The 226,452-nt window shown below is 73.6% G+C and carries 203 protein-coding genes and 1 riboswitch (1 of these 204 only partly in view); of the genes, 86 read left to right on the top strand and 117 right to left on the bottom strand.

Going from position 1 to position 226,452, the window contains the following annotated elements; translation table 11 throughout:
• Positions 1-421, top strand: partial view of a dTDP-4-dehydrorhamnose reductase gene (rfbD, locus tag AB0M29_RS08410; RefSeq protein WP_365380794.1) — the final stretch only. Its footprint begins 473 nt before the window's first position; 421 of the gene's 894 nt are visible here — the last part of the coding sequence; its start codon lies off the left edge, out of view; it ends in the stop codon at positions 419-421.
• A 22-nt stretch (positions 422-443) separates the two neighbouring features.
• Here the strand turns inward: rfbD and AB0M29_RS08405 are convergent, their stop codons facing one another.
• Positions 444-1,031, bottom strand: coding sequence for a TetR/AcrR family transcriptional regulator (locus AB0M29_RS08405; protein WP_365380791.1), 588 nt, complete (start codon positions 1,029-1,031; stop codon positions 444-446).
• Positions 1,032-1,087: 56 nt separating this feature from the next.
• On the bottom strand, positions 1,088-2,410 hold the full coding sequence (locus tag AB0M29_RS08400) for an MFS transporter (RefSeq protein ID WP_365380788.1): 1,323 nt from the start codon (positions 2,408-2,410) through the stop codon (positions 1,088-1,090).
• A gap of 201 nt (positions 2,411-2,611) precedes the next feature.
• On the opposite strand from AB0M29_RS08400, the gene AB0M29_RS08395 reads away from it, so the two are divergent.
• From AB0M29_RS08395 to AB0M29_RS08380, 4 genes are all read left to right on the top strand, one after another.
• Positions 2,612-3,862 (top strand): NAD(P)/FAD-dependent oxidoreductase, encoded by a 1,251-nt coding sequence (locus AB0M29_RS08395; RefSeq protein WP_365380785.1) that lies wholly within the window; start codon positions 2,612-2,614, stop codon positions 3,860-3,862.
• A gap of 73 nt (positions 3,863-3,935) precedes the next feature.
• Positions 3,936-4,943 carry an FAD-dependent oxidoreductase gene (locus AB0M29_RS08390; protein ID WP_365380782.1) on the top strand — a complete coding sequence of 336 codons (1,008 nt, stop codon included), beginning with the start codon at positions 3,936-3,938 and terminating at the stop codon, positions 4,941-4,943.
• A 105-nt stretch (positions 4,944-5,048) separates the two neighbouring features.
• Entirely contained in the window at positions 5,049-5,792 is a 744-nt protein-coding gene (locus tag AB0M29_RS08385) for a beta-phosphoglucomutase family hydrolase (RefSeq protein ID WP_365380779.1), read from the top strand.
• On the top strand, positions 5,789-8,149 hold the full coding sequence (locus AB0M29_RS08380; protein WP_365380777.1) for a glycosyl hydrolase family 65 protein: 2,361 nt from the start codon (positions 5,789-5,791) through the stop codon (positions 8,147-8,149). The genes AB0M29_RS08385 and AB0M29_RS08380 overlap by 4 nt, the downstream gene beginning before the upstream one ends.
• 77 nt (positions 8,150-8,226) lie before the next feature.
• Here AB0M29_RS08380 and gndA read toward each other — a convergent pair whose 3' ends face one another.
• Complete coding sequence (gene gndA, locus AB0M29_RS08375; protein ID WP_365380775.1) at positions 8,227-9,669, bottom strand: NADP-dependent phosphogluconate dehydrogenase; 1,443 nt, start codon at positions 9,667-9,669, stop codon at positions 8,227-8,229.
• A gap of 159 nt (positions 9,670-9,828) precedes the next feature.
• On the opposite strand from gndA, the gene AB0M29_RS08370 reads away from it, so the two are divergent.
• A complete protein-coding gene (locus AB0M29_RS08370) occupies positions 9,829-10,488 on the top strand; it encodes an ATP-dependent endonuclease (protein ID WP_365380772.1) in 660 nt (219 codons plus the stop codon).
• A gap of 123 nt (positions 10,489-10,611) precedes the next feature.
• On the opposite strand, the gene AB0M29_RS08365 is transcribed toward AB0M29_RS08370, so the two are convergent.
• The gene (locus AB0M29_RS08365; RefSeq protein ID WP_365380769.1) at positions 10,612-11,616 is read right to left on the bottom strand and encodes an ArsR family transcriptional regulator; all 1,005 of its coding nucleotides are present in this window, start codon (positions 11,614-11,616) and stop codon (positions 10,612-10,614) included.
• 58 nt (positions 11,617-11,674) lie between these two features.
• On the opposite strand from AB0M29_RS08365, the gene AB0M29_RS08360 reads away from it, so the two are divergent.
• The 4 genes from AB0M29_RS08360 (at position 11,675) to AB0M29_RS08345 (ending at position 15,172) form a co-directional block, all read left to right on the top strand.
• Positions 11,675-12,895, top strand: coding sequence for an MFS transporter (locus tag AB0M29_RS08360; protein WP_365380767.1), 1,221 nt, complete (start codon positions 11,675-11,677; stop codon positions 12,893-12,895).
• Positions 12,896-13,001: 106 nt separating this feature from the next.
• On the top strand, positions 13,002-13,994 hold the full coding sequence (gene dhaK, locus AB0M29_RS08355) for a dihydroxyacetone kinase subunit DhaK (RefSeq protein ID WP_365380764.1): 993 nt from the start codon (positions 13,002-13,004) through the stop codon (positions 13,992-13,994).
• 102 nt (positions 13,995-14,096) lie between these two features.
• Positions 14,097-14,762, top strand: a complete 666-nt coding sequence (gene dhaL / locus AB0M29_RS08350; RefSeq protein ID WP_365380762.1) for a dihydroxyacetone kinase subunit DhaL — start codon at positions 14,097-14,099, stop codon at positions 14,760-14,762.
• The gene (locus tag AB0M29_RS08345) at positions 14,759-15,172 is read left to right on the top strand and encodes a PTS fructose transporter subunit IIA (RefSeq protein ID WP_365380759.1); all 414 of its coding nucleotides are present in this window, start codon (positions 14,759-14,761) and stop codon (positions 15,170-15,172) included. The genes dhaL and AB0M29_RS08345 overlap by 4 nt, the downstream gene beginning before the upstream one ends.
• A 102-nt stretch (positions 15,173-15,274) precedes the next feature.
• On the opposite strand, the gene AB0M29_RS08340 is transcribed toward AB0M29_RS08345, so the two are convergent.
• The 5 genes from AB0M29_RS08340 to AB0M29_RS08320 all read right to left on the bottom strand — a co-directional run bounded on the left by AB0M29_RS08340 (position 15,275) and on the right by AB0M29_RS08320 (position 22,508).
• Positions 15,275-15,529 (bottom strand): hypothetical protein, encoded by a 255-nt coding sequence (locus AB0M29_RS08340; RefSeq protein ID WP_365380756.1) that lies wholly within the window; start codon positions 15,527-15,529, stop codon positions 15,275-15,277.
• Positions 15,530-15,629: 100 nt separating this feature from the next.
• On the bottom strand, positions 15,630-16,664 hold the full coding sequence (locus tag AB0M29_RS08335) for a hypothetical protein (protein ID WP_365380753.1): 1,035 nt from the start codon (positions 16,662-16,664) through the stop codon (positions 15,630-15,632).
• 140 nt (positions 16,665-16,804) lie between these two features.
• Complete coding sequence (locus AB0M29_RS08330) at positions 16,805-18,457, bottom strand: MFS transporter (protein ID WP_365380750.1); 1,653 nt, start codon at positions 18,455-18,457, stop codon at positions 16,805-16,807.
• A gap of 375 nt (positions 18,458-18,832) precedes the next feature.
• On the bottom strand, positions 18,833-21,625 hold the full coding sequence (locus AB0M29_RS08325; RefSeq protein WP_365380747.1) for a BTAD domain-containing putative transcriptional regulator: 2,793 nt from the start codon (positions 21,623-21,625) through the stop codon (positions 18,833-18,835).
• 373 nt (positions 21,626-21,998) lie between these two features.
• Positions 21,999-22,508 carry an NUDIX domain-containing protein gene (locus tag AB0M29_RS08320; RefSeq protein ID WP_365380744.1) on the bottom strand — a complete coding sequence of 170 codons (510 nt, stop codon included), beginning with the start codon at positions 22,506-22,508 and terminating at the stop codon, positions 21,999-22,001.
• 264 nt (positions 22,509-22,772) lie between these two features.
• Between AB0M29_RS08320 and AB0M29_RS08315 the strand changes: the two genes are divergently transcribed.
• Positions 22,773-23,888 carry an O-antigen ligase family protein gene (locus AB0M29_RS08315; RefSeq protein ID WP_365380742.1) on the top strand — a complete coding sequence of 372 codons (1,116 nt, stop codon included), beginning with the start codon at positions 22,773-22,775 and terminating at the stop codon, positions 23,886-23,888.
• A 297-nt stretch (positions 23,889-24,185) separates the two neighbouring features.
• On the opposite strand, the gene AB0M29_RS08310 is transcribed toward AB0M29_RS08315, so the two are convergent.
• Both AB0M29_RS08310 and AB0M29_RS08305 read right to left on the bottom strand, forming a co-directional pair.
• Complete coding sequence (locus AB0M29_RS08310) at positions 24,186-24,737, bottom strand: hypothetical protein (protein ID WP_365380739.1); 552 nt, start codon at positions 24,735-24,737, stop codon at positions 24,186-24,188.
• 47 nt (positions 24,738-24,784) lie between these two features.
• Positions 24,785-25,555 (bottom strand): aspartate/glutamate racemase family protein, encoded by a 771-nt coding sequence (locus tag AB0M29_RS08305; RefSeq protein ID WP_365380737.1) that lies wholly within the window; start codon positions 25,553-25,555, stop codon positions 24,785-24,787.
• Between the two features lie 70 nt (positions 25,556-25,625).
• Here AB0M29_RS08305 and AB0M29_RS08300 point away from each other — a divergent pair, with 70 nt between their 5' ends.
• Both AB0M29_RS08300 and AB0M29_RS08295 read left to right on the top strand, forming a co-directional pair.
• Positions 25,626-26,207 carry a GNAT family N-acetyltransferase gene (locus tag AB0M29_RS08300; protein WP_365380735.1) on the top strand — a complete coding sequence of 194 codons (582 nt, stop codon included), beginning with the start codon at positions 25,626-25,628 and terminating at the stop codon, positions 26,205-26,207.
• Between the two features lie 70 nt (positions 26,208-26,277).
• A complete protein-coding gene (locus tag AB0M29_RS08295; RefSeq protein ID WP_365380732.1) occupies positions 26,278-27,465 on the top strand; it encodes a glycosyltransferase in 1,188 nt (395 codons plus the stop codon).
• Here the strand turns inward: AB0M29_RS08295 and AB0M29_RS08290 are convergent.
• Complete coding sequence (locus tag AB0M29_RS08290; RefSeq protein ID WP_365380729.1) at positions 27,462-28,574, bottom strand: glycosyltransferase; 1,113 nt, start codon at positions 28,572-28,574, stop codon at positions 27,462-27,464. The genes AB0M29_RS08295 and AB0M29_RS08290 overlap by 4 nt on opposite strands.
• Before the next feature lie 152 nt (positions 28,575-28,726).
• Complete coding sequence (locus AB0M29_RS08285) at positions 28,727-29,938, bottom strand: TerD family protein (RefSeq protein ID WP_365380727.1); 1,212 nt, start codon at positions 29,936-29,938, stop codon at positions 28,727-28,729.
• Positions 29,939-30,141: 203 nt separating this feature from the next.
• On the opposite strand from AB0M29_RS08285, the gene AB0M29_RS08280 reads away from it, so the two are divergent.
• The 4 genes from AB0M29_RS08280 (at position 30,142) to AB0M29_RS08265 (ending at position 34,958) form a co-directional block, all read left to right on the top strand.
• A complete protein-coding gene (locus tag AB0M29_RS08280; RefSeq protein ID WP_365380724.1) occupies positions 30,142-30,687 on the top strand; it encodes a DUF6643 family protein in 546 nt (181 codons plus the stop codon).
• 29 nt (positions 30,688-30,716) lie between these two features.
• Entirely contained in the window at positions 30,717-31,574 is an 858-nt protein-coding gene (locus AB0M29_RS08275; protein WP_365380721.1) for an MOSC N-terminal beta barrel domain-containing protein, read from the top strand.
• 95 nt (positions 31,575-31,669) lie between these two features.
• Complete coding sequence (locus AB0M29_RS08270) at positions 31,670-32,377, top strand: hypothetical protein (RefSeq protein WP_365380718.1); 708 nt, start codon at positions 31,670-31,672, stop codon at positions 32,375-32,377.
• 175 nt (positions 32,378-32,552) lie between these two features.
• Positions 32,553-34,958, top strand: coding sequence for a right-handed parallel beta-helix repeat-containing protein (locus tag AB0M29_RS08265; protein WP_365380715.1), 2,406 nt, complete (start codon positions 32,553-32,555; stop codon positions 34,956-34,958).
• On the opposite strand, the gene AB0M29_RS08260 is transcribed toward AB0M29_RS08265, so the two are convergent.
• Positions 34,928-37,585 (bottom strand): hypothetical protein, encoded by a 2,658-nt coding sequence (locus tag AB0M29_RS08260; protein WP_365380712.1) that lies wholly within the window; start codon positions 37,583-37,585, stop codon positions 34,928-34,930. The genes AB0M29_RS08265 and AB0M29_RS08260 overlap by 31 nt on opposite strands.
• Positions 37,586-37,826: 241 nt before the next feature.
• On the opposite strand from AB0M29_RS08260, the gene AB0M29_RS08255 reads away from it, so the two are divergent.
• Together AB0M29_RS08255 and AB0M29_RS08250 are read left to right on the top strand one after the other, a co-directional pair.
• A complete protein-coding gene (locus AB0M29_RS08255; RefSeq protein WP_365380710.1) occupies positions 37,827-38,663 on the top strand; it encodes a DeoR/GlpR family DNA-binding transcription regulator in 837 nt (278 codons plus the stop codon).
• A gap of 25 nt (positions 38,664-38,688) precedes the next feature.
• Complete coding sequence (locus AB0M29_RS08250) at positions 38,689-39,174, top strand: SRPBCC family protein (protein WP_365380707.1); 486 nt, start codon at positions 38,689-38,691, stop codon at positions 39,172-39,174.
• An 18-nt stretch (positions 39,175-39,192) separates the two neighbouring features.
• Here the strand turns inward: AB0M29_RS08250 and AB0M29_RS08245 are convergent, their stop codons facing one another.
• The 5 genes from AB0M29_RS08245 to AB0M29_RS08225 form a co-directional block, all read right to left on the bottom strand.
• Positions 39,193-40,458, bottom strand: a complete 1,266-nt coding sequence (locus tag AB0M29_RS08245) for a hypothetical protein (protein WP_365380704.1) — start codon at positions 40,456-40,458, stop codon at positions 39,193-39,195.
• A gap of 157 nt (positions 40,459-40,615) precedes the next feature.
• Positions 40,616-42,019, bottom strand: a complete 1,404-nt coding sequence (locus AB0M29_RS08240) for a hypothetical protein (protein WP_365380701.1) — start codon at positions 42,017-42,019, stop codon at positions 40,616-40,618.
• Between the two features lie 116 nt (positions 42,020-42,135).
• Positions 42,136-42,843 (bottom strand): cytochrome b/b6 domain-containing protein, encoded by a 708-nt coding sequence (locus tag AB0M29_RS08235; protein WP_365380698.1) that lies wholly within the window; start codon positions 42,841-42,843, stop codon positions 42,136-42,138.
• Positions 42,827-43,603: a molybdopterin-dependent oxidoreductase gene (locus AB0M29_RS08230; RefSeq protein WP_365380695.1), complete on the bottom strand. Its 777-nt coding sequence runs from the start codon at positions 43,601-43,603 to the stop codon at positions 42,827-42,829. The genes AB0M29_RS08235 and AB0M29_RS08230 overlap by 17 nt, the downstream gene beginning before the upstream one ends.
• A 63-nt stretch (positions 43,604-43,666) precedes the next feature.
• On the bottom strand, positions 43,667-44,515 hold the full coding sequence (locus AB0M29_RS08225) for an alpha/beta fold hydrolase (protein WP_365380692.1): 849 nt from the start codon (positions 44,513-44,515) through the stop codon (positions 43,667-43,669).
• Between the two features lie 131 nt (positions 44,516-44,646).
• On the opposite strand from AB0M29_RS08225, the gene AB0M29_RS08220 reads away from it, so the two are divergent.
• Positions 44,647-45,987, top strand: coding sequence for a PLP-dependent aminotransferase family protein (locus AB0M29_RS08220; protein WP_365380690.1), 1,341 nt, complete (start codon positions 44,647-44,649; stop codon positions 45,985-45,987).
• Positions 45,988-46,035: 48 nt separating this feature from the next.
• Positions 46,036-46,437: a RidA family protein gene (locus AB0M29_RS08215; protein WP_365380687.1), complete on the top strand. Its 402-nt coding sequence runs from the start codon at positions 46,036-46,038 to the stop codon at positions 46,435-46,437.
• Between the two features lie 19 nt (positions 46,438-46,456).
• On the opposite strand, the gene AB0M29_RS08210 is transcribed toward AB0M29_RS08215, so the two are convergent.
• The gene (locus tag AB0M29_RS08210; protein WP_365381033.1) at positions 46,457-47,539 is read right to left on the bottom strand and encodes a PLP-dependent cysteine synthase family protein; all 1,083 of its coding nucleotides are present in this window, start codon (positions 47,537-47,539) and stop codon (positions 46,457-46,459) included.
• A 404-nt stretch (positions 47,540-47,943) separates the two neighbouring features.
• Between AB0M29_RS08210 and AB0M29_RS08205 the strand changes: the two genes are divergently transcribed.
• Positions 47,944-48,471 (top strand): ATP-binding protein, encoded by a 528-nt coding sequence (locus AB0M29_RS08205; RefSeq protein ID WP_365380685.1) that lies wholly within the window; start codon positions 47,944-47,946, stop codon positions 48,469-48,471.
• A 244-nt stretch (positions 48,472-48,715) separates the two neighbouring features.
• On the opposite strand, the gene AB0M29_RS08200 is transcribed toward AB0M29_RS08205, so the two are convergent.
• The 5 genes from AB0M29_RS08200 to AB0M29_RS08180 all read right to left on the bottom strand — a co-directional run bounded on the left by AB0M29_RS08200 (position 48,716) and on the right by AB0M29_RS08180 (position 54,795).
• On the bottom strand, positions 48,716-51,271 hold the full coding sequence (locus AB0M29_RS08200) for an ABC transporter permease (protein ID WP_365380682.1): 2,556 nt from the start codon (positions 51,269-51,271) through the stop codon (positions 48,716-48,718).
• Entirely contained in the window at positions 51,268-52,083 is an 816-nt protein-coding gene (locus AB0M29_RS08195) for an ABC transporter ATP-binding protein (protein WP_365380680.1), read from the bottom strand. Before AB0M29_RS08195 ends, AB0M29_RS08200 begins: the two co-directional genes overlap by 4 nt.
• Positions 52,080-52,400 (bottom strand): SHOCT domain-containing protein, encoded by a 321-nt coding sequence (locus AB0M29_RS08190; RefSeq protein ID WP_365380677.1) that lies wholly within the window; start codon positions 52,398-52,400, stop codon positions 52,080-52,082. Before AB0M29_RS08190 ends, AB0M29_RS08195 begins: the two co-directional genes overlap by 4 nt.
• Before the next feature lie 221 nt (positions 52,401-52,621).
• Complete coding sequence (locus AB0M29_RS08185; protein WP_365380674.1) at positions 52,622-53,986, bottom strand: hypothetical protein; 1,365 nt, start codon at positions 53,984-53,986, stop codon at positions 52,622-52,624.
• The gene (locus tag AB0M29_RS08180) at positions 53,983-54,795 is read right to left on the bottom strand and encodes a class I SAM-dependent methyltransferase (protein ID WP_365380671.1); all 813 of its coding nucleotides are present in this window, start codon (positions 54,793-54,795) and stop codon (positions 53,983-53,985) included. The genes AB0M29_RS08185 and AB0M29_RS08180 overlap by 4 nt, the downstream gene beginning before the upstream one ends.
• Positions 54,796-54,990: 195 nt before the next feature.
• Here AB0M29_RS08180 and AB0M29_RS08175 point away from each other — a divergent pair, with 195 nt between their 5' ends.
• On the top strand, positions 54,991-55,905 hold the full coding sequence (locus AB0M29_RS08175) for a DUF2797 domain-containing protein (RefSeq protein ID WP_365380668.1): 915 nt from the start codon (positions 54,991-54,993) through the stop codon (positions 55,903-55,905).
• Positions 55,906-56,105: 200 nt separating this feature from the next.
• Here AB0M29_RS08175 and AB0M29_RS08170 read toward each other — a convergent pair whose 3' ends face one another.
• Positions 56,106-57,329, bottom strand: a complete 1,224-nt coding sequence (locus AB0M29_RS08170) for an ROK family protein (protein WP_365380666.1) — start codon at positions 57,327-57,329, stop codon at positions 56,106-56,108.
• A gap of 17 nt (positions 57,330-57,346) precedes the next feature.
• On the opposite strand from AB0M29_RS08170, the gene AB0M29_RS08165 reads away from it, so the two are divergent.
• The 3 genes from AB0M29_RS08165 to AB0M29_RS08155 all read left to right on the top strand — a co-directional run bounded on the left by AB0M29_RS08165 (position 57,347) and on the right by AB0M29_RS08155 (position 60,135).
• The gene (locus AB0M29_RS08165) at positions 57,347-58,603 is read left to right on the top strand and encodes an MFS transporter (RefSeq protein ID WP_365380664.1); all 1,257 of its coding nucleotides are present in this window, start codon (positions 57,347-57,349) and stop codon (positions 58,601-58,603) included.
• A 151-nt stretch (positions 58,604-58,754) separates the two neighbouring features.
• Complete coding sequence (locus tag AB0M29_RS08160) at positions 58,755-59,123, top strand: hypothetical protein (RefSeq protein WP_365380661.1); 369 nt, start codon at positions 58,755-58,757, stop codon at positions 59,121-59,123.
• A gap of 205 nt (positions 59,124-59,328) precedes the next feature.
• Positions 59,329-60,135, top strand: a complete 807-nt coding sequence (locus AB0M29_RS08155; protein ID WP_365380659.1) for a maleylpyruvate isomerase family mycothiol-dependent enzyme — start codon at positions 59,329-59,331, stop codon at positions 60,133-60,135.
• Positions 60,136-60,189: 54 nt separating this feature from the next.
• Here the strand turns inward: AB0M29_RS08155 and AB0M29_RS08150 are convergent, their stop codons facing one another.
• Positions 60,190-60,585 (bottom strand): MarR family transcriptional regulator, encoded by a 396-nt coding sequence (locus tag AB0M29_RS08150; RefSeq protein ID WP_365380656.1) that lies wholly within the window; start codon positions 60,583-60,585, stop codon positions 60,190-60,192.
• Between the two features lie 86 nt (positions 60,586-60,671).
• Here AB0M29_RS08150 and AB0M29_RS08145 point away from each other — a divergent pair, with 86 nt between their 5' ends.
• Positions 60,672-62,195, top strand: a complete 1,524-nt coding sequence (locus AB0M29_RS08145; protein ID WP_365380653.1) for an MFS transporter — start codon at positions 60,672-60,674, stop codon at positions 62,193-62,195.
• 251 nt (positions 62,196-62,446) lie between these two features.
• The gene (locus AB0M29_RS08140; RefSeq protein WP_365380651.1) at positions 62,447-62,791 is read left to right on the top strand and encodes a DUF6332 family protein; all 345 of its coding nucleotides are present in this window, start codon (positions 62,447-62,449) and stop codon (positions 62,789-62,791) included.
• Here AB0M29_RS08140 and AB0M29_RS08135 read toward each other — a convergent pair.
• The 3 genes from AB0M29_RS08135 to AB0M29_RS08125 all read right to left on the bottom strand — a co-directional run bounded on the left by AB0M29_RS08135 (position 62,752) and on the right by AB0M29_RS08125 (position 65,463).
• Positions 62,752-63,417, bottom strand: coding sequence for a response regulator transcription factor (locus AB0M29_RS08135; protein ID WP_365380648.1), 666 nt, complete (start codon positions 63,415-63,417; stop codon positions 62,752-62,754). The genes AB0M29_RS08140 and AB0M29_RS08135 overlap by 40 nt on opposite strands.
• Positions 63,414-64,658 carry a sensor histidine kinase gene (locus AB0M29_RS08130; RefSeq protein WP_365380645.1) on the bottom strand — a complete coding sequence of 415 codons (1,245 nt, stop codon included), beginning with the start codon at positions 64,656-64,658 and terminating at the stop codon, positions 63,414-63,416. Before AB0M29_RS08130 ends, AB0M29_RS08135 begins: the two co-directional genes overlap by 4 nt.
• A 64-nt stretch (positions 64,659-64,722) precedes the next feature.
• On the bottom strand, positions 64,723-65,463 hold the full coding sequence (locus tag AB0M29_RS08125; protein WP_365380642.1) for a TetR/AcrR family transcriptional regulator: 741 nt from the start codon (positions 65,461-65,463) through the stop codon (positions 64,723-64,725).
• Between the two features lie 125 nt (positions 65,464-65,588).
• On the opposite strand from AB0M29_RS08125, the gene AB0M29_RS08120 reads away from it, so the two are divergent.
• Positions 65,589-66,053 carry a nitroreductase family deazaflavin-dependent oxidoreductase gene (locus AB0M29_RS08120; RefSeq protein ID WP_365380639.1) on the top strand — a complete coding sequence of 155 codons (465 nt, stop codon included), beginning with the start codon at positions 65,589-65,591 and terminating at the stop codon, positions 66,051-66,053.
• Between the two features lie 51 nt (positions 66,054-66,104).
• Here AB0M29_RS08120 and AB0M29_RS08115 read toward each other — a convergent pair whose 3' ends face one another.
• A complete protein-coding gene (locus tag AB0M29_RS08115) occupies positions 66,105-67,355 on the bottom strand; it encodes a geranylgeranyl reductase family protein (protein WP_365380637.1) in 1,251 nt (416 codons plus the stop codon).
• Between the two features lie 170 nt (positions 67,356-67,525).
• On the opposite strand from AB0M29_RS08115, the gene AB0M29_RS08110 reads away from it, so the two are divergent.
• Positions 67,526-68,887: a dipeptidase gene (locus tag AB0M29_RS08110; RefSeq protein WP_365380635.1), complete on the top strand. Its 1,362-nt coding sequence runs from the start codon at positions 67,526-67,528 to the stop codon at positions 68,885-68,887.
• Positions 68,888-69,102: 215 nt separating this feature from the next.
• Here AB0M29_RS08110 and AB0M29_RS08105 read toward each other — a convergent pair whose 3' ends face one another.
• On the bottom strand, positions 69,103-70,137 hold the full coding sequence (locus AB0M29_RS08105; protein ID WP_365380632.1) for an NUDIX domain-containing protein: 1,035 nt from the start codon (positions 70,135-70,137) through the stop codon (positions 69,103-69,105).
• A gap of 23 nt (positions 70,138-70,160) precedes the next feature.
• Positions 70,161-70,736: a helix-turn-helix domain-containing protein gene (locus AB0M29_RS08100; RefSeq protein WP_365380630.1), complete on the bottom strand. Its 576-nt coding sequence runs from the start codon at positions 70,734-70,736 to the stop codon at positions 70,161-70,163.
• 121 nt (positions 70,737-70,857) lie between these two features.
• Here AB0M29_RS08100 and AB0M29_RS08095 point away from each other — a divergent pair, with 121 nt between their 5' ends.
• Complete coding sequence (locus AB0M29_RS08095) at positions 70,858-72,366, top strand: MFS transporter (RefSeq protein WP_365380627.1); 1,509 nt, start codon at positions 70,858-70,860, stop codon at positions 72,364-72,366.
• A 492-nt stretch (positions 72,367-72,858) separates the two neighbouring features.
• Here AB0M29_RS08095 and AB0M29_RS08090 read toward each other — a convergent pair whose 3' ends face one another.
• Complete coding sequence (locus AB0M29_RS08090; RefSeq protein ID WP_365380624.1) at positions 72,859-73,839, bottom strand: ROK family protein; 981 nt, start codon at positions 73,837-73,839, stop codon at positions 72,859-72,861.
• A 156-nt stretch (positions 73,840-73,995) separates the two neighbouring features.
• Here AB0M29_RS08090 and AB0M29_RS08085 point away from each other — a divergent pair, with 156 nt between their 5' ends.
• Positions 73,996-74,985 carry a LacI family DNA-binding transcriptional regulator gene (locus tag AB0M29_RS08085; RefSeq protein ID WP_365381030.1) on the top strand — a complete coding sequence of 330 codons (990 nt, stop codon included), beginning with the start codon at positions 73,996-73,998 and terminating at the stop codon, positions 74,983-74,985.
• 41 nt (positions 74,986-75,026) lie between these two features.
• On the opposite strand, the gene AB0M29_RS08080 is transcribed toward AB0M29_RS08085, so the two are convergent.
• From AB0M29_RS08080 to AB0M29_RS08060, 5 genes are all read right to left on the bottom strand, one after another.
• Entirely contained in the window at positions 75,027-76,307 is a 1,281-nt protein-coding gene (locus tag AB0M29_RS08080) for an aldolase (RefSeq protein WP_365380621.1), read from the bottom strand.
• A gap of 161 nt (positions 76,308-76,468) precedes the next feature.
• A complete protein-coding gene (locus AB0M29_RS08075; protein ID WP_365380618.1) occupies positions 76,469-77,431 on the bottom strand; it encodes an electron transfer flavoprotein subunit alpha/FixB family protein in 963 nt (320 codons plus the stop codon).
• A gap of 93 nt (positions 77,432-77,524) precedes the next feature.
• On the bottom strand, positions 77,525-78,310 hold the full coding sequence (locus AB0M29_RS08070; protein WP_365380616.1) for an electron transfer flavoprotein subunit beta/FixA family protein: 786 nt from the start codon (positions 78,308-78,310) through the stop codon (positions 77,525-77,527).
• Between the two features lie 195 nt (positions 78,311-78,505).
• On the bottom strand, positions 78,506-78,997 hold the full coding sequence (locus AB0M29_RS08065; protein WP_365381028.1) for a flavin reductase family protein: 492 nt from the start codon (positions 78,995-78,997) through the stop codon (positions 78,506-78,508).
• 266 nt (positions 78,998-79,263) lie between these two features.
• Positions 79,264-79,677 carry a thioredoxin family protein gene (locus AB0M29_RS08060; protein ID WP_365380613.1) on the bottom strand — a complete coding sequence of 138 codons (414 nt, stop codon included), beginning with the start codon at positions 79,675-79,677 and terminating at the stop codon, positions 79,264-79,266.
• A 159-nt stretch (positions 79,678-79,836) separates the two neighbouring features.
• On the opposite strand from AB0M29_RS08060, the gene AB0M29_RS08055 reads away from it, so the two are divergent.
• Together AB0M29_RS08055 and AB0M29_RS08050 are read left to right on the top strand one after the other, a co-directional pair.
• Positions 79,837-80,244 carry a DUF4395 domain-containing protein gene (locus AB0M29_RS08055; RefSeq protein ID WP_365380610.1) on the top strand — a complete coding sequence of 136 codons (408 nt, stop codon included), beginning with the start codon at positions 79,837-79,839 and terminating at the stop codon, positions 80,242-80,244.
• A gap of 218 nt (positions 80,245-80,462) precedes the next feature.
• Positions 80,463-81,209 carry a lysophospholipid acyltransferase family protein gene (locus AB0M29_RS08050; RefSeq protein ID WP_365380607.1) on the top strand — a complete coding sequence of 249 codons (747 nt, stop codon included), beginning with the start codon at positions 80,463-80,465 and terminating at the stop codon, positions 81,207-81,209.
• Here AB0M29_RS08050 and AB0M29_RS08045 read toward each other — a convergent pair.
• Genes AB0M29_RS08045 through AB0M29_RS08030 form a run of 4 tightly spaced genes read right to left on the bottom strand, consistent with a single transcriptional unit; the run spans position 81,191 to position 85,193 of the window.
• Positions 81,191-81,868, bottom strand: a complete 678-nt coding sequence (locus AB0M29_RS08045) for a transglutaminase family protein (protein ID WP_365380605.1) — start codon at positions 81,866-81,868, stop codon at positions 81,191-81,193. The two genes, AB0M29_RS08050 and AB0M29_RS08045, sit on opposite strands and share 19 nt — an antisense overlap.
• Before the next feature lie 60 nt (positions 81,869-81,928).
• Positions 81,929-83,017 (bottom strand): low specificity L-threonine aldolase, encoded by a 1,089-nt coding sequence (locus AB0M29_RS08040; RefSeq protein ID WP_365380602.1) that lies wholly within the window; start codon positions 83,015-83,017, stop codon positions 81,929-81,931.
• A complete protein-coding gene (locus AB0M29_RS08035) occupies positions 83,014-83,772 on the bottom strand; it encodes an SDR family oxidoreductase (RefSeq protein ID WP_365380600.1) in 759 nt (252 codons plus the stop codon). Before AB0M29_RS08035 ends, AB0M29_RS08040 begins: the two co-directional genes overlap by 4 nt.
• A 23-nt stretch (positions 83,773-83,795) precedes the next feature.
• Positions 83,796-85,193: a DUF6421 family protein gene (locus AB0M29_RS08030; RefSeq protein WP_365380597.1), complete on the bottom strand. Its 1,398-nt coding sequence runs from the start codon at positions 85,191-85,193 to the stop codon at positions 83,796-83,798.
• Positions 85,194-85,401: 208 nt separating this feature from the next.
• Between AB0M29_RS08030 and AB0M29_RS08025 the strand changes: the two genes are divergently transcribed.
• A complete protein-coding gene (locus tag AB0M29_RS08025) occupies positions 85,402-86,067 on the top strand; it encodes a glycerophosphodiester phosphodiesterase family protein (RefSeq protein ID WP_365380594.1) in 666 nt (221 codons plus the stop codon).
• An 82-nt stretch (positions 86,068-86,149) separates the two neighbouring features.
• Here the strand turns inward: AB0M29_RS08025 and AB0M29_RS08020 are convergent, their stop codons facing one another.
• Together AB0M29_RS08020 and AB0M29_RS08015 are read right to left on the bottom strand one after the other, a co-directional pair.
• Positions 86,150-86,686: a GNAT family N-acetyltransferase gene (locus tag AB0M29_RS08020; RefSeq protein WP_365380591.1), complete on the bottom strand. Its 537-nt coding sequence runs from the start codon at positions 86,684-86,686 to the stop codon at positions 86,150-86,152.
• An 86-nt stretch (positions 86,687-86,772) separates the two neighbouring features.
• The gene (locus tag AB0M29_RS08015) at positions 86,773-88,194 is read right to left on the bottom strand and encodes a PLP-dependent aminotransferase family protein (RefSeq protein WP_365380589.1); all 1,422 of its coding nucleotides are present in this window, start codon (positions 88,192-88,194) and stop codon (positions 86,773-86,775) included.
• Here AB0M29_RS08015 and AB0M29_RS08010 point away from each other — a divergent pair.
• The 6 genes from AB0M29_RS08010 to AB0M29_RS07985 all read left to right on the top strand — a co-directional run bounded on the left by AB0M29_RS08010 (position 88,193) and on the right by AB0M29_RS07985 (position 94,080).
• On the top strand, positions 88,193-89,194 hold the full coding sequence (locus tag AB0M29_RS08010; RefSeq protein WP_365380586.1) for a DMT family transporter: 1,002 nt from the start codon (positions 88,193-88,195) through the stop codon (positions 89,192-89,194). The genes AB0M29_RS08015 and AB0M29_RS08010 overlap by 2 nt on opposite strands.
• A 120-nt stretch (positions 89,195-89,314) precedes the next feature.
• Positions 89,315-89,971, top strand: a complete 657-nt coding sequence (locus AB0M29_RS08005) for a DUF5134 domain-containing protein (protein ID WP_365380583.1) — start codon at positions 89,315-89,317, stop codon at positions 89,969-89,971.
• A gap of 138 nt (positions 89,972-90,109) precedes the next feature.
• On the top strand, positions 90,110-91,048 hold the full coding sequence (locus AB0M29_RS08000) for a M56 family metallopeptidase (RefSeq protein WP_365380580.1): 939 nt from the start codon (positions 90,110-90,112) through the stop codon (positions 91,046-91,048).
• Positions 91,049-91,075: 27 nt separating this feature from the next.
• A complete protein-coding gene (locus tag AB0M29_RS07995; protein ID WP_365380577.1) occupies positions 91,076-91,768 on the top strand; it encodes an HAD-IA family hydrolase in 693 nt (230 codons plus the stop codon).
• Positions 91,769-91,952: 184 nt separating this feature from the next.
• Positions 91,953-92,600: a TetR/AcrR family transcriptional regulator gene (locus AB0M29_RS07990; protein ID WP_365380574.1), complete on the top strand. Its 648-nt coding sequence runs from the start codon at positions 91,953-91,955 to the stop codon at positions 92,598-92,600.
• Positions 92,601-92,715: 115 nt separating this feature from the next.
• Entirely contained in the window at positions 92,716-94,080 is a 1,365-nt protein-coding gene (locus AB0M29_RS07985) for an FAD-dependent oxidoreductase (protein WP_365380571.1), read from the top strand.
• 138 nt (positions 94,081-94,218) lie between these two features.
• Here the strand turns inward: AB0M29_RS07985 and sigJ are convergent, their stop codons facing one another.
• The 4 genes from sigJ to AB0M29_RS07965 all read right to left on the bottom strand — a co-directional run bounded on the left by sigJ (position 94,219) and on the right by AB0M29_RS07965 (position 97,020).
• Positions 94,219-95,253 (bottom strand): RNA polymerase sigma factor SigJ, encoded by a 1,035-nt coding sequence (gene sigJ, locus AB0M29_RS07980; protein ID WP_365380569.1) that lies wholly within the window; start codon positions 95,251-95,253, stop codon positions 94,219-94,221.
• On the bottom strand, positions 95,250-96,011 hold the full coding sequence (locus AB0M29_RS07975) for an SDR family oxidoreductase (protein ID WP_365380567.1): 762 nt from the start codon (positions 96,009-96,011) through the stop codon (positions 95,250-95,252). The genes sigJ and AB0M29_RS07975 overlap by 4 nt, the downstream gene beginning before the upstream one ends.
• Positions 96,012-96,106: 95 nt before the next feature.
• Positions 96,107-96,553: a hypothetical protein gene (locus tag AB0M29_RS07970; RefSeq protein ID WP_365380564.1), complete on the bottom strand. Its 447-nt coding sequence runs from the start codon at positions 96,551-96,553 to the stop codon at positions 96,107-96,109.
• 86 nt (positions 96,554-96,639) lie between these two features.
• Positions 96,640-97,020: a helix-turn-helix transcriptional regulator gene (locus tag AB0M29_RS07965; RefSeq protein WP_365380561.1), complete on the bottom strand. Its 381-nt coding sequence runs from the start codon at positions 97,018-97,020 to the stop codon at positions 96,640-96,642.
• Between the two features lie 138 nt (positions 97,021-97,158).
• Between AB0M29_RS07965 and AB0M29_RS07960 the strand changes: the two genes are divergently transcribed.
• From AB0M29_RS07960 to AB0M29_RS07935, 6 genes are all read left to right on the top strand, one after another.
• Positions 97,159-98,256: an NADH:flavin oxidoreductase/NADH oxidase gene (locus AB0M29_RS07960; protein ID WP_365380558.1), complete on the top strand. Its 1,098-nt coding sequence runs from the start codon at positions 97,159-97,161 to the stop codon at positions 98,254-98,256.
• A gap of 122 nt (positions 98,257-98,378) precedes the next feature.
• Positions 98,379-99,470 (top strand): exo-alpha-sialidase, encoded by a 1,092-nt coding sequence (locus tag AB0M29_RS07955; RefSeq protein WP_365380555.1) that lies wholly within the window; start codon positions 98,379-98,381, stop codon positions 99,468-99,470.
• A 97-nt stretch (positions 99,471-99,567) separates the two neighbouring features.
• Positions 99,568-100,245 (top strand): uracil-DNA glycosylase, encoded by a 678-nt coding sequence (locus AB0M29_RS07950; protein WP_365380553.1) that lies wholly within the window; start codon positions 99,568-99,570, stop codon positions 100,243-100,245.
• Between the two features lie 25 nt (positions 100,246-100,270).
• Entirely contained in the window at positions 100,271-101,104 is an 834-nt protein-coding gene (locus AB0M29_RS07945; RefSeq protein ID WP_365380551.1) for a phospholipid scramblase-related protein, read from the top strand.
• A 13-nt stretch (positions 101,105-101,117) separates the two neighbouring features.
• Positions 101,118-102,128, top strand: coding sequence for a BadF/BadG/BcrA/BcrD ATPase family protein (locus tag AB0M29_RS07940; RefSeq protein WP_365380549.1), 1,011 nt, complete (start codon positions 101,118-101,120; stop codon positions 102,126-102,128).
• Between the two features lie 98 nt (positions 102,129-102,226).
• On the top strand, positions 102,227-103,111 hold the full coding sequence (locus AB0M29_RS07935; RefSeq protein ID WP_365380546.1) for a hypothetical protein: 885 nt from the start codon (positions 102,227-102,229) through the stop codon (positions 103,109-103,111).
• 116 nt (positions 103,112-103,227) lie between these two features.
• Here AB0M29_RS07935 and AB0M29_RS07930 read toward each other — a convergent pair whose 3' ends face one another.
• Both AB0M29_RS07930 and AB0M29_RS07925 read right to left on the bottom strand, forming a co-directional pair.
• Positions 103,228-104,268 (bottom strand): lactonase family protein, encoded by a 1,041-nt coding sequence (locus AB0M29_RS07930; RefSeq protein WP_365380544.1) that lies wholly within the window; start codon positions 104,266-104,268, stop codon positions 103,228-103,230.
• 128 nt (positions 104,269-104,396) lie between these two features.
• Complete coding sequence (locus AB0M29_RS07925) at positions 104,397-105,905, bottom strand: FUSC family protein (RefSeq protein ID WP_365380541.1); 1,509 nt, start codon at positions 105,903-105,905, stop codon at positions 104,397-104,399.
• 209 nt (positions 105,906-106,114) lie between these two features.
• Between AB0M29_RS07925 and AB0M29_RS07920 the strand changes: the two genes are divergently transcribed.
• Positions 106,115-106,603, top strand: coding sequence for an Lrp/AsnC family transcriptional regulator (locus AB0M29_RS07920; protein ID WP_365380538.1), 489 nt, complete (start codon positions 106,115-106,117; stop codon positions 106,601-106,603).
• Here AB0M29_RS07920 and AB0M29_RS07915 read toward each other — a convergent pair.
• Both AB0M29_RS07915 and AB0M29_RS07910 read right to left on the bottom strand, forming a co-directional pair.
• Positions 106,600-107,217 carry a DJ-1/PfpI family protein gene (locus AB0M29_RS07915; protein ID WP_365380535.1) on the bottom strand — a complete coding sequence of 206 codons (618 nt, stop codon included), beginning with the start codon at positions 107,215-107,217 and terminating at the stop codon, positions 106,600-106,602. The two genes, AB0M29_RS07920 and AB0M29_RS07915, sit on opposite strands and share 4 nt — an antisense overlap.
• A 26-nt stretch (positions 107,218-107,243) precedes the next feature.
• Positions 107,244-108,278, bottom strand: coding sequence for a GlxA family transcriptional regulator (locus AB0M29_RS07910; protein WP_365380532.1), 1,035 nt, complete (start codon positions 108,276-108,278; stop codon positions 107,244-107,246).
• Between the two features lie 464 nt (positions 108,279-108,742).
• Between AB0M29_RS07910 and AB0M29_RS07905 the strand changes: the two genes are divergently transcribed.
• The 3 genes from AB0M29_RS07905 to AB0M29_RS07895 are packed head-to-tail and all read left to right on the top strand — an operon-like array spanning position 108,743 to position 110,715.
• Entirely contained in the window at positions 108,743-109,165 is a 423-nt protein-coding gene (locus AB0M29_RS07905) for a hypothetical protein (RefSeq protein WP_365380530.1), read from the top strand.
• Positions 109,166-109,178: 13 nt separating this feature from the next.
• On the top strand, positions 109,179-109,805 hold the full coding sequence (locus tag AB0M29_RS07900) for a cell wall protein (protein WP_365380528.1): 627 nt from the start codon (positions 109,179-109,181) through the stop codon (positions 109,803-109,805).
• A gap of 13 nt (positions 109,806-109,818) precedes the next feature.
• Positions 109,819-110,715, top strand: a complete 897-nt coding sequence (locus tag AB0M29_RS07895) for a MauE/DoxX family redox-associated membrane protein (protein ID WP_365380525.1) — start codon at positions 109,819-109,821, stop codon at positions 110,713-110,715.
• A gap of 124 nt (positions 110,716-110,839) precedes the next feature.
• Here AB0M29_RS07895 and AB0M29_RS07890 read toward each other — a convergent pair whose 3' ends face one another.
• Entirely contained in the window at positions 110,840-115,453 is a 4,614-nt protein-coding gene (locus AB0M29_RS07890; RefSeq protein ID WP_365380522.1) for an endo-alpha-N-acetylgalactosaminidase family protein, read from the bottom strand.
• Between the two features lie 120 nt (positions 115,454-115,573).
• Positions 115,574-116,608 (bottom strand): LacI family DNA-binding transcriptional regulator, encoded by a 1,035-nt coding sequence (locus AB0M29_RS07885; RefSeq protein WP_365380519.1) that lies wholly within the window; start codon positions 116,606-116,608, stop codon positions 115,574-115,576.
• A gap of 178 nt (positions 116,609-116,786) precedes the next feature.
• Here AB0M29_RS07885 and AB0M29_RS07880 point away from each other — a divergent pair, with 178 nt between their 5' ends.
• Positions 116,787-118,622 (top strand): beta-galactosidase, encoded by a 1,836-nt coding sequence (locus AB0M29_RS07880; protein WP_365381025.1) that lies wholly within the window; start codon positions 116,787-116,789, stop codon positions 118,620-118,622.
• Positions 118,623-118,776: 154 nt separating this feature from the next.
• On the opposite strand, the gene ligD is transcribed toward AB0M29_RS07880, so the two are convergent.
• Positions 118,777-119,781: a non-homologous end-joining DNA ligase gene (ligD, locus tag AB0M29_RS07875; protein WP_365380516.1), complete on the bottom strand. Its 1,005-nt coding sequence runs from the start codon at positions 119,779-119,781 to the stop codon at positions 118,777-118,779.
• A gap of 77 nt (positions 119,782-119,858) precedes the next feature.
• Here ligD and AB0M29_RS07870 point away from each other — a divergent pair, with 77 nt between their 5' ends.
• On the top strand, positions 119,859-120,923 hold the full coding sequence (locus tag AB0M29_RS07870; protein ID WP_365380513.1) for an ATP-dependent DNA ligase: 1,065 nt from the start codon (positions 119,859-119,861) through the stop codon (positions 120,921-120,923).
• A 57-nt stretch (positions 120,924-120,980) separates the two neighbouring features.
• Here AB0M29_RS07870 and AB0M29_RS07865 read toward each other — a convergent pair whose 3' ends face one another.
• The 4 genes from AB0M29_RS07865 to AB0M29_RS07850 all read right to left on the bottom strand — a co-directional run bounded on the left by AB0M29_RS07865 (position 120,981) and on the right by AB0M29_RS07850 (position 123,724).
• Positions 120,981-121,760, bottom strand: a complete 780-nt coding sequence (locus AB0M29_RS07865) for a L,D-transpeptidase family protein (protein WP_365380510.1) — start codon at positions 121,758-121,760, stop codon at positions 120,981-120,983.
• 138 nt (positions 121,761-121,898) lie between these two features.
• Positions 121,899-122,666, bottom strand: a complete 768-nt coding sequence (locus AB0M29_RS07860) for a hypothetical protein (protein ID WP_365380507.1) — start codon at positions 122,664-122,666, stop codon at positions 121,899-121,901.
• On the bottom strand, positions 122,638-123,159 hold the full coding sequence (locus AB0M29_RS07855) for a SigE family RNA polymerase sigma factor (protein ID WP_365380505.1): 522 nt from the start codon (positions 123,157-123,159) through the stop codon (positions 122,638-122,640). Before AB0M29_RS07855 ends, AB0M29_RS07860 begins: the two co-directional genes overlap by 29 nt.
• A 142-nt stretch (positions 123,160-123,301) precedes the next feature.
• Positions 123,302-123,724, bottom strand: a complete 423-nt coding sequence (locus tag AB0M29_RS07850) for a secondary thiamine-phosphate synthase enzyme YjbQ (protein WP_365380503.1) — start codon at positions 123,722-123,724, stop codon at positions 123,302-123,304.
• 207 nt (positions 123,725-123,931) lie between these two features.
• On the opposite strand from AB0M29_RS07850, the gene AB0M29_RS07845 reads away from it, so the two are divergent.
• A complete protein-coding gene (locus AB0M29_RS07845; protein ID WP_365380500.1) occupies positions 123,932-124,753 on the top strand; it encodes a glycoside hydrolase family 3 N-terminal domain-containing protein in 822 nt (273 codons plus the stop codon).
• 229 nt (positions 124,754-124,982) lie between these two features.
• A complete protein-coding gene (locus AB0M29_RS07840) occupies positions 124,983-125,828 on the top strand; it encodes an NAD(P)H-binding protein (protein WP_365380498.1) in 846 nt (281 codons plus the stop codon).
• Between the two features lie 23 nt (positions 125,829-125,851).
• Here AB0M29_RS07840 and AB0M29_RS07835 read toward each other — a convergent pair whose 3' ends face one another.
• The gene (locus AB0M29_RS07835) at positions 125,852-126,343 is read right to left on the bottom strand and encodes a MarR family transcriptional regulator (protein WP_365380495.1); all 492 of its coding nucleotides are present in this window, start codon (positions 126,341-126,343) and stop codon (positions 125,852-125,854) included.
• A gap of 161 nt (positions 126,344-126,504) precedes the next feature.
• On the opposite strand from AB0M29_RS07835, the gene AB0M29_RS07830 reads away from it, so the two are divergent.
• Genes AB0M29_RS07830 through AB0M29_RS07815 form a run of 4 tightly spaced genes read left to right on the top strand, consistent with a single transcriptional unit; the run spans position 126,505 to position 130,694 of the window.
• Complete coding sequence (locus AB0M29_RS07830) at positions 126,505-127,674, top strand: NAD(P)-binding domain-containing protein (RefSeq protein WP_365380492.1); 1,170 nt, start codon at positions 126,505-126,507, stop codon at positions 127,672-127,674.
• Between the two features lie 55 nt (positions 127,675-127,729).
• The gene (locus AB0M29_RS07825; RefSeq protein ID WP_365380489.1) at positions 127,730-128,503 is read left to right on the top strand and encodes a (Fe-S)-binding protein; all 774 of its coding nucleotides are present in this window, start codon (positions 127,730-127,732) and stop codon (positions 128,501-128,503) included.
• Positions 128,500-130,032 carry a lactate utilization protein B gene (locus tag AB0M29_RS07820; RefSeq protein ID WP_365380487.1) on the top strand — a complete coding sequence of 511 codons (1,533 nt, stop codon included), beginning with the start codon at positions 128,500-128,502 and terminating at the stop codon, positions 130,030-130,032. The genes AB0M29_RS07825 and AB0M29_RS07820 overlap by 4 nt, the downstream gene beginning before the upstream one ends.
• A complete protein-coding gene (locus tag AB0M29_RS07815; RefSeq protein WP_365380485.1) occupies positions 130,029-130,694 on the top strand; it encodes a lactate utilization protein C in 666 nt (221 codons plus the stop codon). Before AB0M29_RS07820 ends, AB0M29_RS07815 begins: the two co-directional genes overlap by 4 nt.
• Positions 130,695-130,746: 52 nt before the next feature.
• Here the strand turns inward: AB0M29_RS07815 and AB0M29_RS07810 are convergent, their stop codons facing one another.
• Positions 130,747-131,124 (bottom strand): hypothetical protein, encoded by a 378-nt coding sequence (locus tag AB0M29_RS07810; protein ID WP_365380482.1) that lies wholly within the window; start codon positions 131,122-131,124, stop codon positions 130,747-130,749.
• Positions 131,125-131,233: 109 nt separating this feature from the next.
• Positions 131,234-133,051 (bottom strand): ABC transporter ATP-binding protein, encoded by a 1,818-nt coding sequence (locus tag AB0M29_RS07805; RefSeq protein ID WP_365380480.1) that lies wholly within the window; start codon positions 133,049-133,051, stop codon positions 131,234-131,236.
• A gap of 112 nt (positions 133,052-133,163) precedes the next feature.
• Between AB0M29_RS07805 and AB0M29_RS07800 the strand changes: the two genes are divergently transcribed.
• Positions 133,164-133,709 (top strand): MarR family transcriptional regulator, encoded by a 546-nt coding sequence (locus tag AB0M29_RS07800; protein WP_365380478.1) that lies wholly within the window; start codon positions 133,164-133,166, stop codon positions 133,707-133,709.
• A 68-nt stretch (positions 133,710-133,777) separates the two neighbouring features.
• Here AB0M29_RS07800 and mscL read toward each other — a convergent pair whose 3' ends face one another.
• The 3 genes from mscL to AB0M29_RS07785 form a co-directional block, all read right to left on the bottom strand.
• On the bottom strand, positions 133,778-134,224 hold the full coding sequence (gene mscL, locus AB0M29_RS07795) for a large conductance mechanosensitive channel protein MscL (protein ID WP_365380475.1): 447 nt from the start codon (positions 134,222-134,224) through the stop codon (positions 133,778-133,780).
• A gap of 96 nt (positions 134,225-134,320) precedes the next feature.
• Positions 134,321-136,054 (bottom strand): carbohydrate-binding module family 20 domain-containing protein, encoded by a 1,734-nt coding sequence (locus AB0M29_RS07790; RefSeq protein ID WP_365380473.1) that lies wholly within the window; start codon positions 136,052-136,054, stop codon positions 134,321-134,323.
• A 228-nt stretch (positions 136,055-136,282) separates the two neighbouring features.
• Complete coding sequence (locus tag AB0M29_RS07785; protein WP_365380470.1) at positions 136,283-137,038, bottom strand: hypothetical protein; 756 nt, start codon at positions 137,036-137,038, stop codon at positions 136,283-136,285.
• A 248-nt stretch (positions 137,039-137,286) separates the two neighbouring features.
• Between AB0M29_RS07785 and AB0M29_RS07780 the strand changes: the two genes are divergently transcribed.
• Together AB0M29_RS07780 and AB0M29_RS07775 are read left to right on the top strand one after the other, a co-directional pair.
• Positions 137,287-139,215, top strand: coding sequence for an ABC transporter ATP-binding protein (locus AB0M29_RS07780; RefSeq protein WP_365380468.1), 1,929 nt, complete (start codon positions 137,287-137,289; stop codon positions 139,213-139,215).
• Positions 139,212-140,993, top strand: a complete 1,782-nt coding sequence (locus AB0M29_RS07775; RefSeq protein ID WP_365380465.1) for an ABC transporter ATP-binding protein — start codon at positions 139,212-139,214, stop codon at positions 140,991-140,993. The genes AB0M29_RS07780 and AB0M29_RS07775 overlap by 4 nt, the downstream gene beginning before the upstream one ends.
• Before the next feature lie 64 nt (positions 140,994-141,057).
• Here the strand turns inward: AB0M29_RS07775 and AB0M29_RS07770 are convergent, their stop codons facing one another.
• Positions 141,058-142,458 (bottom strand): MFS transporter, encoded by a 1,401-nt coding sequence (locus AB0M29_RS07770; protein WP_365380463.1) that lies wholly within the window; start codon positions 142,456-142,458, stop codon positions 141,058-141,060.
• Between the two features lie 97 nt (positions 142,459-142,555).
• On the opposite strand from AB0M29_RS07770, the gene AB0M29_RS07765 reads away from it, so the two are divergent.
• Positions 142,556-143,152, top strand: a complete 597-nt coding sequence (locus AB0M29_RS07765) for an XRE family transcriptional regulator (protein WP_365380461.1) — start codon at positions 142,556-142,558, stop codon at positions 143,150-143,152.
• Here the strand turns inward: AB0M29_RS07765 and AB0M29_RS07760 are convergent.
• Positions 143,145-143,939, bottom strand: coding sequence for a metal-dependent hydrolase (locus tag AB0M29_RS07760; protein WP_365380458.1), 795 nt, complete (start codon positions 143,937-143,939; stop codon positions 143,145-143,147). The two genes, AB0M29_RS07765 and AB0M29_RS07760, sit on opposite strands and share 8 nt — an antisense overlap.
• Before the next feature lie 133 nt (positions 143,940-144,072).
• Here AB0M29_RS07760 and AB0M29_RS07755 point away from each other — a divergent pair, with 133 nt between their 5' ends.
• Positions 144,073-146,586: a DUF3516 domain-containing protein gene (locus AB0M29_RS07755; RefSeq protein ID WP_365380456.1), complete on the top strand. Its 2,514-nt coding sequence runs from the start codon at positions 144,073-144,075 to the stop codon at positions 146,584-146,586.
• A 43-nt stretch (positions 146,587-146,629) separates the two neighbouring features.
• Entirely contained in the window at positions 146,630-147,496 is an 867-nt protein-coding gene (locus AB0M29_RS07750; protein ID WP_365380453.1) for an acyl-CoA thioesterase II, read from the top strand.
• On the opposite strand, the gene AB0M29_RS07745 is transcribed toward AB0M29_RS07750, so the two are convergent.
• From AB0M29_RS07745 to AB0M29_RS07735, 3 genes are all read right to left on the bottom strand, one after another.
• Entirely contained in the window at positions 147,383-148,579 is a 1,197-nt protein-coding gene (locus tag AB0M29_RS07745; protein ID WP_365380450.1) for a DUF6397 family protein, read from the bottom strand. The genes AB0M29_RS07750 and AB0M29_RS07745 overlap by 114 nt on opposite strands.
• Before the next feature lie 111 nt (positions 148,580-148,690).
• Complete coding sequence (locus AB0M29_RS07740) at positions 148,691-149,095, bottom strand: roadblock/LC7 domain-containing protein (protein ID WP_365380447.1); 405 nt, start codon at positions 149,093-149,095, stop codon at positions 148,691-148,693.
• An 83-nt stretch (positions 149,096-149,178) separates the two neighbouring features.
• A complete protein-coding gene (locus AB0M29_RS07735) occupies positions 149,179-149,514 on the bottom strand; it encodes a YnfA family protein (RefSeq protein ID WP_365380445.1) in 336 nt (111 codons plus the stop codon).
• 13 nt (positions 149,515-149,527) lie between these two features.
• Between AB0M29_RS07735 and AB0M29_RS07730 the strand changes: the two genes are divergently transcribed.
• Entirely contained in the window at positions 149,528-150,133 is a 606-nt protein-coding gene (locus tag AB0M29_RS07730; protein WP_365380442.1) for a class I SAM-dependent methyltransferase, read from the top strand.
• On the opposite strand, the gene AB0M29_RS07725 is transcribed toward AB0M29_RS07730, so the two are convergent.
• Positions 150,120-150,875, bottom strand: a complete 756-nt coding sequence (locus AB0M29_RS07725) for an alpha/beta hydrolase (RefSeq protein WP_365380439.1) — start codon at positions 150,873-150,875, stop codon at positions 150,120-150,122. The genes AB0M29_RS07730 and AB0M29_RS07725 overlap by 14 nt on opposite strands.
• A 125-nt stretch (positions 150,876-151,000) precedes the next feature.
• Between AB0M29_RS07725 and AB0M29_RS07720 the strand changes: the two genes are divergently transcribed.
• Both AB0M29_RS07720 and AB0M29_RS07715 read left to right on the top strand, forming a co-directional pair.
• The gene (locus AB0M29_RS07720) at positions 151,001-151,555 is read left to right on the top strand and encodes a PadR family transcriptional regulator (protein WP_365380437.1); all 555 of its coding nucleotides are present in this window, start codon (positions 151,001-151,003) and stop codon (positions 151,553-151,555) included.
• A 145-nt stretch (positions 151,556-151,700) separates the two neighbouring features.
• The gene (locus AB0M29_RS07715; RefSeq protein ID WP_365380434.1) at positions 151,701-152,729 is read left to right on the top strand and encodes a hypothetical protein; all 1,029 of its coding nucleotides are present in this window, start codon (positions 151,701-151,703) and stop codon (positions 152,727-152,729) included.
• Between the two features lie 11 nt (positions 152,730-152,740).
• On the opposite strand, the gene AB0M29_RS07710 is transcribed toward AB0M29_RS07715, so the two are convergent.
• The 7 genes from AB0M29_RS07710 to AB0M29_RS07680 all read right to left on the bottom strand — a co-directional run bounded on the left by AB0M29_RS07710 (position 152,741) and on the right by AB0M29_RS07680 (position 161,826).
• A complete protein-coding gene (locus AB0M29_RS07710; protein ID WP_365380431.1) occupies positions 152,741-154,120 on the bottom strand; it encodes an FAD-dependent oxidoreductase in 1,380 nt (459 codons plus the stop codon).
• Between the two features lie 146 nt (positions 154,121-154,266).
• On the bottom strand, positions 154,267-155,340 hold the full coding sequence (locus AB0M29_RS07705) for a 2-oxoglutarate and iron-dependent oxygenase domain-containing protein (protein ID WP_365380428.1): 1,074 nt from the start codon (positions 155,338-155,340) through the stop codon (positions 154,267-154,269).
• Between the two features lie 447 nt (positions 155,341-155,787).
• Positions 155,788-156,360: an NADAR family protein gene (locus AB0M29_RS07700; protein WP_365380425.1), complete on the bottom strand. Its 573-nt coding sequence runs from the start codon at positions 156,358-156,360 to the stop codon at positions 155,788-155,790.
• A 5-nt stretch (positions 156,361-156,365) separates the two neighbouring features.
• Positions 156,366-156,911: an MOSC domain-containing protein gene (locus AB0M29_RS07695; RefSeq protein WP_365380422.1), complete on the bottom strand. Its 546-nt coding sequence runs from the start codon at positions 156,909-156,911 to the stop codon at positions 156,366-156,368.
• A gap of 63 nt (positions 156,912-156,974) precedes the next feature.
• Entirely contained in the window at positions 156,975-157,157 is a 183-nt protein-coding gene (locus AB0M29_RS07690; RefSeq protein ID WP_365380420.1) for a hypothetical protein, read from the bottom strand.
• 127 nt (positions 157,158-157,284) lie between these two features.
• The gene (locus AB0M29_RS07685) at positions 157,285-159,267 is read right to left on the bottom strand and encodes a Xaa-Pro dipeptidyl-peptidase (RefSeq protein ID WP_365380417.1); all 1,983 of its coding nucleotides are present in this window, start codon (positions 159,265-159,267) and stop codon (positions 157,285-157,287) included.
• A gap of 117 nt (positions 159,268-159,384) precedes the next feature.
• Positions 159,385-161,826, bottom strand: coding sequence for a Tex family protein (locus tag AB0M29_RS07680; RefSeq protein WP_365381023.1), 2,442 nt, complete (start codon positions 161,824-161,826; stop codon positions 159,385-159,387).
• Positions 161,827-162,122: 296 nt separating this feature from the next.
• Here AB0M29_RS07680 and AB0M29_RS07675 point away from each other — a divergent pair, with 296 nt between their 5' ends.
• Positions 162,123-163,190, top strand: coding sequence for an acyl-CoA desaturase (locus tag AB0M29_RS07675; RefSeq protein WP_365380414.1), 1,068 nt, complete (start codon positions 162,123-162,125; stop codon positions 163,188-163,190).
• Between the two features lie 58 nt (positions 163,191-163,248).
• On the opposite strand, the gene AB0M29_RS07670 is transcribed toward AB0M29_RS07675, so the two are convergent.
• Positions 163,249-164,700: a M1 family metallopeptidase gene (locus AB0M29_RS07670; protein ID WP_365380412.1), complete on the bottom strand. Its 1,452-nt coding sequence runs from the start codon at positions 164,698-164,700 to the stop codon at positions 163,249-163,251.
• Between the two features lie 73 nt (positions 164,701-164,773).
• On the opposite strand from AB0M29_RS07670, the gene AB0M29_RS07665 reads away from it, so the two are divergent.
• Positions 164,774-165,508: a MerR family transcriptional regulator gene (locus tag AB0M29_RS07665; RefSeq protein ID WP_365380409.1), complete on the top strand. Its 735-nt coding sequence runs from the start codon at positions 164,774-164,776 to the stop codon at positions 165,506-165,508.
• 23 nt (positions 165,509-165,531) lie between these two features.
• Here the strand turns inward: AB0M29_RS07665 and AB0M29_RS07660 are convergent, their stop codons facing one another.
• The 6 genes from AB0M29_RS07660 to AB0M29_RS07635 form a co-directional block, all read right to left on the bottom strand.
• Positions 165,532-167,706, bottom strand: a complete 2,175-nt coding sequence (locus tag AB0M29_RS07660) for a 3-hydroxyacyl-CoA dehydrogenase NAD-binding domain-containing protein (protein ID WP_365380406.1) — start codon at positions 167,704-167,706, stop codon at positions 165,532-165,534.
• Positions 167,707-167,741: 35 nt separating this feature from the next.
• Positions 167,742-168,956, bottom strand: a complete 1,215-nt coding sequence (locus AB0M29_RS07655) for an acetyl-CoA C-acetyltransferase (protein ID WP_365380404.1) — start codon at positions 168,954-168,956, stop codon at positions 167,742-167,744.
• A 30-nt stretch (positions 168,957-168,986) separates the two neighbouring features.
• Entirely contained in the window at positions 168,987-170,084 is a 1,098-nt protein-coding gene (locus AB0M29_RS07650; RefSeq protein ID WP_365381020.1) for a CaiB/BaiF CoA-transferase family protein, read from the bottom strand.
• A gap of 216 nt (positions 170,085-170,300) precedes the next feature.
• Positions 170,301-172,259, bottom strand: a complete 1,959-nt coding sequence (locus AB0M29_RS07645; RefSeq protein ID WP_365380401.1) for a primary-amine oxidase — start codon at positions 172,257-172,259, stop codon at positions 170,301-170,303.
• A 112-nt stretch (positions 172,260-172,371) separates the two neighbouring features.
• Positions 172,372-173,895 carry an APC family permease gene (locus AB0M29_RS07640; protein ID WP_365380398.1) on the bottom strand — a complete coding sequence of 508 codons (1,524 nt, stop codon included), beginning with the start codon at positions 173,893-173,895 and terminating at the stop codon, positions 172,372-172,374.
• A gap of 69 nt (positions 173,896-173,964) precedes the next feature.
• Positions 173,965-174,921 (bottom strand): hypothetical protein, encoded by a 957-nt coding sequence (locus AB0M29_RS07635; RefSeq protein WP_365380396.1) that lies wholly within the window; start codon positions 174,919-174,921, stop codon positions 173,965-173,967.
• Between the two features lie 310 nt (positions 174,922-175,231).
• On the opposite strand from AB0M29_RS07635, the gene AB0M29_RS07630 reads away from it, so the two are divergent.
• The 6 genes from AB0M29_RS07630 (at position 175,232) to AB0M29_RS07605 (ending at position 180,347) form a co-directional block, all read left to right on the top strand.
• Complete coding sequence (locus AB0M29_RS07630) at positions 175,232-176,644, top strand: hypothetical protein (RefSeq protein WP_365380393.1); 1,413 nt, start codon at positions 175,232-175,234, stop codon at positions 176,642-176,644.
• Positions 176,645-176,810: 166 nt separating this feature from the next.
• Positions 176,811-177,176: a nuclear transport factor 2 family protein gene (locus AB0M29_RS07625; protein ID WP_365380391.1), complete on the top strand. Its 366-nt coding sequence runs from the start codon at positions 176,811-176,813 to the stop codon at positions 177,174-177,176.
• Positions 177,177-177,260: 84 nt separating this feature from the next.
• On the top strand, positions 177,261-178,718 hold the full coding sequence (locus AB0M29_RS07620; protein WP_365380388.1) for an MFS transporter: 1,458 nt from the start codon (positions 177,261-177,263) through the stop codon (positions 178,716-178,718).
• 138 nt (positions 178,719-178,856) lie between these two features.
• Positions 178,857-179,348, top strand: coding sequence for a DUF3995 domain-containing protein (locus AB0M29_RS07615; RefSeq protein ID WP_365380385.1), 492 nt, complete (start codon positions 178,857-178,859; stop codon positions 179,346-179,348).
• Positions 179,349-179,427: 79 nt separating this feature from the next.
• On the top strand, positions 179,428-179,868 hold the full coding sequence (locus tag AB0M29_RS07610; RefSeq protein WP_365381018.1) for a sigma-70 family RNA polymerase sigma factor: 441 nt from the start codon (positions 179,428-179,430) through the stop codon (positions 179,866-179,868).
• Entirely contained in the window at positions 179,865-180,347 is a 483-nt protein-coding gene (locus AB0M29_RS07605; RefSeq protein WP_365380382.1) for a hypothetical protein, read from the top strand. Before AB0M29_RS07610 ends, AB0M29_RS07605 begins: the two co-directional genes overlap by 4 nt.
• 86 nt (positions 180,348-180,433) lie before the next feature.
• Here AB0M29_RS07605 and AB0M29_RS07600 read toward each other — a convergent pair whose 3' ends face one another.
• From AB0M29_RS07600 to AB0M29_RS07580, 5 genes are all read right to left on the bottom strand, one after another.
• Complete coding sequence (locus AB0M29_RS07600) at positions 180,434-180,877, bottom strand: nitroreductase family deazaflavin-dependent oxidoreductase (RefSeq protein WP_365380379.1); 444 nt, start codon at positions 180,875-180,877, stop codon at positions 180,434-180,436.
• Between the two features lie 59 nt (positions 180,878-180,936).
• On the bottom strand, positions 180,937-181,488 hold the full coding sequence (locus tag AB0M29_RS07595; RefSeq protein ID WP_365380377.1) for a hypothetical protein: 552 nt from the start codon (positions 181,486-181,488) through the stop codon (positions 180,937-180,939).
• Complete coding sequence (htpX, locus tag AB0M29_RS07590) at positions 181,488-182,387, bottom strand: zinc metalloprotease HtpX (protein WP_365380374.1); 900 nt, start codon at positions 182,385-182,387, stop codon at positions 181,488-181,490. Before htpX ends, AB0M29_RS07595 begins: the two co-directional genes overlap by 1 nt.
• A gap of 123 nt (positions 182,388-182,510) precedes the next feature.
• Positions 182,511-183,464: an NADPH:quinone oxidoreductase family protein gene (locus AB0M29_RS07585; RefSeq protein WP_365380371.1), complete on the bottom strand. Its 954-nt coding sequence runs from the start codon at positions 183,462-183,464 to the stop codon at positions 182,511-182,513.
• A 78-nt stretch (positions 183,465-183,542) separates the two neighbouring features.
• Positions 183,543-184,703, bottom strand: a complete 1,161-nt coding sequence (locus tag AB0M29_RS07580; protein WP_365380369.1) for a citrate synthase/methylcitrate synthase — start codon at positions 184,701-184,703, stop codon at positions 183,543-183,545.
• Between the two features lie 118 nt (positions 184,704-184,821).
• On the opposite strand from AB0M29_RS07580, the gene AB0M29_RS07575 reads away from it, so the two are divergent.
• Positions 184,822-186,156 (top strand): citrate/2-methylcitrate synthase, encoded by a 1,335-nt coding sequence (locus tag AB0M29_RS07575; RefSeq protein WP_365380366.1) that lies wholly within the window; start codon positions 184,822-184,824, stop codon positions 186,154-186,156.
• Positions 186,157-186,353: 197 nt separating this feature from the next.
• Here the strand turns inward: AB0M29_RS07575 and AB0M29_RS07570 are convergent, their stop codons facing one another.
• A complete protein-coding gene (locus AB0M29_RS07570; protein ID WP_365380364.1) occupies positions 186,354-186,581 on the bottom strand; it encodes a hypothetical protein in 228 nt (75 codons plus the stop codon).
• Positions 186,582-186,691: 110 nt separating this feature from the next.
• On the opposite strand from AB0M29_RS07570, the gene trxA reads away from it, so the two are divergent.
• On the top strand, positions 186,692-187,057 hold the full coding sequence (gene trxA, locus AB0M29_RS07565) for a thioredoxin (protein ID WP_365380361.1): 366 nt from the start codon (positions 186,692-186,694) through the stop codon (positions 187,055-187,057).
• A gap of 190 nt (positions 187,058-187,247) precedes the next feature.
• Positions 187,248-188,933 carry a bifunctional 3'-5' exonuclease/DNA polymerase gene (locus AB0M29_RS07560; RefSeq protein WP_365380358.1) on the top strand — a complete coding sequence of 562 codons (1,686 nt, stop codon included), beginning with the start codon at positions 187,248-187,250 and terminating at the stop codon, positions 188,931-188,933.
• Between the two features lie 163 nt (positions 188,934-189,096).
• On the opposite strand, the gene AB0M29_RS07555 is transcribed toward AB0M29_RS07560, so the two are convergent.
• The 13 genes from AB0M29_RS07555 to AB0M29_RS07495 form a co-directional block, all read right to left on the bottom strand.
• A complete protein-coding gene (locus AB0M29_RS07555; protein ID WP_365380355.1) occupies positions 189,097-189,327 on the bottom strand; it encodes a hypothetical protein in 231 nt (76 codons plus the stop codon).
• Positions 189,324-189,782 carry a hypothetical protein gene (locus AB0M29_RS07550; protein ID WP_365380353.1) on the bottom strand — a complete coding sequence of 153 codons (459 nt, stop codon included), beginning with the start codon at positions 189,780-189,782 and terminating at the stop codon, positions 189,324-189,326. The genes AB0M29_RS07555 and AB0M29_RS07550 overlap by 4 nt, the downstream gene beginning before the upstream one ends.
• Positions 189,783-189,853: 71 nt before the next feature.
• Positions 189,854-191,365: a HAMP domain-containing sensor histidine kinase gene (locus AB0M29_RS07545; protein WP_365380350.1), complete on the bottom strand. Its 1,512-nt coding sequence runs from the start codon at positions 191,363-191,365 to the stop codon at positions 189,854-189,856.
• Positions 191,362-192,102 (bottom strand): response regulator transcription factor, encoded by a 741-nt coding sequence (locus AB0M29_RS07540; protein ID WP_365380348.1) that lies wholly within the window; start codon positions 192,100-192,102, stop codon positions 191,362-191,364. The genes AB0M29_RS07545 and AB0M29_RS07540 overlap by 4 nt, the downstream gene beginning before the upstream one ends.
• A 92-nt stretch (positions 192,103-192,194) precedes the next feature.
• Positions 192,195-193,523 carry a ricin-type beta-trefoil lectin domain protein gene (locus tag AB0M29_RS07535; RefSeq protein WP_365381015.1) on the bottom strand — a complete coding sequence of 443 codons (1,329 nt, stop codon included), beginning with the start codon at positions 193,521-193,523 and terminating at the stop codon, positions 192,195-192,197.
• Between the two features lie 68 nt (positions 193,524-193,591).
• Positions 193,592-194,869 (bottom strand): family 16 glycosylhydrolase, encoded by a 1,278-nt coding sequence (locus tag AB0M29_RS07530; protein WP_365380345.1) that lies wholly within the window; start codon positions 194,867-194,869, stop codon positions 193,592-193,594.
• A gap of 176 nt (positions 194,870-195,045) precedes the next feature.
• Positions 195,046-196,023, bottom strand: a complete 978-nt coding sequence (locus AB0M29_RS07525) for a lysylphosphatidylglycerol synthase domain-containing protein (protein ID WP_365380342.1) — start codon at positions 196,021-196,023, stop codon at positions 195,046-195,048.
• A gap of 205 nt (positions 196,024-196,228) precedes the next feature.
• Positions 196,229-196,918, bottom strand: a complete 690-nt coding sequence (locus AB0M29_RS07520; RefSeq protein ID WP_365380340.1) for a hypothetical protein — start codon at positions 196,916-196,918, stop codon at positions 196,229-196,231.
• Positions 196,919-197,103: 185 nt separating this feature from the next.
• Positions 197,104-197,820, bottom strand: a complete 717-nt coding sequence (locus AB0M29_RS07515) for a hypothetical protein (protein ID WP_365380338.1) — start codon at positions 197,818-197,820, stop codon at positions 197,104-197,106.
• Complete coding sequence (locus AB0M29_RS07510) at positions 197,817-200,936, bottom strand: DEAD/DEAH box helicase (protein ID WP_365380335.1); 3,120 nt, start codon at positions 200,934-200,936, stop codon at positions 197,817-197,819. The genes AB0M29_RS07515 and AB0M29_RS07510 overlap by 4 nt, the downstream gene beginning before the upstream one ends.
• A 93-nt stretch (positions 200,937-201,029) precedes the next feature.
• Positions 201,030-202,877, bottom strand: coding sequence for a ricin-type beta-trefoil lectin domain protein (locus tag AB0M29_RS07505; protein WP_365381013.1), 1,848 nt, complete (start codon positions 202,875-202,877; stop codon positions 201,030-201,032).
• 242 nt (positions 202,878-203,119) lie between these two features.
• Positions 203,120-203,860 carry a class I SAM-dependent methyltransferase gene (locus AB0M29_RS07500; RefSeq protein ID WP_365380332.1) on the bottom strand — a complete coding sequence of 247 codons (741 nt, stop codon included), beginning with the start codon at positions 203,858-203,860 and terminating at the stop codon, positions 203,120-203,122.
• Between the two features lie 119 nt (positions 203,861-203,979).
• Entirely contained in the window at positions 203,980-204,957 is a 978-nt protein-coding gene (locus tag AB0M29_RS07495; RefSeq protein ID WP_365380329.1) for an enoyl-CoA hydratase/isomerase family protein, read from the bottom strand.
• A 159-nt stretch (positions 204,958-205,116) separates the two neighbouring features.
• Positions 205,117-205,209, top strand: a riboswitch (ZMP/ZTP riboswitch).
• 22 nt (positions 205,210-205,231) lie between these two features.
• On the opposite strand from AB0M29_RS07495, the gene AB0M29_RS07490 reads away from it, so the two are divergent.
• Positions 205,232-206,692 carry a glycine hydroxymethyltransferase gene (locus AB0M29_RS07490; protein ID WP_365380326.1) on the top strand — a complete coding sequence of 487 codons (1,461 nt, stop codon included), beginning with the start codon at positions 205,232-205,234 and terminating at the stop codon, positions 206,690-206,692.
• Between the two features lie 206 nt (positions 206,693-206,898).
• Here AB0M29_RS07490 and AB0M29_RS07485 read toward each other — a convergent pair whose 3' ends face one another.
• The gene (locus AB0M29_RS07485; RefSeq protein WP_365381010.1) at positions 206,899-207,114 is read right to left on the bottom strand and encodes a DUF4190 domain-containing protein; all 216 of its coding nucleotides are present in this window, start codon (positions 207,112-207,114) and stop codon (positions 206,899-206,901) included.
• A 126-nt stretch (positions 207,115-207,240) separates the two neighbouring features.
• The gene (locus tag AB0M29_RS07480; RefSeq protein ID WP_365380323.1) at positions 207,241-207,393 is read right to left on the bottom strand and encodes a hypothetical protein; all 153 of its coding nucleotides are present in this window, start codon (positions 207,391-207,393) and stop codon (positions 207,241-207,243) included.
• A gap of 114 nt (positions 207,394-207,507) precedes the next feature.
• Between AB0M29_RS07480 and AB0M29_RS07475 the strand changes: the two genes are divergently transcribed.
• From AB0M29_RS07475 to AB0M29_RS07455, 5 genes are all read left to right on the top strand, one after another.
• Positions 207,508-208,209, top strand: a complete 702-nt coding sequence (locus tag AB0M29_RS07475; protein ID WP_365380321.1) for a TetR family transcriptional regulator — start codon at positions 207,508-207,510, stop codon at positions 208,207-208,209.
• A 279-nt stretch (positions 208,210-208,488) separates the two neighbouring features.
• On the top strand, positions 208,489-209,601 hold the full coding sequence (locus tag AB0M29_RS07470) for an AraC family transcriptional regulator ligand-binding domain-containing protein (RefSeq protein ID WP_365380318.1): 1,113 nt from the start codon (positions 208,489-208,491) through the stop codon (positions 209,599-209,601).
• Positions 209,594-209,794, top strand: a complete 201-nt coding sequence (locus AB0M29_RS07465; RefSeq protein ID WP_365380316.1) for a hypothetical protein — start codon at positions 209,594-209,596, stop codon at positions 209,792-209,794. Before AB0M29_RS07470 ends, AB0M29_RS07465 begins: the two co-directional genes overlap by 8 nt.
• A complete protein-coding gene (locus tag AB0M29_RS07460) occupies positions 209,791-210,486 on the top strand; it encodes a ThuA domain-containing protein (RefSeq protein ID WP_365380313.1) in 696 nt (231 codons plus the stop codon). Before AB0M29_RS07465 ends, AB0M29_RS07460 begins: the two co-directional genes overlap by 4 nt.
• Positions 210,487-210,635: 149 nt before the next feature.
• Entirely contained in the window at positions 210,636-211,454 is an 819-nt protein-coding gene (locus tag AB0M29_RS07455; protein WP_365380310.1) for a DUF6227 family protein, read from the top strand.
• Positions 211,455-211,473: 19 nt separating this feature from the next.
• Here the strand turns inward: AB0M29_RS07455 and AB0M29_RS07450 are convergent, their stop codons facing one another.
• From AB0M29_RS07450 to AB0M29_RS07405, 10 genes are all read right to left on the bottom strand, one after another.
• The gene (locus AB0M29_RS07450) at positions 211,474-212,109 is read right to left on the bottom strand and encodes a hypothetical protein (RefSeq protein ID WP_365380308.1); all 636 of its coding nucleotides are present in this window, start codon (positions 212,107-212,109) and stop codon (positions 211,474-211,476) included.
• Between the two features lie 69 nt (positions 212,110-212,178).
• On the bottom strand, positions 212,179-213,057 hold the full coding sequence (locus AB0M29_RS07445) for a hypothetical protein (protein ID WP_365380305.1): 879 nt from the start codon (positions 213,055-213,057) through the stop codon (positions 212,179-212,181).
• 1 nt (position 213,058) lies between these two features.
• Positions 213,059-213,676, bottom strand: a complete 618-nt coding sequence (locus tag AB0M29_RS07440; protein WP_365380302.1) for an RNA polymerase sigma factor — start codon at positions 213,674-213,676, stop codon at positions 213,059-213,061.
• Positions 213,677-214,050: 374 nt separating this feature from the next.
• Positions 214,051-215,310: a glycoside hydrolase family 6 protein gene (locus tag AB0M29_RS07435; protein WP_365380299.1), complete on the bottom strand. Its 1,260-nt coding sequence runs from the start codon at positions 215,308-215,310 to the stop codon at positions 214,051-214,053.
• 181 nt (positions 215,311-215,491) lie between these two features.
• Positions 215,492-216,346: a carbohydrate ABC transporter permease gene (locus tag AB0M29_RS07430; protein ID WP_365380297.1), complete on the bottom strand. Its 855-nt coding sequence runs from the start codon at positions 216,344-216,346 to the stop codon at positions 215,492-215,494.
• Positions 216,343-217,254, bottom strand: coding sequence for a sugar ABC transporter permease (locus AB0M29_RS07425; protein WP_365380294.1), 912 nt, complete (start codon positions 217,252-217,254; stop codon positions 216,343-216,345). Before AB0M29_RS07425 ends, AB0M29_RS07430 begins: the two co-directional genes overlap by 4 nt.
• Positions 217,254-218,585, bottom strand: a complete 1,332-nt coding sequence (locus tag AB0M29_RS07420; RefSeq protein WP_365380291.1) for a sugar ABC transporter substrate-binding protein — start codon at positions 218,583-218,585, stop codon at positions 217,254-217,256. Before AB0M29_RS07420 ends, AB0M29_RS07425 begins: the two co-directional genes overlap by 1 nt.
• Before the next feature lie 11 nt (positions 218,586-218,596).
• On the bottom strand, positions 218,597-220,033 hold the full coding sequence (locus AB0M29_RS07415) for an aldehyde dehydrogenase family protein (RefSeq protein WP_365380289.1): 1,437 nt from the start codon (positions 220,031-220,033) through the stop codon (positions 218,597-218,599).
• Positions 220,034-220,274: 241 nt separating this feature from the next.
• On the bottom strand, positions 220,275-221,405 hold the full coding sequence (locus tag AB0M29_RS07410) for an ROK family transcriptional regulator (protein ID WP_365380286.1): 1,131 nt from the start codon (positions 221,403-221,405) through the stop codon (positions 220,275-220,277).
• A gap of 326 nt (positions 221,406-221,731) precedes the next feature.
• Complete coding sequence (locus tag AB0M29_RS07405; protein ID WP_365380282.1) at positions 221,732-223,084, bottom strand: alpha-L-fucosidase; 1,353 nt, start codon at positions 223,082-223,084, stop codon at positions 221,732-221,734.
• A gap of 218 nt (positions 223,085-223,302) precedes the next feature.
• Here AB0M29_RS07405 and AB0M29_RS07400 point away from each other — a divergent pair, with 218 nt between their 5' ends.
• The gene (locus AB0M29_RS07400) at positions 223,303-226,296 is read left to right on the top strand and encodes a discoidin domain-containing protein (protein WP_365381007.1); all 2,994 of its coding nucleotides are present in this window, start codon (positions 223,303-223,305) and stop codon (positions 226,294-226,296) included.
• The last annotated feature ends 156 nt before the right edge of the window (positions 226,297-226,452 follow it).

Raw genomic sequence — 226,452 nt, 5'->3', positions numbered from 1 at the left:
CAACTTCGTCACCACGATGCTGGGGCTCGCCGCCCGGCGGGACACCCTCGACGTGGTGGACGACCAGCTCGGCCAGCCGACCTGGACCCGCTCGCTGGCGGTGCGGCTGGCGGCCCTCGGCGACGCGGCCCTCGCGGGCCGGGCCCCGGCGGGCGTCTACCACGGCACCGCCGGCGGTGAGGTGACCTGGTACGGCCTGGCCCGCGCCGCCTTCGCGCTCTCCGGCCTCGATCCGGAGCGCGTACGGCCCACGACCTCCGACCGCTTCGTCCGCGCCGCCCAGCGCCCGGCCTACAGCGTCCTGTCCCACGACCGCTGGGCCCTCGCGGGCCTCCCCCCGATGCCCCCGTGGCACCAGGACCTCGCGGCGGCCCTCCCGGTGATGGCAGCGACGGCGGTGGGCGCGGCGCCGGGGTCGTAGGGGGCCCCGGGTACCCCGAAGCTCAGCCGCAGGCGCCCGTCGCCGCGGCGATGAGGGCGGTTGCCGCGGCGCGGGCCGTCTGGGCGGCGGTGGGGTCGTGGTCCATGCGGGCGGTGATGTGGGCGCCGTCGTAGACGAGGTGGAGCTGGCGGGCCAGCGACTCGGGGTCGGCGGCGCCCGCCTCCTGCGAGAGCTGGGCGAACAGCGCCCGCAGCCACGCGCGGTAGGTGTCGGTGGCCTCCTGGATCAGGCCGTCGGGGCTGGCCTCGACGGACGCCGCGACGAAGGGGCAGCCGTGGTAGTCCGGGTCGCCGAAGACCATCCCCTGCGCCTCGAAGACCGCCAGCAGCCGCTCGGCCGGGTCCTCGTAACGGGCGACCGTGCGGGTGATCCGCTCGGTGACGACCCCGTGGCGCTTGTCGAGGTAGGCCCGGATGAGCTGTTCCTTGCCGCCGAAGGTGTTGTAGAGCGACGCCTTCGCCACCCCCGCGTGCTCGATGATCCGGTCGATGCCGACGCTCTGCACACCCTCGGCGTAGAACAGCTCGTTGGCGGAGTTCAGCAGGCGCTCGCGCGCCGAGGGCCGTACCGCGCTCTTGGCAGTCGTCATGACCGTTCACCTTTCCAGACAGGTCTGTCTATTCTACGCCCGGCACCGGCCCGGCGTCAGGCGGTCGCCGCGGTACGGGCCCGGCGGGCCCGGCCGCCGCGCAGCAGCCCCAGCAGGGCGGCCGCGGCCAGCGCGATCACGGCGGCGCCGTACTCCTGGGCGGTCGCGGTGAGACCGCTGGCGTGCACGACCAGGAATCCGGCCGCCACGGCGGGCACGCCCATCCCCAGGTACGAGATGACGAAGAGCAGCGACAGCACGCCGGACGCCTCGTGCGGCTCGGCCAGCGGCATGACCGTACGGATGCCGCCCTGGAAGCCGCTGCCGAAGCCGACGCCCGCGATGGCGGTGCCGACGAAGAAGCCGACCGCGGAGGAGTCGCTGATCGCGGCGAGCGTCACGGCGACACCCGCGATGAGGGCGAGTATGCCGGTGAGCATCACGGTGCGGGCCGCCGCCCGGCGCAGTACGAGGACGGAGAGCGCGGCGACCGCGGCGAGGACGAACAGGCTCAGGCCGCCGAAGACGACCGAGGTGGAACCGGTGAGCTGCCGGGCCAGCGACGGGCCGAGCGAGCCGTAGAGACCGGCCAGCGCCCAGACCGCGAACAGCACGGGCGCGGCGACCAGGACCGGGCCGCGCACCGAGCGCGGCAGCTTGATCTCGGGCACCAGGCTGGCCAGCGCACCGGCCTTGGGGGTCACGGTCTCCGCCATGGCCAGGACGGCGACGGCCTGGACGGCGAACACCGCGAGCAGCGCGAGGTAGATCAGATGGGTGGGTGCGGGCAGGAACTGGACCACCAGGCCCGAGACCAGTGCGCCGGTGGCCGTGCCCATGCCCGGGACGACGGCGTTCATGATCGTGCCGCGCGGGCGGTCGATGTCCATCATCCCGGCGCCGATCGCGCCGAGCGCGGCGCCGGTCGACAGCCCCTGGACGACCCGCGCCAGCATCAGCTCGGGCACTCCCCCGGCGGTGGCGAAGACGACCATCGAGACCGCCTGCGCGGCGAGCGCGGCCAGCAGCACCGGCCGCCGCCCCACGTGGTCGGAGAGCTTGCCGAGGGTGAGCAGGCCGACCAGTACGGCGACGGCGTAGACACCGAAGACCACGGTGGTGGTGATCGGGTTGAAGCCCCATTCCGCCTGGTAGACGGCGTAGAGCGGGGTCGGCGCGCTGGAGGCGGCCAGGAACGAGATGGTCAGCGAGGCGAGGGCGTAGAGCGCGGCGGTCGGCGGAAGTCGTCGCCTGCGCGCTCCGGTCACGGCGGGGGCGGAGCCGGTGGGCGCGGGCGCCCCGGCGCGCCGCGCGGGGGTGCGCACGGACGCGGGTGCGGTGGTGGAGGTGGGTGCCGAGACGACCGAGAGATTCGCCATGTCCGTTCCCGTCCAGAGATTGAGTAGACCAGTCTGTCTAGTTCGATCCCTACATTAGACAGACTGGTCTACTCACGTCAAGCCGGGGCCGGGGCCGCACCGCCGGACCGGCCCGCCCGGCCGTCCCGGGCCCGTTGTCGGAGCCGCGCGCTAGGGTCCAGACAGCGGGACGGGGCCGGGGGAATCACGGGGGCGGGGCGTATGAGGACACTGCGGGTGGCGGTGGTCGGCGGCGGGGTGGGCGGGCTGTGCCTTGCCCAGGGACTGCGGCAGGACGGCGTGGACGTGACCGTCTACGAGCGCGATCCGGCGCTCGACAGCAGACGCCAGGGCTACCGCATCCACCTCGACGGACGGGCCGGGCTCGCGCTGCACGCCTGCCTGCCGCCCGACCTCTACCAGCTCTTCCTGGACACCCTGGGCAGGCCCGGCACCGCACTCAGCGTCGTCGACCAGCGACTCAAGGTCGTGCACCGCACGCAGGGCGCGCCCGCCTCCCCCGGCACCCCGGAACCCGCCGCGCTCAGCGCCCCCGCCGACCGGCGGGTGCTGCGCGAGGTGCTGGCCGCGGGTCTCGACGGCACGCTGGAGCACGGCCGCGAGTTCACCGGCTTCGAGGAGCTGCCCGAGGGCGTGCGGCTGCGGTTCGCCGACGGCTCGACCGCCGACGCGGACGTGCTGGTCGGCGCGGACGGGGTCAACTCCCGGGTGCGCCGCCAGTATCTGCCCGACGCCCAGGTCACCGACACCGGCGCCCGCTGTGTGTACGGCAGGACCCCGCTGACCGAGGAGACGCTGGCGCTGCTGCCGCCCACGCTCCTCGACGGCTTCACCGCGATCGTCGGCGGCGGCACCGTCGGGATGGCCGCCGCCCTGGTCCGCTTCCCCGACCCGCCGGACGCCGTCGCACGCCGTACCGGCCACGGCGCGGCCGTCTCACCTGCCGCCGACTACCTGATGTGGGCGGTCACCGCGCCCGCGAAGGGGTTCGGCCTGCGGGACGCGGAGCTGTCCGCGCTGGACGCCGTCGCGCTGCACGCGCGCGCCCTGGCCGCGATCTCCGGCTGGCACCCCCACCTGCGGGCGCTGGTCGGTGCCGCGGACATCGGCGAGACGTTCCTCGTCCGGATCTCCACCTCGCAACCGGTCCCCGCCTGGCCCGCGAGCCGGATCACCCTGCTCGGCGACGCGATCCACCCGATGAGCCCGGCGGGCGGTTCCGGCGCCAACACCGCGCTCACCGACGCCTCCGTACTGCGAAGGGAGCTGGCCGCGGCGGCCCGCGGCGACAAGCCGCTGCTGGACGCGGTCGGCGCCTACGAGGAGCGGATGCGCGAGTACGGCTTCGCCGCCGTCGCCGCCGCGGACCGGAGCATGACCGCGCTATGGGCCCGCCGCCACCCGGTGCTCGCCAGGGCCGCCCGGCTGCTGCGCCGGGGCCCCACCGCGTAGGAGTTGCCGAACCGGCAACGAAGATTGCCGATCGGCCCCGGGTGGACGCACCCTCCGTCACCGGAGGTACGACATGACCGAGCAGAAGGAAACGTCCGCGCCCGTGTCCCACCAGGACGGCGAGCGGACCTACGACGTGGTCGTGGTGGGCGGCGGGGCCGCCGGGCTGAGCGGGGCGCTCACGCTGGCGCGCTCGCGCCGGTCGGTGCTGGTCGTCGACGCGGGTGAGCCGCGCAACGCACCGGCGTCCCACATCCACAACTACCTGGGACGCGAGGCCGCACCGCCCGCGGCGCTGCTGGCCGACGGCCGGGCGGAGGTGCGCGGCTACGGCGGCGAGTTCGCGACCGCCCGGGTCACGACGGCCGTGCGGCGCCCGGGCGGCGGCTTCCGCCTCACCCTGGACGACGGCTCCGCGGTCCTCGCGGCGCGGCTGCTGCTGGCCACCGGACTCGTCGACGGACTGCCGCCCGTGCCGGGCCTGGCCGAGCGGTGGGGCCGCGAGGTGCTGCACTGCCCGTACTGCCACGGCTGGGAGGTGCGGGACCAGCCGGTCGGCGTCCTGGCCACCGGACCGCTGGCGGTGCACCAGGCGTTGCTGTGGCGGCAGTGGACCGAGGACGTCACGGTCTTCGCGCACACCGCGCCCGCGTTCGGCGAGGAGGCGTACGAGCAGTTCGCCGCCCGCGGTATCGCGGTGGTGGAGGGCGAGGTCACCGGTCTGCGGGTGGCCGGCGACCGGCTCACCGGCGTGGTCCTGGACGGCGGCCGGGTCGTCCCGCGGGCCGCCCTGGTGGTGGCCACCCACCTCACCGCCCGGCTCGGCGGCCTGGAGGGGCTGGGGCTGACCACCGCCGAGCAGGAGATGGCCGGAGTGGTGGTCGGCGAGCACCTGCCCACCGACGCCTGGGGCGCCACCGCCGTGCCCGGGGTGTGGGCGGCGGGCAATGTCACCGCCCTCGCGGACACCGTCCTCGGGGCCGCCGCCGCGGGCGGCCGGGCGGGCGCCGCGATCAACGGCGACCTGATGGCCGAGGACACCCGGCGCGCGGTGGCCGCCCGCGCGGTCGCCGCGAGGTAGCCCGTCCCGGGGCGGCGGCGCCGGAAACCGCCGGGCGTTCGGCGAGTCGGGCGGTCTTCGGATCCGGTGGCATGCGGGGCGGGGTGAGCGGGGAGACGTGCGGGCATGACGGAGATCGGTCTGCCCCGCGAGGTCCGTGCCTGCCTCTTCGACCTGGACGGCGTCCTGACGCCGACCGCCCTGGTGCACGCCGCCGCCTGGAAGGAGACGTTCGACGCCTTCCTCCGGGCGCGCGACGGGGACGACTTCCGGCCGTTCGACCCGGTCGCCGACTACGACGAGTACGTGGACGGCAGACCGCGGGCGGACGGGGTGCGCACCTTCCTGGCGTCCCGCGGCATCGAGCTGCCGGAGGGCGGCGACGACGATCCGCCGGACCGTGAGACCGTGCACGGCCTGGGGAACGCCAAGAACGCCACCGTGCTGGTCAAGATCCGCGAGGAGGGGGTCCGCCCGTACCCCGGCTCCGTGCGCTACCTGGAGGCGGTCCGCGCGGCGGGCCTGCGCACCGCGGTCGTCTCCTCCAGCGCCAACTGCCGCGACGTGCTGGTGTCGGCCGGGATCGAGCACCTGGTGGACGTGCGGGTCGACGGCCTGGTGGCGAAGGAGCGGGACCTGCCGGGCAAGCCGCACCCCGACACCTTCCTCGCGGCGGCCGGCGACCTGGGCTTCACCGCGGCCCAGGCCGCGGTCTTCGAGGACGCGCTGGTCGGGATGGACGCGGGCCGGGCGGGCAACTTCGGCTATGTGGTCGGTGTCGACCGCGTCGGCCAGGCCGACGCCCTGCGCCGCCACGGCGCGGACACCGTCGTCGAGGACCTCGCCGAGCTCATCGGAGCGGCCTCGTGATCACCGACCCGGCGTACGAGGTCGCGCCCTGGTCGCTGCGTGAGAGCGAACTGAACCTCGACGTGCTGCCGCAGAGCGAGTCCGTCTTCGCCGTCTCCAACGGCCACATCGGCTGGCGCGGCAACCTGGACGAGGGCGAGCCCAACGGCCTGCCCGGCTCGTACCTCAACGGTCTGCACGAACTGCACCCGCTGCCCTACGCCGAGGCGGGCTACGGCTACCCGGAGTCCGGCCAGACCGTCATCAACGTCACCAACGGCAAGATCATCCGGCTGCTGGTCGACGACGAGCCGTTCGACCTGCGGTACGGCACGATCCGCTCCCACGAGCGCGAACTCGACCTGCGCGCGGGCGTGTTGCGCCGGGTCTGCGAGTGGGTCTCCCCCGCCGGGCGGGCGGTGCGGGTGCGCTCCACGCGCATGGTGTCGTTCAACCAGCGGGCGGTCGCCGCGATCGCCTACGAGGTCGAGCCGCTGGACGGCCGGATGCGGGTCGTGGTCCAGTCCGAGCTGGTCGCCAACGAGGAACTGCCGTACGCGCCGGGCGATCCGCGGCGCGCGGCCGCCCTGGAGTCGCCGCTCATCCCCGAGGAGCACTTCGCCGAGGGCACCCGGCTGCGGCTGGTGCACTCCACGTCCCGCAGCAAGCTGCGGGTGGCCGCCGCCGCCGACCACCGGGTCGAGGGGCCGGAGACCACCCAGATCTCCGCGGAGTCCAGCGAGGACGTCAGCAGGCTCACCGTCACCTCTGTGCTGGAGGAGGGACAGCGGCTGCGGCTGGAGAAGTTCGTGGCCTACGGCTGGTCGGCGACGCGCTCGCTGCCCGCGCTGCGCGACCAGGCGGACGCCGCCCTGGTCGGCGCCCGCGACACCGGCTGGAAGGGGCTGCTCGACGAACAGCGCGAGTATCTCGACGACTTCTGGGAGCGGGCCGACGTCGAGGTCGACGGCGACACCGAGATCCAGCAGGCGGTGCGGTTCGGCCTCTTCCATGTGCTGCAGGCGGGCGCCCGCGCGGAGGAGCGGGCCATCCCCGCCAAGGGCCTGACCGGTTCCGGCTACGACGGCCACACCTTCTGGGACGCCGAGACGGCCGTGCTGCCGGTGCTGACCTTCACCGCGCCGCGCGCCACCGCCGAGGTCCTGCAGTGGCGGCACAACACCCTGCCCGCCGCCCAGAACCGGGCCCGCCAACTGGGCCTGGCCGGGGCCGCGTTCCCCTGGCGCACCATCAACGGCGACGAGGCGTCCGGCTACTGGCCCGCGGGCACCGCCGCCTTCCACATCAACGCCGACATCGCGGACGCCGTGGTCCGCTATGTCGCCATCACCGGCGACGAGGAGTTCGAGGAGCGCACCGGCCTCGAACTCCTCACGGAGACCGCCCGGTTGTGGCGCTCGCTGGGTCACCACGACCACACCGGTGCCTTCCACATCGACGGGGTCACCGGCCCCGACGAGTACAGCGCGATCAGCGACGACAACGCCTACACCAACCTGATGGCGCAGGCCAACCTGGTGGCCGCCGCCGACGCGGCCGAGCGGCATCCGCGCCGCGCGGCCGAACTGGGCGTCAGCGACGAGGAGACGGCCGCCTGGCGGGACGCGGCCGCGGCGATGACGCTGCCGTACAACGACGACCTGGGCGTCCACGAGCAGTCGGCCGGATACACCGGGCACCAGATGTGGAACTTCGCCGAGACCGATCCCGCGCGGTACCCGCTGATGCTGCACTATCCGTACTTCGACCTGTACCGCAAGCAGGTGGTCAAGCAGGCCGACCTGGTGCTGGCGATGTACCTGCGCGGCGACGCCTTCGAACACGCCCAGAAGGTCCGCAACTTCGCGTACTACGAGCCGCTGACCGTACGGGACTCCTCGCTGTCCGCCTACTGCCAGTCGATCGTCGCGGCCGAGGTGGGACATCTGCAGCTCGCGTACGACTACCTGGGTGAGTCGGCGCTGATCGACCTGGGGGACCTGGAGAACAATTCGCGCGACGGGCTGCACATCGCGGCGCTGGCCGGGACGTGGACGGCGCTGGTGGCCGGGATCGGCGGCATGCGGGTCTTCGACGGGGACCCGATCCGGTTCGCGCCGCGGCTGCCGGAGGCGCTCAGCCGGATCGCCTTCCCGCTGGAGTTCCGCGGCCGTCGGCTGCGGGTCGAGGTCGGCAGGACCAGCGCCACGTACACGCTGGTCCGCGGTGAGCCGCTGGAGGTCGTGCACCACGGCGAGACGTTTCTGCTCACCGGCGACGGTCCCGCCACCCGCGATGTGCCCGCCCTCCCGCACCGCCCCGCGCCCGCGCAGCCACCGGGACGGGCCCCGCACCGCCGCGTCCAGCGCCCCGGCTGACGGCCCGTCCGGGCGGCGTGCCCCCTGCGGCCTCCCGGACCGCCCGCGGCGGCGGCCCGGGAGGACCGGTCGTCGCGTCAGCCGGTGGTGACCTCCGAGCGGTCGCCGCCCCAGAGCGTGTGGAAGGAGCCCTCGCGGTCGGTGCGGCGGTAGGTGTGCGCGCCGAAGAAGTCGCGCTGGCCCTGGGTGAGAGCCGCGGGCAGCCGTTCGGCGCGCAGGGCGTCGTAGTAGGCGAGGGCGGCGGAGAACCCGGGGGTGGGCACGCCGTGCCCCACCGCGGCGGTGACGACGGCCCGCCAGTCGTCCTGCGCGGCGCCGATCTCCTCGGCGAACTGCCGGTCCGACAGCAGGCTCGGCAGATCGGGCCGGGCGTCGAACGCCGCCCGGATCCGGTCGAGGAACGCCGCCCGGATGATGCAGCCGCCCCGCCAGATCGCCGCCACCGCACCGGAGTCGATGTCCCAGCCGTAGGTCTCGCTGCCCGCCCGGATCTGGTGGAAGCCCTGGGTGTACGACACGATCTTGGACGCGTACAGCGCCTGCTCGACCTGGTCGGCGAAGGCGGCCGCCTCGGCCTCCCCCAGCGCCCGCGCCCGCGGTCCGGGCAGTTCGCGGGCGGCGGCGCGCAGCTCGCCGTGGCCGGACAGCGAGCGGGCGAAGACCGCCTCGGCGATACCGGAGACCGGCACACCGAGGTCGAGGGCGATCTGCACGGTCCAGCGCCCGGTGCCCTTCTGCTCGGCCTGGTCGGCGACCACGTCCACGAACGGCTTGCCGGTGGCGGCGTCGGTGTGCGCGAGCACCTCGGCGGTGATCTCGATGAGGTACGAGTCCAGCCGCCCGGTGTTCCAGGTCCTGAACGTCTCGGCGATCTGCGCGGGCGAGTAGCCCGCGACCTCGCGCAGCAGGTGGTACGCCTCGGCGATGAGCTGCATGTCGGCGTACTCGATGCCGTTGTGCACCATCTTCACGAAGTGGCCCGCGCCGTCGGGGCCGATGTGCGTGGTGCAGGGCGAGCCGTCCTTCGCCTTGGCGGCGATGCCCTCCAGCAGCGGGCCGAGCGAGGTGTAGGACTCGGCGGACCCGCCGGGCATGATCGAGGGGCCGTTCAGCGCGCCCTCCTCGCCGCCCGAGATCCCCACGCCGACGAAGTGGATACCGCGCTCGCGCAGGTCCTTCTCTCGGCGCCGGGTGTCCTCGAAGTGCGCGTTGCCGCCGTCGATGATGACGTCGCCCGGCTCCAGCAGCGGTGCGAACTCCTCGATCACCGCGTCGGTCGCCTCGCCCGCCTTGACCATGATGACCAGCCGCCTGGGGCGTTCCAGCGCGTCGACGAACTCCTGCGCCGTTTCGGCGGGGAGGAAGGCGCCCTCGTCGCCGAACTGCTCGACCAGGGCCTTGGTCTTCGCGGTGGTGCGGTTGTGCAAGGCCACCGTGAAGCCGTGCCGTGCGAAGTTCCGGGCGAGGTTGCTGCCCATCACCGCCAGGCCGGTGACTCCGATGTCCGCCGATCGGCTCATGCGCTGCTCCCGTGGTTCTCGTGAGTACCAACCAGCTCAGTATGCGCAATCCTGATCTCGTCGGCGCCCGGTCCCGGCGGTTGCCACGGCGGGTCGGCGGGGCGGTGGGCCGGGCGGTGGACCCGGGGGCTGTCAGTGGGTGCTGCGAGACTGGGGCGCGTGGACGAGATCACGCGGTTCCGGGAGGCCGCGGTCGCGTGGGCGGCCGGTGGGGTGGCGGCGCCGGAGGCGGCGGAGACCGCCCGGCGGCTCGTGACGGACGGCGGGGTGCGGACCGTGGTGCTCGTGGAGGGGGTCAGCGACCGGGTCGCGGTCGAGGCGCTGGCGGCGCGCCGCGGACGGCGGCTCGACACGGAGGGGGTGTGCGTGGTGCCGCTGGGCGGTGCCATGAGCATTGCCAGGTTCCTCGATCTCTTCGGGCCGCGGGGGCTCGGGGTGCGGCTGGCGGGCCTGTGCGACGACGCGGAGGAGGGCTGGTTCCGCCGCGGTCTGGAGCGGGCGGGGCTCGGCGCCGGGATCACCCGCGCGGGGCTGGAACCGCTGGGCTTCTTCGTCTGCGTCGCGGACCTGGAGGAGGAGCTGATCCGCGCGCTCGGCGCCGACACGGTGCGGGAGGTGGTCGCCGCGCGGGGCGAGGCGCGGCAGTTCCGGGTCTTCCAGAAGCAGCCCGCGCAGCGGGAGCGGACCGTCGAGCAGCAGTTGCGGCGCTTCATGGGCACCCACAGCGGCCGTAAGAGCCTCTACGCCCGATGGCTGGTGGACGGCCTCGCCCCCGACCGCGTCCCGCACCCGCTGGACGGCCTGCTGGCGTACGTCTGAGGGGCCGTCCGCGCGAGCCGCGGGCATGCCGCGAGGGCGGCGCGGCTGACCGCTGAGGGCTGGCGCGTGGCGGCACGCGGCACGCGGCACGCGGCACGCGGCACGCGAGTCTGACCGGCGCGGTCAGTCGAGTTGGGCCCGCACCAGCGCGTCGCCCGCCTCCGAGCGGAAGTACAGCACCGAGCGGCCCGCACGCCTGCGGCGGACCAGCCGGGCGTCGAGCAGCACCTTGAGATGGCGGCCGACCGAGCCCAGGCCCTGGCCGGTGAGCGCCACCAGCTGGGTGGTGCTCTTCGGGGTGTCGAGCAGCATCAGCACCCCGGCCCGGGCCGGACCCAGCAGCGTGCCGAGCGTCCTGGGCACCGACGGCCGGTCCGCCTCGGCCAGCGCCCCGGCGCAGGGGTACACCACGGCGTAGCGGTCCCGGCCCCGGTCGGCGCCCGCCGCGACGGCGGCCGGCTGCGTCTCCCAGGAGACCCAGCCCATCCGCGGGGTCACGGGGACGAAGAGCAGCTGCGCCCCGGAGATCTCCCGCGGCGGGTAGTCGTGCGCGTTGATCTGCAGCCGTCCCTGGCCGAGCCAGCGCATCCCGGGCCGCATGTCGTCGAGCGCCGCCGCCCAGCCGCCCTGGGTCAACTGCGAGGTGCGCGCCAGGACATCGGCCTCCATGATCCGGCGCCGCCGCGGCCAGTACGGCAGCACGGTCTGCGTCCACACCCACTCCAGCAGGCCGGCCGCCCGCTCGGCGAGGTCGGTGCGGCGCAGCGCCTCCGGCAGCGGGCCGCCCAGCGACACGGCCAGGTCGGCGAGGGTGTGCTCCGCGGGCGTCCGGCGTATCCGCTCCACCTCCTGCCCGAACGGCTGCTCGCCGGCGCCCGTCGGCGTGGGGGTGAGGAAGTCCGCGATCCAGCCGCGCCCCAGCCCGATCCGCACCAGCAGGGCCGTCACGGGGTCGTCGGCGAGCAGTTCCCGGTACGCGGGCCGGTGCGCGTCCAGCCAGGCGCGCTCGCCGGGATGACCGCCGGTCCCCCACTCCAGGTGCTTCAGGCTCGCGGTGGTCTCGGCCAGCGCCGAGACGGTGAACCTGCTCCCCGCGAGCGTGTCCGCGTTGACCAGCCACCACCCCATGGTTTCGCCTCCCCGCGAAACTGTACGTCCTGCGGACGGCGCTCCGGAGACTGCGATCATGCGCACCTATCGAGAGCTGTTCCGCACAAAGGAGTTCACTCCCTTCTTCCTGGCCGGGTCCGTGCAGATCGCCGCCTCCACGGTGGTCGGGCCCGCGCTGGGCACGCTGATCTTCACCGCCACCGGCTCGCCGCTGCTGTCCGCGCTGGCGATGTTCGGGCCGTCCCTGGCCCAGGTGCTGGGCGCGACCACGCTGCTGGCGGCCGCCGACCGGCTGGCGCCGCGAGCCGCGCTGACCGGTCTGGCGCTGCTGTTCTGCCTGGGTGCCGCCACCCAGGCCGTGCCCGGGCTGCCGGTGTGGGCCGCGTTCGTGGTGCTGTTCTGCCAGGGCGTGGCCGCCTCGGTGGGCGGCGGGGTCCGTTACGGGCTGCTCAACGAGATCCTCGCCCGCGAGGGCTATCTGCTGGGCCGTTCGGTGCTGAACATGTCCGCCGGCACCATGCAGATCTGCGGTTTCGCGGTCGGCGGTGTGCTGGTGACCACGGTGTCCGCGCGCGGCACCCTGCTGATCGGCGCCGGGCTGTATCTCGCCGCCGCGGTCGTGACCCGCTGCGGCCTGAGCCGCCGCCCGCCGCGCGCCTCCGGGCGGCTGTCGATCGGCGCGACCTGGCGTACCAACGCGCGGCTCTGGTCGTCGGCGCCGCGCCGCTACGTGTACCTCGCGCTGTGGGTGCCCAACGGGCTGATCGTCGGGTGCGAGTCGCTGTTCGTCCCGTACGCGCCCCGGCACGCGGGGACGCTGTTCGCCTTCGCCGCCTTCGGCATGCTCATCGGCGACGTCGTGACCGGCAGGTTCGTGCCGCCGCGGTGGCGGGGGCGGCTCGGCCCCCCGCTGCGGCTGCTGCTGGCCGCCCCGTATCTGCTCTTCGCCCTCCGCCCCGGGCTGCCGCTGGCGGTGGCGGCGGTGACGCTGGCCTCCGTCGGCTACTCGGCGAGCCTGCTGCTCCAGGAGCGCCTGATGGCCCTGACGCCGGACTCCCTGAGCGGGCACGCGCTGGGGCTGCACTCCTCGGGCATGCTCACCATGCAGGGGGTCGGCGCCGCGCTCGCGGGCGCGGTCGCCCAGTTCAGCTCGCCGCGCGCCGCGATGGTGGTGATGGCGGTGGCGTCCGTCGCGGTCACGCTGGCCCTGGCACCGGGCCTGCGCCCCGACCGCGGCATCCCGCCGGAGCCGGAGGACGACGTCCCCGGCCGGGCGGCGGCGCGGGCGACGACCTGAGACGGTCACGGAGCGGCGGATGTCACCGGGCGGCCCCGGCCATGGTTTCCCCGATACTGGGCACAGTGGCCGAAGGCAGATACACACACCTCGCGTGGAGGTACCCGTGAAGATGTTGATCAATGTGGCCGAGACCGTGGTGGCCGACGCCCTGCGCGGCTTCGCCAGCGCCCATCCCGAGTTGACCGTCGACGTCGAGCACCGGGTGATCGTGCGCCGGGGGGCACCGTACGAGGGGAAGGTCGGGCTGGTCTCCGGCGGCGGCTCCGGGCACGAGCCGCTGCACGGCGGTTTCGTCGGCCGGGGAATGCTGGACGCGGCGTGTCCGGGCGAGGTGTTCACCTCACCGGTGCCGGACCAGATGGTGCGGGCCGCCGCCGCGGTGGACAGCGGGGCCGGGGTGCTGTTCGTGGTGAAGAACTACACCGGTGACGTGCTCAACTTCGACATGGCGGCGGAACTGGCCGAGGACGAGGGCGTGCAGATCGCCAAGGTCCTGGTCAATGACGACGTGGCGGTCACCGACAGCCTCTACACCGCGGGGCGGCGCGGCACGGGCGCGACGCTCTTCGTGGAGAAGATCGCGGGCGCGGCGGCCGAGGAGGGGGCGCCGCTGGACCGGGTCGCCTCGATCGCCCGCCAGGTCAACGAGAACTCGCGCAGTTTCGGCGTGGCGCTCAGCGCGTGCAGCACGCCCGCGAAGGGCAGTCCGACCTTCGACCTGCCGGGCGGCGAACTCGAACTCGGCGTCGGCATCCACGGCGAGCCGGGCCGTGAGCGCAGACCCATGATGACCTCCGGCGAGATCGCCGACGCCGCGGTGGACGCGGTGGCGACCGACCTCAACCCGGACGGCCCGGTCATCGCCCTGGTCAACGGGATGGGCGCGACACCGCTGCTGGAGCTGTACGGCTTCAACGCCGAGGTCCAGCGGGCGCTGACCGAGCGTCAGATCCCGGTGCTGCGCACCCTGGTGGGCAACTATGTGACCTCGCTCGACATGGCGGGCTGCTCGGTGACGATCTGTCAGGTGGACGAGGACCTGCTGCGGCTGTGGGACGCGCCGGTCGCCACCCCGGCGCTGCGCTGGGGCTGCTGACCCGGGGGCCGCTAGCCCCGCCCCCGGCCCCCACCGGTCGACCCGATGTGCCGACCGCCGACCGGCGATCACCGACCGCCTCCGAAAGGACCGTACGACCGTATGAACTCCCCTGCAGAATCCGGGCTCCCGGTCGACGCGGCGTTCCTGCGCCGCTGGCTGGGCGCGGCCACCGAGGCGGTCGACCGGGAGGCCGCGCACCTCACCGAACTGGACTCCCCCATCGGGGACGCCGACCACGGCGGCAACATGCGGCGCGGCTTCCTGGCCGCCCGTACGGCGGTGGAGCAGGAGCCGCCGGACACCCCCGGCGGCGTACTGGTCCTGGTGGGACGGACGTTGATCAGCACGGTGGGCGGCGCGTCAGGGCCGCTCTACGGCACGCTGCTGCGCCGGGCGGGCAAGGAACTCGGCGACGAGCGGGCGGTGTCGGCGGCACGGCTGCGGGACGCGCTGCGCGCAGGGGTGGACGGGGTGGCCCAGCTCGGCGGCGCTCTGCCCGGCGACAAGACGATGCTCGACGCGCTGCTCCCCGCGCTCGACGCGCTCACCGGGGCGCTGGACGCGGGGGGTTCGGCGGCCGAGGCGCTGGCCGCGGCGGCGGCCGCCGCAGGCGAGGGCGCCACGGCGACGATTCCGCTGCGGGCCCGCAAGGGGCGCGCCAGCTATCTCGGCGAGCGCAGCGTCGGCCATCAGGACCCGGGCGCCACCTCGGCCGCCCTGCTCGTCACCGCGCTCGCCGACACCGCACGGGAGAACGCCGTATGACCACCCCTCAGACCCAGCCCGTCGGTGTCGTCCTGGTCTCGCACAGTGCCCAGGTCGCCGTGGCCGTCGCCGATCTCGCCAGGAACCTCACCGCGGGCGGCGCGCTGGTGGCCGTCGCCCCGGCGGGCGGCGGGCCCGACGGCGGCCTCGGCACCAGCTCCGACCTGATCGCGGCGGCCGCCCGCTCGGTGGACCAGGGCGCGGGCATCGCGGTCCTCGCCGACCTCGGCAGCGCCGTGCTCACCGTCAAGGCGCTGCTGGCGGACGACGAACTCCCGCCCGGCTCCCGGCTGTTGGACGCCCCCTTCCTCGAAGGCGCGGTCGCGGCCGTGGTCACCGCCTCGACGGGCGCGGGCCTGGACGCGGTCGCCGCGGCGGCGGCCGAGGCGTACACCTACCGCAAGGTGTGACCTCGGCGGCCGGTCGGCGCGCCGGGGACCGCGGCCCCCGCCGTCGCACGCGGGCGACGACGGGGGCCGTGGTGATGGCCGTTGCGATGGGCCGGGGTCGGCTCAGCGGCCGTACTGCAGCAGGGCGCGGACCATCCGGCAGGTGATGTCGGACGGCGGGTGGACGCCGATACGGTCGGCGGTGTCACGGATCCGCCGGTTGCCCGCCTGCGCCGGGTCGTAGACCCCCGAGTCGAGCAGGGCGATGACCAGGCGCATCGTCTTCAGGCGGCGGTTGTGCGCGACATACCAGTCGCGCGGCCTTCCTGCGGGCAGCGGTTTCTTCGGCAGGGACAGTACGGCAGCAGCCATCGGCATCCTCCAGAGGCGTCGGCCAACCCGTTCGAACACTCTCGATTTTACCGCCAAGCACTGACAAAGTCCGCTGGCCAGACGGGGGTTGGCGCACTTCGTTCGGTCAGCCGCCGAGCAGTCCGATGGCGTGGTGCGCGGCGGCGAAGTACCGCGGATCGGGGTGGTCGGCGTACTCCCGCCGGGCCGCCTCGGAGATCTTGATCGCGTGCTCGTCCCGCAGCGCCACCGCGGCCTCCACGATGCTCCGCTGCACGGCCGGGTCGTCTCCGTCGACGGCCGGCGGCAGCGGCTCACGGGACCGGCCGGTGAGAATGTTCAGCAGCGTGCCCGAGACCTCGCGGACCGCCTCGTAGGACGGCAGGGCGAAATCGGGCGGCAGGTGCGGCAGCACCATCCGCAGGGCGGCGGGCGCGGTGATCGTGTGGATCGCGGGCACCGGGTTGCCGCCCTGCACCGACAGGTACTGCCCGGCGGCGATCGCGCCCAGCTCCGCGAGGGCGGCGTCCACCGAGGTGTCGAGCCGGGCGTCGGCGGCGGCGAAGAGCTTCGACCGGGGCCGCTGGCCGAGGGTCTTGACGGTGCCGATCACCTTGGCGCCGCGGGCCATCGCACTGTTCGGCGGCTGGTACATCGCGGCCCAGAACGCCAGGCCGTTGGCGAGTTCGTGGAGTTGCGCGGCGCTGGGCCGCGGCACCGTGCTGACGCTGCGCACCGCGTGGGCGGTACGGATCAGGCCGTGGGTGAGACCGGCGAGCATGCCGGGGGTCAGCCGCGGCCACCAGGTCACCAGCGTCTGGTGCCAGCCGAGTTCGTCGATCTGGCGCCGGAACAGGGCCGCCCAGTCGGCCAGTCGGCGGGTCTCGCCCAGCGCGGGGCGCCAGGAGGCCGTGTCGCCCGGGTCGATGGGGGTGACGGGTTCCGGCAGGGCGCCCAGGCCGCGGACGGAGGCGTACCAGTCGACCCAGCCGGGGACCTGGTCGCCGCAGCCGAGCGTGGCGAGCGCCTCGGCGCCCATGGGCGCGTGGATGGCGAACCCGCGCAGCCGGTTGCCCGCTCCCCCGCCGCCGAAGAAGAACCCGGCGCGGTCGAGGCGGTCCAGCGCTTCGTTCACGGCGTCGTCGTACGCGACCTCGGACATGGCAGTACCGCTCTTTCAGGTTCGCGGGAGGCGGATCCGCGGGGAGTCGCCCCGCGGAAAACGAGAAGGGCGGGCCCCGCCCCCGGCGTCGTGCCGGGAGTGGGGCCCGCCATGAGGTGTCATGTCACTCGCCGTGCCGGTCAGCCGTGGACCGCTGCCGTGTCGGCGGACGCCGCGGCCTCGGCGGCGGCGATCTCCTCGTCGGTCATCGGCATGCCGTGCGGGTTGAGGGACGGCCCGTCGATCTTCTTGACGAAGAAGCATGAGATGACGCCGAGGCCCAGCACGATGATCGAGACCAGCAGCGTCGGGTGCATGGCGTCGATGAAGCCGTGCCCGAAGACCGCGTTGCCGGTGTCCTGGATCTTGTGCTGCACATCGGCGGGCACGCTCTTGGGAAGCTGCATACCCGAGGTGTTGCCCGCGACCTCCAGGTGCTTGCCCGCCTTGCTGAAGCTCTTGACGAACTCCGAGCGGTACTCGGCCGGGACCCCGGAGGCGCGCTCCACGGCCTGGGTCTTGAGCGAGGCGGCCAGCTGACCCTGGAGCACGGCGCCGACGACGGCGCCCGCGAGCACCGAACCGACCTGCCGCAGCGCGTTGTTGACGCCCGAGGCGGCGCCCGTCAGCTTCGGCGGCACATTGCGCATGACCTCGGCGGCCATCGGGGCGAAGGTGCAGCCCGCGCCCATGCCCATGATGAACAGCGGGGCGACGATGCCGGTCCAGGTCTTGCCGACGTCCGCGACCGCGCTGATCCACACCAGGCCGCCGCCGAAGGCCGCGAGACCGGCCATCAGGATGTACTTGCCGCCGAACTTCTCGGCCAGCACACCGGCGGGACCCGCCATCACGAAGGTGCCGACCGACAGCGGCAGCAGCACCACACCGGCCTTCATCGCGCTGTACCCGAGGATCGACTGCAGGTAGACGGTCAGCGGCAGGAACAGGCCCACGATACCGAAGGCGATCGCGATGCCCACGAAGTTCATGATGGTGAAGTTGCGGTCCTTGAACAGCGAGAACGGCACGAGGGGTTCGTTGTCCTGCTGACCGCGCTGGTAGACCAGGAAGATCGCCATGATGACCGCGGAGGCGGCGAGCATCGCCCAGATCCAGCCGTTCCAGTCGTACTTCTCACCCTCGATCAGGGCGAAGGCGAGCAGGAAGAGCGCGATCGAGGACAGGATGACGCCGGGGATGTCGAAGCGGTGCCTGACCGAGCGGTTCACCGTGGGGATCCAGAGCACCGCGCCGATCATCGCCAGCACGCCCAGCGGGACGTTGACGAAGAAGATCCAGCGCCAGTCGATCTTGGTGACCAGCAGACCGCCGACCGTCGGTCCCGCCGCGCCGGACACACCGGCGACGATGCCCCAGATGCCGAGCGCGACACCGCGCTTCTCGGCCGGGAAGACGTCGATCACCAGCGAGAGCGTCTGCGGCAGCAGCATCGCCGCGCCGATGCCCTGGATGGCGCGGAAGACGATGAGCTGCGTCGGGGACTGCGCGAGGCCGCAGGCGAGACTGGTGACCGTGAAGAGCCCGACACCGTAGATGAAGAGGTTCTTCTTACCGGTGAGGTCGCCGAGCCGGCCGGCGGTGATGAGCAGGACGGCCAGCGCGAGGGTGTACGCGTTGGTGATCCACAGGATTTGATCCAGGGACGCGTCCAGTTTGTCGACCATATCCGGGATCGCGATATTGACGATCGTCAGATCCAGTAGTGTCATGAAGAACCCGATGGACAACACCGTCAGGATTACCCACGGGTTGCCTCGCCACTTGTTCACAATTCCTCCTTGCCGTGGGCGTGAGAGGCGCTCACGGTCTCGTGGTCGTACGCGTTCGGGCACGCGGTTCCGAGGCGACGGCGGGCGGTCCGCGTACGTGACTCGAGCTCGGTGCGCTTCCTTCGCGATGCTCAGCGCTCTGTTCCCAAGAGGGGTCGTACGAGGTCGGATGTGACATCGCCGTCGGCCGCTGAGTCCTGGATCACACTGAGTGGGCGCTTCGCCGCCGGCACATGAACTCCACATGGACAGCAAAAAGCCCCCGTCTGCGGGAATTCCGCACGGAGGCTGATTTGGGGTAGGCGAGGGCGCTGCGAAAAGCGTGACAGACGCCGGTCGAATCCGTCAACCGCGCGTTCCGGTCAGGCGTCGGCGCTAAAGTCCGGTCACCTCGCGCAGGGCCGTCGTTTCCGCCGGACCGAGGGCGTCGAGAATGGTCAGCGCCTCGCGCCGGGACTCCCCGGCCGCGTCCTCGTCCCCCGCCGCGTGATGGGTATCACTCAAGTGACAGAGGGTGATGACCTGTTCGGGGAGATCGCCGCGGGCCACGGCGAGGGCGTGCGAGGCCCGGTAGGCGTCGAGCGCCCGCCCGCGCTGCCCCAGGTGGAGGTGCGCGGTGCCGATGTTGTCCCAGGCGACGCCCTGCATGGGCTCCTCGCCCAGCTCCTGGTAGAGCGCCAGGGCCTGCTGACACTGCGCCAGGGACTCGGCGTGGTCGCCGGTCTGCGCCAGCAGCCAGCCCGCCGCGTTGCGCGCCCTCGCCTCCCCGGCCCGGTGCCCGACCACGCTGAACAACTCCGCGGCCTCCTGGGCGCGTTCCAGCGCCTCCTGGTACCGCCCGCGGTGCTCCAGCACCGAGCTGAGGCCGAAGTAGGTGTGGGCGAGGCCGGTGCTGTCGTCGAGTTCGCGGTAGATACCGGCGCAGTGCTCCAGGTGGTCGAGGGCGGCCGGGTAGTCCACCAGCCAGGCGTAGCTGGTGCCCAGGCCCCGGTGCACCCCGGTCAGCCGGGGGACCGACGAGCCGGGCGGCGCGGCGGGGCTCGGGCCGCGGCGGTCGAAGATGCCCATCAGGATCCAGCCGAGCCGGTCGGAGTGCACGTCGAAGCCGTTGACGTCGGCCATCGTGACGGCGGCCATCAGCACCTGCTCCTCGGCCGCCATCCAACGGGCGGCCTGCCGCTGGTCGGCGAGGAGTTCGGGCTCGGTGCCGCTCTCCGGCGCTCCCAGCGTCGACGGTACGGGGGCCGGGCTGAGCAGTCGGGCGGCGGCGTGCGCGGTGTGCAGGTAGTGGTCGAGGGCCCGGCGCAGGCTGGTGCGGCGCTCCTCCTCGCTGTCGTGCTCCAGGGCGAGTTCCCCGGCGTACGCGCGTAGCAGGTCGTGGAAAGTGAAGCGGCCGAGCGTGTGCTCCATGACCAGATGGGCCCGGGTCAGGTCGTGCAGGGCGCGGCGGGCCTCGGGCACCGGCATCCCGGTCAGGCTCGCGGCGGCCCGCACGGTGATGTCGGGCCCCGGGTGCACCGACAGCAGCCGGAACATCCGCGCGCTGGACCGCGACAGGTGCTCGTACGACCAGGAGAACACCGCCCGCAGGTCGGTCGTGGCGTCGCCGATGTCCAGGGTGTCGAGCCGGTCGCGCACGTCGTGCAGGGCGGAGACCAGGTCGGCGATGGACAGCCGCGGGGTGACGATGGCGCGCGCGGCGGCGATGCTGAGGGCGAGCGGCAGCCGGGCGCACAGTTCGATCAGCGCGGCGGTGGCCGCGGGTTCCGCGGCGGTGCGCTCGGGGCCGAGCCGCCGGGAGAGCAGTTCCAGGGACTCGCCGGGGCTGAGCAGGTCGAGGGTGACGGGGGTGGCGCCCTCCGCGGCGATCAGCCCGGCGAGCTGGCTGCGGCTGGTCACCAGCACCACACAGGTCGGGGTTCCGGGCAGCAGCGGCCTGACCTGCTCGGTGTCCCGGGCGTTGTCGAGGACGACAAGCACTCGCCGGCCGGCCAGCACGGTGCGGTACAGCGCCGACTGGGCCTCCAGCTCCTGCGGTACGTCCTCGGCGGGTACGCCCAGGGCGTCGAGGAAGCCGCGGATCGCCTCACAGGCCGCCATCGGGCGGGTGCCGGGGGCGAACCCCCGGAGGTTCACATGGAGTTGGCCGTCGGGAAACCGCTCCGCGTTCTGCCGGGCCCAGTGCACGGCCAGGGTGGACTTGCCGATGCCGGCCGTGCCGTCGATGGCCGAGATGACGGCGGTGCCGCCGAACTCGGCCGAGCGGTCGAGGAGTTCGTCGAGCATCTTGATCTGCCGTCGGCGGCCGGTGAAGTGCCGGGCCGCCGCGGGCAGTTGCCGCGGCACCCGGGCGGCGGTGGCGGCGGGCGCGCTCGGCGCGGCGGGAGCGTTTGCGGCGGCCCCCACCTCGGGCGCGGCGACCGCGGGGTCGTTGGTGAGGATCTGCTGGTGCAGCCGGTGGAGCTGCGGCGGCACGTCCAGGCCCATCTCGTCGGAGAGCCGTCCGCGCAGCCCGTGGTAGGCCGCCAGCGCCTCGCTCTGCCGCCCGCTGCGGTGCAGGGCGAGCATCAGCTGGCTGACCGGCTTCTCGCGCAGCGGGTGCGCGGCCACCAGGGCGGACAGCGGGGCGATCACCTCGGCGTGCCGTCCGAGCGCCAACTGGTGCTCGGTGTACGCCTCCTGGACCGCGAGCCGGCGCTCGTCCCAGGCCGCGGCGCCCGCCTCGATCACCCGGCCCGACATCCCGGCGAGCGCGGGACCGCGCCAGCGGCCGAGCGCCGTCCGCAGCAGTTCGGCGCCCCGGACGAAGTCCCCTTCCGCGCGGGCGTCCTCGGCCTCGGCCACCTCGCGGTCGAACTCGGCGGCGTCGAGGGCGCCTTCGCCCACCGTCATCCGGTATCCGGCGTCGCCGACGGCGCTGATGTCACCGGTCTGCCCCGGGGCCGCCGCCAGCACCGACCGCAGCCGCGAGACCGCGTTGCGGATCTGCTTCTCCGCGGTGGCGGGAGGAGCGTCGTCCCAGAGGGCGTTGACGAGATGGCTCAGCGAAACCGTGCGGTTGGCTTCCAGCAGCAGCAGAGCGAGCACCTTGCGCTCGCGTGGGCCGCCGAAAGCGAGTCGAGTCTGCCCGGACCAGGCCTCCAGCGCGCCCAGTACCCGAAACTCCACCCCGTCCCTCCTTGCGGGCGGTGCAGCCGGTGATGTGATCTTCAACCGCATCATAGACCGCACGATCGTACGAGGACCAGTTGAGGACGAGTTGGGGTCGGGGTGACCGACGCTTGTGTCACGCCTTCCCGACAAGGCCATCGGGCGGGCGCCGAGGGGCGGTTGCCGGTGGCTGGTGGCAACCGGTCGACCCTCCCGCCACACAACTGCACACACATACTGCCACCGCTTCGACGGCCGACGGTCGGGGCGTGTGGCCTCCCCGGGCGCGGCCCGGGTTCGGAACCGGCACGGGGCGGCTCCGCACCCGGGCCCGTTCGCTCGGGCGGCAGTTGACCCGGGCGCACGGGACGCGGCAGGCGCGGCACGGGGACTACGGGACCGGGTAGCCGCCGCGGGCGGCGCCGGGGGTCTGCGCGGGCGCGAACCAGGTCGGGTCCTCGCGCAGCGCCAGTTCGATCCTGCCCCGGGCGTTCGGCCCGATCGGCGGCAGCTCGTCGAGGGCGAACCAGCGCACGTCCAGGGACTCGTCGTCGTTCACCCGGGCCTCGCCGCCGACCGCGCGGCAGCGCAGCACGACGTCGAGGTACTGGGCGCGGTCGCCGTTGTCGTACACCACCGGCTCGTTGGTGAAGACGCTCAGCACCCGCTCCACGACGGCGTGCACGCCGGTCTCCTCCTCGATCTCGCGCACCGCGGCCTCCGCGGGCTGCTCGCCCGGGTCGAGGATGCCGCTGATCAGCGCCCACTTCCCGGAGTCCGCACGGAGGTTGAGCAGGACGCGACCGCGGTCGTCGAAGACGACCATCACCACGGCGGGCAGGAACAGCAGGGTGTCCCCGGCCTTCGCGCGGATGTCACGGATGAATTCGGGAGTGGCCATCCCCTGAGGGTACGAGACCCGAGGTGAACGCCACATCAGCACCAGGTTTCCCAGGCGTGTGGTGTTCCTGTGCTACGTATCCACAGGGTGGGCAATCACCCGTTACGGTGACCGGAACAGAGCGTCCGCGCGGGGAAACGCGGGCGCGACGGCAGCCTCGGCGGGCTGGGGTGTGTCGTCTGGATCTCCGCGGTGATCCCGTGGAGCGCCGGACGAGAGATCCCAGGGCGCCCGGGTGGCGGCAGGGGGTTCCGGGGGATGGAAATGACAGCCGGGGAAACGGCTGGGGCCACGCGCGGGGAGCGCGCCGGTGGTACCCGTGCGCTCGCACGCGCGCCCCGCCCGCACAGCGGCGCGCTCGACGCCGCGGGGATCGTCATCCTGGTGTGCTGCGGGGTCTGGACGCTGGTCGCCGCAGCGGGCCGGGCGGCCCGCCCCGAGGGCACGCTGCTCGCCCTCCTCGCGGTGACCGCCGGATACGCCGCCGGGCGCATTCTCGGCGCGCTGCTGCCGGTGCTGGCGCCCGCGGCGGCGGCCGGGGCGGTGCTCGCGCTGGTCCTGGTGCCGCCGACGCGGCTGTCCGCGCATCCGGACGCGCCGCCGCTTGGCTATGCGAACGCCGACGCCGCGCTGCTGGTGCTGGCCGTGGGCGCGGCCTGCTGCGCGGCGTGGGCCGCGCGCGGGCGCGCCCAGCGGATCGGGCTGCGGCTGGCCGGGCTCGGCGCCGCGGTGGCGGCGCTGGCGCTGGGCTCGGCCGCCGGGTTCGCCGCGGGCGTGGCGGTGACGCTGTGCTCGCTGGCGGCGGCCCGGATGCGGCGCCGGGTGCTCGGCCTGTGCGGGCTGGCGCTGGCGGCCGCGCTCGCCGTCGGCGGCAGCTACGCGGTGGCCGAGCACACCCTGCCGTCGGGCCTGTCCGAGTCGCTGACCGGGCAGCTCACCCAGCAGCGGGTCGATCTGTGGCACGAGGCGGTCACGCTGGCGGTGCACCACCCGCTGCGCGGCGTCGGCCCCGAGCGCTTCGCCGAGGAGAGTACGGCGCTGTCCTCGGACACCGCCGCCGACGAGTCGCCGCAGTCCGCGCCGCTTCAGCTCGCCGCCGAGCAGGGGGTGCCGGGGGCCGTCCTCCTGGCCGTCGCCTTCGGCTGGCTGCTGTGCGCGCTGTGGCGCTCGCCCCGCCCGACCCCCGTGGTCCTCACCGCCGCCGCGGCCCTCACCGGCCTCGCCCTCCTCGCCACCGTCGACCACGTCCTCAGCTACGCCGTCGTCACCGCCGGCGCCGGCTTCCTCGCGGGCACCGCCACGGCCCACCCCCTCCTCGAAAACCCTCCGTGCCCGGAGGGGGACCCGGACGAGGAGACGGGCGCTGGGCTGTTCGAGTAACGCCTGCGGCGGGGCTGCGCGGGCTTCCCGGGTGCTCCGGAGCGGCTGAGCGCTGCGTGGTGGGGCACCACGGGGCTGCGATCCGACCCGCCGTCGTGGCTGGGCGCGCAGTTCCCCGCGCCCCTGCGGGGCGCACACCACCGGTTCGCATTCGTCCGCGGCCCGCGTCGTGGCTGGGCGCGCAGTTCCTCGCGCCCCTGACGGGGCGCTCATCACCGGTTGGCACTTGTCCGCGACCGCCGCCGTCGCTGAGCGCGCAGTTCCCCGCGCCCCTGACGGGCGCCCACCACCGGGGCGTTAGGCGCCCTTGGGGGGGTGGGAGCGGAGGCTGAGGAGGGTGCGGATGGTGCGGACGGCGTTTTCGGCGTCGTCGACGGTGACGGTGAAGCAGGGGTGGCCGGGGCCGAGGTCGATGACGATGCCGGGGCCGCGGCGGACGACGACGGCGGTGCCCTTCTCGGGGCGCCAGCGGTAGCCCCAGCCGCCCCAGCTGCGGGGGCTGACCTCGGGGGCGAGCTGGCAGCCGCTGACCTGGTCGAGCGGGATGCGGCGGCGGGGGACGCCGATGTGGCCGCAGCGGACGTCGACGCCGTCGCGGTCGACCCGTACCCGGACGTGGGTGAAGGCGACCGTGCCGAACAGCACGAGCAGCCCGACGGCCACACAGCCCACCACGGACATGACCAGCGGGGCCAGGTCGAAGACCCGGGTGCCGACCACGGCCAGCTCGATTCCGAGGGCCAGACAGGCGGCCCCGCCCGCGGCGAGCAGCCACTGCATACGGTTGTCGGCCCGCCCGGTCCATTCCTGGGGTGCGGCGCCGTCCTCCTGCCGGGGAGCGTCCGTCATGCCTGGAAGCGTACTCATATACCCGGAAGAAGGCAGCCTCACGCCCCTCAGGCCGTGGCGGGTGTCACCAGGGAGGCGCCTTCGGCGTACGCGAGCGCGGCCTCGGGCAGCGCGGCCTCCCGGCCGTCGAGGATCACCGTCAGCCCACCGGCCGCGGCCCCGCCCCCGGGGGCCGGATCGGCGCCGATCCGGCGCAGCGCCTGGGCGGCGACGGCGTCCGCGGACCCGTACAGCCGCGCGCCCGGGACGGCGGCGGCGATCCGGTCCGCGACCAGCTCGTAGTGGGTGCAGCCGAGCACGATGGCCCGCACGCCGGGGGGCGTCAGCGCGGCGCCCGCCAGCACCGCCGCGTCCACCGCGGCGGTGTCCGCGCGCTGTACGGCGTCCGCCAGGCCGGGGCACGGCACCTCGGTGATCGCGGCGCCGTTGCCGAAGGCGTCGATGAGCCCGCGCTGGTACGGGCTGCCGGTCGTGGCGGGCGTCGCCCAGATCGCGACCGCGCCGCCGCCCGCCGCCGCGGGCTTGATCGCCGGCACCGTACCGATCACCGGCACATCGGGCTCGAACGCCTCCCGCAGCGCGGGCAGCGCGTGCACCGAGGCGGTGTTGCAGGCCACGACCAGCGCGTCCGGCCGGTGCACGAGCGCGGCCCGCGCGCAAGCCAGCGCGCGCCCCGTGAGATCGCCCGGCGTGCGCGGTCCCCAGGGCATCCCGCCGGGGTCCGAGGACAGTACGAGATCCGCGTCCGGCCGGATCCGCCGTACCGCGGCCGCCGCCGCGAGGAGCCCGATCCCGGAGTCCACCAGTGCGATCTTCACCCCGCACACTCTAGCGACCCGGGCGACGGTAGGTTGACGATCACCAGCCGCACGGTCAGGGGGGACTGTCATGGACGTGATTCTGCGCGCGAAACCGACCGCGACCGCACCGGGGTTGCTGCTGCGCCCGTGGGAGAAGGACGACGTGGCGGCCCTTGTCGAGGCGCACCGCGACCCGGAGCTGCGCCGCTGGCTGAGGAGGTCGCTGCGCGACGAGGACCAGGCCCGCGACTGGGTCGCGTGGAACGCGGACGCGTGGGCGGCGGGCACCGCGTACAACTTCGCCGTCGTGGAACGCGACCGGACCGGTGACCCAGCCGGGCCGCCGGTCGGGCACCTGGTGGTGAAGGGGTTCAGCCCGGACAGCCCGGGGGCGGAGGTCGGTTACTGGACCTCGGCGGGCGGCCGCGGCCGCGGTGTCGCCTCCCGCGCGCTCGTCGCGGTCAGCGACTGGGCCTTCGGCCTGGCCCTCCCGACCCCGCTGCGCCACCTGGACCTCTTCCACACCGTCGGCAACTACGCCTCGTGCCGGGTGGCCGAGAAGTGCGGCTTCCGGCTGGACGCGACGCTGCCCGCCGACCCGCCGGACCACCCGGCGGAAGGCCATCTGCACCGCAGGCTCCGCCCGGCGGGCGCGCGGGGGCGCGGCTGAGCGGCCGCCTCCGCGCGGCGCGCGGTGTCCGTACCGCCGCGGTGCGCCGCGGGTACGGCAGACTGCGCGGGTGACGGTGTTGACGGTGATCGCAGGGATGTCGCTGCTGGCGTGGCTGTGGCTGCTGGCCGGGCAGGGCGGTTTCTGGCGGACCGACGTGCGGCTGCCGCGGGCCACCGCCGCGCGGCCGGACGGGGAGCCGCGGCGGTGGCCGTCGGTGGCCGTCGTGGTGCCCGCGCGGGACGAGGCAGAAGTGCTCGGGGTGAGCCTGCCGTCGCTGCTCGCGCAGGACTATCCGGGCCGGGCGGAGGTCTTCCTCGTCGACGACGGGAGCACCGACGGCACCGGGGAGCTGGCCGGGGAACTCCACGAGCGGTACGGCGGCCTGCCGTTGACCGTCTCGTCGCCCGGTGAGCCGCCGCCCGGCTGGACCGGGAAGCTGTGGGCGGTACGGCACGGCATCACGCTGGCCGGGGAGCGGTTCGCGCCCGAGTTCCTGCTGCTGACCGACGCGGACATCGCCCACCGCCCGGACAGCTTGCGGGAGTTGGCCGCCGCGGCGGTCGACGCCGAGCTCGACATGGTCTCGCTGATGGCCCGGCTGCGGGTGGAGACGGGCTGGGAGCGGCTCATCGTCCCGGCGTTCGTGTACTTCTTCGCGCAGCTGTATCCCTTCCGGTGGATCAACCGGCCGCGTTCCCGTACCGCCGCGGCGGCGGGCGGCTGCGTCCTGATCCGCGCGTCGGCCGTCGCCGCGGCCCAAGTGCCGGACGCCATCCGGCAGTCGGTGATCGACGACGTGGCGCTGGCCCGCGCGGTGAAGCGCTCGGGCGGCCGCATCTGGCTGGGCCTCGCGGACCGGGTGGACAGTGTCCGGCCCTACCCGGACCTCGGCGAGCTCTGGCACATGGTCTCGCGCAGCGCCTACGCCCAGCTCCGCCACAACCCCGCCCTCCTCGCGGGCACCGTCCTCGGCCTCGCCCTCATCTACCTCGTCCCCCCGGCCGCCGCCCTCGGCGGCGCCCTCACCGCCTCCTGGTCCCTGTGCGGCCTCGGCGCCGCCGCCTGGGCCGTCATGGCCGCCACCTACCTCCCCATGCTGCGCTACTACGCCCAGCCCCTGTGGCTCGCCCCCACCCTCCCCTACACCGCCGCCCTCTACCTCCTGATGACCCTCGACTCCGCCCGCGACCACTACCGCGGCCGCGGCGCCGCCTGGAAAGGCCGCACCTACCCCCGCCCCGACACCTCGGCCTAGCCCGCCGACCGGCGACCAGGCACCTGCCCCCGCCCCGACACCTCGGCGTAGATCGCTGCCAGGCGTGCGGCGGACGCGGGGAGGCCGTAGGTGTGGCGGATGCGGTGGGCGAGGGATGGGGGGTGGTGGTGGGGGAGGTGGGCGGCGGCTTCGAGGAGGGCGGGGGTGAGGTCGGTGGGGGTGTGGTGGGGGACGAGGAATCCGCCGTCGTGGGCGATGAGTTCGGGGAGGGCGCCGGTGGTGGCGGCCACGACCTGGGTGCCGCAGGCGAGGGCGTCGAGGGCGGTCTCGCCGAAGCCGGCGGCGGGGTGCGGGTGAGCGCAGAGGTCGGCGTGGGCGAGGGCGTGGAGGGTGGCGGCGCGGCCGGCGTCGGGGGCGAAGTCGACGGCTGACGAGCAGCGGGCGCGCAGCACGCCGGCGTGCGGACCGTCCCCGATGACGCGCAGCCGCAGCCGGGGGTCAGCGGCGTGCGCGGCGGCGAAGGCGTCGGCCAGCTCCTCCCAGCCGCACCCCGCGAGGAGCGGCCCCGCGGCCACGACGCGTACCGCGTCCTGGGTGATACGGGCCCGCGCGGGCACCGCGGGCAGCGCGTCCTCGTCCAGCGGCACCGGCAGCAGCCGGTGGTGGCCGGGGAGGCCGAGATCGCCCAGCCTCAGCAGCAGCGAGTCGCTGACCGGCAGTACGGCGGCGGCCGCCGCGAACAGGCGGGCGGCACGCCGCAGTTCACGCCCGCCGACATGCCCGTACCAGCGCGGGTCGTGATCGCTGACGATGAAGGGAACGCCCAACTCCCCCGCCACGCGCGGCGCGTACCGGTCGGTGCCGGGCCGGTGGACATGCAGGAGGTCGAACGGGCCGCCCAGCGCGCCCTCGTGGCGGAGGGCGGCGACGATGCGGGCCACGGTGCCCGGGACTCCGCGGGCCGCGGCGACCTCGTACCGGCGCGGCGGCCCGGGGTCGAGGCCGACGCCGCGCAGCTCCTCGTGCCGCGCCGACGTGAGCGCGGGGACGACGGCGACGCGGACGGTGTCGGCGCAGCGGGAGGCGGCGGCGCCCCAGTCCGCGGGGCGCGGCGGCCCGTCCGGACCGGTCAGCATGACGACACGCACAGCGGCCACCCCCGGCCCGCGGCAAAGGCCGCGCAAGAGGCACACGCGGCCCAGGCGACCCGAGCCGCACGGGCGGCACCGGAACGGGCCGCTCCGGCGGACACTGTGGCACAGCGGCCGTCCCTGCCGGGGTCACACGCCCGCGGCGGCGCTCACTTACGGCCGGGTCTCCAGTTCAGACCCCACCCATAGGCGTAGTCGACCGTACGCTGCGGGCTGACCCCGCGCCGGGGCACCAGATAGCGGGCCTCGCGTCTGACCACGAGGTCGTCGCCTTCGCGGGTGACGAGCGCCAGCGCGCAGACGTTGGACTGGACGGTGCACTCGTCGAGCGCGAAGTCGATGGGCGCCCCGTGTTCGGGGCGCAGCGTGACGGTGGCGTGCAGTCCGGCGAAGCTGCGGGCGCCCGCGTAGATGGTGACGAAGACGAGAATCCGCCGGAAGTTGGCGGTGTGGTCGAGATTGACGGTGAGGTTCTCGCCCGCCTCGCCGGCTCCGCTGCGGTCGTCGCCGTCGAGTTGCAGGAACGGCGGCTGCTGCAGTGACCCGAAGGCGCCGCCGAGCGCCTGGACGACGCCCTTGCTGCCGTCGGAGAGCTCGAAGAGCGCGCACAGGTCGAGGTCGACGCCGCCCTTGGAGAACGGCCCGGCGGACCGCCCGGGGTCGGCCTGCCAGCTCAGGTTGACCCGCAGCGCCCCCGACGACCCGCCCTGCTTGGTGAGCGAGACGGCGGGCGCCTCCTTGGTGAGCGTGACCTTGGTCAGCCGTACGGGCGCGGGGACAGGCGCCGGCACGGGCCCCGGGGCGGGCGCGGGCGCGGCCACCACCGCTGTCGCCCCGACCGGCAGGTCACCCGTCACCAGACCGTACGCCGCCGCCAGTGCGCCGAAACCGGTGTCATAGCCCTGCCCGACGGCACGGAACTTCCAGCCGCCGCCCCGCCGGTAGCACTCGCCGAGGACGTAGGCCGTCTCGGAGGAGGCGCCCGCGCAGTCGAAGCGGGCCGCCTCGGAACCACCCGCGGTGACCCGCAGGTCGAGTCCCGGGACGCTGCCGATGGGCCCGCCGTCCGCGCGGGCGGCGATCAGCACGGAGGTGACGGCCGGTTCGAGGGACGCCAGGTCCACCGAAAGAGTGTCGGTGACCGTCGCGCCGGACGCCGCGCTCCCGGCGAGCCGGACCGCGCCCGAGCGGTCCGCCGGGGCGGCGGCGTGCACCAGATCGTCCGGTCCGCGGGCCGCGCCGTCCGCCAGGAGCAGCACGCAGAGATCGGCGCGCGGAATTCCCGCTCCGGCCCCCCGCGCGAACTCCACCTGCACCGCTGTCGTCGGCAACGGCACATTCTCACCCTTGCGCAGGTTCATCCGGTTCCCCTCCCCCCTGCGACGCGTCCTCCGGCGACCCCCGGTAACCCCTGCGACGCTTGGCTTTTACCTGATCACATCATGATGCGTGACCGATTTCCCCGGATTCGCTCATATTGGGGACGTGGCACCACACATCACGCCGCAAACAACCCGCTAATCAGTCTCCCCAACGACCACATCGTGGGCTTAACTTATGGCCCATGAGCTCCCCCCGCGGTAACTATGGTGGCGGCTACAGCAGCTACTACCCCTCGTCTTCGTCCTTCCCGGACACCCCGATCTACGACAGCCTCGTGGCCGAGCGAGGCACACCGCAGATCGCGCCCATCCGCGTCCCGTCCCCGTACTCGCAGTACGACACCGGGAGCTACAACGGGTACGGCAGCAACCTCCCGGCGCTGCCCGCCCTGCCCGCGCTGCCGTCGGGTCCGTCGACGCCCTCGCCGCAGTACACCCAGCCGCAGATGCAGCCGGTGCACAACGGCTACCCGACCGGCGGCTTCCCGCAGACGCCCGCGCCGTACATCCCGCAGCAGGCGGCCGCGCCGCGCGGCGGGTTCAACGGTTATCCGAGCGCGAACGGAAACGGTTACCCCGCGCAGCCGCCGCAGCCCTCGCCGTCCGGTTACGAGGCCGCGCGGCCGGTGCCGCCGCGTCCCGTACCGCCGCGGCAGGTGCCCGGTGGCCACCCCGAGGACCCGTACCAGCAGCGCCGGAACCTGGGCCAGGGCTACTACCAGGGCTGACCGCGCCGTCGTCCTGGCAGGATGACGGTATGACCACCAGCTCGGCACGTCCCGCCGCCAGCGCCCGGGTGAGCGCGCTGCACTTCTATCCGGTCAAGTCGCTGCGGGGGATCAGCACGCCGGAAGCGGTGGTGGAGCGGTGGGGTCTGGAGGGCGACCGGCGCTGGATGCTGGTCGACCCGGTGCATCTGAAGGCCGTGACACAGCGGGAGCAGCCCCGCCTGGCACTGCTGGCCGCCGAACCCGTGGGGGGTGGCGGTCTGCGGGTGACCGGGCCGGGGCAGGAGCCGATCGAGATCGCCGCGCCGCCCGGGGATCCGGCGGCGCTGGAGACCGCACGCCACTTCTCGGCCAAGATCGAGGTCATCCCGGTCGGCGAGGCGGCCGACGCGTGGTTCGGCCGCTATCTGGGCACGCCGGTGCGGCTGACGTACATGGACGATCCGGCCGTACGGCGGCCGGTGGATCCCGAGTTCTCCCAGCCGGGTGACACGGTGAGCCTCGCCGACGGCTTCCCGCTGCTGGTGACGACGACGTCCTCGCTCGCGGCGCTGAACGCGCTGATCGCCGGCGGCCCCCGGCCGCACGAGGGGCCGCTGCCGATGGACAGGTTCCGGCCGAACGTGGTCCTGGACGGCACCGACGCCTGGGCCGAGGACGGCTGGCGGCGGGTGCGGATCGGCGGGATCGCCTTCCGGGTGGCCAAGCCCTGCGGGCGGTGTGTGATCACCACGACCGACCAGACGAGCGCCGGCCGCGGCCGGGAGCCGCTGCTGTCGCTGGCCCGGCATCGGAAAATGGGCACGAGCCTGGTTTTCGGCCAGAATCTGATCCCCGAACATCCCGGAACCCTTCGCGTCGGCGACCCGTTGACCATGGTGGAGTAGCGCGTCACGGCGGTGCTCCCGCGACCCCGGGGCCGTCCCCCGCACGAGTCGTGCCGTTTGCGGTAGTTGAACGGGTGGGAAGGGGGTGACCGTCGATGCGTCGTCGCTGGTTCCGCACACCGCGCGGGAGCCGCAAGGACCACCGCGGCGGCACGGGCCGCCGTGACCGCGGGGTCCGCGCCCGGCGCGGGCGTGGCGGGGCCCGCAGGGTCCGTCCCGTCTTCGGCTGGCGCTGGCGGCGCAATCCGCTGCGCAGGCCGACCGACCTCGTCGAGGCGTGGCTGGGAGTGCTCACCGTACTGCTGTTCTGCGCCGTGCCCGCCGCCGGCTACTGGGCCGGGCACTCGGTGGACCGGGTGCTGCAGCGCGTGGCACGCACCCAGCGCACCGAGCGGACCCTGGTGCCCGCCGTGGTGGTCGACCCGCACACCGGCAAGCCCGCCACCGGCGCGGCCGCGGTCGGCACCGGCGACCCGCGCCACGGCGACCTGCTCCGCTGGACCGCTCCCGACCACTCGGTGCACACCGTGACCGTCTCCGCCGACACCGAGGTGTGGCGACCGGGCGGTCTGGGCGTGTGGACCGACAAAACGGGGCACCTGGTGCCGCCGCCGCTGGACGGCCCCACCGCCGCCACGCACGCGGCGCTGGCGGGCTTCGTCACCGGCGCCGCGGCCGGCGGGGTGCTGCTGGTGTCGCGGCAGCTCGTCATGTGGCGGCTGATGCGCCGGCGGCTGGCCGGATGGGAGCGCGAGTGGGCCCGGGTCGGCCAGGACTGGGGGCGTGCGGGCGCGGGCGGTTGACGCCTTCGCTCCGCTGGTTGACGCTTTCGCTCCGCTGCTGGACGCGGCCGTCCGGGGCGGCCGCCCGCTCCGTGGAAGGGGGCGCCCCACTGGTGTTCGTCAACAGCCACCTTCGGCGCGCGCTACGGTTAAGCCCCCGGTCAGGATTTGCAAGAGGTGGGGGCAGAGCAGCCCGATGGCACATGGCGTGGTGCAGGTAACCAGTCCGAGCAGCTCGCGGTGGCGCCGCCGCACCGGCGAGTACGAGACGCTGGCCGCCGCGATCGAGGCGGCGGCGGACGGCGACGTCCTGTCGGTGAGCGCCGGTACCTACCGCGAGAACCTGGTGCTGGACCGCGCCGTGACGCTGCGCGGCGCGGACGGCCCCGGCACCGTGCGGATCGCGCCCGCGTCGGGGGTCGCGCTCACCGTGCGTGCCGCCGCCACCGTGCAGGACCTGCTCGTGGAGTGCCAGGACATCTCGGCCGCCGCGCTGCTCGTCGAGGGCGGCGCCCCCGAACTGTCCGGGCTGCGGATCAGCACCCGCTCCGCGGTCGGCCTGGAGGTGCGTGAGGGCGCACGGCCCACCGTGCGGCGCTGCACCGTCGACAACCCGGCGGGGCTGGGCATCAGCGTGCTGGACGCGGCGGGCGGGCTGTTCGAGGAGTGCGAGGTCGTCGCCGCGGGCCAGACCGGGATCGCGGTGCGCGGTGGCGCGACCCCGCGCCTGGAGCGCTGCCGGGTGCACCACACCTCGGCCGCCGGGATCTCCGCCACGGGCGAGAACACCGTGGTCGAGGCCGTCGGCTGCGAGGTGTTCGAGATCCGCGGCACCGGTGTGCAGATCTCCTCCCGTGCCTCGGCGCACTTCACCGACTGCCAGGTGCACCGCACGACCGGCGACGGCATCACGCTGGACACCGACGCGGTACTCGCGCTGTCCGACTGCGACATCCACGACATCCCCGAGAACGCCATAGACCTGCGGGCCCGTTCGGTCCTCACCCTCACCCGCTGCACCGTCCGCCGCTTCGGCCGCAACGGCCTGTCGGTCTGGGACCCGGGCACCCGCGCGGACGCCAACTCCTGCGAGATCCACGACAGTACGGGCGACTACCCGGCGGTCTGGGTCAGCGACGGCGCCGTGGCCATACTGGACGCCTGCCGCGTCCACGACGTGCCCGACGCGCTGTTCGTGCTCGACCGGGGCTCCCGGGCCGACGTCGTGGACACCGACTTCGCGCAGATCCGCAACACCGCGGTCTCGGTGAGCGACGGCGCCAACGTCCAGCTGGACGACTGCAGGATCCGGGAGGCCGCCACCGGCGCCTGGTTCCGCGACCACGGCAGCGGCGGCACCCTCGCCCAGGTCACCATCGACGACACGGCGACCGGGGTGATCGTCACCAAGGGCGCGGACCCGACGCTGGAGCGGTGCACCGTCACCAACCCCGCCGAGTCCGGCATCTATGTGTCGGCGGAGGGCCGCGGCACCTTCACCGCCTGCCGGGTGACCGGCAGCCGCGGCTACGGCTTCCACATCATCGACGGCTGCCGGTCGACACTGACCCGGTGCCGTACCGAGCGCTGTGCGCGCGGCGGTTACGAGTTCGCCGAGCCAGGTCCTGTCACCGAGGAGTGCACCAGCGACCGGGCGGCGACGACGGACCCGGCGCCGGTTGCGGGCGCACCCGTACAACAGGCCACCGCGGCCCAGTCGTTCGGCCTGCTGGGCGGCGTACCGGCGCAGCGCCCGGTGGCGGCGGAGGCCGAGGCACCGGCGCCGCCGTCCCGCGCGAGCGACGACGTGCTCGGCGACCTGGACGCGCTCGTCGGGCTGGACAGCGTCAAGCGCGAGGTGCGCACCCTGATCGACCTGATCGCGGTCGGCCGCCGCCGCCAGGAGGCCGGGCTCAAGGCGCCGTCGCTCCGCCGCCATCTGGTCTTCACCGGCTCCCCCGGCACCGGCAAAACCACGGTGGCCCGGCTCTACGGCGAGATCCTCGCCTCGCTCGGGGTGCTGGAACGCGGTCACCTCGTGGAGGTGGCGCGGGTCGACCTGGTCGGCGAGCACATCGGCTCGACGGCGATCCGCACCCAGGAGGCGTTCGAACGGGCGCGCGGCGGTGTGCTGTTCATCGACGAGGCGTACGCGCTCGCGCCGGAGGACTCGGGCCGCGACTTCGGCCGGGAGGCCATCGACACCCTGGTGAAGCTGATGGAGGACCACCGGGACGCGGTGGTGGTGATCGTCGCCGGCTACACCGCGGAGATGGACCGCTTCCTGGCCTCCAACCCCGGTGTGGCGTCGCGTTTCTCACGGACCATCACCTTCGGCGACTACACGGCGGACGAGCTGCTGCGGATCGTCGAGGCGCAGGTGCTGGAGCACGAGTACCGGCTCGGGGACGACGTGGGCGAGGCGCTGCTGAAGTACTTCACGGCGATCCCCCGCGGCCCCGGTTTCGGCAACGGGCGGGCCGCGCGGCAGACCTTCGAGGCGATGGTGGAGCGGCACGCGGGACGGCTGGCCCAGGTCGCCGAACCCACCCACGACGAACTGCAGCTCCTCTACTCGGAGGATCTGCCGGAGCTTCCCTGACCGGCGCCGGGCGGGTCGGGGGTGGCTGCCCGGTCCGGGGCGGCCCGGTCCGGTGCGGGCTCGTCCGGGTGCGGCTGATCCGGGGCGGCGTGGTCCGGGGCGGCGTGGTCCGGGGCGGCCTGTCGCGGGCTCGGCTGGTCCCGGGTGACCTGGGCGGGCACTCCGGCCGCCGGGACGACCGGCAACCGGGCCAGCAGCGCGGCGCGTTCCTGCGCGAAGGCGGGGTCGGCCTGGAAGTCCGAGTGCCCGAGCACCGGTTCCGGCAGCGGGTAGGCGACGCTGCGGCCGTACGCGACCGGGTCGAGCAGCGGTCCGCGGTCGACGGGCTCGGGCGGTGGCCCGCCGCCCTCGCCGCCCGCCACCGCGCAGCCGACCGGGCCGCCGATCGGGTCGGTACGGCGCCACAGATTGCGCCAGGCGTGCATGTCGTCGTGGAGCCCGCGTAACAGCGCGGGACCGAAGTGTGCCGGGAACCAGCGCCCGTAGAGCCTGGCCAGCGGGCAGCCGTAGGTGAGCAGGGCGACGCGGCCGCGTACCACCGGGTCGAGCTGCCAGACCGCGGCGGCGGCCAGCACACTGCCCTGCGAGTGGCCGGACAGGATGATCCGGCCGCCGGTGCGCTCGGTCCAGGACGCCATCCGCCAGCTCAGGTCGGGGACGGCGCGCTCGGCGTAGCAGGGCGGCGCGAAGGGGTGGGCGGCGCGCGGCCAGAAGGTGCCCACGTCCCACAGGATGCCGACGGTACGGCGGGCGGAGGGGTCGCGGTAGGCGCGTCTGCCCAGCGCGACGAGGGCCACCACCCCGGCGCCGACCAGCCAGGAGCCCAGCGACTGGGCGGCGCCCGCGAGATCGCGCAGGGCCGCGGGCGCACCGGCGGCGGCGTCCCCTGGTGTCCCGCCGCCCGCCCAGGACCCGGCGACGGCGCCGCCGCCGAGCGCGAAGGCCGCCGCGCACACCACGGCGATCAGCACCGGCGCGCTGTCGGTCAGCCCGGCGCGGGCGATGGCGTTGGCGATCTGCCGGGTGCGTGCCGTCTGGTGCGGCTCGTCCGGGTACATCCGCTCGACCTCGGCGCGCATCGCCCGCTCCCGCCGCCACAGGCGCCCGATCGCGGCGGCCGTGACCAGCAGCAGCACCGCGAGCACGGCGGGGATCACCGACGCCTCCCAGGTGAGCACCGCGGGCGGCCCGGCCAGCGGGCTGCCGGACTCCCCCGGGGTCGGCCCCCGGTCCAGCCAGTCCGCGGCGCGCTGCGCGACCCCGCCGGTGAGCACCCCGCCCAGCGCGCAGGCGAGCAGGGCGACCGCGGGCCCCGCGAGTCCGTGCAGCGCCACACCTCCCGCCAGCCGCGCCTCGGCGGCGTCATCCTCGCCGCGCCCTCCCTCCGCGGCACCGGAACCCGCCGCACCGGAACCCCCCGCGCCCGAGCCCGCCGCACCCGAGGCCGCGCCCGCACCGCCTGTACCCGCACCGCCCGGGTCCGGATTTCCCGCGCGCCGTCCCGAGCGGTGCAGCACGGTCGCGGCCAGTGCCAGCGCGGCGATCAGGGCGCCCTGGAGGATGGTGAGCGCGGTGAAGGTCTGGGCCGCGGGCAGCCGTCCCGACGAGGTCCAGGCGGGCCGGTGCCAGCCGCTGTAGACGGCGGCGGCCAGCACGACGGCCGCGGAACCGTAGAGCAGCACCCGGGTGGTGAGGTGGTCGGTGGTCTCGTCGAGACCGGCCTCGGTGCGGCGGGCCCGGCAGGCCCCGGCGACGGCGGCGGCCGACATCAGGGCCAGCAGGGCGGCGAGCGTCCAGCCCGCCGCGGGCAGCAGCAGCCCGGCGTGCGCGTTGTCGTAGCGCAGCGCCGGTACGCACAGGGCGGTGGCGACGGTGAGCAGGCCCGCCGCGGTGTGGGCGGTGCGCAGCCGGGCGACCGAGCGGCGGCCGTACCAGAATCCGGGCAGCGCGAGGGCGGGGGTGCCAGGTGCGGGCGGCGGACCCGGCCGGACGGAGGGGCGCTGCGATTCGTACGCGTACCAGGTGCGGCGGGACAGCCACCACAGCAGCGCGGTGAGCGCCAGCGGGACGGGGGCCGCCGCGGCGAGCCTGCGGCCGGGCTCGCTCCACCAGCCGCCGCGCTCGACGGCGGCGAAGCCCAGCCAGGACGTGCCGCGTGAGCAGCGTGCCCGGCCCGCGCACTGCCAGCCGACGATGTCGAGCGCCACCTCGCAGACGGCGGCGACCAGCAGCACGGTCAGGGTGAGCGCGATCAGCCGGACCAGTGCCTCGTAGCCGCGGCTGAGCCGGGCCCGGGGCGACGGCGGGCGCATCCAGTGCGCCAGATTGACGATCATGAACGGGAGCAGCAGCAGCCACAGCGCCCGGCTGCCGTTGCCCGAGGTGAGGTTGGACCAGCAGTACGCCTCGGGCACCGGTCCCCTGGTGTGCCGCCCGGGGTGCTTCTCCGCCTCGGCGTCGCAGGCGCGGCGGTGTATTCCGGCCGTCTCGTCGCCCGCGAGGCGTACGGTACGGGGGTCGTCGAGCATGCGCTCGGGGGTGGTGCCGCCGACCCCGTGCACCAGGAGTTCCAGGGCGAGCGGGGGCGCGCCTGCCGCTTCGGTGTCGGGTTCGACCGGCAACAGCATGGCTGGCCCCTGTCCCTCGCGGTCACCCTCGTGGTGCCCGCACGCCTCGACGGCCAGCCATGCACACGCCAACCGTGCCGTAATCGTGATCCCGGTGGTCGGAAGTGGTACGCGGTGGTCACCTGGCGTACACCTGTGGCGGCTGGTCATGGAAAGATGTCCGGCACAGGACGACGGCGGCGCGCGACCGGCCCCCGGCAGCGGTACCGCGGACAACGAGACGGACAGGACGGGGTCACGGGTGAGCGACAACCAGAACCTGCTCGCGGAGCAGCGGCGGGCCCTGATCCTCGACGAGGTGCGGCGCCGTGGCGGCGTCCGCGTCAACGAGCTGACCCGCAGGCTGAACGTCTCCGACATGACGGTGCGGCGCGACCTCGACGCGCTGGCCAGGCAGGGCGTCGTGGAGAAGGTGCACGGCGGCGCGGTCCCGGTCGTCGAGGCCAGCAGCCACGAGCCGGGCTTCGAGGCGAAGTCGGCCCTGGAGCTGGGCGCCAAGGAGGCCATCGCGCGGGCCGCGGCCGCCCTGGTCACGCCGGGCAGCGCCATCGCGCTCGCGGGCGGCACCACCACCTTCGCCCTGGCCCACCACCTCCTCGACGTCCCCGACCTGACCGTGGTCACCAACTCGGTACGGGTCGCGGACGTCTTCCAGTCCGGCCAGCGGCGGCCGGGCGGGCAGAACGGCGAGGGGTCCGCGACGGTGGTCATCACCGGCGGTGTCCGCACCCCGTCGGAGACGCTGGTCGGGCCGGTCGCGGACCGGGCCATCCAGTCGCTCCACTTCGACCTGCTCTTCCTCGGTGTGCACGGCATCTCGGTCGAGGCGGGCCTGTCGACGCCGAACCTGGCGGAGGCCGAGACCAACCGGCAGTTCGTCCGCTCCGCGCGGCGCGTCGTGGTGATCGCCGACCACACCAAGTGGGGCACGGTGGGCCTGAGTTCCTTCGCCTCCCTGGAGGACGTGGACACCCTGGTCACCGACGCCGGTATCCCCGAGGTGCTGCGGGCCGAGATCGGCGAGCACCTGTCGGACCTGATCGTCGCGGGCGAACCCGAGGGCCCCGCAGACATCTGAGAACGGCCTCTGTACGCTGCCGCGCATGGCCCCCCGTACGCAACGCCCACTGCGCGACGTCGAGTTGGACTTCCTCGACAGCGCTCCGGTGAGACTGTCCTTCTCCGCCGCGCTCAGCTCGTCCCCCGAGGCCGTCTACCACGCCCTCGCCGTCGACACCGAGGGCTGGTCCCGGTGGTTCGCCGCGGTGGTGTCGGCCACGCCGACGCCGATCGGCCGCGATGTCGTGCTCTCCGGCGGGGTCCGCTTCGAGGAGACCGTACTGGCCGCCGACGAGCCCTCCCGCTACGCCTACCGCGCCGACACCATGAACGGCCCCGGTGTGCGCGCGCTGCTGGAGGAGTGGCGGGTGGTGCCCGCGCCCGGCGCGGGCGGGGGCAGCGTGCTGCGCTGGAGGATCGCCGCCGACGGCCCGCTCGTGACCCGCGTCGCGCTACGGCTGATCTCCCCCGGTCTGCGCCGCGCCTTCCACGGCGCGGCGCGCGCGCTCGACCGGGGGATCACCGCCTGATCGCCGACGCATGGGCCGTCAGGTCCTGCTGACCCTGCCGCAGTCGCCGGTCTGCCCCCAGCCGAGCGGCCTGCTGCGGTCGTACGGGTCGGTGGCCGGGCCCTTCGGGGTGGGCCGGGGGGTGCCGCTCGCGGTGCCGGTGGGTGTCGGCTCGGCGGCGTGCGGGAACTCCGGGTGCAGCAGACCGTCGTAGATCCCGCAGGCGCTGTTGCCGATGTCGCCGTTCCACCGGGTCAGCGCCAGCTTGCCGGGAGTGTGCTGCCAGCGGTTCGGGTCGGGCAGTTCGAAGGTGAGGGTGCGGCGCACGATCGTCCGGGCGATCTCCGGTGACGCGCTCTGGTCCCGCGCCTGCCGCAGCGGGTAGACGAAGGTGTAGTCGGCGTCGATCCGGACGCCGCCCATCTCGCCCTTCCGCACGGTCATCCGCCCGCGCACCTTCACCACGCTCCCGACGACCCGCGCCTCGGCGGGTGCGAACCGCGAGAACAGGTTGGACGTGTTCTGCTTCTGGGTGGGCTTGGCCAGGGAGGCGCGGATGTCGGCCAGCGACCGCGTGGCCGCCTGGTCGACCAGCGCGAGCGCCTTGTCGGGGCGGCCGCCCGCCAGCACCGCGGGGTCGAGATTGGCGTCCACCAGGAAGTCCTTGGCCTGGCGCAGGGCCGTGGCGACCGCCGTCTTGGAGGAGACGCCGTAGCGGGCGGCGGGCGGCAGCACGATGGCGTCCGCGCCGTTGCCCCAGGCTTGCGCGGGCGACCCGGCGAACGGCCGCTTCAGCGTGGGCAGATCGGGGTCGACGCTGGGCGGCGCGGCGGTCGGCGCCGCGGTCTCCGGGGCCTGGGTGGTGGGGATCGGCTGCGCGGCGGCGCTGCTGTGATGGCCGCCCTTGCCGGTCACCCAGGACCAGGCGCGGCTCGGCGAGAGGGCGATCAGCAGCAGGACGACGACCAGCAGCACGCCCAGCAGGCCGCGGAACTGCGACCGGCGGCGCAGCCGTCGCTCGGCGTCAGCCGAGGAGCCCGCGCGCCATGCCGTCGCGGAGGACGACGCCGGCGACCCACCACGGCCGCGCCGGAAGCCCGGCAACCGCCGCCGGCGCGCCGGGGGTTCCGCCGCCCTGCGCTCGTCCTCCTCGCGCAGCCTCCTGGCGACCATCCGGGCGCGCGCCGAGGGTTCCTTGGGCGCGCTGGCGCGTATCGCGCTCTCGCTGTCCTGGACGAACCGGTCCCACACGTCGTCGGGGATGGACGGCTCCTCGGCGGGGGCCGGCGATGAATCGGTGGTCACGGCAGTCGCTCTCGTCTCGTCCAGGCATGCCTGGGGAAGGCGAGGTACCGCTCACTCGAGTGCCCCCACAGGCGAACAACGGATCGGGGCCGCCGCCGGCTGGCGGACGCCCGGCCCCGTGTGTCGCACATTCTTACGCATCCCCCGCACGGCCCGGTCAGCGGTACTCCGCCAGCCGCCGTCTGATCCCGAGGAGCACCAGTACCCCGGCGGCGCCGAGCGCCGCCCCGGGGATCGCGGGCCAGCCGTCCAGGGCGCCGCGGGCGTCGGTCGCGTGGGCGGTGAAGTCGTCGAGCTGCCGCCCGGCCAGCGCGTCCAGTGTGGTGGCGAAGTCCCAGAAGTCGAAGGCGATGTCGCCGCGTCCGACCGTGGTGAGCACGATGGCCGCCTGGTCCGTCTCGCCCTTGGCCCGCAGGTTCCGCAGGGTGCGGTCGTCGGCGCGGAAGTGGCCGTAGCGGGTACGGACGTCGGCGTAGCCGGGGCGTTCCGCGGCGGTGGCGTAGCCGTCCGGGGTGAGCAGGGTGTCGAGTTGGCGGGTCAGCGCGTCGAACTGCTTCTGGTCGGTGACCGCGTAGGCCGCGTCGTGGACGAACCAGCGGCTCTCGCTCGCCGCGGCCTGCGCCGCCACCGCGCGTGCCTGCGCCAGGCGGGTCCAGGGCCGCAGCCCCTGGTCGCCCGCGGCGGTCACCGAGTCCGCGGAGGACAGGAAGGAGAGGACACCGGAGACGCTGATCACCAGCGCGGCGGCCGTGGCGGCGAGCAGCGCGGGGTGCAGCAACCGCCGGTAGTCGACGGTCAGTTCCCACTGCCACCAGACGAGGAAGGCCGCCGTGAGCGCGCCGACCAGGCCGACCAGCAGCGCCGCGCGCTCGGCCGCGTCATGGGCGGTGGACGCCAGCGCGGCCGCCTGCCGCTGGTAGACGGCGGACAGCGCGGAGGCGGCGGGCAGTAGCTGGTCGTGCATGATCTGACCGGCCTGGACGTTCATGGTCACCGCGACCTGTGGCGGCTGCCCCGCCGTACGGTCGGGGTGCAGATCGTCCACATAGGCGGCCCGGCCGCTCAGGTCGTCGTAGCGGCCGAGCGCGTCGAGCAGCGAGCGGACCCGGGAGCCCTGGTCGCGGTCGGCGCCCAACTGCCGCAGCAGATCGCTGACCTGGGCCCGCCGCTGCTGTGCGGTGATCAGGGCGATGAGCTGGTTGCCGACTTCCACCGTGGGGTCGGTGGCGGACTGGCCCGGGGCGAGGGTGTCGGCGCGCTGCGCGTCCAGGTCAGCCAGCGCGAAGTTCAACTGCGCGGCGACGGCGGCCCGTTCGGTCACCGACTGGCGCAGCCTGAGGGTGTCGTGCCGCACGGCGACAGCGCCGCCGATCGCGACCGCGCACAGTGCGGCGAGTGCCAGAAGCGCCGTCACGGTCCTGGTGCCGAGCCGCCGCGGCCCGGCCTTCCCCCGTCGAAGGCCGCGCCGCGGCGGGCGAACCGTCTCGGGCGGGCGCACCACCACGGGCACCACCGCCGCCTTGCTCTCCCCCGCCGGCCGCGTCGCCTGAGACGTCGTCATACGGTGACGCTAGGCGGGTGGCGCGACACCCCGGTGGCCTGACAGCGTCCGGACGGTGTCCGGGCCGTAACAGAACGGCAGCGAACGGCGGTTGGCGAGTGGCGGCCGGGCCGCGGTCAGTCCTTGTGCGAGCCCGCGGTACGGTGCCCCGGCCGGTCGTCGGGCGCGTGCCCGGACGAACTCTGGGGCGCGTCCTGGGGCGCGTCCTCGGGGTGCCAGAGCGGGTGTTCGGCCTTGATCCACCAGCGGGGGACGTAACCGGTGCGCAGCGCGCGGCGGGCCTCGGGGTCCTTGGTGGCGAGCCAGACGTGGCCGGTGATCACGGCGGCGATGAAGAGCGCCAGCCAGTCGTGGACGAAGGTGGCCCCGGTGCGCCAGAACAGCGGGGTCAGCCGGGGGAACCACATGATCAGCCCGGTGCCGATCATGATCAGGATGGCTCCGACGGTGAACGCGGCGTACAGCTTCTGCCCGGCGTTGAACTTGCCCGCCAGGCTCGGCTCCCGCCTGCGGGTGCGCAGGGCGGTGCGCAGCCAGCGCCAGTCGTGCGGGAGGAACCGGCCCAGCCGGCTCGCGTCGGCGCGGAAGGCGCGGGAGAGCAGCCCCAGCACCAGCGGCACCGGGAGCAGGATGCCCGACCACTCGTGGACGGTGACCACCAGCCTGCGGCGGCCGACGATCTCGGCGAGCGGCGGGAAGTACAGGCAGGCGGCGGTGAACACGCAGACCGCCATGAGGCAGTTCAGCGAGCGGTGCACCCAGGTCTCGGCGCGGGTGAAGCGGCGCAGCCCGGCGACGGCCCTGGACTCACGAAGTGGGGTCATCACCGCGGCCGTTCGACTTGCCGACCCACGCGTCCACGTCATAGCCGTAGTGCTCCCAGTAGCCGGGTTGTACGTCCTTGGTGACGGTGATGCCGGAGAGCCACTTCGCGGATTTGTAGAAGTACATGGGCGCCGCGTACAGCCGCACCGGTCCGCCGTGCGCGGCGGTGACGGGCTTGTCGTTCATGGTGAGGGCCACGATCATGTCGGAGCGGCGGGCCTGGTCGAGGGTGAGGCTCTCGGTGTAGACGCCGTCGAAGCAGGTGAAGCGCAGCGCGGTGCCTTTGGCCGTCACCCCGGCGGCGTCCAGCAGGGTCGACAGCCGCACCCCGGAGAACGCGGTCTTGGGCACCCGCCACCCGGTGACGCACTGCACGTCGTGCACCATCCGCACCTGCGGCAGGGCGCGCAGGTCGGAGAGCCGGTACGAGGCGGGGGTGTCGACGAGGCCGCCGACGGTGAGCCGGTAGTCGCGCTCACTGCGGTGCGGGATGGAGTCGGAGACCGAGTAGAAGCGGAAACCGCCGCCGCCGGGCAGCAGTCCGGTCACTCCGGTGGGGTCCTTGGCGCTGATCGACGCCAGGACGGTGTCGAGCTTGTCCTGTACGGCGCCGCCGACGCCCACGCCGAGCGCGCCGAGTCCCAGCATGCCCAGCACCACCCTGCGCCCGACGGGTGTGCCGCGCCCTTCCGGCGCGGGCGGCTCCGCCCCGGGCTGCGGCCGCGGCGGCTTCGCCGGGTCCGGCGTGCTGTCGTCCATGTACCGATTCGAGCACGCCGGACGCCCGGTGACCAGGGCAGGCCGGGCATCGTCAGGGTTTCGTCATATCTGCGCGGCTGTCTCTGAGTCCGCTGTGTCCGCCGCCGCGGCGCCCGTCGACGCCGGTACGGCGGCCAGCAGCCCGGCCAGCGCCTGGTTGAACGCGGCGGGGCGTTCGAGGTTCGGCATGTGCGCGGCGCCCTCGATGACGGTGAGCCGCGCGCCGGGGATGCGCTCGTGCAGGTACGCGGCGTCGCTCACCGGGGTGAAGACGTCGTCCCGGCCCACGACCAACAGGGTCGGCACGGCGATGTCGGCGAGCATCGCGGTGTAGTCCGGGCGCTCGGCGCGGCCGCGCAGCGCGGCGGCGGCGCCCTCCGGCGGGGCGGCGAGCATCATGCCGCGCACATGGTCGGCGACCTCGGGCAGCGCGGCGATGTTGGCGGGCGCGACCATCGAGTCCAGCACCTCGTGCGCGTAGCCCGCCATGCCCTCGCGCAGCAGCGCGTCCGCCCGGTCGTTGCGCTCCTTCCTGCCCTGCGGGGTCTCGCCCTGGGCGAAGGTGTCGGCGAGCACCAGGCCGCTGACCCGCTCGGGGAAGAGCCGGTGGAATTCCAGCACGATCTGGCCGCCCATGGACAGCCCGCACAGCACGGCGCGGGCGATCCCGAGGTGGTCGAGGAGCGCGGCGAGGTCGCGGGCGAAGGTGTCCAGCGGGGTGACGCCGGGGACGACGGTGGTCGCCCCGTAGCCGCGCAGGTCGGGGGCGATCACCCGGTGGCCGGGGAAGGCCGTCCGCTGCGGCCGCCACATCGAGCGGTCGAAGGGGTGGCCGTGGACGAGGAGCAGCGCGTCCCCGCTGCCCGAGTCGTCGTACTCCACCGTGATGCCGTTGACGGATACCGCGCTCACCTGGGATTTCCCCCCTGCCGAACCGATGTCTCGATGCTATGGGCGACATCAGCGCAGGGCAATGACTATATTGACCTCGGTGCAATATGAGGATGTGCACGGGATGGGCGTGCGGAAGGTGGCGGCGGGCCATGCGGGACTACCGGCGGGTGGCGGACTCGGTCGCCGCGGACATCGCGAGCGGACGGCTGCGGCCGGGTGACCGGCTGCCGACGCAGCGCGCGTTCGCCCGGCGGCTCGGCATCGCGGACTCGACGGCGGGCCGGGTCTACGCCGAGCTGACCCGCCGCGGTCTGGTGGTCGGCGAGGTCGGGCGCGGCACCTTCGTCCGGGCGGCGGCACCGGCCGCGAGCCCCGCGCTCGCCGAACCGGCCCTCGCCCGGATCGATCTGGAGCTCAACTACCCGGTCGTGGCGGGGCAGACGGAGCTGCTGGCCGCGGGCCTCGCCCGGCTGTCGCGGCCCGATGTGCTGGCGGCGGCGCTGCGACCGGCCGGGGCGACCGGCACTCCCGCGGCGCGCGCGGCGGTCACCGCGCTGCTCGCCCGGCCCGGCTGGGCACCCGACCCTGACACCGTGCTGTTCGCGGGGAACGGCCGCCAGGCGATCGCCGCCGCGATCGCGGCCCTGGTCCCGGCCGGCGGGCGGCTGGGCGTCGAGGCGCTGACGTATCCCGTGGTGAAGGCGGTCGCCGCCCGGCTCGGGGTCACCGCGGTGCCGCTGGCCTGCGACGCGGACGGGCTGGTGCCGGAGGCGGTGCGCGCGGCCCACGTCGCGTCGCCGCTGGGCGCGGTCTATGTGCAGCCGACGCTGCACAATCCGCTCGCGGTCACCATGCCGGGCAGCCGCAGGGCCGAACTCGCCGACGTGCTGCGGGAGTCGGGACTGGTGGCGATCGAGGACGCGATCTGGTCGTTCCTGCACCCGGACGCGGCCCCGCCGCTGGCCGCGTACGCCCCGGAGCGGGTGGTGTTCGCGGACAGCCTGTCCAAGCGGCTGGCGCCCGGCCTCACGCTGGGCTTCGCGCTGACCCCGCCGGAGCTCGCGGGCCGCGTCGTCGGCGCGCTGCGCTCGGGGGCGTGGACCGTGACCGGGTACGCCCTGGAGGCGGCCACCGGGTGGCTCACCGACGGCGCCGCCGCCACCGTGGCCGCCGCCAAGCGCGAGGACGCCGCCGCCCGCCAGCGGATCGCCGCCGCGGCGCTCGCCGGGTGCGCGCTGCGTAGCGACCCGCACGCGTACTTCTGCTGGTGGGAGCTGCCGGAGCCCTGGCGGGCCGACACCTTCGTGGCCGCCGCGGCGCGTCGCGGTATCGCCGTCACCCCCGCGGCGTCCTTCGTCGTCGGCCCGCACCGCACGCCCAACGCGATCCGCCTGGGGCTGGCCTCTCCCCCGCCCGAGACCCTCCGGCAGGCACTCGGCACGCTCGCCGCCCTGGCCCGCAGCGACCCTGACGACATGTCAGCCGACTGAGCGGAGGGCAGGGCTCGTCGGCTTCGGGAGTCATGGCACGATGCCGCCATGACCGATGAGACGCGGATACGGCACTACACCCGGCCCGACGGGCTGCCCCCGGTGAACGGTTACAGCCACGCGGTCGCGTTCAGCGGCCGGATGGTCGCCGTCTCCGGGCAGGTACCGGTGGACGCCGAGGGGCGGCTGGTCGGCGAGGGCGACGCGCGGGCGCAGATCCGGCAGGTGTTCGAGAATCTGACCGGCGCGCTGGCCGCGGCGGGTGCCACCCTCGCCGACGTCGTCAAACTCACCGTCTTCCTGACCGACTTGGCGGATCTGGACGCCTTCCGGCAGGTGCGCGACGGATATCTGCCGAAGGAAGCGCTGCCCGCCTGCTCGCTCGTCCAGGTCGGCGGCCTGGTCAATCCGGCCTTCCGGGTGGAGATCGACGCCCTCGCGGCGCTCTGACCCGAGCGGCGCGCCCGGTTCAGCCCGGCCAACTCCCGTCCGCCAGGAAGCCGTTGATGGCCGAGGCGTACGGGGCGATGTCGAGGCCCTGCGCGGCGAGCCAGGCGTCGGAGTAGTACTTGTCGAGGTAGCGGTCGCCCGGGTCGCAGATCAGGGTGACCACGCTGCCGGTGCGGCCGTCCGCGACCATCTCCGCGATGATCTTGAAGGCGCTCCACAGCCCGGTCCCGGTGGAGCCGCCCGCCTTGCGGCCGATCGCCGACTCCAGGGCCCGTACCGCCGCCACCGACGCGGCGTCGGGCACCTTCATCATGCGGTCGATCGCGCCGGGCACGAAGCTCGGCTCCATCCGCGGCCGCCCGATGCCCTCGATCCGTGAACCCCGGTCGCAGGACACGTTCTTGTCGCCGCTGACCCACCCCTCGTAGAAGCAGGAGTTCTCCGGGTCGGCGACGCAGATCCGGGTGTCGTACTGCATGTAGTGCACATAGCGCGCGATGGTCGCCGAGGTGCCGCCGGTTCCCGCGGTGGCCACGATCCACGCCGGGTACGGATACCGCTCCCGCCGCAGCTGCTGGAACATCGACTCCGCGATGTTGTTGTTGCCCCGCCAGTCGGTGGCGCGTTCGGCGTACGTGAACTGGTCCATGTAGTGCCCGCCGCTGCTCGCCGCGAGCCGTGCCGACACCTCGTACACCGTGCGCGGGTCGTCCACCAGGTGGCACTGCCCGCCGTGGAATTCGATCAGCCGCTGCTTCTCGTGGCTGGTGCTCCGGGGGATGACGGCGATGAACGGCACACCGACCAGGCGCGCGAAGTACGCCTCGGAGACGGCGGTCGAGCCGCTGGACGCCTCGATGACCGGTTTCCCGGGCCGGATCCAGCCGTTGCAGAGCCCGTACAGGAACAGCGAGCGGGCGAGCCGGTGCTTGAGGGAGCCGGTCGGGTGGGTCGACTCGTCCTTCAGGTAGAGGTCGATGCCCCACTCGTCGGGGAGCGGGAAGCGCAGCAGGTGGGTGTCGGCGGAGCGGTTGGCGTCGGCCTGGACCCTGCGGACCGCCTCCTTGAGCCAGGTGCGGTATCCGGGGTCGGTGCGGTCGATGTCCCCGGTACGCGTACAGCCGTCCGCCCGGTCGCTGCCGACTGCCGCGCGACCGGAGTGACCGGCACCGCTGGAAGCGCTCGCTTCGCTGGCGTCCACGTGACTCTCCCGTCCCTGCGGCGCGCCGCCTCGCGCCGCGCGCCGTGCCGGATGGCCCGTATATGGATCATAGGGGGACGAAAGCGCAGGTAGCAGGCTGGTGACTCCGACCGGAACGACAACCTCCAGCCAACCCGCTGTGCGGAAGTTGCGGATTCCGCCACATGGGGTGACTCTGAAATCGCATCACGGAGTACTGCCGCAGTCACTCTACGCAGTTTCGCTCAGGTGTTCCCATCGGAGCGGCGCACGGCCCGGACCCCGCCACGCGGGGTCCGGCCCCCGCCGCGGAGGGAGTCGCAGCCGTGATCATGCAAGCCGACAGAGAATGTGCGCTCGAACTCGACGCGCATCCGTACCGGATCCAACAGATCCGCCGGATCGTCTCCGCCCAGCTCCGTTACTGGCGCCTCGATCCGCTCATCGCCGCGGCGACGCTCGGCATCAGCGAGCTGCTCGGCAACGTGCACCGACATGCCAGGCCCGACAAGCACTGCTCGGTACGGCTGAAGCTGGCCGCCGACCGGCTCACCGTCGCGGTCGCCGACCACGACCCGCGGCTGCCGCAGCTGCATCCCGTGGAGCCGCTCGCCACCGGCGGGCGCGGGCTCGCCATGGTCGAGGCGATGAGCGACAGCTGGGGCACCGACCTGCTGCCCCAGGAGACCGGCAAGATCGTGTGGTTCGTCCTGCGCACCCCGGTACCGGTGCCCGCGCCGGTCCCGCTGCGCTCCACGGTCCCGTTCGAACCGCCCCCGAAGCGTGTCGGCGCCGCGGTCGCCCTGCCGGTGGCCCCACCGGTCGCCGCCCCGCTCGCGGTCCCCGTCGCCTGATCCGGCACTGCCGCTGATCGACGCGAAGCCGGGAACCGGCCGCCGTCTCCCCCGGAGACGGCGGCCGGTCGCATGGGCCGGGCGCCCGTGGGGCGGCCGGGCGCGAGGGGCGCCGCATCGGACTACTCCGTGGCGGGCCCGTCGGCCTGCCCGACAACCACCGGTCGGTCCGGCCCGGCGACGGCCGGTCGCATGGATCCGGCCCGCCAGCCGGCCCTGCGCATCGGCCGCCGCCGTCGTCGCCTCACTCCGTGGCGATCGCCCGCAGCACATCCAGCCGGGCCGCGCGGCGGGCCGGGCGCCAGCCCGCCAGGACGCCTGCCGCCACGCCGACCAGCAGCACGACCGCGAGCGGCACCGGCGGGACGGCGAAGGCGCTGATGCCCGAGCTGTCGGTGGCCTTCACCAGCGCCCAGCCGAGGAAGGCACCCAGACCGAGACCTCCCGCGGTACCGAAGGCGGCCACCACGACCGACTCCCAGCGCACCATCGCCCGGAGCTGGCCACGGGTCTGGCCGACCGCGCGCAGCAGGCCGAGTTCGCGGGTCCGCTCGTGCACCGCGAGCGTGAGCGTGTTGGCGATGCCGAGCAGTGCGATCAGCACCGCGAGCGCCAGCAGCGCGTAGACCAGGGTGAGGAAGGTGTCGATGCCCGCCGCCGACGAGGTGGCGTACTCGCTCTTGGTCTGCACGTCGGGCGAGCCGAAGGGCACCACCGCCCGCTGGACCGCGGCCTTGCCCGCGCTCACGGAGACCCCGTCCCTGAAGTCCACCGCCACGAGCGTGTCCTTGTCCTGGACGTGGTGCGGGCTCCAGGCGGCCCGGGTGATCAGGTAGTCGCCCGCGAGATCGGCCCGCTGGTAGACCGCGCCGACGGTGAACGGCACCTTGGTCCCGTCCGCAAAGCCGAGCGTCAGCGCGCTGCCGGTGGTCCAGCCGTGCTTGCCTGCCTCGTCCCGCGACACGGCGATCGCGTGCGTGCCGAGCCCGGCGAGCGAACCGCGTACCGTACCGAGGTCGAGCAGCCGGGAGAGCGCCACCGGATCGGTCACGGAGAGCTGGCGCCCTCCGCCGTCCACCTCGGCGACGCCCCGGCCGAGCCCCACCGCGTCCTTGACCTGCGGCAGCGCCGCCAGCGTGGGCGCCATCCTCGGGCTGAGCCCGCTGCCGCCCGCGCCGTAGACCTGCGCGCTGATCGCCACGTCGCCCGCGAAGGAGCGGTCCACGGTCTGGTTCATCGACTCCTTGAGCGACGCGCCGAGGACGGTGAACAGCGACACCACCGCGACCCCGATCATCAGCGCGGTGGCGGTCGCCGCCGTCCGCTTGGGGCTGCGCAGGGCGTTGCGGCGGGCCAGTGCCCCGGTCACCCCGCGCAGTCTGCTGACCGGCGCGCCGAGGACCCGTACCGCGACCGTGGAGGCCACGGGGCCGAGCACCACGAAGGCGCACAGGGTGAGCACCGCGCCCGCGGCGGTCAGCGGCAGGGTCGGGCCCGCCACACCGACGACGGTGAGCGCGACACCGGCCGCACCGGTGGCGGCCCCGATCAGCGCGCGCCGGCGGGAGGCGCCCGAGGTGTCCGTGGCGCTCTCGCGCAGCGCCGCGATCGGGGCGGTGCGCCCGGCCCGTACCGCGGGCATCACGGCCGAGGCGGCGCAGACCAGCAGGCCCACGGCGAGCGGTACGGCCATCGCCGCGGCGTGGATCTTCAGGCCGCCGCCGGGGAAGGGGAAGCCGACCGCGGGGAAGAGCGCCTGGAGTCCGGCGGCGATACCGATGCCGCCGAGCAGCCCGGCGGCCGAGGCGGCGAGCGCCACCACCACGGCCTCGGCGAGCGTCGAGCCGAGCACCTGGCGGCGGGTCGCGCCGAGCGCCCGCAGCAGCGCGTTCTCCCGGGTCCGCTGGGCGACCACGATCGCGAAGGTGTTGTGGATGCTGAAGGTCGCCACCAGCAGCGCGATGCCCGCGAAGACCAGCAGCAAGGTGGTGAAGATGTTCAGGAACGCCCCGGCGGTCGACGACTCGGCCTCGTCGCTGGCGGTGGTCCCGGTGATCGCCTCGTACTTCGCGGGGAGTACCCGCGCCACCCGGTCGGTGAGTTCCCGCTGGCTGATGCCGGGGCCCGCGCGCACCTTGATGGTGGTCGCCTCGCCCGGCCCGGGCATCAGGTACCACTCGGCGTCACCGCGGCTGAGCCCGGCGTACGTGGTCTGGCCCTCGCCGTCCTCGCCGCCGAAGGTGGCCACGCCGACGACGGTGATCCGCACCGGGTTGGGTGCGCGCAGCAGCGTGGTGTCCCCCACCCGCAGCTTGGCCTTCTTGGCCGCGCCGCGGTTGATCACGGCCTCGCCGGGCCCGCGCGGTGCGTGGCCCTCGACCAGCTTGTACGGGTTGAGCTTCGGGTCGGTGATCCAGTTGGCGGCGACGGTCGGGGCCTTGGTGTCGAGCGACTTCCCGTCCTTGCCGACGAGTTCGCCCGCGCCCTCGATGTCGGGCGCGACGGCCGCCACACCCGGCACCCGCTGGATCGCGGCGACGAGGTCGGTGGGGACCGGCTGCCGTACGCCCTGCCCGGGGCCCGCCTTGATCTGGTCGGCGCCGCGTACGACGGTGTCCGTGCCGCTGTTGGCGTCGGCGAACAGGCTGCCGAAGCTGGCCCGCAGCGTGTCGCCCATGACCATGGTCCCGGCCAGGAACGCAACGCCCAGGAAGACGGCGAAGAAGGTGCCCGCGAACCGGCGCTTGTGGGCGCGCAGTCCGGCCAGGCCGATGCGCAGCGAGGCGCGTGCGGCGCTCATCGGGCGGCACCTTCCGCGGTGCCGGTCCTGCCGTCGGCGGTGCCGGTCCTGCCGTCGAACGCCTTCATCCGGTCGAGCACCCGGCCCGCGGTGGGCCGTGCCATCCGGTCGACCAGACGGCCGTCGGCGAGGAAGACCACCTCGTCGGCGTGCGCGGCGGCGACCGGGTCGTGGGTGACCATCACGACGGTGCGGCCCATGTCGTGCACCGCCCGGCCGAGCAGTTCCAGCACCTCACCCCCGGAGCGGGAGTCGAGGTTGCCGGTCGGCTCGTCCGCGAAGACCACCTCGGGGCGACCGGCGAGGGCGCGGGCGACCGCGACCCGCTGCTGCTGACCGCCGGAAAGTTCACTCGGACGGTGCAACAGCCGGTCGCCGAGTCCGACGACGTCGATCAGCGCGTCCACCCAGGCCATGTCGGGCCGGGCGCCCGCCAGGTCGAGCGGCAGGGTGATGTTCTCCGCGACGGTGAGCGTCGGCACGAGGTTGAACGACTGGAAGACGAAGCCGACGCGGTCGCGGCGCAGCAGCGTCAGCTGCCGGTCGGTGAGCGATCCGAGGTCGGTGTCGCCGATGTGGGCGCTGCCCGAGGTGAGGGTGTCGAGCCCGGCGGCGCAGTGCATCAGCGTGGACTTGCCGGAACCCGAGGGGCCCATGATCGCGGTGAAGCGCCCGGCGGGGAAGCCGACCGTCACCCCGTCGAGGGCGCGGACCACCGCGTCGCCCTTGCCGTAGACCTTCGCGGCGTCGGTGACACGGGCGGCGGGCGGGGCACCGACCAGCGTCGGCCCGGAGGTGAGGTCGGCGGTCACAGCGCACCGCCCTTGCCCCGCAGGTCGCCGCCGAACCGCTCGTCGAGCACCGACAGACGTCGCCAGTACTCGTCCTCGTCGATCTCCCCGGTGGCGAAGCGGCGGGCGAGCAGCGCGATCGGGGAGTTGTCCTCGGCGGCGGCGTTGCTCCCGCCGGTGGCGGCCGCGCCCCAACGGGACTGCCAGGGGCCGCGGCGGCCGCGCCAGGCGGTACGCCGCAGCACGGTGACCACGGTGACCACGACCGCCGCCCAGATCAGCGGGAAGAACAGGATCCACGGGCCGGGCCCGCCGTCGTGCCAAGCCAGGGTGTTCATGCTCGTCAACTCCTCGATGGTGCGTCACGCGGAGACTTCTCCGACACCACCGAGCCTGGCTTTCCCCGGCCCTCACGTCGTCGTACGGCCAGCGGCACCCCGTCTACCCCGCGGGGAGTACGCGGCGGGGCGCGGCCTGCTCCCACCGCCACCCGGACCCGGCCATGCGGATGACGCGGCGGGATTCGGGCGCCCCCGCCGCGTCGGTGCGAGCCGCCACGTCAGCGCGGGACGACCAGGCCGTCGTCCTCGTCGGCGGGCCCGCGGGGCGCGGGTATCCGGCGGCGGCGCACCGGCCAGCTCTGCCTGCGGGGTACGGGGCGCCGCGGGCCGCCGCCCGGGGGCGCTCCCGGGTCGTCGGGACCGCGGGTCGGCCCCGGGCCGGCGGGTTCGCGGGCCGCGCGCGGGCGGGGCGCCGGCAGGCGGGGGACGAACCGGCGGCGCGGGGTGGTGCGGCCGGGGACGATGATCGCGAGCAGGCACGACAGCGCCATGCCGATCAGCCCGGCGACCACGCCCAGTTTGGTCGCGAGCGACACCTTGGGCAGCACGAACACCGCGATGTCCAGGCCGAAGGACGCGGCGCTGACCACGGCGAGGGCGGCGGCGACCCGGTTGAGCCGGGTGTCGAGCATCTCCGCGCGCATGGAGGAGGCGGCCACCAGCGAGTTGCTGACGTAGCCGAGCAGCTTGTCGGCCCGTTCCTGGGTGTCGTCGAGTCCGATCACCTGGCGGGCGGCCAGATATCCGGCGCGGTGCGCCTGCGTCGACTCGATGCGGTAGCCGTCCAGGTGGTGGAAGTCGGCCCACAGTCCGTCGAGGAACCGGCGGAAGGCGTGCACATCGGTGCTCTCCGGATTGCCGTGCGCCAGGTCCGCCAGCACCCACCTGCCCGCGATCAACGCGCCGACCAGCAGCGACTGCTGGGCCACCGCGACATCGGTGGGCTCGGTCATGGTCAGCAGATCGTCCAGCGGTGTCGCCGGGTCGCAGTCCCAGGCGTAGGTGTACGGCAGCAGGATCCGGCACTGCGGCCCCGAGATCAGCTCGGGCACCCGGGTGTCGGGCGGCCACGGCGGGTCCTGGGTGACGAAGTGGCAGTTGTAGCGCGCCGATTGGCGGTCGATCGGGGAGTGCTCGCCGCCCAGCGCGAGGTCGGGGCGCAGCGCCACGTTCGTCATCAGGCCGCTGCTCACCGAGGAGGCGAGCACCGCGGTCAGCACGGACGCGTCCGCCTCACGTAACGCGCGGTTGACCGAGGCGTCCAGCGCGTCGAGTTCGGGCAGGGCCAGCTCCCGCAGATCGATGTCGTGCCGCAGGGCGTAGACCACCAGGACCGTGCCCGCGGTGAGGATCCGGGCATGGCAGGCCACGATCTCGACACCCGGCAGGGCGACCACGGGCCGGACGACGGCGGTGAGGTCCAACTCGACGGTGCTGTCGGGGTTGTACGCCAGCGAGCGCAGCGACCCGGCGACGGGGTGCAGCACGCCGTGGCCGGGTACGGCCATGGCCACCGGGACGGGGCCGTCGGCGCTGTGGTGCAGCGGGTAGGCCCTGCTCTGCAGGTGCAGTACCCCGCTCATGCGGCGGCGCCCGGGCGGGCCACGGCCACGTACTCCGGGATCAGTTCGGACTCCGCGACGTCCACCCGGCCGAGGTAGCGCCGCTGCAGGTCCTCGGGGCCGAGGTCCAGCACCGTGGGGCCGAGCAGCTCCGTGAGCTGATGATGGGTCAGATAGCTGGCGTCCGCGGGCACCTGGCGGTCCAGGAACCAGTCCCGCTGCTCCGCCAGGACACGGCTGCCGGCCGCCGCGGCGGGCCAGTAGCTCACCGCGGTGACGTTCGTCGTACCGAACTGCTCGCCGAGCCGGACCACCGCCCGCGCGTCCTCGTCCGGCAGGTAGAACAGCACCCCTTCGGCCACATACGCCACCGGCCGCCCGGCCGCCAACTCCCGTACCCGCGCCGCCAGTCGCTCCCGGTCCGCCGCGCTGCCCAGGTCGGCCGCCAGGTGCCGCACCTCGCGGTCCGCCGCCACGCCCGACGCCACCAGCTCCGCCGCCCGCCGCCGCTTGGCCGCGACCATGTCCGGCAGGTCCACCTCCAGCGCCGCGGCGAACGGCAGCAGCCACGGGTACGACGAGAATCCGGCGCCGCACACCACCAGCACCGTCTCCGGTTCCTCCCGCAGCACGTCCGCCAGGGTGTCGGCGATGAAGCGGCCGCGCAGCGACACCACCAGGTCGTCGTGCGCGTAAACGGCGCCGGCGAACTCCTCCCACAGCGCCCGCACCGCGCCCCGCTCGCCGTCCGGGATCCACGCGGCCGCCAGCCCGTCCTCGGCCAGCTCCGGCATCCGCGCCCTCGACTCGTTGACCAGATAAGCCGTCAACTCGACCCCACCCCGCACGGATCACACCCCCATCAGCACCATGACATCCCGTCAGACTCCTTGGTACCACGGACCACCGACACGCGTACGCCCCGGAACAGGCCCTGATCAGCGCACCGCCGCCTCGCCCCCCCGGTGAGCGGGTCCGGCACCGCGGGCCGGGCGGTTGTCACAGGCCCCGCCTAGGCTGGTCGCATGTGGCACTGCACGGGTCTTCGGTGGCGGGACGACGGGCCGGTGTGGACGTGGTGGCTGCCGGGCGCGGCCGCCGGGGGTGCGGGGGGCGAGGCGCGCTCCAGTCCGCTGCGGCTGGGCGGGCCGCTCGCCTTCGCGGTCGGCCCCGACGCGGTGCGCGCCTGCCTGGGCGTGTGGCGCGGCGGCCGGTGGGTGCCGTGTCCGTACGGGGCGGAGCTGGCCCCGCAGGCGCGGCGCGACCAGTGCGAGCGCTGCGCGGCGCTGGACCGTACGTATTCGGTGGCGGCCGACACCAAGGTCGACGACCCGCGGGCCTACGCCGTCTACCTGGCGTATTTCGGTCCCGGGCGGCACAAGGTGGGGATCACCGCGGTGGAGCGGGGGGCGGCCCGGCTGCGGGAGCAGGCGGCGGTCTGCTTCACCTTCCTCGGTGAGGGGCCGCTGATGACGGCGCGCCGGACCGAGTCGATCCTGGGCTCGGCGCTGGGTCTGCCGGACCGCGTGTCGAGTACGGCGAAGCGCGCCGCCCGGCTGGCGCTGCCCGACGCGGCGGCCCGCGCGGCCGAGCTGCGCGCCCTGTACGACCGGGTGCGGGACCTGCTGCCGGACACGCTGCGCCCGCGGCCGTTCGAGGCCGTCGACCAGGCGGTCCTGTTCGGTCTGGCACCGGCCGCGCCGAGGCCCACCGCCGAGATCACCGCGCTGCCGCGCGGCGCCGCCCTCACCGCCACCATCCGCGCCGTCGCGGGCGCCGACCTCTACCTCTCCCCGGCCGACGCCCCCGCCACCACACTCCTGCTGGACTCCCGGCTGGCCGCGGGCTGGCCCCTGCTGCGCCCGGCCACCCCCACCGCCTCCGGCTTCCCCACCACACCGGTCGCCCCGCCGATGGAGACCCCGCAGTCCCTCTTCTGAGGGCGCGGCCGGGCGCACCCGGGCGCACAAGGCCCGGCACTCCCCACCGGCCACCTACGCCCGGCGCCGCGCCTGCCGCGCGCGTCCGCCCGACACCCGGACCCGCTCCCCACCGAGCGCCGCAGACGCGCCTGCCGGACGCCCGGGCCCCGGAGCCGCGGGCGCGATGCGTCGTGCCGGACACGCCCTGCCCCTGCGGGCTACCCGCCCAGCGCCGCCAGCGGGTCGTCCAGCACCGGCTGCCAGGCCAGTTCCGCGGCGCCGACGAGGCTGTTGTGGTCGAGGGCGCAGGCCAGCAGCGGGACGCTGCCGCTGCGGCCCCAGAGGCTGCGGTCGGCGACGACGGCACGCAGGTGGTCGGGGTCGGCGTCCAGGAGGTGGCGGTGCAGGCCGCCGAGGAGGATGCGGTCGGGGTTGAGGACGTTGACGAGTCCGGCGAGGCCGCGGCCGAGACGGTCGATCAGGGTGTGTGCGGCGGAGCGGACGGCCGGGTCGGCGTACTCCTCGCGGAGCAGGTCGATGCACTGCTGGAGCAGCGAGACCTCGGGGCCGGGGGTGCGCCCGGCCGCTTCCAGGAAGGCCAGCGGGTCGGCCTCGACGTCGAGGCAGCCGCGGCTGCCGCAGTGGCAGGGGCGCCCGTCGGGGAGCACGGTGAGATGGCCGACCTCCAGGGCGAGCCCCGAACTGCCGGTGTGCAGGCGGCCGTCGAGGACGAGCGCGCCGCCGACGCCGCGGTGTCCCGAGGCCACCACGAGGAGCTGCTGCGCGTCCCGCCCGGCGCCGTGGCGGTGCTCGGCGAGCGCGGCCACGTTGACGTCGTTGCCGACGAAGGACGCGACGGGCGCGCCGTCGGGCCCGGTGATGCCGACCCGGGCGACCTGGCTCGCGAACACCTCGCGGACCGGCGCTCCCGCGGGCCAGGCCAGGTGCAGCGGGTTGAGCGCGGTGCCCTCGGGCTCGGCCACCGCGGACGGTACGGCCAGGCCCGCGCCGACGCAGACCCGGCCGGAGGCGCGCAACAGCTCGGCACCCGCCTCGACGACCGCGCCCAGGACGTGCGCGGGATCGGCGGGCACCGTCATACAGCCGGGCGCGGTGGCCACGAGCTCCCCGCCGAGCCCGACGAGCGCGGCCCGGAAACCGTCGGCGTGCACCTGCGCGGCGAGCGCCACCGGCCCTTCCGGCGCCACGTCGAGCCGGTGCGAGGGCCGCCCCTGCGCGCCGGAGGGGCCGGTGGGCCGGGTGTCGACCCGGATCAGTCCCAGCGCCTCCAGCTCGGCGGCGACCGCGCCGGCCGTCGCCCGGGTCACCCCGAGTTCCGCGGTGAGCAGGGCGCGGGTCGCCGCGTGGCCGGTGTGCACCAGGGAGAGTGCCGGGCCGAGTGCGCCGCGGCCTCTCTCAAGCCTTGTCCGAATCTGTGTCACCCCTCTATTCTGACTTTGTGCCGACGCTAAACAAAATAGGGACGGCCCTTGGCCGATCCCACCACACTCCCGCCCCGTCCCCCGCCCTCCGCCGACTCCGCCTCGCCCTCACCGTCTTCTTCGCCGTCGACGGTTTCCTCTTCGCGGGCTGGGTGGTCCGTATCCCCGCGATCAAGGCCCAGGTCGGCGCGTCCGCGGGCCAGTTGGGGCTGGCCCTGCTCGGTGTCTCGGCGGGCGCCGTGGCCACCATGGTGCTCACCGGACGGCTGTGCCGCCGCTTCGGCAGCGAGCGCGTCACCGTGTTGACGGGCATCCTCCTCTCCCTGAGCGTGGCCCTGCCGCCCAGGACGCACTCCGCCCTCGCCCTCGGCCTGGTGCTGCTGCTGTTCGGTGTCTCCTACGGCGGCCTGAACGTGGCGATGAACAGCGTCGCGGTCGATCTCGTGGCCGCACTGCGCCGCCCCGTGATGTCCAGCTTCCATGCCGCGTACAGCCTGGGCGGGCTGCTCGGCGCGGGCATCGGCGGCCTCCTGGCGCCGCACCTCTCGCCCGCCACCCACCTGCTCCTGCTCACCCCGGTCGGCCTGCTGACGGTCGCCCTCGCCGGACGTGTCCTGCTGGCCCACCCGCTGCGCCGCCCCGAGCCGGCCGCGGCGGCGCGGGACCGGGACACCCGCGCGCCCCGGGCGACGGCGCGCCCCCGCCGCACCGGCCTGCTGGTCGCCGTCTTCGGCCTGATCGCGGCCTGCACCGCGTACGGCGAGGGCGCGCTCGCCGAGTGGGGTCCGCTGCACATCCAGCAGGACCTGCACGGCGGACCCGGCATCGCGGCCGCCGGATACGCGGCGGTGGCCTGCGCGATGACCCTCGGGCGGCTGTCCGGCACCGCGCTGCTGGAGCGCCTGGGGCAGACCCGTGCCCTCGTGCTCGGCGGTCTGACCGCCTGCGGCGGCATGCTGCTCGGCGCGCTGGCCCCAGCGACCCCGCTGGTGGTGGCCGGTTTCGCGGTCACCGGTCTGGGCCTGGCCAACCTCTTCCCCGTCGCCATCGCCAGGGCAGGTGAACTGACCGGGCCCAGCGGCGTCGCCGCCGCCTCCACCCTCGGCTACGGCGGCATGCTCCTCGGCCCGCCCACGATCGGCTTCCTGGCCGACGCCTTCGGCCTGCCGACCGCCCTGACCACGGTCGCCGCGCTGGCCGCCGTCGCCGCGGGGATCGCCTACGCGGTGCGGGGCAGCGGGTCACCCACGAAGGACGCCCGTCCCGGGAAATGACGACGCCTGTCCTGGGAAGCCACGGCCCTCGTCCCGAGAAGTGACGTACGGAACAGGCGCTCACTCGTCGATCAGGGGCCATGCTGGTGCGCACCCGTATGCCCTGTGTCGCCGCACCGCGCCGCCGCAGGACACCCCGCAAGGAGGAGAGATGCGCATACCGCCCCGGCTCGCCGCCGCGGCCGGACCCCTGTACCGGGAGCGGGTCTCCCGGGTCTACCTGGCGGTGGTCGCCGCCTCGCTGGCGCTGATGCTGCTGGACACGGCGGTGTTCTCGCACCGGGGCGCCTCCTTCACCGGCGTGCTGCTGGTGCTGCTCACCCTGCCCTGGACACCGCTGCTGTGGGCGCTGTTCGTCGCCGTCGGCGGGATGGACACGCAGGTGACGGCCTACGGCTGGTCCGGCTGGGCACTCACGGTGCTCGCCGCGCTGGTCTCGGCGGCCGTCAACGCGGCGCTGCTCGGCTTCGCGGCGCGGTACGCCCGCCGCCGCGCCCCGGCGGGCCGCTCCACGCACTGACCCGCCCGGACCGAGGTCACCGTCCGGCCGGCCGCGCCCCGGACCCGCTCCGGGCCGCGGGCCCGCACGCGCGGCGGCGGTTTCTCGCGCGCCCGCCCGGCAGCCGCCCACCCGCGCCCCGGACCTGCCCGGCAGCCGCGAACCCGCCCAGGTCACGCCCCTGTGGATCTCGACCCACCCCCCTGCCACCTGCGACAATCCGCGCATGGAGACAGCGGGACCGGGCAGCGCGGGCAGCGGCGACGAGGCGACGGCGGCAGCGCCGTACGCCGCGACGGCCGGGTTCATCGACACCCTGCGCCGTGAGGGCGGCCGGCTCGCCGACGCGGCGGAGGGCGCCGGGCTCGACGCGCCGGTGCCGACCTGCCCCGAGTGGCGGGTACGCGATCTGGTGGCGCACACCGGCGCCGTGCACCGCTGGGCCACGGCATACGTCGCCGAGGGCCGGACGGAGCCGGAGGACTGGGACGAGACGACGCCCGGTGACGCCGGACTGGTCGACTGGTACCGGGAGATTCACCGGGGTCTCGCGGACGCGCTCAGCGCCGCGCCCGCCGATCTGACCTGCTGGTTCTTCCTGACCGCGCCGTCCGCGCTGGCGTTCTGGGCCCGGCGCCAGGCACATGAGGTGACCATCCACCGGGTCGACGCCGAGGCCGCGTGCGGCCGGCCCCCGACCCCCGTCGAGGCCGCCTTCGCGGCGGACGGGATCGACGAACTGCTCGCGGGTTTCCACGGCCGCTCCCGCAGCCGGTTCCGCTCCGACCGGCCGCGCTCGCTGCGGGTCCGCGCGCTGGACGCGCCCGACGGCGGCGACTGGCTCGTACGGCTGTCGGCGGAGGCCCCGGTGGTCGTACACGACACGCCCGAGCAGCCCGCGGACTGCACGGTGACGGGCTCGGCGCAGGACCTGTACCTGGCGCTGTGGAACCGGGGACCGTACGAGAAGCTGACGGTGGCGGGCGACGACGGTCTGCTCGACCTGTGGCGGCGGACGGGCGCGATCACCTGAGGTGGCGCGGCGGGGTGCGGCCTTCGTACGGCCGCTCCCGCGCGCGGAAACCGCTCAGCCCTGGACGAGCATCCGCTCCAGCACCGCGCGGTGCACGGGCCGGGTCTGCTCGTAGCGGTCGCGCCCGCTGTCGGTGATGGCGACGCGCACACCGCGCCGGTCCTCGCTGCAGATGCAGCGCTCGACGAGCCCGTCCTTCTCCAGCCGCGCGACCAGCCGGGACAGGGCGCTCTGGCTCAGATGCACCCGGTCGGCGAGTTCCTGCACGCGGAAGGCGAGGCCGCCGTCCTGCGGGTCGCCGCTGGCGAGGACGTCGAGCACCTCGAAGTCGCTCGCGCCGAGACCGTACTGGTGCAGTTCGCGGTCCAGCTCACATGCCGTGCGGGCGTGGATGGCGAGGATCTCCCGCCATTCGGTCACGAGCGCCCGCTCACCTTTGTCGCCGGTCATGTACTGCACGGTAGCAGAAAACGGACCCGTATGCACGGGCATTAAATGCGTTTGCATTTGATGCGTGCGCATGTAGTGTCTTCCCCATGACCTCTCCGTCAACCACCGTCCCCCGCACCGAAGAGCGCTGGAGCGCCTTGCAGTGGGGCACGCTGTTCGTGCTCTGCGCCGCGCTCTTCCTCGATGCACTCGATGTGTCGATGGTCGGTGTGGCACTGCCCTCGATCGGCCACGACCTCGACCTGTCGACGTCCTCCCTCCAGTGGGTCGTCAGCGGCTACATCCTCGGCTACGGCGGCCTGCTGCTGCTCGGCGGCCGCGCGGCCGACCTGCTCGGCAGGCGGCGCGTCTTCCTCGTCGCCCTGGCCGTGTTCGCCGTCGCCTCGCTGCTCGGCGGCCTCGTCGACTCCGGTTCGCTGCTGATCGCCACCCGGTTCATCAAGGGTCTGAGCGCCGCGTTCACCGCGCCCGCGGGCCTGTCGATCATCACCACCACCTTCGCCGAGGGGCCGGTGCGCAACCGGGCCCTCACCATCTACTCGAGCTGCGGCGCCACCGGCTTCTCCATGGGCCTGGTGCTCTCCGGCTTCCTCACCGAGGCGGGCTGGCGCTGGACGATGCTGCTGCCCGCGCCGATCGCGCTGGCCGCGCTGATCGCCGGACTGAAGCTGATCCCCAAGAGCCCGCGGGAGAACACCCAGGGCCGCGGTTACGACCTGCCGGGCGCCGTCACCGGCACCGCGTCGATGCTGCTGCTGGTGTTCACCGTCGTCTCGGCGTCCGACGCCGGCTGGGCCTCGGCCCGTACGCTCGGCTCCTTCGTCGGGGTCGCGGCGCTGCTGGCGGCCTTCGTCGCCATCGAGACGCGTTCGTCCCACCCGCTGATCCGGCTCGGCGTGCTGCGGTCCTCCAGCCAGATCCGCGCCAACATCGGCGGCGCCACCTTCTTCGGCTCCTACATCGCCTTCCAGTTCCTGGTCACGCAGTACCTGCAGAACGTGCTCGGCTACAGCGCGATGCAGACCGCGCTCGCCTTCCTGCCGGCCGGTGCGCTGGTGGCGATCCTGTCCACCCGGATGGGCCCGATCGTGGACCGGTTCGGCACCCTGCGGGTGATCGCGGTCGGCTTCACCTTCCTGGTGATCGGGTACGCGCTCTTCCTCCGGATCGGGCTGCACCCGAACTACGCGACCACCATCCTGCCCTCGATGCTGCTGCTCGGCGGCGCGTTCGCCCTGGCCTTCCCGTCCCTCAACATCCAGGCCACCAACGGCGTCAAGAACGAGGAACAGGGCATGGTCTCCGGCCTGCTCAACACCTCCTTCCAGGTCGGCGGCGCCATCTTCCTCGCCGTGGTCACCGCGGTGGTCACCTCCGGCACCGGCAAGCACGCGGCGACCAAGCAGGCCATCCTCGACAGCTACCGCCCCGGCCTCTGGGTCGTCGGCCTGATCGGCCTCGCGGGCCTGATCGTCACGGCCACCGGCCTGCGCACCCGCCGCCCCTCCCACGGCATCCTCGTCGCCTCCTCCGCCGACTTCGATGCCACCGCCACAGTGCCCCACCAGGCCGAGGCGGACCGCGCCGAGCAGATCGCCCTCCGCGACTGACCACCCCGGGTTCCCCGTCCGTCCCCACCCACCCACCAGCAGGCCCCGCGCGAGGAGGACCGCGCGGGGCCTGCCGCACGCTCCTGACACGGCCGCCCCGAACCCACCACACGTCAGCCAACGGTGTGTCAATTCGGCCGTATGGGCGAACTTTGGGGGTGGTGGGGGTGGCGGGGTGGTTAATCGCGGGGCTGGGTGTGAAGGGAGTGGCAGACTGAAATCGACTGCGACGTGACGGGGAGGAGCGGGGGATGCGCAGGAGTCGTTCGTCCTCCGAGCGGGAGGCGGCCACCGTGGAGATCGTGTATGCGGCGGCTGCGGGCGCGGTGCTCGCGGCGGTGGGGTTCCTGGTGTTGGCGATTCCGGTGCTCGCGGGGCAGGCGCACGGGGAGGCCCGTAAGGGATGGTTCACCGCGGCGGTGATCGTGGCCGCGGCGGCGTTCTGCGGGCGGGTGGCGGTGACGCTGCGGCGCTTCGAGCGGCAGAGCCGGCTGCGGGAGCAGGCCGCGGCGGCCCAGGCGGCCGGGGGTGACCCGGCGACGGTGGGGGCGGGGGGTCAGCCGAGCCAGCCGGGTCTGACCAGCCCCGACTCATAGGCGAGGACCACGAGTTGGGCCCGGTCGCGGGCGCCCAGCTTCACCATCGCGCGGCTGACGTGCGTCTTGGCGGTGAGCGGGCTGACCACCAGCCGGCGGGCGATCTCGTCGTTGGAGAGCCCGATCCCGACCAGCGCCATCACCTCACGCTCGCGCTCGGTGAGCTGTCCGAGGGCGACCGACTCCGCGGGCACCTTCGAGCGGGCGGCGAATTCGGCGATCAGTCTGCGGGTGACACCGGGTGAGAGCAGCGCGTCGCCCTCCACCACCGCCCGTACCGCGCGCAGCAGTTCCTCGGGCTCGGTGTCCTTGACCAGGAAGCCGGACGCCCCGGCGCGGATCGCCTCGAAGACGTACTCGTCGAGCTCGAAGGTGGTCAGTATCACCACCTTGACCTCGCCGAGCGCCGCGTCGGCGGTGATGGCGCGGGTCGCGGCGAGCCCGTCCATCAGCGGCATGCGGATGTCCATCAGGACGGCGTCCGGCGTCAGTTCGCCGACCAGGCGCAGCGCCTCGGCGCCGTCCGCCGCCTCGCCGACCACCTCGATGTCGCGCTGCGCGTCGAGCAGGGCCCGGAATCCGGCGCGCACCAGCACCTGGTCGTCGGCGAGCAGTACGCGAATCATGGACGCTCCTCGGCCGCGGGGGCGAGGGTGCCCGCGCTGTCGTCCGCCGGGGTTCCGGCGCCCGTCGATGGTACGGAGTGCGGCAGCCGGGCCAGCACCCGGAAGCCGCCGTCGGGCCGCGGGCCGGTCTCGATCGTGCCGCCGAGCGCGGCGGCACGCTCCCGCATGCCGACCAGCCCGTTGCCGCCGCCGCTCTCGCCGCCGGTGACCGCGGGCCCGTCGTCGTCGACCCGCACCTCGACGCAGCCGGGCAGATAGCGCAGCCCGATCCGCGCGCTCCTGGCGCCGGAGTGCCGCACGATGTTCGTCAGCGCCTCCTGGACGATCCGGAAGGCGGCGAGGTCCGCGCCGGGCGGCAGCGGGACGCGGTCGCCCTCGACGCTGACCTCGGCGGCGAGCCCGGCCGCCGTTGCCTGCTCGACCAGTTCGGGCAGCCGGTCGAGGCCGGGCGCGGGCGAGCGCGGCGCCTCCCCGGGAGCGCGCAGGGTGCTGAGCACCTGCCGCACCTCCCCCAGCGCCTCCTTGCTGGCCGCCTTGATGGTGACGAGCGCGGTACGCGCCTGCTCGGGCCGCTCGTCCATCAACGCGAGCGCGACCCCGGCCTGTACGTTGATCACCGAGATGCTGTGCGCGAGCACGTCGTGCAGTTCGCGGGCGATCCGCAGCCGCTCCTCGCCGACCCGGCGCCGCTCGGCCTCCGCCCGCTCGCGCCGTTCCCTGACGATCCGTTCGCGCCGCACCCGGAACAGCTCCGCCGCCGCGAGCACCGCGAGCAGCCACGCGGCGGCGGCCGAGAGCTGCCCCCACGTCGTACGGGAGTCGCCGGAGGGCGGCAGCCAGCGGTAGAGCCACTGGCCGACCAGTACATGGCAGGCCGCGACCACCGAGGCGACGACGAGCACCGCCCGGCGGTGCCCCGCGACGACGGCGCTGAACCAGGAGACCACCAGGCTGGCGAAGACCGGGCCGTAGGGGTAGCCGAGCGCGACATAGGCGAGGGTGACCGCGCTGGTCCCGGCCGCCACCGCGACCGGGTGGCGGCGGCGCGCGAGCAGCAGTGCGGGACCGGCCAGCAGCAGCGCGTACCCCAGCGGGTCGAGTGCGACCCGTTCGGGCTGGTGGCGTCCGGCCACGCTGGAGCCGGCCACCTGGAGGAAGGCCAGTGCGAGCGCGGGCAGCCAGACGGGGCGCACGCCCTGGATCCAGCGGCGCTCGGGCCGGGGCGGCTCCTCGTAGGTCATGTTCCCCACGCTAGACCGCCGCCGACCTGGCGGGCGTCCGCCGGACGGGGACACCACGGCTACTTCACCGGGAGTACGCCGCCCCTTCCGCGGTGGGCCCGGTCTCCGGGCCGCGCAGCCCTATCTGCAGTGCGATCGCCGCGGCCGACTGCGCGAAGAACTCGCGGCGGGCCTCGATGACCCTGTTGAACTGCCCGAAGATCTCGAAGCTGAGCAGACCGAAGAGCTGGGCCCAGGCCGCCACCATCGCGGCGATGGTCGGCAGCGGGAGTTCGGGGGCCAGCTCGGCGGCGAGGCGGGTGGCGTCCGTGCCCACCGGAGCGGACAGCGGGCGGCCGGTCGGCGCCGCGAGCAGGCCCGCGGTGTGAGCGTCGCGGACCACGGTGATCAGGACCAGGGCGACCCGGGACGCGGGGCCGACGGTGGCCTGCGGGGCGACGTAGCCGGGCACGGGCGAGCCGTAGATCAGGGCGTACTCATGGGGGTGGGCGACCGCCCACTCCCCGGCGGCGGCGCAGACCGCGACCCAGCGGTCGACGGGCTCGGCGTCGCCCGCGGCGGGCAGCGCCTCCTCGGCGACGGCGCCGATCGCGTCATAGGCGTCGATGATCAGCGCGGTGAGCAGGTCGTCGCGGCTGGGGAAGTAGCGGTAGAGCGCCGAGGAGACCATGCCCAGCTCGCGGGCGACCGCCCGCAGCGACAGCCGTACGGCGCCCTCGGCCGCCAGCTGCCGTCTGGCCTCCTCCTTGATCGCTGCGGTCACTTCGACTCTGGCCCGTTCCCTGGCACCGCGGATCACACTCATGGGGCCAGTCTGCCATCCGGCAGAGCATCGGCCAACAACGAGAGCACTGCTCTTGCTTTTCCCTGTACGGCCCTGCACACTGTTCTCAAGCGAGAGCACCGCTCACAGAAACAGGGGAAGTCATCATGTCCGAGCAGGCCCTGCACGTGAAGAAGCCCGGTTGGTTCACCGTCAACGTCTTCAACCGGACCGTCGCCTGGATGACCCGGCGCGGGCTGAGCGTCTGGGGCTCCCGGGTACTGGCGGTCCGCGGCCGCAAGAGCGGTGAGTGGCGGACCACCCCCGTGAACGTACTGACCCTCGACGGTGAGCGCTTCCTGGTGGCCCCCCGCGGCCACGTCCAGTGGACGTACAACATGCGGGCGGCCGGCGGCGGCGAACTGCGCCTGGGCAAGGGCGTCGAGGAGTTCACCGCCACCGAGGTCGGCGACGACGAGAAGCCGGCGATCCTGCGCGCCTACCTCAAGCGCTGGAAGGCGGAGGTCGGCGTCTTCTTCAACGGTGTCGGCCCGGACTCGTCCGAGGAGGACCTGCGGCGGATCTCGCCCGACCACCCGGTGTTCCGGATCCACCCCGCCGCCGGCGCGTGACGGCGGCGGGCGGCTTACCGCCGCACACCCCCGGACGACCGCCGCACACCCTCAGGCCCGGTTGACGTTCTCCAGAGCGCGCCGGGCCAACGGGTGGGTACGGACCAGTTCGGCCAGCGAGCTCTTGCCGCGGGTGATCCCGGCGAAGGCGCGCCAGGCGGGCGGGAAGGTGGTGAGCACGGCGTGCAGCATGCCGGGCCGGCGCTCGAAGAGCGTGAGCATCCGGCGCCCCACACCCATCTCCACCCCGAGGCCCGCCTTCACCGCGAAGGCGTAGTTGAGTGCCTGGCGCCTGGCGTCGACCGCGTCGTGCGACTCGGCGATCCGCACCGCCCACTCCCCCGCCATCCGGCCCGACCGCAGCGCGTAGGAGATGCCCTCACGGGTCCAGGGCTCCAGCAGCCCGGCGGCGTCGCCGCAGACCAGGACGCGGCCGCGGGAGAGCGGCGAGTCGTCGGCGCGGCAGCGGGTCAGATGGCCGGAGGAGACGCTGGGCTCGAAACCGGCCAGGCCCAGCCGGGCGATGAAGTCGTCGAGATAGCGCTTGGTGGCGCCGCCGTCGCCGCGGGCGGAGATGACGCCGACGGTGAGCGAGTCGCCCTTGGGGAAGACCCAGCCGTAACTGCCGGGCAGCGGGCCCCAGTCGATGAGCACCCGGCCCGCCCAGTCCTCGGCCACGGACGCGGGCACCGGGATCTCCGCCTCGAGACCCAGGTCGACCTGGTCCAGCTTCACTCCGACATGAGCGCCTATCCGGCTGGCACTGCCGTCGGCGCCGACCACCGCGCGGGCGTAGACGGTCTCGTCCTCCCGCTTGGCGCCCGCTCCCCCGCTGTTGAGCACCACGGCGACCGTACGCCGGTCGGGGACGCCGGGGCCGTGCTGCTCGACGCGGGAGACGGTCACCCCGGTACGCACCTCGGCGCCCGCCTCGCGGGCCGCGTCCACCAGACCGGCGTCGAAATCCGGCCGGTTGATGAGCCCGAAGAGCATCTGCCGGGAGCGCTTGGTACGCGCCAGCCGCCCGTTGAGGCTGAAGGTGACGGCGTGCACCCGGTCCATCAGGGGCAGTTCGAAGCCGGGCGGCAGCGCGTCCCGGGACGGGCCGATGATGCCGCCGCCGCAGGTCTTGTACCGCGGCAGCTCGGCCTTCTCCAGGAGCAGCACCCGGCGGCCGGTCACCGCCGCGGCGTGGGCCGCCGACGCTCCGGCCGGTCCCGCACCGATCACCACGACGTCCCAGACCTCGGGCGTCTCGTGGTCCTCCGCACCGCTGTCCTGCGCCGCCTGCTCACCGCTCACGTCTGATTCCGCTCCCGCTCGGCCGGTCCGGCTGTGTCGCCCCTGTTCAGCCGCATCCTATTGCGCCCGTCGGGAACAGCTCGCTGTGGCACCATCGGCAGCGACCCGTTGTGTGCACCAACCACCCCTGGTGCCGTCAGATTCCGACACATTCCTACGAGGAGCATCCGATGCCCAGCGTTCCGCTCTCCGAGACCGTGGCCTCCCTGATTCCCCGCGCCCGCGCCGAACTGGCCGAGCTGGTGGCGTACGCCTCGGTGGCCGACGAGCGGGTCTTCCCCAGGAGCGAGTGCGAGAAGGCCGCCGCCTGGGTGGCCGACGCGCTGCGCCAGGAGGGCTTCCAGGACGTGGCCCTGCTCGACACGCCGGACGGCACCCAGTCGGTCTACGGGCTGCTGCCCGGCCCGGCCGGCGCGCCGACCGTACTGCTCTACGCCCACTACGACGTGCAGCCGCCGCTGGACGAAGCGGCGTGGCTGTCCCCGCCGTTCGAGCTGACCGAGCGCGACGGCCGCTGGTACGGGCGCGGCGCGGCCGACTGCAAGGGCGGCCTGCTGATGCACCTCACCGCGCTGCGGGCGCTGCGCGAGCACGGCGGCGCCCCGGTGACCGTGAAGGTCATCGTCGAGGGCTCCGAGGAGCAGGGCACCGGCGGCCTGGAGCGCTACGCGGAGGCGCACCCCGATCTGCTGACCGCGGACGCGATCGTCATCGGCGACGCGGGCAACTTCCGGGTGGGGATGCCCACGGTGACCTCGTCGCTGCGCGGCATGGTGCTGATGGAGGTACGGGTCGCCACCCTGGAGGGCAATCTGCACTCCGGTCAGTTCGGCGGCGCCGCGCCGGACGCGCTCGGCGCGCTCATCCAGATGCTGGCCTCGCTGCGCGACGCGACCGGCGCGACCACCATCGACGGGATCGACGCGTCGGGCGAGTGGTCGGGGCTGGCCTACCCGGAGGACGACTTCCGGCGGGACGCCAAGGTGCTCGACGGCGTGGAACTGGTCGGCGGCGGCACCCTCTCCGACCGGCTGTGGGCCCGGCCCTCGGTCACGGTGCTCGGCATCGACGCGCCGCCCGTCGTCGGCGCCACCCCGTCCGTCCAGGCCACGGCGGGCGCCCTGGTGAGCCTGCGGGTGCCGCCGGGCTTCGACGCCGGTCGGACCGCCGAGGCGCTCAGCGCGCACCTGAAGGCGGCGGCGCCCTGGGGCGCCAGGGTCGAGACGACGCAGCGCGGCAGCGGCCAGCCCTTCCGCGCCGACACCGGCAGCCCGGCGTACTCGGCGATGGCCGACGCCATGCGGGAGGCGTACGGCGAGGAGTTGGCGATCGCCGGGCAGGGCGGCTCGATCCCGCTGTGCAACACCCTGGCGACGCTCTACCCGGAGGCCGAGATCCTGCTCATCGGGCTGAGCGAGCCCGAGGCGCAGATCCACGCGGTCAACGAGAGCGTCTCCCCGGAGGAGTTGGAGCGGCTCTCACTGGCGGAGGCGCTCTTCCTGACCCACTACGCGGCCTCCAAGTCCGCCTGACCCCGCGCGCGGGATCCGCCGCCGGGGTGCGATCGGCGGGACCGGGATCCCGGGCCCAGGGATCGCACCGGCCCGGGCCCGGGCTACGGCCCCCGGCGCGGAAGTCCGGCTCCCCGGCCGGGCGCTGGGCCCGGGCCGTGTGTCCGCGAGGTCTCGACCGGCGGGGCCCGGGCGGCGGAGCCCGGGCCGCACCGGTCTACCTCCGCCGGAGGCGGCTATTCCGGAGGGTGGCCGCCCTCCAGGTTGAGGGGGCAGCCCTGTTCGCGGGCGCGCAGGGCCCAGCGCAGCCGGTCGAGGCGAACGGGGGGCAGCAGGTCGGCGGCCTCGTCCTCGGTGACGAAGCGCCAGCCGCGCAGTTCGGCCTCGGGCAGCAGCAGCCGGCCGATGTCGGCCTCGCCGACCGTGCCGCCGTCGAAGAGCAGCCGGATGCCGCCGTAGCCGGGCGGGCGCGGCGGCTCCCAGTCGACGACCAGCAGGTCGAGTCCGCCGGTGAGTTCGAGGCCGAGTTCCTCCGCGACCTCGCGGCGCCCGGCCCGGGTGGGCGACTCGCCGCGCTCCACGACGCCGCCGGGGAACTCCCAGCCGGGCTTGTACGTGGGGTCCACGAGCAGCACCCGGCCGTCGTCGTCGAAGAGCAGCACCCCGGAGGCCACCGTCTCGGCCCGCGGTTCCGGGGTCTGGACGATGCCGCAGGACCCGGCGCCCCGGCCGACGGCCTCGGTGACGCGCAGCGCGGTCTGCCGCGGCGTCAGTCCCTCGGTGGGCAGCCGGTAGGCGTCGGCCAGCAGCCAGGGCAGCGCGTCGGCGTAGTCGGCGATCCGGTCCAGCGCCCAGGCGCGAGCCTGGGCGGTCGCCTCCGGACCGCCCGGGTGGTCGTCACGGGCCGCGATCCGCTCGCGCAGGATCGTTTCTCCAGGGTCGAGCAGCACATGCCGGACGTCGATGCCGCGGGAGGCCAGACCACCGAAGATCTCGTCCCGGTACTCCTGCCGCAGCAGTGCCATCGGGGCGATCAGGACGCCGCCGACCTCGTGCAGCAGGGCGGCGGCCGTCTCGACCACCAGCCGCCGCCAGACGGCCAGTTCCTGGTAGTCGGTGACCTCCTGGAGGCTCTTCTCGGGCAGCAGCTGGCGCAGGCAGCCGCCGACCACCTCCGGGTCGTACAGGGTGCTCTCCGGTATCAGGTCCAGCATCTCGCGTGCCGCGAGCGTCTTGCCCGCGCCGAAAGCCCCGTTCAACCAGATGATCACGGTGCCCCCTTTTCCGTAGACCCCTACGAATTGCCCGGATCATCGGCACCGGCAAACGCGCCGGATCCCGAGGTGGCGCGGACCGGACGCAGCAGGCGCCGGGGGACGGCCAGAGTGACCGAGACCGGGTCGTCACGCAGTGCGCCGCCCGGCCGCGGATGGGGGCGCATCTCGACGTCCGCCGGGGGCACCAGGTGCGCCCCGCAGGCCGGGCAGCCGCCGCCCGCGCCCAGGCGGGTGCCGCAGGCGGCGTGGTGGAAGGTCCGCGACGGCCCGTCCACGGTGGCGTGCCGCGATCCCCAGTAGCCGAGACCGTGCACGGCGGGCCACAGTTCGAGCCCCGCGTCGGTGAGGACGTAGTCGTAGCGCGGCGGCGACTGCTGGTACGCCTCCTTGCGCAGCACTCCCGCGTCGGTGAGGGCGGCCAGCCGGGCGGTGAGGACCGCGCGCGGGATGTCGAGATGGGCGAGGAAGTCGCCGAACCTGCGGACGCCGTAGAAGGCGTCCCGCACGATCAGCAGGCTCCAGCGCTCCCCCACCACCTCCAGGGCGCGGGCGAGCGAGCAGTCCTGGTGCGCGTAGTCCGTCCCGAGTGCCATGCCCCCACCGTACTACTCGGTTCATTCACCAGACTGACCGTGCTAGCCTGCGGAGGGTCGGAGTGAGTTCGTTCACCAGACTCACCGTCCTCTTTTGTGCCGCCGTTGGGGGAACGCCTTTATGAACACCCCGGATGTACGCAGCCCGGAGCCGTCGCCCGCCGTGGCGGGTGCGAGAGCGGAGGGGGGCGCGAAGGCGGCCGACGGCGCGCGGTCGTCCGTCCCACCGCGGGTGGCCGCGGGCAGGCCGGGCCCGGGGGCCGGGATCACGCTGTTCACCGTGGGACTCGGCACCCTGGTGACGCTGATGGCCTTCACCGCGCCCAGCACCACGCTGACCGCCACCGTGCGCGGCCTGCACGCCGGTCCCGTCGCCCAGACCTGGATCTTCACCGGCACCCCCGTGGGCCTGGCCGCCCTGCTGCTCGTCATGGGCAGCGCCGCCGACGCCCGCGGCCGCAGGCGGGTCTTCGGCGCGGGCGCCGTCCTGCTGACGCTCGCCAGCGCCCTGTCGGCGGCCGCGCCCGGGACCGCGGTGTTCCTCGTCGGCCGTGTGCTGCAGGGCGCGGGCAGCGCGGCCGTCCTGGCCGCGGGGCTCGGCCTGATCGCCCACACCCACCCGGCGGGACCGCACCGCGTCCGTGCCATCGGCATCTGGGGCGCCACCCTCGGCGGCGCCATCGCCCTCGGCCCGGTCTACGCGGCCCTGATCACCCAACTCCTCGGCTGGCGCTCCCTCTACTGGGGTCTGGCCCTGCTCTCCGCCGCGGCGGTCGCGCTGACGACAGCCGTACCGGAGTCACGCGCCGAGGACGCGCGGCGGCTCGACCCGTGGGGCGCCCTGACGCTGGCGGCCGGGACCGCCGCCCTGGTGGCCGGGTTCGGTGAGGGGCGCGGCGGCTGGCTGCGGCCGCTGGTGCTCGCACTGCTGGCCGCCGGGGTGGTGCTGCTCGCGCTCTTCGCCGTCGTCGAGCGCCGGGTCGCCGCGCCGATGCTCGATCCCGCACTGTGGCGCGGGCCCGACTTCCTCGCCGCCGGGGTCGGCGCCCTGGTCACCGGTCTGTCGGTGATCGGCCTGATGAGCTATCTGCCGACCGTGCTGCAGATCGCGCTGGACATGAGCCCGCTGTCCGCCAGCCTGCTGCTGGTCGTCTGGTCGGGCCTGTCCGTGGTCTCCGCCCTGCAGGCCCGTCGCCTGGCGCCGTACGCCGCCGCGAGCACCCAGGTGGCGCTCGGCCTCCTGCTCTCCTCGGTCGGCCAGGCCCTGCTCTACGGCCTCCACGCGGGCGGCTCCCCCGCCCGCCTGGTCCCGGGCCTCGCCGTCGCGGGCGTCGGCAGCGGCATCCTCAACGCCGCCCTCGCCCGCCTCGCCGTCTCCAGCGTCCCCGCCGACCGCAGCGCGATGGGCTCGGGCGCCAACAACACCGCCCGCTACGTCGGTTCCGCCCTCGGCCTCGCCCTCACCGTCGCCGTCATCACCGCCCCCACCAGCACCACCCACCCAGCAGCAGCCATCGCCACCGGCGCCAACCACGCCGCCCTCCTCAGCGCCACCCTCAGCCTCACGGGCGCCGCAGCGGTCCTCCTACTGGCCCGCCGCACCCACCACGAGGCCAGGCGCGGCGCCTGAGCGGCACTCAGGCACGGCGCGAGCGGCGCGCCGCGCCGACCCCGGCATGCCCCCGGACCAACCCCACCCGGACCCGCACCGCCAACCACACCGCGACGCTCGCGTGGGCCCGGCCACCCGGACTCGCAGCCCCCCGGGCCGCAGCACGCGGGCGGCAGGAGCGGGGTCGCCGACCGAGCACGCGCCCCGCGCACCCGGGATGCGCGGTCCGGCGGCGCCGCGTCCGCGGCGCCGCCGTACGCCGACCTCGGTCACCGCACCTCGGCCCCCTGCGGGCGCGCCATGCGCGCGCATCGCCGGGCATCGGCCTCCGAGCCACCACGCACGACCGGGCGGAACGGGCCGCGGTCCCCGGCCTCGAGCCGCCACGCCCCGTCCCTGCCGCCGCAGCCCGCAGCAAGCGGCGGCCGTGCCCCCGCGCCTCGGGGCACCGCTCTACGCCTCGCCCGGCGGCCCGCCGCGATTGTCCGCGGCCACCGCGGCGGGCGGGCTTCAGGCGGTCGGCGCGTAAGCCGTGAATTCGGGGAGTTTCAGCGCCTGAGCGGCGGCGGCCGCCGCGCCGACGAGGCCGGCGTCGGTGCCGAGTTTGGCGGGGAGGACGTCGACGGAGGAGGCGAAGGAGAGGGTGGCGTAACGGGCGAGGTGGTCGCGGAGGGGGGCGAAGAGGATGGGGCCGGCGCCGGCGACGCCGCCGCCGATGACGGCCACGTGGATCTCGACCAGGGTGGCGGTGGCGGCGATGCCCGCGGCGAGGGCCTGGGCGGCGCGGTCGAAGGAGGCCAGGGCGACGGGGTGGCCGGAGCGCGCGGCGGCGGCGACGGCCGCCGCGGTGGGCTCGGTGCCCGCGGGCGGCAGCCAGCCGCGGTCGAGGGCGCGGCGGGCGATGTTGGGCCCGCTGGCGATGCGTTCGACGCAGCCGCGCGAGCCGCAGGGGCAGGGATCGCCGTCGAGGTCGACGCTGATGTGGCCGATGTGCCCGGCGTTGCCCGTCGGACCGGGCAACAGGGCGCCACCGAGCACCAGACCGCCCCCGACCCCGGTCGACACGACCATGCACAGCGCGTTGTCGTAGCCGCGGGCCGCGCCCTGCCAGTGCTCGGCCGCGGTCATGGCGACCCCGTCGCCGGTCAGCACCACGGGCAGCCCGCCGACCGCCTCCGACACCCGCGCGACCAGCGGGAACTCCCGCCAGCCCGGCACGTTCACGGGACTGACGGTGCCGTGGGCGGCGTCCACCGGACCCGCGCTGCCGATGCCGACGGCCACCACCGCGGGCCAGTCGGGGTCGGCCCGCAGTTCCCCGAGCACTTCGGCGACCGCGTGCAGTACGGTTTCACCGTCGCCCCCCGCCGGGGTCGGCCGCAGTGACCGCGCGGTGAGGCGGCCCTCCGCGTCCACCAGAGCACCGGCGATCTTCGTACCGCCGATGTCCAGTGCGGCCACCAGTGGACCTGTCGCGCCATGAAGGTGCATCGCTCGGGGGTCTCCTCATTCCGTCCGTGCCGCCGGGGGTTCCGCGGAAACGGTCCCAGGGGTAGTCTCGCCTGTCTCTGACAACGTTGTCCATCTCTTCCCGCAGGGAATACTACGACCGTGACCCACACTCCTGGACGTGTCCCCCGGCCCACCATGAAGGATGTCGCCGCGCGAGCGGGCGTCGGACTCAAGACGGTCTCGCGGGTGGTGAACGAGGAACCGGGCGTCACCCCGGACACCGTCGCGCGGGTCCAGGCGGCGATCGACGCCCTCGGCTTCCGCCGCAACGACAGCGCGCGGCTGCTGCGTACCCGCCGCACCTCCAGCGTCGGCCTGGTGCTGGAAGACCTCGCCGACCCCTTCTACGCACCGCTCAGCCGCGCCGTCGAGGACGTGGCGCGGGCCCACGGCGCGCTGCTGTTCACCGGGTCGAGCGCCGAGGACCCGCGGCGCGAGCAGGAACTGGTGCTGGCCTTCTGCGCCCGCCGGGTGGACGGCCTGATCGTGGTGCCCGCGGGCGACGACCACCGCTATCTGACCCCGGAGATCGAGGCGGGCGTCGCCACCGTCTTCGTGGACCGCCCCGCGGGCCGGATCGACGCCGACGTGGTGCTCACCGACAACGCGGGCGGCACCCGGGACGGCGTCGCCCATCTGATCGCGCACGGGCACCGCAGGATCGCCTTCATCGGTGACCAGTCCGGCATCCACACCGCGGCCGAGCGGCTGCGCGGCTACCGCGAGGCGATGGCGGCGGCCGGGCTGCCGATCCGGCCCGAGTGGTGCTCGATGGGCCCGACCACCCCCGACCGGGTCCGCGCCGTGCTCGGGCCGATGCTGGAGGGGCCCGAGCCGGTGACCGCCCTCTTCGCGGGCAACAACCGCGTCACCGTCACCGCCGTACGCGTGCTGTCCGGCCACCCCGTGCCGGTGGCGCTGGTCGGCTTCGACGACTTCGAACTCGCCGACCTGCTCAACCCGGCGGTCACCGTCGTCGCCCAGGACTCCCCCGGGCTCGGCCGCAGCGCCGCCCAGCTGCTCTTCCGGCGCCTCGACGGAATAGCCGACGACAGCCCGCGCCGGGTCGAACTCGCCTGCCGGCTGATCGCCCGCGGCTCCGGCGAGATCCCCCCGCACGCGTAGCGCCGGGCGGCACGCCGGAGCGCCGGGGTGCGGGCGACCGTTCAGCGGCCCGCCAGGGCGTCCAGTTCCTGGCGGGTCAGACCGGTGCGCGCGGTGACCTCGGCGGGGTCGACGGCGCCGCAGTCGAGGCCGCGCAGCAGATAGCCGCTGAGCGCGCGGGCGGTGGCGGGTTCGTCCATCACGTCGCCGCCGGACTTGGCCACGTAGGCGGCGAGCCGGGCGGCGGAGGCGTCGAGGCCCTCGCGGTAGAAGGCGTAGACGGCCGCGTAACGCGTCGGCAGGTGGGCGGGGTGCATGTCCCAGCCCTGGTAGTACGCGCGGGCCAGGGAGCGGCGTACCAGGCCGTAGTGGAGCCGCCAGGCGGCGTGCACCTGCTCGGTCCCGCCGACCGGCAGCACATTGGTGGAGCCGTCGGACAGCCGTACGCCGGTGCCCGCCGCGGCGACCTGCATGACGGCCTTGGCGTAGTCGGCCGCGGGGTGGTCCATCGACTGGTGGGCGGCACTGACCCCGCAGGCCGCGCTGTAGTCGAAGGTGCCGTAGTGCAGCCCGGTGGCGCGGCCCGCGGCGGCGTCGATCAGCCGCGGCACGGTCGCGGTGCCGTCGGGGCCGAGGATCGACTGGGTGGTCTCGATCTGGATCTCGAAGCCGATCCGGCCCTCGGGCAGCCCCGCGGCCCGCTCGAACTCCCCGCACAGCCGCGCCATCGCGGCCACCTGCGCCGGGAAGGTGACCTTCGGCAGCGTGAGCAGCAGCCCGTCGGGCAGGCCGCCGCCGTCCAGCAGCGTGGTGAGGAAGAGGTCGAGGGTGCGGATGCCGCGGTCACGGACGGCGGCCTCCATGCACTTCATCCGGATGCCGACGTACGGCGGCGCGGCGCCGTCGGCGACCGCGGCGGTCACCAGCGAGGCGGCGGCGACCGCGGCGGCGTCCTCCTCGGCGTCGGGGCGCGGGCCGTAGCCGTCCTCGAAGTCGATCCGCAGGTCCTCCACCGGCTCGCGCTCCAGCTTCGCGCGGACCCGGTCGTACACCTCGGCGGCGAGGGCGTCGGGCAGGCCGACGACGGCGGCCAGGGCCGGGGCGTCGGGCGCGTGGGCGTCGAGCGCGTCCAGCGCCTGGCGGCCCCAGTCCCGTACGGTCCCGGCCGTGAAGGCGTCGGCGGGCACGTAGACGGTGTGCACGGGCTGCCGGGTGCCGGGGTCGCCCGGGTAGCGGCGGGCCAGTTCGGCGTCCGTGGCGGCCAGCGCCGCGCCGATCTCCGCCCGTACCGCGTCCGTCAGTGTCGTCCCGGCCGCCGCGCCGCCCGCAGACCCCTGCGCCATGTGCCACTCTCCCGAATTTCAACAAATCGTTGAAGCGGACGGTAGCTCCGCCGTAGGCCGAGGTCAACACCCGACCGGCTGGTGGCACGCCGGGGGCCGGGCACGCCGAAGGCCCCCGCACGCCGCGACGCGTACAGGGGCCTTCCGGTGGAGCGGGAGCGTCAGCCCTTGCGGGCCTTGATCTCGTCGGTCAGCTGCGGGACGACCTGGAAGAGGTCGCCGACGACGCCGTAGTCGACGAGGTCGAAGATCGGGGCCTCGGCGTCCTTGTTGACGGCCACGATGGTCTTCGAGGTCTGCATACCGGCGCGGTGCTGGATCGCGCCGGAGATGCCGTTGGCGATGTAGAGCTGCGGCGAGACCGACTTGCCGGTCTGGCCGACCTGGTTGGTGTGCGGGTACCAGCCCGCGTCCACCGCGGCGCGCGAGGCGCCGACGGCGGCACCGAGCGAGTCGGCGAGCGCCTCGATGATCGAGAAGTTCTCGGCGCCGTTGACGCCGCGGCCGCCGGAGACCACGATCGCGGCCTCGGTCAGCTCGGGACGCCCGGTGGACTCGCGCGGGGTGCGGGAGACGACCTTGGTGCCGGTGGCCAGCTCGCCGAAGGAGACGGCGAGCTGCTCGACGGTGCCGGCCGCGGGCGCGGCCTCGACGGGCGCGGAGTTCGGCTTCACCGTGATGACCGGGACGCCGTGGCTGACCTTGGACTTGGTGGTGAACGCGGCGGCGAACGCCGACTGCGTGGCGACCGGGCCGTCGGCGCCGGCCTCCAGGTCGGTGGCATCGGTGATGATGCCGGAGCCCAGGCGCAGCGCCAGGCGGGCCGCGATCTCCTTGCCCTCGGCGGAGGACGGCACCAGGACGGCGACCGGGGAGACGGCCTTGGCCGCGGCCTCCAGCGCGTCGACCTTCGGTACGACCAGGTAGTCGGTGAACTCGGGCGCGTCGGCGGCCAGCACGCGGACCGCGCCGTGCTCGCCGAGGACGGCGGCGGCGGTGTCGGCGCCGGCGCCCAGGTGGACGGCGACCGGCTCGCCGATCCGGCGGGCCAGCGTCAGCAGTTCGAGGGTCGGCTTGCGGACGGCACCGTCCACATGGTCGACATAGACGAGGACTTCACCCATGGGAATGCTCTCCTGCGGAATCGAAAGGGGTATGCGCGGCTTGGCTTGCGGCTGCTCGGCAGAGATCCGGGCGGGCTCGGACGACGAGCCCGCTCAGATGAACTTCTGCGATGCCAGGTACTCCGCGAGCTGCTTGCCGCCCTCGCCCTCGTCCTTCACGATCGTGCCCGCGGTGCGCGCGGGGCGCTGGGTGGCGTCCTGGACCGCGGTCCAGGCGCCGCCGAGGCCGACCTCGGCCGCGTCGAGACCCAGGTCGGACAGGTCGAGCGCCTCCACCGGCTTCTTCTTGGCCGCCATGATGCCCTTGAAGGACGGGTAGCGGGCCTCGCCGGACTGGTCGGTCACCGACACCAGCGCGGGCAGCGACGCCTCGAGCTGCTCGCTGGCCGCGTCGCCGTCGCGACGCCCGGAGACCTTGCCGCCCTCGACCTTGACCTCGGACAGGAAGGTGACCTGCGGGACGCCCAGCCGCTCGGCGAGCAGGGCGGGCACGACGCCCGCGGTGCCGTCGGTGGAGGCCATACCGGTCACGACCAGGTCGAAGCCCGCGTGCTCGATCGCCTTGGCGAGCACCAGCGACGTCCCCATGATGTCCGTGCCGTGCAGCGCGTCGTCCTCGACGTGGATCGCCTTGTGGGCACCCATCGACAGCGCCTTGCGCAGCGCGTCCTTGGCGTCCTCGGGACCGACCGTCAGCACGGTGATCTCGGCGTCGTCGGCGGCGTCGGCGATCTGCAGCGCCTGCTCGACGGCGTACTCGTCGAGCTCCGACAGCAGGCCGTCCACCGCGTCGCGATCGGTGGTCAGGTCCTCGGCGAAGTGACGGTCGCCCGTGGCGTCGGGCACGTACTTCACTGCGACTACGATCCTCAAGCTCACGCCTGCTCTCCTACCTACAGCATCGTCCTGCAACGTCTTCGTCAACTGCCCCGGATTGGCAGCATAGGCGCCTGCGGCGGCGGCTCCCGTCCGGGACGCAGCAACTGACCCGACGGAAATATTACTCGTCAGTACACAGAGGTGCCGACGCATACGCAAGGCTCTCGCACTGTGACCTGCCCGACGCCGCCCCTTTCAGTCCCGCAGGGCGTTGAAACCACCCTGGTGGTAAAGGAGCGGGCCGCCGGGGCCCTCGGGGTCACCGGCGATCGCCCGGGCGATCACGATGCGGTGGTCGCCGGCGGGTATCCGGGCCATCACGCGGCACACCAGCCAGGCCGGGACGCCGCGCAGCAGCGGTACGCCGTACGGCCCGTAGGCCCAGTCGGTCGCCGGGCCGAAGCGGTCGGCGCCACTGCGGGCGAAGGTCGCGGCCAGCGGCTCCTGGTGTTCGCCCAGCACGTGCACGCCGACATACGGGCTCTCGGCGACGGTCGACCAACTCGACGAGGCGAGGCTGATGCCGAAGGAGAGCAGCGGCGGCTCGACGGAGACCGAGGTCAGCGAGGTGGCGGTGAAGCCGACCGGCCGGCCTCCGGCGGCGGCGGTGATCACCGCGACGCCCGCGGCGTGCCGCCGGAAGACCGAGCGGAAGACGGCCTGGTCCAGGGCAGGCTCATCGGCGATGAGGGGGGCGGTCTCCGGGAGGGTGCCCAGGTCGGTCGAGGCAGTCACTGCGGTGTCCTTCTGCTGCGGTCGAGCGGCGGCGGGCGGTTCGGAGGCGCTCAGCGGCTCGGACAACGCGCGCTGGAGTTCCTGCCGAGGTCGACGTCGGCGCGCCCGTACAGAAGGGGTTCTGGCGGCATAACGTCAGAGTGACGATTCACGGCGTGCCACGTCAAGACCGGCCTCGCAGATGGAAGGACCGTCACACCCGCCGGGCCGCGGCAGGGTCATACCGCCGCGCCGAGCGCCGCGATCACGTCGGCGCGCCGTGGCTGGCCCACCGCCCTGCGCACCACCGATCCGCCCGCGTCCAGGACGAGCACGGTCGGGGTCTTGAGGACGCCGAGCCGCCGCACCAGTTCCAGGTGGGCCTCGGCGTCGATCTCGACGTGCCGGACCCCTTCCACCATCGCCGCCACCTCGCCGAGCACCCGCCGGGTGGCCCGGCAGGGCGCACAGAAGGCGCTGGAGAACTGCACCAGGGTGGCGCGCTCACCCAGCGGCCCGCCGAGGTCCCCGGCTGTCAGCCGCTCGTCGCCGTCCTTCGCCCGCACCCGGATCCTCCCGTCCCCGCGCCGGTGGATGATCCCGAAGACGGTCGCCGCCGCGAGCACGGCCAGGCAGACCACCAGTCCTGTCATCGCCGTCCTCTCCCATCTTCCCCGCCGTCGTCCGCCTCTTCGGCTGTCCACATATTCGGCGCGTCACGCGTGTGGCGCTCCCACCCCAGGAGGAGCGTTCACGGGATCGCAACGATTCCCGCGGGCACGACACGCCGTCGTTCGGCCATTATTTCAGTCATGGACATCGACGTACGAGGCCCCAGGTTCGGGGCCGCCGTCACCACCGTGGTGCTCGCGGTCGTGCTGGTCACCGGCAGTGGGTGGCTGCTCGCCGCGCAGGCCGCGGTGTTCGCCGTGGGGGCGGCCGCGGGTGTCCGGAACTCGCCGTACGGCTGGGTCTTCCGCACGCTGGTGCGGCCCCGGCTCGGTCCGCCGCCCGCCACCGAGGACGCCGCCCCGCCGCGCTTCGCGCAGGCCGTGGGCCTGGTCTTCGCCGTCATCGGGGTCGTCGGATACGCCGTCGGCCCGCAGTGGCTGGGGATGGCGGCCACCGGGTGCGCGCTGGCCGCCGCCTTCCTCAACGCGGTGTTCGCCTACTGCCTGGGGTGCGAGATGTATCTGCTGCTGCGCCGGACTCTGGCCTGACGCCGTCCTTACCGCGACCATGGCATGGTGGCTTGTTCATGACCTGCCCGCGCCACGCGTCCGCCGGGTTCTGACGACGTGAGAAGAATCTCTCCACGGCGCCGTTCCCCGGGATGACACGAGGCCCGCCGCCGGGGCACCATCGCTCAGCGGCCGGACAACCTACGGGCGCGTAACTTCCGCCGGGACGCCGCCCCGGAGAGAGCAGGTGCCCCGACATGGCCGAACTCGTCTACCCACCGGTGATCGCCTGCGCCCGCACCATGTTCAAGGTGCAGGGCCTGCGATTCGACATCCGGGGCACCGAGAACGTGCCGAGACAGGGTGGCGCCCTGCTGGTCAGCAACCACATCGGGTACCTGGACTTCATCTTCTGCGGGCTGACCACGCTCCCGGCCAAGCGCCTGGTGCGGTTCATGGCCAAGGAGTCGGTTTTCCGGCACAAGGTGTCGGGTCCGCTGATGCGCGCGATGAAGCACATCCCCGTCGACCGCTCCGAGGGCATGCACGCCTACGCGCACGCGCTGGACGCCCTGCGCGGCGGCGAGATCATCGGGGTGTTCCCGGAGGCGACGATCTCCCAGTCCTTCACCCTGAAGTCGTTCAAATCGGGCGCGGCCCGGCTGGCGATGGAGGCGGGCGTGCCACTGCTGCCCATGGCGCTGTGGGGCACGCAGCGGCTGTGGACGAAGGGGCACCCGCGCAGTCTCGGGCGCAACAGGTTCCCGATCACGCTGCGGATCGGCGAGCAGATGCACCCGCAGGAGAACGAGAAGGCCGGCGCACTCACCCGGCGGCTGCGGATGCGGGTGCAGGAGCTGCTGGAGGACGCCCAGCGCACCTACCCGGGCAAGCCGTCGGGGCCCGATGACCGCTGGTGGCTGCCCGCGCACCTCGGTGGCACCGCGCCGACGCCCGAGGAGGCGGCGGCGCGGGACCGCGAGGCTCAGGCCGAGGCGCTCTGACCGGCCGCCCCGGCTGAGGCGGCGGCCCCGGCTGGGTCAGCGGCTGGTTCGCCGTCCGGCGGCAGCGCGGTGAGCAGCAGTCCGGCGAGTTCGGCGACGCTGCCCGCGCCCTGGAGGGCGGCCAGCACGGCGCGCGGCGGCGTGGCGTACAGCACCGGGTAGTCGACCTCCCCCAGCTCCGGGCGCACCGGCCAGGCCAGCCGCTCCCCCTCGACGGAGAACCTGGCGTCGACGCCCGGCTTGTTGCCGCGCGCGTCCTGCCGCGCCCAGCGGCCGACGCCCGGCAGCAGCACCGCGACGAGGCCGTGGACCACCGGGTCCCGCCCGTCGTCGTCGGTGAGCCGCTGGTAGCACAGCCCCGCGGGCAGCGACCCGGCGCGCAGCAGCGCCACCAGGGCATGGGACTTGGCGTAGCAGATGCCCGTACGCCGCTCCAGGACGTCGGAGGCCCGCCAGGTGACCCGCCGCTCACCGGCGTCCATCGAGTGCGGGACGGTGTCACGGACGAACTCGAAGGCCGCCTTCGCATAGTCATACGGTGCCGCGGTCCCGGCGCCCAGGCGCGCCGCCGTGGAACGTACGGTCGGATGGTGGTGGTCGATGACGTCGTCGGCGGCCAGGTACGCCGAGAGGTCGGCGGTTCCCTTGATCAGCTCCATGCCGCGGAGCCTAGGGAACGGCCGACCTCTCGATCAATCAATTTACGGACTTCCGCATACTCATGCGATGGTCGCGCTGCCCCGCATCTCCTCGACCAGGGCCGCGGCGAATCCGTCCACGTCCTCCTCGGTCGTGTCGAAGGAGCACATCCAGCGCACCTCGCCGGTCGCCTCGTTCCAGAAGTAGAAGCGGTACCGCTTCTGCAGCCGCTCGCTGACCTCGCGCGGCAGCGTCGCGAAGACGGCATTGGACTGCACCGGGCGCATGACGGTGACGCCCTCGACGTCCTTGACGGCCTGCTCCAGGCGGCGTGCCATCGCGTTGGCGTGCGAGGCGCTGCGCAGCCACAGATCGCCCGCCAGCAGCGCCTCGAACTGCACCGAGACGAAGCGCATCTTGGACGCGAGCTGCATCGACATCTTGCGCAGGTACTTGATGGAGCGCACCCGCTCGGGGCTGAGCACCACCAGGCACTCGCCGACCAGCAGCCCGTTCTTGGTGCCGCCGAAGGAGAGGATGTCCACCCCCGCGTCGGTGGTGAACTCGGCCAGCGGAACGCCCAGCGTCGCCGCCGCGTTGGAGATCCGCGCCCCGTCCAGGTGCACGGCCATGCCCAGCTGGTGGGCGTGGTCGCAGATCGCCTTGATCTCCTCGGGCGTGTAGCAGGTGCCCAGTTCGGTGGTCTGCGTGATCGAGACGACCTGCGGCTGCGCCCGGTGCTCGTCGTCGAAGCCGTACGCCTGCCGGTCGATCAGCTCGGGGGTGAGCTTGCCGTCCGGGGTCGGGACGGTGAGCAGCTTCAGCCCGCCGACGCGCTCGGGCGCGCCGCACTCGTCGACCTGGATATGGGCCGACTCGGCGCAGATCACCGCACCCCAGCGCTCGGTGAGCGACTGCAGCGCCGTCACGTTGGCGCCGGTGCCGTTGAACACCGGGAAGACCTCCGCGCGCGGGCCGAAGTGCGCGCGGAAGACCTCCTGCAGGTGGGTGGTGTAGTCGTCCTCGCCGTAGGCGACCTGGTGGCCGTCGTTGGCGAGCGCCAGGGCGGCCAGCACCTCGGGGTGCACCCCGGCGTAGTTGTCACTGGCGAAGCCGCGGACCCGCGGGTCGTGACGGCGTATCGCGCCGCCTGCTGTCTGTCCGGTCACGGTTGGGGCGTCAGCCACTGTCGGGTCCCGTTCACTTCCGTGGGGTTCCGGTCCCAGATGTGCGCGATGGCGTCGGCGAGCTCGCGTACATCGGTGAATCCGGCGAATTTGGCGTTGGGGCGCTGGGCCCGCATCTCGTCGTGCACCAGGGCCTTGATGACGAGCACGGTGGCCGCGGCGGTGGGGCCGTCGTCCCCGCCCAGCTTGCGGAAGGAGTCGCCGAGCGCGAGCGTCCACGCCTCGGCGGCGGCCTTCGCGGCGGCGTAGGCGGCGTTCCCCGCGGTCGGCACGGTGGCGCCCGAGGCGCTGATCAGCACATAGCGGCCGCCGGGGCTGCGCATCAGGCCGTCGTGGAAGGCGAGCGAGGTGTGCTGCACCGTACGGATGAGCAGCCGGTGCAGGACGTCCCAGTCCTCCAGATCGGTCTCCGGGAAGGAGGCCGAGCCCCGCCAGCCGCCGACGAGGTGGACCAGGCCGTCCACCCTGCCGTGGTCCTTCTCGATCCGGGCGGCCCAGTCCTGGCTGGCCTCCAGGTCGAGCAGGTCCACTATCTCGCCGGTGATGTCGGCGCCGCCCGCGTCGTAGCGCGCCGCGTCCACGGCCTCGGCCAGCCGCTCGGGGTCGGCGTCGGCGGCGATGATGTGCCCGCCTTCCCTGGCCAGCCGCTGCAGCACGGCACGCCCGGCGGGGCCGCCGGCGCCCGCGACCGCGATCACCGCCCCGTCCAGACCACCCGTGTATGTGTCGGTCGTCATCTCCGCCTCCTCGGCCGCACCGGTCACGCGGCGCCCCGAAGGTGGCTGTCGCCCGTGATCCCCTTTGTCGAGGTGATCACCGTACGCAGCTTCTTCGCAAGGGCCTCGTAGAACATGCTGAGCGGAAACTCGTCCGCCAGCACGTCGTCCACGAGTTTGCGAGGCGGCTGCGACAGGTCCAGGGCGTCGGGGCCCTTGGCCCAGACCGAGCCGGGATGCGGGGAGAGGTAGCTCGCGACCAGGTCGTAGGCGGCGAACCAGTGCACGAGCTTGGGGCGGTCGATGCCGTCCCGGTAGAGCGTCTCGATCTCGGCGCAGAGCTGGTTGGTGACCTGCGGCGCGCGCTCCCAGTCGATGTGCAGGGTGTTGTCCGTCCAGCGTACGGCGTCGTGCTTGTGCAGGTACGCGAAGAGGAGCTGGCCGCCGAGTCCGTCGTAGTTGCGGACCCGGTCGCCGGTGACGGGGAAGCGGAAGAGCCGGTCGAAGAGGATGGCGTACTGCACGCCCAGGCCCATGGGGTGGCCCTCGGCCTCCAGCTTCACGGCCTCACGGAAGGTGGTGAGGTCGCAGCGCAGCTCCTCCAGGCCGTACATCCAGAACGGCGCGCGCTGCTTGATCATGAAGGGGTCGAACGGCAGGTCGCCGTGGCTGTGGGTGCGGTCGTGGATCATGTCCCAGAGCACGAAGGTCTGCTGCGCCAGCTCCTGGTCCTCCACGAGCCGGGCGGCGTCGCCGGGCAGTTCGAGGCCGAGGGTCTCGACGGCGGCGGCGGACACGGCGCGGAAGCGGGCGGCCTCGCGGTCGCAGAAGATCGCGCCCCAGGTCCAGCGCTCGGGCGCCTCGCGGACCGCGACGGTCTCCGGGAAGAGCACCGCGGAGTTGGTGTCGTAACCGGGAGTGAAGTCCTCGAAGGTGATCGGGACGAAGAGCGGGTTGTCGTACCGGGTGCGCTCCAGCTCGGCCAGCCAGTCGGGCCAGACCACACGCAGCACGACGGCTTCCAGATTGCGGTCCGGGTTGCCGTTCTGGGTGTACATGGCGAAGACCACGAGGTGCTGGACGCCGTCACGGCGGTCCGCGGCGGGCTGGAAGGCCAGCAGGGAGTCCAGGAAGTCGGGGACCGCGAAGCCGCCCTCGGCCCAGCGGCGCAGATCGGCCACGAGCGCGCGGTGGTAGGCGGCGTCGTGCGGGAGCAGCGGGGAGAGCTGCTCGACCGCGTCGATCACCCGCCGCAGGGTGCCCTCGGCGTCCTCGCGCCGCGGCGCGTCCTCGGCGGCGAAGTCGATCGAGCCGTCCTTCTGCTGCCAGGGCCTGATGGCTTCGACGGCCTGCTTCAGTACCGCCCACGCGGGGTGCCCGATGACGCTGTCGCCGGATATCCCGTCCTCACTCGCCACCCGCGGCGAAAGAACTTCACTCATGACCCCTCCTCCACAAAAGAACCTGTCGTCTGACCACCGTATCCGCGACCTTGCGCCTCGATCAAGGGGAGAACGCGCAGATCCTCCTGTGCAATGCCCGAGAGGCCGCTGTTTTTCCCGTCCGTCTCCCGGATGGCCCAACCGAACTTGCGTCTGCGTCATGGTGTGTTGGGACCGTGGTCGCTTCCGCTCGCTAAGGTGGCCGGTTATGAGCTTCCTCACTGTCGGTCACCGCGGAGTCATGGGCGTGGAGCCGGAGAACACCCTGCGGTCCTTCCGCGCGGCGCAGGCCGCCGGCCTCGACCAGATCGAACTCGACCTGCACCTGAGCAAGGACGGGGCGCTCGTCGTGATGCACGACGAGGACGTCGATCGCACCACCGACGGCGCCGGACTCATCCGCGACCTGACGCTGGCCGAGATCCGCACCCTGGACGCGGGGCTGGGCGAGCGGGTGCCGGTCTTCGAGGAAGTGCTCGACGCGGTCAGCCGCCCCATCCAGGCCGAGATCAAGGACGTGGCGGCGGCCCGCGTGCTCGCGGACACGCTGCGCGAGCGCGGCGAGACCGAGCGGGTCAGCGTGCTGTCGTTCCACGACGAGGCGCTGGCCGAGATCCGCGAGCTGCTCCCGGACGTCCGTACGGTCCTGGTCGCCAGCGACCTCGGCCCGGAGATCGTCACCCGCGCTCAGGCGGTCGGCGCCCGGCTGGTCAGCCTGGAGCTGCGGCAGCTCAACCTCGACGTGGTCAGCCGCTGCCAGGCGGCCGGTATCGCGGTCATGGCCTGGACGGTCAACACCGCGCAGGATTGGGCGCTCGCCCGCGCCCTGGGCCTGGACGGCGCGGCCACCGACCTCCCGGCGGAGCCGGTGTAGTACCGGGCCGGGGTGATCCGGCGGGAACGCTCAGCCGCGCGCCCGCCGGTCCCCGCACTCCACCGTCGGCCGGGCTTCCTCGTCAGCCGAGCTTCTTGGTCAGCAGCTCGAACTGCAGGCCGTCGCGGGTCGGCAGGCCGAAGCGCTCGTTGCCGTACGGGAACGGGGTCATCTCGCCGGTACGGGCGTAACCGCGGCGGATGTACCAGGCGATGAGGTCCTCGCGCGCCGAGATCACCGTCATGTGCATCTCCGCGACGCCCCACTCCTCACGGGCGAAGCGCTCCGCCTCGGCGATGATGACCTTGCCGAGACCGGCGCCCTGGAGGGTGGGGCGTACCGCGAACATCCCGAAGTAGGCGTGCGAGCCGCGGTGTTCGAGCTGGCAGCAGGCGACGAGTTCGCCGCCGCTCTCCACCGCGAGCAGCTTGCTGTCCGCGCCCTCGATGACGGCGAGCACGCCCTCGGGGTCGGTGCGCTGGCCCTCCAGGATGTCCGCCTCGGTCGTCCAGCCCGCGCGGCTGTCGTCGCCGCGGTACGCGGACTCGATCAGCGCGACGAGCGCGGGGACGTCGGCGGCGGTGGCGTTGCGGAAGGCGGGGCGCGCGGCAGTGTCCATGCGGGACAGGCTAACCCCGGGTGCCGGGCGGGATCACGGGTGGCCGCGGGGCCGCGGCCGGCGGCCCGGGCAGGCGGGCGGGCCGGTCAGACGGCCAGACCGGTCAGCGCGTCGGCCAGTCGGCGCACGCCCTCGGTGATCTCCTCGGGACCGCCGGTGTCGGCGAAGGTCACCCGCAGGTACGGGGCCGGGGCCTCGGCGGGGAAGTACGGGCGGCCGGCGGCCACGGCGACCCCTGCGCGCAGGGCTGCGGCGGTCAGCGCGCTCTCGTCGGTGCCGTCGGGCAGCCGCAGCCAGAGGTGGTAGCCGCCGCCCGGGGCGGTCTCCGGGGCGAGGTGCGGCAGCCGGTCGCGCAGCGCGCCCACCATGGCGTCGCGGCGCTCGCGCAGGCCCGCCGCGACCGCGCGCAGATGGCGCGGCCAGGCCGGGGCGCCGACGAGTTCCAACGTTGCCTCCTGGAGTGGCCGGGGCACGAAGAAGCTGTCGACGACCTGGATGGCGCGCAGCCGCTCCATGACGGGGCCGCGGGCGATGAGCGCGCCGATCCGCAGGCTGGGCGAGGTCGGCTTGGTCAGCGAGGCGACATGGACGACCGTGCCGTGCGGGTCGTCGGTGATGAGCGGGGCCGGCAGCGAGCCACCGTGGCCGAGGCGGCGGGCGAAGTCGTCCTCGACCACGAACGCCCCGGCCGCGCGGGCGATGTCCAGCACCTGGCGGCGGCGCTCGTCGGCGAGCACCGCTCCGGTGGGGTTCTGGAAGAGCGGCTGGCAGAAGAAGACCCGGGCGCCGCTCGCACCGAAGGCGTCCGCCAGCAGATCGGGGCGCACACCGTCCGCGTCCACCGGGACGGGGACCGGCCGCAGCCCCGCCGCGCGGGCCGCGGCGAGCGCGCCGGGGTAGGTCGGCGACTCGACCAGGACGGCGGAGCCGGGCGCGGCCAGGGCGCGCAGCGCGGTGGTGAGGGCGGCCTGGCCGCCGGCGGTGACGAGTACCTGGACCGGGCCGACCCCGGCCTCGCGCCCGAACCAGTTGCGCAGCGCGGTGAGTCCCTCGATCGGTGGCCGCTCCCACGCCCCAGGTCTGCGGGCGGCGCGGGCGAGCGCGGCGCCGAGCGCCTGCTCCGGCTGGAGGCCGGGGTGCAGATAGCCGCCGTTGAAGGCGATGACGCCGGGTGCGGGCGCGGCGAGGCAGGACAGCACCCCGGAGGCGTCCACGACCCGGGGCGCGGCGTCGGGGTCCTCCGCGGTGAGGGCGACCTGCTGCCAGGAGGTGTCCACGACGCGGGGCGAGGGGATGTCCTCGGCCGCACGGTAGGCGCCCGCGCCGGGCCGGGTGACGACCAGACCCTCGGCGGCGAGCGCGGCCAGCGCGCGGGAGACCGTCACGGGGCTCACCCCGAAGCGGTCCACCAGTGCCCGGCTCGACGGCAGCTTCTCACCTGGAGAGAAGCGGTTCAGCTCCCTTCGCAGGGATTCTGCCACCGCACCCGCACTGCTATCGTTGTTCATGAGAGCACATAGTAGCGCTACCACTCGCACCCCGATAGCAGTGCGCGGCACCGCACTGGCCTGCCTCGGCGTGGCCGCCTTCTCGCTCACCTTCCCCTCCACCCACTGGGCGCTGTCCGGTTTCGGCGCCTGGTCGGCGGTGACGGTGCGGGCGGTGCTGGCCACCGCGGTCGCGGGCGTCTTCCTGGTCGCGGGCCGGGCCAGGGTGCCGGACCGCGCGCACTGGGCGGGGCTGGCCGTGGTCGCCTGCGGAGTGGTGGTCGGCTTCCCCCTGCTGACCACGCTCGCGCTGCGCACGACCGACACCTCCCACGCCGCCGTGGTGGTCGGCGCGCTCCCGCTGTGCACCGCGGTGCTCGCCGCGCTGCGGACCGGCGCCCGGCCGTCCCGTACGTTCTGGGCGGCGGCGGTGGCGGGCGCCGCCGTGGTCACCGCCTTCACGCTCGGCGAGAGCGGCGGCGCGCCCACGGCCGGCGACGGTTACCTGTTCGGCGCGCTGCTGGTGTGCGCCGCCGGGTACGTGGAGGGCGGGCGGCTGGCCGCGGTGCTGCCCGGCTGGCAGGTCGTCGGCTGGGCCCTGGTCGGCACGCTCCCGCTGACGCTGCCCGCCATGGTCGTGTCGCTGTCGCTGGAGCCGGTGCGGCTGACCGGGGAGTCGGTCGGCGGGCTGGTCTGGGTCTCGGTGGTCTCGCAGTTTCTCGGGCTGCTGGTCTGGTACCGCGGGATGGCCGCGATCGGGGTGACCCGGGCGAGCCAGCTGCAACTCGCCCAGCCCGTACTGACCCTGGTGTGGTCGGCGGCCCTGCTCGGCGAGCGGCTGGGCGCGGCCACCCTGCCCGCGGCGCTCGGCGTACTGGTCTGCGTGGCCGTCACCCAGCGGTCCGGCGCCGGGCGCCCCGCCGCCCCGGAGAGCGCCCCGGAGCACGAGGCGCACGGCGGGCGGGCGGTGGCCGCGTCCATGGCCGAGGGCATGGCGTCCCGCACGACATCGGGCACCTGACGGCGCGCCGGGCGGTGTCACGCTCCCCCGGCTACCTCCATGCGCTCGGGTGTGCGCCCTCGGGACCGGGCAGTCCTCCTCCAGACCACCGGGCACAGGGACGGGAACGGGGAGGGCCGCATGCACGGACCGCCGCTGGTGGCCTGGTTACTCGTGGCACTGAGCGCCGCCGCGGGCGCGGCCTGCCTGCTGCGCCGCCAGGCCCGTGACGAGGCGCTGATGGCACTGGGGATGGCCGTGATGGCGGTCCCGGTCTCCGTCTTCGACCCCAGACCGTGGGGCACCCCGGTGTTCACGGCCGTCTTCGCGCTGACCGCGCTGCGCGCCCTGCTGCTCGCCAGGCGCTCCGGCCACCATCTGCACCACTCGGTGTCCTCGGCCGCAATGGTCTACATGACGCTGGCGATGGCGGGCGCCGGTCCGGGCGGCGCCCATGAGGAGCACTCCGCCCACGCGGCCGCGGGCACCCCGCTGCTGACCGGCGCGCTGCTGCTGTACTTCGCGGCCTATGTGCTGCTGGCGGGGGTGCGCCTGGTGACGGCGCCCGGTGACGTTCCGGGGCTGCCGCGCGTCGCGGCGCCCGCGCTGCCGCCCGTCCGGCCGCCCGGCGCCGTGGCACGTGCGATACGGCCGGCCCCCTCCCCCGTCCTGGCACCCGCCGTCGCGGGGATCCCGGCCCCTGCGGCCCGGGTGCCGCTGCGCCACGCGCCCGAGGTGGCGGCGGCCTGCCGGGTGTCGATGGCCCTGGGGATGTTCGCGATGCTCCTGGCCCTGTGAGGCCGCGGCGCACGGAGGACGGCGGGGGTCGGTCGCGCTCTCCCGCGCCCTTGTGACGGCCCCGTTCCTGTGAGTGATGCGTCACATCGGGTCGGCGTCCGTACCCGTGTGTCACCCGTGGCTCCTAGGGTGATCAGTATGACGGTCCCGTTCGTGCTGCTGATTCTCGGCGCACTTGCGGCGGCGATGGCGCCGCGTCTGCTGTCCCGTGCCGACTGGCCGGAACGCGAGCCGGTGCTGGCCCTGTGGGTCTGGCAGTGCGTCGTCGTCGCCGTGCTGCTGTGCTGTGTGCTGGCGATGGCGCTCTCCGCCGCGGCTGCCTGGACGGCGGTCCGCGGCAACCTCTTCGCGTACGCGCCGAGCGGTGTGGTGGAGGCGTACGCCCTGCCCCAGTACGGCCGCTACGCCGGCGCGCTGGCGATCTGCCTCGCGCTGGGCGGCGTGTGGACGGCGGCCATGCTCACCCGGGAGATCCGCGACACGCGTGCCAGGCGGCGCCGGCGGCGGGCCGAACTGCGGGTGCGGGCACCCCGGCTGCCCGGCGAGGCCGTCCCGGACGGCGAGCGTCTGGTGGTACTGGAGGACCAGCGGTCCGACGCCTGGTGGCTGTCCGGCGCGGAACCCCGGCTCGTGATCACCACCGCCGCGCTGCGCAAGCTCAAGGGCCGCCAGCTCGACGCGGTGCTGGCGCACGAACAGGGCCATGTCCAGGCCCGGCACGACGTCCTGCTGCACTGCGCGGGCGCCCTGGCGGGCGGCTTCCCCCGGGTGCCGGTCTTCGCCGCCTTCCGCGACCAGGTGCACCACCTGGTGGAGCTGTCGGCCGACGACACCGCCTCGCGCCGCTTCGGCCGCCTGACCACGGCCCTCGCCCTCGTCGAACTCAACGAGGAGAGCGGCGTGTTCGGGCCCTGCCCCACTCCGCTCTCCGCGCTGCCGGGGCGGGTGCACCGGCTGCTCGACCCGGCCCCCCGGCTGCCGCTGGCCCGCCGGGTCCGGATGACCGCCTTCGCCCTGATGGTGCCCGCCGTGCCGCTGCTGATCGCCTTCAGCCCCGGTCTCGGCGCCCTGACCTGACGACCGGGAAGACGACAGGAAGCGGACATGACGATCAAGGCCTGCATGTTCGACTTCTCGGGGACGCTCTTTCGTGTCGAGTCCTGCGAGCGCTGGCTGCGGGCGGTGCTCGCCGACGAGGGCATCGCCGCCACCGACGCCGAAGTGACGTCGTACGCACAGCTGTTGAACGACGCGGGCGCGCTGCCCGGCGGCGCCTGGCCGCGGACGATACCGCCCCACCTGGAGCGGCTCTGCGCGGCGCGCGACCTCGGCGCGGCGCAGCACCGGGCGGCGTACACCGGCCTGTCGCGTACCGCCGCGCTGCCCTGGGACATCCATGACGCGCTCTACGACCGGCACATGACGCCGGACGCGTGGCGCCCGTACCCCGACACCGCCCCCGTGCTGGCGGAACTGCGCGGCAGGGGCGTGCCGGTGGCCGTGGTGAGCAACATCGGCTGGGACCTGCGGCCGGTTTTCCGCGCCCATGGGTTGGCCGAACTGGTCGACGCCTTTGTGCTGAGTTACGAGGTCGGTGCGCAGAAGCCCGATCCGCGGATCTTCCGCACCGCATGCGACCTGCTCGGCGTCCCCCCGGAACGCACCCTCATGGTGGGCGACGACCGAAGAGCCGACGCGGGCGCGGCCGCGCTGGGCTGCTCCGTGCACCTGGTCGACCACCTGCCGGTGGCGGACCGGCCCGACGCCCTGCGCGGCGTCCTCGGCCTGCTCGCCTGAAGGCGCGCACCCCGGAAGCCCTGATGTCGTGACGCCGTGGCCCTGTGCCGGATATGACGGACGCCGGTCCCGACGATCCCCCGCGTCGCCGGGCCCGGCGCCTGCCCCCGTTTCCCGCAAGGACCTCGGTCCCGCGGGTGCGCTGAGTATATTGGCTCTCAGCCAGTCAACGCAGGAGTAAATAATGTCCCCTCGGAGCGCGTCGGTCAATGAAGCGATGCGTCAGCGTTCCCGGGAACGGCTGTTGCAGGCCACCGTGGAACTGGTCGAAGAGCGTGGCTACGAGGCCACGACGCTCGCCGACATCACCCAGCGGGCCGGGTCGGCACGCGGCCTGGTCTCGTACTACTTCGCTGGTAAGCGCGAACTGCTGCAGTCCGCGGTGCACCGGCTGATGAACCTGGAGCTGGCGGCCGCGCTGGAGTCGGAGCCCCGGACCGACGACGGCATGGAGCGGATGGCGCGTGCCATTGACGCGATCCTCACCCTCACCCAGACGCACACCAAGCTGATGCGCACCCATATGGCCTCGATCCTCCAGGCCGAGGGCTTCGTGCAGTGCCCCGAGCAGCAGAAGCTGGCGGCGCTGCTGCGGGGGGCGGTGGTCGGGTGGGGCGCGGAGGATCCCGAGGAGGAGTACCGGCTGCTGCGCGCGCTGCTCATGGGCGCCACGGTGGCGCTGCTGCTGCCGGGTGCCCCGATGCCGCTGGAGCGGCTGCGCGCGGAGCTGTTCGAGCGCTACGGCCTCGACTGGGCCTCGGGCGCGCCGCCGCAGGGCTGCGAGATGGCCCTCGGCAGCCGCCGCCCGCCGGTCGCCCCGCCGACCGCCTGAACCGGCCACGGACGGCCTGAACCGTACCGGGAACGGCTCCCGACGCTCTGCCGCGGCGCCTTCGCGAGGCGCATCCTGGAACTCAGGGCTTCCCCCTGCCGAAGGGAGCACAGGCGTGCTGCGAGTCGCTGTGATCGGTTCGGGCCCGAGCGGCGTCTACACGGCGGAGGCACTCACCCGTCAGGAGACGGTGCCTGATGTCGCGGTTGACGTACTCGACCGGCTGCCGTGCCCGTTCGGTCTGGTGCGCTACGGCGTCGCTCCCGACCACGAGAAGATCAAGTCGCTCCAGGGCAACTTGCGCAAGGTCCTGGAGGACCCGCGGATCCGCTTCCTGGGCAATGTGTGCGTCGGTCCCGCGCTGACCCCGCGGCGGCTGCTCGGGCTCTACCACGCGGTGGTCTACTGCGTCGGCGCCGCGACCGACCGGCGGCTGGCGGTGCCCGGCGAGGACCTGCCGGGCAGCTTCTCGGCGACGCGCTTCGTGTCCTGGTACAGCGCGCACCCGGACGAGCCGCCGGACGAGTTCGCGCTACGGGCCCGGTCGGCGGTGGTGATCGGGGTGGGCAATGTCGCGGTCGACGTCGCCAGGGTGCTGGCGCGGCCCGCGGCGGAGCTGCGGCGCACCGACGTTCCGGAGGCGGCGCTCGGCGCGCTGGCGGCCAGCCGGGTCACCGACATCTACATGGTGGGGCGGCGCGGGCCTTCACAGGCGAAGTTCACCACCAAGGAGCTGCGCGAACTGGGCGCGCTGACCGGCACCGACGTCGTCGTCCACGAGGACGAGCTGGCCCTCGACCCGCACTACACCGACACCGCGGACCTGCCCGCCGTCGCGCGCCGCAACGTCGAGGTGCTCAGGGAGTGGGCCGCCCGGCCGCTGGAGGGCCGTGCCCGCCGACTGCACCTGCGGTTCTTCCTGCGCCCCGTCGCGCTGACCGCGGGCCCCGACGGGCGGGTGGCCGCGGTGCGGTTCGCGCGCACCGGCCCGGACGGCGGGGGCCGCGTGGCCGACACCGGCGGCACCCGGGAGATCGCGGCGGGGCTGGTGCTGCGCTCGGTCGGCTACCAGGGCGTGCCGCTGCCGGGCCTGCCCTTCGACGCCAGGGGCGCGGTGGTGCCGAACGCGGCGGGCCGGGTGCTGCGCGACGGCGCGCCGTCGCCCGGCGAGTACGTGGCCGGATGGATCAAACGCGGGCCGACCGGTGTGATCGGCACCAACAGGCCCTGCGCCAAGGAGACCGCCGCCTCGCTGATCGCCGACGCGCCGCGGCTGCTGGCCCGCGCGCTGCCCGCCGACCCGCTGGATGGGCTCCTCGCGGCGGGAGCCCACCCTGTCGCCTGGCCCGGCTGGCTCGCCATCGAGGCTGCCGAGGCCGCCCTCGGCCGCTCCCTGGGCCGGCCCACCGTCAAGATCTGCGACTGGCAGGGCCTGCTGACGGCGGCGGGCGCGACGACCAGGCCACCGCGGTCCGCCTAGCGGCGCCGCCGGTCGTCCGAAGGCAGCGCGTCTGCCCCCTTGCGGCCGGCGGTGACGCGCGCCACCGCGGTGGCCTGCCGCGCAGTTCCCCGCGCCCCTGAAGGCGGGGCACCGTCCGGCGTGCGCGGGCGGCGGCGGTCAGGGGGTCCTGGGGAGCTTCAGTGGGCTCATGACGAGGTCGACGCGGGTGACGAGGTCGCGGGCGAAGGTCAGGGAGATCACGGCGAACAGGTCGTCCCCGTCCAGGATGGCGAGGCCGGGGGCGCCGTTGACGGTGGTGGCCTCGGCTCGGTGGCCGGCGGCGAACCGCGACGTGGTGCCGATGAGGAAGCGGGCCACCCGGTCGGCGCCGTGCACGGGGTGCCGGGCCGCGCTCACCAGGCCGCCGCCGTCGCTGGTCAGGGTCACCTCGGGGTCGAGGACCGCGGTCAGCGCGTCGAGGTCGCCCTCGGCCGCGGCCCGCGCGAAGGCGGCCACCGCGGCCCGGTGCTCGTGCGCGTCGACCTCGATACGCGGTGCCCCGGCGGCGATGTGCCGACGGGCGCGGGCCGCGAGCTGGCGCACCGCGGCGGTGCTGCGCCCGACCACCCGGCCGACCTCGGGGAACTCCACCCCGAACAGGTCGTGCAGCACCCAGGCGGTGCGCTCGGCCGGGCTCAGCGTCTCCAGCACCACCAGCAGCGCGAAACTCACCGACTCGTCCAGCGTGACGCGGTCGGCCGGGTCGGCGGCAGGCGTGCCGCCCGGTCCGGGCAGCGAGCCCAGCAGCGGCTCGGGCAGCCACGGCCCGACGTAGGTCTCCCGGCGTACGCGCGCCGAGCGCAGGGTGTCCACCGCGCGGCGGGCGACCGTGACCGTCGCCCATGCGTCGACGTCCTCGACCGGCTCCCTGGCGTTCGCGGCAGCCAGCCGCAGCCAGCAGTCGGAGACGACGTCCTCGGCCTCGGCGTAACTGCCGAGCACGGCGTAGGCCAGCCGGATCAGGCGTGGCCGCGCCCGCGCGTAGGCGGCGGCCAACTCGGCGTCCGCGCCCGCGCCGTCACGGTCGCCGCCGTCGCCGCCGACGTCGTCACCGTCGTGAAATCCCGCACCTTGGTGCGGTGTTGCGACCCGGTCGTTTTCCGCACCCTGGTGCGGCCCGCCGCTGTCTCCCCTGCCCGTGTTCCCGCTCATACCCGGGCCCTTTCGGCGTCGCTCTGCTCGGCCAGCCACTCGTCGAAGGTCTGGATGCCGCGCGGGCCCGGGCTCTCGGGGAGGAGGGCGCCCTCGGACATCGCGGCACCGCCCGCCATCGGGAGGCGGATCGGCAGCACCCAGCGGCGCCGGCCGATGGCACTGAGGTAGCGGCGCGCCTGGTCGGCCAGGGTCTCGACGCGGGGGCCCGCGAGCTCCGGGGCCATGCCGACGGGCGGGCCCGACACCATGTGCACCAGGGCCTGGGCGACCTCGCGTACGGCGATGGGCTGGCTGATCATCTGCGGGACGATCGCGACCGGGCCCGGGACCCGGTCGAGCGTCTGCGCGGTGAACTCGTGGAACTGCGTGGCCCGCAGCACGCTCCACGGCACGGGACTCGCCGCCACCAGCTCCTCCTGGCGGCGCTTGCCCTCGTAGTAGCCGAAGTCGACCCGGTCGACGCCGACGATCGACAGTGCGACATGGTGGGTCACGCCCGCGCGCCGCCCGGCGTCGAGCAGGGTGCGCCCCGCGGTGTCGAAGAAGGCCCGTGACGTGCGGCGGCTCGTGGTCACCACATTGGTGACGTCGATGACCGCTTCCACACCGTTCAGCGCGTCGGCGAGTCCGCGCCCGGTCATGAGATCCACACCGGCGGACCGGGCGAGCACGACCGGGTCGTGTCCCGCCGCGGTCAGCGTCTCGACCACCCAGCGCCCGGTCAGCCCCGTACCGCCTGCCACAGCCACTCGCATGAGCCCCGCATCTCCTCTGCTCCTCGGCCGCGCCGAGCGGCGGCCTCCGGTGATTGACGAAGCAGCGCCGCGATGCGTGACATCGCGGCCGCGCACTACCCCTGGCCAGGGCGTGGACCGACGGGGCGCGGGTCGCCCGGCAGCATCAGCAGCACCGCGCCCGCGACCACGAAGAAGCCGAGGGCGACGACGTTGAGCGGCTGGTCGACGCCGGTGTACATGTCCAGGTGCCGCAGGTGGTAGACGAGGTGCGGCACGCTGAACACCAGCCAGACCAGCGCGGTCAGCCGTACCAGGTAGGTGTCCGCCGCCCGCCACGCGGCGCCCGCGCTCAGCGCCGCGAGGGCGAGGTAGAGCGCGCCGACGTCCCGGGTCAGATGCTCGTTGTACGCGCCGAGCGGCGGCAGCCAGTGGCGGCCGAACCCGGGGAAGGACCGGTACCAGGAGGTGGGCAGGAACGCGGCCCAGACGCCGACATAGGCGGCGACCAGGGCCAGGACGCCGAGCAGGACCCGTCGCACGGTGGTGGGGGAAGTGTTCATGCCCTACTGACGAGGCAGCGGGGCCGGAGGTGACATTCCCGGCATCCGGTCGCCGGCCACCGGCCGCCCCTGCCCCGCGGGAGGGATCAGGCGTCGGTCGCCACGCGCAGCGGGAGCGGCGGCTCGTCGAGCCGGGCGGCCTGCCCGTCGGCCGCGGCGAGCACCCGGTCGAGCAGACCGGGGAAGAGCGCGTCCAGGTCGGCGCGGCGCAGCGCGTTCATCTTCGAGGTGCCGCGGTAGATCTGCTGGATCACGCCCGCCTCGCGCAGCACCCGGAAGTGGTGCGTGGTGGTGGACTTGGTGACCGGCAGCGGCACATCGGAGCAGGCGACTTCGTCCGTGGCCGCCGCCAGGGTGCGCACCACGATCAGCCGCATCGGGTCGGACAGCGCGTGCAGCACCACCTCCAGCCGGATGTCCGCGGTGGCGGGGTGCTCCAGGGCGCGCGCGTCGGTCATGAACGTCATATTACGACGCCTCTCGTAGTTTGACATTCACCGTACTACGACGGTTATCGTCGTACGGGCACCGGCGACCGGCGCCCGTACGGTCGGACCGGACCGAGAGACACCCGAGTGACCCACCCAGATCCCGAGGAGAGTGCCGTGAGCGCACTGTTCGAGCCCATCACCCTGCGGTCCCTGACCCTCGCGAACCGGGTCTGGATGGCGCCGATGTGCCAGTACTCGGCCGCGACCGAGGGCCCCGAGACCGGCGTGCCGCACGACTGGCACTTCGCGCACTACGCGGCGCGGGCCACCGGGGGCGCGGGCCTGATCCTCACCGAGGCCACCGCGGTCAGCCCCGAGGGCCGGATCAGCCCCGCCGACCTGGGCATCTGGAACGACCGGCAGGTCGAGGCGTTCTCCCGGATCACCCGCTTCCTCAGCGACCACGGCGCCGTCCCCGGCATCCAGCTCGCCCACGCCGGGCGGAAGGCGTCGACCGATCGTCCGTGGAACGGCGGCGCGCCGCTGGGCGCCGACGCGCTCGCGTGGCAGCCGGTCGGACCGAGCCCCGTGCCGTTCGCCGAGGGCCACCCGGTGCCCGACGAGCTGTCGCGGGAGCGGATCGCCGAGATCGTCGCGGAGTTCGCGGCGGCGGCGCGGCGGGCGCTGGCGGCGGGGTTCCAGGTCGTGGAGGTGCACGGCGCCCACGGCTATCTGATCGGCGAGTTCCTCTCCCCGCACAGCAACCGCCGCACCGACGGCTACGGCGGCCCGTTCGAGAACCGGATCAGGTTCGCGCTGGAGGTCGTCGACGCGGTGCGCGCGGTCTGGCCGCAGGACCTGCCGCTGTTCTTCCGCGTCTCGGCCACCGACTGGCTCGAGGACGGCGGCTGGACCGCTGACGAGACCGTCCGCTTCGCCAAGGAACTGCTCGCCCGCGGCGTCGACCTGCTCGACGTCTCCACCGGCGGCAACGCGGCCGGGGTCCGTATCCCCACCGGTCCCGGCTACCAGGTGCCGTTCGCCGCGCGGGTGAAGGCCGAGACGGATCTGCCGGTCGCCGCGGTCGGCGAGATCACCCAGCCGCGGCAGGCCGAGACGATTCTCGCCTCCGGACAGGCCGACGCCGTACTGCTCGGCCGGGAGCTGCTGCGCGATCCGTCCTGGCCGCTGCGGGCCGCCCGCGAGCTGGGCGCCGAGGTGCCGGTGCCGCCGCAGTACGCGCGTGCCTACCGGCGGCCGACCGCCGTCTGAGCCCGCGCTGATCCTCCGGGGCGCGGTCCGCGATCGTGGGCCGCGCCGGAAGGGCCGTTGTCGGTGGCCGGGTGCAGACTCGGTGATGTCGGACACGTTCCCCATTCCGGAGGTAAGGCGTCATGGACGACGTGCTACTCGCGGTAGGTACGCAGAAAGGGCTGTTCCTCGGCCGCAGGGACGGCGGGAGCTGGGCGTTCACCGGGCCGCACTTCCCGATGCAGGCGGTGTACTCGGTGGGTATCGACACCCGCAGGGCCGTACCGCGGTTGCTGGTCGGCGCGGACAGTTCGCACTGGGGACCGTCGGTCTTCCGCTCGGACGACCTCGGTGAGACCTGGCACGAACCGTCCAGACCCGCGGTGAAGTTCCCCAAGGACACCGAGACCTCGCTGGAGCGGGTCTGGCAGCTCCATCCGGCGGGGCCCGCCGCCCCGGACACCGTCTACGCGGGCACCCAGCCCGGCGCCCTGTTCCGGTCCGACGACGGCGGCGAGACCTTCTCCTTCGTCCGCAGCCTCTGGGAGCATCCGCAACGGCCCGACTGGGAGGCCGGTTTCGGCGGCCAGGCCGTGCACACCGTGGTCACCCACCCCAAGGACGCGGACAAGGTGACCGTCGCCGTGTCGACCGGCGGCGTGTACCGGACGTCGGACGGCGGCGCGAGCTGGTCCCCGTCCAACAGCGGTGTCCAGGCCACCTTCCTGCCCGAGGAGCAGCGCTTCCCCGAGTTCGGCCAGTGCGTCCACAAGGTCGCCCAGGACGCGGCCGACCCGGAGCGGCTCTATCTGCAGAACCACGGCGGGGTCTACCGCAGTGACGACGGCGGCGCGCGGTGGAACAGCATCAGCGCCGGCCTGCCCGCCGACTTCGGCTTCGCCGTGGCCGCGCACAAGCACCGCGGCGACGTGGCCTATGTCTTCCCGATCAAGGCGGACGCCTACCGGCTGCCGCCCGACTACCGCTGCCGGGTCTACCGCACCGAGGACGCGGGCAAGAGCTGGACGGCCCTGTCCGACGGCCTGCCGCAGGACCCGTCGTACGGAGTGGTGCTGCGCGACGCGATGTGCACCGACGACGCACGGCCGGGCGGCGTCTACTTCGGCAACCGGAACGGCGAGGTGTACGCCAGCGCGGACCAGGGCGACACCTGGGAGACGGCGGTCACCCACCTGCCCGACGTGCTGTGCGTACGGGCGGCCGTCGTGGGGTGAGGCGATGGGGTCAGGCGGTGGGGTGAGGCGCGCGGTCCGGCGCCGGGCGCGGACGCGCGTCCGCGGCACGGGCGTTGAGCCAGTAGAGTGACGGACCGTGACTGCGCGACCATTGCACGAGATCGTCGAGGCGGGCTGGGCGAAGGCGCTCGAACCCGTGGCGGACCGTATCGCGGCCATGGGGGACTTCCTCCGCGCCGAGATCGCCGGGGGCCGCACCTACCTGCCGTCGGGGGCGAACGTGCTGCGCGCGTTCCAGCAGCCGTTCGACGACGTCCGGGTGCTGATCGTCGGCCAGGACCCGTATCCGACACCCGGACACGCCGTGGGGCTCAGCTTCTCGGTGGCCCCTGAGGTACGCCCGCTGCCGGGCAGCCTGGAGAACATCTACCGCGAGCTGGGCACCGACCTCGGGCTGCCCCGGCCGTCGAACGGCGACCTCACGCCGTGGACCCGGCAGGGCGTGCTGCTGCTCAACAGGGCGCTGACCACCGCCCCGAGGAAGCCCGCGGCGCACCGCGGCAAGGGCTGGGAGGAGGTCACCGAGCAGGCGATCCGGGCGCTGGCGGCGCGCGGGCGCCCGCTGGTGTCGGTGCTCTGGGGCCGCGACGCGCGCAATCTGCGGCCGCTGCTGGGCCAGTTGCCCGCCATCGAGTCCTCGCACCCGTCGCCGATGTCCGCGGACCGCGGCTTCTTCGGCTCCAGGCCGTTCAGCAGGGCCAACGACCTGCTGGCGCGGCAGGGCGCGCAACCGGTGGACTGGCAGCTCCCCTGAGGACGGCGGACGGTAGTCTGCCCGGGTGACCACGCATTCGAATACCCCGGCGGGCTGGTACGCGGACCCGCAAGGCACGCCGAATCTGCTCAGGTACTGGGACGGGGCCCAGTGGACCGAGCACACCAACCCCGGCCAGGTGCCCCAGCAGCAGGGTGGCAGCGCCTGGGAGTTGAACGTCAGCCGCCCCGCCGACCCGGCCAAGGTCCAGCACCAGGTGCAGCAGCAGGCCGGTGTGGCGCCCACCGGGTTCGGCGGCGGCACCCTGTTCACCGAGCCGGTGCTCGTGGTGAACCAGAAGGCCAAGCTGATCGAACTCGTCAACGAGTACAGCGTCTTCGACCAGCAGGGCCGCACCCTTGGCTCCGTCGTCGAGATCGGGCAGAGCACCGCGAAGAAGGTGCTGCGCTTCGTCTCCAGCGTCGACCAGTTCCTGACGCACAAGTTGGAGGTCAGGGACGCGCACGGCCAGCCGCAGCTGGTGCTGACCCGGCCCGCGAAGCTCCTCAAGTCCAAGGTGCTGGTGCAGCGCGCCAACGGTGAGCCGCTCGGCGAGATCGTCCAGCAGAACGCCTTCGGCAAGATCAACTTCGGGTTCATGTACAACGGCCAGCAGATCGGCGCCATCAAGGCCGAGAACTGGCGGGCGTGGAACTTCGCCATCGTGGACCACACGGACACCGAGATCGCCCGGATCACCAAGACCTGGGAGGGCCTCGCCAAGACCATGTTCACCACGGCGGACAACTACGTGCTGCAGATCCACCGGCAGCTCCAGGACCCGCTGCTGAGCATGGTCGTCGCCTCGGCGCTGACCGTGGACACCGCCCTGAAGCAGGACTCCCGCGGGCTCGGCTGATCCCGTGCCGCCCGTGGGTGATCCCGCCGCCCGTTCCGTGCCACCCGGCGGCGACGGCGCGGCCGGCTGGGTGCTAGGGGTCGACTCCGGCGGTTCGGGGCTGCGGGTCGCCGTGGCCCGCGCCGACGGCGCCGCGGCGACCGAGCCCGCCGTCGCCGACCGCCCCGCGGTGGTCGGCGCGCGCGGCATCGACGCGGCCGACCTGCTCGGTCTCGTGCTGCCCCTGGCGAAGCAACTGCTGGACGGCCGCGGCGCCACCGGCCTCACCGCGGCGTGCGTGGGCGCGGCCGGGATGGCCTCGCTCGGCGACGACTTGCACGCGGTGCTGCCCGGCGCGCTCGCCGAGGCGTTCGGCGTACGGTCGCTGGCCCTGGCCGGTGACGCGGTGACGGCCTACGCCGGCGCGCTGGGTCTGCGGCCCGGTGTGGTGGTCGCCGCGGGCACGGGCATGATCGCGCTGGGCACCGCCCCCGGCGGTGACGGCTGGCGCCGCGCCGACGGCTGGGGTCATCTCCTCGGTGACGAGGGCAGCGGCGCCTGGATCGGCCGTGAGGGCCTGGTGGCGGCCCTGCGGGCGCACGACGGCCGGGCGGGCGGTTCCACGGCGCTGCTGGCCCGCGCCCGGGAGGTGTTCGGCCCGCTGGACCGGCTGCCCGCCCAGCTCTACCCCCGTCCCGACCGGCCCGCCGTGCTGGCGTCCTTCGCGCCCGAGGTGGCGCGCTGCGCGGCCGACCCGGTCGCCTCCGACATCCTGCGGCGGGCGGCGGCGCACATCCTGGCGGCGGCCGCCGCGGTACGGCCCGGCCCCGGCGCCGTCGACGTGGCGCTGACCGGCGGCCTGTTCAAGATGGGCGAGCCGCTGCTGGGGCCGCTGCGCGACCAGGCCGACTGGCTGCTGCCGGAGGCCGCGCTGGTGCCCGCGGCGGGCGATCCGCTGGACGGCGCGCTGCTCGTGGCGGGGGCGCTGGCGCGCGACGCGTTGACGCTGCCCGCCGATCCAGCACTGCTCAGGATCGTCCGATGACCGAACGTGATCAGCGAAACGGACACTTCAGGACAGGTGTGCCCCAGCTCTGACCCGCCCGAACATCCGGGCGCCGCAAGGCGTTAACATGCGACGCCATGAGCACTGCCACAGGGCCAGCCTCCGGCCTTCCCGTCCGAATGCCGCGTCCGCGCCAGCCGGGACGTCACCGCCGACCGGAGGCGCTGGCCGCGCCCGAGGGCGCGCCGGTGCTGGTTCTCGCCGTCCCCGGCACCCCCACCTCCGCCGCGCTCAGCCTGGCGGAAGAGGTCGTGAGCATCGCCCGCTCCGAGCTGTCCGGGCTCGATCCACGGATCGGCTTCGTCGACGGCGACGACAGCGAGGACAGCGAGTTCCCCGCGCTGCGCGCGGTGCTGGACCGCACCGCCGCGGAGCGCAGCGGTGAGGACACCGCCGCCGTCGTGGTGCCGCTGCTCGCCGGGCCCGAGGCGTCGGTGCTGCGCCGGATCCGGCAGGCCATCGCCGACAGCAAGGCGCAGGTCGAGCTGACCGATGTCCTCGGACCGCACCCGCTGCTCGCCGAGGCGCTGCACGTCCGGCTCTCCGAGGCCGGTCTGGCCCGCGCCGACCGCGCCCGGCTCTTCACGGTGGCGACGGCCGCCGACGGCATCATCCTGGCCACCGTGGGCGGCGAGGAGGCGGCGCAGGCCGCCGGGGTGACCGGGCTGCTGCTGGCCGCGCGGCTGGCCGTCCCGGTGCTGGCCGCGGCCCTCGACGAGGACGGCGCGATCGCGTCGGCCGCCGAGCAGCTGCGCTCCTCCGGCTCCAGCACGCTGGCGCTGGCCCCCTGCCTGATCGGCCCGGAGATCGCCCCGCAGCTCCTGCACACCGCCGCCGCGGAGGCGGGCTGTTCGGGCGCCGACGCCCTCGGCCCGTACCCGGCGGTCGGCAAGCTGGTGGTCACGCACTACGCGGGCGCGCTGGGCATCTCGCTGCAGCAGCAGGGTGCGCCCACGCACTGATCCGGTGAACGACGACGTCGGCGCGGGCGGGTGGTCCTGGTGGAGGACCACCCGCCCGCGCCGTCTCTCCCGCGCCTTTCGACCCGTGTCAGGCGCCCCGTGTCAGGCGACCTGTGTCAGGCGAAGACCACGCAGGACACGGCGGGCAGCGCCAGCGAACCCGACTGCTTCGGGATGCCGTTGGCCGGGTCGACCTCGAACCAGGTGACGTCGCCCGAGCGTTCGTTGGCCGCGTAGAGCCGGGTGCCCGAGGGGTCGAGGGTGAGGTGGCGCGGCCAGTCGCCGCCGCAGCTCACCGTGTCGAGCAGTTCCATCCGCTCGCCGGACTCGTCGAGCGCGAGGACGGCGATGCTGTTGTGGCCGCGGTTGGCCGCCCAGGCGAACCGGCCGTCCGCCGAGAGGACCAGCTCGGAGGGGAAGTTGTCACCGTCGACGCCGTCCGGCAGCACCCGGGTCTCGGCGAGCGGCCGCAGGCTGCCGATGGACGGGTCCCAGCGGCAGACGGTGACGACGGAGTCCAGTTCGTTCATCACATAGGCGTGGCCGCCGCCGGGGTGGAACGTGAGGTGCCGCGGGCCGACGCCGGAGCGCAGGCCCAGTTCCCGCTCGATCTCCAGCTCGCCGGTGGCGGCGTCGAGTTCGCAGACCCGCACCGAGTCGGTACCCAGGTCGACGCTGACGGCCCAGCGGCCGCTGGGGTCGGTGAGCACGGCGTGCGCGTGCGGGCCGGTCTGGCGCTCGCGGTGGGGTCCGTCGCCCTCGTGCTCCAGCACCGAGCGCAGCTCGCCGAGCGCCCCGTCGGCGCCGATCGAGAGCACGCTGACGCTGCCGGGCTCCGAGTAGTTGGCGGTGAGCAGGTGTCCCTGGTGGACGGCGAGGTGGGTCGGCCAGCCGCCACGCACCGGCACGGGCGCGCCGAGCAGCCGGGGGGCGGCCGGGTCGGCGAGCGAGAACGCGGCCGCCGCGCCCTCCGGTTCGGTCTCGCTGACCGCGTAGAGCGTGCCGCCGTCCGCGGACAGCGCCAGGAAGGACGGGTTCGGCACCTCGGCGGTGTCGCCGAGCGCGGTGAGCGCTCCCGTTCCGGGGTCGACGGCGGCCGCGGTGAGGCCGCGCCCACCCGCCGAAGTGAACGACCCGATGTATGCGTGCCCGGCCACTGCCGTACCTCTTCCGCCTGATGTCTGTACGGCGGCTGAGAGTAGTACCTGACGCCCGCCACGTCGCCCCCGGGGCCGCCGGGACGCCCGCGGGGCTCCCCGGGCCTGTCGCGGGCCGGACAGGCGTTCTAGGCGGCGAGTGCGGTGCGGGGAGCGGCGGCCAGCGGGGCGGCCAGGCCCGTGAGGGCGGTTTCGAGGCCGTGCAGGTGGGCGAGGGCGCGCTCGGCCCGCGGGTCGTCCGAGGTCATGGTGGTGGCCGGTACGGGGCAGGGGACGGCGGGCGGGGTGGCGGTTTCCGGGGTGCCGAGGCGGTGCAGGGCGTCCTCCACGCGGCGGCAGGCGGCCAGCAGCCGCTGGTCGTGCCCTGCCTGCGGGTGGGCGACGACCTCGGCGAGGCCGCGGACCTGGAGGGCGCAGACGTCAAGCAGGTCCAGCACCTGCCGGGCCCTGGCCCGGCGCGCCCGCAGCGGGCTCAGCGGGTGCACCAGCGGCGCCACCGAGGCCCGTACCCGTCCCAGCACCAGGTCGAGTTCCGCCGCGCGCCGCGCCAGGTCGTCGCCGGGACCGCCCGCCAGATGGGTGGCGGCCTGCGCGGTGAACTCCCGTACGGCGTCCAGTGCGCGCCGGATCCAGGCGTCGGTGGCCGCGTGCGTGGTGACCGGCAGCACCAGCAGCACCGCGAGGGCGGCCCACAGCGCGCCCGCGCCCGTCTCCTCCAGCCGGAGGACGAGCAGCGCGGGCCGCAGCACACCGAGCAGGCCGTAGAGCGAGCCGGCCATCACCGTCACGAAGAAGGTCATCCAGCTGTACGAGACCGGCGCGCTGTAGAAGATGCCGAAGACGCAAGCCGCCACCAGGACGGCGGAGGCCGCGGGCGCGCCGTGCAGCGGCAGGGCCAGGGCGAAGCCCGCCACGATGCCGGTGGCGGTGCCCAGGACGCGGCGGAAGCCGCGCACGAGCGTCTCGCCGCGCGAGGCGGTGTTGACGAAGATCCACCAGGAGGTGGCGACCGCCCAGTACCAGCGGTCCTGGGAGACGGCCTGGCCGAGTGCGAGGGCGCCCGCGGCGGCGGCCGCCGCCTGGAACGCCTGCCGGGTGGTGGGCCGGTCCAGGCCGCGCGGCTGCGGCAGCGCGACCGCGGGCGGCGGGGGCACGCCCCGCTCGTAGCACCACAGGCCGAAGCGGACGGTCACCGCGCAGAGCAGGGCGACGGCGATCGCGCCGTACAGCTCGGGCAGTTCGGCGGGGACGGCGTGCAGGAACTGCGCGACGAAGAACATCATGAACGCGAAGACGCCCAGCGCGTGGCCGCGCGCGCCCCAGCGGCGGGCGTACACCCCGCCGAGGACGACCGTGACGAAGGCGGCGTCACGAGCCGCGGGGAAGGGGTGCAGCCAGGCGGCGGCGGTCAGTACGGGCAGCCCGACGGCGGGCATCAGCGCGGTGGTGACCGCCTGCTCGCGCACCCGGGGATCGGCGACGACGAAGAACGCCAGCAGCGCCGCGAGCCCGCCGCCGCACACCGCGGGCAGCGGGAATCCGGCCAAGATCGTCACCGCGACGGCGAGGGCGATCCCGAGGACGGCCCGGGTGGCGGCACGCAGCCGCACCCGCCCCGGATCCGGCGCGACGAACATCCTCTTCACCTGTACGGTCCCACCCCTGCTCGTTCCCGGTGCCGGCGGCGGTCGGCGCCGGACATGGCAAAGGCGTTGCGGAGGACCGCAACGCCATCGTCACCCCAAGGAAAGCACCCCGGCGGGCAGTGGCTCAAACCGATCGCCGCGCGCTGAGCCATTGGTACGGTTGAACGACCATCTCATCGACCACGAGGAGCCATCGGCCCATGGCCGTCGACGCCCTGGACGCCCGCATCCTGCGGCTGCTTCTCGAACAGCCGCGGACCAGCGTCCGTGAGTACGCCCGCATCCTGGGCGTGGCCCGCGGCACCCTCCAGGCCAGGCTCGACCGGCTGGAGCGGGACGGTGTGATCACCCTCGCCGGCCCCCGGGTCTCCCCCGCCGCGCTCGGCCACCCCGTGCTGGCCTTCGTGCGGATCGAGGTCACCCAGGGGCATCTCGACGAGGTCGGCGACGCGCTCGCGGCCGTCCCCGAGATCATCGAGGCGCTCTCCATCACCGGCGGCGGCGACCTGATCACCCGCGTCGTCGCCCGCGACAACGCCCACCTGGAGGACATCATCCAGCGGCTGATCCGGATGCCGGGCGTGGTGCGCACCCGCACCGAGATCGCCCTGCGCGAGCGCGTACCGCACCGGGTGCTGCCCCTGGTCGAGTCGATCGGCCGGTCCGCCGGACCGCCGACCAGGCCCTAGCGGGCCGCCACGAAGTCCCTGACCTCCTGGGACGCCTTCGCGAGCGAGCCGGAGTCGAAGGGCGGCTGCGGGTCGTACTCGATCAGCAGCTGGTACGCCTCGGCCGCGACCCGGCCCGCGGCCAGTTCGGCCAGCCGCAGCGCCATGTCGATCCCCGAGGAGACCCCGGCCGAGGTGATGATCCGGCCCTGCTCGACGACGCGGCGCGGTGTGTAGACGGCGCCGTACGACTCCAGGTCCGCGACGGCGGACCAGTGGGTGGTGGCCTCCAGGCCCTTGAGCAGCCCGGCCGCGCCGAGCAGCAGCGAGCCAGTGCACACCGATGTGGTCCAGCGGGTGGTGGCGTGGACGCGCCGGATCCAGTCGAGCAGTTCCTCGTTGCCGACGTTGAGCCGCGCGCCCCTGCCGCCGGGGACGACCAGCAGGTCGGCCGCGGTGATCTCGCCCAGGGCCGCCGTCGCGACCAGGCTGAGCGGGCCGGCCCCGTCCACCACCGGCCCCGGCGTGGCCGCGGCGAACACGACGTCGGCGTCCGGCAGCATCCGCAGCACCTCGTAGGGGCCGACGGCGTCGAGGGCGGTGAACTGGTCGAAGAGCGGGATGACGATACGCATGGCGGATGGCCTTTCGGCGAGAGAGGTCAGGGGACGGCGGGCGCCGCTCGCGTGGCGCCGGTGGGGCGGTGTGGGGAGAAGTGCCTGCGGTAGTCGCCCGGCGTGACGCCGAGGGACCGCCGGAAGCCGCGGTGCAGTGTCTCGACGGTGCCGAAGCCGCAGGTGCGCGCGATCGCGTCGAGGGTGGCGGCGGTGGACTCCAGCATCCGGCGCGCCGCCTCGATCCGCGCGCTCTCCACGTAGGCCGCGGGTGTACGGCCCACCTCGGCGCGGAAGACCCGGGTGAAGTTGCGTTCGCTCATCCGGGCGCGGGCGGCCAGCGCGGGGACGGCGAGGTCGTCGCCGAGGTGGTCGGCGATCCAGTCGAGGACGTCGCGCAGCGGCGCGCGCTCCGGGCGCTGCGCGGCGAGCTGGGCGCTGAACTGGGCCTGTCCGCCAGGCCGTTGCACGAACATCACCAGGTGCCGCGCGATGGTGCGGGCCAGGTCGGGCCCGTGGTCGTCCTCGACCATGGCCAGGGCGAGGTCGATGCCCGCGGTGATGCCGGCCGAGGTCCAGAGTTCGCCGTCGCGCACGAAGATCGGGTCGGGGTCGACGGTGACGCCGGGAAAGCGCGCGGCGAGTTCGTCGCAGCGCGACCAGTGGGTGACGACCCGCCGCCCGTCGAGCAGTCCGGCCGCGCCCAGCAGGAACGCCCCGCTGCACACGGACGCGGTCCTGCGGGCACGGCGCGAGGTGCGGGCGCACCAGTCGACGAAGTCCGCGTCCTCGCACGCCCGGTGGACTCCCCCGCCGCCGACGGCGACCAGGGTGTCCACCGGCCCGTCATCTGCCCGGTCGGACTGGCCGGCCCGGTCGCACTGGCCGGTCGTCAGGGTCGGGGAGACGGCGATGCCGCCGCTCGACGCGACGGGGCCGGGCGCCGCCGCCACCGTCTCGGTCGCGTAGGCCGTCTCGTCACCGGTCAGCCGTCCGGCCAGCACGAACACCTCGTGCGGCCCGGCCAGGTCCAGGAGCTGGAAGCCGGGGAAGACGGCGAAGACGACGCGTCGGCTGGTCACCCGTCCATCGTGTGCCGGGGCCGCGGATGGCGGCAAGGACACGGATATGACGTTTTCCGCCATGCGCGCGGTGCCCGCCGCCCTCTGGCGGACGCGCGTAGAAACGCGCATCATGGCCGTGTCCCACCCGCCACTGCCGACTCATCCGACGAAGCAGCGCGTTGTCATGGGCATGTAATTCCGCATGCCGTCTCCGCGGACCCCTCCCCCACGGGCCGCCGCCACGACACGCGACACCCCGGGCGCGTCACGCCGCGACCACCCGGGGCCCGGAGCCCGGCGGTCCGGGCCGTCCCGTCGGCACGCTCTTGTCATGCGCAGTTCACATGCACGCGGTTCATACGCACGAGTTCATATGCACGCGGTTCACACGCACACCGTCACGGCTCCACGCACGACCCGGGATCACCCCCCCGGATCACGTCCCGGGATCACACCCCACTGTGCGAGCGAAGGGATTCGACATGGCTTGCGGATCGACCAGTCTCTGGGCAGGAGAGACGACCTGGTTCTGCTGCGGCAGCGCCTGGGGCCCCTGCGGCAGTACGGGCACCGGCGCCTGCGGCACCTGCCAGTCCAACGCCCATCAGGCGGCCTGGCCCAACACCTCGGCCTCGTGCTTCAGCATCACCCGCCCCGACCTGTGCGGCGAGACCATCCAGCGGCGCGGCTGCGGCTCGGTGATGAACGTCAGACACCAGTGCTCCGGCGCGACGGTCTGCGTCACCGTCTCCGACTGCGGGCCCCGCACCAAGAGCTTCTGCGGCGAGTCCACCTGCTGCAACGGCTCCTGCCGCACCAACCGGGTCATCGACCTCACGCCCGCCGCCTTCTCGGCGATCGGCAACCTCAGCTCCGGCAAGCTGCCCGTCTACATCTACGAGTGAGGAGGGACCCGGCATGAGCAACCACCAGGGACCGGCCGAGCGCACCGGGCTCGACCGCAGGCGCTTCCTCACCACCGCGGCCCTCGGCGGGGCCACCATCGTGGGCGCCTCCGCGCTCGGCGGTATCGACGCGGACGCCGCCTTCGCCGCCCCGATGCCGTCGCTCGACCCGGCGATCGCCAAGTCGGCCTTCGCCGAGGGCCGGATCACGGCCGTCAACGGCAGCGTGCTGGAGGTCGCCGGGTCCTACGGCGACCAGCACCTCATCCAGCTGACCAACGCCACCAGCATCTGGAAGCTGCGCCCGACCACCGCCGACGAGGTCAGGGTCGGCGACGGGCTCTACGCCCGCGGCGTCGACATGCCCGACGGCACCATCGCCGCGGACGCGGTCTGGGTCAACATCGTCAACATCTTCTGCACGGTCAAGGGCATCGCCAAGGACCGGCTGCACCTCGCCCACGGCAACCACGCCGTGGTGGGCAGGATCGTCGCCGAGACGACCACCGCCTCGTACCTCGGCGGCGCGCTCACCTCGGACCTGTCGCGCGTACGGATCGGACAGGCGGCGCAGATACTCGGCGCCTGGCGGCCCGACGACGACACGATCGACATCGCCCGCGTGACCGTCGGCCACTGAGGAAGGGGCTGCGATGACCTCACTGATCCCGAATCTCGCACCCTTGGTGTGCGGAATGCTGCTCGCCGCCACTGGTGCGGGAAAACTGTTCGGCCGCCGCACCGCGCAACTGGCCGCGAACACCGTGCTGGTACGGGTGCTGGGCGACGGACGGCGGGCCGCCCTGGCTCTGCGCGGCGTCGGGGCGGCCGAACTCGCCGTCGCCGCGGCGCTGCTGGCCGCGCCGGACACGGTGGCGCCCGGCATCGCGACGGCCGTGCTGGGCGCCGGCTTCACCGCCTACCTCGGCTACGCGAAGGCGACCGCGCCGGAGTCGTCCTGCGGGTGCAGCGCCCGGGACGAGGGGCCGATCGGGGCGCGGGCCTTCACCCGCGCCGGGCTCGTCGTCCTCGGCGGCCTGGTGGCCGCGACCGCGGACCGCGCCTGGTGGTCGCAGCTCCCCCGGCACCCGGTGGCCTCGGCCGCCTTCCTGCTGGTCGCGGGTTCGGCCGTCCTCGGACTCTCGGCCGACCTCGACCGGCTCTGGCTGCTGCCGCTGCGCAAACTGCGGCTGCGGGTGTTCGGCAGTCCGCTGGCGGGCCCCGGTGAGCGCGCGCCGGTCGCCGCGTCCGTGGAACTGCTCGAACACTCCCTGGCCTGGCTGGCCGCCGCTCCCCTCGTCCGCTCCGCGCTGCTCGACCACTGGGACGACGAGGGCTGGCGCATCCTGCGCTTCGCGGGGGTCCACGAGGACGCCCGCGGCGCCCATCCGGTCAGCGTCCTGTTCGCGCTCGACCTGACGTCCACCATCGACACGACCCCCAGCCCCGCCGTCCGCGTCTCGGTGATCGACGACCGCACCGAGGAGCTGGTCCCGCTCGACCTGATGCGGGACCTGGCCCTGCGGACGCCGCTGCCGCTGGCCAACTGAGCCGCCCGCGGCGGTCGGGGTGCGTGAGCGCACCTCCGTACCGCCGCGGGCGAGGGGAACGGGCACCCGCATCCTCCGGTACGCCGCCGGAGGAGGCGGGTGCCCCGATTTCCGGGTCACCCGATCAGTCGCGCGCCCGCCTCCCCGCGCGCCGGGCCGCCGACCGGACGGCGCCGGTCGTGGTGACCGCGGGCGTCCGCGGGTCCGGCGGGAAGCCCACCGGCGCGTCGGCGTAGCCGCCGTACACCCGCATCTCGGCCGCCGCGGCGAACGGCTGCCCGTTGAGCGCGCCGAGAGCGGTGAAGCGGACGTACGAGGCCCGTACCGGCGCGAAGGTGATCCGCTGCGTCTGGGGAGAGTCGACGAGCGTGCCGTGGGCGACGGTCTGCCAGGTGGCGCCGTCGTCGGAGACGGCGACCTCGTACCCGGCGACGCGGCCGTTGGGACCGCCGCTCTGCCGGTCCAGGTAGCCGAAGCCGTCCACGTCGGCGGGGCCGCCCAGCTTGAGCGTCACCCAGTGCGGGTACGGCGCCTCGGAGTCGGTGTAGTCGGTGTGCCAGATGGTGCCGGGGTCGCCGTCCAGCACGTTCGACACCGGACCCTCGGCGGGGCCCGAGGAGAGATTCTCCGAGTCCGCGGTGGCCGTCATCGAACTCGGCGAGAGCACCGGCTCCGTCGCCACCGTCGCCTTGGCGTCGGCCGACACCGTCTTGACGGCGCCACCGTTGGTGTAGGCGGCGGTGGCCTTCCAGGCGGCCGAGGTGCCCGCGGCGCCCGCGGGCGGTGTCAGCAGCCAGGTGGTGGTGGCCGAGGCGCCCGGCGCCACACTGGCGAAGGCGTTGCCGTGCTGCTCCTTCACCGCCGCGGTCCAGCCCGCGGGCAGCCCGTCGAGGGAGACCACCACACCGGTGGCCGGCGTCAGCTCGCTGTTGGTGAACGTGGTGACGTACTCGCTCGGCACGCCGGGGCTCAGCTCGGCCGAGGCCGGAGTCGTCACGCTCGCGCAGGCGGGACCCGCGCTCGCCGGGCCCAGGTCGGTGACGCGGAAGTCGTCGAGCACGAAGTCCGTGCCCGCGGCGCCGCCGAGCTTGCGCAGGCCCACCCAGGTGTCGCCGCAGCCGGCCACGATCTGCCGGGAGTAGGTCGCGGTGTCCAGCGCGGGCGCCAGCACCTCGCGGGTGACGTCCTTCGACGCGACCTTGCCGCCGCCGACGGTGTCGGCGCCCGTCACCCAGGCCCACTGGCCGTCGACGTTGGTCTGGTACCTGAACGACACCGCATAGGTGTGTCCCGCGACGAACGGCACGGTGGCGGGCACCGTGCGGTACACCAGACCGGTGTTCTCCTCGTGCGCCTTCAGCGAGTGGTCGCCGCCGATGACGTCGTCCACCGCCTGCCCCTTGAGCGTGCCCGACGCGTAGGGCGCGTAGGTGTTCTTCCACGTCTTCTGGCTGTAGGGCGCGTGCAGGTCGCTGATGCTGGTCCGCGGGTCGGTGACCTCTCCCGCGTCGCCCTTCACGAACGGTCCCCAGCCGGGCTGGTTCCCCTCGAAGTCGTCGGCGGCGACGACCGTGCCGCCGCTCGTGCCACTCGCCGCTCGCGGCAGCGGCACCTTGGCGTCCGCCATCAGGCGCAGGTCGTCGAGGGTGACGGCCGCCGTACCGGCGACCGCCCTGACGGCCACCGTGGCGGTGCCGTCGCGCGGCGCGGTGAAGGTCACGGACGCGCGCTGCGCATAGGTGCCCTCCTTCGCGTCGGCCGCCACCTCGTTGGCGGCGGGAGTGGTGTCGAACGTGTTCAGGACAGGGTGCGCGGCGGGACCGGCCACAAGGGTGGTGGCCCGGCGCTCGCCCGCCGCGATCTCGACGTCGGCGCTGAAGGTGTAGGTCCTGCCCGGGGTGAGGCCGGTGACCCGCTGCGAGACGCCGGAGGCGTCCGTCCCGAGGCGTGCCACGTTGTCGCCGTTGTCGGTCCGCGCGACGGCCGCGCCGCCGGACGGGTGCCAGACGTCCAGGTCGCCGGCGTTGAAGCCCGGGTCGCGCAGTGCGCTGCCCTGGCCGAAGTCCACCGCGGTGTGCGGCGCGGCGTCGTACAGCGGGGCCAGCACATAGGGCTGGTTCTTGTCCCCGGTCAGCGTCACCTGACCGTTCACCGGGGTGACGGTCCCGGCCTTCACCCGGCCCTGGTCGGTGAGCTTGTAGAGGGCGAACCGCTGGGTCCCGGCGAACTGGCGGGTGAGGCCGAAGGTGTGGGAGCCGCCGGTGGCGCTGTAGTAGTACATCTTGTCGGCGTGTTCCGGCGACGAGGTGCCGTCGCCGTGCGCGGCCTCACCCCAGGGCAGCAGGTAGCTGCCGCCGTCGAGCACCAGCGCGCCGCCCATGGTCACCTGGCGCACACCGCCCGCCATGGCGACGTGGACGCCGCCGGTGAGGTCGGCGGAGGTGCCGAAGTCCCAGTTCGTCACGGGGAAGTGCTGGAGGAACTTGGTCGGCAGGTTGTTGGCCCAGATGTTGCCGTAGAAGGCGTTCCAGTCGTCCTGGCCGGTCCAGCCCTCGAACTCCTTGATGGACGAGCCGCCGAGCAGCGGGTCGACGTTCCACACGTCGCGGTCGGAGTTGGCGATGAAGCGGACGATGTTGGAGTTGATGCCCTTGTTGGTGGGCCCGCCGTACCCCTTGTCGCTGGCCCAGTGCGACCAGATCGAGTCGCCCTCGAACTTGTACGCCCACTCGCTGGCGACCTCGAAGCCCATCGCGTGCAGCTGCGTGGCCAGTTCGTCGGCGAGCCAGCCGCTGGAGTAGTACGCGTCGATGTAGACGGTCCTGATTCCCGGCGCTTCCTTGCGCAGCTCCTTGAACCGGTCCAGGACGGCGCCGGAGCCCAGGTCGGTGCGCTGGTCGATGTGGTACGACTGGTTGAGCCAGTCCCAGCCGTTGACCTGGCCCTGGATCAGGCCGGAGCTGAAGTGCTTCGCCTGCGGGTACGCCTCGGTCACGTTGACGTGGACGGCGAGGTCGGAGTTGTAGCGGGCGCCGACGGAGGCGAGTGTGGTGAGGTCGGCGAGGCCGCCCGCTCTGACGTTGTAGTCGCCGCCGTAGTCCGGGTGGCCGGAGTCGTGGCCCTCGTTGGCGTAGCCCTTCTCCAGCACCCACTGGCCGAGGTCGTCGGTGGCCAGCGAGATCCGCTTGACGTTGTCGAGCGTCTTGAGGAACGGGTTAGTGGCCTCGCTGGCGAAGTTGAACGGGATGTGCTGGACGACGCGTTCGGGCACCCGGTCGGCGCCCAGCGGGTGCGGCATCGCGGCGCGGTACGCGATCGCGCCGTCCTCCCAGGTCACCTTCCCGTCGCCGTTGGCGTCCGCGGCGAGCACCACGGTGGTCTTCGGCAGCGCGTGGAGCGCGACCCGGGTGTCGGTGGCGCCCTTGGCCGCGTAGGTGTAGTTGCCGACGGACAGTTCGGCTCTGCGGGCGCCGCCGCCGGCGTCCACGATCTGCGACTGGAGGCGGGTGTTGCCGTTGTCGTTGTTGTCCTGCGCGGCGTCGTCGGTCGCGTTGGTGAGCAGGCCCGCGGCGAGCGTGGAGTTGCTGACGAAGCCGTAGGGCGTGCCCACCGGCGCCTTGTCGGGCGTGGCGGCGGAGTTGATCGTGGTGAACCGGTCGGCCGTGGTCGTCGAGTCGGTGGAGATCCTGGTGCGCGCCAGACTGGCGTGCGGGTCGGAGGAGTCCACCGAGACCAGTGACTGCCCCGGTATCGCGAGCTGGTCGACGCCGCGTGCCGCGTCGCCGGTGATCGACTTCACGGCGAACACCACCGTCTTCCCGCCGGTCACCGTGATCGTCGAGGTGATGGTGAGGTGCGGCAGATCGGCGAAGACGGAGGTGTAGGTGGCCGTGTCCCGTCCCGCGGTCATCGTGGTGGTCGCGGTGTGCGCGGTCCCGTTGATGTCGAACGTGTTCAGGACCGATGCCTGCCCGGCGAGCGAACCGCCGCTCATGGCGTACGAGATGACCTGCGGGAACTCCTTGGCGACGGTGACCTTGAGGCCGCCGCGGCTGAGGGTGACCGGTGTCGCCGGGTGGGCCGGGGGCGTCGGGTCGACGGGGGCGGGGGTGGTGTCCCCGGTCGCGCGGACCCGGACCTCGGAGATCGAGGCGTTGTCGGTGCCGTTGACGGCGCTGTCGGCCTCGATCTTCACGTAGCGGCCGGTGACCGGCTTGTCGAAGACCACGGTCTGCACGTCGGAGTTGGCGGCCGGCTGGTGGAAGGAGCCGGTGGCGGCGGGCTGTCCCCAGTCGGCCTTCGGGTCCTTCGCCACGGCCGCGTCGTCGGTGACGAAGATCCGGTAGTCCTTGACCGGCCCGTTGGCCTGGTTCTTCACCGAGTAGTCGACGCCGGTGAGGCTGAAGGAGCCGCCGACGTCGAGGGTGAGCCAGTGCGGCATCGGGGTCTTCGCCACGCCGACGCCGCCCACGACGTCGTAGGCCACGGTCCACTGTGTGGCCGGGTCCTTGTCGAAGGCGGCGAGCGCGGTGCCGTCCAGTGCGGGCGGCGCGGGGTAGGCGGGCGATTCGGAGTCGGCGTAGACCAGTGCGTACTGGGCGGGGTCGATGGGGGTGCCGGCGTCGGCGGCCGGTGCGAGCTGCGCCGGGCGCGCCTGGGCGGGCACGGCGGCCACCGACAGGGCGGTGACGCTGAGGAGCACTGCGACCGGCAGTGCGCGGGTGAAGCGCGGGGTCATACCTACCACCTATGAGCTTCCGAGGGTCCTTGGAGCGCAGGGTGAGGCAGACTGTAATGCCGATGGCATCGATAACACCAGAGAACATCGTGGCAAGTTCACTGGGAGACGTGTTGGGTGTTAGCGCCCTACAGGAGCAGGACCGGTGCTGGCCCGGACGACCAGCGTGGGCTCGACGGTGGCCGGCTCCAGCGAGGCGTCGGGGTCGGCGATGTACCGCAGCAGGTGGGAGACGGCCAGCTCCCCCATCTCGGCGAACGGCTGCGCCACGGTGGTCAGCGACGGCGAGCAGTACTCGGCCAGCGCGATGTCGTCGACACCCACGACGGAGATGTCCTCGGGCACCCGCCTGCCCAACTCGTGCAGGGCGCGGATCACCCCGAAGGCCATCTCGTCGCTGGCCACGAAGACCGCCGTGACATCCGGGATACGGCCCAGGATCAGCCCGTTGCGGTATCCGGAGGCCGGTGACCAGTCGCCCGCCAGCTCCGGCGGCACCACCCTGCCCTCCTCCTCCAGCACCGCCCGCCAGCCCCGGGCGCGGCTCGCGGCGTCCAGCCACTCACTCGGCCCCGAGACGTGCCAGACGGTCGAGTGGCCGAGGTCGAGCAGGTGGCGGGTGGCCAGCCGGGCGGCCAGCGACTGGTCGACCGCCACCACCTCGGTCGCCGAGGTGCGGGAGCCGTCGATGGTGATGGTCGGCACCGCGCTGGTGAGCTGCTCGATCTGGCGGCTCACATGGATCAGCGGCACCGCGAGGATGACGCCCTCCACGTGCTGGTCGGCCAGCCGCATCATGGCGCTCTCGATGGCGGAGGTGTCGAGCGAGGCGGTGGTCGCCGCGCTGACCGCGTAACCGGCCTCCTGGGCGGCGCGCTCGATGCCGACGGTGACGGCGGTGCGGGAGTAGAAGCCGGTCTGCAGCGTCACGACACCGATGGTGCGGCTGCGGCCGGACGAGAGCATGCGGGCCGCGTTGTTCCTGCGGTATCCGAGCTGCTCGACGGCGGCGAGCACCTTGGCCCGGGTCTCCTCCTGCACGTTGGGGTGGCCCGCGAGCGCCCGCGACACCGTCTGGGCCGACACTCCGGCCACCCGCGCCACATCGGCCATCCCGGGGGGACGCGCCGCGTCGCGTACACCGTGCTTGTTCATGGACGCCTTCCCAGGTCCGCCTGCTACTGCTCCTGAAGATGCTAGCGGTCGCACCTCATCACAGGGGGTGTTCGCCAGCATTGCGGAGGTTCGTCTGGGCCCGTCTTGGCATCGATAACATCCTGTGCCAAGGTTCTGCTGCGCCACGGGTGTGGCCGGCGAGAAGGGGGAGGCCATGATGGGGAGACCGGTGACCGACGAGGCGGTATCGCTCTCATCGCCTGCCGCCGCCGGCGGACCTCTGCTCACCCACCCGCACGGCGAGCTGCTGCGCGGCGGACGGCCGCACCGGGTGCTCGCCGGATCGCTGCACTACTTCCGGGTCCACCCCGGCCAGTGGGCCGACCGGCTGGCGCGTCTCGCCGCCATGGGGCTCAACACCGTCGACACCTATGTGCCGTGGAACTTCCACGAGCGCACCCGCGGCCGGTTCCGCTTCGACGGCTCGAGCGACATGGAGCGCTTCCTCGCGCTCGCCCAGGAGACGGGTCTCGACGTCATCGTCCGGCCGGGCCCGTACATCTGCGCGGAGTGGGACAACGGCGGGCTGCCCGCCTGGCTGACCGGCCTTCCCGGGATGCGGCCGCGCTCGTCGTACCGCCCCTTCCTGGACGAGGTGGAGCGCTGGTTCGACGAACTGCTGCCCCGGGTGGCGGCGGCGCAGGCGGGCCGCGGCGGCCCTGTGGTGGCCGTCCAGGTGGAGAACGAGTTCGGCAGCTACGGCGACGACGGCGCCTATGTGGCGTGGGTGCGTGACGCGCTGGTCGAGCACGGCATCACCGAACTGCTCTACACCGCCGACGGACCCACCGAGCTGATGCTCGACGGCGGCACCCTGCCCGGGGTGCTGGCGACCGCGACACTGGGCTCGCACGGCGCCGACGCCGCAGCGCTGCTGCGCGCGCGCCGCGACGGCGAGCCCTTCGTCTGCGCCGAGTTCTGGAACGGCTGGTTCGACCACTGGGGCGAGAAGCACCACGTCCGCGCGGTCACCGGCGCGGACGGCGCCCTGGGCGAGATCCTGGACGCGGGCGGCTCGGTCAGCGTCTACATGGCGCACGGCGGCACCAACTTCGGTCTCTGGGCGGGCGCCAACCACGACGGCACCGCGCTGCAGCCGACCGTCACCAGCTACGACTCCGACGCGCCCGTGGCGGAACACGGCGCCCCGCGGGCGAAGTTCTTCGCCATGCGCGACCGGCTGCTCGCGCTGACCGGCGAGGCCGGGCGCCCGCTGCCCGCCGCCGCGCCGCTGCTCGCGCCGCGCTCCCTGGAGCCGGTCCCCGGGGCGGCGCTGCTCGACGCGCTCGCCGCCGTGTCGGCCCCGGTGGCGTCGCCGCACCCGCTCACCTTCGAGGAGCTGCGTCAGGCGTCGGGGCTGGTGCTCTACCGGGCGCACCCGCTGCTGCCCCGGGGCACGCACGAGTTGGCGGTGGACGGCCTGCACGACCGCGCCCAGGTCTTCGTCGACGGCGCCCCGCTGGGCGTCCTGGACCGCGAGAGCGGGTCGCTGGCCGTCGAGGGCGCGGGCGCGCGGGTACGGCTCGATCTGCTGGTCGAGAACCAGGGCCGGATCAACTACGGTCCGCTGCTCGGCCAGGGCAAGGGCATCCTCGGCAGCGTACGGATCGACCGCCGCCTGGTGCAGGGCTGGCGGATGCACCCGCTGCCGCTCGACGAGTGGACCCCCGACGCACTGCGCCGTGCGGCGGCCGCGGCGGCGCCCGCGGGCGGGTCCGGCTTCGCCACGGCGCACTTCACCGCCGAGGAGGCCGCGGACACCTTCCTGGCCTTCCCCGGCTTCGCCAAGGGCTTCGCCTGGATCAACGGCGAACTCCTCGGCCGCTACTGGGAGATCGGCCCGCAGGTCACCCTCTATGTGCCCGCCCCGCTGGTCGTTCCCGGCCGCAACACCGTGACCGTCCTCGAACTCGAGCGATTCGGCGACCGCGTGGACCTGCGCGACCGGCCGGAACTGGGGCCGACCGAGGAGTACGTGGAGACGTTCTCCTGAAGCGTCCGCAGTGGCGGGCGGGCCCGGCGGCGGCGCAGAGCGCGGGGACTCGGGAGACGCTGTCGTCAGCGCGGTGGCGTCGGCGCGCGGCCGGGAGGGGCGGCCGCCCGGCGCGGGGGCCGTCGGTGCGTGCCGTCGGAGCCTGCCGGGGGCGCTACTTCTTGGCGCGGCTGGGCTGCACCCGCTTGGGCTCGCCCGCCATCTTCGGGTACTCCGGCGGGTAGGGCAGGTCGCCCAGTCCGTGCTCGCGTTCGTCCCGGTCGGCCAGCTCCAGCGCGGCGTCCAGCCGGAAGGCGTGCTCGTCCATGTCGGCGTGCACATCGCCGACCTCGGCGAAGCGCGCGGGCATGGTGACCAGGTCGAAGTCGCCCGGTACCGCGCTCTCCACCTCGTCCCAGCGCAGCGGCGCGGACACCGGCGCGTGCGGGAACGGCCGTACGGAATAGGCGCTGGCGATGGTGCGGTCGCGCGCGGTCTGGTTGTAGTCCACGAAGATCTTGGGACCGCGCTCCTCCTTCCACCAGGCGGTGGTGATCCGCTCGGGCGCCCGCCGTTCCAGCTCCCTGGCCACCGCGATCGCGGACCGCCGCACCTGGGTGAAGGTCCACTCGGGGGCGATGGGGACGAAGACGTGCAGGCCGCGGCCGCCGGACGTCTTGGGCCAGCCGGTCAGGCCCAGCCCGTCCAGGACCTCGCGGAGTTCGAGGGCGGCGCGCACCGCGTCGGCGTATTCCGTGCCCGGCTGCGGGTCGAGGTCGATGCGCAGCTCGTCGGGGTGGTCGGTGTCGCCCCTGCGCACCGGCCACGGGTGGAAGGTGAAGGTGCCCAGATTCGCCGCCCAGAGCACCGCGGCGGTCTCGGTGGGGCAGATCTCGTCGGCGAACCGGCCACTGGGGAAGGCGATCCTGGCGGTCGGGATCCAGTCGGGCAGGTTCTTGGGCGCCCGCTTCTGGAAGAAGGAGTCGCCCTCCACCCCCTCGATGTAGCGCTGCAGCGTGGTGGGCCGGTCCCTGACGGCGCGCAGGATCCCGTCGCCGACGCTCAGGTAGTACTGGACGAGGTCGGCCTTGGTGAGCCCGCGCTGCGGGAAGTAGACCTTGTCCGGGTGGGACACCCGGACCGTACGCTCGCCGACCGTCAGCTCCAGCGCTTCTGCCATGCCCTCACGCTAGGGCGTACCGCCGGGTACCGCCCGTCGGTGGGCGCCGCTCGCCGTACGGCCGGACAATCGAGGGCATGGACCTCCCCGTGATGCCACCCGTGCAGCCGATGCTCGCGAAGTCCGCCGCGGCCATTCCGCCCGGTATGCAGTACGAGGCCAAGTGGGACGGCTTCCGCGCCATCGTGTTCCGCGACGGCGACGAGGTCGAGTTGGGCAGCCGCTCGGGCAAACCGCTCACCAGGTACTTCCCCGAGGTCGTCGCCGCCGTGCGCGAGCAGGTGCCGCCGCGCTGCGTGCTGGACGGCGAGATCGTCATCGCCCGCGAGGGCCGGCTGGACTTCGACGCGCTGCTGGAGCGCATCCACCCGGCGGAGTCCCGGGTACGCCATCTGGCCGAGGTGACGCCCGCGGGGTTCGTGGCGTTCGACCTGCTCGCCCTCGGCGACGAGTCGCTGCTGGCGGTGCCGCAGCACGCCCGCAGGCAGGCGCTCACCGAGGCGCTGCGGGACGCCGCGCCGCCCGTGTACACGGCGCCCTTCACGCAGGACATCGACGTGGCCCGCGACTGGTTCGCACGCTTCGAGGGCGCCGGTCTGGACGGTGTCGTCGCCAAACCACTCGATCTGGCGTACCGGCCGGGCGAGCGGGCCATGATCAAGGTCAAGCACGAGCGGACCGCCGACTGCCTGCTGGCGGGCCTGCGCCTGCACAAGAGCGGGCCGATGGTGGGCTCGCTGCTGCTCGGCCTGTACGACGCCGCCGGGCGGCTCCAGCACGTCGGCGTCTGCGCCTCCTTCCCGATGAAGCGGCGCGCGGAGCTCATGACGGAGCTGGAGCCGCTGCGGATGGAGTCGGTCGAGGGCCATCCCTGGGAGGAGTGGGCGAGCGAGGAGGCGCAGGCGTCCGGCAGGCTGCCCGGCGGCCCCAGCCGGTGGACGGGGAAGAAGGACCTGTCCTGGCTGCCGCTGCGCCCCGAGCGCGTGCTGGAGGTCGCCTACGACCACATGCAGGGCGACCGCTTCCGGCACACCGCGCAGTTCCGCCGCTGGCGCCCCGACCGCGAGCCGGACGGCTGCACCTATGCGCAGTTGGAGGAGCCGGTCGGCTACGACCTGGCGGAGATCCTGGGCGGCGCGTAGGCGGGTGCGGGACGCCCTGACGGGGTGTGCCATGACGCGGTGCGCCGTGGCGCGGGCTCAGCGGCTGAGGGAGGCGGCGTCGCCCATCACGACCACGGGATGGCGTGCCGGGTCGAGCGTGTCCAGCAGCTGCTTCATATGGGCGAGGGAGAGGCTGACGCAGCCGTGGGTGGGGCCGCCGTGGTCGACGTGGAACCATATGCCGCCTCCTTTGCCGTCGCCCAGCGGCCGGGTCCAGTCGAGCGGGGACAGCCCTCTGCCGCGGTTGTAGTCGATGGCCACCACGTAGTCGAAGGCCCCTGCCAGTGACTCGCCGTCGAAGCCGGTCCCGGCGATGGAGAAGCCGCGCGGCGAGTGGTCGTACGTCAGCCTGGTGCCGGGATCGGCGAGCCGGCCGCCCGCGTCGGAGAGGGTGAACACCCCCACCGGTGACCGCAGATCGCCCGCGTGGTGGTCGCGGGACCAGCCGCGCAGCGCGTTGCGCGCCGGCCACGGCGCTCCGGCCCGCCAGCCCGTGGCCGTCCGCTGGTAGACCACCACCGACGACAGGGCGGAGTCCACGCCCCTGCCGGTCACCACCACGACCTGCCGGGAGCCGGCCGGGACCTGCGCCAGCGTCTTGGCGCCGAGCCCCGGCAGCCGCGAGGGCAGTGCGGGTGAGGCCACCACCAGGGTCGGCGAGGGCCGCGGCGGCACCACGGTGACGGCCGGGGCCGCCACCTGGTTCTGCGCGGAGGCGCCCAGGGCGGGCCCGCAGCCGGTGAGCGCGCCGATCGCGGCCATCACGAGGACGGGCGCCAGGACGGACGCGGAGAGGTGGGGCGGGCGGGCGGACATGGCGGGCCTTTCGATGGAGGGGGGATGGTCCCGTGGCCGTGACCGGCGGGCGCGGGAGGTCGGGTACGGGCGGGCGGTGCGGACTGCCGGTAGGGGCGTGCGGTGGCGGCGCGCGCCAGGGGTGTGGCCGCCCGGGGGTCAGTCCGAGGCGAAAGCCGCGGTGGCGAGCATCGCCCGGACGGTGGCGCGGGTGGCCGCCGACGGGTGGCTGAGGCAGACATGGGCGTCGATGACCGGGCGGCCGCCGTCCGGGGCGGCCGATCCCCAGCCGGTCATCTCCTCGGTGCCGCCGATGGCGCGGCAGTCCGCGCCGGGGCCGTACGGCCCGGTGACGGCGAAGGTCTCCGAGCCGTCGCCCTTCGGATGCTCCGCGGACTGCCCGAACGCGATCAGCACACCCCCGTCGAGGAGGTTGAGCTGGGGGACGCAGAACAGGCCGTCGAAGTCGGTTCCCTGACAGGACGTCTTGGCCTTCGGGCGCGGCTGCGCCTTCGTCACGGTGAATCCGGCGACCTGGGACAGCGCGTCCGTGCCGCCCTTGGCGGTCCAGTCCCTGGGCACCTCGACGCTCAGCCCGAAGAGGTCGGGGAACGGCTGCGGCACCTCCGTCCCGATGTGCGTGCCGCCGGGCGGCGGTGGGGCGGGCGGCGAGGCGGGCGCGGAGGTCCGCCCCGCCGCCGGGGCGGACGTCAGGCCGCCGGCCAGCGGGGCGAGTACGGCCACGGCGGCCGAGACGGCGGTGAGGCCGATCAGCAGCGCCACCGTACGGCGCCGCCTTCTGCGCGCCATCCGGTCGCGGACCTGCCGCATCCGCGCGGCGGGCGCGGGCGGCGCGGGCACCGTGTGCTCCAGCCACCGGCGTAGGTCCCGCTCGTCGTCAGCGCGGTCCATCATCTCCACGGACATCAGCCGCCTCCCCCACCACGAGGGCGCCGCGCAGCGTTCGCAGCGCCTTGGACGACTGGCTCTTGACGGTGCCCGGGCGGCAGCCCAGCACCTGCGCGGTCTCCTCGACGCTGAGGTCCTCGAAGAAGCGCAGGACGATCACGGCGCGCTGCCGGGTCGGCAGCCGCCGTACCGCGGCCGCCACCACGTGCTCCACGTCGAGGTCCGAGGAGGCCGCCGCGACCGTGTCCGGGACCTCGTCGTGCGGCACCTCGCCGTGCCAGCGGCGGCGGCGCCAGGAGGCGTGGGTGTTGACCAGCGCCTTGCGGACGTACGCCTCCGGGCTCTCCTCCGCGATCCGCTGCCATTTCGGCCAGACCCTGGCCAGCACGGTCTGCAGCAGATCCTCCGCCATATAGGTGTCGCCGCCCGTCAACAGCCAGGCCACACGCAGCAGTCGGGGCCCACGGGCGGCGACGAACTCCTCGAAGCCCGGCGGTGCGGCGCCCTTCACCTGCGTGTCCTTGCCATGGTGTCCCTGTCGGTGCTTTTTCCCTCACGTCCGGTCAACCGGTCGGGACACCGGTCGCGTTGCCTCACCTCCGCGGTCGGTGCGGATCGGTGGGCGCGGCCGGGAGGCTCGGCGGCGCCAGGGGTCAGCCCAGGAAGCTCAGCCGCACCTGGCGGTGGGGGTTGTCCCTGTTGGTGTCGACCAGGACGACCGACTGCCAGGTGCCGAGTTCCAGCCGTCCGCCGATCACCGGCAGGGTGGCGTGCGGCGGCACCAGGGCGGGGAGTACGTGGTCGCGGCCGTGGCCGCGTGCGCCGTGGCGGTGCTGCCAGCGGTCGTCGGCGGGCAGCAGGTCGCGCAGCGCGGCGAGCAGGTCGTCGTCGCTGCCCGCGCCGGTCTCGATGACGGCGACCCCCGCGGTGGCGTGCGGGACGAAGACGTTGAGGAGCCCGTCCCTGCCGCCGGCGGCCTCGCGCAGAAAGGAGGCGCAGGAATCGGTCAGGTCGTGGACGGTCTCCGCCGGGCCGGTGGTGATGTCGATGACGCGTGTGCTGAAGGTGTCGGACATACGTCCATGGTCACCCACCGCGTGCGGGTCGCCGGGGCCCGCCGGGCGTGCGGCGTGCCCCAACTGCGGGCGCCCGGCGCAAGAACGCCCTTCCGGCCGGGCTCGGGGTCACGATTGCCGCGGGCGGCAATTGGTCTGTACCATTCACCGGGCCTTCCCCACTGCCACTCCGCCCTCCGCTGCCGCGCCCCGAAGGGGGACTCCGACGTGAACGCGTTGCACCGGCTCGCCGTGCTCGTCGACTCGTGCCTGCTGCCCTCGGTCAGCGGCGAGGGCGAGAGACTGCCCGACTGGATCCTGCGCGGCCTCGAACGCGGCACCCCTGGTGCGGCCGTCCACGCGCGCGGCCCGGCCGCCCGCGCCGCCTCCGACGCCCTGCGCGCGGCTCTGCCCGACGCGCTCACCGGGCACCCGGGCCCGCACCGCCCGGGCGGCGGCAGCGCGGCCGCGGCGGAACTCGTCGCGGCGGGCGCCAATCTGCATCTGGCGGTACGGCCGGGGGTCCGCGCCGACGCGACGCGGGTCTTCGTCACCGACCTCCAGACGCACGGAGTGGCCGCCGCGCTGGGGCCGTTCACCGGTTCCGGCAGCCTGCGGCCCTTCGCCGAGGGCGCCGCCGCCGGAGTGCGCGCGATCAGCGTGGGGCACTCCCCCGTCCCGGGCGAGGACGGGGTCCCCGCCACACTCAGTGGGCCCGCCATCACCGGCATCCTGCGCGGCGAACTCGGCTACGGCGGTGTCGTGGTGAGCGACACCCTGGACGCGCCCGCGATCGTCGACGGGTACGGCGTGCCGGGTGCCGCGGTCCTCGCCTGGATCGCCGGAGTGGACTTGGTCCGCCTCGGCCCCGCCAGCGGCGCCGGCGTCCGGGACGCCATCCACGCCGCCGCGGCCCGCGCCGTCGCCGACGGCGATCTGCCGGTGGCCCGCCTGGAGGAGTCCGCCGAGCGGGTCGCCCGGCTGCGCCGCTGGGCCTCGGAGCCGCGCATGCCCGCGGCGGAGCGGGCGGCGGCGAGCCGCGAGGGCTGAGCCCGGGTGGATCCTGGCGGGCTCGGGCGGGGTGAGCCGAGCCGAGGCGGGCCGCGGCACTGACCCAGGTGCCGGAAAACACGTTTGACAGCGGAGGGCGCCTCGCGGATATTTATCTGCGTGACGCAGATTCTGCGCGACGCACACGAAGGCTTCCTCGTCGCGACTGCGCCACCTCCCTTCGCGCGCCCCCAGGGCCGCACCTTCGGCACAGAAACGGGTATCCCTCATGACCGTCCTCATCACCGGCAGCCGCGGCCGCGTCGCCCGCACCCTCACCGCACTGCTGCACACCGCGGGCCACGCCGTGCGCGCCGGATCGCGCAGCCCGGAGTCGCTCGACCCACCGGGCGGGGTGGCGGCGGTGCCGCTCAGCCTCGACGAGCCCGCGGGCTTCGCGGCCGCGCTCGACGGCGTGCGGTCCGTCTTCCTCTACGCGGAGGCGTCCCGCACCGCGGAGTTCGTCGCCGCCGCGGAGACGGCGGGCGTGCAGCACATCGTGCTGCTCTCCTCCAGCTCCGTGCTCGCACCCGACGCCGACCAGGATCCGCTCGCCGCGCACCATGTGGCCGTCGAGGAGACGCTGGCCGCCTCGCCGATCGCCACGACGGTCCTGCGGCCCGGCACCTTCGCCAGCAACGCGCTGCAGTGGGCGTGGCCGATCAAGGCGACGGGCGCCGTGCGGCTGCCCTACCCCGGCACCCACACCGACCCCGTCCACGAGGCGGACCTCGCCGAGGCCGCCTTCGCCGCGCTCACCGCACCGGACGTGCGGGGCGGCACCTTCCACCTGACCGGTCCGGCGTCCGTCACCTTCGCCGCGCAGATCACCACGCTCGCCCAGGTCACCGGCCTGGACATCCGCGCCGTCGCCATCACGCCCGAGGAGTGGAAGGCGGAGACGGCTGAGTACATGCCGGAGGCGTTCGCCGACGCGCTGCTCGCCTACTGGAAGTCGCACGACGACTCACCGGTGGCGCTCACCGACACCCTGGAGCGGCTCATCGGCCACCCGCCCCGCACCTTCGAGGAGTGGGCCGCCGACCACTCCGCCGCCTTCACCCGGCAGACCTGACGAGCCCGGCACGGGAGTCCGCCTCACTCGACGTCGCCCGCGCGCAGCCGGGCGACCTGCACGGCGCTCAGGTCGATCGTGCGCCGCATATGGGTGAGCAGCACGGCGAGCTGGTCGTCGTCGTAGTCGTCGAACATCCGCCACCAGCCGCCGCTGAGCCCGCCCCAGACGCGGCCGAACTCGGCCATCCGCGCGGGGACCGTGGTGACCAGCACCCGGCGGCGGTCGGCGGGGTCCCGTTCCCTCGTCACATACCCCGCGCGCTCGAGCCGGTCCACCAGCCGGGTCGCGGAACCCGTGGTCAGACCGGTCAGATCGGCGATCCGACCGGTGGTGACCGGGGCGCGCTCCAGGCTGAGCAGGTTGAGGCACTGGACGTCGGTGGGGTGCATCCCGAAGTAGTCGGCGAGCGCCTGGTTGAAGAGGGCGTACGACGCGGTGTAGTGACGCGCCGCCACCGAGAGGTCGGTCAGCAGATCGGCGCGGCGCCCGGTGGGGCTGTCGGTCTGCGGCATGGTTCCTCCGCGGTCTCTCCGTACGATTTGCCTGCGTGACGCAGACAGTTTGGCAGACCGCGGCTCTCGCGACGCGCACGCCACACTCGCCGCGCACCCGACTCCCCCGCCCGCACCCCGGCGCGGGGAAGCATTGGCTCCCACCCGCGGTTGGTAGAAACATGAACGACTTGGGTGGCGCACAGGGCGCGGAAACCGCCGTCGACGTGGTGGTGGTCGGGGCCGGGCAGGCGGGGCTCTCGGCCGCGTATTTCCTGCGTCGCGCAGGGTTTTCGCCCGGCACGGACTTCGTCGTCCTCGACCACTCCCCCGCGGCGGGCGGCGCGTGGCAGTACCGCTGGCCGTCGCTCACCTTCGGCAAGGCGCACGGCGTCCACGAGCTGCCGGGCATGCCCCTGGAGGGCGCCGACCCCGCGCGCGCGTCGTCCGAGGTCGTCGGCGCGTACTTCGCCCGCTACGAGAGCGCCTTCGACCTGCGGGTGCGGCGCCCGGTGAACGTGACCGCGGTACGGGAGGGCGTCGGCGGACGGCTGCGGGTCGAGAGCGACGCGGGCGTCTGGTCCACCCGTGCGCTGGTCAACGCCACGGGCACCTGGGACCGGCCCTTCGTGCCGTACTACCCGGGCCAGGAGACCTTCAGGGGACGGCAGTTGCACACCGCGGACTACCGGGGGGCCGCGGAGTTCGCCGGGCGGTGCGTCCTGGTCGTCGGCGGCGGCACCTCCGCGGTGCAGCTCCTGCTGGAGCTGGCCGAGGTCGCCGACACCACCTGGCTGACCCGGCGCCCGCCCGTCTTCCGGGCCACGCCCTTCGACCAGGAGTGGGGCCGCTCGGCGGTCGCCATGGTGGAGGAGCGGGTGCGCCGGGGACTGCCGCCGCAGAGCGTGGTGAGCGTGACCGGGCTCGCGGCGACCGACGCGGTCCTCGACGGGCAGGCCCGCGGCATCCTGCGCCCCGAGCCGGTCTTCGACCGGATCACCCCGCACGGCGTCGCTTGGAACGACGGCCGCACCCTCGACGCCGACGTCATCCTGTGGGCCACCGGATTCCGCGCCGCCCTCGACCACCTCGCCCCGCTCAAGCTGCGCGCGCCCGGCGGCGGCATCCAGGTGGAGGGCACCCGCGTGGTCAGGGACCCGCGGGTCCACCTCATCGGCTACGGCCCCTCGGCCAGCACGATCGGCGCCAACCGGGCGGGCCGCACCGCCGTGCGCGAGATCCGCGCCCTCCTCGGAACGGACCGCGGCGCCCCGGACGGGCCGAGTGAGCCATCCCGCACCAACAGACATCCGATGTCTGCTTCCCAGCAGGACACCGTTGCGGCAGTATGACCCCCATGGGTGATCGTCAGCCGCGCCGCCGGCTCCGCAGCAGCACGGAGGGCACATGCGCGTAGCGCTCTTCGTGACATGCGTGAACGACATGCTGTATCCGGACACCGGGCGGGCGGTCGTCACCCTGCTCGAACGCCTCGGCGTCGAGGTGGACTTCCCCGCCGCCCAGTCGTGCTGCGGGCAGCCGCAGTTCAACACCGGCTACCGGCACGAGACCGAGCCGCTGGTACGCCGCTACGCCGCCGCGTTCGACGGCTACGACCACGTGGTGACTCCGTCGGGTTCCTGCGCGGCCATGGTGCGCGACAACTACCCGCGGATCGCCGCCAGGGCCGCCGCCGAGGGACGCGCCGACGACGGGCTCGCCGAGGCCGCGGCGCGGGCCGTGCCGAAGACGTACGAGCTGACCGAGTTCCTGGTGGACGTGCTGGGAGTGACGGACGTCGGCGCGTACTTCCCGCACACCGTCACGTACCACCCGTCCTGCCACGGGCTGCGGATGCTGGGGCTCGGCGAGCGGCCGCGGCGGCTGCTGGAGGCCGTCAAGGGCCTGGAGCTGCGGGAGTTGGAGGGCGCGCAGGAGTGCTGCGGCTTCGGCGGCACCTTCGCGGTCAAGAATCCCGACGTCTCCGCCGCCATGGGCGCCGACAAGGTGCGGCACGCCGTCGACACCGGGGCGCAGGTGCTGTGCGGCGCGGACAACTCGTGCCTGATGCACCTGGACGGCATCCTGTCCCGGCAGGGCGCCCCGTTGCGGGCGGTGCACCTCGCGGAGATCCTGGCGTCCACCGAGGAACACCCCTACCGGCCGGGAGAGGCCCGATGAGCGGTACGTATCTGGGCCTGCCCTCCTTCCCCCGGGCCGCGAAGGACTCGACCAAGGACCAGCAGCTCCGGGCGAACCTCACCCACGCGACGCACACCATCCGCGACAAGCGCGCCGCGGCCGTCGGCGAACTCGACGACTGGGCGCGGCTGCGCGCCGCCGGGGCCGCGATCAAGGACCGCACGCTGCGCCATCTCGACCACTACCTGGAGCAGCTGGAGGCCGCCGTGACCGCCGCGGGCGGCACGGTCCACTGGGCGGTGGACGCCGCCGAGGCCAACCGCCTGGTGACCGAGCTGGTGCGGGCGACCGGCGAGAGCGAGGTCGTCAAGGTCAAGTCGATGGCCACCCAGGAGATCGGACTCAACGACGCGCTGGCCGCCGCCGGCATCACCGCCTACGAGACGGACCTCGCCGAACTCATCGTGCAGCTCGGCGACGACCTGCCGTCGCACATCCTGGTGCCGGCGATCCACAAGAACCGCACCGAGATCCGCGACATCTTCACCGAGAAGATGGCGTCCTGGGGCCGTCCCGCGCCCGACGGGCTGACCGACACCCCTGCCGACCTCGCGGAGGCCGCCCGGCTGCACCTGCGGGAGAAGTTCCTGCGGGCCAAGGTCGCCGTCTCCGGCGCCAACTTCATGGTCGCGGAAACCGGCACCATGGTGGTGGTGGAGTCCGAGGGCAACGGCCGGATGTGCCTGACCCTGCCGGAGACCCTCATCTCCGTCGTCGGCATCGAGAAGATCGTCCCCACCTGGCGGGACCTGGAGGTCTTCCTCCAGACGCTGCCGCGCTCCTCGACCGCCGAGCGGATGAACCCGTACACCTCGATGTGGACCGGCACCACCGACGACGACGGGCCGCGCACCTTCCACCTGGTGCTGGTCGACAACGGCCGCACCGACACCCTCGCCGACACCACCGGCCGCCAGGCGCTGCGCTGCATCCGCTGCTCGGCGTGCCTCAACGTCTGCCCGGTCTACGAGCGCGCGGGAGGCCACGCGTACGGCTCCGCGTACCCCGGCCCGATCGGCGCCATCCTCACGCCCCAACTGCGCGGCATCGCCAGCGAGCTGGACGCCTCGCTGCCGTACGCGTCCAGCCTGTGCGGCGCCTGCTACGACGTCTGCCCGGTGGCGATCGACATCCCCGAGATCCTGGTGCACCTGCGCGAACGCGTGGTGCAGGGCGGCCCGGTCACCACGCGCGGCACGGCGGTCACCATCAAGCCCGCCAAGGGGCACGCGGCCGAGCGGGCCGCGATGCGGGCCGCCCGCTGGACGCTGGACCACCCCGCGGCGTGGCGAACCGCGCAGAAGCTCACCGCGGGCACCCGCGGACTGCATCCCCGGCGGCTCCCCGGCAGTACGGGCAAGGCGTGGACGGACACCCGCGACCTGCCCGCCGTCCCCGCGGAGTCGTTCCGCGACTGGTGGCGCAAACGGGAGCGACCGTCCGCCTCCGCCGCACCGCAAGGCGGCCGGTCGGCCGACGGAACTCAGGAGAAGGGCGACCAGCAGTGACGCACGCCAGCTCCAGCAGTCGTGAAGAGGTGCTGCGCCGGGTGCGGGCCGCGCTGGCGGACGTGCCGCGCGAGCAGACGCCGCGGGACGTGCCGGTGCCCCGGGACTACGACCTGGTGCACGCGGAACGCACCCCGGCGCAGACCGCCGATCTGCTCGCGGAGCACCTCGCCGACTACCGGGCGCATGTGCACCGCACCGACGAGGCGGGACTGCCGGGAACCGTGGCGCGGCTGCTGGCCGAGCACGGCACACGCAGCGCGGTGGTCCCCGACGGTCTGCCCGAGGAGTGGCTGACGGCGCTGACGGGCGTGGAACTGCTGCGTGACGCAGCGGATCTGACGCCGCGGCGGCTCGACGAGGTCGACAGTGTCGTCACCGGCTGCGCGCTGGCCATCGCCGAAACCGGCACCCTGGTGCTGGACGGTTCGGCCGCACAAGGGCGCCGCCGGATCACCCTCGTCCCCGACCACCACATCTGCGTGGTGCGCGCACCGGAGCAGGTCGTCGGCTCGGTCCCGCAGGCGATGCCCCGCCTGGACCCGACCCGCCCGCTGACCTGGATCTCCGGCCCTTCGGCGACCAGCGACATCGAACTCGACCGGGTGGAGGGCGTCCACGGCCCCCGCAGGCTCGATGTCGTGATCGTCACCAGTAGCTGAGCCGCGAGCGCCGGGCCGGTGTCGCAGCGGTCGGCGCCTCAGGCTCCGGCTCTCAGGGGCGGGCGGCGGCGCGGCCCACGCGCAGTGCCCACAGGACGAGCGGCACCTGGACGGGGAGCCGTGCGTAGGCGGCGGCCTTCAGCGGCGCCGGGCGGTGCCGCCAGTCGTACGCCATCTTGATGTTGGCGGGGAAGACCGCCGCGAAGAAGCCCGCCGTCAGCAGTCCGCCGGTGCGCCGGGTGGCGGGCAGGGCGACCGCGGCGGCGAGGGCGAGTTCGGCGGCGCCGCTCACCCGTGTCCAGGTGCGGGCGCTGCCGGGCAGCGCGTCCGGCACGAGGGCGTCGTAGGGCTCGGGCCGCAGGAAGTGCGTCGTCCCCGCGACGGCGAGCAGTCCGGCGAGGAGCTGGGCGGATCGTACGGGTGCGGGCACCGTGACCTCCTGGGCGGGGCGGGGGCGTCCCGCCGCTCGGCACGCTCACCCTACTGGTGAGTAGCCTGAGGTTGGCAAGCCCTCCGGCCCCGTTCCCGAAAGGCCCGCCTCAGGGAGCGACGGTCGCGAGCTGCGAGTCGCGCCGGACCAGTGCCGCGTACCGGCCGTCCCGCGCCAGGAGTTCGTCGTGGGTGCCGCGCTCCACGATCCGGCCCTCGTCGAGGACCACGATCTGGTCGGCGTCGCGCACGGTGGACAGGCGGTGGGCGATGGTGATCGTGGTGCGCCCCTCGGACAGCGAGTCGATCGCCTCCTGGACGTCGCGCTCGGTGCGCGTGTCGAGGGCGCTGGTCGCCTCGTCGAGGATCAGCACCGGCGGGTCGCGCAGGATGGTGCGGGCGATGGCCAGCCGCTGCTTCTCGCCCCCGGAGAAGCGGTAGCCGCGCTCGCCGACGAGGGTGTCGTAGCCGTCGGGCAGGCTGGTGATGTGGTCGTGGATCTGGGCGGTCCTGGCCGCGGCGTGGATCTCCTCGTCGGTGGCGCCCGGCCTGGCGAACCGCAGATTCTCCGCGACCGAGGCGTGGAAGAGGTAGGTCTCCTGCGAGACGACGCCGACCGCGTCCGCCAGGGTGTCGAAGGTCAGGTCGCGGACGTCCGTGCCGTCGATCGACACCCGGCCGCCCGTCACGTCGTACAGCCGCGGCACCAGGTAGCTGAGGGTGCTCTTGCCCGAGCCGGTGGCGCCGACGACGGCGAGGGTGCTGCCCGCGGGGACTGCCAGATCGATGCCCTGGAGGGTGGGCGGCGCGGTGCCGTCGGGGTCGTAGGAGAAGTCGACGCCCTCGAAGCGGATGTCGCCGCGGACGTCGTCCAGGCGTACGGCGCCGGGGCGTTCCGTGATGTCCACGGGCAGGTCGAGGTACTCGAAGATCCGCTGGAACAGCGCCAGCGATGTCTGCACCGACACGCCGGTGGCCAGCAGCGAGACCGCCGGGCGGAACAGGCCCTGCTGGAGCGAGACGAAGGCGACCAGGGTGCCGATGGAGACGGCGGGGGCGCCGTGCGAGACGGTCAGACCGGCCGCCCAGTACAGCAGCGCGGGCATCGCCGACATCACGATGCCGATGACCGACATCCGCCAGCGGCCCGACATGTTGGAGCGCACCTCGAGGTCGACCAGGCGCTCGGACTCGGCCGCGAAGTCGCGGGTGAGGGACTCGGAGCGGCCCATGGTGCGGCCGAGCAGGATGCCGCTGACCGAGAGTGACTCGGTGACGATCGCGGACATCGACGCCATCTGCTTCTGCCGGTCGGTGGCGATCTTCTTGCGCTCGCGGCCGACCCGGCGGGCGATCCAGACGAACACGGGGAGCAGCAGCAGCGACACCAGGGTGAGCCGCCAGTCGAGGGCGAGCATGGCCACGACGGAGGCGACGACCGCGGTCAGGTTGGAGACCAGCGAGGTGGCGGTGGAGGTGACGGTGGCCTGCATGCCGCCGATGTCGTTGGCGATCCTGGACTGCACCTCACCGGTGCGGGTCTTGGTGAAGAAGGCGAGCGACATGCGCTGCAGGCGTTCGTAGACGGCCGTCCGCAGGTCGTGCATCACCCGCTGGCCGACGGTGGTGGAGATCAGGGTCTGGAGTACGCCGAAGACACCGGTGGCGACGGCGGTGGCGATCATGCCGAGGGCGAGCAGGCTGAGCAGCCCGGTGCGGCCCTGGGGGATCGCGGTGTCGAGGATCGCCCGCAGCAGGAAGGGCGAGGCGACGGACACCAGGGACGAGAGGCCGACGAGCGCGCCGACGACGGCCAGGCGGCCGCGGTAGGGGCGGAAGAGCCGCATGATGCGGCGCACTTCGTTCGGGCTGGTGGGTTTCTTCTTCGGTGGCGTCCACCGGGAGGAGACGTCGTGGTCGGGGCGCAATGGACTCCTTGCGGGGCTCAGGACAGTGCCGGCCCAGGACGGGTGCGGCATTGAGAGTGTAGGTCATTGTTACCTATGTTCACAATGAGGGTCGTCCTGATATTCTCGTCACATGGAATCCCGCGCCTCCGCCGTCGCACTCGCCGCCGCTCATGAGCGGGCCAGGGCCCAGGCTCAGGCCGAGGCGCTCGGCGCCACCGGTTCGGCGCCCGCGGTGGAGGAGCTGACCGGGCGGCTCTCCGACCAGCTGCTGCGGCTGAGCCGCCGCCTGCACCGCTTCCAGCGCCATCTGCTGGAGCCGCTGGGCATCACCCCCGCCCAGGCCCGGCTGCTGCGCTCGCTGGCGCACTGCGAGGAGCCGCCGCGGATGGCCGACCTGGCGCAGCGGCTGGATGTGGTGCCGCGCGCCGTCACGTCCCTGGTGGACGGCCTGGAGGCGCACGAACTGGTGCGCCGGGCACCCGACCCGCACAACCGGCGGGTGATCCGTATCGAACTGACCGACAAGGGGCACACCGCGCTGCTGGAGCTGCGCAGGGCGCGCCGTATCGCCGCCGCCGAGCTGCTCGCGCCGCTGGACGACGAGCAGCGCGAGGCACTCACCGCGCTGCTGGCCGTGCTCGACGAGGCGGCGGCCGGGCCGGACGCGGGCCACTGAGCCAGCCGCGGCCCCGCGGCCGCCGGCGGGTCCCCCTGGCCCGCCGGCCGGCCGGCCCGTGGCCGGTGCTACTTCGCGGGGCCGCTCTGGACCGGGCCGTTCTGGCTGACCACCGTCGGGCCCACCTCCGCGGTGCAGGAGCTGCAGCGGCGCGCGGCGGCCGGTATCGCGGTCAGGCACTCCGGGCACTCACGCATCGGCGCGCTGCTGGCCCTGGGGAAGAACTTCTCCTGCATCCGGTTCATCGGCAGGACGACGAGGAAGTAGATCACGGCGGCCACGATCACGAAGCTGACGGTGGCGTCGATGAACACCCCGTAGGGGAAGGTGACGCCGGAGGCCGTGAACGTCTTGGCGCTGAAGTTGCCGGTGGCGCCGGAGACCATGCCGATGATCGGTGTCAGGAAGGCCTTGACGAAGCCGTTCACGAGCGCGGTGAAGGCCGCGCCGACGACGATGCCGACGGCGAGGTCGACCACGTTGCCGCGCAGCAGGAACGTACGGAAGCCCTTCATGGGTGGGGGGTCCCCTCTGTAGTCAGAATTGGAAGACCACAGTGTGCCGCTCCTGGCCACAGAGGGGTAATCGGGTGATCGGATCCGACGGTGCGGTCAGTTGCGCCAGGTGTCGTTCAAGGTCACCTCACCGGTCGACGGCACCGTGGCGGTGCGGTTCGCGCCCGACTCCCAGGTGACGTTGCCGCTGCCGTCCTTGCGGATGTACTTGTAGGCGAAGGTGGTCCCTGCGGCCATGGTGACGTCCAGCTTCCACACGGGGTAGCTCGCCGAGGACAGCAGCAGGGCGCTGCCGGTGTTCCAGTTGCCCAGGGTGGAGTTGTCGCCCACCACGTAGATGTTCTGGCCCACCACCGTGGTCGCGTTCACCGCGAAGGACGCCCCCGTGGTGCTGGTGCCGCCGGTCGTCCCGCTGCTGGTCGACCCGGTGGTGCCGCCGCTGCCGCACGGCGCGCCCACGTAGAGCGCGACGGCGTCGTTGGCGCCGATGGTCGCGGTGAAACGGCCGTCGGAGCCGACGGTGTACGGGGCGCCGCTGTGCTGCACGTCGCAGTAGGTGCCGGCGGGCAGCGAGGTGGTGAAGGTCTGGGTGAGCGAGGCGCCCTCGTGGTTGATCGCCACGTACCCCTTGCTGCCGCGGCCGAAGGCGATGGCGTTGTTGCCGTTGGACCACCAGTTGGTCACCGCGGTGCCGGAGACGGCGTTGCGGAAGCCCACCATGCCGGTGATCTGCGGCCAGGCGTGCTGGCACTTCCAGCCGTCGCTGTAGCAGGCGTTGACGGTGCCGCCGTTGGGCGGGCCCGCGTCGTTGTCGGAGAACTCGTAGCCGGAGTAGACGTTGGGCGAGCCGTACGGCCAGGCCAGCATGTAGACGTTGGCCAGCGTGTAGGTGGCGCCGTACTTGTAGTTCAGCGTCGAGCCGTTGCGCTCGGTGTCCCAGTTGTCGACGAAGGTGCGGGCCTTGTCGCTGGACAGGTAGCCCGCACCCCAGGACGCACCCCAGTTGCTGAGGTACGCCAGCTTGTCGCTGGTGAAGATCCGCTTGAGGTCGAACGCCCCCTGGAAGGCGTCGACATCGCCGGTGTTGACGTACTCGCCCGGCTGCACGGCCTCACCGGCGCCGTAGATGACCTCCTGCGCCCAGTAGATGTTCGGGTTGCTCAGCTTGGCCTTGATCGCCGCCAGGTCGGTCTCCGCCATGTGCTTGGCGGCGTCGACGCGGAAGCCGTCCACCCCGAGCGAGATGAGGTGGTTCAGGTACGCGGCGATGGTGCCGCGGACGTAGTCGCTGCCGGTGTCGAGGTCGGCGAGCCCCACGAGTTCGCAGTTCTGGACGTTGTCCCGGTCGGCGTAGTTGCTGATGGCGGTACGGCAGGAGTGGAAGTCCTGGTCCTGGTAGTAGCCGGGGTAGTTGTACTTGGTGTAGGCCGTGCCGCCCGTGCCGGTGCCGGAGCCCGAGGTCATGTGGTTGATCACGGCGTCCGCGACGACCTTGACGCCCGCGCTGTGGCAGGTGTTGACCATGTTGTGGAACGACGTCTCGTCACCGAGCCGTCCGGCGATCTTGTAGCTGACCGGCTGGTACGAGGTCCACCACTGGCTGCCCTGGATCTGCTCGGAGGCCGGGGACACCTCGACGAAGCCGTAGCCCGCGGGGCCGAGGGTGTCGGTGCACGCCTTCGCCACCGAGTCGTACTTCCACTGGAAGAGCGTGGCGGTGACGTCCTTGGTGCCGGGCGGTGTCGCGTGCGCCTGCTGCGAGGAGAGGGCGAACAGCCCCGCTGCGGCGACGGCTGCGGCCAGCGTGCCGTTCAGTAGGCGGGATCTCATGGGCGGCTCCTTCGGGAAGCGGGCAGGGTGATGCCCTCGAAGGCAGCCACGCGCCTGGCCACCGGGTGGGGGGTCGAAGCCCCGTGTCCCTAGGGGCTTCGCGGAGGAGCTTCCCGCCGTGGCCGCGCACCCGTCAATACATCTCGCGGAAGAACTTTCGCTCCCTTGCTGCAAGTTGTTGCCGGATGTTCGTACGGGGTTCCGCCCGCAGCGGTCACCGGGAGGGGCTCAGCCCGCGAGGTGCGCGGTGTCGCCCATGACGACGACGGGGTGCGCGGCGGGGTCGAGCGTCCGCAGCAGATAGCGCATCCCGGCCTCGGAGAGGGTCACGCACGCGGCGCTGCCCTTTCCGTCATCCATATGCAGCCAGATACTGCCGCCCTTGGACTCGCCCTGGGGCCGGGTGGGGTCGTTCGGCGACGTGCCCACGACGCGGTTGTAGTCGATGGCGATCACGTAGTCGAAGACGTGCTGGGAGTCGGCCGCCCAGGTGGCGGGCGGGGCGAAGGACCGTGACTGGTGGTACGGCAGCTGCGATCCGGGGTCGGCGCGCACACCGCCCGCGTCGTGCAGGGTGAACACGCCCACCGGGCTCTTGCGGTCGCCCTCGTGGTGCTGGACGGCCCAGCCGTGGTCTCCGTTGTGCGCGGTCCAGCTCGGGCCGCGGTGCCAGAGGCCGCCGCTTCTGGTGAAGAACACCACGGTCGCGTCGGCGGAGGCGGGGTCAGCGCCGTAGACGACGACGGCCTGGCGGGCGTTCGCGGGCACCTTGCCGGACATGGCGGCGCCGACGCCGGTCAGCGTCTTGCTGTCGACGGCGGGGGGCGGCGCGGCGGCGGGCCGGTCGGTCCGCCCGGCGTCGGCGCGGTGACCGGCCGCCGAGCCGTCCGCGGCGTCGCTCCCGCTCTTGCCGCAGGCGGTCAGGACAAGGAGCGCGGCGGCCGCAGCCGCCACCGCCGTACGTTTCTTCGCCGTCTCGCGCATCGCGCCCCATCTTCCCACTCACCCGTGACAACGCGCCGACCACCCTGGCGCGTTCCGGCCGCCCGCGCGGAAAACCTGTTGACCGGACGCGGGCGGCAAGGCGACGCTTGCACCCCTCCGCACCGGTCTCGACACGCTTTGGCCGGATACGTTCCGACGGGGCGTTTTCTGCTGTCCCGTCCCTCTTTGACCGGCCCGTGTGGCGACCCGCCGGTCCACTCCCCCACCCGTACCGACCCCAGGACACCATGTCGTCCCTCAGCAGTCTTCCGCTGTCCGACCCGGGCGTTCCCGACGCCCGGTCGGGCTTTCGCTTCCTGCTCTGGCTGGAGATCCGCCAGTGGCGCGGGCAGCTCGCCGCCGCCGCGTGGGGCACCCTCCACATGGCGGCCGTCGCGTCCTTCCCGGCCGCCGTCGGTATGGCCGTGCAGTCCGTGGTCGACCGGTCGGGGTCGCGGCTGACGCTCTCGGGTGCGCTGATGCTGGTGCTCGGGCTGCTCACCGCGCTCGGCGACACCATGCTGCACCGCACCGCCGTGACCAACTGGATCAGCGCCGCCGCCCGGGTGCAGCAGTTGCTCGCCCGGAAGACCGTCGAGCTGGGCTCGGTGCTGACCCGCCGGGTCGCTGCGGGCGAGGTGGTGGCCGTCAGCACCGGCGACGTGGAGAAGATCGGGTGGTTCGTGGAGGCGCTGGCGCGCTTCACCTCCGCCCTGCTCGCCACCGTCGGCGTCGCCGTCGCCCTGGCCGTGTACGAGCCGAAGCTCGGCCTGCTGGTGGCCGCCTCCGTGCCCGTACTCGCCCTCGCGGCCCTGCCGTTGCTCCCGGCCGCCACCCGGCGCGCCGACCTGCAGCGCGAGAAGGCGGGCAAGGCCACGGAGTTGGCCGCCGACACCGTCGCCGGGCTGCGCGTTCTGCGCGGTATCGGCGGCGAGGACCTCTTCCTGGAGCGGTACCGCGCCGCGTCGCAGCAGGTGCGCACCGCCGCGGTGCACAGCGCCCGGATGTGGGCGCTGATCAGTGCCGTACAGGTGGTGCTGCCCGGTCTGCTGCTGGCCGGAGTCGCCTGGTACGGGGCCCGGCTGGCGCTCGACGGGCAGATCTCGGTCGGCGCGCTGGTCACCGTCTACGGGTCGGTGGCGTTCCTGATGTTCCCGCTGCGGAACTTCGAGGAGATCGCCATGGCCTGGTCGTTCTCCCGGCCGTCCGCGAAGCGCGCGGCGCGGGTGCTGGCGCTGCGCCGCGACAGCCTCGACGGCGGCGCGGCCTCCGGTGTGCCGTCCGCGATCGGCGCGGCCGCCGCCGACTCGGTGGTGCGGGCGCCCGCGGGCGAGCTGTACGACCCGGAGTCAGGGCTGCGCGCTCCCGCGGGGCAGTTGACCGCGGTGGTGTGCGGCGATCCCGACGCCGCGGGACGGCTGGCCGACCGGCTCGGCGGGCACAGCCCGGTCCGGGCCGAGGGCGAGGCGTCCGCGCTGCTCGGCAGCCGGCCGCTGGACGCGATGCCGCTGGCCGCCGCCCGCGCGGCCGTCCTGGTGCAGGACAAGGACCCGGTGCTGCTGTCCGGCACTCTCGCCGAGCTGCTGGACGTCCCGTCCTCGGGCCGGGTCACCGCGCGGGAGGCACTGGCGGCGGCCCAGTGCGGTGACGTGCTGGACGCGCTCGCGCAGTCGCTGGACGACACGACGGGCGGGGCGACGGCAACGGCCGCTCCCCCGTCGGGGACGGCCGGTTCCGGCGATCCGGTGCCGGCGGCCGCTTCCGGCGATCCGATGCGGGCGCGCATCACCGAGCGCGGCCGGTCGCTCTCGGGCGGCCAGCGGCAGCGGCTGGCACTGGCCCGGTCGCTGGTGACCGATCCGGAGGTGCTGGTGCTCGACGAGCCGACCTCCGCGGTCGACGCGCACACCGAGGCCCGGATCGCCCGCGCCCTCAAGGAGATCCGGGCCGACCGGACGACCGTGGTGTTCACGTCGAGCCCGCTGGTGCTCGACCGCGCCGACCGGGTGGTGTTCGTGGACGGCGGCACTGTGGCCGCCAGCGGCACCCACCACGAACTGCTGCGTACGCACGGGCAGTACCGGGCCGTGGTCACCCGTGAGAGTGAACCCGCGCGGGAGTCCGTGGCCGTCGACGGCCGCGCCGCGGCGATGGAGACGATGGAGGAGTCCGCATGATCGGCGTCAGGCCGCCTGCTTACGATCCGGCGGCGCCGGAGCAGAGCGCCACCCTGCCCGTGGGCTCGCCCGCCACCGTGCGCGGCTACGTACGCGAGCTGGCCCGGCGGCACCGCGGCGCCTTCGCCTGGCTGATGGTGGTCAACACCGTCGCGGTGCTCGCCTCGATGGTCGGTCCCTATCTGCTCGGCGGGCTCGTCGAGGACCTGTCGGCGGGTCACCGCGACATCCATCTCGGGCGGGTCGTACCGCTGTTCCTGGCCGCGCTGGCCGTCCAGGCGTACTTCGTGCGCCTGGTGCGGCTGCGCGGCGCGATCCTCGGCGAGCAGATGCTGGCCGACCTCCGGGAGGACTTCCTCGTACGGTCGGTGGCACTGCCGCCCGGCGTGCTGGAACGGGCCGGGACCGGCGACCTGCTGTCCCGGATCACCACGGACATCGACCGGTTGTCGAACGCGATGCGCGAGGCCGTACCGCAACTGGCCATCGCCGTGGTCTGGGCCGGGCTGCTGCTCGGCGCGCTGACCCTGACGTCACCGCCGCTCGCGCTGTCGGTGCTGGTCGCCGTGCCGCTGCTGCTGGCCGGGTGCCGCTGGTACTTCCGGCGCGCACCGCAGGCGTACCGCTCGGAGGCGGCGGGTTACGCGGCCGTCGCCGCGGTGCTGGCCGAGTCCGTCGACGCGGGCCGCACCATCGAGGCGCACGGCCTCGGCGCCCGCCGCGAGGAGCTGTCCCGGCTGCGCATCAGGCAGTGGGTGGGCTGGGAGCGGTACACGCTGTGGCTGCGCAGCGTGCTCTTCCCGGTGATCAACCTGACGCACGCGCTCATCCTCACCTCGGTGCTGATGATCGGCGGCGCCTTCGCGCTCCACGGGTGGGTGACGGTGGGCGAGCTGACCACCGGCGCCCTCTACGCGCAGATGCTGGTGGACCCGGTGAACCTCATCCTGCGCTGGTACGACGAGTTGCAGGTCGCCCAGGTCTCGCTGGCCCGGCTGGTCGGCGTCCGCGAGGTCGCCGAGGACGACGGGGACGCTTCGGTCTCCCCCGACGGGCGCGAGGTCGCGGCCGACCGGGTCCGCTTCGGCTACCGGGCGGGCAGCGACGTGCTGCACGACGTCACCCTCCATGTGCCGCCGGGTACCCGGCTGGCGCTGGTCGGGCCGTCGGGCGCGGGCAAGTCCACGCTCGGACGGCTGCTGGCCGGGGTCTACAGCCCGCGGGTCGGCGAGGTCACGCTCGGCGGCGCCGAGCTGGCCAGGATGCCCGCCGAGCGGGTGCGCGAGCATGTGGCGCTGGTCAACCAGGAGCACCATGTGTTCGTCGGCACCCTGCGCGACAATCTGCGGCTGGCCAGGGCGGAGGCCGCCGACGGCGAGCTGTGGGAGGCGCTGGGCGCCGTGGACGCCGACGGCTGGGCGCGGGCGCTGGACGACGGCCTCGACACCGAGGTCGGCTCCGGCGGCGCGGTGCTCACCCCGGCGCAGGCCCAGCAGCTCGCGCTGGCCCGGCTGGTCCTCGCCGACCCGCACACCCTGGTGCTCGACGAGGCCACGTCGCTGCTCGACCCCCGCGCGGCCCGCCATCTGGAGCGGTCGCTATCCAGGGTCCTGGACGGCCGCACGGTGGTCGCCATCGCCCACCGGCTGCACACCGCGCACGACGCGGATGTGATCGCGGTGGTCGAGGAGGGCAGGATCAGCGAGCTCGGCAGCCACCACCAACTGGTCGCGGCGGACGGGGCGTACGCCGCGCTGTGGCGCTCCTGGCACGGTTAGCGCCTGTCCGGCGGATCACGAACGGCCCCGGCGGCGCCTGGCACGCACGCCCGCCGGACAGGCCCTAGCCGACCCGCGCCGGCGGGCGCGCGGCGCGGGCGACGAGCAGCAGGAGCAGTCCGCAGGCGGCGACCAGGATCCAGCCGGGGCGGGAGGCGTGTGCCAGCCCCGCCGGGGCGCTGCCCGCCACCAGTCCGCCCGCCAGCGCGATGCCGATCGCGGCGCCGAGCTGGCGGGCGGTGGACGTGATCGCCCCGGCGACTCCCGCCCGGGCCGGGGGCAGTCCGCTCACCGCGGTGTTGGTGAGCGGGGCGTTGGCGAAGCCGAAGCCGATGCCGATGAGCAGGTAGGCCACCAGGAGCAGCGGCACCGCGGTGTGCCGGTCGAGCCCGACCAGGCACAGTCCGCCGGCGGTGATGAAGCTGCCGGCGAGCAGGAGCGGCGGCCGTGCGCCGACCCGGCCGACCATCCGCCCGGACAGCGGCGCGCAGACGGTCGCGCCGGCCGCCATGGGCAGGGTCGCGAGCCCGGCGGCCAGCGGTGTCCAGCCCCGGGTGTGCTGCAGGTAGAGGGTGTTGAGCAGCAGCGTCACATTGAGGGCGACGAAGACCGCCAGGGCGCCCAGCACCGCGCTGCTGAAGACTCGGCTGCGGAAGAGTCCCGGATCGATCAGCGGTTGCGGGCGCCGGGACTCGACCCGTACGAAGGCGGCGGCCACCGCGACGGCCAGCCCGTAGGCGGACAGCGCGACCGGCGACGTCCAGCCGATGTGCGGCCCCTCGATGAGGACGCCGACCGCGACCCCGATGGCGACCGTCAGCAGCGCCTGGCCCGGCAGGTCGACACGCTGCGCCCGCGGCGCCCGGGACTCGGGGACGAACACCGCGCTGAGCACCAGGGCCACGACGATCACCGGCACATTGGCCCAGAACACCGACCGCCACCCGAAGCCGTCGATGAGGGCGCCGCCCGCGACGGGCCCGGCGGCCATGCTGATCCCGAAAACCGACGCCCAGACACCGATCGCCTGCGCCCGCTCCTTGGGGTCGGGCATCGCGTTGACCACGATCGCCAGCGCCACCGGGCTGAGCATCGAGGCGCCGATCCCCTGCACGGCGCGGGCGGCGGTGAGCGCGTCCACCGAGGGGGCGAGCGCGCAGAGCACGGAGGCCGCGCCGAACACGGCCAGGCCGCTCTGGAACACCCGCCGGCGCCCGAACCGGTCGGCCAGAGCGCCCGAGGAGATCAGGAGACTGGCCAGGACGAGGGTGTACGCGTCCACGGTCCATTCCAGCCGTCGGGTCCCGGCGTCCAGACCCCGTCCGATGGCGGGCAGGCCCACGTTGACGATGGTGGTGTCCAGGCCCACCAGGAACATGCTCAGACAGCAGACGGCCAGCACCGTCCAGCGTCTGCGCGCGCTCAGTGCAGGAACGGGTCGTACGGCTGTGGTCGTGGCGGTCACGGCCCACCTCTCAGGTCCGGGGATCTCTGCCCGGCCATGCTCAGGCGGTGCCTGGGGCGCGGCCCATCACTTTTGCGAAGGCCGCAAAATGGAACCCATGGAAGAGGAACTGCGGCAGATACTCGACGGCATCGGGCCCCGGCTGCGCGCGCTGCGCCGGGACCGCGGGCTCACCCTGGAGGCGCTCGCCGCCATGACCGGGTTCTCGGTGAGCACGCTGTCCCGGCTGGAGTCGGGCAGGCGGCGGCCGACCCTGGAACTGCTCATCCCGCTCGCCCGCACCCACCGCATCGCACTGGACCAGCTCGTGGCCGCGCCCGCCAGCGGCGACCCCCGCGTGCACCTCGCGCCCCTGCGCAAGGGGCACGGCAGCACCCTCGTGCCCCTGACCCAGTACCCGGGCCGGGTGCAGGTCTTCAAACAGGTGCTGGCCCCGCGCGAGCCCAAGCTCGTCACCCACGACGGCTACGAGTGGCTGTACGTCCTCGCCGGTGAGCTGCGGCTCGTCCTCGGGGAGCGGGAGCTCGTGCTCGGCCCCGGGCAGGTGGCGGAGTTCGACACGGGGCAGCCGCACTGGTTCGGCCCCGCGGGCACCGGCACCGTGGAGATCCTCCACCTGTTCGGGCCCCGGGGCGACCGGGCGGTCGTCCGTGAGGGGCCGACCGCGGCCGGCCCCTCCCCGGAAGCTAGCTGAAGACGCCCAGGGCGCCGAGGGCGCAGCCGCCGCCCAGGAGGAAGAAGACCGGGGTGAGGACCTTCAGCTCCACCCAGCTGCCGGCGCGGAAGCGCATGAACTTCGGCGGCCCGACCGGGTACCACCGGCGGCGGCCCAGCGGGATCGGCCACAGGATCGGGCAGCCGGAGACGGTCAGCGCGTCGCCGATGCAGTGCACGAGCGAGCCCAGGACGATCGGCAGGCCGATCCAGAGGTAGTGCTGCCCCGGCTGCGTGAACAGCCAATCCTTGCCGTTGCCCGGGTTGTCGAGGACATCGGCCAGCACCCAGGCGCTGGTGGCGCCGAGCAGCCAGACCAGGACGTCGCTGGACATCCGCGCCTGCCGCCAGAGCAGGCCCTCCACCGCCAGCACCATGTGCACGAAGAGGATCGCCAGGACCGCCCACCGGCCGCCGTAGACGGCCGCCGCCGAGCAGCCGGAGCCGATCAGAACCGCCCACAGCCAGGTGTGGGTGAGGGTGCGGTGGCCGCCCGCGCGGCGGGGGTCGCCCGCCTTCCGCGTCGCCTTGTACGTGGCGTGCGCGAGGCCGTCGATGATCTCGCACAGGCCGCGGGAGATCGGCCCGAAGGCCCGCGAGATCGTGGCGGCCTTGTGGTCGAGGTCGGGGGCGAGGGCCGCGCCCGCGCAGATGAGCGCGCCGACCACGAGGGTCGGCCACGGCATCGGGTGGTCGAGGCCCGCCGCCACGGCTCCGACGGCCAGCCAGGCCGCCGCTCCGGACAGTGAGTGCGCAGGTCCCATCATGGTGGTGCTCAGCCCCCTACAAGGCCGCCCGCGGGCGGAGTTGACGCGTCGTCGACGGCACACCATATCGCTGGCGATCAATGGCGCCGCCTCCGGTTCCGCCCAGGGACGCCACGGCAGGCAAGATGGTGGGGTGACCCTTATCGATCAGCTCCCTTCCAGCCCTGACCCCGATGCCCTCTTCGAAGCGTTCTCCACGTGGGCAGAAGGCCAGGGCATCGCCCTCTATCCGGCCCAGGAGGAGGCGCTGATCGAGGTGGTCTCGGGTGCGAACGTGATCCTCTCCACCCCGACCGGATCCGGAAAGAGCCTGGTCGCGGCGGGTGCGCACTTCGCCGCGCTGGCCCGCGACGAGGTGACCTTCTATACCGCGCCGATCAAGGCGCTGGTGTCGGAGAAGTTCTTCGACCTGTGCAAGCTGTTCGGCACCGAGAACGTCGGCATGCTGACCGGCGACGCCTCGGTGAACCCGGACGCGCCCGTGATCTGCTGCACCGCGGAGGTGCTGGCCTCGATCGCGCTGCGGGACGGGCGCGCCGCGGACGTCGGCCAGGTGGTCATGGACGAGTTCCACTTCTACGCGGAGCCGGACCGCGGCTGGGCCTGGCAGATCCCGCTGCTGGAACTGCCGCAGGCGCAGTTCCTGCTGATGTCGGCGACGCTGGGTGACGTCTCCCGCTTCGAGGAGGACCTGACCCGCAGGACCGGACGTCCCACGGCCGTCGTACGGTCGGCGACCCGGCCGGTGCCGCTGTCGTACGACTATGTGACGACCCCCCTGACGGAGACGATCACCGAACTGCTGGAGACCCGGCAGGCCCCGGTCTACATCGTGCACTTCACGCAGGCGGCGGCCGTCGAGCGGGCCCAGGCGCTGATGAGCATCAACATGTGCACCAAGGCCGAGAAGGAGGCCATCTCCGATCTGATCGGCCACTTCCGCTTCACCACCACCTTCGGCCGCAACCTCGCGCGCTACGCCAAGCACGGCATCGGCGTCCACCACGCGGGGATGCTGCCCAAGTACCGGCGGCTGGTGGAGAAGCTGGCCCAGGCGGGTCTGCTGAAGGTCATCTGCGGCACCGACACCCTCGGGGTCGGCGTCAACGTGCCCATCCGCACGGTGCTGTTCACCGCGCTCACCAAGTACGACGGCACCCGGGTGAGGACGCTGCGGGCCCGCGAGTTCCACCAGATCGCGGGGCGGGCGGGGCGGGCCGGTTTCGACACGGCGGGATTCGTGGTGGCGCAGGCCCCCGAGCACGTCATCGAGAACAAGAAGGCGCTCGCCAAGGCCGGGGACGACCCGAAGAAGATCCGCAAGGTGGTGCGCAAGAAGCCGCCGGAGGGCTTCGTCAACTGGTCGGACCTGACCTTCGAGCGGCTGATCGCCGCCGAGCCGGAGCCGCTCACCTCCCGCTTCAAGGTCACCCACACCATGCTGCTGTCGGTGATCGCCCGGCCGGGCAACGCCTTCGACGCGATGCGCCGCCTCCTGGAGGACAACCACGAGGACCGCAGGCACCAGCTGCGCCACATCCGACGGGCCATCGCCATCTACCGCTCGCTGGTCGACGGCGGTGTGGTGGAGCGGCTCGCGGAGCCGGACGCCGAGGGCCGCATCATCCGGCTGACGGTCGACCTCCAGCAGGACTTCGCCCTGAACCAGCCGCTGTCCACCTTCGCGCTGGCCTCCTTCGAACTGCTCGACAAGGAGTCCCCCTCCTACGCCCTGGACATGGTCTCGGTGGTGGAGTCCACGCTCGACGACCCGCGGCAGATCCTGGCGGCCCAGCAGAACAAGGCCCGCGGTGAGGCCGTCGCCGAGATGAAGATGGACGGCGTCGAGTACGAGGAGCGGATGGAGCGTCTGCAGGACATCTCCTATCCCAAGCCCCTCGAAGAGCTGCTGTCGCACGCCTACGGCGTCTACCGGCAGAGTCACCCGTGGGTGGGCGACCACCCGCTGTCGCCCAAGTCCGTCATCCGTGACATGTACGAACGGGCCATGACCTTCGGCGAGTTCACCTCCTACTACGAACTCGCCCGCACTGAGGGCATCGTGCTGCGCTACCTGGCCAGCGCGTACAAGGCGCTGGAGCACACCGTGCCCGACGACCTGAAGTCGGAGGACTTCCAGGACCTGATCGCCTGGCTGGGCGAACTGGTCCGGCAGGTCGACTCCAGCCTGCTCGACGAGTGGGAGCAGCTCGCCAACCCGGAGGAGGAGACGGCCGAGCAGGCGGCGGAGAAGGCCGACCAGGTCAAGCCGGTCACCGCGAACTCCCGCGCCTTCCGGGTCCTGGTGCGCAACGCCCTCTTCCGCCGGGTCGAGCTGGCCGCGCTGGAGAAGTACTACCAGCTCGGCGAACTCGACGCGGACGCCGGATGGGACGCGGACACCTGGGCGGACGCCATGGACGCCTACTGGGACGAGTACGACGACCTGGGGACCGGGCCCGACGCGCGCGGTCCGAAGCTGCTGCAGATCGAGGAGCAGCCCGAGCACGGTCTGTGGCGGGTCCGGCAGACCTTCGCCGACCCCAACGGCGACCACGGCTGGGGCATCTCCGCTGAGGTCGACCTGGCCGCCTCCGACGAGGAGGGCCGCGCGGTGGTGCGGCTGACCGGCGTCGGCGAGCTGTGACCGGGCGGGCGGGGCGGCCGGGGCGCACGGTGAGGGAGCCACGATGACGAACGCCGCCGAGCGGCTGGTGGATCTGCTGGACCTGGAGCGGATCGAAGAGAACATCTTCCGCGGGCGCAGCCCCCAGGAGCGCCTGCAGCGGGTGTTCGGCGGCCAGGTCGCCGGGCAGGCGCTGGTGGCTGCGGGCCGCACCACCGACGGTGCCAGGCCGGTCCACTCGCTGCACGCGTACTTCCTGCGGCCCGGTCGCCCCGGGGTGCCGATCGTGTACCAGGTCGAGCGGGTCCGCGACGGCCGCTCCTTCACCACCCGCCGGGTGGTGGCGATCCAGCAGGGTCGGACGATCTTCAACTTGACGGCCTCCTTCCATCAGCCGGAACCGGGATTCGAGCACCAGTTGCCGATGCCCGAGGTGCCGGAGCCGGACGACCTGCCGCGGCTCGGCGACGAACTCCGGTCGCACCTGGGGGTGCTGCCAGAGGCGCTGGAGCGGATGGAGCGACGTCAGCCGTTCGACATCCGCTATGTGGAGCGGCTGCGCTGGACCCCTGAGGAGGTCCGGGGCGCGGAGCCGCGCAGCGCGGTCTGGATGCGCGCGGTGGGACCGCTGGGTGACGATCCGCTGGTGCACACCTGCGCGCTGACCTACGCGAGCGACATGATGCTGCTCAACGCCGTACGCGTACCGGTCGAGCCGCTGTGGGGGCCGCGGGGGTTCGACATGGCGTCGCTGGACCACGCCATGTGGTTCCACCGGCCCTTCCGCACCGACGAGTGGTTCCTCTACCAGCAGGAGTCACCCATCGCGACCGGCGCCCGCGGCCTGGCGCGGGGACAGATCTTCGACCGGCGGGGTCGGCTGCTCGTGTCCGTGATGCAGGAAGGGCTGTTCCGCAGGATCGGCGGCTGACCGCCGGCGCCCGCGCAGCCTCCCCAGCAGGCCCATCCGCTGCCGGGACCGGGTACCCGGCCGAGGCGGGGGCGGGGACACCCGCGGGGACGCGGACGGGTGCGGCGGCCGGGGCAGTGGCGCGGGTGCCGCCGCCGGGTCCGCGGGCCCAGCGGCCGACGACCGGGCCGGGCGCGGGTCAGGGCGCGGACCTGGACCCGGCTCCGGGCGAGGGTCCGGACGGGGATCCGGTGGGACCGTGAGCGCCGGACGTGGCGCGGGGTGTTCCGCGCGGGCCCGGTGCAGGGCCGCGTCGAGGGCGAAGAGGGCGAGGGTGATCTCGTCGGGGTGGTCGGCGGTCGTGATGCTTCTGACCAGCTCGGGTCCGGCGAGCGGTCCCGGCCGGCCCGGTGGCAGCGCCTCCCGGATCCTGCGCAGCCTGGCCCGCTCGTAGGGGTCGGGCACCGCGTCACCGACGACCTCCGGCCCGAGGAGCGCCGCCCAGACGGCCGCCTCCTCCCACGGGTCGTGGGCGTCCCTGACGAGTTGGGCGACGCGGCGCGCGCGCCAGCCGCGGGCCCGCTGGTCCTCGCCCTCGTCCAGGCTCTCCCGCAGGCCGGCGGGCAGCCGTCCGCGCAGCAGGGCCGGGGACTCGTCGGCGAAGCTTCGCAGCTCGTGGGCGAGATAGAGCCACACCAGCGCCCGGTAGCGGTTGACGTACCAGCGCACCGGCCGGATCAGCCCGGCCCTGGTCAGCCGCACCAGGCGGTCACGGCTGATGCCGATCAGCTCGGCGGCCTCCCCCGACGTCACGAGCCGCAGCCGGTCGAGGAGCACCTGCGGGTGACCCTCCCGGCCGCGCACCCTGGCCAGCTCGGCGGCGCCGACCCGCCACTGGCCGCCGCCACACGCCACCGTGCGGATCTCCCCGAGCTGGAGTGCCAGCTCGAAGTCGGCGAAGCTCAGCCCCAGCTCCTCCCGCGCGCGGTTCAACGAGATCGTGGGCCGGGCGGCGGCCCCCGGTCCCGGCTTCGGCACACTCCCCGACGTCCACGCGACGCTCACAGCGGGCTTCGCTGCCCTGACGTTCTTCGCGGTCTTCATCGTCATCACTCCCCCGGTCCATTCGATTACTCTCAGTCACGAATGTACCGCAGGGCGCCACCACCCGTTCCTGGCCTGTGGATAACTCGATTCCCGCGCGAAACGCGCAGCTCAGGAGGGTGTGGCTCCCGGCTGACGGGGTGCCACGCCGAGGTGCTCGCCGACCCGGTGGACCAGCAGCGTCATCTCGTAGGCGACCTGGCCGACGTCCGCCTCCATCCCGCTGAGGACGGACAGGCAGCTCCCGTCGCCCGCGGCGGTCACGAAGAGGAAGCCCTCGTCGAACTCGACCATGGTCTGCCGCACCGCGCCGACGCCGAACTGCCGCCCCGCGCCCTTGGCGAGGCTGTGGAATCCGGAGGAGACGGCGGCCAGGTGCTCGGCCGTCTCCCGGTCGATGTCGGCGCTCGCGCCGGTGACCAGCCCGTCGTTCGACAGGATGAGTGCGTGCCGTACGTGCGGCACGCGCTGCGTCAGTTCGTCGAGCAGCCAAGCGAGCCCGTTGCCCACCGTCATTACCTGCCTCCCATCTCCACTGCGGTACCGAGCCTGACCTGCCGGGCGCGCTTCGGCAACCCCCCTACCGACGCGTACGGTGTTCAGCGGCCCCGGGGCGCGTACATGATGAGGCCCACGCCGAGCAGGCAGACGACGGCTCCGATGACGTCGAAGCGGTCCGGCCGGTAGCCGTCCGCGACCATCCCCCACACCAGTGATCCGGCGACGAACACCCCGCCGTAGGCGGCGAGGATGCGGCCGAACTGGGCGTCGGGCTGGAGGGTGGCGACGAAGCCGTAGAGCCCGAGGGCGACGATCCCCGCGGCGGCCCAGCCGATCCCGCGGTGCTCCCGTACCGCCTGCCAGATGAGCCATGCGCCGCCGATCTCCAGCAGGGCTGCGAGGACGAAGAGAGCGACCGAGCGGAGCGGGATCATGCGACCATGATGCATGGGCATGGAGACGGAACGACGCCAGGTCAGGGAGTTCTTCGCGGCGAAGGCCGTCGGCTGGGAGAAGCGTTTCCCCGATGACACACCGGCCTACCGGGCCGCCGTCGCGGAGCTGGGACTGACCACCGGCGGACGCGCCCTGGACGCCGGGTGCGGTACCGCTCGCGCGCTGCCGCTGCTGCGCGAGGCCGTCGGCCCGTCCGGCACCGTCGTCGGCGTGGATCTGACACCAGAGATGCTGCGCGAGGCCACCGTGCTCGGCCGCCATCACGACGGCGCCCTGGTCGAGGGGGACGGCGCCCGGCTGCCGCTGCGCGAGGGCGCGTTCGACGCGGTCCTCGCCGCCGGGCTGGTCCACCATCTGCCCGATCCAGAGGCGGGCCTGCGCGAACTGGCCCGGGTGACACGGCCCGGCGGACGGCTGGCACTGTTCCACCCCATCGGACGCGCCGCCCTCGCGGCCCGCCGCGGCCATGAACTGCGCCCGGACGACGTCAGGGCCGCACCCCAGCTCGTACCGCTGCTGACGCGCACCGGCTGGGAGCTGTCGCTGTACGACGACGGCGAGGAGCGCTATCTGGCGGTGGCGGTCAGGCGGCGCTGATCGCCTCCGCGTACGCCTGCGGGTTGTCGAACATCAGGCAGTGGCCCGCGCCCGCCAGGGTGACCACGTCGACGCCGGCCGCCACGAGCCCGTCGCGGTCGTCGAGGTCCTCGCTCAACTCCCCCACCAGGTAGGTGCGCGGGATGTCCATGGCCACCAGCATCGCGCGCATCGTCGGCCGGGTGGCCCGCGCCAGGGCGGTGGCGGTGCGGTGCAGCCCGACGGGGTCGGCGAGCCGCATCGTCGCGCGCCACCGCCAGCCGACCCGCTCCAGGGTCTCGTCGAACCCGCCCCCGACGACGAACTCCTCCTCCGTGTAGGCGGCGATGCCGCTGCCGCCGGTGGGGACGACCGGCTGGGGGTCGAGGTTGGCCTCGGCGAGCACCAGGCGGGAGACCAACTCCGGCCGCCGGTGCGCCAGCACGATGGACACCGCCCCGCCCATGCTGTGCCCGACCACCTCGGCGCCGCGCACCCCGGCCGCGTCGAGAACGGCGGCCAGCGCGTCCGCGTGCTCCTCCAAGGAGTAGCCGAAGTCGGCCGGGCGGTCGCTGATCCCGAAGCCGGGCAGGTCCACGTAAAGCGTCCGGCGTCCCGCGAGTGCCGGATGCGCCCCTATATGAGCGGTGTACGCGCCCGACGTGGCGCCAAGTCCGTGCACATGGACCCGCGTCGGCTCCGCACCGGCCGCCTCCGTCCAGCGAATGAACGCACCTTCTGGTCCGAATTCCGTCTGCCGCACCGCTGAACCGCCTCTCCCCGGCCGAACCCCGGACGGGGTTCGGGCCTGTCCGATGCGAAGAACATACATCGTCACCGAGGTACTACGCCACCGTGGTACTCCGAGAGTGAGGCAGAATGACGGGCATGTTGGAACTGGCGATCCTCGGCTTCCTCCACGAGGCCCCACTGCACGGCTATGAGCTGCGCAAACGCATCGCGGCGCTCACAGGGCACGTGAAACCGGTCGCGGAGAGCACGCTCTATCCGGCGATCAAGCGCATGGAGAAGGCCGGGTGGCTGCGGCGCGAGACGCAACCCGGCGCGGTGGCGGCGCCCCGGCATGTGCTGACGCTGACGCCGGAGGGGCACGACGAACTGCTGCGGCGGCTGGCCGAGCCCGCCGACCTGGACATCAGCGACGAGAACCGCTGGTTCACGGTGCTCGCCTTCCTGCGGCACCTGCCCGGCCGCGGCGCGCAGGCCGCCGTGCTCCGCCGCAGGCTGGCCTTCCTCGAACAGCCTTCCAGCTTCTTCTACGACGGTGACCGCGCACTGCGCGCGGAGGAGCTCGACGATCCGTTCCGGCAGGGCATCCTCACCATCGCGCGCGCCACCAGCGAGGCCGAACTGGGCTGGCTGCACACGACGCTGGACGCGCTCGGGAAGCCGTCGCGGACCGCCCGAGCGGCCAAGCTCTGAGAGCGGGAGCGCCGGATACGGTGCCCCGCGGGAGCGCAGGCGGCCCACCTGCGCGGTCGCACCCGATTTCGGGCCTCCGCAACCCCTCGACGTGGACGTTACCCGCTGGTTAAGGTGCGCGGACGAGACAACAGGGAGGCACCGGATGGCCGCGGCCGAGTACCCGGAGGACGACGACGCGCTGTTCGTGCTGACTGCCGCGATGCTGACACCGGGGCGGTTCCCCGGAGTGCTGGGGGACGACTACCCGGCGGCGTGCGCCGAGTTGGGTCTGGAGCCGATGCCCGACGGGTACGGCCTGGTCTTCGGGCAGGACGGCGCCGGGGCGCGCTGGACGGTGGCCACCACCGACGCCGCCATGGTGGCGTGCGCGCTGGCCGCCTGGGACTGCGGGCTGGAGTACGACCTCTCCCCCGACGAGAACAGCCTCGCCGCGTCCCTGCCGGGCTGGCCGCTCCCCGTGGCCGTCTCCGTGCCCGGCATCCCCGACCCGCACGACCCCACCGAGGAGGACGGCGGCCGCGCCCCGCTCTCCCCGCCCGACACCTCCGTCTGGGGCCCGCCGCAACGCCGCCTGGGCGCCGACGAGATCGCCGTACGCTGGCACGAGTGGCGCGACCAACTGGACGCGGAGACGGCGGAGCCCGAAGCGGCCGAGCCGGAGGCGACGGAGCCGGCCGACACAACAGAGGCGGCGGAAAAGGCGCAGCCGACCGACACAGTCACCGATCCCGCCGACGCCGAGTCCCCAGCCGGAACGGCGGAAACGGCGGAAACGGCGGAATCCGACACCAAGGTGCCGGATTCCGCGGACGCGCCGGACACCTCCCAGGTGCCGGACGCGGAGACCTCACTTGCGCCCGCGTCCGACGCCGCATCTGATGCCTCCTCCGACGACGCCGCCCCCCAGACCGGCATCTCGCACAAGGGCATACGCCATGTGCTGGAGAGCGCCGAGGAGTACGTACGCAATCCGCCGCCGCCGGGACGGGTGCGGACCGTCCATGGTGCGGTGCGGGCGGACGGGCCCGGGTGGAGCCTGGTGGCGCGCACGGACGACATCGCCTTCGTCCTGCTGGACGACGCACCCGGTGAGGTGCTGCCGGTGGGCCGAGGACCGTCACTGCCGCCGCTGCTCGAAGCGCTCAGCAAGCTGGCCGCGGCGTCGGCCTGAACCGACGCCGCTCAGCCCTTCCTGGTGTCCGCCCGCACCACGTCCGCGGCCTTGCGGGCGGCCACCAGCACCGGGTCCCAGACCGGGGAGAAGGGCGGGGCGTAGCCGAGGTCGAGCGAGACCATCTGGTCGACGGTCATCCCGGCGGTGAGGGCGACCGCGCCGATGTCGACCCGCTTGGCGGCCCCCTCGCGGCCGACGATCTGCAGGCCGAGCAGCCGCCCGGTGCCGCGTTCCGCGAGCATCTTGACGGTCATGGTGGCGGCGTCCGGGTAGTAGCCCGCCCGGCTGGTGGACTCGATGACGGCCGTGACGAACTCCAGCCCCGCCGCCCGCGCCTGGGACTCCTTCAGGCCGGTACGGGCGATCTCGACGTCGCAGACCTTGCTCACCGCGGTGCCGACGACACCGGGGAACGTGGCGTAGCCGCCGCCGATGTTGGTGCCGATGATCCGGCCGTGCTTGTTGGCGTGGGTGCCGAGCGCGATGTGCTGGAGGCCGCCGGAGACGAGGTTGAGCACCTCCACGCAGTCGCCGCCCGACCAGATCCGCTCGCTGCCGCGGACCCGCATCGCCCGGTCGGTGAGCAGCCCGCCGTGCGCGCCCAGCGGCAGTCCCGCGTCACGGGCCAGGTCGGTGCCGGGGCGTACCCCGACGCCCAGGACCACGATGTCCGCGGGGAACTCGGCGTCGTCCGTGGCGACGCCGCACGCCCGCCCGTCGGGCCCGGTGAGGACCTCGCGCACCGCGGCCCCGGACACGACGCGGACGCCGAGTCCCTCCAGGGCGGTGCGCACCAGCCGTCCCATGTCGGGGTCGAGGGTGCTCATCGGCTGGTCGTTGCGGTCGACGAGGGTGACGTCGAGGCCGTGCCGCAGCATGGCCTCGGCCATCTCGACGCCGATGTAGCCGCCGCCGACGACCACCGCGCGCCGCACCCCGCCCCGGTCCAGGCCGCGCAGCACCGCCTCGCCGTCGTCCAGGGTCTGCACCCCGAACACGCCGGGCGCGTCGATGCCGGGGACGGGCGGCCGTACGGGCCGGGCGCCGGTGGCGATGACCAAGTGGTCGTAGCCGGTCCACTCCTCGCGGCCGTCCGCGTCCCTGCTGCGGACCCGGCCCCGGTCCGGCTCGACGGCCACCACCTCGGTGCCCAGGCGCAGGTCGATACCGCGGGCCCGGTGCTCGTCCGCGGTACGGGCGACCAGCGCGTCGGGGCCGTCGGTGGCGCCGCCGATCCAGTACGGGATGCCGCAGGCGGAGTACGAGGTGTGGTGGCCGCGTTCGAACGCGATGATCTCCAGGTCGTCCGCGGCTCTGCGGCGCCGGGCCTGGGACGCGGCCGACATCCCCGCCGCGTCACCGCCGATGACCACCAGACGTTCCGTCATATCTTCGGTCCCCTTCTGATCGGCCGCGCGAGGTGCGCGCCTGGGAACCCTACGTGGCGCGCCACATCAGGTGCCGCCGGATGCCCGCGGGTGCCGTGGCGCCGCCACCCGGCCGCGCGGGCGCGGGAATTGGCGGCGGCTGCCTGCTAGGCGGGTGCCAGGAGGTCGGCGTGGTGGCGGCGGGCGGTCTCGGGGTGCGCGCGCAGCCAGCCCTTCAGCTCGTTGCGGCCGTACTCGGCGAAGAGCGGGTTGGCCGCGTCCTGGCTGACGCCCGGCGCCTGGTCGCCGTACGGGAACGGCAGCGCGTTGACGTGCGCGTCCAGGCGCGGGTTGTAGAAGAACGGCACCGAGAAGCGCTCGCGGGTGCCGGGCGGCGAGACGACCCGGTGGTTGGTGGCCTTCAGGTAGCCGTCGGTGGCGACCTCCAGCAGCTCGCCCAGATTGACGACGAAGGCGCCCGGCAGCGGCGGCACTTCGTGGAAGAGGCCGTCGTCGCGCTGCACCTGGAGGCCGCCGACGGAGTCCTGGAGGAGCAGCGTGAGGAAGCCGTAGTCCTTGTGGGCGCCGACGCCCTGGCCGTCGCCCTCGTCCGCGCCCGGGGCGCTGCCGGGGTAGCGGACCATCTTCAGGTGCAGGTGGGGGGCGTCCGCGAAGATGTCGTCGTAGAAGTCCTCGGGGGCGCCGATGGCGGCGAGCAGTTCGTGCAGCAGCAGCCGGGCCACACCGCTGAGCCGGTCCATCCAGCCCAGCGCGGCGACGCGCAGACCGGGCAGGGCGGCGGGCCACTGGTTGGGGCCTTCCAGCCACCAGTAGGCGGGGTCCGCGGCGGTGGGTATCCGGGCGGGGCGCTCGGCGCCGATGTCGAGCTGGTCGCGCCAGTCGCGGCTGCCGCCGGTGTGCTCGTCGCCGATCCGGGTGTAGCCGCGGAAGTGCGGCGACTTCAGGTTGGACACCGCGAGGCGGTCGGCCTCGGGAAGCGCGAAGAAGGACCGTACGGCCGTCATCAGGGCGTCGGTCTCGGCCTGGGTGACGCCATGGCCGGTGAGCTGGAAGAAGCCGGTGCCGTGGGCGGCCTGGTGGAGGTCGGCGCGCAGCCGCGCGCGGGCCCCGGGATCACCCGAGGTGGCGGCGGACAGGTCGATCACCGGGAGCTGGAGCCGGGAGGGCCGGGCATCGTGCGTGCCGGGGCCGGGCTGGGGGAACGGGGACTGCTGCGACATGGGTACATCCGCGGGTGTGGGACCCGGCGGCGGGCGGCGGTGGCCGTCCGCGGGCGCGACGGCTTCCGGGGTACGGGCGTCACGGGGACCGGGCTGATCGGCTGGGGCGGGGGCACGCCCGGAGGCCGGGCGGCGGTACAGCGAGGCGGGGATTCAGCCGTGCCGGTGACAGGACATGCTCGTGACGCGGACGAAGTCCACGTGGCGGCGCCGTACGAGCAGGGTCCGGGTCATGCGCCCAAGAGTACGTCGCCGCTCCGGGAAGCGCGGTGACGCAGGTCACCGGGGTGCGAGCGCTTCCGGCAAGGGCGGCCGCACCCCGGTCCCGCGGCCGCCAGTCGGCGCGGCCGCCACGCGAGTGCTCGCACCCCGGTCCGGCGGACCCCAGTCAGGCAGCGCATCAGTCGGCGCCCCCCGCCCGGCGGCCCCCCGCCCGGCGGCCCCCCGTCAGGCGGCCACCAGCCGGGCGCGGGCCTCCATCAGTGCGAAGCCGAGAAGGTTCAGGCCGCGCCAGGCGTCGGGCCGCTCGGCGCGCTCGTCGTCGGCGGCGAGGCCGATGCCCCAGATCCGGTCCACGGGGCTGGCCTCGACCAGGACGCGGTCGCCGGTGGTGAGCAGGAAGTGGCGCAGCGCCGGGTCGCTGCCGAACTTGTGGACGCTGCCCTCGGTGACCAGGCCGAGGCGCTCCCGCTCCCAGACCGCCTGGTCGAAGCCGCGTACGGTGCGGCCGACGCTCTTGGCGGCCTTGGGGTGGACGGCCTCGACGGCGAGCCGCTCGGCCTCCGCGTCGCCGAAGAGCCGGGCCTTGCCCGCCATCATCCAGTGCTCGGCGGTGGCGTAGGTGACGCCGTCGACGGTGAAGGGCGCGGGCCACCACTGGCTGAGGCAGCCGGCGCCGATGCTGCCGTCGCGCTGCGGGCGGTGCCCCCAGAAGGCCAGGTACTTCACCCGCTGCCCGGTCCTGGTGTGCGCGATCAGCTGCTCCACCGAGCGGGCGTCCGCCGCCCCGACGTCCGTCATCGCGCTCAGACCTTCTCGAGGGGGCGGTGCGGGGCGGCGGGCAGCTCGACGGCCACCGTGTCGCCGGGACGGATCTCGCCGCCCTCCAGCACGATGCCCATGATCCCGGTCTTGCGGACGATCCGTCCCGCCTCGTCCCGGCCGATCACCTGCTTGAGCAGGCCGGAGCGGAAACCGTCGATCTGCAGGCAGGGGTTGCGCAGACCGGTGATCTCCACGACCGCGTCGGCGCCGAGCCGCAGCCGGGCGCCGAAGGGCAGGGCGAGCAGGTCGATCCCCCGGGTCGTGACGTTCTCCCCCAGGTCGCCGGGGGCTATGTCGTACCCGGCGAGGCGCAGCTCGTCGAACAGCTCCGCGTGGATGAGGTGCACCTGGCGCAGATTCGGCTGTGTCGGGTCCTGGGCGATACGGAACAGGTGCTGCACGGTGACCCCGAGATGGGCGTCGCCCTCGACGCCGAGTCCGGCGAGCAGCCGGATGCTGTCCTCGTTGGCCTTGCTGAACCGGTGTTCCGCGTCGCGGCTGACCGCGATGACCGTGCCGCTGTCCACAGAGGTGCCGCTCCTCGTCCGAATGGATGATCCTGCGATCACCCTATCGGGGGTCGTCCCAGGTCAGCGACCTATTTGCCGACGGCTGTTGCGGCGCAGCCTGCGCCGCTGGGACGGGTCGAGGGTGAGGTAGGCGGCCACCGGCACACCGACGACGATCAGGAAGGTCACCCACCAGGGCAGGAAGATCAGCAGGAGCAGCCCTACCGCCACACCACCGATGACGACCTTTGTGCGATTCGACATGTCCCCGCCTCCGTTCACGGCGGCCCGCGACGATCCGCGCCGCACCTTACCGCTCGCTCCTACCCACTGGAACGCGTCGACGACCGTCCCGGTTCCCCCCGATTGTCCGGGGGGAACCGGGCGGGTGTCAGCCCAGACGGGCCGCGGAAGTGAACGACGGCGCCGGAGCGGGCGGCGTCAGGGCGACCGACGTGCGCGGCGCCAGGGCGCCGGGACGCGTGGACAGCGCCCCGTAGCCGCCGACCAGCGGCAGCCGGAGCACCGAATGGGACAGGTCGACCGTCACCTTGGGAGTGGTGTCGGGCGGCAGGATCAGCCCGTTGTCGGTACCCGCCACGATCAGCGCGAGCCGGTGCCCGGCCGGGACCACATGGTCGGTCGCGGCGAGCTGGATCGTCATCGTGTAGGGCTTGCCCGGGACGAGGGGCACGCCGTGCGCGAGCGACGCGTAGTGCCCGAGGTCGGCCCAGCCGCGGCTGAAGACGGTGTGGTCGACCGTGGTCGTGTCCGCGCTGGTGTCGAGGAAGCAGGCGCTGTCACCGGCGGTGCTCTCGCCGTAGCAGGAACGGGTGGTGCCGGTGGTGATGCCCTCGCCGTTGCCGTTGTAGTTGCGGATGGTGGCGGGCCCGAGGTCGACCAGGACGGCCGAGAGGTGGGCGCTGGTGGTGGACGAGGTGGCGGTCACGGTGAAGGTGCCGCCGCCGGACAGCCGCAGGTCCTTGGCGAGCACGCCGGTGGTGAACGCGGTCTTGGCCGGGGTCGCGGCGTCCGCGGCGGCCGCCCAGTCCTCCTCCCACAGGCTCGGGTCGTCGGTGAACGACTCGGTGGCGCCGGACCGGGCGTGCTTCGTGCCCAGGGTGCCGAGGCCGTCGGTGGCCGTCGGGCCGAGGTTCAGCGCGGTGGTGCGGGTGCCGGGCGCGGGCCACACGCGGTCGGTGGTCCAGTGGTCGACGCCGCGCTCGATGTCGGCCATCGGCTCGCGCTGGATGCCGTTGTCCACGCCGAGCAGGTAGTGGTCGAACCACCGCTGGAGGGTGGGCACCCAGGCGGTGCGGCGGTAGTCGAACGGGTCGACGTGGCCGGTCTGCGACAGCCACACCTTGCGCTCGACGCCCTGCGCGGACAGCGCGGTCCACCACTGGCCGAAGTGCTTGGTGCGTACGTTGAGGTCCTGCATGCCCTGGACCGCGAAGACGCTGGCCTTCACCTTCGCCGCGTCCTTGACGTAGTCGCGCGCGGTCCAGAACGGCGTCCAGTCGCCGGTACGCGGCGAGCCGTCGATGATCTTCTGCTGCTCGGCGGCGCAGTGGGCGTGCGCGCCGTCGCTCTCCACGTAGTCCGACAGCCACTCGGGGCCGTCCTGGAGCGGGGCGCCCTGGTGGAAGTAGTAGTCGTACCAGGAGGAGATCGCGCTGATCGGCACGATGGTCTTCAGACCGCGCACCCCGGTGGCGGCGACGCCGTTGGCGATGGTGCCGTCCCAGCTCTTGCCGATCATGCCGACGCTGCCGTTGGCCCAGCTCGCGGCGACCGCGTGGCCGCCGGAGCGTGCGCTCCAGCCGTGGGCGCGGCCGTTGAGCCAGTCGATGACGGCCTTGGCGGACTGCACGTCGGAGGGCCCGCCGACGTCCACGCAGCCGTCGGAGCGGTTGGTGCCCGCGAGGTCGACCAGCACGGACGCGTAGCCGCGCGGCACGAAGTAGTTGTCGTAGAAGAGCGGCGCCTGGACGATGTTCCCGCTGGCGTCGTAGGTCTTGACCTGACTCTCGTTGCCGCGTCCGCAGCAGGAGTAGTACGGGCTGGCGTCCATGATGACGGGGACCTTGCGTCCGGCCTTGGCGGGCTCGGAGGGGCGGACGATGTCGACGGCGACGCGGTCCGTGCGGCCGTCGCCGTCACCGTCGAGGCCGGTGTCCACCCACACCGCCTCTCGGACGGCGTCGGCGTAGGAGTAGTCGGGTTGACTCAGTCCGTGCCGTACGGTGCCGCCGCGTGCGGCGCTGTCGGCGCGTGCGGCGGTGGGGGCGATCAGGACCGCGGCCATGGCGGCGATGACCGCCAGCACCACGGTGATCCACTGGAAGCGGGCAGCCCGCGTGTGTGAGAGCACTGCCGGAGGCTAACCCTTGGTTCGGCCATGCCAACAGGGGGCCGCCACAACGGAGTTGCGTGACACCGTACGGTCCCGCGGCCGCCGGCGGCCGCGGGACCCTGTGTGACGGGTGGGTCAGCCCTTGCCGGTGAGGCCCGCGCGGCGCAGCGCGTCGGCCATCGCACCGCCCGGCGCGGGCTGCTGGTTGCCGCCGCCGCGGCGACCGGCGCCCTGGCCCTGACCGCGGTTCTGGCCCTGGCCACGGCCCTGACCGCCCTGGCCGCCCTGGCCGCCCTGCCTGTTCTGGCCGCCGCCCTGGCGCGGCGGACCGCCGCGCCGCTCACCGCCGCCGCGCTGCTCGCGGTCACCGCGCTGGCCGCCGCCGCGCGAGGATGCGCCGGGCTCGTCGTCCAGCCGCAGCGTCAGCGAGATGCGCTTGCGCGGCAGGTCGACGTCGAGCACCTTCACGCGCACGATGTCGCCCGGCTTGACGACCTCGCGCGGGTCGGCGACGAACGAGTCGGAGAGCGCGGAGACATGGACCAGCCCGTCCTGGTGGACGCCGACGTCCACGAACGCCCCGAAGGCGGCCACATTGGTGACCACGCCCTCCAGGATCATTCCCGGCCGCAGGTCCTTCATCTCCTCCACGCCCTCCTTGAAGGTCGCGGTCTTGAAGGCGGGACGCGGGTCGCGGCCGGGCTTCTCCAGCTCGGCGAGGATGTCGGTGACGGTCGGCAGACCGAAGGAGTCGTCCACGAAGTCCTGCGGGCGCAGCGCCCGCAGCACCGATCCGTTGCCGATCAGCGACTTGACGTCCGTTTTCGCCGTCGCGCTGATCCGCCGCACCACCGGGTACGCCTCCGGGTGCACGCTGGAGGCGTCCAGCGGGTCGTCGCCGCCGGGGATCCGCAGGAAGCCCGCGCACTGCTCGTACGCCTTCGGGCCGAGCCGCGCCACCTCCTTGAGGTCCTTGCGGGTGCGGAACGGGCCGTTGGCGTCGCGGTGCGCCACGATGTTGCCCGCCAGGCCCTCGGTGATGCCGGAGACCCGGCGCAGCAGCGGCGCGGACGCGGTGTTGACGTCCACCCCGACGCCGTTGACGCAGTCCTCGACGACGGCGTCGAGGGAGCGGGACAGCTTCAGCTCCGACAGGTCGTGCTGGTACTGGCCGACGCCGATCGACCGCGGGTCGATCTTGACGAGCTCGGCCAGCGGGTCCTGCAGGCGGCGGGCGATGGAGACCGCGCCGCGCAGCGACACGTCCAGGTCCGGGAGTTCGGCAGAGGCGTAGGCGGAGGCGGAGTAGACGGAGGCGCCCGCCTCGGAGACCACGGCCTTGGTGAGCTTCAGGTCCGGGTGCAGCTTGATCAGGTCGGCGGCGAGCTTGTCCGTCTCGCGGGACGCGGTGCCGTTGCCGATGGCGATCAGGTCGACCTGGTGGGCCTTCGCCAGCCGGGCGAGCGTGGCCAGCGACTCGTCCCACTTGTTGCGCGGCACGTGCGGGTAGATCGTGTCGGTCGCGACGACCTTGCCGGTGGCGTCGACCACGGCGACCTTCACACCGGTCCGCAGGCCGGGGTCGAGGCCCATGGTGGCGCGGGTGCCCGCGGGGGCGGCGAGCAGCAGGTCGCGCAGGTTGGCGGCGAAGACCCGTACGGCCTCGTCCTCGGCCTCCTGGCGGAGCTGCACGCGCAGGTCGATGCCGAGGCGGACCAGGAAGCGGGTGCGCCAGGCCCAGCGGACCGTGTCGGCGAGCCACTTGTCGGCCGGGCGGCCGCGGTCGGCGATGCCGAAATTCTGCGCGATACGGCGCTCGAAGCTGGACGGGCCGTCCTCGGTGGGCTCCTCGGGCTCCAGGGTGAGGTCGAGGACCTCCTCCTTCTCGCCGCGGAGCATCGCCAGCACGCGGTGCGAGGGGAGTTTGGTGAAGGGCTCGGCGAAGTCGAAGTAGTCGGAGAACTTCGCGCCCGCCTCCTCCTTGCCCTCCCGGACCGCCGACACCAGCCTGCCGCGGGTCCACATCCGGGCGCGCAGTTCGCCGACGAGGTCGGCGTCCTCGGAGAAGCGCTCGGTGAGGATGGCGCGGGCGCCCTCCAGCGCCGCCGCCGCGTCCTCGACGCCCTTGTCGGCGGACACGTACGAGGCCGCCTCGGTCTGCGGGTCGGTGCCGGGCTCGGCGAGCAGGGTGTCGGCGAGCGGTTCGAGGCCGGCCTCGCGGGCGATCTGCGCCTTGGTGCGGCGCTTGGGCTTGAAGGGCAGGTAGATGTCCTCCAGCCGGGCCTTGGAGTCGGCGGCCATGATCTGCGCCTTGAGGGCGTCGTCGAGCTTGCCCTGCGACTCGACCGACTCCAGGATGGCCGCGCGCCGCTCGTCGAGTTCCCGCAGGTAGCGCAACCGCTCCTCCAGGGTGCGCAGTTGCGCGTCGTCGAGGGTGCCGGTCGCCTCCTTGCGGTAGCGCGCGATGAACGGCACTGTCGCCCCGCCGTCGAGCAGCTCGACGGCCGACCGCACCTGTCCTTCGCGTACGCCGAGTTCCTCGGCGATCCTGCGTTCGACCGATCCGTTACCGCTGATGATCTCGCTCCTCGTGTGCGGGGCTCTTCGCCCGTGGTGCCTTGCCCTGCATCGTAGACGCCGACCGGTGTCCGCTCACGGCTCCGGCGGCCGGATCAGCGCAGTGGTTTCCGCGGCGGCGGGGCGCCGGAGTTCGCGGCGGCGGGCGGGTGGGGTTATCCCCCGGGATTGCGGCGGCTGGCACCCGGAACGGCCGGGTGATGGCGCCATGGCCCGGGGTGGCGCCTGATCCCTAGCGTCGAGATGTGGCCGACCAGGCCGTTTCCCGTACGTCGCCGGACTTCCGAGGAGCCCTCATGCCGACCGCCAGCAGCACACTCGTCGCCGCCCCGCCGGTGCCCGCGCCGGAGGTGGCGGCGGACGCGGGCAGTGAGTTCGCGCCGCTGCTGCGGCAGGTCAGGGACGCGGGGCTGCTGCGCCGCAGGACCGACCACTATGTGCGGTCGATGGCGGTGAACCTGGTGGCCGTCGCGGTGGTCTGGTCGGCGGTGGTGCTGGTCGGCGGGACCGGGTCGTGGTGGGTGCTGGCGCTGGCGGTGCCGGCGGCGGTGCTGGGGGCGCGTACGGCGTTCTTCGGGCACGACGCCGGGCACCAGCAGATCGCGGCGGACCGGCGGGTGAACAGGGCGCTGGCGCTCTTCCACGGCAATCTGCTGCTGGGCATGGGCGCCGGGTGGTGGAGCGACAAGCACAACAAGCACCACGCGAACCCCAACCATGTGGGCAAGGACCCGGACGTCGAGGTCGGCGCGCTGGTGTGGACGCGGGCGCAGGCGGTGGAGCGGCAGGGCTTCGCGCGCTTCCTGACCCGGCACCAGGCCCGGCTGTTCTTCCCGATGCTGCTGCTGGAAGGGCTGGCCCTGAAGGTGGCGAGCCTGCAGGACCTGCGGCGGCGGCCGCCGCGCGAACGCCTCACCGAGGGCGGTCTGCTGGTCGCCCACCTGGCGCTCTACACGTCGATGCTGCTGCTCGCGATGCCGCTCTGGCAGGCCCTCGCCTTCGCCGCGCTGCACCACGCGCTCTTCGGCCTCCACCTCGGCTGCGCCTTCGCGCCCAACCACAAGGGCATGGAGATGCCGGAGGAGGGCTCCCGCTGGGGCCACCTGCGGCGGCAGGTCCTCACCTCCCGCAATGTGCGCGGCAATCCGGTCACCGACTGGTTCCTCGGCGGCCTCAACTACCAGATCGAGCACCACCTCTTCCCCAGCCTCCCCCGCCCGCACCTCCGCCTCGCCCAGCCGCTGGTCCGCGCCCACTGCCGCCGCGTCGGCATCCCCTACACCGAGACCACCCTCCTCGACTCCTACGCCCAGGCCCTCACCCACATGCACCACGTCGGCGCCCCCCTCCGCGACCACCCCTGACCCGCCCCCGCCAGAGAGCCCGCACCCGGCCACTGACAACGCCGCCGGGGCGCCCGGATCACAGGTGGGACGGTTTGGCTTTGCCGTAGAGCCAGGTGGTGAAGAGGGGGGTGAGGTCGTGGGGGGTGAGGTGCTGGGCGAAGGAGGTGAAGTCGGTGGTCGTGGCGTTGGCGTGGCGGTGGGCGGCGGGCCAGGTGCGCAGGAGGGTGGTGAAGGCGGCGTCGCCCATGGTCCGGTGGAGCTCGTAGAGGACCAGGGCGCCGCGGCCGTAGACCGGGGAGGCGGAGATCTGGTCGGCGGAGGGCGGGGTGGCCGGGGGGAAGTCCCAGTTCGGGGTGTAGCCGAAGGCCGCGTTCGCGCTGTCGTCCAGCGAGGGGCCGCCCTCGTGTTCCTTCCAGAGCCACTCGGCGTAGCTGGCGAAGCCCTCGTTGAGCCACATGTCCTGCCAGCGGGCGGGGGTGACGGAGTCGCCGAACCACTGGTGGGACAGTTCGTGGACGAGGGTGTCCACCGGTACCACGGGCGCGTCCGGAGCCTGGTCCCCGGGGAAGACGGGCTTGGTCTGGGTCTCCAGGGAGTAGTCGACCTGGTCCTGCTTCAGGTGGTCGACGATCGCGCCCGCCGACGTGAAGGGGTACGGGCCGAACAGCCCGATCTCCCAGTCCAGGATCTCCGGGATGCGGCGCAGCGTCGCCGCGGTCGTGGGGTCGTCGGAGCGGGGGTCGACGGCGACGTAGAGCGGCAGTCCGCCCGAGGTGCGCGACCGGGTGACGTCGAAGTGGCCGATGGCGACGGTCGCCAGATAGGTCGCCATCGGTTCCGCGCTGTGCCAGTGGAAGGAGGTACGGCCGCCGGCGCTGCTGGTCCCGGCGAGTTCGCCGTTGGACACGGCGGTCAGCCCGTCGGGGACGGTGACGGTGACGTCGTAGGCGGCCTTGTCCGAGGGGTGGTCGTTGCCGGGGAACCATGTCATGGAGCCGACCGGCTCGCCCAGGGCCAGCGCGCCGTCGTCGGTACGGAACCAGCCCTCGGAGGAGCCGTCGGGGTCGGTGAGCGTGTGCGGCACGCCCGCGTAGACGACCGTGGTCTCGAAGCGCGCCCCGCTGACCAGTACCTGCGAGGGCAGCACCGTCAGCTCGGTGCCCGCGCGCCGGGTCGCCGCGGTGCGGCCGCCGACCGTGACGCGGGTGACGGTCAGCCCGGCCAGGTCGAGGTTGAAGGAGTGCAGCGGGCGGGTCGCGGTCGCGCTGATCACGGCGGTGCCGGTGAGCCGGCCGGAGGCGGGATCGTAGCCGAGATCAAGACCGTAATGAGTGACGTCGTAACCGCCGTTGCCCGCCCCGGGGAAGAGCCGGTCGCCGACGCCGGGTGCCCCGGCGTCCGACCCGCCTCCGTCGGAACGGGTCCCGCCGCCCGATCCGCCTCCGGCGCCCACGCCTCCTGAGCAGGACAGCAGGCAGCAGGCGAGCAGCAGGGACAGGGCCGCGCGGAGCGGTGTGAGAGCACGCACGCAGGCCAGCGTACGAGTCCCAGGGGGCGGGAAGGGACTTTCACAGCGCTGGTGGGACAGCGATACTGTTGCGATGCCCGAGACCGCTCTCACCATCGACGAGCTGGCCGCCCGCGCCGGGGTGACGGTGCGCACGGTCCGCTTCTACGGCGCCCGCGGCCTGCTGCCGCCGCCCGACATCGGGCCGCGCCGGGTCGGCAGATACGGTTCCGCGCATCTGTCCCGGCTGGCGCTGATCGAGGAGCTGCAGCACCAGGGCCTCACCCTCGCGGCGATCGAGCGCTACCTCCAGCAGCTCCCCGCCGACATCAGCGCCCACGACCTGGCGATACACCGCGCCCTGGTGGCGTCCTGGCTGCCGGAGGGCAGTGAGGAGACCGACCGGGAGCAGCTGGAGCGCCGGGCGGGGCGCCCGCTGGGCGAGGCCGACCTGGACCGGCTGGCGGCCATGAACGTGCTGGAGCGCACCGAGGACCCCGACACCTTCCGCGTCGACCCCGGCACCCTGCACCTGGGCGTGCGGCTGCTGGACGTGCCGATCCCGGTGGAGACGATCCTCGCGGCGCGCGAGGTGATGCTGGCGCACGCGCGGGCCGCGGCGCGCGACCTGGGGCGGATCTTCCACGACGAGGTGTGGCAGCCGGAGAGCCCGGAAGGAATGAGCCCGGAGCGGATGCGGTCGCTGTCGGCGCAGATGCAGCCGCTGGTGGTGCAGGCGCTGGTCACGACCTTCCAGCGCTCGCTCAAGGAGGAGCTGCGGGCCTGGCCGGTGCCGCCGCGCGCACCGGACCCGCAGCCCTCCTCCTGAGTCCTCGGACCGACTCCGGCGGATCACCGCCCGTCGGTGAAGGTCTCCCCCCGCTCCGCCTTGGCCACCAGCAGCGCGGGCGGCGTGAAGCGCTCGCCGTACGCGGCGGCCAGCTCGCGGGCCCGCGCGGTGAAGCCCGCGACGCCGCCCTCGTAGCCGTTGATGTACTGCAGGACGCCGCCGGTCCAGGCGGGGAAGCCGATGCCGAGGATGGAGCCGATGTTGGCGTCGGCGACCGAGGTCAGGACGCCTTCCTCCAGCAGCCGTACGGTGTCCAGCGCCTCGGCGAAGAGCATCCGCTCCCGCATGTCCCGCAGCGGCAGTTCGGCGCCCGGCTTGCCGAAGTGCTCGCGCAGCCCGGGCCACAGCCGGGTGCGGCGGCCGTCCTCGTAGTCGTAGAAGCCCGCGCCGCCGCTGCGGCCGGTGCGGCCGAACTCGTCCACCATCCGGTCGACGACCTGCTCGGCCGGGTGCTCCTGCCAGACGCCGCCCGCCGCCTCGACGGCGCTACGGGTCTCGCGGCGGATCTTGCGCGGCAGGGTGAGGGTCAGCTCGTCGAGCAGCGAGAGCACCTTGGCGGGGTAGCCGGCCTGCGCGGCGGCCTGTTCGACGGAGGCCGCGGACAGCCCCTCGCCGACCATGGCGACACCCTCGTTGATGAAGTGGCCGATCACCCGTGAGGTGAAGAAGCCGCGCGAGTCGTTGACCACGATGGGGGTCTTGCGGATCTGCCGGACCAGGTCGAAGGCGCGCGCCAGCGCCTCGTCGCCGGTCCGCTCGCCCTTGATGATCTCCACCAGCGGCATCTTGTCGACGGGCGAGAAGAAGTGCAGTCCGACGAAGTCCCGCTGCCGCTGCACGCCTTCGGCGAGCGCCGAGATGGGCAGCGTGGAGGTGTTGGAGCACAGCAGGGCGTCGGGCGCCACGATGTGCTCGATCTCCTGGAAGACCTTGTGCTTGAGCGCGGCGTCCTCGAAGACCGCCTCGATCACCGCGTCGCAGCCCGCGAGGTCGGCGGGGTCGGCGGTCGGGGTGATCCGGGCCAGCAGCGCGTCCCGCTTCCCGGGCGTGGTGCGCCCCTTGGCCAGCGCCTTGTCGAGCAGTCCCGCGGAGTACGCCTTGCCGCGCTCGGCGGCCTCGGCGGTGACGTCCTTGAGGACGACGTCGATCCCGGCGCGGGCGCAGGAGTACGCGATGCCCGCGCCCATCATCCCGGCGCCGAGGACGGCGACCTTGGTGACCTGCCGGGCGGGCACGTCCGCGGGGCGGCTGGCGCCGGAGTTGACGGCCTGCATGTCGAAGAAGAACGCCTGGATCATGTTCTTCGAGGTGGGGCCGCAGACCAGCTCGGTGAAGTAGCGGGCCTCGATGGTGGTGGCGGTGTCGATGTCGACCTGGGAGCCCTCCACCGCGGCGGCCAGGATGTTGCGCGGCGCGGGGTAGGGGGCGCCGGCGAGCTGCTTGCGCAGGTTGGCCGGGAAGGCGGGCAGGTTGGCGGCGAAGGCCGGGCTCTTGGGGGTGCCGCCGGGGATCTTGTAGCCGGGGGTGTCCCAGGGCTGCCGGGCCTCGGGGTTGGCCATGACGAACGCGCGTGCCGCGGCCAGCATGGCGTCCCGGTCGGCGGCCACCTCGTGGACGAGACCGGCTTCCAGCGCCCGCCCGGCGGTGTACTGCCGTCCCTGGAGCAGCACCTTGAGCAGGGCGTCGGTGATGCCGAGCAGCCGTACGGTACGGACCACACCGCCGCCGCCGGGCAGCAGGCCCAGCGTCACCTCGGGCAGGCCGATCTTGGTGCCGGGGTGGTCGAGGGCGATGCGGTGGTGGCAGGCCAGCGCGATCTCGTAACCGCCGCCGAGGGCCGCGCCGTTGATGGCCGCGACGACCGGCTTGCCGAGGGTCTCCAGGCGGCGCAGGCGGCGCTTGATGCGCATCGAGCCCGCGAACACGTCGGCGGCGTCGTCGGGGGTGGCGCGGATCAGGTCGCGCAGGTCGCCGCCGGCGAAGAAGGTCTTCTTGGCGGAGGTGATGATGACGCCGCGGACGCCGTCGAGCGCGCCCTCCAGCCGGTCGAGGGTGGCGTCGAGGGAGTCGGCGAAGGCCGCGTTCATGGTGTTGGCCGACTGGCCGGGGTCGTCGAGGACGAGGGTGACGATGCCGTCGGCGTCCTGTTCCCAGCGGATGGTGGTGGACTCGCTCATGTCGGGGGCTCCAGAAGGGGGTGGGACGGCGGACGTCAGAGGCGTTCGACGACGGTGGCGACACCCATGCCGCCGCCGACGCAGAGGGTGGCGAGTCCGTACCGCTTCTCGCGGCGCTCCAGTTCGTCGATGAGGGTGCCGAGGATCATCGCGCCGGTGGCGCCCAGCGGGTGGCCGAGCGCGATCGCGCCGCCGTTGACGTTGATCCGGTCCAGGCTGACGCCCATGTCGGCGGCGAAGCGCAGCACGACGGCGGCGAACGCCTCGTTCATCTCGATCAGGTCGATGTCGTCGATGGTGAGCCCGGCCTTGGCGAGGGCCTTGCGGGAGGCGGGGGCGGGACCGGTGAGCATGATGGTCGGCTCGGACCCGGAGACCGCGGCGGAGACGATACGGGCCCGCGGGGTGAGGCCGTAGCGCTCGCCGATCTCGCGGTTGCCGATGGCGACCAGGGCGGCGCCGTCGACGATGCCGGAGGAGTTGCCCGCGTGGTGGACGTGATCGATCTCCTCGACCCAGTGGTACTTCTGCAGCGCGACGGCGTCGAAGCCGCCCGCGTCGCCGATGGTGGCGAAGGACGGCTTGAGCCCGGCCAGCGACTCCGGGGTGGTGCCGGGGCGCATGTGCTCGTCGTGGTCGAGGACGGTCAGGCCGTTGCGGTCCACGACGGGCACGATCGAGCGGGCGAAGCGGCCCTCCTTCCACGCCTCGGCGGCGCGCTCCTGCGACAGGGCGGCGAAGGAGTCCACGTCGTGCCGGGTCCAGCCGCCGAGGGTGGCGATCAGGTCGGCGCCGACGCCCTGCGGCACGAACCCGGTCTGGAAGGACGTCATCGGGTCCATCGCCCAGGCGCCGCCGTCGGAGCCCATCGCGACGCGGGACATCGACTCGACGCCGCCGGCCAGGATCAGGTCCTCCCAGCCGGAGCGGACCTTGGCGGCGGCCAGGTTGACCGCTTCGAGCCCGGAGGCGCAGAAGCGGTTCTCCTGGACGCCCGCGACGGTGTCGGGCAGCCCCGCGGCGATGGCCGCGATGCGCGCGATGTCGGAGCCCTGGTCGCCGAGCGGGCTGACCACACCGAGCACGATGTCGTCGATGGCGGCCGGGTCGAGGTTCGGGAAGCGCCGCCGCAGCTCGTGGATGAGGCCGACGACGAGGTCGATCGGCTTGGTGCCGTGCAGGGATCCGTTCGCCTTTCCGCGCCCGCGCGGGGTGCGTACGGCGTCGTAGACGTAGGCGTCGGTGCTCAACGTCGTGCCTTTCTGGAGGGTGCGGACGGGTCAGTTCAGGAGTGCGGGCGTGTCCCAGTCCCGGGCGACCTCGGCGGTGTGCGCACCGGGCCGGGCGGGCGGTCGGCGGACCGCGGTCGGCGTGACGGAGAAGCGCGGCGCGGGCGCGGGCTGCGTCAGCCCGTCCGCGTCGGTGAAGGTGCCGCGGGCCGCCAGGTGCGGGTGGTCCGGGGCCTCACGCAGCGAGAGTACGGGGGCCACGCACGCGTCGGAGCCGTCGAACACGCGGGTCCACTCGTCGCGGGTGCGGGTGCGGAAGCGGGCGGCGACGGCGGCGCGCAGCTCCTCCCAGCGGGCGGGTTCGGCGCGTTTGGCGGCGTCGTCCGCGGTGAGTCCGAGCAGCGCGGTGAAGGCGTCGTAGAAGCGCTGTTCGAGGGCGCCGACCGCCATGTGGCGGCCGTCGGCCGTCTCGTACACGCCGTAGAACGGGGCGCCGCCGTCGAGCAGGTTGGCGGCGCGCCGGTCCTGCCAGCCGCCGCTGGCCAGGACGCCGTGCAGCATCGCGGTGAGGTGGGAGGTGCCGTCGACGATCGCGGCGTCGACGACCTGGCCGGTGCCGTGCGCGCGGGCGTGGTGGAGGGCGGCCAGCACGCCGGTGACCAGGTAGAGGGAGCCGCCCGCGTAGTCGCCGAGCAGGTTGGCGGGCGCCACGGGCGGGCCGTCGGCCGGACCCGTGATGCCGAGGGCGCCGGTGACCGCGATGTAGCCGATGTCGTGGCCGGCGGTCGCGGCGAGCGGGCCGTCCTGCCCCCAGCCGGTCATCCGTCCGTAGACCAGCCCCGGGTTGCGGGCCAGGCAGGCGTCGGGTCCGACGCCGAGGCGCTCGGCGACCCCCGGCCGGTAGCCCTCGATGAGGATGTCGGCGCGCGCGACGAGGTCGAGTACGGCGGCAGGTCCCCCGTCGGCCTTGAGGTCGAGCAGGACGGAGCGCTTGTTGCGGTTGGTGATGTCGTACTGCGGCGCGACCCCGATGCCCGCGCCGCCGGGCCGGTCGACCCGTACGACGTCGGCGCCCAGGTCGGCCAGCAGCATCGCGGCGAACGGCCCGGGACCGATCCCGGCGAGTTCGAGGACCCGCACACCCGCCAGCGGGCCGGTGGGGGCGCCGGGGTCCGCGCCCGGGCTCGGTGCCGCGCCCGGGCCGGGTCCGGGCGCCGCCGACCGGTTTGACAGTTCTGATGTCACATCAGTGATGCTAGGAACGCGTTCCAGTCTTGGCAAGGGCTGACTGAGCGCTCGCTCAGCCCGCCCCCGCCGGACATTTCCCGTGTATGCCCATACGGTCACCGGCCCGCGGGCGCCGATTCAGGCGTGGCAGTGGCCGCCCGACCCGCTGCCCGTCTCCTTGGGCAGGTCGAGCGCCGGGTTGCGGTCGAAGAAGCCGGTCGGCTTCAGGGTGAAACCGCACACGTCCACCGGCATCACCGGCCAGTCCTCCAGCCGCGGCAGGTGCGTCGGGCCGAAGGAGTGCCAGAGCGTGAGGTCGGTGTTCTCCAGCGCCTCGCCCGGCCGCGCCCACTCCCTGACGCCCGCGCCGCCGGGGTGCTGGTTGGGGTAATCGCCGTCCGGGTAGTGCCGCTCGGGCCGGTAGCGGGTCACCCACAGGTGCTTGGCGGCGTAGCCGACCCGCTCGGCGACCGGCGAGCCGGGCTGGGCGAGCAGCACCGGTCCGGGGTCGGGCAGCAGGGTGTACGCGACGGGCTTGCCCGTCCTGTTGAGCGAGCCGGGGTTGCTGATCCGCCAGCGCCGCCCGACCGCGGGGTCGGCCACCCGGCCCGCGTCACCGCTGTCGGCGACCGGGGTGGCCTGGGCGGTGAAGGCGTTGCCGTTCGGGTTGTCGGGCCCCATCGGCAGCCGGACCACGTCGATCTCCTCGACGGTGTTGGCCGGGCCGTCCACGGCGACGTCGAGCCGCGCGCAGAACAGGTGCTGGTGGTAGGGCGCCAGTAGGCCGGGCGCCACCTCGGTGGCGTACGGGGAGCCCGCGCCCGGCTCGGCGGCCGAGGTCTGCAGCAGCCCGGTCGCCTTGGCCTCGAAGGAGATCGAGCCGTCCTGGTACAGGTACCAGTAGAAGCCGTAGTCGTAGTTGCCGAGCGTGGCGATGTAGGAGATCACCAGGCGGCGCGAACGGCGGCTGTCCACCGCGAAGTTGTCGAAGATGTTGGTGTGCTTCCAGAGCAGGCCGGTGTCCTCCTCGTGGATGCAGATCGCGTTCGGCAGCGTCTCGGGGTTGCCCTGGTCGTCGGCGAGCACGGCGTCCACATAGGCGATCTCGCCGAGGCAGTCGCAGCCCAGCCGCAGGGCGTTGGCGTTGCGGCCGAGCAGGTACTCCCCCGCGTCGAGGTAGCAGACCCAGTTGCGGGCGGCGTCGGGCTCCGCGTACGGGACGGCCATCTCGGCGATCGAGGCGCGGTGCAGCACCGGCCGCTCGCGGTCGCCGTCGCGGTGGGTGAGCTGGTGCAGCACCAGGCCCTCACGGGCGTTGAAGTCCAGCCGCAGCCGCCAGTTCTGCCAGCTCAGCACCGGCCCTTCGAGGCGGAAGGACGGGCCCTCCGGCTGGGTGATCTCCAGGGGGCGCAGGTCGGTGCGGGCCGGTCCGGTGAACTCGGCCTCGTAGCGCCCGCATTCGGTGGGGGTGGGCACCACACCGGTGTCGATCAGCCGCACCACCCGGCGCTCGGTCAGGTCGACCTCGGCGACCAGGCCGCCGACCGGGTGCGCGAAGGGGTTGTCGGTCTCGTCGCAGCGCAGGAAGGTCAGCGAGCGCAGCATCCGGCGGCCGGTCTCCGACGCGATGCCGAAGTTGCCGGCCGCCAGCGGGGCGGCGATCACCAGCGAGGTGTCGGTGATCCCGCGCTCGGCCATGGCCTTGCGCCAGCCGGGGTCGGCCTTGACGATCGCGTCGCAGGTGTCGTACTCCTCGAACAGCAGCGGCGGTTGGCCGTCGGTCGCCGCGTCCAGGTCGCGGTAGGAGAGCAGCAGCCGCGAGGTGACGTCCACGACGGCCTCGGCGGACCGGCCGGTCGCCACGTCGAGCAGCGTGACCCGGACCCGGCGGGTGAAACCGTCGCCCTCGCGGTGGGCGAGCGCCGCGTGCCGGTCCGGCTCGTCGGGCAGCACCAGCGGGAAGCGGGTGGTGGCGGTGACCTTGCCCTCCGCCTCCAGGACGGCGCGGGCCGCGCCGATCTCGTCGGCGGTCAGCGGGTCGAGCGGGTGCGGGGCGGCGGCGGGTACGGACTCGGTGTCTGTGGAGCAGCAGGTCATGGGGCTTCCTGACGACGGGAGCTGGTACGGATCGCGGTGGCCCGCGGCGGCGGACCGGAGAACGGGAACGGCCCGCCGCGCCCGGTCGGGCGGGGCGGGCCGTCGGAGCGGATCAGGAGGCCGCCTCCGCGGCGGCCTTCTCCAACTGGAACGCCTCGTTGCCCTGGCCGATCCTGGCGTGCACCTCGGGCCGCTTGGCCCGCAGCACCAGACCGTAGACCAGGCCGATGACGGCGGCCAGGGCGATGATGCCGGGCAGCGCCCAGCGCAGGCCGCTGCCGGGGTCGCCGCCGAGCAGCACGGCGAAGTCCTTGATCGAGTACACGAAGATCACCAGCAGGGCGGCCGCGGCGACGCCGGAGGTGACCAGCCGCCAGGCCTGCACACCGGCCGCGCCGCGCTTGACGAAGAAGGTGATGACGGCGATGGCGGCGGTGGCCATCAGCAGCACGATGCCGAGCGCGCCCACGTTGCCCGCCCAGGTGAACAGCCGCAGCACGGGCGCGGTCGGGTCGCCGTCCGGCTTGTTGTCGGTGGCGGCGAAGACGACGACCACGGCCAGCGCGACCAGGCTCTGCAGCATCGAGCCGACCGCCGGGGCACCGCTGGACTTGGAGGTGCGGCCGACCGCGGCGGGCAGCAGGCCGTCGCGGCCCATGGCGAACGCGTAGCGGGCGACCACGTTGTGGAAGCTCAGCATCGAGGCGAAGATGCCGGTGATGAAGAAGACGTGCAGCACGTCGGTGAACGTGGTGCCCAGACGTGCCTGGTTGAGGCCGAAGATCAGGCCCGCGCTCTGCGACTGCGACTCCGCGACGACCTTGCCGGGGCCGGTGGCGACCGTGATCGCCCAGGAGCTGAAGGCGAAGAAGAGGGTCGCGAAGCCGATCGCGAGGAACATCACCTTCGACACCACGCGCTGCGGCTCGCTGGTCTCCTCGGCGTAGACCGGGGCCTGTTCGAAGCCGACGAAGCCCGCGATGGTGAAGCACAGCGCGGTGCCGAGGCCCGCGCCGGACAGCGTGCCGGGGTCGAAGGCGTGCAGGGAGACGCCCTGCGGGCCCGGGTCGGCGAGGAAGCTGATGTCGAAGACGATGGTCAGCACCGTCTCGATGAGCAGCAGCACGCCGAGGGTGCGGACGTTGAGGTCGATCTTCAGCGCGCCGAAGACCGCGGTGAGCGCCACCCCGCCCAGCGCCGGGATCCACCAGGCGACGGTGTGGTGCCAGTGCTGGGCGATCTGGCCGGAGATCTCGAAGCCGAAGATGCCGTAGATGCCCACCTGCATGACGCTGTAGGCGAAGAGCGCCACATAGGAGGCGGCGGCGCCCGTGGTGCCGCCGAGCCCGCGGGCGATGTAGGCGTACAGCGCACCGGCGTTGTGCACGTGCCGGCTCATCTCGGCGTACCCGAAGCTGAACAGGACCAGTACGGCGCCGACGATGACGAAGAGCAGCGGTACGCCGACGATGCCCATCGCGGCGAAGGTGGTCGGCACCACACCGGCCACCACCATCAGCGGGGCGGTCGCGGCGAGGACCGACAGGAGCAGGCCGGGGGCGCCGATCCGGTCGGCGCGCAAGGCGCGTTGCTCGCCCTTGAACGTGCTGATCTCAGGTGTACTGCCCGTCAGCATGGCAACGGTGTCCTTCCGGTGGGAGGGGGATCTGCGGTCGTCGCTCTGGGGGTTGGGGGTGGTGCGGTCCTACCGGGAACCGAAGCCGAGCGCGTAGTTGCGCGCGGCGCGGTATGCCTTCTTCGGATCACGGCTCGGGTACGACCAGGGGGCCCAGGTCGCCTGCGTCCCGATCCGGTTGAACAGGGCGGCGGCTTCCACCGTCTCGCCCGCGTGGAACTTTCCGAACGCGAGGTGGTTCAGGTCGAGCAGCAGCCGGGGGTGGTCGCGGCCGTCCCATTCGAGCCACCAGTCGAAGGCGTTGCGCACGCTCTGCCGCGCCCGGGGGCTGCCCCAGTACGGCTGGCCCGTCGGGTCGCCGGGCAGCACACCGGCCCCGGCCAGTACGCGGTACCGCTCGACCAGCGCGACCAACGGCAGTACGGCGAGCGGCGATCCGGGCTCCGCCTCGTCGGCGGCCCACTCGGTGAACTCGAAGACCTCGTGGAACGGGTCGTCGCCGTCGGTCTTCTGACGCTCCGCCAGACACTGGGTCATCAGGTAGTGCGCGTGGTGGTGGCCGCGGTGCCGTCCGCGCACCTGGTCGAAGGCGCGCACCTGCTCGTCGTCGGTGCCGGTGCGCCGGGCGAGGATCAGCAGGGCCAGCCACGGGGAGGGGTCACGGGGCGTCAGACGGGCGGCGCGCAGGCACAGTTCACGTGCGGACTCGGCGCTCTGCCTGCCGTTGACGGCGCGGAAGACGGCGGCGCAGGCGGCCAGCGAGGTGGCGTCGGTGCTCTCCGGTTCCGCGAGCAGCCACTCACCGGCCCAGGCCGCGGTGCTCTTGCCCTCGGCGAGCACCACGAGCCGGTGGCCGCGGCGGTCCCAGTTGTCGCCGGTACGGGCGAGCAGCTCACGGGTGTCCGTCCAGCGGCCCTGGGAGAGCGCGGCCCTGGTCGCGACCAGGTCCTCGTCGCCGAAGGCGGGGTCGAAGGCCACTTCGTCCTTGCCACGCGTGAAGCGGAAGGGTGGCGGCGGTGGGGTCATCCGCGGGAGCCCTCCACGGCGCGCGTTACGTCATGTGATCACGGACAGCAAACCGGTAGGCACCGGTTGCGTTCAAGGCCGGACCTGTTGTCTCGGTGTAGTCCCGTATGGTGAAAGGGGTTTGGGACACCGTTGCATTCGGATCGGTTCGGTGCGGATCGGGTGGTGCGGGGGGCGGGAATCGACCGGATCGGACGGACCGGGTCCGCGCGAGCGGTCGTGCGCCAGGTGTCCGAGACCCGATAATCGAAAGCCCGATCGCACGGACGTGGTGGGGCGGGCGGGCTGCGGAGTACGGAGTGGGGACCGGGTGACAGTCGACGGTACGGCCAGGGCGCGGACCAGGGTTCGCGACAGCGCGGCCGCCTCCTCGCATCCCCTCGCCTATGTGCGGCGCAACCACGGCTGGAGCTACCAGGACCTGGCCAGGGTGATCGCCGAACACGCGCGGGCCCTCGGGGTGCCGATGGCGGCCCGCCGCGAGAAGGTCTGGCGCTGGGAGCACTGGGGTGTCGTCCCGGAGGCGGACAGCCAGCGGGCGCTGGCCCGCGCGCTCGGCATCCCGGTCACGGAGCTGGAGTCCCGCCCGTGGCCGCGCTGGCTGCCCGCGCACGGCGGCATGCCCGACTGCCTGCCCTGGACCGTCGACGGCAGCCGTACCGCCCTGAAGGCGGTCCTCGACAACGGCGCCGCCGACCCGCGCGGCTTCCCCATAGCCGACGAGCAGGCGCTCCTCGGCGTCATCGCGGAGTGGAACGCGGCCGCCGCGGACTCCGCTCTGCCCGATGCGGCGGAGTGCGCCGAGGGGTTCTGGGACGACGCGCCGGCCGTGGCCGACGGCGCCCCGGGGCTGTTCGCCCCGGACGGAAGCCCCGGCAGCGACGGGGAATCGGTGGTCGCCTGGCTGGAGGCCGGGGTGCTGGGGCTGCGGCGGCTCGACGACCGGTTCGGCGGCGCGGCGGTACGTCACCGGGTCGAGGCCGATCTGCGGCTGGTCGACGGGCTGTTGGAGCGCGGCGGGTTCGCGCGCGCGGACGGCGTACGCCTGCTGCGGGTGGCCGCCGATCTGGCGCAGCTCGGCGGCTGGGCGGCGACCGACACCGGGCGGCAGGGGGCGGCGCAGCGGCACTATCTGACCGGGCTGCGGCTCGCGCACAGCGCGGGGGACGCCTCGCTGGCCGTCTCCTTGTGGTGCGGACTCGCCCTGCAGGCGGTGATCGCCCGGCAGCCGCGCGACGCGGTGGCGGCGGCCGAGGCTGCGGTACGGGCGGCCGGTGGCACTCCCCCCGCGGTCCGCGCGCTGGCCGCCGCCAGACTGGCGCGCGCCCATGCCGCGCTGGGCGCGGACGGCGCCTTCCGGCGGGCGACCGCCGAGGCCGAACGGCAGCTCGACGCCGCGGAGTCGGACCCGGGGCCGCCGTGGCTCTACTGGTTCGACGCGGCCGAACTCGCCGCGCAGAGCGGGCAGTCGCTGCTGGACCTCGGCCACGCGCACGAGGCACGGCCGCTGCTGGAGCAGGCGCTGGCCATGCAGGACGCCTCCTACGTCCGCGACCGCGCCCTGTACTCGGCGCGCGCCGCGACCGCCCGCGCCCTCACCGCGGACCTCGACGGCGCCCGCGCGCTGGCCCGCGAGGCCGCCGCCCTGGCCGGGCAGTGCGGTTCCCCGCGGCTGTCCGAGGCACTGAACACCCTCAAGGTCCACCTCGACGCCAGGCCCTGACGCGGCCGGCGGTATGCCTTCGCGCGCGGGTGGCAACCGGTGACGTACACCCGCGTACACAAGTACCTAACGATGACTGATTCCGCGGTCCGCGTAGGTCCGTAACTTCTTGACCTGCAGGAAGACGGCGCAACTCGGCGCCACACACCGCAGGGAGACACCAGTCATGAGCGACATCCAGTACCTGGTCGAGCGTTACATCGCCGTCTGGAACGAGACCGACGCGGCCGCCCGGCGGCAGCAGATCGACGAGGTCTTCGCGGCGGACGCGCGGTACACCGACCCGCTGGCCGACGTCACCGGGCCGGACGCGCTCGACGCGGTGATCGGCGCCGTGCAGGCGCAGTTCCCGGGCTTCGTCTTCACGCTGGGCCCGGTCGACACCCACCACCACATCGCCCGCTTCACCTGGGAGCTGGGCCCGGCGGGCGGCGAGTCGCTGGTGGTCGGCTTCGACGTGGCCGAGACCGGCGACGACGGCCGGATCCACAGCGTCCTCGGGTTCCTCGACAAGGTTCCCGCCGGAGCCTGACGGTCGCGCGGCGGCCCTCCGGGGCCGCCGCTCCCCTCCCCCCTCAACCCCGCTTTTTCGTTCCTTCGCGACAGGAGTTCCGTCATGGCTTCGGCCTCCTCCACCCTCAACCCGCCCGTGCGCCGGAGCGCCGCTCCGGCCGCCGAACGGTCCGGCCTGGGCCTGCTGGTCCTCCTGGTCGCGACCTTCATGACCTCGCTCGACGTCTTCATCGTCAATGTGGCCATCCCGGCGGTGCAGAGCGACCTGCACGCCGGAACCGCCGCGATCCAGTGGGTGGTCGCCGGCTTCGGACTCGCCGTCGCCACCGGTCTGATCACCGCGGGACGGCTCGGCGACATCTTCGGCCGCAGGCGGATGTTCGCCGTCGGTCTGGCGCTGTTCACCGTGACCTCGGCGGCGTGCGGCTTCGCACCCACCGCCGGAACCCTGGTGGCGGCCCGCGTGCTCCAGGGGCTGTCCGCCGCCCTGATGGGCCCGCAGGTGCTGGCGATCCTGCAGACCGCGTACACCGGCAAGGCCCAGGCCCGCGCGTTCAGCATGTACGGCCTGACGATGGGTATAGGCGCCGTCTTCGGCCAGCTCATCGGCGGTCTGCTCATCAAGGCCGACCTGCTCGGACTCGGCTGGCGGGCCTGCTTCCTGATCAACGTGCCGGTCGGTCTGGCCGCGCTGGTCCTGGTGCCGTCGGCGCTGCGTGAGTCGCGGGCCCCGCGGCGGCCGCGGCTGGACAACACCGGTGTGGCGCTCTCCACCGCCGCGGTGGTCGCGCTGGTCCTCCCGCTGATCCAGGGCCGTGCGCTCGGCTGGCCGCTGTGGACCTGGCTGTGCCTCGCGGCCTCCGCCGTCCTCTGCGCGCTCTTCGTCCGCCACCAGAACGCGCTCGGCGCCAAGGGCGGCGACCCGGTGCTCAACCTGGAACTGTTCAAGCAGCGCGCCTTCCGCCTCGGTTCGCTCTCCCAGCTCGTCTTCTGGACCGGCCAGGGCTCGTTCTTCCTGATCCTCGCGCTCTACCTGCAGGCGGGCCGCGGCCTGGACGCGCTCGGCTCGGGTGTGGTGTTCCTGTCGATCGGCGGCGGCTACCTGGTCACCTCCACCACCGCGCACCTGGTGGCGGCCCGCCTCGGCAGCCGTACCGTCCCGGCCGGGGCGCTGGTGATGGCCTCGGGTCTGGGTCTGCTGTGGGCGGCGGCCGAGCACTCCGGCACCACCGGCAGCCTGTGGCAGCTCGTCCCCGGACTCGTCCTGGACGGTGTCGGGATGGGCATGGTGATCGCCCCGCTCACCCACGACGCCCTCGGCGCGGTCCCCGCCCACCTGGTCGGTTCCGCCTCCGGGGTGGTGGCCACCATCCAGCAGATCGGCGGCGCGCTCGGCATCGCCCTGATCGGGATCATCTTCTACGGGGCGGCCGGTGACGGTGCGCCGGGCAGGTACCCGCACGCCTTCGGTCTCGGTCTGGCCTTCCTCCTCGGCCTGGAACTCGTCCTCGCCGTCCTGACGATCGTGGTCCGGGGCAGGGACCAGGAGGCGGCGCACTGACCGCGCGGTACGCAACGAGTAAGGGACGCCCACCCAGGTGGGCGTCCCTTACTGATGTGCCGGAAAAGTCGTCGGGAACGAATCGCCGTCCCGGTTCCTCTGGAGGGTGACGTATTCGCGACACCCGAGGAGACGGCCGTGCTGGAGACGACGCGGAAGACCCAGACATCGACGACGCACGCGGCGGCCACCGCGGTCGCCACCGTGCTCACCGCCGACGGCCTGATGCATCTGTTCTGGGCGACGCGCGCCGGGTGGTGGCCCGCCCATGACGCCCGCACACTGTCGCTCGCGGTGCTCGGCAAGGACGTGCCGTTCACCCCGCCCATCCTGCTGCCGCTGGCGACGGTGCTGTTCTGCGGCGCGGGGGTGGTGGTGGCGCGGGCCCGGCTCGGCCGCGGCCACCGCTTCGGCCGGGTGTGGCAGGCCGGGACGGTGGCGGTGGCCTGCGGGGTGTCGGCGCGGGCGCTGGCCGGGATGGTGTGGGCGCTCGGCAGCCATGTGGGGCTCGACCCGGCCGCGGGCGATCGGTTCCGGTGCCTCAACACCGGCCTCTACACTCCGCTGTGCGCCGCGCTCGCGGTGGCCGCCGTGACCGTACTGCGCGGAGACGATCCGATCCGTGGCTGACCAGCCGACCTCTCCCGCGAGGGACTCCGCCGCCACCGCCCGTCTGGTGAGGGCCGCGCAGCGCGGCGACACCCTGGCGATGAACGACCTGCTCGACGAACTCGCCCCGTTCGTCGGCAGGATCTGCGCGCCCATCGCGCTCGACGACGGTCCCGACGCCGCGCAGGAGGCGCTCGTCGCGGTCTTCCGCAATCTGCGCGGCCTGAAGGAACCGGCCGCGCTCTACGGCTGGGTGCGGGCCATCGCCGCACGTGAGGCGGTACGGGTGGCCCGCCGCTCGGCCCGTGCGATCCCGGCCGAGCTGACCGAGGTGCCCGCCCCCGGCGACCCGCAACTCGCCGCCGACATCCACGACGTGCTCAACCGGCTGTCCCCCGAGCACCGGGCCGTCCTGGTGCTGCGCGACCTGGAGGGGCTCGACGAACGCGCCGCGGCCGAGCGCCTCGGGCTGCGCGTCGGCACCGTCAAGTCCCGCCTGCACAGGGCCCGTGACACCTTCAGAAAGGCGTGGTCCGCATGACCGTCCACTGGCCCACGTCCGATCCCGATCCGGTACGCCGGCTGCACGCGCTCGCCGCCGGGGTCCGGGGCGCCCGGGTGACCGAGCGGGTCATCGACGCGCCGCTCGCCACCGTCTGGCCGCTGGTGGCCGATCTGGAGGGCGAGTTCGGGCGGATCGTCACCGACATGGCCCGGGTGCGGGTGGTCGGCCGCGACGGCGACCGGCTCGAAGCCGTCGCCCGCAGCCGGTTCGGGCCGCGGGCCCGCTTCGACGGGGTGCTGCGCCCGGGGTGGTGCTGGCTGCAGAGCCGCTTCCTGCTGATCGGGATCGCCGCCACCGAGGCGCCGGACGGGCTCACCACCACCGTCGCCTTCACCGGCGGGGTGCGGCTGCCGGGGCGCGCCGCGCTGCTTCCGCTGGGCGTGCGCGCCGAGGGCCGCCGCAGTCTCGCCCGGCTCGCCGAGCGGACAGCCGCAGCCGCGCGGCCGGAAGGCTGAGGGCTGAGGGCTGAGGGCTGAGGGCTGAGGGCTGAGGTTAAGGCTCCCCCGTACTCCCCGGCCTCCCCCGGCGGCGGCCCGAGCGGTCAGCTCCTGCGCAGCCGTACGACGGGGATGTCCCGGTCGGTCTTCTTCTGGTAGTCCTCGTACGGCGCGTACACGTCGAGCAGATGCGGCCAGACGCGGGCCTTCTCGTCGGGCGAGAGCGTCTCGGCGAGGGCGGGGAACCGCTCGGGGCCGACGCGCAGATGGACCTCGGGGTGCTCCTGGAGGCTCAGGTACCAGGCCGGATGCTCGGGCGCGCCGCCCTTGGAGGCGACGATCAGGTAGTCCCCGCCGTCCCGGCCGTAGATCAGGACGGTACGCCGCCAGGTACCGCTGCGGCGGCCCCGGTAGTCGAGGAGCAGGCAGGGCGAGCCCATCAGGTCGGTGCCCTCGGTGCCGCCCGACTCCTCGTACTTCCTGGCCTGGTCGGCCACCCACTGCTCCGGGCTGATCTGCACCTGTGCCGGGTCGTAAGACGTCGTCATGCGTGTGCCTTCCTGGGTGAGTATGTCTTACTTTAGGCGCGGCTGGGGCGGATGGGGCGTCAGAGACCCGGTGCCCCCCACACGGGGAACCAGCGCGCCATGTCGTTCTCCAACCGCAGATCGTTGGCCACCAGCGCCTTGACCTGCAACTCCAGGGTGTTGTCCCGCTTCTCGCCGGGCAATGGTGCGAACGGGTAGAAGGAGCCGCGCTTGTAGAGGTAGACGAGGGCCAGCGAGTGGCCGACGGCGTCCTTGAAACCGAGGAGGGAGCAGAGCAGCTGCGGGCCGAAGCCGTGCTCCTCCAGCGCGGAGTTGACGGCGTGCAGATCGGTCACCAGGTCGGTGATCTCGGTCGGCTGCCGACGGGCGAGCAGCCAGGTGTAGCCGAAGGTGTCCTGGCTGGACTCGGTGCCCAGCAGCGCGTGCAGATCCTGCTGGATCTCGGCGAAGGCGCCGCCCTCGACGGCCGCGAAGCACACCGAGCCGAGCCCGGTGGGCCGCAGGTCGCTGGCGGCCTCCAGGGTGAGGGCGGCGGAGGAGAGCCCGAAGAGCTGGTCGAGGTCGGGCCTGACCGGTTTGGTGCGGCCGAGGAGGACGTCGAGCAGCCCCATCAGTGGCGGCCCAGTTCGAGGGTGATCCGGCCGAGCTGCTCCAGCCGCTCGTCGAGGGTGGGGTGGGTGGACAGCAGCTGCGAGAACCCGACGCCGGCGCTGAGGGCCGGGGCGAAGTAGAAGGCGTTGAACGGCTGGGCCTTGCGCAGGTCCTCGGTGGGGATGGCGGCCATGTGGCCGCTGACCTTGGTGAGGGCGGACGCCAGCGACGAGGGGCGGCCGGTGAGCAGCGCGGCGCTGCGGTCGGCGGACAGCTCGCGGTAGCGCGACAGCATCCGGGTCAGCAGGAAGCTGATCGCGTAGACGACGGCGCTGACCAGCGGGATGAGGATGACGATGAGGGCGGTGTTGGGGTCGCGGTTCCTGCGGAAGCCGCCGTAGAGCCCGATGCGGGTGATGACCCCGGCCAGGATGCCGAGGAAGGAGGCGATCGTCATGACCGCGACGTCCTTGTGCGCGACATGGGACAGCTCGTGGGCGATGACGCCCTCCAGCTCGTCGGGCTCCAGTCGGCGCAGCAGGCCGGTGGTGGCGCACACCACGGTGTTCTTCTGGTTACGGCCGGTGGCGAAGGCGTTGGGCACGTCGGAGTCGGCGATCGCGACCTTGGGCTTGGGCATGTCGGCGAGCGCGCAGATCCGGTCGACGACGCCGTGCAGCTCGGGTGCCTCCTCGGCGGTGACCTCCCTGGCGCCCATGCTGAAGGCGGCGATGCGGTCGCTGAACCAGAACTGCGCGACGAACAGCAGGCCCGCGATCACCAGGATCATCGGCCAGGCTCCCCGCAGCAGTGCCAGCAACGCACCCACGAAGACGACGTAGAGCAGACCGATGAGGAACATCGTGACCACCATGCGGGTGGTCAGTCCCCGGTCGGCCGCGAAGCGGTTGCGAACCATGGCCCCTCCGAGAGGTGCGGGGCGCGGACCGCAGGCGACGGCCCGTCGAGCCTCGTAGTCGAGTGTGCACCCGATTCCACTGTGCACCCCCTTCAACGACGACGACGAGCCGTCGGGTTCCGCTCAGACCCTCACATCAAGGACCAATTTGCCGAAGGTTTGCCGGTTGCGGATGTCCTCGTGGGCCCGGGCCACCTCGGAGAGCGGATAGACGCCGCCGACCTGGGGTACGAGGCGGCCCCGCGCGGTCATGTCGAGCAGTTCCGCCATGGGCTCGCGGTACATCCCCGGGCGGCCGAGGCAGTGCATCAGCCAGAAGCCGACGACCGCCCGGGAGCGGCCCATGAGCTGAGCGGCCTGGACCGGGGTCGGAGGTGTCCTGGACGCCATGCCGTAGGTGACGAGGCGGCCGAACGGGGCGAGCGCGGCGAGCGAGGCGTCGAAGACCGGGCCGCCGGTCATCTCCAGGACGATGTCCACCTTCTTGCCGCCGTTGGCCTCGACCAGCCGCTCCTTCATGCCCTCGGGATCGGCGTCGATCGCGATGTCCGCGCCGAGTTCCAGGGCGAGGTCGCGCTTCTCCTTGGACGAGGCGGTGGCGATCACCCGGCCGGCGCCGAACGCCTTCGCGAGCTGCACGGCGAGCGAGCCGGTGCCGCCCGCCGCGGCGTGCACCACCACGCTCTCCCCCTCGGCCAGCCGCGCCGAGGTGCGCAGCAGGTGCCAGGCGGTGAGCCCCTGGACGACGAGGGCGAGCGCCTGGCCGTCCGTGACGCCGTCGGGCACGTCATGGGCCAGATACGCCTGGACGGCGGCCTTCTCGGCGTAGCCGCCGTTGTCGGTGAGGGCCACCACCCGGCGGCCGTCGGCGGTGCGGCCGACGACCTCGGCGCCGGGGACCATCGGCAGTGTCGAGCGGGAGAGGTACGAGTCCTCGACCGTGTGGGTGTCGGCGTAGTTGACGCCGGCGGAGTCGACGTCGACGAGGAGCTGGCCGGGGCCCGCCACGGGATCGGGCAGTTCCGCCTCCCGCAGGACCTCCGGTCCGCCGAACTCGGTGATCTGGATGGCGCGCACGTCGACTCCTCCGGGTGGTGGTGCGGTTCCGTCAGGGAAGACCTTACCGACTGGTCGGTATGTACGCGAGAGGGACCCTCAGAGCGCCGGGACCGGCTGGGGCGGCGGCGGTCCCACATAGCGCGCGGCCGGGCGGATGATCTTGCTGTCCTCGGCCTGCTCCAGGATGTTGGCACTCCAGCCGACGACCCGGGCAGCGGCGAAGGTGGGCGTGAACATCTCCCGCGGCAGCCCGGACAGCTCCATCACCACACCGGCGAAGAACTCGACGTTGATGTGGAGTTCGCGGCCGGGCTTCAACTCGGCGAGTATCGCCTCGGCGCGCGACTCGACCTGCACGGCGAAGTCGACCAGGTCGCCGCCGATACCGCGGGCGATGCCCTTGAGCATCCGCGAGCGCGGGTCCTCCGTGCGGTAGACGGGGTGGCCGAAGCCCATGATGCGGTCGCCCGCGAGGATGTGCTCGCGCAGCCAGCCGTCGATCCGGTCCGGGCTGCCGATGGCGTCCAGGGTGTCCAGCGCCCGGCTCGGGGCACCGCCGTGCAGCGGCCCGGACAGGGCGCCGATCGCGCCCACCAGGCAGGCGGCCAGGTCGGCGCCGGTGGAGGCGATGACGCGGGCCGTGAAGGTCGAGGCGTTGAAGCCGTGGTCGACGGTCGAGATCAGATAGCTCTCGATGGCCCGGACCCTGGCCGGGTCGGCCTCCTCGCCGGTCAGCATGTAGAGGTAGTTCGCGGCGTACGGCAGGTCGTCCCTGGGCGCGACCGGCTCCAGGCCCTGGCCGAGCCGGTGCAGCGCGGTCAGCAGCGTGGGGACGACGGCGCAGGCCGCCAGCGCGTCCTCGCGCCGCCGCTCGGGGCCGATGTCGTACAGCGGCCGGAAGCCCGCCGAGGCACCGGCCAGCGACAGGGCGGTACGGAGTCCGGCGAGCGGGCCCGACAGGGCGGTGGAGCGCGCGATCGCCGGGAGCGCGTCGGCCACGTCCGGGGGCAGGTGCCGCAGCGGGGCCGTCCTGGCGGTGAACTCCGCGCGCTGGGCGGCGTCGGGAAGCGTGCCGTGGAACATCAGGTGCCAGACGTCCTCGAAGCCGCGGGTCTGCGCCAGTTCGACGGCCGAGAACTCCCGGTAGTGGTAGAAGCCCTCGAGTCCGCGGACGTCGCCGAGGGATGTCTCGGTGACGATCACGCCCTTGAGACCGCGGGGTACGTCGATCGGGGCGTTCTGCTCGGTGGTCGGCATCGGTGTCCTCCTTGGGTGTTGACTTGACTGTCCATGATTGATTTTATTTCTGTCAACATTGATTAGATCCACGATCAATCAATATGGACGCTGATGTTGACCGGGATACGGTGAGGCCATGGACGATCAAGGTGCCGCCGAGGCGGCCGAGGCCGCCGACGCTGACGCTTCGGCGCAGGACACGGGATCGGGCTCTGGCTCTGGCTCTGGCTCTGAGGGACGGATCAGCACCCGGGAGGCGGCGCGGCGGCTCGGGGTGAAGCCGGAGACGCTCTACGCGTACGTCAGCCGCGGCCTGCTCACCAGCCGCCGGGTGCCGGGCGGGCGGGGCAGCACCTTCGACCCCGGCGAGGTCGCGGTGCTGGCCGGACGCGGACGGCCGGGCAGCGGCGCGCAGGACCGGCCTGCGGAGGGCGCCGCCGACGGCGGCTGGGGCCGGATCCCTACCAGCGTCACCCTGATCGAGGCCGACCGCTACTCCTTCCGTGGCGTCGACGCGACAGCGCTGGCCCGCGCGTACTCCTACGAGGAGGTCGCGGAGTGGGTGTGGACCGGCGAGCTGCGGCGCGGTGTCCGCTTCACCGCTCCCCCGGAGCCGCTGGCGGCGGCGCGCCGGGCGGCCGGTTCGCTCCCCGCGGCCAGCGGACCGATGGACCGGCTGCGGGTCGCCGTCATCGCGGCGGCGAGCGCGGACCCGCTGCGGTTCGACCTGTCCCCCGAGGCGGTGCTGGGCACGGCCCGGAGCCTGATCCCCACCCTGGTCGACGCCCTGCCAGCGGCCGGGCAGCCGCACCGGGGCGCGGGACGGCTGGCCTGGCGGCTGTGGTCGCGGCTGACCGCGCTGCCGCCGGACGACGCCTCGCTCAGGGTGTTGGACGCGGCGCTGGCCCTGCTCATCGACCACGACCTGGCCGCCTCGACACTGGCCGTACGAGTCGCCGCCTCCGCCCGCGCGCACCCTTACGCGGCGGTGTCCGCGGGCCTGGGCGCGCTGGACGGCCCCTTGCACGGCCAGGCCAGCGCGCTGGCCCACCGGATGCTCGCCGAGGTGCTGGAGCGGGGCGGCGCCGGGCCGGTCGTCGCCGGACAACTGCGCGCCGGGCAGCGGATCCCGGGCCTCGGCCACCGGCTCTACCAGGGCGAGGACCCGCGGGCCACCCTGCTCTTCGACCTGCTCACCGAGGTGCCCGCCGCCTCCGACGCGCTCGCCGCCGCCCGCGACGTGGTGGCGACCACCGCCCGGCACACCCCCCTGCACGCGAACGTGGACCTCGCGCTCGGCGTGCTCTCCGTCGCCTGCGCGATGCCCGAGGAAGCGGGCGAAACGGTCTTCGCCGTCGCCCGCACCGCGGGCTGGATCGCGCACGCCCTGGAGGAGTACGCGGAGCGGCCCCTCCGGATGCGCCCCAGCGGCCTCTACCAGGGCCCGCGCCCACCCCAACCGCTCCCCTGAGAGCGCCCGGCCGCTAGCCGCGCCCCGTCACGGGCGGGCCATGTGTGCGGCCCGTGGACGCGCCCCCGTCAGGGGCGCGGGGAACTGCGCGACAAGCCACCGCGGCGGCGCGCGTCACCACCGGCCCTGGGCGGCAGTCGCTGTCGTTTCCCGACCATCGGCCCACCGTGGGCCGCACCCGGTGCGGCCCACGGCCTTCAGACCCGGGTCAGACGGGGGACGCGGCCTACGAGTTCGGCCCACTCGGAGTCCACCTGGCCGGGCACCATGCGGCCCGCGGACCGCCACTGGGCGGCCAGTGCCGCGAAGACCGGGGCGTCCGCGGCGCCCTGCAGAACCGTTCCACCACGGACGGGTCGCCACGCCCCCGCGTCCTCCGTACCGTTCGTCTCGCCGCTCGCCGGGCTCCACTGCGTCGCTGCCATACGCCGACCAACGACAGGGAAGCGGGCCGCGCCACTACGCATACGGTCGGCACCATCCTTATGAGTGAACGGCCAGGAATTTCCTGCGGCCGCCGCCCGTTGTGGGGGGCATGAGCACTGTGGAGCTGACCAAGGAGAACTTCGACGAGGTCGTGTCGGCGCACGATTTCGTCCTCATCGACTTCTGGGCCGCCTGGTGCGGGCCGTGCCGGATGTTCGCGCCGGTCTACGACAAGTCGTCGGAGAAGCACCAGGATCTGGTCTTCGCCAAGGTCGACACGGAGGCGCAGCCGGAGCTTGCGGCCGCCTTCCAGATCCAGTCGATCCCGACGTTGATGATCGTCCGCGACAAGGTCGCGGTCTTCGCGCAGCCGGGCGCCTTGCCCGAGCCCGCGCTCGAGGACGTGATCGCGCAGGCGCGCGCCCTCGACATGGACGAGGTCCGCAAGTCCGTCGCCGAGGCCCAGGGCAGCTGACCTCACCCCTCCCCCACCGCACCCTCGTTCCGCCGCCACGGCCCGCAACCCGTACGGCGTATCCGGCGGTGCCGGACCGGCAGCAGCCCCCGCGGGCTGAGCCCGGACCGGCACCGCCGGACCGCGTTTGCCCGGATCGCGCAACCCGCGCCCGGAGGGCGTTGTCAGAGGGTGGGCCTAGGGTCGAGGGGTGAGCGGTGGAGACATGCGGGTGGGGGTGGTGGGTGACCCGGTAGGAGGCGGCGGCAGGCTGTGCCGTCTCGACGGCGAGGGGGCGGTGCTCGGCGGGGTCGAGGCGGTGCCGGACCTCGCCGCGGAGGTGGCGCGCCGGGAGGCGGCCGACGCACCGCGCTGGGTGTGGGCGGGCACCGACGAGACGTACGCGGCGCTGCTGGACCGCGGCGCGCCCCGGGTGGCCCGCTGCCATGACGTCAAGCTCGTGGAGTCGCTGCTGCTCGGCCAGGAGAGCAGGCACGGCAGACCACGTTCGCTGGGCGCCGCCTGGGCGCGTCTGCAGGGGCTGCCCGAGCCGCCGGACGCGCCCGAGCCCGGCGCCGACGACCAGCCGGTCCTCTTCGCCGCCGACCGGCGCCACCTGCCGCTGGACGTCGACCCGTTGACCGCGCTGGTCGCCGTGCACGCCGCCCAATTGCGCCGGATCGCCGCGGGTGAGCACCCCGACCGGATGCGGCTGCTGTGCGCCGCGGAATCCGCGGGCGCCCTCGCCGCGGTGGAGATGGGGCGCGACGGCCTGCCGTGGAGTGCCACGGTCCACGACGCGCTGCTCACCGGCCTGCTCGGCCCGCGCCCGGCGGGCGGCAACCGGCCCGCGGTGCTCGGCGAACTGACGTCGAGGATCCAGGACGCCCTCGGCCGCCCGGTCAATCCCGACTCCCCCGCGCAGATCCTGCCCGCCTTCGCCCGGGTCGGCGTCCATCTCACCTCCACCCGCTCGCACCAGCTGCGCGAGGTGGACCACCCCGCCGCCGCGCTGCTGCAGCGCTACAAGGAGCTGTCGCGTATCCACGCCGCCCACGGCTGGGCATGGCGGGAGAGCTGGGTGCGCGACGGCAGGTTCCGCGCGGAGTACGTGGTGGGCGGTGTCGTCTCCGGCCGCTGGGCCACCCGCGGCGGCGGGGCGCTGCAGATCCCGCGGCTGCTGCGCTCGGCGGTGGTCGCCGACCCCGGGCACCGTCTGGTGGTCGCCGACGCCGGTCAGCTCGAACCCCGGGTGCTGGCCGCGATGTCCGGCGACGCGGGTCTCGCGGCGGCCGCCGCCGACGGCGACCTCTACGCGGCGCTGGCCCGCGACGCCTTCGGCGGCGACCGCCAGCGGGCGAAGATCGCGGTGCTCGCCGCGATGTACGGCCAGACCAGCGGCGAGGCGGGCCAGTTGCTGGCCATCATGCGGCGCCGGTTCCCCGCCGCCCTGGCGCTGGTGGAGGCCGCGGCCAGGACCGGCGAGGCGGGCGGGATCGTACGGTCCCAGCTGGGCCGTACCTCTCCGGCGCCGTCCGCCGAGCGGTTGCTCGACGACACGGCCGACCCCGCGGACGGGGCGTCGCCCGACCGCAGGGCCGCCCGTTCCTGGGGGCGCTTCACCCGCAACTTCGTGATCCAGGCGAGCGCCACCGACTGGGCGCTGGCCGTGCTCGCCTCGCTGCGCCGCCGGCTGACCGCCCTGGGGCCCGAGCCCCGGCTGGTGTTCTTCCAGCACGACGAGGTGATCGTGCACACCCCTGCCGCGCTGGCGCCGGAGGTCGAGCGGGCGGTGGCGGCGGCGGGCGACGAGGCCCGCCGCCTGGTGTTCGGTGCCACCCCGGTGCCGTTCCCCTTGGAGACACACGTGGTGGAGTGCTACGCGGACGCCAAGTAGCCCGCCCGCACAGGGCGTGCGCGCCGTCCCCGGTCGGCGCCGTCGAGGACGTGGCCGAAGACGTGCGCCCGTCCGCGCTCGCGGCGCCCGCGGTGGCGAGCGCCGCTCACGGCGACGTCACCGCCGGGCGCCACTGGGCACCAGGCCGCTGGGCGCGGTGCGGTCACTTGTCGTTGGCGGCGTCGGACTCGGCCGCGGAGGCCGCCGAGTCGGCGCCGTCGACGAGCTTCTGCAGATGGGCGAGCTCCGAGGCGTCCGGCGCCGGCGAGCTGCTGCCGGTGCCGTCGGACGCGGGGGCGCCCGAGTGGTCGCTGTGGCCGCCGCAGCCCGTGACGAGGACCGCGGCCAGCAGACCGGCCGGCAGCAGGGCGAACAGCCGCGTGCGACGGGTCACTTGGCGGTCCCGCCGTCCTTGGCGCTGCCCTTGCCGTTGTCGTGCGTGCCGCACCAGGAACTGACGCCCGCCAGGTCGGTGTTGCGCTGGGTCAGCATCGGGATCAGCGACTTGCGGAAGGTGAGCCGGTTGTTGAGGTAGGTCTCGATCTCGGTGTGGCCCGCGGCCTTGGCGTTGTTGACCCGCTCCTGCAGCCGGGCGACGGAGCCGATCTCGGTATCGGGGCCGTTGAGGCGCTTGAGAGCCCGGGAGATCCGGGCCTCGATCCTGGGCACGCGCCGGCACAGGGCGCGCGCGCCGTCCCCGGCCGGCGCCTTGTGCGCCTTGGCCGCGGCGGACGGGGCGGTCGAGGACGTGGCCGTCGACGTGCCGCTGTCCGCGCTCGCGGCGCCGGCGGTGGCGAGCAGGGCCGCCAGCGCGGCGCCCGCGGCGACCGCGGTACGGGTGGTGTGCATGGGAGTTCCTCCTCGGCGTGGAGCGCGGCGGTGCGCCGCGCGGGGACCGGTGCGGCCCTTGTCGCCGGAGGTTAGGAACCGTCTTTGTGGAAACCTTGTGATCCGCCGGAGGCACCGGTCAACCAGTCCCGGGCCCGCGGCAGTTCGAGGGTCGCGGCGGTGTGCGCGGCGGCGAGCGGGAGGGTGACGGTGAAGCGCGCGCCGGGTCCGCCGGGCCGGTCGCCGACGGTGATCCATCCGCCGTGCAGGGCGATCTGCTGGCCGACCAGGGCCAGGCCGAGACCGGAGCCCGGGCTGTCCGGCCGCCGCCGGAAGCGCTCGAATATCGTCTGGCGGGCGGCCGGCGGCACACCCGGGCCGTGGTCGTCGACGGTGAGGACGACGGTGGGCGCCGCCGGGTCGCCACCGGCCCGCAGGGCCACGCCGATCAGCGCCGTGCCCCTGTCCCCGGCGCCTCCCGCGCCGTGCACGGCGGCGTTGACCAGCAGGTTGTCCACCGCCGAGCGCAGGCCCTGCGGCCAGCCGTGCACCGTCAGACCGGGCTCCGCGCTGACGGTGACCCGGGCGTCGGGGCGCTCGCGGCGCAGCGCCGCCACCGAGGCGTCGACCACGTCGGCGAGGTCGACCGGGCCGAAGGCGTCGGCCTCCACCAGGTCGCCCTGGGCGAGGGCGCGCAGCATCACCAGCAGCCCGAGCAGCCGGGTGTGCTCCGCCCGCAGGTCGGCGACGATCTCGGCGCGTTCCGCCGGCTGCGGCGGCGGGTCGCCGTCCAGCACGTCGAGGTTGATCCGCATGCTCATCAGCGGGGTCCGCAGCTCGTGGGAGGCCGCGGCGGAGAAGGAGCGCGCGGTGGCGAGCGCCTCGGCGGTACGGGCGGCCTGCTCGTCGTAGCGGGTCAGCACGGTCTGCAGGGTGCGGGCGAGTTCGTCGACCTCGGTGACATGGGTGGGGACGTGGTCGAGGCGGGTGGCGCTGACCCGCGGGTCGATGCCACTGGCCCGGCGCTGCAGCCGGCGCAGCGGACGGGCGGCCCGGGTGGCGACGAGCCAGGCAACGGCGGCCGCGACGGGCACGGTGAGCAGCGCGACGGTGAGGATGCGGCGCCTGACCCGGGTGATCTGCTGCTGTCCCACGGAGTCCGACGAGAACAGCCACAGGGTGCCGCTCGCGTCGGGCCGGGTCACCGACACCGGCACGGCCAGCACCCGCCAGCTCTTCCCGTCGAACTGCAGGGTGATCGGGCGGGCGGCGTCCGCGGCCGGTGGCAGCAGGTCTGCGGCGGCCGGCTGCGGCCCGTAGGAGACGGGGTTCCCCTGCCCGACGACCCGGATGCCGACATCGAGGGCGGCGGTGAAGAGCTTGCGCTGCCTGGCCTGTTCGACGCTCGGCGGCCGGTCGTTGGCCGTGGCGCGCAGCAGGTTGCGGGCGTCCGGCCGTACCGTGGCGGCCCGGTCGCGCAGATGGGCGTCGGCCTGGGCGTGGACGTCGGCGGCGACCAGCCGGACCATGATCCAGCCGGAGCCCAGGACGAGCAGCGGCACCACGACGGCGACGGCGAGCGCGATGCGCGTGGACAGCCTCACCGGCCGGACCCGTCGGCCGCGGCGCCCGGCCGGTCGTCGCGGAGCACGAAGCCGACGCCCCGTACGGTGTGCAGGATCCGCGGGCGCCCGCCTGCCTCCAGTTTGCGGCGCAGGTAGCTGACGAAGGTGTCGACGGCGTCGGTGCGGACCTCGAAGTCGTAGCCCCAGACGCGGTCGAGGAGCTGGTCGCGGGTGAGGACGATGCCGGTGTTGCGGGCCAGGATCTCCAGCAGCTCGAACTCGCGGCGGGTCAGCTCCAGCGCCTCGCCGTCACGGGTGGCGGTGCGGGCCGCCGGGTCGAGGACCAGGCCGCAGGCGCGGAGCTGGCCGTCGGGGCGGGGCGGGCGGCGGCGCAGCAGCGCGTGCAGCCGCAGCACCAGCTCCTCCAGGGCGAAGGGCTTGACCAGGTAGTCGTCCGCGCCGGCCTGGAGTCCGGCGACCCGGTCGCCGACCTCGTCGAGGGCGGAGAGCACCAGCACGGGCAGGTCGCTGCCGTCGGCCCGCAGGGTGCGGCAGACCTCGATGCCGTTGACGTCCGGCATCGATATGTCCAGCACCAGGACGTCGGGCGGGGTGCGGCCGAGCAGGTCGAGCGCGGCGGCGCCGCCGTCGGCCTCGGACACGGCGAAGCCCCGCAGCCGCAGGGCGCGGCCGAGCGAACGGCGTATCGCCGCGTCGTCGTCGACCACGAGCACCCGGCCCGTGGCGGGCCCGGCACCGGTGTCTGTGTGCGTCATCAGGAAAATGCCTCCGCTCCCCATCCGCAGCATGGTGCATCGCGGAAGCCATGCATACACGGACGGGGAGCGGAGGAGCTGTGGCGGGGGTCTCAGCCGCCGTACTGCGCGAAGGTGCGGGTGAAGTCCCACGCCTGCTGCGAGACGCCGGAGCAGGTGTCGTCGTTCGGGTACGCGCCGGGGCACGGCCGGTCCCGGTTGGCCGACCAGAACGTCAGCCGGGCCAGGTGGTGGCTCTGGGCGTAGCCGAGGATGGTACGGAAATCGGCCACGGTGACCGTCTCGTTGTTGTCGGTGATGCCGTTCATCGACGAGATGCCGATGTGCCGGTACGCCTGGTCGTCGCTGTAGCCGTAGGCGTTCTTCACCGCGTTCTTGAGGCCGTCGGCCGCCTGCAGGGTGAGATTGCCCATGTTCTGGCCCGCGCCGCCGAAGTCGAACGGCATGATCGTCCAGCTGTCGACGGTGAGCCCGGAGGCGGCGCCCTTGCTGATCAGGCTGGTGTCGGGGCCGGACTGGCCGGTGCCCATGGTGACGTAGACGGCGATCCCGGGGTTGTTGGCCTTGATCGTCATGAGCGCGTCGACGGTGCGCTGCTGCACGGTGCCGTTGCTGTACGCGTCGGCCTCGATGTCGATGTCGATCGCCTTGAGCCCGTAGGCGTTGATCACCTTCTGGTAGGCCCCGGCCAGCGCGGCGGCGCTGGTGCAGGAGGACTCCAGCTTGTTGCCGCTGTAGCCGCCGAAGGACGGGATGACGTCGCCGCCGGCGGCGCGGATCTTGTTGATGGTGGTCTGGTCGACGCCGCCGGTGAGCGGACGGCCGCCGTCCCACTGCGGGTTGCAGGTGCCGTTGCTGAGGACGAAGGCCAGCGTGAACCACTTGACGCCGGTGGCGTTCATGATGGTCGTGGGGTCCGGGGGGTTGCCCCAGCCGTTGTAGAGGTACGGGGCCACGGCTTGCACGCCGTTGCCGCCGGCCGGCGGGGTGGTGGGCGGGGTGGTGCCGCCGCCGGTGGGCAGCGTCCACTTCTGGTTGGCGCCTCCGGAGCAGTCCCAGATCTGCAGCCGGGTGCCGTTGGCGGAGCTGACGCCCGTCGCGTCGAGGCACTTGCCCGAGCCGGTGTTGACCAACTGCCCGCCCTGCGCGGTCCACTTCTGCGCGTTGGTGCCGTTGCAGTCGTAGAGCTGCACCTGGGTGCCGTTGGCGGTGCCCGCGGCGGTGACGTCCATGCACTTGCCGAGGGCCCGCAGGCTGTTGTCGGACGAGACCGTCCAGGCTTGCGCGCCGCTGCCGTTGCAGTCGTAGAGCTGGACCGCGGTGCCGTTGGCGCTGCTGGCGCCCGCCACATCCACGCACTTGCCGCCGTAGCCGTTGATCGGTCCTGTCACGTCGGCGCCGGAGGCGGCGTCGACGCCCATGACGACCAGGCCGCCGGAGACCAGGGCGGCGGCTCCGAGGAACGCGAGTTTCTTGCTGGGCCTTCTCATCAGCCGGTCACGGTCCATTTCTGGTTGGCGCCTCCGGAGCAGTCCCAGATCTGGAGCCTGGTGCCGTTGGCGGAGCTGTTCCCGGTGGCGTCGAGACACTTGTTCGCGGCCGGGTTGACGATGTCGTGCGCGGAAGTGACGGTCCACTTCTGCGCGTTGGTGCCGTTGCAGTCGTAGAGCTGCACCTGGGTGCCGTTCGCGGTGCCCGCGGCGGTGACGTCCATGCACTTGCCGAGCGCGCGGATCGTGCCGTCGGAGCCGACGGTCCAGACTTGCGCGCCGCTGCCGTTGCAGTCGTAGAGCTGCACGGCGGTGCCGTTGGCGCTGCTGGCGCCCGCCACGTCCACGCACTTGCCGCCGAGGCCGGTGATGGCGTGGCCGGTGCCGGTGCCGCCGCCGGAGTCGCTGGTGGTGACATGGACGTAGTCGACGACGAGTTGCTGCGGGAAGGAGGTGCTGCCGTCGGGGTCGCCGGGCCAGTAGCCGCCGACCGCGAGGTTGAGGATCAGGTAGAACGGGTGGTCGTAGACCCAGCGGTTGCCGTTCAGGTCGGCGGGGGTGCGGGTCTCGTAGACGTGGCCGTCGACCGACCAGGAGATGGAGTTGGGAGCCCAGTCCACGGCGAAGGTGTGGAAGGCGTCGGAGAAGCTCTGGCCGCCGGGCAGGGTGTAGCCCGCGCCGATCCCGTTGGCGCCGGAGTAGCCGGGACCGTGGATGGTGCCGTGTACGGAACCGGGCTCGAAGCCGACGTTCTCCATGATGTCGATCTCGCCGTCGGTGGGCCAGTTGCCGCCGCCGAGCATCCAGAAGGCGGGCCACATGCCCTGGCCGCGCGGCAGTTTCATCCGGGTCTCGAAGTGGCCGTACGCCTGGCTGAACCTGCCGGGTGTGGACAGCCGCGCCGAGGTGTACTGGCAGGTGCCGTACCAGCACTGGTAGTTGGCGGGGTTCTCCTTGCGGGCGGTGATGACGAGATCGCCCTGGCCGTCGAGCGCGGCGTTGTGGGTGCCGCTGGTGTAGTACTCCCGCTCGTGGTTGTTGACGTTGTCGCCGGTCTCGTAGCCCCACTTGGAGCTGTCGACCGCGCTGCCCGCCGGGCCGTTGAAGTCGTCGGTGAAGGTGGCCGTCGCGCTCGCCGCGGCCGGGGCGGCGGCGGTGGTGTGGACGGCGGTGGCGGACGCGGTCTGCTGGAGCCAGCCGAAGAGCAGCAGGACGGCGGCGGCGAGCAGCGCGAGGGGGCGGGGGCGTAGGTGTCGGGTGGGGGGTGGTGCCGACATGCCGGACTCCTCGGTCGGGGACGGCCCAAAGGCCGCAAAAAGTCATGCTCCTGACATGCAGAGAGAGAAGACACGGGGCGGTGAGGCGCCCGGGGGACTTACATCACGTCTTAGTTCAGGACGTGATTTAAATGGCGGAGAAGAGGGCCGTCAAGACTTCCGGCAAAGGTCTGTACCTAAAGTTCCCTGCGCCTCACCAGCACGGCCAGCACCAGGACTCCCGGGATGAGCGGCAGCCACGCCGTGACCAGGCGATAGCCGAGCACGGCGGACGTGGCCGCGACGGCGGAGGCGCCGGCGGTGACCAGGGTGAGACCGAGCGCCGCGTCGAGCGAGCCGAGCCCCGCCGGGGTCGGCAGCCAGCCCGCCGCGGTGCTCGCGAACAGATACGCCACCACCACACCGCTGACCGGCACCGGGGAGTGCACCGCCCGGATCACCGCGACCACCACGGCCGCGTGCATCGCGGGGAAGGCCAGCGAACCACCCCACAGCGCCGCCACCCGGGCGCGGTTGCCGTGCAGCGTCCGCACGTCACCGGCCATCGCGGCGAGGAAGGACCGCAGCCGCGCGCGCAGCCTGCCCGCGTACCGGGTCAGCAGCACCGCGCCCACCGTGAGCAGGACCGCGACCGCCACGATCAGCGACGGACGGCCGGGCAGCGCGGGCCGGTGCGGGGCGAGCCGGTGCAGGTGCAGGGCGCCGGGGAAGAGCGCGAGCAGGGTCAGCAGCAGCACCACCCGGCCGATCACCGCGGCCGTCGCCCGTACGGTGAGCGCGGTGACCGAGCGGGTCGGGGTGAGTCCGCGGCGGATCAGGAACCGCAGGTTGACGGCGTTTCCGCCCAGCCCCGCGGGCAGCACGTGGTTGGCCGCGGAGGCGGCGAACTGCGCGGCCAGGAGCAGCCCGGGAGGCAGCGGTTCGACGACCGCGCCCTGCTGCGCGGTGGCCGAGCACACCCAGGTCATGAACGCGGCGAAGGCCGCCACCGTCAGCCACGCGCCGTCGGCCTCGCCGAGCCGCCCGGCACTCGACCCGATCAGCGGCCACTTGCTCACCGCCAGCACCGCCACCGCGGCCACCGGCAGCAGCACCGCGAGGGACCGCATCGCGTTGCGCTGCCACAGGACACCCTCGTTGCGGGCGATGGACACGGTTACTCCTCGTCGCATGCGGTACGGCAGGTGGGGGACGTGCACAGCCGTGCGGCCCGGCACGGCCGGACCGTGGGGCGGCCGACCGCGCGGCCGTCACAGGAGTGGGCGAGGGGGATCGGTTAGCGGTCTGCGGCGAAAGGGACGATTTGGCCAGAGTAGGCCGCCACGGGGCCCGTGTCGTAACGACACAGCGCCACCCGGGTCAACGGAGCCAGAACAGCGAGTCGGTCACGGTCCGCCAGGAACGCGAGTCGTCCGCTCCCTTGGGACCCGCCAGGGTGAGGGTGACGAGGACGCCCTCGTGGAAGAAGAGATACCGCTGCACGCTGTCGACGGCCGTGCGCCCGGTGACGACGTCAGGACCGCCGCCCTGCAGGTAGTCGATCTCCACGCCCGCCCCCGCGGGCCGCTCGACCCGCTCCACGCTCTGCAGGGTGAACACGCTCGCGTGTTCCTTCAGGGCCGGGATCTCGACCTTTTCGACCGAGTCGACGGTGGGTGCGGCGGCGGCCTTGGCCCACTGCACGGTGACGAAGTCGAGGCGGTCGGCGAAGCTCGCGTAATTCGCCCGTTCGGTGTGCTGCCAGCCCTGGGGTACGGCCACCTGGAAGCCGCCGGTCTCGGCCGTGTACGGGGTGAAGACCGTGCCCTTCGGTATGCCGCGTATCGCGTGGCCCGCCGAGGCGACCGAGGCGGTGGCCGTGGCGCCGTCGTCCGCCGGGTCCACCCGCAGGCCGCCCGCGCCCGCGCATCCCGCGGCGGCCGCGACGCCGACGGCCACCACGACGACGGCCATGGCGGCGGCGGTCGCCCACGGGTCGAGCGGGCTGCCGTCCCGCGTGTCGCGGCGGCGCCCGGGTCGTACCAGTGGTGGGACGAGGGAACGGCGCATGATGCCTCCGTAACGACGGCCGGGCCCCGGCGCGCCGTGGTCCGCTTGCAGGGCCCACGGTAGGCAACGCCCGTTCAACAACACCACTCGCCCAGGTCATCGTCGTGTCAAAGCGGCAGGTCGCGATGGCGGAAGGAGCATTCCGGGGCGCGGCGGCCCGGCCGCGTGCCACGGGGCGGGTGGCGTCACCAGCTGAGGAACGCCTCGTACGCGGGTGCCAGGGTGTCGGCGAGGTTGCGGCCGCGGACGCTGACCGCGGGGCGGGCCAGTTCGGCGACGGCGGGGGCGGCGGGCACACCGCGGGGGCGGGCCGGGAGCTCACCCGCGTCCCAGAAACCGCCGGGCGGCCGGGCGGACGCGGCCGGCGCTCCGCCCGCGTTGACCGCGGCACCGTCGCGGGTACGGGCCCGCGCCGCGTCCAGCAGTGCCCGGCGGTCGCGGCCGCGCCACGCGGTGACCTGGAACGGGTCGCTGTCGAAGACCGCGCCGAGTTCGGTGAGGACCGCCCGCACCGGGGCGCAGGGCTGCGCCCAGTCCGGGCAGTCGCACTCCAGCACCAGCTCGCGTTCGGCGGCGGGCAGCAGCGGCAGACCGGCTCTGGCGAACAACGCGTCGGTGTCCTGCGGCAGTTCACCGTCGAGGAGCTGTTCGTGCACCGCGCTGTCGGCGGCCATGGCCCGTTCGATCTGGTCCCACTCCTCGTCGCCGAGGACGGCGAGACCCACCCGTACCGCCCATGCCGTACGGGCGTCCTGCCGGACCAGCGCGGTGACCAGGCCGGGTTCCACCGTCAGGCGGCTGACCGCGCCGGCGCCCGGGCCCACGGTCAGCCCGAGTGCGGTCAGCCGGGCGGCGAACCGCGCCGACCAGGGACGTCCCGGGTCGGGGTGGCGCGGGGTCATTCGCTCACCGCCTCCTCCTCCGACAGCCGCAGCGCGTCGCGCAGTTCGGCGGTGGACAGCTGCGTGAGCCAGTCGGCGGCGGCCCCCTCGCCCGCGCCGACGGCGCCGACGGCCGCGTCCGCCAGGGTCCTCTTGGCCTCGATCATCGCGTCGATCCGCTCCTCGACGGTCCCGGCGCAGACGAAGGTGCGCACCTGGACGTCGCGCGGCTGGCCGATCCGGAACGCCCGGTCGGTGGCCTGGTCCTCGACGGCCGGGTTCCACCAGCGGTCGAGGTGCACGACCTGCCGGGCGGCGGTGAGATTGAGCCCGGTGCCGCCCGCCTTGAGGGAGAGCAGGAAGACCGCGGGCCCCGCCGGGTCCTGGAACCTGGCCACCATCTCCTCGCGGGCCCGCGCCGGGTCGCCGCCGTGCAGGAACAGCACCTCGGTACCGAGGCGTTCGGCCAGATAGGGCTGCAACAGCGCACCGAAGGCGGCGTACTGCGTGAAGCACAGTGTCTTGTCGCCCTCGGCGAGGGCCTGTTCGAGGGTCTCCTCCAGCCGGGCGAGCTTGCCCGATCTGCCGGGCAGCGGGGAGCCGTCGCCGAGGAAGTGCGCGGGGTGGTTGCACACCTGCTTGAGCCTGCCGAGGGCGGCGAGGACATGGGCGCGGCGGCGCAGGCCGCGGGTCTCCTCGATCCGCGCCAGCATGTCCTCGACCACCGCGCGGTAGAGCGCGGCCTGTTCCGCGGTCAGGTTGCAGACCACCCGGATGTGCTGTTTGGCGGGCAGGTCACGGGCGATGGCGGGGTCGGTCTTGAGCCGCCGCAGCACGAACGGGCCGGTCCTGCGGCGCAGTTCGGCCGCCGCCGCCGGGTCGCCGTCCCGCTCGACGGGGATCGCGTACCGCTCCTTGAAGGCACCCGCCGTCCCGAAGAGCCCCGGGTTGACCAGGTCGAGCAGGGCGTGCAGCTCCGCGAGCCGGTTCTCCACGGGGGTGCCGGTGAGGGCGATCCGGTGGCGGGCGGGCAGCGCGCGCAGCGCCTGGTGCTGGTGGGTGGTGCTGTTCTTGACGTGCTGCGCCTCGTCGACCACGAGCCGCCGCCAGTTGACGGCCGCCAGCGCCTCCTGGTCACGCTGCGCGAGCCCGTACGTGGTGATCACCAGGTCGGCGCCGCTGACGGCCGCCGCGAGCTCCCGGCCGGTCAGCCGCTGCGCGCCGTGGTGCACATGGACCCGCAACCGTGGCGCGAACACCGCTGTCTCACGGCGCCAGTTGCCGACCAGCGACATCGGGCAGACGACCAGCGTGGGGGATTCGGTGCCGCCGCCGTCACGCGCCCGCCGCTGGCGGTGCTCCACGGCGAGCAGCGCCAGCGTCTGGACGGTCTTGCCGAGTCCCATGTCGTCGGCGAGCACGGCGCCGAGGCCGAGCCGGGACAGGAACGCCAGCCAGTCCAGGCCGCGTTGCTGGTACGGGCGCAGGGTCGCGGTGAAGCCGGGCGGGACGGCGACCGCGGCCGGGCGGTGGTCGGCGGCCCCGGCGCCGAGCAGCGCGCCGAGTCCGGCGAGCCGGTCCGCCGGGTCGTCGGCGGTGACGGACGCGACCGGCAGCCCGGACTCGGTGGCGGTGGGGTCGAGGGCGATCCGCAGTGCCTGGCCGCTGGTCATGGTGCCGCTGCCCGCGCGTTCCAGGAAGGCCAGCGCGGCGGCGATCCGGGCCGGGTCGACCTCGGTCCACTGGCCGCGCAGCCGTACCAGCCCCTGGCGGGCGGCGGCCAGCGCGGTGAGTTCCTTGGCCGTCAGCACCTGGTCGCCGAGGGCCGCCTGCCAGCGGAAGGCGACGATGCTGTCCCGGTCGGCGAGGCTGGCGGTCTCCACGGTGCCGGGCTGCGGCGGCCGTACCGTCAGCGCGAGGCCCAGGCCGGTCTTGCGCTGCCACCAGGTGGGCAGCAGGACGCCGAAACCCGCCGCGGTCAGGTCGGGCGCCGCGTCGCGCAGGAAGCGCAGCGCCCCCTCGCGGTCCAGCGGCAGCCCCACCGGGCGGTCCGCGGCCAGCGCGGCGCGCAGTTCCTGGTACGTACGGGCGGCGCGGGTCAGTGCCTCCAGCAGCAGTCGCGGCGGGTGCTTCGCGTACCGTTCCAGGGCGGTGAGCGCGGGCCCCTCCTCCCAGAGGTCGGCGGCCTCGACGGTGAGCGACGGCTCGTCCACGGCCTGCACCAGGAAGTCCAGCCGCCAGGCGTCGTCCGCTTCGTGCGCCCCCAGCGGCTCGGCGAGCCGGAAGCACAGGCGCAGTGGCGGATCGTCGGCGGCGAAGGAGCGGTGCCAGGCGGCGAGCCGCTCCTCCAGCGCGGCCCACTCCCCCGCTTCCCCCGCGTCGGCCGGTCGCCCGTCGGCGGTGGTGAGCGCGGCCGTCCACGCCTCCGCGGCGCCCCGGCCGTCGGTACTGCCGCGGACGAGGGCGGGCGCGTCCTCCAGTGCGGCGCGGGCCTCGCAGTCCACCAGGGCGCTGACGATCTCGGCGGCGCCCCTCGCGCCGGGGGCCGCCGTCAGGACCGGTGGGACCGCCGCGGTGAGCGCGGCCAGTTCGCGGTGGGCGGCGGCGTCCGGGGCCGGGCGCCAGCGGGCGTGCGGACGGCCGTCCTCGCGGGTGAGTTCGGGCAGCAGCCTGCCCCGGCCGACCATCCGCCAGGCCAGGTCGTGGGCGGCCACGAGCCAGCGCAGCGAGGCGCCGTAGGGCAGGTCGGGAAGGCCGGCGTGCGACAGCTCGCCGAGGAGCTGGGCGGCCTGGGCCGGGGCGAAGAGGAGGACCGGCACGGCCCAGGAGGTGAGGCGGTCGGTCGGTCCTTCGGGCGGCGCCGGTATGCGCAGTTCGGGAGAGGGCCGCGGCCGGCCCGGTGCGGAGGCGGTGGCGCCGTCCGCGGTGGGCAGGGTGAGGGCGGTGGTGCCGGTGTCCGCCTGCCGGGCCAGCCACTCCAGTCCTGGGCCGCCCTCGGCGAGCAGGGCGGCGATCCGCGGGCCGGGCACCGCGAAGGGGTGCGTGCCGTCGGCGGCGTCATCGGTGCGGGCCGAGCTGTCCTCCGCCCAGACGGCGAGCCGCCGGTCCGCTCTCCACAGGGCGTGCAGAGCGAACACGGCGGCTGCCTTCCGTCGGCGTGGCTGATCGGCGGCGGATCAGCGTGATCAGGGCTGCCGCCAGCCTACGTCGAGGTCAGGACATCGGCTCGGCTACGCGGCCGGCGTCGTCCACTGCTGGTTCGCGGCTCCGCTGCAGTCCCAGATCTGCAGCCGGGTGCCGTTGGCGGAGCTGGGTCCGGTGGCGTCCAGGCAGCGCCCGGACTGCGGATTGACGAGCGTGTTGTTCGACCCGTGCGTCCACACCTGCGCGCCCGACCCGTTGCAGTCGTAGAGCTGTGCCTGGGTGCCGTTGGCGGTGCCGCCGCTGGTCAGGTCGAGGCACTTGCCCAGCGCCTGGAAGGTGCTGCCGACGGCCGTCCACTGCTGGGCGCCGGTGCCGTTGCAGTCGTAGAGCTGGATCGCGGTGCCGTTGGCGCTGCTGGCGCCCGCCACGTCCGCGCACTTGCCGCCGTAGCCGGTGATGGCGCCGGTGTGTCCGGTGCCGCCACCGCCGTTGCCCTGGGTGCCGTTCCAGGTGAAGGTCGCCGAGGCGCCGCCGGGCACGGTGTACGAGAAGTTCTCGCCGCCCCAGTTGACCCGCAACTGCTGCGCGGAGGAGGACTCGTTGTAGGCGATGAGCGCCTTGGAGCCGTCCGGGTTGCGCCAGGCGACGTTGCGCAGCGTGGAGTTGTCCGTGGAGGAGATCCGGGTGGCGCCCGGCTTCACGAACTTCGTGAGGTGGCCCATCGTGTAGTACTCGATGGTGTAGTCGACCTGCCCGCTGCGGCTGTCGCCGTTGTGCACGGTCACCAGCCCGGTGCAGGTCCCGCAGCCGCCGTTGTGCGGGCCCATGTTCTGATCGACCGCCAGGCTCCACTTGACCCAGCTCTGGCCCCAGTTGCGGGTGTAGTCGATCAGGTTCTCCATGTCCTCCTTCTGCTGGTTGCCGATCCAGGTGCCACCGGAGTGCTCGGTGTCGAAGGCGGGCAGGTTCGGGTACTGGTTGTGGATGGTGGTCTGCTCGGAGACGTCGCCGCCGTAGCCGTGCCAGGCGATACCGCCGAAGTTGGGGTCGTTGCGGATCGAGGCGTCGGTGACGGTGGGCGCGGCGTAGCTGTCGTAGGTGTCCCAGTTCCAGTCCAGCGCCAGGACCTTGGTGGACAGCCCGGCCGCGTGCAGCGCCGGGAGCAGGTTGGTCTTGGTGAAGTACGCCAGGCCCGTGCCGTTCCACTGCGCCGACGGGTAACCGCCGCAGCAGGTGGGCTCGTTCTGCACGGTCACGTAGTCGACCGGCACGCCCTGCGCCTGGTAGGCCTGCAGGTACTTCACGAAGTACTGCGCGTAGGCGGCGTAGTACTGCGACTGGAGCCAGCCCTGGCTGTACGCGCCGCTGTCCTTCATCCACGGCGGCGGCGTCCACGGGGTGCCCATGACCTTGACGTTGGGGTTGAGCTGGCGGGCCTGCTTGGTCAGCGGGACCACGTCGGCCAGGTCGTGGGCGATCGAGAAGTGCGCCAGTGACGGGTCGGTCTGGCCCGCGGGCATGTCGTCGTACGTGTAGTTGCCGCGGGCGAGGTCCGAGGCGCCCATCGGGTTGCGGAGGAAGCCGAGACCGATGCCGTTCACCGGGTCGAAGAGCTTCTGCATGACGCTGTTGCGGGTCGACGCGGAGAGGGCTCCGCTGGAGTTGAGCAGCCAGGCGGCGGTGTCCGTGAAGGAGGCTCCGCCGCCGGTGAACTGCTGGTAGGTGGTGTTCTCGTCGACCGTGACGTTCTGGCCCGATCCACCGGTGCCGGTGGCGAAGGTGATTGGGGCCTGCTGTTCCAGGCCCTTCACGACGTTACGGCCGCCGGAGTCGTTGGTGGTGGTGAGGTAGACCTGGACGCTCTCGCCCGCCGCGTGGGCGGTGGCCGGAACGGCCAGCATCGGCGTGACGGCCGCCGCCCCGGCGGCGAGCATGCCGACGAGGGTGCGGCGGAGGCGTTTTCTGCCCGTGTGGGGCCGGGTTTCTGCGCTCATGGGTCCGGTTGCCTTTCTCCTGTGCGGATGGCATGGCCCTGACATGGAGGGATGGGCGGCAGGGCGCCCGGGATGTTTCATCACTTGTTTCACGACTTATATCGCGACGTGATTTAACTCGCGGGGGCAAGGGGCGTCAAGGGATCGCCACGATGAAACGGATGTAACGAAAGGGTGGGGGGTCAGGGGCGGGTGGCGGAGATTTCGAGGCGGACGTAGTCGATGACCGGGGCGGGGAGGCGGGCGGCGACGGCCTGGACGAAGGGGGTGCGGTCGGCGGCGGGGAGGGTGTCGAGGTGGGCGCCGAGGATGACCGTGGCGAGGAAGGACTCGAGCTGGGGGCCCGGGGTGAGGTGGGCGGGGTCGGGGCGGAGCCGGACGTCGATGTCGGTGAGGCCGGCGGCGGCGAGGCGGGCGCGGGTGTCGTCGACTCCCGCGAAGTCCCACATGTCGGGGGCGCCGCCGAGGACGTCGGCGACGGCGGCGTTGACGACCGCGATGTTGCCCTGGCCGCCGCACTCGGAGACCAGGCGGCCGCCGGGACGCAACCGGGAGGCGAGGGAGGCGAAGAGGGCGGCGTGGTCGTCGATCCAGTGGAAAGCGGCGACGCTGAAGACCGCGTCCACCTCGCCGTCGAAGGGCAGCGGCTTCGTGAGGTCGGCGTGGACGACCTCGACACGGTCGAGCCGTCCGGCGAGCCGCTCGCGCAGCTGGTCCAGCATCCGGGCGGAGCCGTCGACGGCCACCACGCGCCCCTGCGGGAGCAGTTCGAGCAGGCCCTCGGTGTCGCGGCCGGTGCCGCAGCCCGCGTCGAGCACCCGCTCGTCACCACGCAGCGGGAGCCGCCCGAGGGTACGGCGGCCCCAGCCGAGGTGTGGCAGCGGCAGGGAGTCGTAGGTCTTGGCGTCCCATTCCCGAGGCATGGCGCGGCACTCCGTTCGTCGGTGCGTCAGTTCCCGCCGAGGTGCAGCGGGTTGACGCCCACGCTACGCCGGGCGTTCGCATCTTGATATTCGAATATCACATGTTGGACATGGCTCTTCTACCTCCGGGTCTCCCAGATCGGTGTGCGGTCCTTGTCGACCAGCGCGGCGCGCACACCCTCGGCGAAGTCGGGGGTACGGGCGATGGCGCGGGCCAGCTCCAGTTCGTGTGCCAGGCACTGTTCGAGGGTCGCCCCGGCGCCGTACCGCAGCAGTTCGAAGGTGATCGCGAGGCTCGCGGGGGACGCCCGCCGCAGCGCGTCCAGCGCCTCGGCCGCCCACTCGGCCCCCGACGGCGCCGCCGCCTCGTCGGCGAGGCGCTCCCACACTCCCGCGAGGTCGGGCGCGCCGAAGCACCGCTCGACGGCGGCCCGGTGGCCGCTCAGTTCGGGCGACGGCGGTGCGGCCGTGGCGAAGGCGTCCAGCAGCGCGGCCGGGTCGGGGTGGCCGCCGCCGGTCAGGGCCGCCTCCAGCGCGGGCAGGTCGGCGGCGGGCACGTAGTGCGTGGCCAGGCCGCACTCGACGGCCGCCGCGCCGGAGATCCGTACGCCGGTCAGGCCCAGGTACCAGCCGACCGCGCCGGGCAGCCGGGGAAGGAAGTGGCTGGCGCCGATGTCGGGGAAGAAGCCGATCGCCGTCTCGGGCATGGCCAGCGACGCGCGCTCCGTCACCACCCGCGCCGAACCGTGCACCGACACGCCGAGGCCGCCGCCCATCGCGTAGCCGTCGATCAGCGCCGTGTACGGCTTGGGGTAGCGCGCGATCATCGCGTTGAGCGCGTACTCGGCGGAGAAGTACGCCAGCACCGCCGCGTCGTCGCCGCGCAGCGCCGCCTCGCGCACCGCGCGGATGTCGCCGCCGGAGCAGAACGCCTTCGGCGAGGTGCTGTGGACGACCACGGACCGCACCGCGTCGTCGTCCCGCCACTCCTCCAGGGCCGCGGTCATCAGCTGGACCATGGTGAGGTCGAGCGCGTTGAGCGCGCCGGGCCGGTCGAGCGCGATCACCCCGGTCCCCGCGCTGACACGGGTGGTCACAGGGGGTGCGTGCAGATCCATGCGGCTCCAGACGTCGGTGGTTCTTCTCCGGGTGTTCCTCTACTTCCGTCACCTCCATCCAAACACCCGGTCGGCGCAGCCGGGCAGCCGGATGGGCGGCCGCCCGGTCGCCGCCGCGGGCCCCGCGTTGATAGGCTCGCCGGGAGCCGTGACTGGCGCGCTGGGATGGGGTCAACCATCGGGGAGCGGCTCCTGTGACACCACCGAGTGCCGTGCGCCTGGGCCGTCCCGTTCCCTGAGCAGGAGGACTCCCATGGCCGCAGCCGAGCAGTCAGCCACCCCGTACAGCACCGAGTCGGTCGCCTTCCGCAGCGCGCTGGAGGTGATCCGGGGCGTCGAGCCGCGGGTCGCCGACGCCATCGCCGGTGAACTGGCCGACCAGCGCGAGATGCTCAAGCTGATCGCGAGCGAGAACTACGCCTCCCCCGCCGTGCTGCTGACGATGGGCAACTGGTTCAGCGACAAGTACGCCGAGGGCACCGTCGGCCGCCGCTTCTACGCCGGCTGCCGCAATGTGGACACCGTCGAGGCGCTCGCCGCCGAGCACGCCCGCACCGTCTTCGGCGCGAGCCACGCGTATGTGCAGCCGCACTCGGGCATCGATGCCAACCTCGTGGCCTTCTGGGCGGTGCTGTCGCAGCGCGTGGAGAGCCCCGCGCTGCAGCGGATGGGCGCCAGGCAGGTCAACGACCTGTCGGAGCAGGACTGGGCGCAGCTGCGCCGCGAGTTCGGCGACCAGCGGATGCTCGGGATGTCCCTGGACGCGGGCGGCCACCTCACGCACGGCTTCCGCCCCAACATCTCCGGCAAGATGTTCGACCAGCGCAGCTACGGCACCGACCCGGAGACCGGGCTGCTCGACTACGACGCGGTACGCGCCACCGCCCGCGAGTTCCGTCCGCTGATCATCGTGGCGGGCTACTCCGCCTACCCGCGGCTGGTGAACTTCCGTCTGATGCGGGAGATCGCCGACGAGGTCGGCGCCACGCTGATGGTGGACATGGCGCACTTCGCGGGCCTGGTCGCGGGCAAGGTGCTGACCGGTGACTTCGACCCGGTGCCGCACGCGCAGGTGGTGACGACCACCACCCACAAGTCGCTGCGCGGCCCGCGCGGCGGCATGGTGCTGTGCGACGACGCGCTGGCCGAGCATGTCGACCGCGGCTGCCCGATGGTGCTGGGCGGGCCGCTGCCGCACGTGATGGCGGCGAAGGCGGTGGCGCTCGCGGAGGCGTCCCGGCCCGGGTTCCACGACTACGCGCAGGCCATCGTGGACAACTCCCGCGCGCTGGCCGAGGGGCTGCTGCGCCGCGGCGCGAAGCTGGTGACCGGCGGTACCGACAACCACCTGGTGCTGATCGACGTCTCCGGTTACGGCCTCACCGGGCGGCACGCGGAGGCGGCGCTGCTGGAGTCGGGCATCGTCACCAACCGCAACTCGGTGCCGCAGGACCCGAACGGCGCCTGGTACACCTCCGGCATCCGGATCGGTACCCCGGCGCTCACCACCCGCGGCCTGGGGGCCGCCGAGATGGACGAGATCGCCGGGCTCATCGACACGGTGCTGTCCGGTACGACGCCGGCGCCCGCGAAGAGCGGCGGCCTGTCGAAGGCGCACCACGTACTCGACGCGGGCGTGGCCGACCAGGTGGCCAAGCGCGCCGCGGACCTTCTCGCGGGCTTCCCGCTCTACCCGGGGATCGACCTGAGCTGACCGCCGCGAGGCGGCTGGCCGAGGGTGGCTGGCTCGGGGCGACGCCCTGGGCCGGCGGTCTCGGGCCGTCGGCCCGGAAGCAGGCCTCGCGCCGCTGGCCCTGACCTGTCCGGCCGGTCGGTCGGTCGGACACGTCTGCCCGCTCGCGGGCTCGCGGCTGCCGCGCTCGGGTCGTGACGGGATCGTGGTGATCCGCCGGAAGGGCGCTAGCTGAACTGCCAGATCACGCCGTGGTTGGCGATCGTCAGCGCGATCACCACGACCAGGTCGGCGGCGCCGAGCGCGAGGCCGAGGTAGGCGCGGGCGCGGCGCTTGGTGCCGCGGGCCAGGGCGACCAGGGCCAGCACGATGGCGGCCGGGCCCAGGACGAGGTTGAGGACGAGCAGGCCCGGGAGTCCGAGCAGGAAGGACGCGACGGCCATGCCGTCGGCGTCACGGTTGCGCGCGGCCGGTGTGCCGGTCGCGACCGGGTGGGCTGCTGCGGTGTTCACGGTGTTCCTTTCCGGGAGCTGTGGTGGTGGGTGGGGACGGGAGGACCGGCGGCGGTGTCAGCCGCGGTGGCGGGCGACGCGCTCGCGGACCGCGAAGCCGATCAGCCAGGCCGCGATGGCGGCTGCGGCGACCAGGAAGACGGTCAGCGAGGTGTGCGCGGCGGCGCCCATCAGGATGCCCATGCCGAGCAGGAGGACGACGAGGCTCATATCGGCTCTACCTCCGAGGAGTTGACGTTTCGGATGACAGTTGTTCACTGACTTCATCAGTGTAGCCCCGTACGGCTCTGGCAAAAGTGGGAGAACGGTTGTTTACTGAATGACATGAGTCACACTTCCGGGGTCCGCCAGGCCCAGAAGCAACAGACGCGCCAATCCCTGATGGACGCGGGGATGCGCCTGCTGGAACGGCAGAACCTCAGCAGCCTCGGACTGCGCGAGCTGACCCGCGAGATCGGCGTCTCGCCGGCCGCGTTCTACCGGCACTTCCCCGACATGGCCGCCCTCGGCGTGGCGCTGGTCGGCGAAGCGCTGGGCAGCCTGCACACCGTCATCAGGGCCGTGATGGCGGCCGGTTCCAGCTCCGAGGAGCTCATCGACCGCACGGTGGCGATAACCGCCGCGTACGTCGACGAGCACCGCCCGCACATCCGCTTCATCGCCCGCGAGCGGCACGGCGGGGTGCAGGACGTCCGCGAGGCGATCGCCGCGGAACTGGACCGCTTCGCCGACGAGGTCGCCGACGGACTGGCGGCACAGCCCTCGTCGGCTGGGTGGGACCGCGGCGATCTCCATGTGCTGGCGCAGTTGTACGTCGACCACATGGTGATGACGGCGGCGGCGTTCCTGGACGCCCCCGAGGACGACCCCGAGGCCCGGGAGCGGATCATCCACGCGGCGCGGCTGCGGATGCGCATCATCAGCATCGGGCGCAGGCACTGGCTCGATCCGGAGGATCCGACGGCTTCCGGGGCCCCGCGCGGCGGGCGGCGGCCGGACGGCCGCGGCGCGGCGGGCGCGCGATGACGGGCGGGTGGGACCCCGCCGGTGCGGATGGAGACCATCCGCACCGGCCGTCCCCCGTTGTCCCCGCGACTCCCCCGACGCGGGCACTCCGGCACACTGGGGCACCGGTGCTCCCGATCATGGCCCGGACATGCCACCGTTCGGGAGGACACAACGCGCCAGCCCAGGGGCACAACGCGCCACTTCCGCCGTAGGCTGCTGGAGCGCCCGTTCAGCACAGCACAACAGCACATCCAGCCACATCGTTCCCACCCCCACGGACGCCGGAGGTGCCCGGCAATGCCCCCCACAGATCCGCCGATACCCGCGCCGGACCCCACGCCCGGCGCCCTCACCGAGTCCGTCGTGGTGCCCCGGTTCATCGCCACCGCCGCCACGCTCGGGCGCGGCGAGGCCGAGTCGCTGGTCCGGGCGGCGGGACTGCCGACCATCCTGCGCGACCCCGAGACCGCCCGCACCCCGTCGGCCAGCACCTACCGGCTGTGGGGCGCGGTGCTGTCCCGTACCGGACGCCCCGACGCGGGGCTGCTGGCCGCCGCGGGCTACCGGCCGGGCACACTCGACCTGTTCGACTACCTGCTCAGCACCGCGCCCACCCTCGGCGAGGGGCTGGGACGGGCCGCCGCCCATATCCACCTGGTCAGCAGCAACTCGGTGCTCACCACCGAGGAGGACGGCGACGAGGTGACGGTGAGCTACGCGGTACGGCGCGGCGAGTACGAACTGCGCGGGGTGGTGGCCGAGTTCGCCCTCGCGGTGGTCACCGCGCAGCTGCGGCACGCCACCGGGACAGCGCTCTCCCCGCACCGCGTCTCCTTCGCCCACCGGCCGCCGCGCGGGCACCGCGGCTACACCGACGCGTTCGGCGACGCGCGGTTCGAGTTCGGCGCCGACGCGGACTCGATCACCCTCCACCGGCGCGACCTGGAGCGCCCGTTGGCGACCGCCGATCCCGCGCTGGCCGCGATCATCGCCCGCGCCGCGGCGGCGGTGCCACCGCCCGCACCGGAACTGCCCGCGGCCGTCCCCGGCCTGCGGGAGGCGATCATCGAGCAACTCCCCGACGGACGGCCCTCGCTGGCCGCCGCGGCCCGCCGTCTCGCGGTCAGCCCGCGCACCCTGCAGCGCCGCCTCGGCGAGTCGGGCACCACCTGGCGCACCGAACTGGACGCCGTCCGCCAGGAACAGCAGGCGCGGCTCGACCGGCAGGGCTCCGGCTCCGCCCAGCGCGCGGCCCGGCTGGGATTCGCCGAGACGCGCTCGCTGCGCCGCGCCATGAACCGCTGGGACACCCGGGAGCGCGAACTCGCGGGCCGCTCACGGCAGTCCGGCAGACCCCGCGCACCGGAGCGCGATGCGGAACGCGAACGGGAGCGGGAGAGCCATGAGTGACGGCCACGACTACACCGAGGGCGGCGACCCCGTCTGCTGGCTGAACCGCGTCTGCGACGACTGCGGAGCCTTCCGCGAGGACGCCCGGTCCCCGGTCTGCGCCCGCTGCGGGACCGCGTTCCCCGACGCCGGGAACGCCACCGCCCACAGCGACACCCGCCCCCACGGCCACGCCGAGGACGACACCAGGTGACCGCACCCGACCAGGTGCTGGTCTTCAGCGCCACCGCGGGCTACCGGCACGACTCCATACCCGCGGGCGCCGCCGCGCTGGCCGAACTCGCCGCGCCGCACGGCCTGCGGACCCGGCACACCGAGGACCCCGACGACCTGCGGCCCGACGTGCTGGACGGCTGCGCGGCGGTCGTCTTCCTCTCCCCCACCGGCGAGGTGCTGCACGCGAACGCCCGGCGGCACCTGAAGGCGTACGTCACCGGTGGCGGCGGCTTCCTCGGTGTGCACGCCGCCGCCTGCGCCGAGGAGGGCTGGCCGTACTACGGGGACCTGCTCGGCGCCCGCTTCACCGGCCACCCCGAGATCCAGCCGGCCGTGGTGACTGTCGAGGACCACGGCCACCCGGCCACCGCCAAGCTCCCGGCGCGCTGGACATGGACCGACGAGTGGTACGACTTCGGCGCCAACCCCCGCGCCCTGCCCGGCGGTTCACCCGGCGACGGTGTCCGGGTACTGGCCTCCGTCGACGAACGCCTTTACCAGGGCGGCACGATGGGCGCGGACCATCCGCTGATGTGGTGTCACGCGCCCGGCGCGGGCCGCTCCTTCTACACCGCTCTCGGCCACCTGGAATCGGCCTATCTCGACCCCGATTTCCGCGCGTCCCTGGAGGGCGCGCTGCTCTGGTGCGCCGCCCTCGACCTGCGCTGACGCCGACCGGAAGGGGGTCGCGGGGGCGCGCCGCACGATCATGCGCCGACCGTGCGTCCGGAAATCTCGTCGTTCCCGGGCGCAATCGGCTACCGCGCTACTACCCTGAGTCGCCGGCGGGGTTGGCGACGGCGGAGCCGGAGGGCCGGATGGACGCAGCACACTCGGACGGAACGGAGCCCGCGCGGTCGGGTGGCCGACCGGCGGAGCAGCTCGACCAGTTGCTGCGCCGCGCCGAGAACGGGCGGCAGGCGGCACTGCTGATGCACGCCGAGGTGCGTTCCGCGCTGATGCACTACTGCGGTCTGCAGTCCTGCCGCCACACCAAGGGACCGCCGCGGCGGATGAACCGGCGTACGTACCGGCACAGTTTCCTGCTGCCGGACGGTGACGTGCAGGTGCTGTGGGAGCTGGAGCACAACACCGGGCCCGACGAGGGCGTCGTGCACCGCGCCGTCTTCGCCGACCGCGAGGACCTCACGCTCGCCGAGTGGGAGGTCGACTCCGCGTTCGGCGGCTTCAGCGGGCCCGCGGACCTGTCGGCCGACGAATCCGCGCTGTCCGCGCCGCCGTTCCCGGCCGGGGCGCCGGACGTGGAGAGCGGTCTCCTGGCGGCGAGCGGGGACGCCTTCCGGCGCGCGTACACCGAGGGCGACTCCGCGGAGCACGCCTGGCGGCTGCTGCGCCGCGCCACCAACGCGGGCGCGCCGGGCACCGAGATGCGGGCCCGGCTGCGGGCGGCGATAGCCCACGACATCAGCATCGTCACCCGGCGCAGCGCCGTCGTCGGCGGCCGCCAGGTGTCCTGGGCGCTGTACGAGCACGCCTTCCTGCTGCTGGACGGCAGCGAGGTGAGCCTGTGGGAGATCGACCACACCCGTACCCCCACCGGCGACCCGGTCTGCGAGGTCTTCACCTCCCAGGACGCCGCCCTGGACACGGCGGTGCGCAGGATCGAGGCGACCTAGGCCCCGCTCGCGGCGGGGGTCAGCGGCGCCGTCCGTCGGGGTGCCGGTCGAGATCGCCTTCACGGTCGCGGCCGCGGTCGTCGCCGCGGTCCCGGTCGCCGTGATCGTCATCGTCGTCGCGCGATGTGCCGCCGCCGGGCTTCTGGCGCCGGGAGTTCTCGTCGGCGGCCAGCACGACCAGCGTCAGCCGGGACAGCGGCGGTACGGTCCCGGTGCGGCCCGCGCGGTGCCAGGCGATGAGCACGGTCAGCCGGATCATCTTCCGCGCGACGTACAACAGCAGCGCGGCCAGCGGTAGTTCGGCGAAGGCGGCGGTCAGCACGGCGCCGGTCAGGTCGTTGCTGTTCCAGTCGAGGACGATGTCGAACCAGGCGTCGCAGCACAGCAGGGTGGCGGTGATGATCGCCCAGGGGATGAAGATCTGCAGCCGCCGCCACGCGCAGAACGCGGTGATGCCGATGGCGAAGATCAACGCCACGTCGAACCCGACCCAGGCGAACTTCCACTGGCTGACCACACGGTGCGTGGGCAGGCTCGCCGACAGGTAGGCGATCCACGGGATGAGGAAGAGAAAGCTGCCCGTCACGACCGCCAGGAACATCCGGCGCAGCTGGCGCAAATGCGGGTCGTGGGGTGACGGCAGTTCCGGCCTCATGCTGTCCACTGTGCCGGATCTTCGTTCTCCGGTCACTTCATGGTCACCCTGCCGAACGTCACCACGTCGTCACCGGTCGGCCGAGGGTTGCGGGGTGCCGGCCCCGCCCGCGGGCGCCGCGGCCAGCACACGCCTGCAGAAGGCGGCCACCCGCTGCTGCCCGCCCGCCCTGCGCTGCAGCCGGGAGAGCGGTTTCTCGTCCATGTCCCGGCCCTGCCGTACGGCCTCCACATAGCTCCTGCACAGCGCACGGAGGACCTGCTGCTGGCGGTTCGCGGACGGCTCTGAGGGGGTGGCGGGCGGCTGGGACACCGAGGGTGCCGGTGTCGCCGTCGCGGTGGGGACGCCGGTGGCGCCGGTGCTGGAGCGGGCGCCGCCGGAGCCGGGCGTGGCGCGGCCCCGCGCGTCCGTGCTCGGGCCCCGCGGCACCCCGGAGCCGCTGGCCGCCTTCCCCGGGTCCCCGCCGCCCGCCTCCGGCAGCGCCCTGGCGTGGACTCCCCCGCGGAACGGTGTGGGCAGCGCGCCGGTACCCGCGGCGAACGCGACCCCGCCGACGGCGAAGACCGCGACCAGGCCGCCCGCGAGCGCCTTCGCGGGCCGCCCGGAGCCGATCCGCGCGCCGAGTCCGGTGGGGCGGCCGCGCCGTACGGCCCCCGCGCCCCGGGCGGCACGGAAGGCGGCGACGGCCGCCTGTTCCCGGCCGGGGTCGAGCGCCCCGTGCCGGGCGGCGGCGGACAGCAGCCGCAGCAGCTCGCCGAACCGGGGATCGGCACGGTCGGCCGCCGCCCAGGCGTCGTCGGGATGGCCGGGCGCCGCGGGCCACGCGGGTGCCGCGTCGTCGTGCGGGCCGTCGGCCCCGGACCGGCCGGCGAGGGCGGTCCCGCGCCGCAGCAGGCGCTCCGCGGTGTCCGGGTCGGGCCAGGCGGCGCGGTCGCGGCCGTCGTCCATCTCACGCCTCCCCGGGGTTGTCGCCCGCGGCGGACGCGGGGTCGCCGCCTGCCGCGAGCTGCTCGGCGAGGCGGCGCAGACCGCGGTGGGCGGCGGTGCGCACCGCGCCGGGGCGCTTGTCGAGGACCTTGGCCGCGGCGGGGCCGCTCAGGCCCATCATCACGCGCAGCAGCACCGCCTCGGCCTGGTCGTGGGGCAGGGCGGCGATCATCGCCAGGGCGTCGGTGGTGGAGAGGTTCTCCAGGGCCGAGGCGGCGGAGTCCGGCACGGTGACGGGGCCGGGTACGGCGGGGTCGAGGGGGGTGGTGCGCGGGCGGGATCTCAGCCGGCGCAGATGGTCGAGGGCGCGGTGGCGGGCGATGGTGGCGGCCCAGCCGCGGAAGGCGGCACCGTCGCCGCGGAAGGTCGCGAGGTCACGGACGATGTCGTGCCAGGCGTCGGAGGCGACGTCGTCGGCGTCGTCGCCGACCAGGCCGCGCAGGAAGCCCAGCAGCATGGGCTGCACCTGGCGGTAGACCGCGGCGAAGGCCGCCTCGTCGCCGCCGCGGGCGCGCGTCACGGCGAGGCCGAGCTCCCCGTCGTCGGCCCGCGCGCGCCCCCGTGCACCCGCCCTGCCCACCGTGTCCTCTTTGTGCGTACCGGCACCGCGGCCGCCCCTGGTGGGAAGCCGTACCGTCTCGTACAGCGTCGCAACGGCGGAAGGTGTCACCGCCCCGCCCGCCCACCGTGCATGTACCGCCTCCGAGTTCGCCCCGGAGCGCCTGCCCCGACCGGGCACGCGCTCCTACTCCCCACAGCGCTCCACCCGCGGAAACCGTCACACCCGCCCCACCCGCCCCGGTCCCGGAGGGGCCGCGGAGGGGGCCGGACGGTACGGCCGCGCGGGAGGAGGGGCGCCGCGTCGGGGCGCGGGGAAGCCGGAGGGCCAGGCCGTCCTCCCCGCCCTGCCGCTGGGCGGGGAGGGCGCGGTGGCGGGGAGGGCGGCCGGCGGTATCAGTGCGGCAGCAGTGCCGGGTTGGCGTCGTGGACGAGTTCGAGGGCCTGGGCGGGGAACCAGGCGCCCGCCGCGGGGTCGGGCGCGCCGCGCTCGGGGTCGTCGGGGCCCGCGGTGCCGCGGGTGCACTGGCCGTCGGACTCACCCGGGATCTTCACCCAGAGGCGGGCGTCCAGGAGGGGGTCGCCGGTGGTCAGGGTCGGGCGGGCGCCGAGGCCGCGGTCGGGCGGGTTGCACCAGTCCTGCGGGTCGGAGTAGACGCCGGACGGCGGGGTCCACGGGCCCTGGCCGTTACGGCTGGTGTCGGTGACGAAGTGCTTCATGGCGGCGGGCGCGGTGTGCACATGGGCGTCCAGCCATGCCTGCGCGTCGTTGACCGCCCACCACTGGTTGGGGCAGGCCGCGGGGTCGCCGCCGGCGTCCGCGTAGGCGAGGCAGGACGACACGAGCTTGCCGTACCAGGCGAGTTCGCTGTCGGAGCGGTAGTTGGAGATGTTGAGGAAGAACCCGGTGGCGTCGCCGACGCCGCCCGCGATCAGCCGCGGCACGATGTCGTTGACGCTGTGCCAGCCGCTGTGCCCCGCGTCGAGATAGACCTTCGTGGCGGCGAGCGGTTCGAGCGCGTCGACGGCGTAGTGGATCTCGTCGTAGCGGGCGGCGGTCTTGCTGCCCTGGGCGTCGTCGGCGCCGCAGTCGGAGGGCAGCAGCGCCAGCGAGTCCGGCTCCAGGATCACCGTGGCGGGGTGCGCGCCGATGCCGCGCCGGACGGCGTCGATCCATGCCTCGTACTGGGCGGTGTCGGCGGCGCCGCCCGCGGAGTACTGGGAGCAGTCGCGCCCGGGGATGTTGTAGAGCGCGAGCACCGGCAGCGCGTGGCGCCTGGCGGCGGCGGTGACCGTGCCGCGCACCGACGCCTCGACGGTGGCGGGCGTCCCGTCGCCGTACCAGACGGCCTGCGGGGTCAGCGTCATCGCCAGCACGCCCGCGGCGTCCTTGAGGTGGCCCTGCCGCAGCAGGTCGAGGATCTGCGTGTGGGCGGCGCTGTTCGCGGGCGGCGTGTAGAGGGCCGCGGGCGCGCGTGTCGCGGAAACGGCGGTGGTCGTGGCGTGCGCGGGCACCGCCGCGGCCACGGCGGCCAGCGCCGCGGCGGACACCCCGACGGTCAGCGTGCGGGTCGCCCGGCCGGTGCGGCCGGCCCGCGCGCCGCGGCGAGCGGTGCGTTCGGTACGAGCGGTACGTGCGCGGAAGCGTGCGGTCATGCGGATGCGCTCCTCGGGGCAGCCTGACGGAGTGCCGCACCCGGAGTCTCGTGGGAGCGCTCCCATATGCGGCTGGTTGAATTAACTCCTCACACGGGCGCCCCGTCAATCCCCCTGCGCGGGCTTCCGTCGGGGAAGCCCGCGCAGGAGTCGGGCGCGGTACAGGCGCGAACCGCGGACCCTACTTGAGCGCCCCCGTCACCAGGTCGATCCGCCAGAACCGCTGGAGCGACAGGAAGAGCGCGATCACGGGCACCACCGACAGCAGCGTCCCGGTGATCACCAGCGAGTACAGCGACGCCTCGGCGGCGCCGTGCCGCAGCAGGCTGTACAGGCCCACGGTGAGCGGGAACTTGTCGTCGCTGGTGAGCATCACGTACGGGAGCAGGAAGTTGTTCCAGATCGCGATGAACTGCAGCAGGAAGACGGTGACGAGGCCGGGGCCCATCAGCCGCAGGCCGACCGAGAAGAACAGCCGGGCCTCACCGGCGCCGTCGATCCGCCCGGCCTCCAGGAGCGAGTCGGGCACGGCGGAGGCGGCGTAGATCTTGCACAGGTAGATGCCGTAGGGATTGAACAACTGCGGGAGCAGCACACCGATCAGACTGTCCGTCAGCCCCACCTTGGACAGCAGCAGGTACTGCGGGACGGCCAGCACGATCTGCGGCAGCAGCACCCCGGCCAGGATGGTGTTGAACAGGGTGCTCCGGCCGCGGAACTGGTATTTCGCCAGGGCGTAGCCGGTCGCCGCCGAGACGAAGGAGGCGAGCACCCCGCCGACGGCCGCGTAGAAGAAGCTGTTGAGCATCCAGTGCCAGAAGATGCCGTGCTGGTAGTCGGACAGGTCGCGGATGTTGCGGAGGATCCCCAGGTCGAAGGAGGGCACATAGGTGTCGGTGGAGAACAGCTTGGTACGGGACTTGGTGGCCGCGATGAGGATCCACAGGCTGGGCACGGCGCAGTAGACCGCGCCCAGCACCAGCGCGGCGGTGGGCAGGAGGGCGATCCTGCGGCGCGGCCCGGTCAGCGTGCTCACTTGCCCTCCTGGACCCGGGACTGGATGACCCGGGCGGTCACGAAGGAGACGGCGAGCGCGCCGACGGTCAGGACGACGGAGGTGGCGGCGGCCGAGTAGATGTCGGAGTTGCCGAACGCGTCGTCGTAGATCTTCATCAGCGGCACCCAGGTGGAGGAGACGGCGTTGGACAGCGGCTTGAGGGTGTTGGGCTCGTTGAACACCTGGAGGGCGGCAAGCACCGTGAACAGGCAGCACATGACCACCGCGGGCATCACCATCGGCACCTTGATCCGCCGTACGATCTGCCACTCGCCGGCGCCGTCGAGCCGTGCGGACTCGTAGAGTTCGGCGGGCAGCGCGCGCAGCGCGGTGTAGATGACGATCATGTTGAAGCCGACCGCGGCCCACACCGCCACATTGCTCACCGACAGGTAGACGGCCACCTGCCCGAAGAAGTCCACGTGGTCGCCGCCGATCGGGCTGGTGGCGGGGAGGTAGAGGAACCCCCACATCAGCGAGGCGATGACACCGGGGACCGCGTAGGGCAGGAAGATCGTCAGCCGGGTGACGCGCTTGAGCCGGGTGCGTTCCATGTCGAGCAGCACCGCGAAGAGCAGCGCGAACAGGACGGTGGCGGGGACGGTGATCGCGCCCAGGGTGAGCATCCGCAGCACGCCGGACCACAGTTCCGCGTCGCCCAGTACGTCACGGTAGTTGGCGAGTCCGGCCCAGACGGTGTGGGTGCCGCCGCCGAGCAGTCCGCCGTTGATCTTGCGGCGCTGGAAGCTGAGCACCAGCGCGTAGATCCCGGGGGCCACCACGAATCCCGCGAAGAGCAGGACCGCGGGCAGGACCAGCAGGTAGGGGAACCGGCTGGTCCCGCGGGCGGCGCCGCTCGGGCGGGTGGAGGGAGTGGGGCGTGCCATCAGCCGACCGTGAATCCGAGCTTCTTCATGTCGGCCACGCTCGCGTTCTGGACGGTGTCGAGCGCGCCGTCGAAGGAACCGCCGCTCTGCAGCGCCTTGCTGAAGTTGTCGGTGTAGCCGGTGAAGGTGACCGTGACGTTCGGTCCCCACATCGGGAAGCTGCGGGCGTCGGGGGCGACCTTCTTGACCTGGTCGTAGTAGTCGGGCTGGTTGGGGAAGAAGGCGGGCGGCGACTGCAGGATCGGCAGCGAGCGCCCGGGGGTCGCCGCCGGGTAGATGTTGATCTGCTTGACCTGCTCGGTGACCGCCGCGTCGTCGGTGTTGAGCCAGGAGGCGAACTCGGCCGCCTCGGCGGGGTGCTGGGAGTCGCTGGTCACGGTGGTGGCGGAGCCGCCCCAGATGCCGGTGGCCGGGTCGCCCGCGGTCCACGCGGGGAGCGGCGCGACGGCCCACTTGCCCTTGGTGCCGGGGGCTATGCCGCCGAGCTGGGCGGGCGCCCACGCGCCGGAGATCCAGGTCAGCAGGGTGCCGTCGTTCATCTGCTTGTTCCACTGCGGCGAGAAGGAGGGGTTCTTGGCGACGGTGCCGTCGCCGACGAGTCCCTGCCAGTAGTCCGCCACCTTCTTGGTGGCGGCGCCGTTGATGTCGACCTTCCAGGTGGTGCCGCTGGCGGACCACCACGCGGCGCCGGCCTGCTGGGCGAGGCCGGTGAACCAACCGGGGTCGGCCGCGTCGAAGTTGGTCAGATACGACTTGGGGGCCTTGGTGCGTACGGTCTTCGCCTCGGCCGCGTATTCGGCCCACGTCCTGGGGACCGCCAGGCCGTACTGCTTGAAGAGGTCGGCGCGGTAGAACAGCATCAGCGGCGCCACGTCCTGCGGCACGCCGTACACCTTGCCCTCGAAGGTGGTGGTCCTCAGGGTCGGGGCGTCGAACTTGCCGACGGTGTCCTTGGTCCAGTCGGTGATGTCGCGGACGACGCCCTTGGAGACCAGGGCGGGCAGCGACTGGTACTCGACCTTGGCGATGTCGGGGCCGTTCTTGGCTTCGTGGGCGGTGATCATCTTGGCGACGAGCTGGTCGCCGCCCGCCGGGTTGGAGAGCTTGACCTGGATGTCCGGGTGGGTGGAGTTCCACTTGGCGACGACCGCGTCCATGTGCGGGTCCCAGTCCCAGAAGGAGAGTTGGACCTTGCCCTTGGCGGGGCCCTTCGCGCTGTCGTCGCCGGACTTCTTGCCGGAGCCGCCGCCGCACGCCGCCGTCGTCGCGAGCAGTCCGGCCGCCAGCAGGGCGACGGAGGCGGTCCGCCGTCTTCCGTGTGTCACGGTCATGGGGTGTTTCCTCAGCTCTCTTCTGACGCGGGCGCGGTGGCCCAGGTGGGGAGTTCCAGAGGGGTGCGCTGCAGTCCGATCCACTGGCGCCGGGTGAAGCCGGACATCTGGTTGTCGGCTCCGTGCCGGGCGTGGGCGTCGTTGACGTGCACCTCGCCCGCCTGGAGCCGCTCGGCGACGGACAGTCCGCGGATCAGGTCGCGGGTGAAGACCGAATTCATCAGCATCGGCAGGCCGTTGGTGAGGGCCACCGCCTCCGCCTCGGTGTCGACGACGGTCACCGGGATCACCGGCCCGAAGATCTCCTCGCGGAAGGCGGGCATCTCCGGTGTGACGTCCGCCAGCACGGTGGGGCGGTAGAACAGCCCGTCGTACGTACCGCCGGTGACCAGCCGGGCGCCCATGGCCAGCGACGGTTCGACGATCGTACGGTGCAGCCGCTCGACCTGCGCGGCGCTGATCAGCGGGCCGAGCGCCACGGTGGGGTCGAACGGGTCGCCGACCCTGAGCGCAGCGGCCCGCCGCGTCACGGCTGCCAGGTACCGGTCCGCGACGGCCCGCTGCACGATGTGGCGGCTGGCGCTGATGCATGTCTGGCCCTGGAACTCCAGGGAGGCGATCATCGCGCAGTCCGCGGCGAGTTCGGTGTCGGCGTCGTCCAGCACCACGAAGGCGTTGCTGCCGCCGAGTTCGAGGCGGATGTCACGCAACTCCCCCGCCGCGGCACGGTCGATGGCCAGGCCCACCTCGCGTGACCCGGTGAAGTCCAGCATGTCGACGCCCTGGTGGCGGGCGAGCGGCCAGCCCGCTCCGGGGCCGTCGCCGGTGACCACGTTGAGCACGCCGGGCGGCAGTTGCGCGTACCGCGCCGCCGCGGCGAGCACCTGGCCGCCGATCACCGGGGTGAGTTCGGCGGGCTTGAGCACGACGGTGTTGCCGAAGGCCAGCCCCGGGGCCAGGGCGCGCATCGCCAGGTTCATCGGGTAGTTCCAGGGGGTGATCAGGCCGAGCACGCCGAGCGGGACCGCCCGGGACAGCGACAACTTGCCCGCCTTGTACGGCGGCAGGATGTCGCCCGCGTTCTCGCTGACCTGCACCGCGGAGAGCGCGAGCTGTTTGAGACCGGTCCCGACCTCGTCCTCCGCCTTGGCCCGCACGCCACCGGTCTCGCGCATGCTCTGCTCGACCAGTTCCTCGTAGTGGTCCTGGAGATAGCCGGCGAACCGCCGCAGGTACGCGGCTCGTTCGGGCGCGGACAGCGCCGCCCACCCGGGCTGCGCGGCGCGCGCGGCGGCCACCGCGCGGTCGATGTCCGCGGCCGCGCCGAGGGCGTAGCTGCCGATCACCTTGCCCGTCGCCTTCTCCTCGACGGCCGCGGTGAGCCCGGAGGACGCGGGGACGAAGGCTCCGTCGATGTACAGCCGGCCGTCGCCGGGAGGGAAGGGCATACGTGCTCCAGGGGAGGGTGGGGAAGCGGGCGGGCCGACGCGGGAACGCGTCTTTTTCTGCGACTTAAACTAAGTAGCTATGGATGGGGGGTCAATCGTCCTGCACGGATTTTTTTCCGCCCGGTGGGCGCGAGGTGGCCCGTCGGCGCGCGGGAGTGCGGCGGGACGACGCGGGAGTGCGGCCCGACGGCGCGGGAGTGCGGCGGCGCGGCCGGACCGTTCGTGATCCGCCGGACGACTGCTAACGGCCGCCGGAGGTGAGGAGTTCGTGCACCGGGAGGGTGGCCGCGCCCAGGGCGACCGCCTCGGGGCCGAGACGGCCGAGTTCGAGGACCGTGCCGCCCGCCATGTAGTCCAGGGTGTGGCGGCGCATCGCGTCGCGGACGGCGGGGAGCATCGTCGGGCCCATGGCCGCGCTGACCCAGCCGGAGAGGATCACCCGGTCGGGGCTGAGCAGGTTGATCAGGTTGCCGATGCCGATGCCCAGGTACTCCGCCGCCCAGCTCACCGTGTCGGCGGCCGGTCCCGGCTCGGCGGCCTCGGCGACCAGGGCCGCGATCCTGGCCTCGGTGCCCGCACCGGCCAGTTCCGCCTCCCCCGCGATGGCCTGGTAGTGCTCCAGGATGGCGTCGGCCCCGATGTACGCCTCCAGGCAGCCGCGCGAACCGCAGCGGCACGCGGCGCCCCCCGCCTCCACGACGGTGTGCCCCCACTCGCTGGTCGTACTGGTGACGCCGCCGGGTGAGCCGGTGGCCACCGCCGCGCCGACACCGCTGGCCAGCAGTGCCACGATCGCCCGCTGCGCGCCCCGCCCGGCGCCCCGCCACATCTCGGCCTGGCCGAGCGTACGGGCGCAGTTGTCCAGGTGCAGCGGCGCGGCGACATGCGGCCGCAGCAGCGCGTCGAAGGGCGCGCCCGACCAGCCGAAGGTGGGCGCGTGGACGCTCCCGTCCGGCAGCACCGCGCCGGGTACGCCGACGCCCACCCCGAGCAGCGCGGCCGGGTCGACCCCGGCCTTCGCCGTGACCTCCTCTATGCCCGCCCGGACCAGCTCCGCCAGCACCGCGGGGTCCGGCCGCCCCTCGTCCATCGGGTACGTGGCGGTGGCGACGGTGTCCAGCGTCCAGTCGAAGAGCCCGACCTGGACATGCGTCTCGCCGATGTCCACCCCGGCCACCTGCGCGTAGCCGGGCCGTACTTCGAGGAGCGTACGGGGACGGCCGCCGTCGGAGTCCAGCAGTCCGGCCTCGGCGACCAGGCCCTCGGCGACCAGGTCCGTCACCACGTTGCTGACCGTCGCCGAGCTGAGTCCGGTGGCGCGCATCAGGTCGAACCGGCTGGCCGGGCCGTGCAGGTAGAGCCTGGTCAGCACGGACGTGCGATTGTGCCGACGGAGATCCCTCGTCGTCCGGCCCACGTCGCGCTTCACCGGAGTCCCCCTCACGATGTCGGTCCGGCGGCTCGGCCGGTTCGCTGGTCCGGCTGCGAACCGCGGCGGGCGCGATGGCTCGTGCCGATGCTGCTGGCTGTAGCGGTACAGGGCACATAGTGCCAGATGGCGGGCGGGGTGCCGATGATCGGGAAGCGCTTTCCCGAGGGACCGGACGCTGGCGCGTCGGCAGACGTCGGAGGGCTGGGCCTGCGCCCGTCGGCGCGCGCGGCGGACCCGCCCCGCCCCGGTGGGGGCCGGGACCGCGTTCAGTCACGGCCCGGCCCCCGGTAGAGGTCCAGCTCGCCGTCGAGCTCCACGGCGAGCACCGTGGCGTGCGGGTCGACGGCGTCCGCCGGCGGGGCGTCGATCCACAGCACTCCCGGCACCTCGTGCAGCCCGCCGGTGACGTGGTGGCCCAGCTCCACCCCGGCGCCGACCACGGTGACGCGGCGGACGGCGTTGCGCAGACCCCGTACCGACACCGTCTCGCGCGGCGCGTCGAAGCAGGTCAGATAGAGGGTCCTGCGGTCGGCGGCGAGCGTGCTCGGCCCGTAGTGGTGCCCCGGGGGGAGCCCGGTGACCGTGCCGTACACCGCGTCGGCGTGCCGGACGATCCAGTCGCCGAGCCCCTCCAGGCGCGCGGTCTGCTCGGGGGTGATCGTGCCGTCCTCCCGTGGGCCGACGTCCAGCAGCAGGTTGCCGCCCGCGCCGATCGTCTCGGTGAAGTAGCGGACGAGCTGGCCGACGGACTTGTGGCGGTGGTCGTGGCCCTGGTAGCCCCACGAGTCGTTGACGGTCAGGCACAGCTCCCACGGGCCGTCCGACGCCTCCAGCGGCACCCCCTGCTCGGGCGTGGCGTAGTCACCCCGGCTGAGCATGCGGGAGTTGAGCACGGTGCGCGGGTTGACGGCGAGGATCTCGTCGGCGAGTTCGCCGATGCCCCACTGCTCCTCGTCGCGCTCCCACTCGCCGTCGAACCACAGCAGGTCGGGCCGGTAACGGGTCGTCAGTTCGCGTACCTGCGCGTTGCGGTAGGCGAGGAAGCGGCGCCAGGCGGCCGGGTCCTCGGCGCCGGGCTCGGGGGTGCTGAGGCGGTTGTCGTTGACCGGTGTGTGGCGGGGGTCCGGGCGCGGATGCCTGACCGTCGGGTAGTCGGGGTGCGACCAGTCGGAGTGCGAGTAGTACAGGCCGACCCTGAGGCCCGCCGCGCGCAGCGCGTCCGCGTAGCCGCCGATCAGGTCGCGGCCCGCCGGGGTGTCGCGGACCACCGACAGCCCGTCCTGTTCGGTGTCCCACAGCGCCACGCCGTCGTGGTGACGGGCCGTCAGCACCGCGTAGCGGGCGCCGGCCCGGGCGAAGAGCGCGGCCCAGGCGCCGGGGTCGTACGCGGACGCGGTGAATCCGTCGAGCTGCCGCATGTACTGCTCACGGGTGAGCTGCCCGGAGAAGAACGACCAGGACTCGGGGACGCCGTCGACGGCGTAGACGCCGTAGTGGACGAAGATGCCGAGCTTGGCGTCGGCGAACCAGGGCTGCAGGGGCATGGGCCGGACCTCGCGCGTCGAGACATCGGATGTGTGGACGGATCGCGATGACCTTACGGGCCGCCTCCGGGGCAATCAATCCCGCCCCGGGGAGGCCGATCCTGGGCGACGTCTTGACGGCGGCGGCGCCCGGCGTGATTCTACCGTTCACTGGGAGAGCGCTCTCCCCACCCTCCCCACAGGGCCCGCGCCTCCTTCCCCCCACCCCGCTGGAGACCGGCATGAGAGCCTCACCCCCGCGATCCGCAACGTCCGGTTCCCTTCCCCCGCCCCTGCGCGCCGTCCTGCTGCTGATGGTGGCGGTGGGCCTGGCGCTGTACGCGCTTGCCGTCCCCACCACGCCCGCGCACGCCGCCGACGCCCTGCTCTCCCAGGGCAGACCGGCCACGGCGTCCAGCACCGAGGGCGCCGGATACGCCGCCTCGGCCGCGGTGGACGGCGACACCGGCACCCGCTGGGCCAGCGCCTGGAGCGACCCGCAGTGGCTCCAGGTCGACCTCGGCGCCTCCGCCACCCTCAGCAGGATCGTGCTGAACTGGGAGAACTACGCGACCGCGTACCAGCTCCAGGTCTCCGACGACGGCACCCACTGGACGTCCGTCTACGCCACGACCACCGGCACCGGCGGCGTCCAGACGCTCGCCGTCAGCGGCACCGGCCGCTATGTGCGGATGAACGGCGCCACCCGGGTCAACGGCTACGGCTACTCGCTGTGGGAGTTCCAGGTCTACGGGACGACCGGCTCCGGCGGCGGCTCGACCGGCGGCGCCACGGGCGGCTCGACCGGCGGCACCACCGGCGGCAGCGGCACCCCGCCGCCCGGCGACTGGACGACGCTGTGGGGCGACGACTTCAACGGCGCCGCCAACACCCCGCCCGACAGTGGAAGTTGGATCACCGACACCGGCACCGCGTACCCCGGCGGCCCGGCGAACTGGGGCACGGGTGAGGTCGAGACCGCCACCGACTCCCCCGCGAACGTGGGCCTCGACGGCAGCGGCCACCTCAACCTGACCGCACTGAAGTCCGGTGCCGCCTGGACGTCGGGGCGGATCGAGACCCGGCGCAGCGACTTCGCCGCCCCCGCCGGCGGCCAGCTGCTGATCTCCGCCACGCTGAAGCAGCCGGACCCGGCCAAGGCGCTGGGCTACTGGCCGTCGTTCCGCGCGGTGGGCGCCGCCTACCGGGGGAACACCGCGGCGTGGCCCGCCGTCGGGGAGAGCGACATCATGGAGGACGTCAACGGGCGCGGCCAGCTCTCGGCGACCCTGCACTGCGGTACCGCGCCTGACGGCAATTGCGCCGAGTACAACGGTCTGACGAGCGGTCTGGCGACCTGCGCCGGCTGCCAGAGCGGCTACCACACCTACTCCGAGGTCATCGACCGCACGAGGTCCGACGAGCAGATCCGCTGGTACCTCGACGACCAGCAGGTGTGGCAGGTCAGCGAGTCGCAGGTCGGCGTCGCCACCTGGAACGCCGCCGTGCACCACGGGGTGTTCGTCGACTTCAGCCTCAGGATCGGCGGCTCCTACCCCAACGCGGTGTGCGGCTGCACCTCGCCCGCCGACGACACCTCGTCGGGCGGCACCCTGAGCCTGGACTCGGTGTCGGTGGCGCAGACCACCGGCAGCGCGCCCGCGCCGCTGACCGATCCGCCGGTGCCGACCGGCGCGAGCGACGTGCACGTCACCGGCGGCCAGGGCGACTGGCAGCTCACCGTGGACGGACACCCGTACACGGTGAAGGGCGTGACCTGGGGGCCGTCCAACACCACCGCCGACGCCCACATGCGCGACCTCAGGGCGATGGGCGTCAACACCCTGCGCACCTGGGGCACCGACGCGTCCAGCAAGCCGCTGCTCGACTCGGCCGCCGCGTACGGCCTCAAGGTGGTCAACGGCTTCTGGCTCAACCAGGGGGCGGACTACGTCAACGACACCACGTACAAGAACAACACCCTGGCCGACATCAAGCAGTGGGTGACGGCGTACAGGAACCATCCCGGTGTGCTGATGTGGGACGTCGGCAACGAGGTCATCCTCACCACGCAGGACCACTACTCGGGCGCCGCCGTCGAGCAACAGCGCATCGCCTACGCGAAGTTCGTGGAGCAGGTGGCGCAGGCGATCCACGCGATCGACCCGAATCACCCCGTGACCTCCACCGACGCGTGGACGGGCGCGTGGCCGTACTACAAGCAGTACACGCCGAGCCTGGACCTCTACGCGGTCAACTCCTACGGCGCGGTGTGCCAGGTGAAGCAGGACTGGGTCAACGGCGGCTACAGCAAGCCGTACCTCGTGACCGAGACCGGCGAGGCGGGCGAGTGGGAGGTGCCGAACGACGCCAACGGGGTGCCGACCGAGCCCACCGACGTCCAGAAGCGGGACGCGTACCTGTCGGCGTGGAGCTGCGTCACGGGGCACACCGGGGTGGCGCTGGGCGCCACGATGTTCCACTACGGCAACGAGAACGACTTCGGCGGTGTGTGGTTCAACGTCCGCCCCGCGGGCTGGAACCGGCTGGCGTACTACGCGATCGCCAAGGACTACGGCGGCACGCCGCAGGCCGACACCCCGCCGGTGATCAGCTCGATGACGGTGACCGGCGCCGGCGCGGTCCCCGCGGGCGGCACCTTCGACGTCGCGGCCACGGCGAGCGACCCCGAAGGCGACCCGGTCCGCTACCAGTTGATGTACTCCTCGAAGTACGTGGACGGCGGCACCGGACTGCGGCAGGTGGATTTCACGCAGACCGGGGACGGCCGGTTCACCGTGACGGCGCCGAAGACGCTGGGCGTGTGGAAGGTGTACGTCTACGCCTACGACGGGCACGGCAACGTCGGCATCGAGACCAGGTCGTTCCGGGTCGTGGCGCCGCCGGTGGACGGCACGAACGTCGCTCTCGGCAGGCCGGCGACGGCGTCCTCGTACCAGCAGACGGGCGACGGCGCGCCCTACCCGCCGGCCAACACCACCGACGGCAGGTGGGACACCCGGTGGGCGAGCGAGTGGAGCGACGCGCAGTGGCTGCAGGTCGACCTCGGCCGGACGACGGCGATCCGGCACGTCCAGCTCGGCTGGGAGGCGGCGTACGGGAAGGCGTACCAGGTGCAGGTGTCGGCGGACGGCAGCAACTGGACGACCGTGTACGCGACGACGACCGGGACGGGCGGCGTGGAGACGCTCGACGTCAGCGGGTCGGGACGCTATGTGCGGCTGAACCTGGCGGCGCGCGGCACCGCGTACGGCTACTCGCTCTACGAGTTCGGGGTCTACGCGTGAGGCGGGGCCGCTCGCAGGTCGCTTCCTGAGCCGTGACCGCTGACGGAACCGGGGCGGGGGGGGGGGGGGGGGGGGGGGGCGGCCCGCCCCCCCCCCCCCCCCCCCAAGATGGGTTGGGGGCGGGCCCCCCCACGGCCGTAACAACACACAACAGGA

This window comes from Streptomyces sp. NPDC051976 (genome assembly GCF_040680795.1).
In the GTDB taxonomy this organism is placed as follows: Bacteria; Actinomycetota; Actinomycetes; order Streptomycetales; family Streptomycetaceae; genus Actinacidiphila.
This window is presented reverse-complemented; position numbering and strand designations above follow the sequence as displayed.

Bases quoted from the DNA above. Each gene is read 5' to 3' on its own strand.
- AB0M29_RS08405 (WP_365380791.1), bottom strand. From the start codon at position 1,031: ATGACGACTGCCAAGAGCGCGGTACGGCCCTCGGCGCGCGAGCGCCTG.
- AB0M29_RS08400 (WP_365380788.1), bottom strand. From the start codon at position 2,410: ATGGCGAATCTCTCGGTCGTCTCGGCACCCACCTCCACCACCGCACCC.
- AB0M29_RS08395 (WP_365380785.1), top strand. From the start codon at position 2,612: ATGAGGACACTGCGGGTGGCGGTGGTCGGCGGCGGGGTGGGCGGGCTG.
- AB0M29_RS08390 (WP_365380782.1), top strand. From the start codon at position 3,936: ATGACCGAGCAGAAGGAAACGTCCGCGCCCGTGTCCCACCAGGACGGC.
- AB0M29_RS08385 (WP_365380779.1), top strand. From the start codon at position 5,049: ATGACGGAGATCGGTCTGCCCCGCGAGGTCCGTGCCTGCCTCTTCGAC.
- gndA (WP_365380775.1), bottom strand. From the start codon at position 9,669: ATGAGCCGATCGGCGGACATCGGAGTCACCGGCCTGGCGGTGATGGGC.
- AB0M29_RS08365 (WP_365380769.1), bottom strand. From the start codon at position 11,616: ATGGGGTGGTGGCTGGTCAACGCGGACACGCTCGCGGGGAGCAGGTTC.
- AB0M29_RS08360 (WP_365380767.1), top strand. From the start codon at position 11,675: ATGCGCACCTATCGAGAGCTGTTCCGCACAAAGGAGTTCACTCCCTTC.
- dhaL (WP_365380762.1), top strand. From the start codon at position 14,097: ATGAACTCCCCTGCAGAATCCGGGCTCCCGGTCGACGCGGCGTTCCTG.
- AB0M29_RS08345 (WP_365380759.1), top strand. From the start codon at position 14,759: ATGACCACCCCTCAGACCCAGCCCGTCGGTGTCGTCCTGGTCTCGCAC.
- AB0M29_RS08340 (WP_365380756.1), bottom strand. From the start codon at position 15,529: ATGCCGATGGCTGCTGCCGTACTGTCCCTGCCGAAGAAACCGCTGCCC.
- AB0M29_RS08335 (WP_365380753.1), bottom strand. From the start codon at position 16,664: ATGTCCGAGGTCGCGTACGACGACGCCGTGAACGAAGCGCTGGACCGC.
- AB0M29_RS08320 (WP_365380744.1), bottom strand. From the start codon at position 22,508: ATGGCCACTCCCGAATTCATCCGTGACATCCGCGCGAAGGCCGGGGAC.
- AB0M29_RS08315 (WP_365380742.1), top strand. From the start codon at position 22,773: ATGACAGCCGGGGAAACGGCTGGGGCCACGCGCGGGGAGCGCGCCGGT.
- AB0M29_RS08310 (WP_365380739.1), bottom strand. From the start codon at position 24,737: ATGACGGACGCTCCCCGGCAGGAGGACGGCGCCGCACCCCAGGAATGG.
- AB0M29_RS08300 (WP_365380735.1), top strand. From the start codon at position 25,626: ATGGACGTGATTCTGCGCGCGAAACCGACCGCGACCGCACCGGGGTTG.
- AB0M29_RS08285 (WP_365380727.1), bottom strand. From the start codon at position 29,938: ATGAACCTGCGCAAGGGTGAGAATGTGCCGTTGCCGACGACAGCGGTG.
- AB0M29_RS08280 (WP_365380724.1), top strand. From the start codon at position 30,142: ATGAGCTCCCCCCGCGGTAACTATGGTGGCGGCTACAGCAGCTACTAC.
- AB0M29_RS08275 (WP_365380721.1), top strand. From the start codon at position 30,717: ATGACCACCAGCTCGGCACGTCCCGCCGCCAGCGCCCGGGTGAGCGCG.
- AB0M29_RS08270 (WP_365380718.1), top strand. From the start codon at position 31,670: ATGCGTCGTCGCTGGTTCCGCACACCGCGCGGGAGCCGCAAGGACCAC.
- AB0M29_RS08265 (WP_365380715.1), top strand. From the start codon at position 32,553: ATGGCACATGGCGTGGTGCAGGTAACCAGTCCGAGCAGCTCGCGGTGG.
- AB0M29_RS08260 (WP_365380712.1), bottom strand. From the start codon at position 37,585: ATGCTGTTGCCGGTCGAACCCGACACCGAAGCGGCAGGCGCGCCCCCG.
- AB0M29_RS08250 (WP_365380707.1), top strand. From the start codon at position 38,689: ATGGCCCCCCGTACGCAACGCCCACTGCGCGACGTCGAGTTGGACTTC.
- AB0M29_RS08240 (WP_365380701.1), bottom strand. From the start codon at position 42,019: ATGACGACGTCTCAGGCGACGCGGCCGGCGGGGGAGAGCAAGGCGGCG.
- AB0M29_RS08235 (WP_365380698.1), bottom strand. From the start codon at position 42,843: ATGACCCCACTTCGTGAGTCCAGGGCCGTCGCCGGGCTGCGCCGCTTC.
- AB0M29_RS08230 (WP_365380695.1), bottom strand. From the start codon at position 43,603: ATGGACGACAGCACGCCGGACCCGGCGAAGCCGCCGCGGCCGCAGCCC.
- AB0M29_RS08220 (WP_365380690.1), top strand. From the start codon at position 44,647: ATGCGGGACTACCGGCGGGTGGCGGACTCGGTCGCCGCGGACATCGCG.
- AB0M29_RS08215 (WP_365380687.1), top strand. From the start codon at position 46,036: ATGACCGATGAGACGCGGATACGGCACTACACCCGGCCCGACGGGCTG.
- AB0M29_RS08200 (WP_365380682.1), bottom strand. From the start codon at position 51,271: ATGAGCGCCGCACGCGCCTCGCTGCGCATCGGCCTGGCCGGACTGCGC.
- AB0M29_RS08190 (WP_365380677.1), bottom strand. From the start codon at position 52,400: ATGAACACCCTGGCTTGGCACGACGGCGGGCCCGGCCCGTGGATCCTG.
- AB0M29_RS08185 (WP_365380674.1), bottom strand. From the start codon at position 53,986: ATGAGCGGGGTACTGCACCTGCAGAGCAGGGCCTACCCGCTGCACCAC.
- AB0M29_RS08175 (WP_365380668.1), top strand. From the start codon at position 54,991: ATGTGGCACTGCACGGGTCTTCGGTGGCGGGACGACGGGCCGGTGTGG.
- AB0M29_RS08160 (WP_365380661.1), top strand. From the start codon at position 58,755: ATGCGCATACCGCCCCGGCTCGCCGCCGCGGCCGGACCCCTGTACCGG.
- AB0M29_RS08155 (WP_365380659.1), top strand. From the start codon at position 59,329: ATGGAGACAGCGGGACCGGGCAGCGCGGGCAGCGGCGACGAGGCGACG.
- AB0M29_RS08150 (WP_365380656.1), bottom strand. From the start codon at position 60,585: ATGACCGGCGACAAAGGTGAGCGGGCGCTCGTGACCGAATGGCGGGAG.
- AB0M29_RS08145 (WP_365380653.1), top strand. From the start codon at position 60,672: ATGACCTCTCCGTCAACCACCGTCCCCCGCACCGAAGAGCGCTGGAGC.
- AB0M29_RS08140 (WP_365380651.1), top strand. From the start codon at position 62,447: ATGCGCAGGAGTCGTTCGTCCTCCGAGCGGGAGGCGGCCACCGTGGAG.
- AB0M29_RS08135 (WP_365380648.1), bottom strand. From the start codon at position 63,417: ATGATTCGCGTACTGCTCGCCGACGACCAGGTGCTGGTGCGCGCCGGA.
- AB0M29_RS08130 (WP_365380645.1), bottom strand. From the start codon at position 64,658: ATGACCTACGAGGAGCCGCCCCGGCCCGAGCGCCGCTGGATCCAGGGC.
- AB0M29_RS08125 (WP_365380642.1), bottom strand. From the start codon at position 65,463: ATGAGTGTGATCCGCGGTGCCAGGGAACGGGCCAGAGTCGAAGTGACC.
- AB0M29_RS08120 (WP_365380639.1), top strand. From the start codon at position 65,589: ATGTCCGAGCAGGCCCTGCACGTGAAGAAGCCCGGTTGGTTCACCGTC.
- AB0M29_RS08110 (WP_365380635.1), top strand. From the start codon at position 67,526: ATGCCCAGCGTTCCGCTCTCCGAGACCGTGGCCTCCCTGATTCCCCGC.
- AB0M29_RS08100 (WP_365380630.1), bottom strand. From the start codon at position 70,736: ATGGCACTCGGGACGGACTACGCGCACCAGGACTGCTCGCTCGCCCGC.
- AB0M29_RS08095 (WP_365380627.1), top strand. From the start codon at position 70,858: ATGAACACCCCGGATGTACGCAGCCCGGAGCCGTCGCCCGCCGTGGCG.
- AB0M29_RS08090 (WP_365380624.1), bottom strand. From the start codon at position 73,839: ATGCACCTTCATGGCGCGACAGGTCCACTGGTGGCCGCACTGGACATC.
- AB0M29_RS08085 (WP_365381030.1), top strand. From the start codon at position 73,996: ATGAAGGATGTCGCCGCGCGAGCGGGCGTCGGACTCAAGACGGTCTCG.
- AB0M29_RS08080 (WP_365380621.1), bottom strand. From the start codon at position 76,307: ATGGCGCAGGGGTCTGCGGGCGGCGCGGCGGCCGGGACGACACTGACG.
- AB0M29_RS08075 (WP_365380618.1), bottom strand. From the start codon at position 77,431: ATGGGTGAAGTCCTCGTCTATGTCGACCATGTGGACGGTGCCGTCCGC.
- AB0M29_RS08060 (WP_365380613.1), bottom strand. From the start codon at position 79,677: ATGACAGGACTGGTGGTCTGCCTGGCCGTGCTCGCGGCGGCGACCGTC.
- AB0M29_RS08055 (WP_365380610.1), top strand. From the start codon at position 79,837: ATGGACATCGACGTACGAGGCCCCAGGTTCGGGGCCGCCGTCACCACC.
- AB0M29_RS08050 (WP_365380607.1), top strand. From the start codon at position 80,463: ATGGCCGAACTCGTCTACCCACCGGTGATCGCCTGCGCCCGCACCATG.
- AB0M29_RS08045 (WP_365380605.1), bottom strand. From the start codon at position 81,868: ATGGAGCTGATCAAGGGAACCGCCGACCTCTCGGCGTACCTGGCCGCC.
- AB0M29_RS08035 (WP_365380600.1), bottom strand. From the start codon at position 83,772: ATGACGACCGACACATACACGGGTGGTCTGGACGGGGCGGTGATCGCG.
- AB0M29_RS08030 (WP_365380597.1), bottom strand. From the start codon at position 85,193: ATGAGTGAAGTTCTTTCGCCGCGGGTGGCGAGTGAGGACGGGATATCC.
- AB0M29_RS08025 (WP_365380594.1), top strand. From the start codon at position 85,402: ATGAGCTTCCTCACTGTCGGTCACCGCGGAGTCATGGGCGTGGAGCCG.
- AB0M29_RS08020 (WP_365380591.1), bottom strand. From the start codon at position 86,686: ATGGACACTGCCGCGCGCCCCGCCTTCCGCAACGCCACCGCCGCCGAC.
- AB0M29_RS08010 (WP_365380586.1), top strand. From the start codon at position 88,193: ATGAGAGCACATAGTAGCGCTACCACTCGCACCCCGATAGCAGTGCGC.
- AB0M29_RS08015 (WP_365380589.1), bottom strand. From the start codon at position 88,194: ATGAACAACGATAGCAGTGCGGGTGCGGTGGCAGAATCCCTGCGAAGG.
- AB0M29_RS08005 (WP_365380583.1), top strand. From the start codon at position 89,315: ATGCACGGACCGCCGCTGGTGGCCTGGTTACTCGTGGCACTGAGCGCC.
- AB0M29_RS08000 (WP_365380580.1), top strand. From the start codon at position 90,110: ATGACGGTCCCGTTCGTGCTGCTGATTCTCGGCGCACTTGCGGCGGCG.
- AB0M29_RS07995 (WP_365380577.1), top strand. From the start codon at position 91,076: ATGACGATCAAGGCCTGCATGTTCGACTTCTCGGGGACGCTCTTTCGT.
- AB0M29_RS07990 (WP_365380574.1), top strand. From the start codon at position 91,953: ATGTCCCCTCGGAGCGCGTCGGTCAATGAAGCGATGCGTCAGCGTTCC.
- sigJ (WP_365380569.1), bottom strand. From the start codon at position 95,253: ATGAGCGGGAACACGGGCAGGGGAGACAGCGGCGGGCCGCACCAGGGT.
- AB0M29_RS07975 (WP_365380567.1), bottom strand. From the start codon at position 96,011: ATGCGAGTGGCTGTGGCAGGCGGTACGGGGCTGACCGGGCGCTGGGTG.
- AB0M29_RS07970 (WP_365380564.1), bottom strand. From the start codon at position 96,553: ATGAACACTTCCCCCACCACCGTGCGACGGGTCCTGCTCGGCGTCCTG.
- AB0M29_RS07965 (WP_365380561.1), bottom strand. From the start codon at position 97,020: ATGACGTTCATGACCGACGCGCGCGCCCTGGAGCACCCCGCCACCGCG.
- AB0M29_RS07955 (WP_365380555.1), top strand. From the start codon at position 98,379: ATGGACGACGTGCTACTCGCGGTAGGTACGCAGAAAGGGCTGTTCCTC.
- AB0M29_RS07935 (WP_365380546.1), top strand. From the start codon at position 102,227: ATGAGCACTGCCACAGGGCCAGCCTCCGGCCTTCCCGTCCGAATGCCG.
- AB0M29_RS07925 (WP_365380541.1), bottom strand. From the start codon at position 105,905: ATGTTCGTCGCGCCGGATCCGGGGCGGGTGCGGCTGCGTGCCGCCACC.
- AB0M29_RS07920 (WP_365380538.1), top strand. From the start codon at position 106,115: ATGGCCGTCGACGCCCTGGACGCCCGCATCCTGCGGCTGCTTCTCGAA.
- AB0M29_RS07915 (WP_365380535.1), bottom strand. From the start codon at position 107,217: ATGCGTATCGTCATCCCGCTCTTCGACCAGTTCACCGCCCTCGACGCC.
- AB0M29_RS07905 (WP_365380530.1), top strand. From the start codon at position 108,743: ATGGCTTGCGGATCGACCAGTCTCTGGGCAGGAGAGACGACCTGGTTC.
- AB0M29_RS07900 (WP_365380528.1), top strand. From the start codon at position 109,179: ATGAGCAACCACCAGGGACCGGCCGAGCGCACCGGGCTCGACCGCAGG.
- AB0M29_RS07895 (WP_365380525.1), top strand. From the start codon at position 109,819: ATGACCTCACTGATCCCGAATCTCGCACCCTTGGTGTGCGGAATGCTG.
- AB0M29_RS07890 (WP_365380522.1), bottom strand. From the start codon at position 115,453: ATGACCCCGCGCTTCACCCGCGCACTGCCGGTCGCAGTGCTCCTCAGC.
- AB0M29_RS07885 (WP_365380519.1), bottom strand. From the start codon at position 116,608: ATGAACAAGCACGGTGTACGCGACGCGGCGCGTCCCCCCGGGATGGCC.
- AB0M29_RS07880 (WP_365381025.1), top strand. From the start codon at position 116,787: ATGGGGAGACCGGTGACCGACGAGGCGGTATCGCTCTCATCGCCTGCC.
- ligD (WP_365380516.1), bottom strand. From the start codon at position 119,781: ATGGCAGAAGCGCTGGAGCTGACGGTCGGCGAGCGTACGGTCCGGGTG.
- AB0M29_RS07870 (WP_365380513.1), top strand. From the start codon at position 119,859: ATGGACCTCCCCGTGATGCCACCCGTGCAGCCGATGCTCGCGAAGTCC.
- AB0M29_RS07865 (WP_365380510.1), bottom strand. From the start codon at position 121,760: ATGTCCGCCCGCCCGCCCCACCTCTCCGCGTCCGTCCTGGCGCCCGTC.
- AB0M29_RS07860 (WP_365380507.1), bottom strand. From the start codon at position 122,666: ATGTCCGTGGAGATGATGGACCGCGCTGACGACGAGCGGGACCTACGC.
- AB0M29_RS07850 (WP_365380503.1), bottom strand. From the start codon at position 123,724: ATGTCCGACACCTTCAGCACACGCGTCATCGACATCACCACCGGCCCG.
- AB0M29_RS07840 (WP_365380498.1), top strand. From the start codon at position 124,983: ATGACCGTCCTCATCACCGGCAGCCGCGGCCGCGTCGCCCGCACCCTC.
- AB0M29_RS07835 (WP_365380495.1), bottom strand. From the start codon at position 126,343: ATGCCGCAGACCGACAGCCCCACCGGGCGCCGCGCCGATCTGCTGACC.
- AB0M29_RS07830 (WP_365380492.1), top strand. From the start codon at position 126,505: ATGAACGACTTGGGTGGCGCACAGGGCGCGGAAACCGCCGTCGACGTG.
- AB0M29_RS07825 (WP_365380489.1), top strand. From the start codon at position 127,730: ATGCGCGTAGCGCTCTTCGTGACATGCGTGAACGACATGCTGTATCCG.
- AB0M29_RS07820 (WP_365380487.1), top strand. From the start codon at position 128,500: ATGAGCGGTACGTATCTGGGCCTGCCCTCCTTCCCCCGGGCCGCGAAG.
- AB0M29_RS07800 (WP_365380478.1), top strand. From the start codon at position 133,164: ATGGAATCCCGCGCCTCCGCCGTCGCACTCGCCGCCGCTCATGAGCGG.
- mscL (WP_365380475.1), bottom strand. From the start codon at position 134,224: ATGAAGGGCTTCCGTACGTTCCTGCTGCGCGGCAACGTGGTCGACCTC.
- AB0M29_RS07790 (WP_365380473.1), bottom strand. From the start codon at position 136,054: ATGAGATCCCGCCTACTGAACGGCACGCTGGCCGCAGCCGTCGCCGCA.
- AB0M29_RS07785 (WP_365380470.1), bottom strand. From the start codon at position 137,038: ATGCGCGAGACGGCGAAGAAACGTACGGCGGTGGCGGCTGCGGCCGCC.
- AB0M29_RS07780 (WP_365380468.1), top strand. From the start codon at position 137,287: ATGTCGTCCCTCAGCAGTCTTCCGCTGTCCGACCCGGGCGTTCCCGAC.
- AB0M29_RS07775 (WP_365380465.1), top strand. From the start codon at position 139,212: ATGATCGGCGTCAGGCCGCCTGCTTACGATCCGGCGGCGCCGGAGCAG.
- AB0M29_RS07765 (WP_365380461.1), top strand. From the start codon at position 142,556: ATGGAAGAGGAACTGCGGCAGATACTCGACGGCATCGGGCCCCGGCTG.
- AB0M29_RS07760 (WP_365380458.1), bottom strand. From the start codon at position 143,939: ATGATGGGACCTGCGCACTCACTGTCCGGAGCGGCGGCCTGGCTGGCC.
- AB0M29_RS07750 (WP_365380453.1), top strand. From the start codon at position 146,630: ATGACGAACGCCGCCGAGCGGCTGGTGGATCTGCTGGACCTGGAGCGG.
- AB0M29_RS07745 (WP_365380450.1), bottom strand. From the start codon at position 148,579: ATGAAGACCGCGAAGAACGTCAGGGCAGCGAAGCCCGCTGTGAGCGTC.
- AB0M29_RS07740 (WP_365380447.1), bottom strand. From the start codon at position 149,095: ATGACGGTGGGCAACGGGCTCGCTTGGCTGCTCGACGAACTGACGCAG.
- AB0M29_RS07735 (WP_365380445.1), bottom strand. From the start codon at position 149,514: ATGATCCCGCTCCGCTCGGTCGCTCTCTTCGTCCTCGCAGCCCTGCTG.
- AB0M29_RS07730 (WP_365380442.1), top strand. From the start codon at position 149,528: ATGGGCATGGAGACGGAACGACGCCAGGTCAGGGAGTTCTTCGCGGCG.
- AB0M29_RS07720 (WP_365380437.1), top strand. From the start codon at position 151,001: ATGTTGGAACTGGCGATCCTCGGCTTCCTCCACGAGGCCCCACTGCAC.
- AB0M29_RS07715 (WP_365380434.1), top strand. From the start codon at position 151,701: ATGGCCGCGGCCGAGTACCCGGAGGACGACGACGCGCTGTTCGTGCTG.
- AB0M29_RS07710 (WP_365380431.1), bottom strand. From the start codon at position 154,120: ATGACGGAACGTCTGGTGGTCATCGGCGGTGACGCGGCGGGGATGTCG.
- AB0M29_RS07705 (WP_365380428.1), bottom strand. From the start codon at position 155,340: ATGTCGCAGCAGTCCCCGTTCCCCCAGCCCGGCCCCGGCACGCACGAT.
- AB0M29_RS07700 (WP_365380425.1), bottom strand. From the start codon at position 156,360: ATGACGGACGTCGGGGCGGCGGACGCCCGCTCGGTGGAGCAGCTGATC.
- AB0M29_RS07690 (WP_365380420.1), bottom strand. From the start codon at position 157,157: ATGTCGAATCGCACAAAGGTCGTCATCGGTGGTGTGGCGGTAGGGCTG.
- AB0M29_RS07675 (WP_365380414.1), top strand. From the start codon at position 162,123: ATGCCGACCGCCAGCAGCACACTCGTCGCCGCCCCGCCGGTGCCCGCG.
- AB0M29_RS07665 (WP_365380409.1), top strand. From the start codon at position 164,774: ATGCCCGAGACCGCTCTCACCATCGACGAGCTGGCCGCCCGCGCCGGG.
- AB0M29_RS07660 (WP_365380406.1), bottom strand. From the start codon at position 167,706: ATGAGCGAGTCCACCACCATCCGCTGGGAACAGGACGCCGACGGCATC.
- AB0M29_RS07645 (WP_365380401.1), bottom strand. From the start codon at position 172,259: ATGACCTGCTGCTCCACAGACACCGAGTCCGTACCCGCCGCCGCCCCG.
- AB0M29_RS07640 (WP_365380398.1), bottom strand. From the start codon at position 173,895: ATGCTGACGGGCAGTACACCTGAGATCAGCACGTTCAAGGGCGAGCAA.
- AB0M29_RS07635 (WP_365380396.1), bottom strand. From the start codon at position 174,921: ATGACCCCACCGCCGCCACCCTTCCGCTTCACGCGTGGCAAGGACGAA.
- AB0M29_RS07625 (WP_365380391.1), top strand. From the start codon at position 176,811: ATGAGCGACATCCAGTACCTGGTCGAGCGTTACATCGCCGTCTGGAAC.
- AB0M29_RS07620 (WP_365380388.1), top strand. From the start codon at position 177,261: ATGGCTTCGGCCTCCTCCACCCTCAACCCGCCCGTGCGCCGGAGCGCC.
- AB0M29_RS07610 (WP_365381018.1), top strand. From the start codon at position 179,428: ATGAACGACCTGCTCGACGAACTCGCCCCGTTCGTCGGCAGGATCTGC.
- AB0M29_RS07605 (WP_365380382.1), top strand. From the start codon at position 179,865: ATGACCGTCCACTGGCCCACGTCCGATCCCGATCCGGTACGCCGGCTG.
- AB0M29_RS07600 (WP_365380379.1), bottom strand. From the start codon at position 180,877: ATGACGACGTCTTACGACCCGGCACAGGTGCAGATCAGCCCGGAGCAG.
- AB0M29_RS07595 (WP_365380377.1), bottom strand. From the start codon at position 181,488: ATGGGGCTGCTCGACGTCCTCCTCGGCCGCACCAAACCGGTCAGGCCC.
- htpX (WP_365380374.1), bottom strand. From the start codon at position 182,387: ATGGTTCGCAACCGCTTCGCGGCCGACCGGGGACTGACCACCCGCATG.
- AB0M29_RS07580 (WP_365380369.1), bottom strand. From the start codon at position 184,703: ATGCCGACCACCGAGCAGAACGCCCCGATCGACGTACCCCGCGGTCTC.
- AB0M29_RS07575 (WP_365380366.1), top strand. From the start codon at position 184,822: ATGGACGATCAAGGTGCCGCCGAGGCGGCCGAGGCCGCCGACGCTGAC.
- AB0M29_RS07570 (WP_365380364.1), bottom strand. From the start codon at position 186,581: ATGGCAGCGACGCAGTGGAGCCCGGCGAGCGGCGAGACGAACGGTACG.
- trxA (WP_365380361.1), top strand. From the start codon at position 186,692: ATGAGCACTGTGGAGCTGACCAAGGAGAACTTCGACGAGGTCGTGTCG.
- AB0M29_RS07550 (WP_365380353.1), bottom strand. From the start codon at position 189,782: ATGCACACCACCCGTACCGCGGTCGCCGCGGGCGCCGCGCTGGCGGCC.
- AB0M29_RS07540 (WP_365380348.1), bottom strand. From the start codon at position 192,102: ATGACGCACACAGACACCGGTGCCGGGCCCGCCACGGGCCGGGTGCTC.
- AB0M29_RS07535 (WP_365381015.1), bottom strand. From the start codon at position 193,523: ATGGGCGTCGACGCCGCCTCCGGCGCCGACGTGACAGGACCGATCAAC.
- AB0M29_RS07530 (WP_365380345.1), bottom strand. From the start codon at position 194,869: ATGTCGGCACCACCCCCCACCCGACACCTACGCCCCCGCCCCCTCGCG.
- AB0M29_RS07520 (WP_365380340.1), bottom strand. From the start codon at position 196,918: ATGCGCCGTTCCCTCGTCCCACCACTGGTACGACCCGGGCGCCGCCGC.
- AB0M29_RS07515 (WP_365380338.1), bottom strand. From the start codon at position 197,820: ATGACCCCGCGCCACCCCGACCCGGGACGTCCCTGGTCGGCGCGGTTC.
- AB0M29_RS07505 (WP_365381013.1), bottom strand. From the start codon at position 202,877: ATGCTCGCCGCCGGGGCGGCGGCCGTCACGCCGATGCTGGCCGTTCCG.
- AB0M29_RS07500 (WP_365380332.1), bottom strand. From the start codon at position 203,860: ATGCCTCGGGAATGGGACGCCAAGACCTACGACTCCCTGCCGCTGCCA.
- AB0M29_RS07490 (WP_365380326.1), top strand. From the start codon at position 205,232: ATGGCCGCAGCCGAGCAGTCAGCCACCCCGTACAGCACCGAGTCGGTC.
- AB0M29_RS07485 (WP_365381010.1), bottom strand. From the start codon at position 207,114: ATGGCCGTCGCGTCCTTCCTGCTCGGACTCCCGGGCCTGCTCGTCCTC.
- AB0M29_RS07480 (WP_365380323.1), bottom strand. From the start codon at position 207,393: ATGAGCCTCGTCGTCCTCCTGCTCGGCATGGGCATCCTGATGGGCGCC.
- AB0M29_RS07475 (WP_365380321.1), top strand. From the start codon at position 207,508: ATGAGTCACACTTCCGGGGTCCGCCAGGCCCAGAAGCAACAGACGCGC.
- AB0M29_RS07470 (WP_365380318.1), top strand. From the start codon at position 208,489: ATGCCCCCCACAGATCCGCCGATACCCGCGCCGGACCCCACGCCCGGC.
- AB0M29_RS07465 (WP_365380316.1), top strand. From the start codon at position 209,594: ATGAGTGACGGCCACGACTACACCGAGGGCGGCGACCCCGTCTGCTGG.
- AB0M29_RS07455 (WP_365380310.1), top strand. From the start codon at position 210,636: ATGGACGCAGCACACTCGGACGGAACGGAGCCCGCGCGGTCGGGTGGC.
- AB0M29_RS07450 (WP_365380308.1), bottom strand. From the start codon at position 212,109: ATGAGGCCGGAACTGCCGTCACCCCACGACCCGCATTTGCGCCAGCTG.
- AB0M29_RS07445 (WP_365380305.1), bottom strand. From the start codon at position 213,057: ATGGACGACGGCCGCGACCGCGCCGCCTGGCCCGACCCGGACACCGCG.
- AB0M29_RS07435 (WP_365380299.1), bottom strand. From the start codon at position 215,310: ATGACCGCACGCTTCCGCGCACGTACCGCTCGTACCGAACGCACCGCT.
- AB0M29_RS07425 (WP_365380294.1), bottom strand. From the start codon at position 217,254: ATGGCACGCCCCACTCCCTCCACCCGCCCGAGCGGCGCCGCCCGCGGG.
- AB0M29_RS07420 (WP_365380291.1), bottom strand. From the start codon at position 218,585: ATGACCGTGACACACGGAAGACGGCGGACCGCCTCCGTCGCCCTGCTG.
- AB0M29_RS07415 (WP_365380289.1), bottom strand. From the start codon at position 220,033: ATGCCCTTCCCTCCCGGCGACGGCCGGCTGTACATCGACGGAGCCTTC.
- AB0M29_RS07400 (WP_365381007.1), top strand. From the start codon at position 223,303: ATGGTGGCGGTGGGCCTGGCGCTGTACGCGCTTGCCGTCCCCACCACG.